This is a genomic window from Kosakonia sp. BYX6, assembly GCF_038449125.1.
Lineage (GTDB): Bacteria > Pseudomonadota > Gammaproteobacteria > Enterobacterales > Enterobacteriaceae > Kosakonia > Kosakonia calanthes.
In genome coordinates, this window is record NZ_CP151800.1 from 115343 (window position 1) to 346028 (window position 230686).

The 230686-nt window shown below is 53.9% G+C and carries 183 protein-coding genes, 2 tRNA genes and 1 other RNA gene (2 of these 186 cut by a window edge); 96 read left to right on the forward strand and 90 right to left on the reverse strand.

The annotated features are described in order from the left end of the window. The 4 genes from AAEY27_RS00495 to AAEY27_RS00510 all read left to right on the forward strand — a co-directional run. On the forward strand, positions 1-105 hold the 3' portion of the coding sequence (locus AAEY27_RS00495; RefSeq protein ID WP_342323022.1) for a Pvc16 family protein. It extends 783 nt beyond the left edge of the window; only the last 105 of its 888 coding nucleotides appear in the window; its start codon lies off the left edge, out of view; its stop codon occupies positions 103-105. Positions 106-135: 30 nt separating this feature from the next. Continuing rightward, positions 136-9288 carry a hypothetical protein gene (locus tag AAEY27_RS00500; protein ID WP_342323023.1) on the forward strand — a complete coding sequence of 3051 codons (9153 nt, stop codon included), beginning with the start codon at positions 136-138 and terminating at the stop codon, positions 9286-9288. A 123-nt stretch (positions 9289-9411) separates the two neighbouring features. Continuing rightward, on the forward strand, positions 9412-10017 hold the full coding sequence (locus AAEY27_RS00505) for a LuxR C-terminal-related transcriptional regulator (RefSeq protein ID WP_342323024.1): 606 nt from the start codon (positions 9412-9414) through the stop codon (positions 10015-10017). 63 nt (positions 10018-10080) lie between these two features. Next, positions 10081-19323, forward strand: coding sequence for a hypothetical protein (locus AAEY27_RS00510; RefSeq protein ID WP_342323025.1), 9243 nt, complete (start codon positions 10081-10083; stop codon positions 19321-19323). A gap of 34 nt (positions 19324-19357) precedes the next feature. Here AAEY27_RS00510 and AAEY27_RS00515 read toward each other — a convergent pair whose 3' ends face one another. The 3 genes from AAEY27_RS00515 to AAEY27_RS00525 all read right to left on the reverse strand — a co-directional run bounded on the left by AAEY27_RS00515 (position 19358) and on the right by AAEY27_RS00525 (position 22152). Next, positions 19358-21079: a pyridoxal phosphate-dependent decarboxylase family protein gene (locus AAEY27_RS00515; RefSeq protein ID WP_342323026.1), complete on the reverse strand. Its 1722-nt coding sequence runs from the start codon at positions 21077-21079 to the stop codon at positions 19358-19360. A gap of 38 nt (positions 21080-21117) precedes the next feature. Next, a complete protein-coding gene (locus AAEY27_RS00520; protein ID WP_342323027.1) occupies positions 21118-21696 on the reverse strand; it encodes a hypothetical protein in 579 nt (192 codons plus the stop codon). Positions 21697-22057: 361 nt separating this feature from the next. Beyond that, positions 22058-22152: transfer RNA gene (locus tag AAEY27_RS00525), tRNA-Sec, on the reverse strand. A gap of 289 nt (positions 22153-22441) precedes the next feature. Here AAEY27_RS00525 and AAEY27_RS00530 point away from each other — a divergent pair. Both AAEY27_RS00530 and yicI read left to right on the forward strand, forming a co-directional pair. Further along, a complete protein-coding gene (locus tag AAEY27_RS00530) occupies positions 22442-23833 on the forward strand; it encodes a glycoside-pentoside-hexuronide family transporter (RefSeq protein ID WP_342323028.1) in 1392 nt (463 codons plus the stop codon). A gap of 10 nt (positions 23834-23843) precedes the next feature. After that, complete coding sequence (yicI, locus tag AAEY27_RS00535) at positions 23844-26162, forward strand: alpha-xylosidase (RefSeq protein ID WP_342323029.1); 2319 nt, start codon at positions 23844-23846, stop codon at positions 26160-26162. A gap of 89 nt (positions 26163-26251) precedes the next feature. Here yicI and AAEY27_RS00540 read toward each other — a convergent pair whose 3' ends face one another. The 7 genes from AAEY27_RS00540 to gmk all read right to left on the reverse strand — a co-directional run bounded on the left by AAEY27_RS00540 (position 26252) and on the right by gmk (position 35474). Next, positions 26252-27976: an AsmA family protein gene (locus AAEY27_RS00540; RefSeq protein WP_342323030.1), complete on the reverse strand. Its 1725-nt coding sequence runs from the start codon at positions 27974-27976 to the stop codon at positions 26252-26254. A 122-nt stretch (positions 27977-28098) separates the two neighbouring features. Next, positions 28099-29484: a nucleobase:cation symporter-2 family protein gene (locus AAEY27_RS00545; RefSeq protein ID WP_342323031.1), complete on the reverse strand. Its 1386-nt coding sequence runs from the start codon at positions 29482-29484 to the stop codon at positions 28099-28101. A gap of 124 nt (positions 29485-29608) precedes the next feature. Then, positions 29609-31690, reverse strand: coding sequence for an ATP-dependent DNA helicase RecG (gene recG / locus AAEY27_RS00550; RefSeq protein ID WP_342323032.1), 2082 nt, complete (start codon positions 31688-31690; stop codon positions 29609-29611). A 3-nt stretch (positions 31691-31693) separates the two neighbouring features. Further along, the gene (gene trmH, locus AAEY27_RS00555; RefSeq protein WP_342323033.1) at positions 31694-32383 is read right to left on the reverse strand and encodes a tRNA (guanosine(18)-2'-O)-methyltransferase TrmH; all 690 of its coding nucleotides are present in this window, start codon (positions 32381-32383) and stop codon (positions 31694-31696) included. A 4-nt stretch (positions 32384-32387) separates the two neighbouring features. Then, positions 32388-34502: a bifunctional GTP diphosphokinase/guanosine-3',5'-bis pyrophosphate 3'-pyrophosphohydrolase gene (spoT, locus tag AAEY27_RS00560; protein WP_342323034.1), complete on the reverse strand. Its 2115-nt coding sequence runs from the start codon at positions 34500-34502 to the stop codon at positions 32388-32390. Positions 34503-34520: 18 nt separating this feature from the next. Beyond that, positions 34521-34796, reverse strand: a complete 276-nt coding sequence (gene rpoZ / locus AAEY27_RS00565; RefSeq protein ID WP_007369481.1) for a DNA-directed RNA polymerase subunit omega — start codon at positions 34794-34796, stop codon at positions 34521-34523. A 54-nt stretch (positions 34797-34850) separates the two neighbouring features. After that, entirely contained in the window at positions 34851-35474 is a 624-nt protein-coding gene (gene gmk / locus AAEY27_RS00570; RefSeq protein ID WP_342323035.1) for a guanylate kinase, read from the reverse strand. Positions 35475-35731: 257 nt separating this feature from the next. On the opposite strand from gmk, the gene ligB reads away from it, so the two are divergent. Next, positions 35732-37411, forward strand: coding sequence for an NAD-dependent DNA ligase LigB (gene ligB, locus AAEY27_RS00575; RefSeq protein ID WP_342325684.1), 1680 nt, complete (start codon positions 35732-35734; stop codon positions 37409-37411). Here ligB and AAEY27_RS00580 read toward each other — a convergent pair. Together AAEY27_RS00580 and AAEY27_RS00585 are read right to left on the reverse strand one after the other, a co-directional pair. Further along, positions 37405-38022, reverse strand: coding sequence for a trimeric intracellular cation channel family protein (locus AAEY27_RS00580; protein WP_342323036.1), 618 nt, complete (start codon positions 38020-38022; stop codon positions 37405-37407). The two genes, ligB and AAEY27_RS00580, sit on opposite strands and share 7 nt — an antisense overlap. A 167-nt stretch (positions 38023-38189) precedes the next feature. Further along, positions 38190-39053 (reverse strand): YicC/YloC family endoribonuclease, encoded by an 864-nt coding sequence (locus tag AAEY27_RS00585; RefSeq protein WP_342323037.1) that lies wholly within the window; start codon positions 39051-39053, stop codon positions 38190-38192. Between the two features lie 123 nt (positions 39054-39176). On the opposite strand from AAEY27_RS00585, the gene rph reads away from it, so the two are divergent. Both rph and pyrE read left to right on the forward strand, forming a co-directional pair. Next, positions 39177-39893, forward strand: coding sequence for a ribonuclease PH (gene rph / locus AAEY27_RS00590; RefSeq protein ID WP_342323038.1), 717 nt, complete (start codon positions 39177-39179; stop codon positions 39891-39893). A gap of 63 nt (positions 39894-39956) precedes the next feature. Beyond that, positions 39957-40598, forward strand: a complete 642-nt coding sequence (pyrE, locus tag AAEY27_RS00595; RefSeq protein ID WP_342323039.1) for an orotate phosphoribosyltransferase — start codon at positions 39957-39959, stop codon at positions 40596-40598. Positions 40599-40632: 34 nt separating this feature from the next. Here the strand turns inward: pyrE and AAEY27_RS00600 are convergent, their stop codons facing one another. From AAEY27_RS00600 to coaBC, 4 genes are all read right to left on the reverse strand, one after another. Next, entirely contained in the window at positions 40633-41649 is a 1017-nt protein-coding gene (locus AAEY27_RS00600) for an SMP-30/gluconolactonase/LRE family protein (protein WP_342325685.1), read from the reverse strand. 179 nt (positions 41650-41828) lie between these two features. Continuing rightward, on the reverse strand, positions 41829-42425 hold the full coding sequence (gene slmA / locus AAEY27_RS00605) for a nucleoid occlusion factor SlmA (RefSeq protein WP_342323040.1): 597 nt from the start codon (positions 42423-42425) through the stop codon (positions 41829-41831). A 125-nt stretch (positions 42426-42550) separates the two neighbouring features. After that, complete coding sequence (dut, locus tag AAEY27_RS00610) at positions 42551-43009, reverse strand: dUTP diphosphatase (protein ID WP_342323041.1); 459 nt, start codon at positions 43007-43009, stop codon at positions 42551-42553. Beyond that, on the reverse strand, positions 42987-44201 hold the full coding sequence (coaBC, locus tag AAEY27_RS00615; RefSeq protein WP_342323042.1) for a bifunctional phosphopantothenoylcysteine decarboxylase/phosphopantothenate--cysteine ligase CoaBC: 1215 nt from the start codon (positions 44199-44201) through the stop codon (positions 42987-42989). Before coaBC ends, dut begins: the two co-directional genes overlap by 23 nt. A 171-nt stretch (positions 44202-44372) precedes the next feature. Here coaBC and radC point away from each other — a divergent pair, with 171 nt between their 5' ends. The 4 genes from radC (at position 44373) to mutM (ending at position 46573) form a co-directional block, all read left to right on the forward strand. Continuing rightward, complete coding sequence (radC, locus tag AAEY27_RS00620; protein ID WP_342323043.1) at positions 44373-45044, forward strand: RadC family protein; 672 nt, start codon at positions 44373-44375, stop codon at positions 45042-45044. A 216-nt stretch (positions 45045-45260) separates the two neighbouring features. Further along, the gene (gene rpmB, locus AAEY27_RS00625) at positions 45261-45497 is read left to right on the forward strand and encodes a 50S ribosomal protein L28 (protein ID WP_002436699.1); all 237 of its coding nucleotides are present in this window, start codon (positions 45261-45263) and stop codon (positions 45495-45497) included. A gap of 20 nt (positions 45498-45517) precedes the next feature. Next, a complete protein-coding gene (rpmG, locus tag AAEY27_RS00630; RefSeq protein ID WP_003024094.1) occupies positions 45518-45685 on the forward strand; it encodes a 50S ribosomal protein L33 in 168 nt (55 codons plus the stop codon). 78 nt (positions 45686-45763) lie between these two features. Then, positions 45764-46573 carry a bifunctional DNA-formamidopyrimidine glycosylase/DNA-(apurinic or apyrimidinic site) lyase gene (gene mutM, locus AAEY27_RS00635; RefSeq protein WP_342323044.1) on the forward strand — a complete coding sequence of 270 codons (810 nt, stop codon included), beginning with the start codon at positions 45764-45766 and terminating at the stop codon, positions 46571-46573. Between the two features lie 40 nt (positions 46574-46613). On the opposite strand, the gene coaD is transcribed toward mutM, so the two are convergent. Continuing rightward, entirely contained in the window at positions 46614-47093 is a 480-nt protein-coding gene (gene coaD, locus AAEY27_RS00640; RefSeq protein ID WP_342323045.1) for a pantetheine-phosphate adenylyltransferase, read from the reverse strand. Positions 47094-47101: 8 nt separating this feature from the next. After that, positions 47102-48379 carry a lipid IV(A) 3-deoxy-D-manno-octulosonic acid transferase gene (gene waaA / locus AAEY27_RS00645; RefSeq protein WP_342323046.1) on the reverse strand — a complete coding sequence of 426 codons (1278 nt, stop codon included), beginning with the start codon at positions 48377-48379 and terminating at the stop codon, positions 47102-47104. A 387-nt stretch (positions 48380-48766) separates the two neighbouring features. On the opposite strand from waaA, the gene rfaQ reads away from it, so the two are divergent. From rfaQ to AAEY27_RS00690, 9 genes are all read left to right on the forward strand, one after another. Then, positions 48767-49837, forward strand: coding sequence for a lipopolysaccharide core heptosyltransferase RfaQ (rfaQ, locus tag AAEY27_RS00650; RefSeq protein WP_342325686.1), 1071 nt, complete (start codon positions 48767-48769; stop codon positions 49835-49837). Further along, on the forward strand, positions 49834-50958 hold the full coding sequence (locus AAEY27_RS00655; RefSeq protein ID WP_342323047.1) for a glycosyltransferase family 4 protein: 1125 nt from the start codon (positions 49834-49836) through the stop codon (positions 50956-50958). The genes rfaQ and AAEY27_RS00655 overlap by 4 nt, the downstream gene beginning before the upstream one ends. Beyond that, a complete protein-coding gene (gene rfaP, locus AAEY27_RS00660; RefSeq protein WP_342325688.1) occupies positions 50951-51748 on the forward strand; it encodes a lipopolysaccharide core heptose(I) kinase RfaP in 798 nt (265 codons plus the stop codon). Before AAEY27_RS00655 ends, rfaP begins: the two co-directional genes overlap by 8 nt. A gap of 20 nt (positions 51749-51768) precedes the next feature. Next, complete coding sequence (waaB, locus tag AAEY27_RS00665; RefSeq protein ID WP_342323048.1) at positions 51769-52857, forward strand: lipopolysaccharide 1,6-galactosyltransferase; 1089 nt, start codon at positions 51769-51771, stop codon at positions 52855-52857. After that, positions 52854-53870, forward strand: a complete 1017-nt coding sequence (gene waaO / locus AAEY27_RS00670; RefSeq protein WP_342323049.1) for a lipopolysaccharide 3-alpha-galactosyltransferase — start codon at positions 52854-52856, stop codon at positions 53868-53870. The genes waaB and waaO overlap by 4 nt, the downstream gene beginning before the upstream one ends. Before the next feature lie 20 nt (positions 53871-53890). Then, on the forward strand, positions 53891-54913 hold the full coding sequence (locus AAEY27_RS00675; RefSeq protein ID WP_342323050.1) for a glycosyltransferase family 8 protein: 1023 nt from the start codon (positions 53891-53893) through the stop codon (positions 54911-54913). Positions 54914-54931: 18 nt separating this feature from the next. Next, a complete protein-coding gene (gene rfaY, locus AAEY27_RS00680) occupies positions 54932-55630 on the forward strand; it encodes a lipopolysaccharide core heptose(II) kinase RfaY (protein ID WP_342323051.1) in 699 nt (232 codons plus the stop codon). A gap of 233 nt (positions 55631-55863) precedes the next feature. Then, positions 55864-56721 carry a 3-deoxy-D-manno-oct-2-ulosonate III transferase WaaZ gene (gene waaZ, locus AAEY27_RS00685; protein WP_342323052.1) on the forward strand — a complete coding sequence of 286 codons (858 nt, stop codon included), beginning with the start codon at positions 55864-55866 and terminating at the stop codon, positions 56719-56721. A gap of 34 nt (positions 56722-56755) precedes the next feature. Then, positions 56756-57832 (forward strand): glycosyltransferase family 9 protein, encoded by a 1077-nt coding sequence (locus AAEY27_RS00690; protein ID WP_342323053.1) that lies wholly within the window; start codon positions 56756-56758, stop codon positions 57830-57832. 40 nt (positions 57833-57872) lie between these two features. Here AAEY27_RS00690 and AAEY27_RS00695 read toward each other — a convergent pair whose 3' ends face one another. Genes AAEY27_RS00695 through rfaD form a run of 4 tightly spaced genes read right to left on the reverse strand, consistent with a single transcriptional unit; the run spans position 57873 to position 62087 of the window. Beyond that, positions 57873-59129 (reverse strand): O-antigen ligase family protein, encoded by a 1257-nt coding sequence (locus tag AAEY27_RS00695; protein ID WP_342323054.1) that lies wholly within the window; start codon positions 59127-59129, stop codon positions 57873-57875. 10 nt (positions 59130-59139) lie between these two features. Beyond that, positions 59140-60102, reverse strand: coding sequence for a lipopolysaccharide heptosyltransferase RfaC (gene rfaC / locus AAEY27_RS00700; protein WP_342323055.1), 963 nt, complete (start codon positions 60100-60102; stop codon positions 59140-59142). 3 nt (positions 60103-60105) lie between these two features. Then, positions 60106-61152, reverse strand: a complete 1047-nt coding sequence (rfaF, locus tag AAEY27_RS00705; protein WP_342323056.1) for an ADP-heptose--LPS heptosyltransferase RfaF — start codon at positions 61150-61152, stop codon at positions 60106-60108. Positions 61153-61154: 2 nt separating this feature from the next. Further along, entirely contained in the window at positions 61155-62087 is a 933-nt protein-coding gene (rfaD, locus tag AAEY27_RS00710) for an ADP-glyceromanno-heptose 6-epimerase (RefSeq protein ID WP_342323057.1), read from the reverse strand. A gap of 214 nt (positions 62088-62301) precedes the next feature. On the opposite strand from rfaD, the gene kbl reads away from it, so the two are divergent. From kbl to AAEY27_RS00725, 3 genes are all read left to right on the forward strand, one after another. Continuing rightward, complete coding sequence (gene kbl, locus AAEY27_RS00715) at positions 62302-63498, forward strand: glycine C-acetyltransferase (protein ID WP_342323058.1); 1197 nt, start codon at positions 62302-62304, stop codon at positions 63496-63498. 9 nt (positions 63499-63507) lie between these two features. After that, entirely contained in the window at positions 63508-64533 is a 1026-nt protein-coding gene (gene tdh / locus AAEY27_RS00720) for an L-threonine 3-dehydrogenase (protein WP_342323059.1), read from the forward strand. A 288-nt stretch (positions 64534-64821) separates the two neighbouring features. Next, positions 64822-65856: a glycosyltransferase gene (locus AAEY27_RS00725; RefSeq protein WP_342323060.1), complete on the forward strand. Its 1035-nt coding sequence runs from the start codon at positions 64822-64824 to the stop codon at positions 65854-65856. A gap of 7 nt (positions 65857-65863) precedes the next feature. On the opposite strand, the gene AAEY27_RS00730 is transcribed toward AAEY27_RS00725, so the two are convergent. Genes AAEY27_RS00730 through gpmM form a run of 3 tightly spaced genes read right to left on the reverse strand, consistent with a single transcriptional unit; the run spans position 65864 to position 69612 of the window. After that, positions 65864-66790 carry a divergent polysaccharide deacetylase family protein gene (locus tag AAEY27_RS00730; protein WP_342323061.1) on the reverse strand — a complete coding sequence of 309 codons (927 nt, stop codon included), beginning with the start codon at positions 66788-66790 and terminating at the stop codon, positions 65864-65866. A gap of 2 nt (positions 66791-66792) precedes the next feature. Further along, positions 66793-68058 carry a murein hydrolase activator EnvC gene (gene envC / locus AAEY27_RS00735; protein ID WP_342323062.1) on the reverse strand — a complete coding sequence of 422 codons (1266 nt, stop codon included), beginning with the start codon at positions 68056-68058 and terminating at the stop codon, positions 66793-66795. A gap of 9 nt (positions 68059-68067) precedes the next feature. Then, on the reverse strand, positions 68068-69612 hold the full coding sequence (gpmM, locus tag AAEY27_RS00740) for a 2,3-bisphosphoglycerate-independent phosphoglycerate mutase (protein ID WP_342323063.1): 1545 nt from the start codon (positions 69610-69612) through the stop codon (positions 68068-68070). A gap of 246 nt (positions 69613-69858) precedes the next feature. Between gpmM and AAEY27_RS00745 the strand changes: the two genes are divergently transcribed. From AAEY27_RS00745 to cysE, 5 genes are all read left to right on the forward strand, one after another. Continuing rightward, positions 69859-70290 carry a rhodanese-like domain-containing protein gene (locus AAEY27_RS00745; RefSeq protein WP_342323064.1) on the forward strand — a complete coding sequence of 144 codons (432 nt, stop codon included), beginning with the start codon at positions 69859-69861 and terminating at the stop codon, positions 70288-70290. A gap of 46 nt (positions 70291-70336) precedes the next feature. Further along, positions 70337-70588 (forward strand): glutaredoxin 3, encoded by a 252-nt coding sequence (gene grxC, locus AAEY27_RS00750; RefSeq protein ID WP_007369517.1) that lies wholly within the window; start codon positions 70337-70339, stop codon positions 70586-70588. Between the two features lie 39 nt (positions 70589-70627). Next, entirely contained in the window at positions 70628-71095 is a 468-nt protein-coding gene (gene secB, locus AAEY27_RS00755) for a protein-export chaperone SecB (protein WP_342323065.1), read from the forward strand. Next, the gene (gpsA, locus tag AAEY27_RS00760) at positions 71095-72105 is read left to right on the forward strand and encodes an NAD(P)H-dependent glycerol-3-phosphate dehydrogenase (RefSeq protein WP_342323066.1); all 1011 of its coding nucleotides are present in this window, start codon (positions 71095-71097) and stop codon (positions 72103-72105) included. Before secB ends, gpsA begins: the two co-directional genes overlap by 1 nt. Before the next feature lie 84 nt (positions 72106-72189). Continuing rightward, entirely contained in the window at positions 72190-73011 is an 822-nt protein-coding gene (gene cysE, locus AAEY27_RS00765; protein ID WP_342323067.1) for a serine O-acetyltransferase, read from the forward strand. A 182-nt stretch (positions 73012-73193) separates the two neighbouring features. On the opposite strand, the gene trmL is transcribed toward cysE, so the two are convergent. The 8 genes from trmL to AAEY27_RS00805 form a co-directional block, all read right to left on the reverse strand. Continuing rightward, positions 73194-73667 carry a tRNA (uridine(34)/cytosine(34)/5-carboxymethylaminomethyluridine(34)-2'-O)-methyltransferase TrmL gene (gene trmL, locus AAEY27_RS00770; RefSeq protein WP_342323068.1) on the reverse strand — a complete coding sequence of 158 codons (474 nt, stop codon included), beginning with the start codon at positions 73665-73667 and terminating at the stop codon, positions 73194-73196. A 62-nt stretch (positions 73668-73729) separates the two neighbouring features. Continuing rightward, positions 73730-74917, reverse strand: coding sequence for an FMN-dependent L-lactate dehydrogenase LldD (gene lldD / locus AAEY27_RS00775; protein WP_342323069.1), 1188 nt, complete (start codon positions 74915-74917; stop codon positions 73730-73732). Then, positions 74914-75690, reverse strand: a complete 777-nt coding sequence (gene lldR, locus AAEY27_RS00780; RefSeq protein ID WP_342323070.1) for a transcriptional regulator LldR — start codon at positions 75688-75690, stop codon at positions 74914-74916. Before lldR ends, lldD begins: the two co-directional genes overlap by 4 nt. Beyond that, entirely contained in the window at positions 75687-77342 is a 1656-nt protein-coding gene (lldP, locus tag AAEY27_RS00785) for an L-lactate permease (RefSeq protein ID WP_342323071.1), read from the reverse strand. Before lldP ends, lldR begins: the two co-directional genes overlap by 4 nt. 263 nt (positions 77343-77605) lie before the next feature. Then, on the reverse strand, positions 77606-77968 hold the full coding sequence (locus tag AAEY27_RS00790) for a YibL family ribosome-associated protein (RefSeq protein WP_342323072.1): 363 nt from the start codon (positions 77966-77968) through the stop codon (positions 77606-77608). 67 nt (positions 77969-78035) lie between these two features. Continuing rightward, a complete protein-coding gene (mtlR, locus tag AAEY27_RS00795) occupies positions 78036-78623 on the reverse strand; it encodes a mannitol operon repressor MtlR (protein ID WP_342325690.1) in 588 nt (195 codons plus the stop codon). Then, on the reverse strand, positions 78623-79786 hold the full coding sequence (gene mtlD / locus AAEY27_RS00800) for a mannitol-1-phosphate 5-dehydrogenase (protein WP_342323073.1): 1164 nt from the start codon (positions 79784-79786) through the stop codon (positions 78623-78625). The genes mtlR and mtlD overlap by 1 nt, the downstream gene beginning before the upstream one ends. A gap of 91 nt (positions 79787-79877) precedes the next feature. Continuing rightward, on the reverse strand, positions 79878-81794 hold the full coding sequence (locus AAEY27_RS00805) for a PTS mannitol transporter subunit IICBA (RefSeq protein WP_342323074.1): 1917 nt from the start codon (positions 81792-81794) through the stop codon (positions 79878-79880). A gap of 751 nt (positions 81795-82545) precedes the next feature. On the opposite strand from AAEY27_RS00805, the gene AAEY27_RS00810 reads away from it, so the two are divergent. Continuing rightward, positions 82546-82863, forward strand: a complete 318-nt coding sequence (locus AAEY27_RS00810; protein WP_342323075.1) for a hypothetical protein — start codon at positions 82546-82548, stop codon at positions 82861-82863. 63 nt (positions 82864-82926) lie between these two features. Here AAEY27_RS00810 and AAEY27_RS00815 read toward each other — a convergent pair whose 3' ends face one another. Further along, the gene (locus AAEY27_RS00815; protein WP_342323076.1) at positions 82927-85026 is read right to left on the reverse strand and encodes a peptidase domain-containing ABC transporter; all 2100 of its coding nucleotides are present in this window, start codon (positions 85024-85026) and stop codon (positions 82927-82929) included. Beyond that, the gene (locus AAEY27_RS00820) at positions 85019-86293 is read right to left on the reverse strand and encodes an HlyD family secretion protein (protein ID WP_342323077.1); all 1275 of its coding nucleotides are present in this window, start codon (positions 86291-86293) and stop codon (positions 85019-85021) included. Before AAEY27_RS00820 ends, AAEY27_RS00815 begins: the two co-directional genes overlap by 8 nt. Before the next feature lie 306 nt (positions 86294-86599). Here AAEY27_RS00820 and AAEY27_RS00825 point away from each other — a divergent pair, with 306 nt between their 5' ends. The 4 genes from AAEY27_RS00825 (at position 86600) to AAEY27_RS00840 (ending at position 91120) form a co-directional block, all read left to right on the forward strand. Next, positions 86600-87208, forward strand: coding sequence for a glutathione S-transferase (locus AAEY27_RS00825; RefSeq protein ID WP_342323078.1), 609 nt, complete (start codon positions 86600-86602; stop codon positions 87206-87208). A 93-nt stretch (positions 87209-87301) separates the two neighbouring features. After that, entirely contained in the window at positions 87302-88678 is a 1377-nt protein-coding gene (gene selA, locus AAEY27_RS00830) for an L-seryl-tRNA(Sec) selenium transferase (RefSeq protein ID WP_342323079.1), read from the forward strand. Further along, positions 88675-90525: a selenocysteine-specific translation elongation factor gene (gene selB / locus AAEY27_RS00835; RefSeq protein WP_342323080.1), complete on the forward strand. Its 1851-nt coding sequence runs from the start codon at positions 88675-88677 to the stop codon at positions 90523-90525. The genes selA and selB overlap by 4 nt, the downstream gene beginning before the upstream one ends. A gap of 121 nt (positions 90526-90646) precedes the next feature. Beyond that, on the forward strand, positions 90647-91120 hold the full coding sequence (locus AAEY27_RS00840) for a 4Fe-4S dicluster domain-containing protein (protein WP_342323081.1): 474 nt from the start codon (positions 90647-90649) through the stop codon (positions 91118-91120). Here AAEY27_RS00840 and AAEY27_RS00845 read toward each other — a convergent pair. The 4 genes from AAEY27_RS00845 to AAEY27_RS00860 all read right to left on the reverse strand — a co-directional run bounded on the left by AAEY27_RS00845 (position 91112) and on the right by AAEY27_RS00860 (position 97897). Further along, positions 91112-92830, reverse strand: a complete 1719-nt coding sequence (locus tag AAEY27_RS00845) for a ShlB/FhaC/HecB family hemolysin secretion/activation protein (protein WP_342323082.1) — start codon at positions 92828-92830, stop codon at positions 91112-91114. The genes AAEY27_RS00840 and AAEY27_RS00845 overlap by 9 nt on opposite strands. A gap of 87 nt (positions 92831-92917) precedes the next feature. Next, on the reverse strand, positions 92918-94054 hold the full coding sequence (locus tag AAEY27_RS00850; RefSeq protein ID WP_342323083.1) for a collagen-like triple helix repeat-containing protein: 1137 nt from the start codon (positions 94052-94054) through the stop codon (positions 92918-92920). A gap of 401 nt (positions 94055-94455) precedes the next feature. Continuing rightward, the gene (gene avtA, locus AAEY27_RS00855) at positions 94456-95712 is read right to left on the reverse strand and encodes a valine--pyruvate transaminase (protein ID WP_342323084.1); all 1257 of its coding nucleotides are present in this window, start codon (positions 95710-95712) and stop codon (positions 94456-94458) included. 148 nt (positions 95713-95860) lie between these two features. Beyond that, complete coding sequence (locus AAEY27_RS00860) at positions 95861-97897, reverse strand: alpha-amylase (RefSeq protein WP_342323085.1); 2037 nt, start codon at positions 97895-97897, stop codon at positions 95861-95863. A gap of 316 nt (positions 97898-98213) precedes the next feature. On the opposite strand from AAEY27_RS00860, the gene AAEY27_RS00865 reads away from it, so the two are divergent. Then, complete coding sequence (locus AAEY27_RS00865) at positions 98214-99041, forward strand: protein bax (protein WP_342323086.1); 828 nt, start codon at positions 98214-98216, stop codon at positions 99039-99041. Positions 99042-99095: 54 nt separating this feature from the next. Here the strand turns inward: AAEY27_RS00865 and xylR are convergent, their stop codons facing one another. The 4 genes from xylR to xylF all read right to left on the reverse strand — a co-directional run bounded on the left by xylR (position 99096) and on the right by xylF (position 104160). Further along, a complete protein-coding gene (xylR, locus tag AAEY27_RS00870) occupies positions 99096-100274 on the reverse strand; it encodes a D-xylose utilization transcriptional activator XylR (RefSeq protein ID WP_342323087.1) in 1179 nt (392 codons plus the stop codon). A gap of 104 nt (positions 100275-100378) precedes the next feature. Continuing rightward, the gene (gene xylH / locus AAEY27_RS00875) at positions 100379-101560 is read right to left on the reverse strand and encodes a xylose ABC transporter permease XylH (protein ID WP_342323088.1); all 1182 of its coding nucleotides are present in this window, start codon (positions 101558-101560) and stop codon (positions 100379-100381) included. Beyond that, positions 101538-103079, reverse strand: coding sequence for a xylose ABC transporter ATP-binding protein (locus AAEY27_RS00880; RefSeq protein WP_342323089.1), 1542 nt, complete (start codon positions 103077-103079; stop codon positions 101538-101540). Before AAEY27_RS00880 ends, xylH begins: the two co-directional genes overlap by 23 nt. An 88-nt stretch (positions 103080-103167) precedes the next feature. Further along, entirely contained in the window at positions 103168-104160 is a 993-nt protein-coding gene (gene xylF, locus AAEY27_RS00885; protein WP_342323090.1) for a D-xylose ABC transporter substrate-binding protein, read from the reverse strand. Positions 104161-104509: 349 nt separating this feature from the next. On the opposite strand from xylF, the gene xylA reads away from it, so the two are divergent. The 4 genes from xylA to AAEY27_RS00905 all read left to right on the forward strand — a co-directional run bounded on the left by xylA (position 104510) and on the right by AAEY27_RS00905 (position 108904). After that, a complete protein-coding gene (gene xylA, locus AAEY27_RS00890; protein WP_342323091.1) occupies positions 104510-105832 on the forward strand; it encodes a xylose isomerase in 1323 nt (440 codons plus the stop codon). 38 nt (positions 105833-105870) lie between these two features. After that, the gene (gene xylB / locus AAEY27_RS00895; RefSeq protein WP_342323092.1) at positions 105871-107325 is read left to right on the forward strand and encodes a xylulokinase; all 1455 of its coding nucleotides are present in this window, start codon (positions 105871-105873) and stop codon (positions 107323-107325) included. Between the two features lie 122 nt (positions 107326-107447). Next, positions 107448-107984, forward strand: coding sequence for an isochorismatase family protein (locus AAEY27_RS00900; protein WP_342323093.1), 537 nt, complete (start codon positions 107448-107450; stop codon positions 107982-107984). Next, entirely contained in the window at positions 107984-108904 is a 921-nt protein-coding gene (locus AAEY27_RS00905; protein ID WP_342323094.1) for a GlxA family transcriptional regulator, read from the forward strand. The genes AAEY27_RS00900 and AAEY27_RS00905 overlap by 1 nt, the downstream gene beginning before the upstream one ends. Here AAEY27_RS00905 and AAEY27_RS00910 read toward each other — a convergent pair. Beyond that, a complete protein-coding gene (locus AAEY27_RS00910; protein ID WP_342323095.1) occupies positions 108897-109892 on the reverse strand; it encodes an acyltransferase in 996 nt (331 codons plus the stop codon). The two genes, AAEY27_RS00905 and AAEY27_RS00910, sit on opposite strands and share 8 nt — an antisense overlap. Positions 109893-110063: 171 nt before the next feature. On the opposite strand from AAEY27_RS00910, the gene AAEY27_RS00915 reads away from it, so the two are divergent. The 3 genes from AAEY27_RS00915 (at position 110064) to glyS (ending at position 113489) form a co-directional block, all read left to right on the forward strand. Next, complete coding sequence (locus AAEY27_RS00915; protein WP_342323096.1) at positions 110064-110363, forward strand: YsaB family lipoprotein; 300 nt, start codon at positions 110064-110066, stop codon at positions 110361-110363. Between the two features lie 135 nt (positions 110364-110498). After that, complete coding sequence (glyQ, locus tag AAEY27_RS00920) at positions 110499-111410, forward strand: glycine--tRNA ligase subunit alpha (protein ID WP_042718627.1); 912 nt, start codon at positions 110499-110501, stop codon at positions 111408-111410. Between the two features lie 9 nt (positions 111411-111419). Next, complete coding sequence (gene glyS / locus AAEY27_RS00925; RefSeq protein WP_342323097.1) at positions 111420-113489, forward strand: glycine--tRNA ligase subunit beta; 2070 nt, start codon at positions 111420-111422, stop codon at positions 113487-113489. Between the two features lie 230 nt (positions 113490-113719). Here glyS and AAEY27_RS00930 read toward each other — a convergent pair whose 3' ends face one another. Genes AAEY27_RS00930 through AAEY27_RS00940 form a run of 3 tightly spaced genes read right to left on the reverse strand, consistent with a single transcriptional unit; the run spans position 113720 to position 115697 of the window. Further along, positions 113720-114688 carry a GGDEF domain-containing protein gene (locus tag AAEY27_RS00930; protein WP_342323098.1) on the reverse strand — a complete coding sequence of 323 codons (969 nt, stop codon included), beginning with the start codon at positions 114686-114688 and terminating at the stop codon, positions 113720-113722. 2 nt (positions 114689-114690) lie between these two features. Further along, entirely contained in the window at positions 114691-115332 is a 642-nt protein-coding gene (locus AAEY27_RS00935; protein WP_342323099.1) for a chemotaxis protein CheC, read from the reverse strand. Continuing rightward, positions 115329-115697, reverse strand: coding sequence for a response regulator (locus tag AAEY27_RS00940; protein WP_342323100.1), 369 nt, complete (start codon positions 115695-115697; stop codon positions 115329-115331). Before AAEY27_RS00940 ends, AAEY27_RS00935 begins: the two co-directional genes overlap by 4 nt. Positions 115698-116118: 421 nt before the next feature. On the opposite strand from AAEY27_RS00940, the gene AAEY27_RS00945 reads away from it, so the two are divergent. After that, positions 116119-117081, forward strand: coding sequence for a hypothetical protein (locus tag AAEY27_RS00945; RefSeq protein ID WP_342323101.1), 963 nt, complete (start codon positions 116119-116121; stop codon positions 117079-117081). Further along, positions 117081-117671: a hypothetical protein gene (locus AAEY27_RS00950; RefSeq protein ID WP_342323102.1), complete on the forward strand. Its 591-nt coding sequence runs from the start codon at positions 117081-117083 to the stop codon at positions 117669-117671. Before AAEY27_RS00945 ends, AAEY27_RS00950 begins: the two co-directional genes overlap by 1 nt. 53 nt (positions 117672-117724) lie before the next feature. Here AAEY27_RS00950 and AAEY27_RS00955 read toward each other — a convergent pair whose 3' ends face one another. Further along, on the reverse strand, positions 117725-118018 hold the full coding sequence (locus AAEY27_RS00955) for an HTH-type transcriptional regulator (RefSeq protein WP_342323103.1): 294 nt from the start codon (positions 118016-118018) through the stop codon (positions 117725-117727). Positions 118019-118407: 389 nt separating this feature from the next. On the opposite strand from AAEY27_RS00955, the gene AAEY27_RS00960 reads away from it, so the two are divergent. Further along, positions 118408-119121 carry a DUF3053 domain-containing protein gene (locus tag AAEY27_RS00960; RefSeq protein WP_342323104.1) on the forward strand — a complete coding sequence of 238 codons (714 nt, stop codon included), beginning with the start codon at positions 118408-118410 and terminating at the stop codon, positions 119119-119121. A gap of 59 nt (positions 119122-119180) precedes the next feature. Here the strand turns inward: AAEY27_RS00960 and ghrB are convergent, their stop codons facing one another. The 5 genes from ghrB to AAEY27_RS00985 all read right to left on the reverse strand — a co-directional run bounded on the left by ghrB (position 119181) and on the right by AAEY27_RS00985 (position 124337). Next, positions 119181-120155 (reverse strand): glyoxylate/hydroxypyruvate reductase GhrB, encoded by a 975-nt coding sequence (ghrB, locus tag AAEY27_RS00965; protein ID WP_342323105.1) that lies wholly within the window; start codon positions 120153-120155, stop codon positions 119181-119183. Next, positions 120152-121444, reverse strand: a complete 1293-nt coding sequence (locus AAEY27_RS00970) for an MFS transporter (protein WP_342323106.1) — start codon at positions 121442-121444, stop codon at positions 120152-120154. The genes ghrB and AAEY27_RS00970 overlap by 4 nt, the downstream gene beginning before the upstream one ends. A 78-nt stretch (positions 121445-121522) precedes the next feature. Then, entirely contained in the window at positions 121523-122464 is a 942-nt protein-coding gene (locus AAEY27_RS00975; RefSeq protein WP_342323107.1) for a sugar kinase, read from the reverse strand. After that, entirely contained in the window at positions 122457-123218 is a 762-nt protein-coding gene (locus tag AAEY27_RS00980; RefSeq protein WP_342323108.1) for a sugar phosphate isomerase/epimerase family protein, read from the reverse strand. The genes AAEY27_RS00975 and AAEY27_RS00980 overlap by 8 nt, the downstream gene beginning before the upstream one ends. A 102-nt stretch (positions 123219-123320) precedes the next feature. After that, positions 123321-124337: a LacI family DNA-binding transcriptional regulator gene (locus AAEY27_RS00985; protein ID WP_342323109.1), complete on the reverse strand. Its 1017-nt coding sequence runs from the start codon at positions 124335-124337 to the stop codon at positions 123321-123323. A 243-nt stretch (positions 124338-124580) separates the two neighbouring features. Between AAEY27_RS00985 and AAEY27_RS00990 the strand changes: the two genes are divergently transcribed. Then, the gene (locus AAEY27_RS00990; protein ID WP_342325691.1) at positions 124581-126860 is read left to right on the forward strand and encodes a molybdopterin guanine dinucleotide-containing S/N-oxide reductase; all 2280 of its coding nucleotides are present in this window, start codon (positions 124581-124583) and stop codon (positions 126858-126860) included. On the opposite strand, the gene AAEY27_RS00995 is transcribed toward AAEY27_RS00990, so the two are convergent. Together AAEY27_RS00995 and tag are read right to left on the reverse strand one after the other, a co-directional pair. After that, positions 126823-127269, reverse strand: coding sequence for an N-acetyltransferase (locus AAEY27_RS00995; RefSeq protein WP_342323110.1), 447 nt, complete (start codon positions 127267-127269; stop codon positions 126823-126825). The two genes, AAEY27_RS00990 and AAEY27_RS00995, sit on opposite strands and share 38 nt — an antisense overlap. Continuing rightward, complete coding sequence (gene tag / locus AAEY27_RS01000; protein WP_342323111.1) at positions 127250-127828, reverse strand: DNA-3-methyladenine glycosylase I; 579 nt, start codon at positions 127826-127828, stop codon at positions 127250-127252. The genes AAEY27_RS00995 and tag overlap by 20 nt, the downstream gene beginning before the upstream one ends. 150 nt (positions 127829-127978) lie before the next feature. On the opposite strand from tag, the gene AAEY27_RS01005 reads away from it, so the two are divergent. The 6 genes from AAEY27_RS01005 to AAEY27_RS01030 all read left to right on the forward strand — a co-directional run bounded on the left by AAEY27_RS01005 (position 127979) and on the right by AAEY27_RS01030 (position 132939). Beyond that, a complete protein-coding gene (locus tag AAEY27_RS01005) occupies positions 127979-128668 on the forward strand; it encodes an autotransporter outer membrane beta-barrel domain-containing protein (protein ID WP_342323112.1) in 690 nt (229 codons plus the stop codon). Positions 128669-128911: 243 nt separating this feature from the next. After that, the gene (locus AAEY27_RS01010; protein WP_342323113.1) at positions 128912-130114 is read left to right on the forward strand and encodes an L-lactate MFS transporter; all 1203 of its coding nucleotides are present in this window, start codon (positions 128912-128914) and stop codon (positions 130112-130114) included. Positions 130115-130272: 158 nt separating this feature from the next. After that, positions 130273-130704, forward strand: coding sequence for an organic hydroperoxide resistance protein (locus AAEY27_RS01015; RefSeq protein ID WP_342323114.1), 432 nt, complete (start codon positions 130273-130275; stop codon positions 130702-130704). A gap of 213 nt (positions 130705-130917) precedes the next feature. Next, positions 130918-132600 carry a kdo(2)-lipid A phosphoethanolamine 7''-transferase gene (gene eptB / locus AAEY27_RS01020; RefSeq protein ID WP_342323115.1) on the forward strand — a complete coding sequence of 561 codons (1683 nt, stop codon included), beginning with the start codon at positions 130918-130920 and terminating at the stop codon, positions 132598-132600. A 91-nt stretch (positions 132601-132691) separates the two neighbouring features. Next, positions 132692-132768: transfer RNA gene (locus AAEY27_RS01025), tRNA-Pro, on the forward strand. Positions 132769-132805: 37 nt separating this feature from the next. Next, positions 132806-132939, forward strand: a non-coding RNA gene (locus AAEY27_RS01030) — RtT sRNA. Positions 132940-133052: 113 nt separating this feature from the next. Here AAEY27_RS01030 and AAEY27_RS01035 read toward each other — a convergent pair. Further along, the gene (locus AAEY27_RS01035; RefSeq protein WP_342323116.1) at positions 133053-133217 is read right to left on the reverse strand and encodes a hypothetical protein; all 165 of its coding nucleotides are present in this window, start codon (positions 133215-133217) and stop codon (positions 133053-133055) included. Between the two features lie 590 nt (positions 133218-133807). Here AAEY27_RS01035 and dppA point away from each other — a divergent pair. The 5 genes from dppA to dppF all read left to right on the forward strand — a co-directional run bounded on the left by dppA (position 133808) and on the right by dppF (position 139492). Further along, positions 133808-135415: a dipeptide ABC transporter periplasmic-binding protein DppA gene (gene dppA / locus AAEY27_RS01040; protein ID WP_342323117.1), complete on the forward strand. Its 1608-nt coding sequence runs from the start codon at positions 133808-133810 to the stop codon at positions 135413-135415. Between the two features lie 141 nt (positions 135416-135556). Continuing rightward, on the forward strand, positions 135557-136576 hold the full coding sequence (dppB, locus tag AAEY27_RS01045) for a dipeptide ABC transporter permease DppB (RefSeq protein WP_342323118.1): 1020 nt from the start codon (positions 135557-135559) through the stop codon (positions 136574-136576). A gap of 9 nt (positions 136577-136585) precedes the next feature. Beyond that, complete coding sequence (dppC, locus tag AAEY27_RS01050) at positions 136586-137488, forward strand: dipeptide ABC transporter permease DppC (RefSeq protein ID WP_342323119.1); 903 nt, start codon at positions 136586-136588, stop codon at positions 137486-137488. A gap of 10 nt (positions 137489-137498) precedes the next feature. Next, positions 137499-138482 carry a dipeptide ABC transporter ATP-binding protein gene (gene dppD / locus AAEY27_RS01055; protein WP_342323120.1) on the forward strand — a complete coding sequence of 328 codons (984 nt, stop codon included), beginning with the start codon at positions 137499-137501 and terminating at the stop codon, positions 138480-138482. Beyond that, complete coding sequence (dppF, locus tag AAEY27_RS01060) at positions 138479-139492, forward strand: dipeptide ABC transporter ATP-binding subunit DppF (protein ID WP_342323121.1); 1014 nt, start codon at positions 138479-138481, stop codon at positions 139490-139492. The genes dppD and dppF overlap by 4 nt, the downstream gene beginning before the upstream one ends. A 426-nt stretch (positions 139493-139918) precedes the next feature. On the opposite strand, the gene bcsG is transcribed toward dppF, so the two are convergent. Genes bcsG through bcsE form a run of 3 tightly spaced genes read right to left on the reverse strand, consistent with a single transcriptional unit; the run spans position 139919 to position 143356 of the window. After that, entirely contained in the window at positions 139919-141598 is a 1680-nt protein-coding gene (gene bcsG / locus AAEY27_RS01065; RefSeq protein ID WP_342323122.1) for a cellulose biosynthesis protein BcsG, read from the reverse strand. Continuing rightward, positions 141588-141788: a cellulose biosynthesis protein BcsF gene (gene bcsF / locus AAEY27_RS01070; RefSeq protein ID WP_342323123.1), complete on the reverse strand. Its 201-nt coding sequence runs from the start codon at positions 141786-141788 to the stop codon at positions 141588-141590. Before bcsF ends, bcsG begins: the two co-directional genes overlap by 11 nt. Further along, complete coding sequence (gene bcsE, locus AAEY27_RS01075; protein WP_342323124.1) at positions 141785-143356, reverse strand: cellulose biosynthesis c-di-GMP-binding protein BcsE; 1572 nt, start codon at positions 143354-143356, stop codon at positions 141785-141787. The genes bcsF and bcsE overlap by 4 nt, the downstream gene beginning before the upstream one ends. Before the next feature lie 171 nt (positions 143357-143527). Between bcsE and bcsR the strand changes: the two genes are divergently transcribed. From bcsR to AAEY27_RS01130, 11 genes are all read left to right on the forward strand, one after another. Beyond that, positions 143528-143716 carry a cellulose biosynthesis protein BcsR gene (bcsR, locus tag AAEY27_RS01080; RefSeq protein WP_342323125.1) on the forward strand — a complete coding sequence of 63 codons (189 nt, stop codon included), beginning with the start codon at positions 143528-143530 and terminating at the stop codon, positions 143714-143716. 11 nt (positions 143717-143727) lie between these two features. Then, positions 143728-144474 (forward strand): cellulose biosynthesis protein BcsQ, encoded by a 747-nt coding sequence (gene bcsQ, locus AAEY27_RS01085; protein WP_342323126.1) that lies wholly within the window; start codon positions 143728-143730, stop codon positions 144472-144474. After that, entirely contained in the window at positions 144471-147074 is a 2604-nt protein-coding gene (gene bcsA / locus AAEY27_RS01090) for a UDP-forming cellulose synthase catalytic subunit (protein ID WP_342323127.1), read from the forward strand. The genes bcsQ and bcsA overlap by 4 nt, the downstream gene beginning before the upstream one ends. Before the next feature lie 25 nt (positions 147075-147099). Then, positions 147100-149493 (forward strand): cellulose biosynthesis cyclic di-GMP-binding regulatory protein BcsB, encoded by a 2394-nt coding sequence (gene bcsB / locus AAEY27_RS01095; RefSeq protein ID WP_342323128.1) that lies wholly within the window; start codon positions 147100-147102, stop codon positions 149491-149493. Positions 149494-149499: 6 nt separating this feature from the next. Further along, complete coding sequence (gene bcsZ / locus AAEY27_RS01100) at positions 149500-150606, forward strand: cellulose synthase complex periplasmic endoglucanase BcsZ (protein WP_342323129.1); 1107 nt, start codon at positions 149500-149502, stop codon at positions 150604-150606. Next, entirely contained in the window at positions 150588-154076 is a 3489-nt protein-coding gene (bcsC, locus tag AAEY27_RS01105) for a cellulose synthase complex outer membrane protein BcsC (RefSeq protein WP_342323130.1), read from the forward strand. The genes bcsZ and bcsC overlap by 19 nt, the downstream gene beginning before the upstream one ends. A 220-nt stretch (positions 154077-154296) precedes the next feature. Next, entirely contained in the window at positions 154297-156294 is a 1998-nt protein-coding gene (locus tag AAEY27_RS01110) for a sensor domain-containing phosphodiesterase (protein WP_342323131.1), read from the forward strand. 157 nt (positions 156295-156451) lie between these two features. Next, entirely contained in the window at positions 156452-157738 is a 1287-nt protein-coding gene (locus AAEY27_RS01115) for a dicarboxylate/amino acid:cation symporter (RefSeq protein ID WP_342323132.1), read from the forward strand. A gap of 218 nt (positions 157739-157956) precedes the next feature. Beyond that, positions 157957-159450 (forward strand): M16 family metallopeptidase, encoded by a 1494-nt coding sequence (locus AAEY27_RS01120; protein WP_342323133.1) that lies wholly within the window; start codon positions 157957-157959, stop codon positions 159448-159450. A gap of 119 nt (positions 159451-159569) precedes the next feature. Further along, positions 159570-160094 (forward strand): type IV secretion protein Rhs, encoded by a 525-nt coding sequence (locus tag AAEY27_RS01125; protein WP_342323134.1) that lies wholly within the window; start codon positions 159570-159572, stop codon positions 160092-160094. Further along, the gene (locus AAEY27_RS01130) at positions 160091-160471 is read left to right on the forward strand and encodes a putative T6SS immunity periplasmic lipoprotein (RefSeq protein ID WP_342323135.1); all 381 of its coding nucleotides are present in this window, start codon (positions 160091-160093) and stop codon (positions 160469-160471) included. Before AAEY27_RS01125 ends, AAEY27_RS01130 begins: the two co-directional genes overlap by 4 nt. Before the next feature lie 43 nt (positions 160472-160514). On the opposite strand, the gene AAEY27_RS01135 is transcribed toward AAEY27_RS01130, so the two are convergent. Beyond that, a complete protein-coding gene (locus tag AAEY27_RS01135; RefSeq protein WP_342323136.1) occupies positions 160515-161444 on the reverse strand; it encodes a sugar kinase in 930 nt (309 codons plus the stop codon). Positions 161445-161676: 232 nt separating this feature from the next. On the opposite strand from AAEY27_RS01135, the gene pdeH reads away from it, so the two are divergent. Next, entirely contained in the window at positions 161677-162447 is a 771-nt protein-coding gene (pdeH, locus tag AAEY27_RS01140; protein WP_342323137.1) for a cyclic-guanylate-specific phosphodiesterase, read from the forward strand. Between the two features lie 67 nt (positions 162448-162514). Continuing rightward, the gene (locus AAEY27_RS01145) at positions 162515-164569 is read left to right on the forward strand and encodes an AsmA family protein (RefSeq protein WP_342323138.1); all 2055 of its coding nucleotides are present in this window, start codon (positions 162515-162517) and stop codon (positions 164567-164569) included. A 43-nt stretch (positions 164570-164612) separates the two neighbouring features. Here the strand turns inward: AAEY27_RS01145 and AAEY27_RS01150 are convergent, their stop codons facing one another. The 3 genes from AAEY27_RS01150 to AAEY27_RS01160 all read right to left on the reverse strand — a co-directional run bounded on the left by AAEY27_RS01150 (position 164613) and on the right by AAEY27_RS01160 (position 168187). After that, the gene (locus AAEY27_RS01150; protein WP_342323139.1) at positions 164613-165932 is read right to left on the reverse strand and encodes an MFS transporter; all 1320 of its coding nucleotides are present in this window, start codon (positions 165930-165932) and stop codon (positions 164613-164615) included. Positions 165933-166203: 271 nt separating this feature from the next. Next, positions 166204-167235, reverse strand: a complete 1032-nt coding sequence (gene yhjD, locus AAEY27_RS01155) for an inner membrane protein YhjD (protein ID WP_342323140.1) — start codon at positions 167233-167235, stop codon at positions 166204-166206. Positions 167236-167284: 49 nt separating this feature from the next. After that, positions 167285-168187, reverse strand: a complete 903-nt coding sequence (locus tag AAEY27_RS01160; protein WP_342323141.1) for a LysR family transcriptional regulator — start codon at positions 168185-168187, stop codon at positions 167285-167287. Between the two features lie 118 nt (positions 168188-168305). Between AAEY27_RS01160 and AAEY27_RS01165 the strand changes: the two genes are divergently transcribed. After that, entirely contained in the window at positions 168306-169064 is a 759-nt protein-coding gene (locus AAEY27_RS01165; RefSeq protein WP_342323142.1) for an SDR family NAD(P)-dependent oxidoreductase, read from the forward strand. 46 nt (positions 169065-169110) lie between these two features. On the opposite strand, the gene AAEY27_RS01170 is transcribed toward AAEY27_RS01165, so the two are convergent. Further along, positions 169111-169509: a YdeI family stress tolerance OB fold protein gene (locus AAEY27_RS01170; protein WP_342323143.1), complete on the reverse strand. Its 399-nt coding sequence runs from the start codon at positions 169507-169509 to the stop codon at positions 169111-169113. A 227-nt stretch (positions 169510-169736) separates the two neighbouring features. Here AAEY27_RS01170 and AAEY27_RS01175 point away from each other — a divergent pair, with 227 nt between their 5' ends. Beyond that, positions 169737-171326 (forward strand): STY4199 family HEPN domain-containing protein, encoded by a 1590-nt coding sequence (locus AAEY27_RS01175; RefSeq protein WP_342323144.1) that lies wholly within the window; start codon positions 169737-169739, stop codon positions 171324-171326. 651 nt (positions 171327-171977) lie between these two features. On the opposite strand, the gene AAEY27_RS01180 is transcribed toward AAEY27_RS01175, so the two are convergent. Next, complete coding sequence (locus AAEY27_RS01180; protein ID WP_342323145.1) at positions 171978-173636, reverse strand: alpha,alpha-trehalase; 1659 nt, start codon at positions 173634-173636, stop codon at positions 171978-171980. 305 nt (positions 173637-173941) lie between these two features. Here AAEY27_RS01180 and AAEY27_RS01185 point away from each other — a divergent pair, with 305 nt between their 5' ends. Next, positions 173942-174349, forward strand: coding sequence for a GNAT family N-acetyltransferase (locus AAEY27_RS01185; protein WP_342323146.1), 408 nt, complete (start codon positions 173942-173944; stop codon positions 174347-174349). A gap of 33 nt (positions 174350-174382) precedes the next feature. On the opposite strand, the gene aguA is transcribed toward AAEY27_RS01185, so the two are convergent. Then, positions 174383-175465, reverse strand: a complete 1083-nt coding sequence (gene aguA, locus AAEY27_RS01190; protein ID WP_342323147.1) for an agmatine deiminase — start codon at positions 175463-175465, stop codon at positions 174383-174385. A 3-nt stretch (positions 175466-175468) separates the two neighbouring features. Then, a complete protein-coding gene (gene aguB, locus AAEY27_RS01195) occupies positions 175469-176353 on the reverse strand; it encodes an N-carbamoylputrescine amidase (protein ID WP_342323148.1) in 885 nt (294 codons plus the stop codon). 131 nt (positions 176354-176484) lie between these two features. Between aguB and AAEY27_RS01200 the strand changes: the two genes are divergently transcribed. The 3 genes from AAEY27_RS01200 to AAEY27_RS01210 all read left to right on the forward strand — a co-directional run bounded on the left by AAEY27_RS01200 (position 176485) and on the right by AAEY27_RS01210 (position 179542). Continuing rightward, a complete protein-coding gene (locus AAEY27_RS01200) occupies positions 176485-177378 on the forward strand; it encodes a LysR family transcriptional regulator (protein ID WP_342323149.1) in 894 nt (297 codons plus the stop codon). A 158-nt stretch (positions 177379-177536) separates the two neighbouring features. Beyond that, positions 177537-178931 (forward strand): AAA family ATPase, encoded by a 1395-nt coding sequence (locus AAEY27_RS01205; RefSeq protein WP_342323150.1) that lies wholly within the window; start codon positions 177537-177539, stop codon positions 178929-178931. A 38-nt stretch (positions 178932-178969) separates the two neighbouring features. Next, positions 178970-179542: an HNH endonuclease gene (locus tag AAEY27_RS01210; protein ID WP_342323151.1), complete on the forward strand. Its 573-nt coding sequence runs from the start codon at positions 178970-178972 to the stop codon at positions 179540-179542. 108 nt (positions 179543-179650) lie between these two features. Here the strand turns inward: AAEY27_RS01210 and potE are convergent, their stop codons facing one another. The 12 genes from potE to AAEY27_RS01270 all read right to left on the reverse strand — a co-directional run bounded on the left by potE (position 179651) and on the right by AAEY27_RS01270 (position 192535). Then, a complete protein-coding gene (gene potE / locus AAEY27_RS01215) occupies positions 179651-180970 on the reverse strand; it encodes a putrescine-ornithine antiporter (protein ID WP_342323152.1) in 1320 nt (439 codons plus the stop codon). Beyond that, on the reverse strand, positions 180967-183153 hold the full coding sequence (gene speF / locus AAEY27_RS01220) for an ornithine decarboxylase SpeF (RefSeq protein WP_342323153.1): 2187 nt from the start codon (positions 183151-183153) through the stop codon (positions 180967-180969). The genes potE and speF overlap by 4 nt, the downstream gene beginning before the upstream one ends. Before the next feature lie 252 nt (positions 183154-183405). Further along, positions 183406-183510, reverse strand: a complete 105-nt coding sequence (speFL, locus tag AAEY27_RS01225; RefSeq protein ID WP_342323154.1) for a leader peptide SpeFL — start codon at positions 183508-183510, stop codon at positions 183406-183408. Between the two features lie 199 nt (positions 183511-183709). Then, the gene (pqqF, locus tag AAEY27_RS01230) at positions 183710-185899 is read right to left on the reverse strand and encodes a pyrroloquinoline quinone biosynthesis protein PqqF (protein ID WP_342323155.1); all 2190 of its coding nucleotides are present in this window, start codon (positions 185897-185899) and stop codon (positions 183710-183712) included. A gap of 2 nt (positions 185900-185901) precedes the next feature. Then, positions 185902-187035, reverse strand: a complete 1134-nt coding sequence (pqqE, locus tag AAEY27_RS01235) for a pyrroloquinoline quinone biosynthesis protein PqqE (RefSeq protein ID WP_342323156.1) — start codon at positions 187033-187035, stop codon at positions 185902-185904. Continuing rightward, entirely contained in the window at positions 187028-187306 is a 279-nt protein-coding gene (gene pqqD / locus AAEY27_RS01240; RefSeq protein WP_425294651.1) for a pyrroloquinoline quinone biosynthesis peptide chaperone PqqD, read from the reverse strand. Before pqqD ends, pqqE begins: the two co-directional genes overlap by 8 nt. Further along, the gene (gene pqqC / locus AAEY27_RS01245) at positions 187306-188061 is read right to left on the reverse strand and encodes a pyrroloquinoline-quinone synthase PqqC (RefSeq protein ID WP_342323157.1); all 756 of its coding nucleotides are present in this window, start codon (positions 188059-188061) and stop codon (positions 187306-187308) included. The genes pqqD and pqqC overlap by 1 nt, the downstream gene beginning before the upstream one ends. 8 nt (positions 188062-188069) lie before the next feature. Further along, positions 188070-188981 (reverse strand): pyrroloquinoline quinone biosynthesis protein PqqB, encoded by a 912-nt coding sequence (gene pqqB / locus AAEY27_RS01250; protein ID WP_342323158.1) that lies wholly within the window; start codon positions 188979-188981, stop codon positions 188070-188072. Positions 188982-189034: 53 nt separating this feature from the next. Continuing rightward, positions 189035-189106, reverse strand: a complete 72-nt coding sequence (pqqA, locus tag AAEY27_RS01255) for a pyrroloquinoline quinone precursor peptide PqqA (protein ID WP_071789594.1) — start codon at positions 189104-189106, stop codon at positions 189035-189037. 39 nt (positions 189107-189145) lie between these two features. Further along, positions 189146-190189 carry a dipeptidase gene (locus AAEY27_RS01260; protein ID WP_342323159.1) on the reverse strand — a complete coding sequence of 348 codons (1044 nt, stop codon included), beginning with the start codon at positions 190187-190189 and terminating at the stop codon, positions 189146-189148. Between the two features lie 68 nt (positions 190190-190257). Next, the gene (gene gorA, locus AAEY27_RS01265; RefSeq protein ID WP_342323160.1) at positions 190258-191610 is read right to left on the reverse strand and encodes a glutathione-disulfide reductase; all 1353 of its coding nucleotides are present in this window, start codon (positions 191608-191610) and stop codon (positions 190258-190260) included. Between the two features lie 82 nt (positions 191611-191692). Further along, entirely contained in the window at positions 191693-192535 is an 843-nt protein-coding gene (locus AAEY27_RS01270) for a 23S rRNA (adenine(2030)-N(6))-methyltransferase RlmJ (RefSeq protein WP_342323161.1), read from the reverse strand. Between the two features lie 205 nt (positions 192536-192740). Between AAEY27_RS01270 and prlC the strand changes: the two genes are divergently transcribed. Next, positions 192741-194783, forward strand: coding sequence for an oligopeptidase A (gene prlC, locus AAEY27_RS01275; protein WP_342323162.1), 2043 nt, complete (start codon positions 192741-192743; stop codon positions 194781-194783). A 3-nt stretch (positions 194784-194786) separates the two neighbouring features. Further along, positions 194787-195539: a 16S rRNA (guanine(1516)-N(2))-methyltransferase RsmJ gene (rsmJ, locus tag AAEY27_RS01280; protein ID WP_342323163.1), complete on the forward strand. Its 753-nt coding sequence runs from the start codon at positions 194787-194789 to the stop codon at positions 195537-195539. Positions 195540-195616: 77 nt separating this feature from the next. On the opposite strand, the gene uspA is transcribed toward rsmJ, so the two are convergent. After that, positions 195617-196054, reverse strand: a complete 438-nt coding sequence (gene uspA, locus AAEY27_RS01285; protein ID WP_007369617.1) for a universal stress protein UspA — start codon at positions 196052-196054, stop codon at positions 195617-195619. 389 nt (positions 196055-196443) lie between these two features. On the opposite strand from uspA, the gene uspB reads away from it, so the two are divergent. Then, the gene (gene uspB / locus AAEY27_RS01290; RefSeq protein ID WP_342325426.1) at positions 196444-196779 is read left to right on the forward strand and encodes a universal stress protein UspB; all 336 of its coding nucleotides are present in this window, start codon (positions 196444-196446) and stop codon (positions 196777-196779) included. A gap of 99 nt (positions 196780-196878) precedes the next feature. Here the strand turns inward: uspB and pitA are convergent, their stop codons facing one another. Then, entirely contained in the window at positions 196879-198375 is a 1497-nt protein-coding gene (gene pitA / locus AAEY27_RS01295) for an inorganic phosphate transporter PitA (RefSeq protein WP_342323164.1), read from the reverse strand. A gap of 231 nt (positions 198376-198606) precedes the next feature. Between pitA and AAEY27_RS01300 the strand changes: the two genes are divergently transcribed. From AAEY27_RS01300 to AAEY27_RS01310, 3 genes are all read left to right on the forward strand, one after another. Next, on the forward strand, positions 198607-199797 hold the full coding sequence (locus AAEY27_RS01300; protein ID WP_342323165.1) for an NAD(P)/FAD-dependent oxidoreductase: 1191 nt from the start codon (positions 198607-198609) through the stop codon (positions 199795-199797). A 306-nt stretch (positions 199798-200103) separates the two neighbouring features. Next, positions 200104-201342, forward strand: a complete 1239-nt coding sequence (locus AAEY27_RS01305; protein WP_342323166.1) for an ATP-grasp domain-containing protein — start codon at positions 200104-200106, stop codon at positions 201340-201342. A gap of 12 nt (positions 201343-201354) precedes the next feature. Next, complete coding sequence (locus tag AAEY27_RS01310) at positions 201355-202467, forward strand: phosphoserine transaminase (protein ID WP_342323167.1); 1113 nt, start codon at positions 201355-201357, stop codon at positions 202465-202467. 52 nt (positions 202468-202519) lie between these two features. Here AAEY27_RS01310 and AAEY27_RS01315 read toward each other — a convergent pair whose 3' ends face one another. Next, the gene (locus AAEY27_RS01315; RefSeq protein ID WP_342323168.1) at positions 202520-203224 is read right to left on the reverse strand and encodes a GNAT family N-acetyltransferase; all 705 of its coding nucleotides are present in this window, start codon (positions 203222-203224) and stop codon (positions 202520-202522) included. A gap of 519 nt (positions 203225-203743) precedes the next feature. Here AAEY27_RS01315 and AAEY27_RS01320 point away from each other — a divergent pair. The 7 genes from AAEY27_RS01320 (at position 203744) to AAEY27_RS01350 (ending at position 215671) form a co-directional block, all read left to right on the forward strand. Further along, positions 203744-205666, forward strand: a complete 1923-nt coding sequence (locus tag AAEY27_RS01320; RefSeq protein WP_342323169.1) for a type VI secretion system Vgr family protein — start codon at positions 203744-203746, stop codon at positions 205664-205666. Further along, positions 205666-206085, forward strand: a complete 420-nt coding sequence (locus tag AAEY27_RS01325) for a DcrB-related protein (RefSeq protein WP_342323170.1) — start codon at positions 205666-205668, stop codon at positions 206083-206085. Before AAEY27_RS01320 ends, AAEY27_RS01325 begins: the two co-directional genes overlap by 1 nt. Before the next feature lie 2 nt (positions 206086-206087). Beyond that, on the forward strand, positions 206088-210584 hold the full coding sequence (locus tag AAEY27_RS01330; protein WP_342323171.1) for an RHS repeat-associated core domain-containing protein: 4497 nt from the start codon (positions 206088-206090) through the stop codon (positions 210582-210584). Between the two features lie 13 nt (positions 210585-210597). Next, the gene (locus tag AAEY27_RS01335) at positions 210598-210993 is read left to right on the forward strand and encodes an Imm50 family immunity protein (RefSeq protein WP_342323172.1); all 396 of its coding nucleotides are present in this window, start codon (positions 210598-210600) and stop codon (positions 210991-210993) included. Positions 210994-212713: 1720 nt separating this feature from the next. Next, positions 212714-213148, forward strand: a complete 435-nt coding sequence (locus AAEY27_RS01340) for a type IV secretion protein Rhs (RefSeq protein ID WP_342323173.1) — start codon at positions 212714-212716, stop codon at positions 213146-213148. Positions 213149-213594: 446 nt separating this feature from the next. Beyond that, entirely contained in the window at positions 213595-214572 is a 978-nt protein-coding gene (locus AAEY27_RS01345) for an AEC family transporter (protein WP_342323174.1), read from the forward strand. A 100-nt stretch (positions 214573-214672) separates the two neighbouring features. After that, positions 214673-215671 carry a bifunctional helix-turn-helix transcriptional regulator/GNAT family N-acetyltransferase gene (locus tag AAEY27_RS01350; protein ID WP_342323175.1) on the forward strand — a complete coding sequence of 333 codons (999 nt, stop codon included), beginning with the start codon at positions 214673-214675 and terminating at the stop codon, positions 215669-215671. A gap of 46 nt (positions 215672-215717) precedes the next feature. Here AAEY27_RS01350 and AAEY27_RS01355 read toward each other — a convergent pair whose 3' ends face one another. Next, positions 215718-216710, reverse strand: coding sequence for an alpha/beta fold hydrolase (locus AAEY27_RS01355; RefSeq protein WP_342323176.1), 993 nt, complete (start codon positions 216708-216710; stop codon positions 215718-215720). 44 nt (positions 216711-216754) lie between these two features. Then, complete coding sequence (locus AAEY27_RS01360; protein WP_342323177.1) at positions 216755-217549, reverse strand: SDR family NAD(P)-dependent oxidoreductase; 795 nt, start codon at positions 217547-217549, stop codon at positions 216755-216757. A gap of 200 nt (positions 217550-217749) precedes the next feature. On the opposite strand from AAEY27_RS01360, the gene AAEY27_RS01365 reads away from it, so the two are divergent. After that, positions 217750-218841: an iron-containing alcohol dehydrogenase family protein gene (locus AAEY27_RS01365; protein WP_342323178.1), complete on the forward strand. Its 1092-nt coding sequence runs from the start codon at positions 217750-217752 to the stop codon at positions 218839-218841. Between the two features lie 2 nt (positions 218842-218843). On the opposite strand, the gene nikR is transcribed toward AAEY27_RS01365, so the two are convergent. Genes nikR through nikA form a run of 6 tightly spaced genes read right to left on the reverse strand, consistent with a single transcriptional unit; the run spans position 218844 to position 224121 of the window. Beyond that, positions 218844-219245 (reverse strand): nickel-responsive transcriptional regulator NikR, encoded by a 402-nt coding sequence (gene nikR, locus AAEY27_RS01370; protein ID WP_342323179.1) that lies wholly within the window; start codon positions 219243-219245, stop codon positions 218844-218846. Next, on the reverse strand, positions 219233-220018 hold the full coding sequence (gene nikE, locus AAEY27_RS01375; RefSeq protein ID WP_342323180.1) for a nickel import ATP-binding protein NikE: 786 nt from the start codon (positions 220016-220018) through the stop codon (positions 219233-219235). The genes nikR and nikE overlap by 13 nt, the downstream gene beginning before the upstream one ends. Then, positions 220015-220779: a nickel import ATP-binding protein NikD gene (nikD, locus tag AAEY27_RS01380; RefSeq protein ID WP_342323181.1), complete on the reverse strand. Its 765-nt coding sequence runs from the start codon at positions 220777-220779 to the stop codon at positions 220015-220017. Before nikD ends, nikE begins: the two co-directional genes overlap by 4 nt. Next, the gene (gene nikC / locus AAEY27_RS01385) at positions 220779-221612 is read right to left on the reverse strand and encodes a nickel ABC transporter permease subunit NikC (RefSeq protein WP_342323182.1); all 834 of its coding nucleotides are present in this window, start codon (positions 221610-221612) and stop codon (positions 220779-220781) included. Before nikC ends, nikD begins: the two co-directional genes overlap by 1 nt. Continuing rightward, positions 221612-222553: a nickel ABC transporter permease subunit NikB gene (gene nikB, locus AAEY27_RS01390; RefSeq protein ID WP_342323183.1), complete on the reverse strand. Its 942-nt coding sequence runs from the start codon at positions 222551-222553 to the stop codon at positions 221612-221614. Before nikB ends, nikC begins: the two co-directional genes overlap by 1 nt. Further along, positions 222550-224121, reverse strand: a complete 1572-nt coding sequence (nikA, locus tag AAEY27_RS01395; RefSeq protein ID WP_342323184.1) for a nickel ABC transporter substrate-binding protein — start codon at positions 224119-224121, stop codon at positions 222550-222552. The genes nikB and nikA overlap by 4 nt, the downstream gene beginning before the upstream one ends. Before the next feature lie 646 nt (positions 224122-224767). Here nikA and arnB point away from each other — a divergent pair. The 5 genes in view from arnB to arnT are tightly spaced (at most 2 nt apart) and all read left to right on the forward strand, a layout consistent with a single transcriptional unit that may run on beyond the window. After that, the gene (gene arnB, locus AAEY27_RS01400; protein WP_342323185.1) at positions 224768-225904 is read left to right on the forward strand and encodes a UDP-4-amino-4-deoxy-L-arabinose aminotransferase; all 1137 of its coding nucleotides are present in this window, start codon (positions 224768-224770) and stop codon (positions 225902-225904) included. Position 225905: 1 nt separating this feature from the next. Beyond that, on the forward strand, positions 225906-226889 hold the full coding sequence (arnC, locus tag AAEY27_RS01405; RefSeq protein WP_342325428.1) for an undecaprenyl-phosphate 4-deoxy-4-formamido-L-arabinose transferase: 984 nt from the start codon (positions 225906-225908) through the stop codon (positions 226887-226889). Next, positions 226886-228865, forward strand: coding sequence for a bifunctional UDP-4-amino-4-deoxy-L-arabinose formyltransferase/UDP-glucuronic acid oxidase ArnA (gene arnA / locus AAEY27_RS01410; protein ID WP_342323186.1), 1980 nt, complete (start codon positions 226886-226888; stop codon positions 228863-228865). The genes arnC and arnA overlap by 4 nt, the downstream gene beginning before the upstream one ends. Positions 228866-228867: 2 nt before the next feature. Continuing rightward, the gene (gene arnD / locus AAEY27_RS01415; RefSeq protein WP_342323187.1) at positions 228868-229770 is read left to right on the forward strand and encodes a 4-deoxy-4-formamido-L-arabinose-phosphoundecaprenol deformylase; all 903 of its coding nucleotides are present in this window, start codon (positions 228868-228870) and stop codon (positions 229768-229770) included. Next, positions 229767-230686, forward strand: partial view of a lipid IV(A) 4-amino-4-deoxy-L-arabinosyltransferase gene (gene arnT, locus AAEY27_RS01420; RefSeq protein WP_342325429.1) — the 5' portion only. The gene runs 727 nt beyond the window's last position; only the first 920 of its 1647 coding nucleotides appear in the window; its start codon is at positions 229767-229769; its stop codon lies beyond the right edge, outside the window. Before arnD ends, arnT begins: the two co-directional genes overlap by 4 nt.

Here is a 230686-nt window from a genome sequence, read left to right on the forward strand (position 1 = left end):
ACTGCCTGGAGCGGCGAGAGCCTGGATCAAGATGGTCAAACGCTGCTCCTTAGCGAAGTGACCAGCACCCTTGCCGCCGCCGCGCTGACACCGCCAACAAATTAATTCTGTTCTGCCCTTCCATCAGGAGGCGCTATGTCACTGTATGAAATGCTGCCCCAGAAACTGCCGCAGCCGGAAAGCTCCCCGGAGTCCGGTGACGTCAGCCACGATGATGCCTGGCTCGATCCCTTTTCAGCCCTCGCCGAAGAGGCGCTGGAGCTGTACGGGGAGGTTTCGACTGCCGGGCAGCAGAGCGCGGCTGATGCCGGTACACCCGGGGACGGTATCCCACTAAACATCCGTGATGAAAGCGCCCTGCAGGCATTTATCCGCCAGGCCTTTGCGAAAAAACTGCCGCAGATAGCCGAGTTCCGCGAAAAGGGCTACAACCTCAGCGGGCCGGACGAGGGGGCGATGAAAACCCTGCAGGCCGCGCTGGCGCAGGTGGACAAGCAGCCGGAAACCGCAGTACTGACCGCGCCGGCGAAAATTTTCCTCGCCGCGCTCGGCACCCTGCCGGTGAATGACCCGGCGATGCCGCCGGTGCTGCAGGACACGGTGTTACAGGCGAACAGGCTGGTGCGCCTGCTCACCACCGCGCTGGAGGCCCTCGCCGCCGGGGCGAAAGTGCGCGGTCTTGACTGGGCGGAAGAGGCGAAAAAAACGGCGCGGCAGCAGCGGGAGAAACTGGCGGAAGCGCTGGCGCAGGAAGGGCTTTCCCCGCAGGCGCAGAAGGCACAGCGCTTACAGGCCGAAGGGCTGATGTTCTCGGAGACGTACCGGCTCAGCGCGGAATACAAAAAGTTCAGCCAGTTACAGGACTCCCTGCTGGCGGAAAGCCGTATCGTCCGCCACCGTCTGACGCAGTACCTGGAAGGCGGAACCGTGAAGGTGGAGGAGGGCGCGCGGGACATCCGTGAGTTCGCCCTCAGCACCCTGCTGGCGCAGTCGGATGCGAAACCTTCCGGCACGCCGGAACAGCTGGCGGTGTGGGGCGCACGCCTTCAGCAGTATGCCCGCCACCTCCCCGGCCGTGACGCGGATGTCGACAGAACCCTTCTCGCGGGCAACCCGCTGGCAGCGGCGCTTTCCTCCGTGCTGAAACAGCCCGGCGCCGCAGAGCCGCCGCATGTCCGGCTGGCGCGCGCCATGCTGCCGGTCACCACGGCGCTGGGCCAGGCGACTGTACTGCTGGCGCAGGTGCAGCAGCAGGTGGCGCTGCCGGAAGAAGAGAGCCGGAAACTCACGGTGAAACCGGACATCCCCCTGCTGAAACAGGTCCGCGAGGCCGGGCGGGGCGTGCTGGCTGGCTCCGCGACGCTGGCGCGCAGGACGGGGCACCGGGTCAGCCGGGGCGCACTGCGCACCGGGCATCTTTTTCTGCACCAGGTTCTGCGCCGGGCCACCGACCCGGACGGGCTGGACCGGGCGGTGCGCAACACCGGCCTGCTGCTGCTCGATGAAATCCAGCAGGCGGAGCGGCAGATAAAACAGCTTGCCACCCGGGCCTGGCTGCTGCAGGAGGCGCTGGAGCAGCAGTGGCGGGTGCAGGCCACGTCCGCCTCACTTGCCCCGACGCTGCCGGAGCTTGCCGCGCTGCTTGACGAACGCCTGGCGCAGGAAGCCAGCCGCTGGCAGCAGACCGGGCAGCAGGCACTGACGCAGCTTGAGGCGCTGCTGGCCCCGTTTGCCCGCCTTACAGAGTCCGGGTTTTATACCCGACTGAGTGAGGAACTGCAGCAGGCGAAAGCCCTCAGCGAACAGCAGCGCTGGGGCGATATCGGGCGTATGGCGGAGATGATGTCCGGGGTGGCGGATGAACTTGCCGGTGTGGCGCGCGGGCTGGACAGCGCGGTTATCCGGCTGTCGGAGCACGGGCATGCGGGCGGGCGGGAGCTGGACATACAGCTGCGTAACCAGACGCGGAAGCTGGAGCAGCTGAAGGCGCAGGTGAAAACCCGGATTATCCGTATCACCGGCACGTCGCTGGACAGCTTCTCGCGTGGCGGCATGCTGGCACGCGGCATCGCGGAATGGGCGGAGGCGCTGAAACAGGATTACCTGGCGGGCATCCCCGCGGAGCAGCGCGCGCAGGCGGCGGAACAGTTTGACCGGGCACTGAAAGGGGTGATGGAGGAAAACCGGGAGCAGTTTGCCAGGGGCGGGGACCCGCAGGCGGAGGGGTTCCTGAAACGCCTGGCGCTGGCGCTGCAGCATGCCGCCACCGGCACGCAGGTGTATCCGCCGACGGCGGAGGAAATTCTGGCGGGCTCGCGCAGCGTGCCGGAAGACATCCGGCGCTGGGCGGAGCGGAAAGTGCTGGGCGGTGCGCTGTGGGCGGCGCTGCGCGGCGGCTTTAACCTGGTGACGGGGCCGGTGTCACTGCCGCTGCGTGTGGCGATACGCGGGGCGCGGACGGGGTACACGCTGGCGGGCGGGCTGCGGAAAATGAACCGGGTGCGGCTGGGCGAGGCACCGGCCAGGGGGATTAAAAGCGCGTTCATCGGCCAGGCGCTGGCCAAAATCGGCATCCGGCTGGCGCTGTCGCTGTCGCCGGGGGTGGGGTGGGGCGTGGCGGTGACCATCACGGCGTGGGAAGCGGGGAAAAACCGCCACGACAACGGCGCGCTGAAGAAAATGGTGAAGCGCTTCGCGCTGAATATCCCGGAAGAGGGGCTGTGGGCGGGGGGCTATGCGGGGGGGCATGCCGCGATTATCTCGGTAATACGGGCGCGCGCCGAGCAGGAATTACAGGATGCCATTGACAAAATAGTTGCAGAGATGAAAGCCACCGCAGCGGATGTGTTTGGAGAGGGAGACCTTGAAAGCTACCTGGTATCCACATTGTCGCCGGAGGATTTAGGCGATGAATCTATCGTGACGACAGATTCTGATGAGACAGTACAGGGAGCAGAAGCGTTTAATGAAGGAACTCAGGAAGGGGCAATATCTTCTGATGAAACCGTTAAAAACGATGAAACGGAGGGCGAATCAGTCGAGGAGGACATTGAGGGAACATTACAGCTTGCAGATGATGCTCTTGAGACAGAGGCAGAAACCGGGCAGGGAGCCGCCGCTGAACAGCCGCCTGCAACTCAACCACGTCCGGTGGCACCATTGAAACGACCAGGGGTTAAATTCTTGAGGGGGAGCGTGACACCGGGGGGCTCTTTAGCGTCGGGTACGCAGACCACGCCTGCTGAAGAAGCAGAAACTTCCCTCACAGAAGCGCTAGAAAATGAGCCTGAGGATACGATACCGCATGGCCGAGGGAAAAGGGCTGCGCCATCGATAGCGTCTCTCGAATTACCGGCACCCAAACGCGAAGCGGCGATAGACGCCGACTTAGAGCAAAGAGTCATGTCGGTCTTTCCTGCATCTAGCGGTGTGCGGAAACCCGTTGACGATATGGTACTGAAATATGCCAAGGAAAAAGTCTATAACAATTCAGAGTATCATGAGGTGGCGTACATATATATTGGTGGCGTTTATAGGTATCTGCGTTTGTCCAATAACAAACTAGGGCAGCTCAAGGGGCACCTTTATGCAAAAAGGGAAGGCGAGTGGAGCGGAAATCTGCCGATAGCCGTTAAGTTTAATTACGTTACGAATACCTGGTGTCTGGAAAATAAGACCGGCTTAGATAGCGGGGATACTATGCCTCCGACAACAAGTAAACTGGCAACCCCGACCCGAGCCTCAACGGAACTTTACGAAGAAGCCAAAAAATGGTGGGAAATATATTCATTCTCTTACGACAATATGGTTCCCGGAGAAGAAGGCGCTATTTATAATGATGGTGTGCAGAAATATATTTTTCTTGCAAATAAATATTGGCCGATAACATTCAGTACGTCATCTCTCGCTACCATAAAGGGTGCAAATCAAGGTGATGATGTCGCTCTCGAATTAATTGATAATCAATGGTACGAATTTGTGTCTGGGATAACACAGAAAGCTATCGAGCCGGCATTAATAAATATCTTCGATAATTTAACAGTCAATAGTGATTTATTAGATGAAACCCGTAAGTGGGACGAGACAAAGTTATCTTCTGGGCCATTTATTGTCCCCGATCCGATGTGCCGACTATATAGAGGAACGGACAATGAAAATTACATGTATATCAATGGCATGAATTTGCAATATAAAGTTGTTGATAAAAACACTGGAGCAGTTTTTATTAACGAAAATGGACAGGAGAGAGCTGTCTTAGTTCAAAGTTACAATGGTTATCTCTACTTTGTCGGTAAAATAGCTAAAAAAGATTTTAATGAATTTGTTTCGTTACTAATCTCAAATAATTTTGAAATTGATATTGCTACACAAATTTTAGATCTACTTGAGCCGAGTGATGTGCCGCAGGGTAATATACTTAATAAGATAAATTCCATGCTGAATGATCAATTTAATAGAACATATACACAACCTACAAGCAGAAGGAACGAAGATGTGCTGAAGTTAAAAGCCATTATTTCGTCTTATCTGGATACAACGTATGAAGCGAGGCAATATCAAAGTAGCGACGAAATGGCATGGGATGCTTCATTGCTCCATTCCTACCAGTATGCGATGCAAAATGACATCGTGGAGCCACTAGAAATTTCACGAGCGCAATTTGCCCGTACATCAGTTGCAGAAATGGAAAAAAAGTCAGGTTTATTGAAAACCAACGACTTGCAACAGCGCATAAACTCACTCGATATAGACATAAGGAATAAAGAAATTAAAAAAGCTTGGGCAAATGAAGATTTGGAAAATGTTCAGCCTGATCTTTTCATGGAAAGAATAGCAGCCGAAACGAAAGTAGAGAGCATTCAGGGTGAAATTGATGAACTGAAAAAACAGCGTAATTCGCTAGAGGCTACAAGAAAAGAAATTGTAGCGAAAAAAGAGGAATATCAACGGAACATACTTTTGCTTACTGATAAATATAGTATGCATTGGTCTGGAAAAGATTGGGGTAAGAAAACTTACGAAGATGAATTAAAAAAACAAGGCGATAAGAGCGATCGTCTTCGTGCTGCGAAAAATGCCTTGATCTTGCTAGTATTGCAGGAGGTAGATATTACTCATCATAAGGTTGACGAATACACTAAAAGTGATCTCGATAGATTAAAAAAAATACGGGCTGCCAGAGTTGAGATCAAGCAGATATTATTTCGGCAAGATGCTTTTAATTTGATTTTCACGACGTTAACAGACAGTGATATTAACAAAACAGTATCTAAAAAAGATTATAACGATATTCTATGGGCGAACCGCCAGGCTGAAAAACTTGGTCAACAGTATTTTAGCGGCGATGATAATATTGAAGCCAGAGTACAACTTCCAGCCATTCTCTATTGGCTATTAAAAAAAGGTAAAAATGTATCTGACTTACGTAATCAGGATATCGATACTCTTACTGAAGAGTACTATGCTGATTTGCACCGTTTAAATCCCCTCACTGAAGTTAAGACTATGCCTGAAGGTTATCGCCCATTATCGAGTATGATGGCGAGCAATGCCTTTTCTTCATATTCGGATTATGTGGCTCAATTTAATGACTATATTAATAAGTATAGTGCTTATGATGCTAGCGAAATATCAAAACAAATCCTTACTCTTTCTGGCCTTCCTATTGAGGATATGATTACGTCTGTCAAAAAAAGGATTCGCTTGCGTGTAACACAGGAAGGGATGACATCAGAACCGTCAAATTGTGAACTGCTCTTTTTGCAACTCAAAGATGGCCGGTGGATATTTTGCTCTATATTTCCAGGATCAACTTTCTGCAAAGTAATATCTGATGATGATATGCTAAGAAACGAAAATCTAAGATATATTACAAAAATATCCAATAGTAATTTCCCCTCACCTGTTACGGATGCAAATATTACTTTTGGCAAAGTTATTTTGTTTGAAAACAAACAATGGGAATATGCAGTTACGTCGTTGACTACCAGTGTCCTGTATAAAGATAAAGAAATACCAAATATATTTAAGGACGAAAAATTGCATCATCTTTATTATAATGTAGATGAGAATAGTTACTTTTCAGGTAATGTAATATCAGCTTTGAATGCCAGTGTGCGTACCGTTTTGCAGCGATCTGCCAAGGCGAGTAAAATCGAGATGTTTACACCGTCTGCATTGCAAGAAGCTGCTTTTGCTTTAATTCCTTATTACAAAGAAATATATATGACTGCAAATGACCCTCAGCATAATCCTGATATTGCTTCAGTTGTTGTCGATACGCTTGGCGTATTATTAGTGGCTGGACAAGCTGGTGTACAAGTGGGCACCATAATTAAAAATATAGCCACTGTGGGAAAAATAACTCAGCAAGGTTTAAGGGCTGGTTTAACGGGGAGGGGTTTACAGCTTTATGTTATAAAAAATATGGCGGAAGAGGTGGCTTTTGCCTCGCTTAAATTATTAAAAACAACAGCGTCATCATTAATAGATTTAGTTGATCCTGTTTCTTTAAGAGACGCGCCAGGCCTTGCTCGCAGTATTGGTAATAAAGCTAGCAATCTTATTAGTATTATTCCAAGGAAAACGACAGAGGCAGTCGCTCGCGGAATTAATAAAAAATATATCAGAGCAAATATGACCCTTGATGGTATGACACAGAAAACTGTCCATGGTGCACCGGTTTATTCGCCGTCAAGTTTTGATAGTGGTGAAAAGAAATATTACATCATGCAAGACGGTAACGTATACGAAGTACGTTGGGATGAAGCTTATCACACATGGCGCACAGTGGATCCCCAAAACCCCAGTCGATTCAGTTATGGCGAACCTATTGTTTATGAGAATGGTCAATGGAAGATAAATAAAGATTATGGTGGTCTTCGTGGTGGCGACCCTAAAAGTAGTGGCGCCTCAACAGACCCAGGCCCAGGCCGTGGCCCTGACCCAGACCCAGACCCAGACTTAGAAGTTTTATTTGGCAGCCAGTCAATCAGGCAAAACATACCCGAAGGCGTGCCATCAGACACTATATGGAACGATGAAATTTTTAAAGGGGATCAAATGCTGGCCGATCTTAAAAAGAGATCAGATATAAGAGAGGCTCTCAAAGAACCGAAGGAAAAATGCGAATCTATCACCGGGACGGTTGCGCAATATATGAAGGAACAAGGATTTGTAAATATACGTTTTCGCGGAATGGCTATCTTTTCTAATGGCGGTGACGAAGGTGCAATAAACCATTTCGTCGTTGTAGGCACTCGCCATCGAAAGGATTATGTCTTTGACCTTACTGCAGGGCAATTCTCAACTGTATATCCAGATCTTAGTGGCCCTCATATTCTTCCGGAAAAAATATGGGCGCAGAAGTATGCTAATGTGTCTCAGAGAGCTTTAATGAAATATGGTGATTATACAAACCAAGCTAGAGCTTCATATTATTTCGGTCCTTTTAGTAAATGGTTATCTTATGGACCTAACACCGTAATCCCCGGTGCGACAGTATTGAAGAAAAGAAGCTGGTATTTCCCTGGTGATTTGTTAGCGAAATCGAAACAGCCAGGTTTTACGATGATTGATCTTCCTGTGCCGGAACATCCGATACGCACCGCTTATCGTAATACCCGTGCAGCAACCGGAGAAAGTGGTGTTTGCTGGGATTACGCTGTGGGTTTGGTCGAAGATGCAAAACTCATCGACACGAAGACTGCAAATGATTTACGTAACGGTCTTAAACAGGCGGCACAGTACAAAAACACCGCCTCTTCGACCGGCGGTGGGCTTGATGGGTTATTTTCCAGTACGAAAGTTCTCAATAATAATGATGAATTATCTCGAATGAAGCCTGGTGAGTTGCTGTTATTTATGGAAGTCGACCCTAATAATGTAAGCAAAGGTCCCCGGCCAATTCATTGCGTGGTAAGCCTCGGTAATGGCCGTTTCGCGGGGACCAAAAATGGCATTCTTGATCCTGCGCTTGGCGATCACAAGCGGCTTTTAAATATCCGCCAACTGGGGGAATTTTATGCTGGTTTATTGAAACGTACTGGAGATAAAAGTCAGCCCACACTATTGTTGGTTTCTGGCAGACCTTACAATATGGTGAAGTTGAATATTCCTATTCATAAGCTGGCCGAGATTTATGAACAGCCGCCGGTCGGGAAAAGTAATATTTCAAAAGGAACAACGAGTTTATTAGCCCAGGCGGAAGAGCTCAGTCCCGAGCAAGCACACGAATTGTACGTTATTTTAAAAGAAATGATCTCTCTTGGTCGAAACACACAGCGACTTGCATTGAATAATATATTCTCTTCGACGGTAACAATACAAAATCAGGCACAACTTGGTTCGTTACCTAGGGGCAAGTTGATTCTGTTTGAACCATATAGTAATAAAGGGCCGCTCAGGCATGCCATGTACAGTTTGGGAGATAAAAAATTCTTAATGATCGATCCGGGACGGTTAGATAAGCGCCTGACCGCTAAGACTGGTGTAATTAACGCCAGCAGCTTCCCGGACGATTTATTTAAAACATACAAAGTCTCTACAGGAGAATTGCATTTTACGAAATTAAGTAATCAGTTTTTACTGCGTTGGGGAATAGTTTCTGTTTGGTCTGGAAGTTTTGTTGGAATAGGTTTGCAGGAGGCAATGGTAAACAGAGATATTGTACGTCCTGCCGACGCTGAGGAATTAGTAAACGATATCATTGAGTCAATCCTTTCCAAAAAGAAAGACTTTTCTTCCATGACTATTAATAAAATGGGAGTGTCAAGTTGTTTTGGTAGCTATGGGTCATATCCACCAGAAAAAGCGCTGGCCTATTATTCTAAAAAAAGTATTCAAACTACCCCGTGGGTATTTGGACATGCACTGCGTGCTGATTGGTATCGTAATGAATTACGTAAATATTATGAACCTAAAGATTTTAAATACCCTGATGATGTGAAAAAAACGACAGCGCAGGAACTCCGTAATAATGCTTTCTGGAAACGACTAAAAAATTACTATCATGTTAACCTTGCTGACGAAAATCCCACTGATGAATTTGGAAAGTTGTTGCTTGATCTGGCGAAATATGCACGTTGGGAGATTCATTATGGAGATGTGTTGGTGAGACATCCTAAATACAAACCAGGATTTTATGTCAAAGAAGATATTATTAAAACAATTTGTGAAGCGCGACCTGTTGATGACGATAGTATGGCAGAACGTCTTTGGGATCTTTTGATGGTGAGTAGTTATACCGCAGATGTTAATAATGGGTTGCTGACGAAGTATTTATCTTAATGAAACTCAATATGAAATCATTAGTATTATTTTGTTAATGGATCTATTTCTGCTATTTAATGATTATCTCTGATTGCGTGAATCTTAAATGTAATAATCAAAAACCTTATCTGGAGGTTAAATATGTATATCATCTCTCAGGATAGTTATTTTGTTTTAGGTATGGATAACCTGCTCAGGAATATTAATCCCCATGTAACGCATGCACTCGTTGCTTTCGATCGAGGCGACGGGAAAGTTATTTTTTGCAGCATGGGTTCGTTGCTCTCTGTTTTAAACGAAGGGATGGATTTTCAATCTTTCATCTGTATGCGTTACTACAAGCTTGATAAATCCACTCCTGTTAATTTACTGCAAAATGAGATTCAACGTTTTTTTAGAATCATGAAGGATAATGAACTGACACACCATTTTCGTAAGATTCGGCTGAGTGACGTTGAATATAAGATTTTAGTTAAATTTTTAGATTTGCAATCGAACGAATATGTTTGTCAATCTTTACATCTCAGCCGCAAGGTCGTCAGTAATTATAAAAATATGGTCCTTCGCAAGTTAGGAATTAATAGCCTGGCTGAGCTTATTCATATCTACAATACGTGGAATGACTGCTTCTGCTTAGTTGATGGCAAAATGATGCCGGACGCGAAATTTCTGCCACATATGGAAAGCAATGAACTGACTGTAGTGGCGCAGAGTTCCTCCCTTCGCTCAACGCAAATGGCCTCCTGAGCCGTTCTCTTCATTTATTACTCCATTTATTTTGCTTGTTCCCCTCTCTCCTCAGGAGGCGCTATGTCCCTGTATGAAATGCTGCCCCAGAAACTGCCGCAGCCGGAAAGCTCCCCGGAGTCCGGTGACGTCAGCCACGATGATGCCTGGCTCGATCCCTTTTCAGCCCTCGCCGAAGAGGCACTGGAGCTGTACGGGGAGGTTTCGCCTGCCGGGCAGCAGAGCGCGGCTGATGCCGGTACACCCGGCGACGGTATCCCACTAAACATCCGTGATGAAAGCGCCCTGCAGGCATTTATCCGCCAGGCCTTTGCGAAAAAGCTGCCGCAGATAGCCGAGTTTCGCGAAAAGGGCTACAACCTCAGCGGGCCGGACGAGGGGGCGATGAAAACCCTGCAGGCCGCGCTGGCGCAGGTGGACAAGCAGCCGGAAACCGCGGTACTGACCGCGCCGGCGAAAATTTTCCTCGCCGCGCTCGGCACCCTGCCGGTGAATGACCCGGCGATGCCGCCGGTGCTGCAGGACACGGTGCTGCAGGCGAACAGGCTGGTGCGCCTGCTCACCACCGCGCTGGAGGCGCTCGCCGCCGGGGCGAAAGTGCGCGGTCTTGACTGGGCGGAAGAGGCGAAAAAAACGGCGCGGCAGCAGCGGGAGAAACTGGCGGAAGCGCTGGCGCAGGAGGGGCTTTCCCCGCAGGCGCAGAAGGCACAGCGCTTACAGGCCGAAGGGCTGATGTTCTCGGAGACGTACCGGCTCAGCGCGGAATACAAAAAGTTCAGCCAGTTACAGGACTCCCTGCTGGCGGAAAGCCGTATCGTCCGCCACCGTCTGACGCAGTACCTGGAAGGCGGAACCGTGAAGGTGGAGGAGGGCGCGCGGGACATCCGTGAGTTCGCCCTCAGCACCCTGCTGGCGCAGTCGGATGCGAAACCTTCCGGCACGCCGGAACAGCTGGCGGTGTGGGGCGCACGCCTTCAGCAGTATGCCCGCCACCTCCCCGGCCGTGACGCGGATGTCGACAGAACCCTTCTCGCGGGCAACCCGCTGGCAGCGGCGCTTTCCTCCGTGCTGAAACAGCCCGGCGCCGCAGAGCCGCCGCATGTCCGGCTGGCGCGCGCCATGCTGCCGGTCACCACGGCGCTGGGCCAGGCGACTGTACTGCTGGCGCAGGTGCAGCAGCAGGTGGCGCTGCCGGAAGAAGAGAGCCGGAAACTCACGGTGAAACCGGACATCCCCCTGCTGAAACAGGTCCGCGAGGCCGGGCGGGGCGTGCTGGCTGGCTCCGCGACGCTGGCGCGCAGGACGGGGCACCGGGTCAGCCGGGGCGCACTGCGCACCGGGCATCTTTTTCTGCACCAGGTTCTGCGCCGGGCCACCGACCCGGACGGGCTGGACCGGGCGGTGCGCAACACCGGCCTGCTGCTGCTCGATGAAATCCAGCAGGCGGAGCGGCAGATAAAACAGCTTGCCACCCGGGCCTGGCTGCTGCAGGAGGCGCTGGAGCAGCAGTGGCGGGTGCAGGCCACGTCCGCCTCGCTTGCCCCGACGCTGCCGGAGCTTGCCGCGCTGCTTGACGAACGCCTGGCGCAGGAAGCCAGCCGCTGGCAGCAGACCGGGCAGCAGGCACTGACACAGCTTGAGGCGCTGCTGGCCCCGTTTGCCCGCCTTACAGAATCCGGGTTTTATACCCGACTGAGTGAGGAACTGCAGCAGGCGAAAGCCCTCAGCGAACAGCAGCGCTGGGGCGATATCGGGCGCATGGCGGAGATGATGTCCGGGGTGGCGGATGAGCTTGCCGGTGTGGCGCGCGGGCTGGACAGCGCGGTTATCCGGCTGTCGGAGCACGGGCATGCGGGCGGGCGGGAGCTGGACATACAGCTGCGTAACCAGACGCGGAAGCTGGAGCAGCTGAAGGCGCAGGTGAAAACCCGGATTATCCGTATCACCGGCACGTCGCTGGACAGCTTCTCGCGTGGCGGCATGCTGGCACGCGGCATCGCGGAATGGGCGGAGGCGCTGAAACAGGATTACCTGGCGGGCATCCCCGCGGAGCAGCGCGCGCAGGCGGCGGAACAGTTTGACCGGGCACTGAAAGGGGTGATGGAGGAAAACCGGGAGCAGTTTGCCAGGGGCGGGGACCCGCAGGCGGAGGGGTTCCTGAAACGCCTGGCGCTGGCGCTGCAGCATGCCGCCACCGGCACGCAGGTGTATCCGCCGACGGCGGAGGAAATTCTGGCGGGCTCGCGCAGCGTGCCGGAAGACATCCGGCGCTGGGCGGAGCGGAAAGTGCTGGGCGGTGCGCTGTGGGCGGCGCTGCGCGGCGGCTTTAACCTGGTGACGGGGCCGGTGTCACTGCCGCTGCGTGTGGCGATACGCGGGGCGCGGACGGGGTACACGCTGGCGGGCGGGCTGCGGAAAATGAACCGGGTGCGGCTGGGCGAGGCACCGGCCAGGGGGATTAAAAGCGCGTTCATCGGCCAGGCGCTGGCCAAAATCGGCATCCGGCTGGCGCTGTCGCTGTCGCCGGGGGTGGGGTGGGGCGTGGCGGTGACCATCACGGCGTGGGAAGCGGGGAAAAACCGCCACGACAACGGCGCGCTGAAGAAGATGGTGAAGCGCTTCGCGCTGAATATCCCGGAAGAGGGGCTGTGGGCGGGGGGCTATGCGGGGGGGCGTGCCGCGATTATCTCGGTAATACGGGCGCGCGCCGAGCAGGAATTACAGGATGCGATTGACAAAATGGTCGCGGAAGCCCAGGCCCGCGCTGCGGCTCTCTCTGACGCAGGGGATTTCGATATGGAAAGCTATCTGTTATCCATGCTGGCGGATAACAACGATGACGGAACAGTGACAACAGGTATGAAAGAGGAGGTTGAAGAGAGTGCCGTTCAAGAGGAAGCCGCACTCCCGGAGGTAATGGTTGAAGAAGCCGTTGAGGGAAATGTACAACCTGCAAATGTCACTTTGCAGACAAAAAGAGATAACGGGCCGGCCATTTCTTCTAAGCCGCGTGCTCATTCGCAGCAGCGAACCGCAGCCCTGAAACGGCCGGGGATTAAATCCTTTGCCGGTGGCACAACAACGGGCATCTCCTTAGCGTCAGGTACGCAGACTGCGCCTGCTGAAGAAGCAGAAACTGATCTCGCTGAAGAGCCAGAAGTTAAACAGGAGAATATGCCGCACAGACGTGGAAAACGGGCGGCGGAAGCAGGTGCTCAAAAAGGTACCGATATTGCTGTTGTACCGGAGGGCAAAGCCGAAGAAGCCGCCAGATCCCATTATCCGGCACCGAACCGGGAAACGGCGATTGATCCCAAACTGGAGCTGCGTGTATTGGAACTCTTCCCGATCGTAAACGGGTATCGCTTGCCGGTTTCAGAAGCAACGTTGTTTTCAGCACGCTACAAATACTATCACTATCATGGAGGCAATTTTCTTTATATTGGCGGTCGCTATCGGGTTCTTAATTACATAAAAATAAACGAGGATGGCAGTTGTGAAGCTAAACTTTATCCGCACTGGAAAAAGGAAAGTGAAGTTAATCAGCCACTGAAGGTATTGTTTGATTTGAAGGATGAGAAATGGCATCTGGCAGAAGACTCACTCAGCGGCAGTAGTTCAAATGCACCTGGACCTGAAACCAAAACGACAGTGACGCAGTGTAGTAAGGAAATTACCGAAGCCGCTAAAAATTGGCCCACAGAGAAGGCGTATAAATATCTCGATATGTTGCCTGGAAAGGAAGGGCAAATTTATGATGATAGCGAGAGAAAATATATTTTCTTAAATGATCATTACTGGCCAGTAATATTTTCGTCGGCAGGAAAATTCATTATTCCCGGAGTGGATAATGGCAAGGATGTAAATATTTATTTGCAAGGCAGAGAATGGCACCTTGCCGCGACAGAAAATGCGCTTGCTATCGCATCGCCAGAACAATTTGAATCTCCAGCTGTATCAGCCGTTACTCAAGTTTCGGCACCTTCTGGTATTGGCGGAAATAAAGGTCTATTACTACCGCTTCCGATGAAAACAAGCATTTCTGCAGCACTTGAGAGAAAAGTATCTGAACTATTTGCAGGGGTAGAGAGTTATCAAGAGAAGGTGACTGATCTCACTTTACTTATTCCGATGATGTATCTCTATCACGCGATAAGTGATAGTTACATCTATGTGGGGGGGAACTACTATTGTGTCACTGCTTTGAGTCTGGGAGCCGATGGAGATATTAACGGAATAATTCATTCATCATCGGATATACAAGCGCCAGGAACGAAGTCAATCTCAATAACTTTTAAAAATAGTGATCAACAATGGCATCTTAGAGAGGGTGAAGATGATGATGGCAGTGCCAGTAGTAATGAAAAACAAATTTTTACCACGCTTTCTCCTTCCGTAAAAACGGCGTTAAGTAGTATCAAATCAGACCGCGGTTTTAGTTATAACAATATGGATATAGGTACTGAAGGCAATATTTATGCAAACGGCGAAAGCCGTTATATATTCCTGATGGGGCAGTACTGGCCTGTAAGAATATATGGTAATCAGGTTGATATAACAATTAAAACAGCGGATAAAAAAGAAGATGTTATTATAAGGCTTTATCGTGAAAACAATGTGTTATATTTTACATCAGGTAGAGCGACCGGTAATACTTTAATTCAGGCATCATTGTCTTCAGCGGTGATCAGTGAACTGAAGAAAGCAGACACAAGCAGTCAGCTTATCCAAACTGATATAAAAGCATACGTGGAAGGGTTTGTTTATAGCCACGGCAGAAATAATTTTATTCTCATTAATAATATGCTGTATGATTTTCAATGGATTAGTAAGGACTTTGCTGCTATTAAATTTACCATTGCAGGGACTGATACGTTGGTTTTTATTAAAAAAGTGCAACAGCAATGGGAGTTTTTAGAAAAAACATCATCTGAAAATTATGCATCCTTTGACGATACGTTGAGACGAATTAAAAGGATAGATCTGGATCCTGATATCCATAAAAAACTACAGAATGTATTATCAGAAAATGAATTTACATCATGGCAAGGTGTTCTGAGAAATTTGCTTGATATTGTTGACGAAGAGATTTTTAAAAGATATTCAAACCCACATGATAGCTATCTAAAAAATCTGTTAGTCATCAAAAACAGCGTGCTTTCGTGGGTTAAATCAGATGAAAGTAAAACATCCCCGTTAACGCCGGAACGAGACTGGAATGAGCCTCTGCTTGCACTATACAAAACGGCATTAACGCAGGGTACGCCCACCCCCTATATATTGACATTGGCGCAGAATGCCAAAGTGCTGATAAAGAATTTAGAGAAAAAAAGAGAATTACTAAAGACAGATGATTTAGAGAATAGAATAAAAACTCAAGAACAAGTTGTCTCAAATTATAATAAAAAAATCTCCAATATATTAACGAATATAAACCATGGAGGAACTACTTTTGCTAATCATAAAAGACTTGAAGGTGAAGTTAAAGATTATGAAAAACTGCTTGAAGGTGCTCAAAAACGACTAGATATTTTGCGAGAACTGAAAAGTACTATTATTAATAAAAAAAATGAATACAGTGATGAAATAAAAACGCTTAACGAAATTTATTCAGTTGCTTTTGCGGGCATTGATCTGGCCGAGGAAACGCTGAAAGCAAACCTTGCAGAACAGGGTGAGAATAAGGATAAGCTGTTAGCGGCACAAGCCACGATTATTGAACTCGCACTGAAACAAGTCGTTATCACCAGCAAAGCAAGGACTGCCTATACCTCCGCCGAATTGGATGAGCTGAAAAAAATAAACATTTCGAAAACGCTGTTGATCTTCAAGCAGATAACTGCGTCCACGTTTACTGAGGTCTTAGAGCAACTTAAAGATAGTGATATTGAGAAACCTGCTATTAAATATAGCTATGCAGATATTGTCTGGGCCAATAATCAGGGGGAAAAAATAGCGCAGAAGTTGTTTGGTAATAATGTTGATGCTGAATTAAAAAATATGCTTTCTGCAATATGTTATTGGCTTTTGAAACACAAAAAGAAAACCTCTGATTTAAAAGGTGAGGATGTTGAAAACGTTATTGAGGAATACAGTACCGATGTACAAAAGTTCAATCCATTAGTCCAGGAAAAAAGTATGCCTGAAGGTTATACCCCTTTGTCCTCAATGATAAGTAGCAATTATTTCGAATTGCAATCTGAATTTAATAAACAGTTCAGTGACTATAAAGAAAAGTTTAGCATTTATGATGCCAGTGAAAGAACAAAAGAATTATTGTTGATTTCGGGACTTTCTGTCGAAGAAGTATTACAACCTGTCAATAAAAGAGTGCGTTTAAAAGTCCAGCTTTTCGATAATTTTGGGAATCCTGAAATTGGCGAAATGCTTTTTATACAGTTGCCTGATTCGCGCTGGGTTTTTTTCTCTATATTCCCCGGAGCTGTTACCTGTAAGATTTTTACTAATGCAGAAATGTTGAAAAATGATTATTTAAGAGTTATTGCCACGCTCGATCCGACAAGTGGAGGAGATGGAACCCATGAAGTTTATGATATGGACTTCTTTTCAAAAAAATATAACTTTAACCCTAAAAAGAAAAATGATTATAAAGGCAGTAATATTCGCTGGGATGATGTTAATGCGGAGTTGATATACGGTGCGCTCTATACAGAGGAGATTATTCGTGGTGAGTCAGTACCAGAGTTTACGAAAACAGGGTCGGTGTATACGTTATCGTTTAACACTCGCGACAACACGGCAACATCCGATACGGTTATTTCGGTATTAAATACCAGTATGCGTTCTGTCTTAAACCAGTCAGCCGATGCATTAAAATCTGAGCTTTATACACCCTCAGTCCTTCAACAAATAGCATTTACGCTAGTTCCTTTTTATAAAGAGATATATCACGCGGCCACAGATAAAGATTATCAGCCTGATGTAGCTTCTATCATGCTTGATATTGTCGGCGTGGTGGGGGTTGCCACCCAGGCTGGTGTGAGAGTAGCCACAATTGTAAAAAATACGCCAACATTAGGCAAAATCATGCAGCAGGGCGTAAGAAGCGGTTTGTCAGGGCAGGCGCTGAAAATTTATGCAATTAAAGAGTTAGCTAAAGAATCGGCATTCAGTGCGTTAAAAATACTCAAAACCGGCGCTCTGGCCACTATCGATTTGGTAGATCCGGTTGCGGCAAGGAGCATATCAAAGTTTGCGGTAAACCGTATTAGCAAGCCGGAAGAATTCCGTAAGCTCTTTTCCGCAAGATCCTTGTCTGGTTCCGGTCAAGCGCTTAACAACAAACACGCACGTAACAATATTTCGATAGAAAATATGCAAACCCAAACTGTGCAGGGGAGCACGGTTCATTCCTCGGTTATCACCGCTGGGCAAGGCCCTTATTACATCAAAGTGGATGGCAATGTCTATGAGGTGCGCTGGGATGAGGCATTCAAGACATGGCGAACAGTCGACCCGGATAAACCGGATGTTTTGAGTTATGGGGTCCCGGTAAAACAGGAAAATAATAACTGGGTTGCACGCAATGTTGGTAACGCCGCACCAAAAGTGGAGGATGCCGAAGCAAGCAAAACGATGATGCCCGCAGGGCTTGCGCCTGAGAATGCGGTCCGCGCGGCGGCGCGTCGCAGCCGTTATACGGAGAGCACGGTCAAAGAAAGCGGGGATTATGCTGCCCAGTTACTGGAAGATGCGAAGTTATTAAGCAGCGAAGCGGCAACGAAGCTGAAAGAGGGCCTTAAACTGGCCCTGGCAAATCCTTCGAAAGAGGCCGGGGAGTTATTCTCGGCGAGCCGGGTTATCGACAGTGAAGAAAAATTACTGCGTGTGAAACAGGGCGAGATACTGATTTTCAGTGAAGTCGACTCCGCTGCGCCGGATAAAATTACCCGCCGTGTTCATGTCATGGTCAGCCTTGGAAACGGCCGTTTCGCCGGGATTAAAAATACGGCTCTGGGTGCCACTCTCAGCGACAGCAAAAGCATCTTAACCGCTGAGCAACTGGGGGAGTTCAAAAATAACGTCTTCAAACGACGGGGTGATGACAGCCTGCCGGCACTCCAGATTGTTGCTGGCGATCCCAAAGACCTTCTGCGTGCGGAATATCCCACGCTGATAAGCCTTGCAGAGCAGTTGTCAGGGCTTGCGGATGATACCGACCTGGCTGCAAAAACGACCGGGCTTCTGAAACAGGCCGGTGAGCTGGCGCCGGAGCAGGTAACGGCATTGCAGGAAACGTTAACCACGTTGCTGAAAGCCTCAAAGGGCGGCACGACAGTCGCGGGCACGGCGGAAAGCTTATTTGTATCTACGGTCAGAGTGACCGAGCGCGCCGCGCTGCAGGTCATTGACAAAGGCAAACTTGTCGTTTTTGGCAACACCTCTTCGCCCTCATTCGCCGTCCATCATCTGATGTACAGCTTGGGCGATGGCAATTTCATGATGATTAACCCACACCTGCTGGATAAAAGGCTGGTCAGTCAGAACGGGATTATTAATGCCAGCCAGTTCCCGGATGATCTTTTCACAAAATATGGCGTTCTGTCGGGCGATATCTCGCTGAGCAGGCTGCGCACCGCCTCTCTTCTTGGTCGCGACGCCACTTTCTTTGTTGATGGTCCGATCCTGACGGTCAGGCTCCATGGCGCACCGGGTATTGCGAATTTTATGGACGCGTATGAACTGGCAGAGGTCATTAAAGGGCTGGGTTTGCGTGAGTCGCCGCCGCTGAAATTAGGCGCAATTCGAGAGATCAAGCTTGAATCCTGCTTTGGCGCGTTCGGATACCTGCCGACAGGAAAAGCGCTGGCCCATATTCTGGACAAGAAGGTGACGGCCTACCCGCTGAAGTTCAGCCAGGCCACGCGGGATACCCGGAATATTGTGACGCGTGCAAAGGTCTATATGCCTTCAGACATTTCTTCCGCAGATTTAGTGAAAGATATGGCACAACAGCAGGCCCGCAACCATGATTTCTGGAACCGGTTGCTGGGAATATATGTGGCCTTCAAAGGGAAACGGGTCCGGCGTGAGGCCAGTCTTTTTAATGATTTACTGAAAAATGTTTCAGAACTTGCGTCAGGGGAAGTGGATGCAGCGGCTTTCCTTGAAAAAATGCCGGAGTACAAAAATGGACTAACTGCTGAAACAAAATATTTGGAAGAAATTTGTAAGGGTGAGGTAAGTAACGCCGAAACGTTCGCTGAGCGATGCATGGATATCATTACGTTGAGCACCTGGTCGGCTAACCTCCTGGATAAATATCTGGGTGGTGAAGGGAACTGAGGCGATTTCGAGGGGGACATTTCCCCCTTTTGCATCAAAACCTGACCGCATCACCGACCACTTCATCACGTGCCGCTATTACACAATCCAGCACGTGCTTCATCAACTCCGGCGTCAAATGGGTGTTCATGATATAGATTTTTAGCGCGTACACCTTTGCCTCGGGGTCGGCCGCGTCGCGGTTATATTCAGTGACGCAAAACCCGGTGGTGAAACTCATATAGGGCGTGAACTTACCGTTAATTTGCTTTCCGGTGCGAAACCATTGATAGAGTTTATTGCCAATATCCTGCGTCAACTGATTGTGGGCCAACAGTTGCGGTTTCCAGGCCGGATCGCAAAGCTCCTGCTGATATTGCTGCTCCGCCTCAACACCCTTCGGGTAGATGCGAAACAGGGTGACCATGCCATGATCGTTGGCGTTGACGCATACTGTGGCGCTCTCAGTGTTCAGCAGGTTACGCAGCGCGTGGTGATTTTCCATAATCGTGCCAAGAATGGCCTGAAATCCCTCATAACCGAAATATTTCATCGTCGCCCAACCCGCCAGCGCGCCGGTTGCCGCGCGCGAGGCTTCGAGCGTGTAATCGTACGGATTGTATTCTGTGCGTGACTGCAAATAAGCCGAACCGGGACGCTGGAGAAGGGTTTCAAACTCGCTAGCATCGCGATAAGCAAACATGCTGCTGATATAGGGCGCGAAGCCCGCTTTGTGAAAATCAAAACCAATCGCGTCGGCGTATTTCATGTTTTGCAGAGCACGGTAGTTGTTTTTCATAAACGGCAACAACGCTTCGGTAAATTGCAGCGGATTGCGCGTAAAGTCATATTTCTGGAACGCCAGCCAGGACCAACTGGTCACCGCATCGCAATAGAGTAACGCCCGGCCATAGGGTGCAGCATTGCGATAGCGATCTAATAAACGGCGAACGCCCGCAACCGGATCGAAAGCATTGGCGTCGGTCGTTCCCATGGTGCAAACCACCGAGGCGACAGGAATATTTTGCATCCGCAGAGCAATAAGCACTGACTCCAGATCCTTGAGATCCATCGCATTGGTCTTCGGATCGGTTTTGATGCGTATGACATTATTCATTCCCAGGCCGGCCCAATCCGTGCTGTTCATCATGGTGTAGTGCGCCTGTTGCGAACAGAGGATTTTGGCGTCGGTACGTATGCCTTCCTCCCTGGAATTGGGCAGCACGCGGGTTAGCGCGTACTTAACGTGATAGGTCCAACAACCGGAGCCTCCGTAGGTGTAAACCCCGCCAGCACGTTGCGCATCCCAACCTACTAAATTTGCCAGCATCCCGGCACTTTCTAATTCTGCGCGTTGCACATTCCATGCATATTCCCCCGATAGCATATTTGGCGAAAATACCTGTGCCATGATCCCGGCAATGATTGAAGCGGTATTTCCCGGCGGAATGGTATTGCACATGGCAAGAGGATGACCCCAATTAGGCATCCCATTAAATAATGCAACCGTTTCGTTAATTACATCTTCACAGCAGCTGAGTTTGTCTGCTATTTCAGCCGTCTTTATGCTTTGATAATCAATAGCAAGATCGCCGTTATTTCCTAACCAGGCCGGTCCCTTATTTTCAGGGCGCAATCTATTTATATGATCGATAGCATTAACAATATTTTCAGATAAAGCATCTCGTTTATCTCTGAATGCCGAGGGGAAAAGTGAATTCGCAATTTCCTGAAACTTTCTAAATTTATTTGGCGAGCTTTCATTAATGTTATTCATGACAATCCTTTGTGTGAAATTTCTTTATTTAAGCGGATTTATTGTGGGTCTCTTAATATCGGATAAAGTTCCGGAAAACCCTCAACACGCAATGGGAATCCCGCATGTCGATAGCCAAGCCGACTGGCAAGTTTTTGTACGCGCGCGGCTGTGCATTCGGCATAACAGGGGATACCCGCTTTGTCCTGCAGGGCATGAAGCCTGCGGAGTAATGCGGCTATCACGTCGACGCCACATTCATGCCCTGGGATGGCAAGGACAAAAATATAGTAATGCGGTGTTTTAGGATGATAAGCGCTGAGTTTATGCATTAAGAATGCCATGGCGGCATAATCGGGACTGTATTTGTCCTGAAATTGCTTATAGATTATCTCATCACTGATATCATCTGAGTCGTAATGCAAATACATTAATACGCCGCTATTATTCTCATCGATAATAATGCCGCCTTTTCGAAGCGCGACTTCACCATAAATTCGAAAGAAACTGCGCAGTGCATCTTTTCGCCTTTCCGGAACCGGAAAAGCCGATTTAATAAGGACATCGTCATAAAATGCCTCTGCGAGCAGATCACATACCATATCGATATCTGAATAAGCAGCATCCCTTACATTCATTATTCTTCCTCAGTTGAATAGTTTTATATAAATGCTTTATTAATTATGCCTGATGATTCTCGTGGCATTTATATGCGATGGGGAAGATAACATGGATAATAAAGAAGTGGATTGCTGAAACTTCTGAAATTAAATAGAGGTGTTAGCGATGCGATTAACGCCGGAAGCGGAAAGAAAATTAAACATCGTTGCAATAAAAAATGGGACTTGCGTCCAAGATTTTCAATTATTCGGCATAATTGAACAACGGCTTTATCGAAATATTAGCGACTTAACTTTTTTATTTAATGGTTTCTCAGAGAGGGTTACTTAAAAAAAGTGGCGCATGCTTAGATATATTGAATTAAGAGGCAATTGACTTTGGCGGAAGATCACAGGAGTCGAACCTGCCCGGGACCGCTGGCGGCCCCAACTGGATTTGAAGTCCAGCCACCTCACCGGAGATGACGATCTTCCGCGCCTGCATTGCTACATGGAGGCGGGGCGCATTATAGCTACTTTCAGACATTTACCACATCCCCCCACCATAAATTTTCTCATTGTGCTTCCGCTTTCTATGGCCGTTTCAGATAAATCTCTATCTTTTCCATTGCTTAGCTTTTTTGCATCCTTTAATGGAACCGCGTTCACAGAAAAGAAGAAACGTAATCTGATAACAAGAAATCGCAATATCCGCCTCAAAAGCGATCGTTTACAACGTTTGGAACCGCTATCAGCATGTTTTTCAGGCGTTAAGGAAACAAAAATGGACAGTCAGCTTATTTCTGTAAAAGAAAAGATTGGCTACGGAATGGGTGATGCCGCCAGCCATATCGTCTTTGATAACGTAATGCTGTACATGATGTTTTTCTACACCGATATCTTCGGCATCCCCGCCGGGTTTGTCGGCACCATGTTCCTGCTGGCGCGCGCCTTAGACGCCATTTCTGACCCTTGCATGGGCCTGCTCGCCGACCGCACGCGTAGCCGCTGGGGTAAGTTTCGCCCGTGGATTATCTTTGGTGCGCTTCCTTTTGGCGTTGTCTGCGTACTCGCCTACAGCACGCCGGATCTCAGCCTCAACGGCAAAATGCTCTATGCTGCTGTAACTTATACGTTACTCACCCTGCTTTACACCGTGGTCAATATTCCGTACTGCGCCCTCGGCGGCGTTATCACGAACGATCCGCAACAGCGAATCTCGCTGCAATCCTGGCGCTTCGTGCTGGCAACCGCAGGCGGCATGCTCTCGACGGTACTGATGATGCCGCTGGTTAAGTTGATCGGCGGCGAAGACAAAATCGCTGGCTTCCAGGGCGGGATTGCGGTGCTTTCCGTCGTCGCCTTTATGATGCTGGCGTTTTGCTTCTTCACCACCAAAGAGCGTATTCAGGCGCCGCCGAGCACCACGGCCATGCGCGAAGATTTGCGTGATATCTGGCAAAACGACCAGTGGCGCATCGTGGGGATGCTGACCATCCTCAACATTCTCGCGGTCTGCGTACGCGGTGGCGCAATGATGTATTACGTCACTTGGATCATGGGTGATGCCGCTATTTTTACCGCCTTCCTCACCACTTACTGCGTCGGCAACTTGATCGGCAGTGCACTGGCGAAACCACTCACCGACTGGAAATGCAAAGTCACTATCTTCTGGTGGACCAACGCCGCGCTCACCGTCTTGAGCATCGCCATGTTCTTTATCCCGATTCAGGCCAGTGTCACCATGTTCGCCTTTATCTTTGTCATTGGCGTGCTGCACCAGCTTGTTACCCCGATCCAGTGGGTGATGATGTCCGATACCGTCGATTACGGCGAATGGTGCAACGGCAAACGCCTGACGGGCATCAGCTTTGCCGGCACGTTGTTCGTGTTGAAACTTGGTCTGGCACTTGGCGGCGCGCTGATTGGCTGGGCGCTGGCAGGCGGCGGCTACAATGCCACAGCGCAAAGCCAGAACAGCGCCACCATCAGCATTATCATCGCATTGTTCACCCTCGTTCCAGCAGTCTGTTACTTGCTGAGCGCCGTCATCGCCAAACGCTATTACACCCTGAAAACCCCAGTCCTGAAATCGATCATGGCGCAACTGGCGCGTGGGGAGCACCGCAGTCAGCAAGGGTTTAGCCGCGTCTCTACCCGGGAAGAATTACTGTAAGGAGCAACGCATGAAAATTAGTGATGGCAACTGGCTTATCCAGCCGGGTCTGACATTAATTCAGCCTGTTCAGGTGTTCGACGTTGAACAGCAGGGTAATGAGATGGTGGTGTATGCCGCGCCGCGCGATGTGCGTGAGCGAACCTGGCAATTGGACACGCCGCTGTTCACGCTGCGCTTTTCCTCGCCGCAGGAAGGCATCATCGGCGTGCGCATTGAGCACTTTCAAGGCGTGGTGGATAACGGGCCACACTTTCCGCTCAACATTGTGCAAAACGTCCCGGTGGAAATGCGCAACACGGATGAGTTCGCCGAATTGCAAAGCGGCACGCTCACTGTGCGGGTGGGCAAAGGCGAAAATTGGGCGCTCGATTTTCTGCGCGGTGACGTGCGTATTACCGGTAGCCAGCTAAAAAACAACGGTTATGTGCAAGACGGCAACAATGGGCGTAACTATCTGTTTGAGCGGCTCGACTTAGGTGTGGGTGAAACCGTGTATGGACTCGGCGAGCGCTTTACTGCGTTGGTGCGCAATGGCCAGTCGGTGGAAACCTGGAACCGCGACGGCGGCACAAGCACTGAGCAATCCTACAAAAATATCCCGTTTTACCTCACCAATCGCGGCTATGGTGTGCTGGTGAATCACCCGGAAGCGGTGGAATTTGAAATCGGTTCGGAGAAAGTCAGCAAAGTGCAGTTCAGCGTCGAAGGGGAGTATCTGGAATATTTCGTTATCGACGGCCCCACTCCGCAAGATGTCCTGAACCGTTATACCCGCTTTACTGGCCGTCCGGCGTTGCCGCCCGCGTGGTCGTTCGGCTTGTGGCTTACCACCTCGTTTACCACCAACTACGACGAAGTGACGGTGAACAGCTTTATTGATGGCATGGCTGAGCGCCAGTTGCCGCTGCATGTTTTCCACTTCGACTGTTTCTGGATGAAAGCTTTCCAGTGGTGCGATTTCGAATGGGATCCGCTGACTTTCCCGGACCCGGAAGGGATGATCAAGCGCCTGAAAGCGCGCGGGCTGAAAATCTGTGTCTGGATTAACCCCTACATCGGCCAGAAATCCCCGATTTTCCGCGAATTAAAAGAGAAGGGTTACCTGCTAAAACGTGCGGACGGGTCGCTGTGGCAGTGGGATAAATGGCAGCCAGGGCTGGCGATTTATGACTTCACCAACCCGGAAGCCTGCCGGTGGTATGCCGACAAGCTTAAAGGCCTGGTGGCAATGGGCGTAGACTGCTTCAAAACAGATTTCGGCGAGCGCATCCCAACGGATGTGGTATGGCATAACGGCGCTTGCCCGCAAAAAATGCATAACCACTATGCCTACATTTATAACGAGCTGGTGTGGAACGTGCTGAAAGAAACCGTTGGTGAGCAGGAAGCGGTGCTGTTTGCTCGCTCGGCTTCCGTCGGTGCGCAACAATTTCCAGTGCACTGGGGTGGCGACTGCTACGCCAATTATGAATCGATGGCGGAAAGCCTGCGCGGCGGGCTGTCCATTGGTCTTTCCGGTTTTGGCTTCTGGAGCCATGATATCGGCGGCTTCGAAAACACCGCGCCTGCCCATGTCTATAAACGCTGGTGCGCATTCGGCTTACTCTCCAGTCATAGTCGCTTGCATGGCAGCAAATCCTACCGTGTGCCGTGGGCCTACGATGAAGAGTCCTGCGATGTGGTGCGCCATTTCACCCAACTGAAATGCCGCCTGATGCCCTATCTTTACCGCCAGGCTGCGCTCGCCAGCGAGTTTGGTTTACCGATGATGCGCGCCATGATGCTGGCTTTTCCGGACGATCCGGCCTGCGATTACCTCGACCGCCAGTATATGCTCGGTGATGCGCTGCTGGTTGCACCGGTGTTTAGCGAAGCGGGAGATGTGCAGTTTTATCTGCCGGAAGGGCGTTGGACGCACTTGTGGTACAACGACACGATCAACGGCAGCCGCTGGCATAAACAGCGTCACGACTTTATGAGCCTGCCGGTTTACGTTCGTGAGAATACGTTGTTGGCGCTGGGTAATAACGATCAACGCCCGGATTATGCCTGGCATCACGACACCGCGTTCCAGCTATTTGCATTGGAGGATGGGCGAGAAACGCTATGCGAAATCCCCGATGACAAAGGTGCGGTTATCTTCTGCCTGCACGCGAAACGTGAAGCAGGCGTAATTAATGTACGCGCCGAAGGCGAGGGGCAGGGTTGGACACTGTGCCTGCGTAATATCACGAAGATAGCAAGCGTGGAAGGCGCGACGCAGGCGAGCAGTGAACTTGGCGTCGTGATCACACCGCAGGGCGGTGAAATCCGCATCGCGCTTTAAGGAAGTTGCCCGGTGGCGCTGCGCTTACCGGGCCTATGAACTTCAAATCGTAGATCGGATAAACGTTAGCGCCATCCGACAATTGTGGGTCAGGGTGTCGCCTGAGTTGGTGTTTCAACTGGTGGCGCAACAACGGCGCCGGATACGACGCCACCGTGCATGCTCTGTTTAACCTGCTGTTTTTGCGCATTCAAAACCTGCAACTCACCGTTGACGGATGGTTTTAACGGCGCGTCGGCGCGTACACTGCCGCTGGCGGTCAGTTGCAGATTGCCGTTGCCACTTATCGGCAGCGCTGGCCAGCCCCATTCCTGCAACACATTCACCGGCACGCCGCGTCCGTTCAGGCTGAGGTTCACGCGGCGATCCGGCGTTTGCGCAACCACCGCTCTGGTTTCCAGCAAGCCCTGGCCGGTAAACGCGCTCAACTCGGTGACATTGACCGTGCTGTTGTTGGCGTTAAGCGCCAATGATGGGCGGCGAACATCCACGCGGTTAAATGTCGCGGCAGCGGCATTCAGTTTTGCTGAGCCGCCCCACACGCCCCATTGGCGTTCACGCACCAGTTGCAAGTTGTCGCCGTAACCATCCAGCGCCGTAAGCTGCCACGGGAAGGTCGAGTCGATATCAATCACCAGGTTACGGCTCGCGCTGAATTTTTTCAGGACCAGGCTGTTCAGCCATGGCGGTAGCTCATCCATCCACAACTGTTTCCAGTTATCCGGCAGCGTGTATTCCAGCCCGGCAAAAGCGGCGTCGTCCAGCACCAGTGCATTTCCGTTGCGATACCAGTTACCGGAAGTGCGCACCATGCCGTTTTCCCAGCGCGACGTGAACTGTTGCAGCTCAATGCCCTGCGGCGAGAAGTTGGCATTCAGAATGGGATCAAACAGATGCAGCGATCCGTAGATAAACTCGTTGGCATTCATCGACAGCCGACCGTCTTCGCTTTTCCAGTCGCCTTTCACCAGCGTCAGGTTGCGCAAACTCAAATCAAGATCGGTCACCGCCCACTCCGGCCCTTGCAAGCGGGCATCCGTTACTTCTACCCGGCCAATTTGCAGAGAAGGCAGAGTGGTGAGCGGCGCGAAGAAATCGAGCAGGGATTTATCACTTTGCAGGCGGATATCATTGAGGCGCAAATTATTCACCACCCAACTGCCATCTGCGCCGCGTTGCGCATCGCCGGTGAGCGAACCTCGCGCCATATCCGCGCCAATGGTGGTGAGCGTTACCACATCTTTATCGATACTGCCCTGAATTAATACATTACTGGCAGGAACGCCGTTTAACGTCAGCGATCCGGCGCTCATCTGAATCTGCGCTTTACTGCCAATCACATTCCCCGCGACGGGCTCCCAGGGCGCAACGCCACCGGTAACGCGCTGCGCACTCAGATCCCAGCCGGTGGTCGGGCTGTTAAACGCCATATTGCTTAATTGCAGGCGGTCAGATTTGAAAGGAAGTGGCGCGGCGGCCGGGGAGAGATTCAGCGTTCCATCCTGTAACAGAATGGTGTCGGCGTGCAGTGGATCGGTCAACTGTCGGCTACTCAGGCCAATATCAACCATTTTCGCATCCAGCGTGGCGGGTTTGCCTTTGCGGCCGAAATTCACATTTTTCAACAACACATGCGACGGGGAAGAGAAGCGGTGATCCATCGCTTCAAAGGTGAGGTGGTAGTCGCTGTTATCGCTTACCCATTTGCTGACCTGTGTCGCGCCCCAGCGCGTTTGCAGCAGAAAATAGCACGTCAACATCGCCACAAGCAGGACGATAACGACAACAAGTAGCAGCTTTCCAATAAATTTCATGATCTTCCATCCCCGAAGTGTCAATCAGGCAGTTATGCACGATTTATGCGCAATGCTCAAGGGCGGAATGATGAAAGGAGATGACAGCGGCAACGGGGGGCGCCCCATTGCCGCGGGGTTAATCAGTTTTTCTCTGGCGGAAAAATCAGATTCAATACGATAGCGGTGATACCACCTGCGGCAATGCCGGAAGAGAGCAGGTTTTTCAGCCAGTCCGGCGCGAATTGCAGGATTTGCGGCTGTTGAGAAACACCCAGACCCACGGCCAGCGATAGCGCGATAATCAGGATCGCGCGGCGGTTCAGCGGCTCGCGGGAGACGATACGCACACCGGATGCGGCGATGGTGCCGAACATAACCAGTGTTGCGCCGCCTAGCACCGGCTCCGGCAATTGCTGTACAAACGCACTCACTGCTGGGAACAGGCCGAGCACGATCAGCATCAGCGCGATGAAGAAACCGATGTAGCGGCTGGCAACGCCGGTCAACTGGATAACGCCGTTGTTCTGGCCAAAGCAGGAGTTCGGGAAGGTATTGAACACCGCAGAAACGAAGGAGTTGAGGCCATTCGCCAGTACGCCGCCTTTCAGGCGTTTCATATACAGCGGGCCAGCGACCGGTTGCTCGGAAACGTCAGACGTCGCGGTGATATCTCCGATGGTTTCCAGCGAGGTGATCATGAACACCAGCATCAGCGGCGGCAGCAGGCTCCAGTCAATGCTCAGGCCGTAATAGAGCGGTGTGGGCACCATAAAGTTGTCGGTCGGCGCGCTATATTCCGGCAGCATGCCCATAAACATCGCCAGCACATACCCGGCCGCCATGGCGATCACCAGCGAGGCAATACGCAGGTACGGGTTGCGTTGGCGGTTAAGCAGAATAATCAGCCCCAGCACGACCCCTGCCAGCAGCAGATTTTTCGGTGCGCCGAAGGTATGGTTGCCCATTGCCGCGAAGCCACCGCCGACGGAAGTCAGGCCTACCTGAATCAGCGACAGGCCGATAATCATCACCACCACGCCGGAAACCAGCGGGGTAATAATGCGGCGTGCCAGCGGCAGAATGCGCGAGATAACCATTTCAGTGCAACTTGCCAGCATCAGGGTGCCGAACAGTGCCGCCATCATCGTGGGGACATCCGCCCCGCCGGTTTTCAGCGCGGTTCCGCCCATAATCAATGGCGCAACAAAGTTGAAACTGGTGCCCTGAATCGACAGCAGACCGGACCCCACCGGACCCCAGGCTTTGATTTGAATGATAGAAGCAACGCCGGATGCGAACAGCGACATGCTGATGATGTGCTGAGTGTCCTGAGCCGGCAAACCCAGCGCCTGGCAAATCAACAACGCGGGCGTGATAACGCCAACAAACATCGCCAGCAGGTGTTGCAGCGCGGCAAACAGGGTTTGCGGCAGCGGCGGGCGGTCTTCAAGGCGATAGATCAGTTCGCTGGGTTGCGTCTGCGCAACCGGTTGCGCATTTTCGGACTCGATGGTGTTTACGGACATCTCAAGCAATCCCCTGATGGAAAAGCGCTGATTTTATCGGACTGTTTGGTAAAAGCAAACGGTTGCTATGTTAAAAGCATACTTTTCTAAGGGATGTTGTTTTCGCGGGGTTAGGTTCTAAAAATCAGGCGTTAGAGTAGCGTTCTGTTTCCGGCATCCAGCGATCAATTAAGGCTTCAGCCAGCTGCGGATAACGTTCATGAATATGGCGCGCAACGCGCTGGACTTCCGGGATCATTGCCTGATCGCGCAGCAAATCCGCCACTTTGAATTCGGCATTGCCGGTCTGGCGCGTGCCGAGTAACTCGCCAGGGCCGCGGATTTCTAAGTCTTTTTGCGCAATCACAAAGCCGTCATTGCTGTCGCGCAGCACTTGCAGACGTTTTTGCGCGGTTTTGGAAAGCGGAGATTTGTACAGCAGCACGCAATGTGAGGCCACCGCGCCACGGCCAACGCGGCCACGTAACTGGTGGAGTTGCGCAAGGCCGAGTCGTTCCGGGTTTTCGATAATCATCAGGCTGGAATTGGGGACATCCACGCCGACTTCGATCACCGTGGTGGCAACCAGCAGGTGCAATTCGCCCTGCTTGAATGCCTGCATAACGGCCTGTTTTTCAGCGGGTTTCATGCGGCCATGCACCAGTCCGACATTCAGTTCCGGCAGCGCCAGTTTGAGCTCTTCCCAGGTCGCTTCTGCCGCCTGCGCTTCCAGCAGGTCGGACTCTTCAATCAAGGTACAGACCCAATATGCCTGGCGGCCTTCCCCCGTGCAGGCGCTGCGCACGCGGTCGATAATCTCGCTGCGGCGCGTATCTGGAATGGCGACGGTAGTGACCGGTGTGCGCCCCGGCGGCAGCTCGTCGATGACCGAAGTATCCAGATCGGCATAAGCGGTCATCGCCAATGTTCGCGGGATCGGCGTTGCCGTCATAATCAACTGGTGCGGGTGAAAGCCCTGCAGCTGGCCTTTTTCCCACAGCGCCAGCCGCTGGTGGACACCGAAGCGGTGTTGTTCATCAATGATCACCAGCGCCAGGCCGTTGAACTGCACCTGTTCCTGGAAAATGGCGTGCGTGCCGACCACCATCTGAACCTGACCGCTGGCGATCGCTTCCTGCTGTGCCAGACGTGCTTTACCTTTCTGCTTGCCCGCCAGCCAGCCCACTTCGATACCGAGCGGGGTGAACCAGTTGCGGAAATTGTTGGCATGCTGCTCGGCCAGTAATTCCGTCGGGGCCATCATTGCCACCTGTTTGCCATTAGCAATCGCGCGCAGCGCTGCGAGGGCGGCAACCAATGTTTTACCGGAACCCACATCACCCTGAACCAGGCGCATCATTGGAATATCGAGTGCCATATCGCGCTCGATTTCGGCGACTACACGCGCTTGCGCGCCCGTCGGTTTAAAAGGTAGGGATGCCAGCAGGCTGTGCTTCAGCGTATCGTTCGCGGAGAGTGATTGTGCATGGTAACGCTGCGCACCGGCGCGCAGCGCCAGCATACTCAGGTTATGCGCCAGCAACTCTTCCAGAATCAGTCGACGTTGCGCAGGATGCTGGCCACTCTCCAGATCGCTTAATTGCAAAGATGGCGGCGGGCGGTGCAAGGTGTGTAACGCGTCCGGCAGACTCATCATGCCCTGCGCCAACTCGGGCGGCAGCAGTTCGCTGATGGCGCAGGTTGCCAGCAGTTCCAGTGCCTGGTCAGTTAATTTGCGCAGCGTTGCCTGTTTGACGCCTTCAGTGGTGGGGTAAATCGGCGTCAGCGTTTCTTGCAATTCGGGCGTGCTGAGATCGCCCTGCACACGGTATTCCGGATGGATCATCTCCGCGCCGTATTTCCCGCGTTTTGCTTCGCCGTAGGCCAGCACACGGCGGCCAGTGGCAAGACTGTTTTTCATCGCCGCGTTGAAGTTGAAAAAGCGCATGGTGAGGATGCCGCTACCGTCGCTGATCTGACAGGTCATCATCCGGCGACCACCAAAGGTGATGTTGCAGTTCAGCACTTCGCCTTCCACCGTGGCGTAAACGCCTGGCAACAGATCAGCAATGGGGTAAAGCTGAGTGCGGTCTTCGTAGCGCAGCGGAAGATGTAAAAGCAAATCCTGAACGGTATACAAGCCGATTTTTGCCAGTTTGCTGCTCTGCGCCGCGCCGACGCCGGTCAGCGAACTCAGGGGCACCGCATCGAGCAGCTTACCTTTCATTGGTTACTCCGAGGCCTGCATAGTGGCCCACCACGCTGGGTCGGCTTCGATTTGCCCCTCATTATTCACATGAGGGTAGGGCAGGCCTTTGCGTTTTGCGACTCTTGCCAGCACCGGGTAACCCCCTTCAAACAACAGACGTTGTTGCTCGGCGTCCGGCAGCATGCTGTTTTCGCGCTGATACATCCCGGCGTTTTGCCGCTGGCGTTGCGCTTCATAAAGGATAAGTGCCGAGGCAACAGAAACGTTCAACGACTGCACCATGCCGATCATCGGGATGATGATGTCCTGATCCGCGAGCTCCAGCGCTTCCTGGGTGATCCCGGTTTTCTCCTGACCCATCAGAATACAGGTCGGGCGGGTATAGTCGATTTCTCGAAAGTCGACGGCTTTGGCAGACAGGTGAGTGGCGAGGATTTGCATGCCACGCTGTTTCAGGACGCCAACCGCGTCAGCGATGGTGCGGTGGGTTTTGACTTCCACCCAGCTATTGCTGCCCGCCGCAGAAGACGCCATGGTGCGCATGCGGTTGCCCGGCCAAACGGCGTGGACTTCATGCACGCCGACGGCGTCTGCCGTGCGAATAATGGCAGAGACGTTATGAGGTTTGTGAACCTGCTCCATGCAGACAGTCAGGTCAGGCTGACGCCTGGCGAGCATCTCGCGGATACGCGCATAACGCTGTGCATTCATAAAATCAGTTTCGGTTGCGGGTGACTTTAATCACATCCGGCATCACACGAATTTTACGCATGATATTCGCCAGATGGACGCGATCGCGCGCCGTAAGACGGATGAAAGCGCTGTAAACGCGACCATCTTTCTCTTCGGTATTCAGACTCTGAATGTTGGAAGTGGCCGTGTTAATGGCTGCCGTCAGGTTAGCCAGCGCGCCTTGATGGTTGAACATATCCACCTTGATCTCGGTGATAAATTCCTGCGCGGTCTCTGTGTCCCACTCTACGGCCATAAATTTCTCAGGCTCTTTCTGGTAGCCACGGATATTACGGCAGGACTCATGGTGGATAACCAGCCCTTTACCGGGGCTGACGTGGGCGACAATCGGGTCGCCAGGGATTGGGCGACAGCATTTGGCGAAGGTGATAAGCACCCCGTCAGCGCCTTTAATTGGCAGATGGCCATTGGCGTTGGACGGTGCTTGCGTTGCTTGTACGGCTTCCCCTTGCTGCAAGTTTTTCGCCACCACGACGCTCATGGCGTTGCCGAGACCGATTTCTGCCAGCAAGTCGTCAAGTGAGGCCAGTTTCATGCGGTCCAGTTCGCTCTGAATATGTTCCGGCGGGATTTCCGCCAGCTTGCGGCTACCGCCCAGCGCGTGATTCAACAAACGGCGACCCAGGCTTACCGAGTCATCGCGCTTGAGGTTTTTCAGCATCTGGCGGATTTTGGCGCGCGCTTTCGAGCTGACGACAAAATTCAGCCAGGCGGCATTTGGGCGAGCGCCCGGCGCGGTAATAATCTCTACTGTCTGGCCGCTGGAGAGCGACTGCGACAGCGGATACGGCTGGCGATCGACGCGTGCGCCAACGCAGGCATGGCCAATATCCGTGTGAACCGCATAAGCGAAATCCACCGGCGTCGCGCCAGCGGGAAGTTCGACAATGCGGCCTTCCGGGGTGAAAACATAAATCTCATCGGGGAAAAGATCAGATTTAACGCTTTCGATAAATTCAAATGAGCTACCGGCGCTTTGTTGCAGTTCCAACAGGCTTTGCATCCAACGCTGCGCGCGGATTTGTGCGGTGGTGCTGCTCTCACCGTGCTCTTTATAAGCCCAGTGCGCGGCAACCCCCATCTCTGCCATTTGATCCATATCTTCGGTACGGATCTGCACCTCAACCGGCACGCCGTGCGGGCCAATCATTGAAGTGTGCAGCGATTGATAGCCGTTCGCCTTGGGAATGGCGATGTAGTCTTTCACGCGACCGGGACGCGGCTTATACAAACTGTGCATCTGACCGAGTACGCGATAGCAGGTATCCAGGTCATGCACAATGACGCGGAAGGCGTAAATGTCCATGATCGAGTGAAAACGCTGCTCTTTGAGCACCATTTTGCAGTAGATAGAGTAAAGATGCTTTTCGCGACCGCTGACACGGCAGGGAATGCCCGCTTCTTGTAAACGCCCCTCGATTTCGGAGAGGATTTTTTGAATCATCTCTTTGCGGTTGCCGCGCGCAGCTTTGACCACTTCTTTGATCACGCGGTAACGGTTTGGGTACAACGCTTCAAAGCCCAGCTCTTCCAGCTCGGTTTTAATGTGATGAATACCTAAACGGTGCGCCAGCGGACTGTAGATTTCGAGAGTTTCACGGGCGATGCGACGACGTTTATCCGGGCGAAGAGAGCCCAGCGTGCGCATGTTATGGGTGCGGTCGGCGAGTTTGATAAGAATGACACGGATGTCTTGCACCATCGCCATAATCATCTTGCGAAAGTTTTCGGCTTGCGCCTCTTTCTTGTCCTGAAACTTGAGCTTATCAAGTTTGGACACCCCTTCCACCAGCTCGGCAACGCTTTTCCCAAACAGCTGTTCCATATCCTGGTAGGTGGCAGGGGTATCTTCAATCACGTCGTGCAGCAGCGCGGCCATCAGCGTTTCGTAGTCGAGTTTCATCTCGGCCAGAATACAAGCCACCGCTACCGGGTGCGTGATATAAGGTTCACCGCTTGAACGTGTTTGACCCTCGTGAGCGTCACGTGCAACGAGATAAGCCTGCCTGAGACGTTTGATTTGGTCTTCAGGCAGATAGTTTTGAATCAGCTGATTCAGGCTTTCAAACAGATACAAGGGTGACCTGCAGGTTAATTAACGACGACCTTCAGCAATGGCGGTAACAGCCTGCAGTTCTGCGGCTTCCTGCTCTTGCTGCTCCTGGCGCTCACGTACATCGAGGATCTGGTTGTTGATCAGACCTTCTTCGATTTCACGCAGCGCGATAACGGTGGTTTTATCGTTTTCTTCCGGTACTAACGGATCTTTACCGCCAACCTGCATCTGACGAGCGCGACGCGCGGCGACCAGCACCAGGTCAAAACGGTTACCAACTTTCTCTACAGCGTCCTGAACAGTTACGCGTGCCATACTTAAAATGCTCCACAGGTGAAGAAATGACTGGGCATGATACTGAAACCAGGCTCAGTCTGCCAATAGTTTGCTGATTAAAGCGTCATGTCGCTGCTTTTGGCGGCTCATGCGCAGGCGTTCGGCGCGAATAATGGTCTTCAGATCGCCCAAGGCGGTATCGAAATCATCATTCACAATCAGGTAATCATATTCCGCGTAATGGCTCATTTCCGCAACCGCCTGAGCCATACGTTTCGCGATCACCTCTTCGCTATCCTGACCGCGCCCACGAAGGCGACGATCCAGCTCTAGCTTTGACGGCGGCAGAATAAAGATGCTGCGCGCCTGCGGCATGCGGGTGCGAATTTGCTGCGCACCCTGCCAGTCGATATCCAGGAAAACATCTACGCCGGTTGCCAGCACTTGCTCAATAGCGGCGCGAGAAGTGCCGTAATAGTTTCCAAAAACCTCAGCATGCTCAAGAAACGCATCATCATTAATCATGGCTTTGAATTCATCATGATTAACAAAGAAATAGTGTTCACCGTGCACTTCACCGGGACGCGGAGCGCGTGTGGTGTGCGAAACAGAAACTTGTGTGTCGTATAACGGTTGGGTTTTCAGCAAAGCCTGGATGAGGCTTGATTTACCCGCGCCACTGGGGGCGGAAACAATATAAAGCGTGCCTTGAGCCATGAGAGTCTTTTGTATGTGGATTGCGAAAGGAAACTTACATACGTGCCTATTATACACATCAGCGCTATGTGACGTAGTCTTTGTCACACTTTTTCCCACTGAGTATGGCATTTTGCGAGCTGTTTTCCTGATTTGTTTGCAATTTTTCATAGCGGCATCGAATTGTCGGAACCATGCTCGCAACTCGCTTTTTCCCTGCTCGAAAATGCCCATCCGAGGGCGGTATAACCACATCGCAATCACAAGGGAGAAGCATGATGTGGAAAAGAGTCGGAGCTGCCATTTTTCTGCTGCTATGGAGTGCATTCAGTATGGCGACATGCCCAGTCTGGTCACCCGCGCGGGCACAAGACGAGGTTGAGCGTCTGCAACAACAGCTCAATAAGTGGAATGAAGCCTACTGGAAGCAAGGCGCAAGTGAGGTCAGCGATGATGTTTACGACCGGCTGAGCGCGCGGCTGGCAAACTGGCAGCGCTGTTTCGCTATTGAACCAGCCAACGATTCGCCTGCATTGCCTGGCGGCAACGTGAAACATCCGGTTGCGCACACCGGGGTGCGCAAGCTGGTAGATAAGTTTGCGCTGCAGCAGTGGATGGCGGGCAAGCAGGATCTCTGGGTGCAGCCAAAGGTTGATGGTGTCGCGGTGACATTGGTTTATCGCAACGGAGAACTGGCGCAGGCCATCAGCCGGGGAAATGGCCTGGCGGGAGAAGACTGGACGGCAAAGGTGCGCGCCATTCCGTCTATCCCCAAGACAGTGACCGGTGTGTTGGCGAATAGCGTGTTGCAGGGCGAGTTATTTTTACGCCGTGAACACCACATTCAGAAACAGGACGGCGGACTTAGCGCTCGGGCAAAAGTGGCTGGTGTAATGCTGCGGCGCGGTGACCCCGCCATGCTCAACGATCTGGCGTTTTTTGTCTGGGCCTGGCCGGATGGCCCATCAACGTTAGCGCAGCGGCTGGTTGCACTGAGCAAAGCCGGTTTTGACGAGGTGCAGCATTACAGTGTGCCGGTCAATACCGCGCAGGATGTCGAACGCTTACGCAGCCGATGGTTTACCTCATCATTACCCTTCGTTACTGATGGTGTGGTGGTGCGCACCGGTTCTGAGCCAGCGGGTAAAAACTGGTTACCTGGGCAGGGCGATTGGGTCGTCGCGTGGAAATACGCGCCCGTCGAGGAAGTTACCGCAGTAAAGGATATCCAGTTTGCTGTAGGGCGCACGGGCAAAATTTCCGTCGTCGCTCTGCTTGAACCTGTACAGCTTGATGATAAACGAGTTCAGCGGGTGAATGTCGGTTCAATAAGACGTTGGCAGGCGCTGGATATTGCGCCGGGGGATCACATTGCTGTCAGTCTTGCCGGGCAGGGGATCCCGCGCATCGAACGTGTCGTCTGGCGCAGCCTCGTGCGGGAGAAAACCGTTCCACCTGCTCTAGGTTTTACGCCGCTCAGTTGTTTTTATGCCACCCCGGAATGTTACGAGCAGTTTATTGCTCGTCTGGTGTGGTTAAGTTCAGCCAGAGCGCTGGGGATTGAAGGACTAGGGGAAAGTGGCTGGCGGCTACTGCATCAGACACACCATTTTGAACATCTGTTTTCCTGGCTGACGCTAACGAAAGAGCAGCTACAGGCAACGCCCGGTATTTCGCCAGCGCGCGGGTTACAACTTTGGCACCGCTTCTCTCTCACGCGGGATACGCCTTTTACTCGCTGGCTTCATGCGCTCAGTACACCGGTGCCGCAGGCTGCGATAAAGGCTGCGGGCGACACTTCTTGGCGGCAAATGCAAAGACGTGATGAATTAGCCTGGCAGCAGCTACCCGCTGTGGGTGCGGAAAAAGCTCGACAGATTGTCGCCTTTATCCACGCGCCAGCGATTGAACAACTGGCGACATGGCTAGGCAAGCAGGGAGTGAAGGCATTTCAGTGAGCACTAGGTTTGTAGTGGAACACCGGCAGACCGAGCTTCCAGCGGATAGCCAGTAAGCGGGTCGTAAAGCCAAACAGTAGCGTCGTAATCACGACGGTATCGTGGTTTGTGACAACATGGCCCAGCGCGATGTAGAGCACCGCGGCAGCAAAAGCGATCCCGGCGTACAGCTCTTTTTGAAATACCAGCGGAATGCGTTTGCAAAACATATCGCGCAGCACACCGCCAAACACGCCGGTGACCACAGCAGCAATCACGGCGATCACCGGGCCTTCGCCCATATCGAGGGCGGTTTGCGCACCGATAATAGAAAACACCACCAGGCCGAGGGCATCAAGGATAAGGAACAGGCGGCGAAGATGCGGCATCACTGGTGCGAAGATGGTCGTCAGCACTGCCGCGACAGCGACAATAATGACGTATTCCGGGTGTTTCACCCAACCGAGCGGATAATGGCCCAGCAGAATATCGCGTACCGAACCGCCGCCAAGTGCCGTTGCGGTGGCAATAATAATGACGCCAAAGGTGTCCATGCGTCGACGGCCTGCCGCCAGCGCGCCTGTCATCGCTTCGGCAGTGATACCGATAAGATAAAGAATATGTAGCAGCATGCCCACTCCCGTGATTCAGAGGCGGCAGGTTAACGATTAAGCCGAAGACAAACGATTGAGTTTTTCTAAGGGAAGGAGATTTGGATTAGTTTATCTAATGCTTGTGGTGCCAGCATCATGAAGGAAAGACCCGGTCGGGCCTTTTCTTCTTAAACTGTGCGAAGGGCTTACTCGATGTTCTGAATCTGTTCGCGCATTTGCTCGATCAGAACTTTCAGTTCGATAGCCGAGTTGGTCACTTCTGCATTGATTGACTTGGATGCCAGCGTGTTTGACTCGCGGTTGAACTCTTGCATCATAAAGTCGAGGCGGCGACCGACAGCTTCTTTTTTCTTCAGAATGTTATAGGTCTCTTTCACGTGCGCTTCGAGACGGTCCAGCTCTTCGGCAACGTCGATTCGCTGCGCCATCAGCACCAGTTCCTGCTCAAGACGGTTGTTTTCCAGTTGCACTTGCGCGTCTTCGAGCTTGGCGACCAGGCGTTCGCGCTGCCATTGCAGGATTTCTGGCATATGCGCGCGGACTTTGCTGACTTCGCCGCTGACGCCTTCCAGCCGTTGTTCGATCAGGACTTTCAGCGCCTGGCCTTCGGTTTCGCGAGCGACAATAAAGTCATCCAGTGCGCCGTCCAGTGCGGAAAGAATTTGTGTGGTAATCGCATCAAGATCCTGCTCCTGGGCAGCCATTACGCCAGGCCAGCGCAGAATATCGACCGGGTTAATCTCCCCTTCGTCGCTCTGCATTTTGACCCAGTTCGCAGCGGTAACCAGCTGTTTAGCCAGTTTTTCGTTAAGGATCAGTTCGCTTTGCGCGCTGGAGTCTGGTTCGAAACGCAGATTACATTCAACTTTGCCGCGTGTCAGACGGGTACGAAGACGTTCACGGACAACCGGTTCGAGGCTGCGGAATTGCTCCGGCAGGCGGAAGTAAGTTTCCAGATAACGCTGGTTAACCGAGCGCAGTTCCCAGGAGGCAGAGCCCCATTCACCCTTGATTTCACGCCGGGCGTAGGCGGTCATACTGCGGATCATAGACGTTCCCGTTTTTATAGAGAGATGCGGGGATTATAGCTTTCGTGGCCTTATCAGGATAGGAATAACCTCGGTAAGCCAGTATAATGCGCAGCCACATTCGTAACAGCCGGAGAAATCATCATGCGTCCAGCAGGCCGTAGCGCCAATCAAGTGCGCCCCGTCATCTTGACCCGTAACTACACAAAACACGCAGAAGGCTCCGTGCTGGTTGAATTTGGTGATACCAAAGTGCTATGCACCGCCTCCATTGAAGAAGGTGTTCCGCGTTTCCTTAAAGGTCAGGGCCAGGGCTGGATCACCGCCGAATATGGCATGCTGCCGCGTTCCACTCATACCCGTAACGCGCGTGAAGCGGCGAAAGGTAAGCAAGGCGGCCGCACCATGGAAATTCAGCGTCTGATCGCCCGTGCGCTGCGCGCCGCAGTAGATTTGAATGCGCTCGGCGAGTTCACAATCACCCTCGACTGTGACGTTATCCAGGCCGATGGCGGCACGCGTACCGCGTCGATTACCGGTGCTTGTGTGGCATTGGCCGATGCGCTGAACAAATTGGTCGCTGCCGGGAAACTGAAAACCAACCCGATGAAAGGCATGGTCGCGGCGGTGTCTGTCGGTATTGTTAACGGCGAAGCTGTTTGTGATCTTGAGTATGTAGAAGATTCTGCCGCAGAAACCGACATGAACGTCGTGATGACCGAAGATGGCCGCATGATTGAAGTTCAGGGTACGGCGGAAGGCGAGCCCTTCTCACACGAAGAGCTACTCACCCTGCTGGCGCTGGCCAGAGGGGGGATTGAATCGATCATCACGACGCAGAAAGCGGCGTTAGAAAATTAATTTTGAAGCGACTGAAAAGTCGCTTTTTTTTGTCTGCAGAAAAGTGAGATGAGGAGCGGATCCATGAAAGCGTATCAGCGTCAGTTTATTGAATTTGCGCTTAATAAGCAGGTACTGAAGTTTGGCGAATTCACGCTGAAATCCGGGCGGAAAAGCCCCTATTTCTTCAACGCCGGGCTGTTTAATACCGGTCGCGATCTGGCTCTGTTAGGCCGTTTTTACGCCGAAGCGCTGGTGGATTCCGGTATCGATTTTGACCTGCTGTTTGGTCCGGCCTACAAAGGCATTCCTATCGCTACCACCACGGCGGTCGCGCTGGCGGAACATCACGAGCGCGATGTGCCTTACTGCTTTAACCGCAAGGAAGCCAAAGATCACGGCGAAGGCGGTAATTTGGTCGGCAGCGCATTGCAGGGGCGCGTGATGCTGGTGGATGACGTGATCACCGCCGGTACCGCGATTCGTGAGTCGATGGAGATTATCCAGGCCAATGGTGCGACGCTCGCTGGTGTGCTGATCTCACTGGATCGCCAGGAGCGAGGCCGTGCCGATATCTCCGCCATTCAGGAAGTGGAGCGCGACTACGGATGTAAGGTGATTTCAATTATCACCCTGAAAGAGTTGATTGCTTATCTGGAAGAGAAACCGGAAATGGCCGATCACCTGGCCTCAGTGCGCGCCTATCGCGAGCAATACGGCGTCTAAAATTTGGCCCGGCAGGTCGTCTGCCGGGTTCGCTTTACAGTAGTTTCACGCCCTGCGTGTTCACATACAGTGAATAGATAGAAGTGCTAGAGGCCATAAACAGGCGGTTTCGCTGTTCGCCACCAAAGCATAAATTGGCGCAGCGCTCCGGTAAGTGGATCATGCCAATCGCTTTACCTTGGTTATTAAATACGCGTACGCCGTCTAACTCTGCCGTGCCCATTCCCCAGCCGCACCATAAATTGCCATCGACATCGCAGGCGATACCGTCCGCCGTCCCGGTACCACAATCAATGTGTACTCGCTTATTTTTCAGCTGATTATCAATGATATCCCACGCCAGAATTAAGCGGTTAGGTGTGGCGCGGCTCTCCACCACATACAACGTTTTTTCGTCCGCCGAGAAGCAGATGCCGTTCGGCCCGCGCACATCGCCCAGCACAACCTCCAACTTACGGGTTTGCGGATCCAGTCGATAAACATTCTGCGGCAGTTCAGGTGCGGCTTTGTGCCCTTCATAGAACCCGGCGATACCAAACGGCGGATCGGTAAACCAGATAGAGCCGTCCGATTTCACTGCAATATCGTTCGGTGAGTTAAGCGGCTTGCCTTCGAAGCTATCTGCCAGCACGGTGATTGTGCCGTCATATTCCGTGCGCGTAATGCGACGCGTGTCGTGCTCGCAACTGATCAAGCGCCCTTGCCTGTCGCGGGCATGGCCGTTGGCGTTATTAGACGGTTGGCGAAAAACACGGGTTTCGCCAGTGGCCTCATCCCAGCGCATCACCGCGTTGTTGGGGATGTCGCTCCACAGCAGCATGCGCATATCGCCAAACCAGACTGGCCCTTCCGCCCAGCGGCAGCCCGTTGCGAGTTGCTCCACTTTGGCACTGGCCACCATATAACCGCGAAAACTGTCATCCAGCGCGACAATACTAGGGTCCGGGTACCGGGCCGAAGGCGCCCAGCCCGCGATACTCTTTTGACTCAGAAATAACGACGCGGTGGCGATACCGCTCAGTTTCAGCAGTTCCCGACGTGATGTCGCCATCATGTCTCTCCTTATTTGTAGGGTATTTATGATGTGATTTGAATTAGGTGGAAAGATACTGCCAGAGGGAGGGTAGAAAATATGGGAGGCCACGACATCTGGCATCTTAACGAATAATGTTGGGCTTTTTCACAGAAGGCGGGGAAATGAGAATGCAGCCACAAGGACTGCATGCGGTATTACTGCAATTGCGTGGCGAGTAGTGGCCAGCGGGCATCAAACTCTTCAGTTGGGATATATTTGAACTCGCTGCGCACATAACGCGACAGCATCCCTTCGCAAAATGCCAGTAGCTGGCTTGCCAGCAGCGTTTCGTCAGTCGCGTAGGCTTCGCCTTCGCGCATTTTGCGCTCACGCAACACCTGGCGAAGCTGGGCTTCAATGCGCTCGAATAGCTGATTAATACGCCCTTGCAGGCGATCCTGTTCGAACATCAATGCGTGGCCGGTCATGATGCGCGTTAAACCTGGGTTGCGCTCTCCGAAACCAAGAATCAGCTGCACGATAAGACGCAAGCGCGTGGTGGTGTCTTTTTCGTCTTTTAAAATCAGATTGATACGAGTAATCAGGCTATCTTCGATAAACTCAATCAGACTATCGAACATGCGCGTTTTGCTAGGGAAATGGCGGTACAGCGCAGCTTCAGAAACGCCAACGGACGCCGCCAGTTTCGCCGTCGTAATACGTTGGCTTCCATCGCTGGATTCCAGCATTAGCGCCAGAGATTGAAGTATTTCCTCGCGACGATTCCGTTTCGCAGCTTGTTTTTCTGCCATGTTCTAAAATACCCCTGAAAATAAGCACTTGTCAGGCGAGCAACCACACAACGACCGCAAACAGTGTGCGTTTGCGGTGATGTTATTGCGATTATTTCGTTGTGTAGTGCGTTAAAGAGAGCGGTTTATTGACGCCCGGAATGGCCGAAGCCGCCTTCACCACGCTCGGTGGCGTCAAAATCTTCCACCAGGTTAAATTCAGCCTGTACAACCGGTACAAAGACCATCTGCGCGATGCGCTCGCCAGGCACGATGGTAAAACTGTCCTGCCCACGGTTCCAGACAGAGACCATCAGCTGCCCCTGATAATCCGAATCAATCAGCCCCACCAGGTTCCCTAACACTACGCCATGTTTATGGCCCAGCCCGGAACGCGGTAAAATCACCGCCGCAAGCGATGGGTCGGCAATATGGATTGCCAGGCCGGTCGGCAGCAACGTTGTTGCGCCAGGCGCCAGCTCTACGGCGTCATCGAGACAGGCGCGCAGGTCAAGTCCGGCGGAGCCGGAGGTGGCATAGGTCGGCAGCGGGAACTGCTTACCAACGCGCGGGTCCAGAATCTTAACGTCGATTTTTTTCATCATAACGGGTAACGATCTCGTCCAGTAATAGGTGTCCCAGAAGGTCTTTGCGCGCCAGCGGCAAGCGTTTATCGCCATCCTGCCAGAAAAGATGCAGTGCGTTGCTGTCGCTATTGAAGCCTTGATTGGATTGCGAGACATCATTGGCGCAAATCAAATCGAGGTTTTTGCGGGCGCGTTTCTGCCGGGCATATTCTTCCACATTATTTGTTTCGGCGGCAAACCCAACAACATAAGGGCGATTTTCTGAAAGTGCGGCTACGCCCGCCACGATATCTGGGTTTTTCACCATTTTTATCGTAATTTCATCGCCTTGCTTTTTAATTTTTTCATCAGCGATGTGGCTGGCGCGGTAATCCGCTACCGCTGCACAGCCAATAAAAATGTGCTGTTGCCGAGCACCATTTTTTACGGCGGCTTCCATTTCCAGCGCGGTGGTCACATTCACACGCTGAACAAATGCGGGTGTTGGCAGCGACACCGGGCCAGAAACCAATGTGACATTCGCCCCGCGTTTAGCGGCGGCGGCGGCAATGGCGAAGCCCATCTTACCGGAACTGAGATTGGTGATGTAACGCACCGGATCCAACGGCTCGCGGGTTGGACCGGCGGTAATCATGATGTTCAGATGTTGCAGATCTTTGACAGGCGAGAAATGCGCGGCAGCCATATCGACAATGGTCAGCGGATCCAACATACGCCCTGGACCAATATCGCCACAGGCCTGGCTGCCGCTGTCCGGCCCCCATAACAACAGGCCACGCGAAGCCAGCACCTGCAAATTATGCTGTGTGGCGACGGCACGATACATTTGTTGGTTCATCGCTGGAACCACCGCGACAGGCGCTGGGGTGGCGAGGCAAATCGTGGAAACCAAATCGTTGGCCATCCCGGCGGCGACACGGGCAATTAAATCGGCAGTGGCAGGTGCCAGAATCACCAAATCGGCCCATTTACCGAGTTCGATATGGCCCATTGCCGCTTCGGCTGCGGGGTCCAGCAGGCTGTCGGAAACCGGATAGCCCGAAACGGCTTGCAGGCTCATCGGCGTGATAAAGGCTTTGGCGGCCTCGGTCATTACCACGCGGACTTCCGCTCCGCGATCGCGCAGGCGACGTACCAGCTCAGGTGCTTTATAAGCTGCAATGCCGCCGCTTACGCCGAGGACAATTTTTTTACCCGCCAGACTGATCATGATTCTTTCCTGTTGGATTTCACCAGAAGTTGGGCATTTTATCACAATCCTGATGTTGTCGTGCTTTTGCCCGTGAAGCACTTTGCGAGGCATTACGCAGAGATAAGAATTCGCTGTCGAAGGGGAGAAGTGGAGTGTGGCAGCATTTAGGCGAGACAGGGAGGAATGGACATGGACATTGTTTTTATACCCCAGAAACCGCGCGAAAAGATGCTGAAATTAGGCATTGAGTCCCTTACCGACGTGGAACTATTGGCGCTGTTTTTGCGCACCGGGACACAGGGGAAAAGTGTGCTCACCGTGGCGCGTGAAATGCTGAAACACTTCGGTTCGCTGTATACATTACTCTCTGCCGATTTTGAGGACTTTAAAGATATTCCCGGTATCGGCATCGCCAAATATGCGCAGCTAAGGGGCATCGGCGAACTGGCTCGACGTTCTTACAACGCGCGTATCGTCGTGGAAGAAAGCCCGCTGCTCAGTCCTGAACTCGCCAGGGAGTTTTTGCAAAGCCAGCTGTCGAGTGAAGAGCGCGAGATCTTTATGATAATCCTGATGGATAACCAGAACCGGATCATCAAGCACTGCCGGCTCTTTAGCGGCACTATCAATCATGTGGAAGTGCATCCGCGAGAAATTTTGCGTGAAGCGTTAAAAGTGAATGCAGCCGCCGTGATCCTCGCGCATAATCACCCTTCGGGTAACGCTGAGCCGAGTAAAGCGGATAAATTAATCACCGAACGGGTGGTGAAATGCTGCCAGTTCATGGACATTCGGGTCCTTGATCATCTGGTTATTGGCCACGGAGAGTACGTTTCTTTTGCAGAACGTGGTTGGATTTAGACCACTTTGCGCGATCCATCGGGATCTTTGTCTGTTCGGGACTTGAGCACACCGCCGACTCAGCGTATACTACGCCACCTTTGAGAATCTCGGGTTTGGCATTTGGGCCTGGCAATCGAGTGTTCACATAGAACTGCGATGACCGGGCTGTAAAGCCTGACGAGGCGCCGATACCCCATACGAAGCTCGAGCTAATTTGATTTTTGGAGAATAGACATGTCCCGAGTCTGCCAAGTTACTGGCAAGCGTCCGGTGACCGGTAACAACCGTTCCCACGCACTGAACGCGACTAAACGCCGTTTCCTGCCGAACCTGCACTCTCACCGTTTCTGGGTTGAGAGCGAAAAGCGTTTTGTCACCCTGCGTGTATCTGCTAAAGGTATGCGTGTAATTGATAAGAAAGGCATCGATACAGTTCTGTCTGAACTGCGTGCCCGTGGCGAAAAGTACTAAGTACTTAAAGGATATAAATCATGGCTAAAGGTATTCGTGAGAAAATCAAGCTGGTTTCTTCCGCTGGTACTGGTCACTTCTACACCACCACGAAGAACAAACGTACTAAGCCGGAAAAACTGGAACTGAAAAAGTTCGATCCAGTTGTCCGTCAGCACGTGCTGTACAAAGAAGCTAAAATCAAATAATTTTAGTTTTCTTGAACAAAAACCCCGCATTGTCGGGGTTTTTGCATTTCTGATAACCCGCAAAAAGCCGGAGACGAGATGCCTGAGTTACCTGAAGTCGAAACCAGCCGCAGAGGCATTGAACCGCATCTGGTCGGCGAAACCATTCTTCACGCGGTAGTACGCAACGGACGATTACGCTGGCCTGTTTCCGAAGAAATCCACAGCCTGAGTGATAAACCCGTGCTCAGTGTTCAGCGCCGAGCTAAATACCTGCTGTTGGAACTGCCTGATGGTTGGATCATCATTCATCTGGGAATGTCTGGTAGCCTGCGTATTCTTCCCCATGAGCTGCCGCCTGAAAAACATGATCACGTTGACCTGGTGATGAGCAACGGCAAAGTGTTGCGCTACACCGATCCCCGCCGTTTTGGCGCGTGGCTATGGACTAAAGAGCTGGAAGGTCACAATGTGCTGGCACATCTTGGCCCGGAACCGCTAAGCGACGCCTTTGACGCAGACTATCTTCAGCAAAAATGTGCGAAGAAAAAAACCGCCATTAAACCCTGGCTGATGGATAACAAGCTGGTGGTCGGTGTGGGAAATATTTACGCCAGCGAATCGCTGTTCGCTGCCGGGATCCATCCCGATCGGCTGGCTTCATCGCTTTCACAACAGGAGTGTGAAATTCTGGTGCGTGTTATTAAAGCGGTGTTGTTGCGGTCTATTGAGCAGGGCGGAACAACGTTAAAAGATTTTCTGCAAAGCGACGGGAAGCCGGGATATTTCGCGCAGGAGCTACAGGTGTATGGGCGGGAAGGGGAACCTTGTCGCGTATGCGGTACGCCGATTATTGCAGCGAAACACGCGCAGCGTTCAACGTTTTACTGCCGGCATTGCCAAAAGTAAGTGTGGCCGGAAAAGGCGAAGCCGCCATCCGGCACTAAAATCACTTGAGCTTATCCAGCAGTGCCTGATGCACATTTTGCGGCAAGAAATGCGTGACATCGCCCTGATGACGCGCCACTTCTTTGACCAACGACGAAGAGATAAACGACCACTCTTTCGAAGGCATTAAATAGACGCTTTCAAGTTCTGGCATCAAATGACGATTCATATGCGCCAGTTGCATCTCATATTCGAAATCCGCCACCGCCCGCAAACCACGGATCAGGATATTCGCCTGCTGTGCTCGCGCGAAGTTAGCCATTAAATCGCTAAATCCCACCACCGTGACGTTCGACAAATGGCCCGTTGCCGCCTGTGCCAGCGCCACGCGCTCTTCAAGATCAAACATCGGCTTTTTACTGGGACTCGCGGCAATCGCCAGCACCAGCTCATCAAACATTGAGGCGGCGCGGGTGACAATATCAATGTGCCCGTTGGTAATAGGATCAAAGGTGCCAGGATAAATCGCCCGCTTTTGCATAATCGACCTTATTGCGCTTTAGGTGGCAGATAGGGTTCCAGCAGTTGCAACAAAAGCTGCAGAGCGCCCTGGTTCTGGTAGAGCACTTCCACTGCATGGCGACCGTAGAAGTTCCGGTAATCTTCATCAGTCAGCAAAGAGGTAATCTCTTTGGTCAGTGCGGCTACGTCCGCCACCGTTATCAATCCGTCGGCCTGTGTCAATCGCGCACAGATATCCTTGAAGTTAAACGTGTGCGGCCCCATCAATACAGGAATCGCGTGGGCGGCTGCTTCAAGCGGGTTATGTCCGCCTCTCTCAACCAAAGAACCGCCGACGAACGCCAGATCCGCAATGCCGTAAAGCAACATCAGCTCGCCCATGGTGTCGCCAATCACGACCTGGGTACTGGCAGATGGCACTTCGCCGGAAGAGCGGGTGATGTAGTTTAAACCCGCCTCGCGCACCATATTCACGGCATCAGGGAAACGCTCAGGATGACGCGGAACCAGAATCAAGAGTAAATCAGGAAACTGTTTTAGCAAGGCCTGGTGCGCAATCAGCATGATGCTCTCTTCGCCTTCATGCGTACTGGTTGCAATCCAGACCGGACGATGCGGCGCCCACTGGCGACGCAGGGCAACGGCTCTGGAGGCGAGCTGTGGTGTGACCGAGATATCAAACTTAAGGCTGCCGGTTACGGTAAGCTGGTTACGTTTCGCCCCCAGGGCGATAAAGCGCTCGCCATCTTCGCTATTTTGCGCCGCAATGAGCGTAATTCGGCGTAACAAGGTCTGGATAAATTTGCCCAATTTCGCATAACCCGCGGCGGAACGTGCGGACAGACGAGCATTGGCAATTACTAGCGGGATTTTTCGCTTGTGCAGCGTGCTAATCAGGTTAGGCCACAGTTCGGTTTCCATGATTAACACCAGCTTGGGGTCGACCTTATCAAGGAAACGATTTAACGCGCCGGGCAGATCGTATGGCAGATAGACATGTTGTACATCGCCGCCGAAAGCGGACATGACGCGTTCCGATCCTGTTGGTGTCATCGTGGTGACGGTGATTGGCAAATCAGGGTAGCGATGGCGTAAAGCGCGTACCAGCGGAATGGCGGCGAGAGTTTCACCGACAGAGACGGAATGCAGCATAATACCGCCGGCTTTCATCGGCTTACGATAGAAGCCGTAGCGTTCACCCCAGCGTTTGCGGTAAGCCGGAGCTTTAGCACCACGCACCCACAATCGCACCCAGATCAGCGGTTGGATAAGATACAGCAATGTGGTGTAGAGCAATTGAAGCATAGTACTTTGCTGGCTTAGGAATGTGCTGGGGATTTTAAGTATTTAGCACAGCCATTGCTATTACTTTTGCCGAAATCAGCTAAATTCGCCCCTTATCGCGCCAATAATATCGGGCAACTATGTTTTTTTGCATTCTTAGCCATTTTATTGATGATTCAAGATTGGCCGGATTCTGATTTTTGCAAAAGGGCATGTTTATATGATTTTGATATTTAATGGTTTTATGATCAATTTACCGAAAAGTGCTTGATGTCGGATTGGCGAGCAAGAAGTGGTACAATGAAGGATCTATAAGTGCGCAGTATCAGTGTTCAGGTAGCTGTCGAGCCTGGGGCGGTAGCGTGCCTGTCGTTTTTTTCCGGATATCACCACCAAAAAGAGCCGATTGTGGAAAAGCCATTTAACCGAATTTTGGTCATTAAAATGCGTTTTCACGGAGACATGCTGTTGACCACGCCGGTCATTAGCACGTTGAAACGTAATTATCCTGACGCGAGCATCGATATGCTGCTGTACAAAGACACGATGCCGATCTTATCTGAGAATCCCGAAATTCATGCTCTTTATGGAGTGAGTAATAAAGGGGCATCGTTGAAGGAAAAAATACAAAATTTCCTCAGTTTGGTTAAGCAGTTACGCAAGAATAATTACGATCTGATTGTCAATCTGACGGATCAACACATCGTGGCGCTATTGGTAAGATGCCTGGCGGCGAAAGTGAAAATCTCACAGGATTACGCCCATCGCCAATCATCATTCTGGAAAAAAAGTTTCACGCATTTGGCTCCCTTTGCGGGCGAACACGCCGTGGAGCGAAATTTATCGACGCTTCTTCCGCTGGGTATTACGGATTTTTGCCGCGATACCACAATGAGTTACGCCCCTGAACATTGGCATCATATGCGAAGCGCATTGGATAAATTAGGTGTCGGAGAGCATTACGTCGTGATCCAACCGACAGCCCGACAACTTTTTAAATGCTGGGATAATGACAAATTTTCCCAAGTTATCGATGCGTTGCAATCCCGTGGCTATCAAGTTGTTTTGACATCCGGCCCGGGCGCTGACGACCTGGCTTGTGTCGAAGAGATTGCGAACGGGTGTAAACAAAAACCGATTACTGGTCTGGCTGGCAAAACGCGTTTTCCGGAACTTGGTGCTCTGATTGACCATGCCGCACTGTTTATTGGCGTCGATTCGGCTCCCGGACATATTGCTGCCGCGGTGAAAACACCGATCATTTGCCTGTTTGGCGCGACCGACCATGTGTTCTGGCGACCCTGGAGCGACAACTTTATCCAGTTCTGGGCAGGAAATTATCAGCCGATGCCTACACGACGTGAACTGGACAGGAACGAGAAATACCTGTCCGTGATCCCAGCCGAAGACGTCATCGCGGCAACGGAAAAAATGCTGCCGCAAACTTGGTCCGCGCCGGCTGTGGGTGTCTCATCATGATCGTTGCATTCTGCTTGTACAAATATTTCCCGTTCGGCGGCCTGCAACGCGATTTTATGCGCATCGCGCAAACTGTGGCGGGGCGAGGCCATCATGTCCGCGTTTACACGCAATCCTGGGAAGGTGAAGAACCTGATAATTTCGAACTTATTCGTGTGCCGGTGAAATCGCATACTAACCACGGTCGTAATGCTGAATATTACACTTGGGTGCAAGCGCACTTGGCGCAACATCCGGCCGATCGGGTTGTTGGCTTCAATAAAATGCCGGGTCTGGATGTCTATTACGCGGCGGATGTGTGCTACGCCGAAAAAGTGGCTCAGGAAAAAGGTTTCTTCTATCGCCTGACGTCTCGTTACCGGCATTACGCTGCGTTTGAGCGCGCAACCTTTGAACAAGGGAAAACGACGCAGCTACTGATGTTGACGGATAAGCAAATCGGCGACTTTCAAAAGCATTATCAAACCGAAGACGAACGATTCCATATATTGCCTCCTGGCATTTATCCCGACCGAAAATACAGCCAGAAAATACCTAACAGTCGGCAAATCTACCGCGAGAAAAACGGTGTCGCCGAACATCAGTATTGGCTGCTTCAGGTGGGTTCCGATTTCAGCCGCAAAGGTGTCGACAGGAGTATCGCTGCCGTTGCCGCGTTACCCGAAGCGATCAAGAAAAATACATTGCTGTTTGTCGTGGGTCAGGATAAACGGGGGCGTTTTGCTGCGCAGGCGGAAAAGCTGGGTATCAAGGATAACGTGCAATTCTTTTCCGGGCGCAATGATGTCTCGGAACTGATGGCCGGTGCAGATTTGCTGGTGCATCCTGCCTATCAGGAAGCGGCTGGCATTGTGTTACTCGAAGCGATAACGGCAGGTTTGCCGGTGCTTACCACTGCGGTTTGTGGTTATGCTCATTACATCGCGAAGGCGCAATGTGGTGTTGTCATTGATGAGCCTTATTCACAAAAAGCTTTTGATGATGCGCTCCGTGTTGCTTTGCAAAATAGTGCAGTACGAAACGGTTGGGCGGAACAAGCGCGACACTTCGCGGATACTCAGGATCTTTATAGTCTGCCGGAAAGAGCGGCGGATATTATTACGGGTGAAGTGCATGGTTGAATTGAAAGAGCCGCTGGCGACACTCTGGCGGGGAAAAGATGCGTTTGCTGAAGTCAAAAATTTGCAGGGAGAAGTTTTTCGCGAACTCGAAACGCGTCGCACCCTGCGTTTTGAACTCGCCGGGAAAAGCTATTTTCTGAAATGGCATCAGGGAACGGCATTAAAAGAGGTGGTCAAAAACCTGCTTTCGCTGCGTATGCCGGTGCTTGGCGCGGACCGGGAATGGAATGCCATTCACCGCTTGCATGATGTGGGCGTGGATACGATGCACGGCGTGGGGTTTGGTGAAAAGGGTGCGAATCCCATCAATAAAACCTCCTTTATTATCACTGAAGATCTGACACCAACCATCAGTTTGGAAGATTACTGTGCCGACTGGCAGACAAACCCGCCAGAACCGCGAACCAAACGCATGATTATCCGGCGCGTTGCCACCATGGTTCGAAAAATGCACCAGGCGGGCGTAAACCATCGCGACTGCTATATTTGTCATTTTCTGCTTCATCTGCCGTTTAATGGCGATGAAAATGCGCTGAAAATATCAGTCATCGATCTTCACCGTGCCCAAATGCGCTCACATGTTCCGCAACGCTGGCGCGATAAGGACTTGATCGGATTGTATTTTTCTTCTCTTAATATCGGCCTGACTCAGCGCGATATCTGGCGTTTTCTCACCGTCTACTTTGCCAAATCGCCACGAGAAATCATGGCGCAAGAGGCCGGATTATTAGCTAAAACAAAAACAAAAGCGGAAAAGATTCGCGAGAGAACAGAACGTAAGTCTCTGTGAACAGATAAAGTGACGACTCAATGAAAATTGCATTTGTTGGCGAGGCCGTGTCTGGCTTCGGCGGTATGGAAACCGTGATCAAGGCTGTGATCGATTCGTTTCAAAAGAGTGACCATTTCGCAGAGTGCGAAATGTTCTTTTTCTGTCGTAATGACAAAATGGATAAAACTTGGCTGAAAGGAATCACTGCTTCTTACTCTTTTTCGAACTTCAAAATCTCTTCAATACGGCGAGCGATGCATATTCGAAACCTCTCGCATTGGTTGAAAGAAATAAAGCCGGATGCTGTTATCTGCATTGATGCGCTTTCTTGTCTGCTGGCGAATAAAGCTCGCGTGAAGAGTAAACAGCCGTTTTCTTTATTTTCATGGCCACATTTTTCTTTGGATCACAAAAAACACGCTGATTGTGTTATTTATGCCGATCATCATCTCGCTATTAGCTCCGGCATCAAAAAACAGATGCTGGATCGCGGTGTATCAGCGAACAATATCAGCGTTATTTATAATCCAGTTTCCCCTCAATCCGGCACGATACCTGCTCCAGATAATAACGAAACTGCGACGTTTTTATATGTAGGACGAATGAAGTTTGAAGGACAGAAAAGAGTAAAAGATCTACTTGATGGCCTTTCACAAGTTAACGGAACCTGGCATTTACATGCTATTGGAGATGGTTCTGATTTTGAAAAATGTCGGGCATATGCACGTCAGCTGAAAATAGACCAACAAATCACCTGGCATGGCTGGCAAGCAAAGCCTTGGGATATTGTCCGGAATGAGATAAAAAAAGTTTCTGCTTTGCTGCTTACTTCGGCATTTGAAGGGTTTGGCATGGTGTTACTCGAAGCGATGGCTTGGGGAATACCTTGTATTAGTGCCCGATGTGTTGCGGGTCCGGAAGATATTATTCGTGATGGGGTAAATGGTTACCTCTATCCTCCGGGAGATATGAGCAAATTTGTTGTGTTACTGCAGCGGGCAATTGATCAACGCGGTGTATTTGACCCAATCGGCGTGAAGCACTCAATAAATCAATTTTACAGTGACACGTATAATAGAAATATGCGAGAGGCTATCCTCTCCGCCATGAAACAGAGTGATAAATGAGCCAAACTTATTTTGATGAGAAAGACGTCATCCTTTCGATTAAAGATTATAACTATCTTCCGGATACGAACGTCAAAGCCTTCAATATCGCTTATGGGATTGACAAGAATTTTCTCTATGGCTGTGGTATTTCAATCGCATCTATTCTGTTAACTAATGATGATAAGACATTAACATTCCATGTGTTTACAGATTTTATAACTGAAGCTGATAATAAAAAGTTTTCTGCGCTAGCAGAACAATACCAATCCAGAATTATTATCTATTTAGTTAACTGCGACAAATTGAAATCACTGCCCAGTACAAAAAACTGGACGTATGCAACTTATTTTCGCTTTATCATTGCTGATTATTTCGCAGATAAAACAGACCGCGTGCTTTATCTGGATGCCGATATTGCATGTAAAGGAAATATTCAAGAGTTGATTGACCTTGAGTTTTCCGATCAGCAAATTGCCGCGGTTGTGACAGAGGGCAATACTGAGTGGTGGAAAAAACGTTCGGTAAGCCTCGCTACGCCGGGGTTAATCGATGGTTATTTTAATGCAGGATTTCTACTTATTAATATTCCTTGCTGGACGGTAAATAATATCTCACGAAAAGCAATCGAAATGTTACGAGATCCTGCTGTGGTAAGCAAAATAACGCATCTCGATCAGGATGTTCTAAATATGTTGTTGGTTGGGAACGCGTTATATATTGATAAGAAATTTAATACTCAATATAGCATCAATTATGAATTAAAAGTGAGCTCAACAAATCCGGTGAATGATAGTACAATTTTCATTCATTATATTGGGCCGACGAAGCCATGGCATCAATGGGCTAATTATTCTGTTTCTCAGAGTTTTCTCAAGGCAAAAAGTCATTCACCATGGAACAATGATAAATTGTTAGAACCAACGAATGCAAATCAATATAGATACTGTGCGAAGCACATGCTGCATCAGAAGAAGTTTATTAAAGGAATAATTAGTTATCTTTTCTATTTTCAAAAGAAAATCATAAACTAAAAAAACAGATAGGTGATGCAGTGGACTCATTTCCCGAAATCAAAATTACAGAATTCAAAAGTTATGATCACAGCGATAAAGAAATTACCGATGCGCTAAACATCGCCTATGGAATTGACCGCAACTATCTTGATTGGGTTGGTGTCTCAATCACTTCGATTGTGATCAATAACGATATTAATATTGAGTATCGCATCATTTCTGATGAATACAATGAGTGCTTTCTTGAGCGAATAGCCATTCTGGCAAAAAGATATAGTATTAAAATCACACTCTACTTGATTAATGCCGAATGTCTTAGTGATCTTCCCAGCACAAAAATATGGTCGCGGGCAATGTATTTTAGATTATTTGCCTTTGAACACTTTAGTAATAAACTCGATAAATTACTGTACCTCGATGCAGATGTGTTCTGTAAGGGGAGGCTGGATGAGTTAGCCAATTGCGAACTGAATAATGTTGCTGCTGCCGTTGTGAGAGATGTTGACTCTATGCAAAATAAAGCAGCGGAAAGGCTCAAGGATACGGGACTAAAAGATAAATACTTCAATTCCGGCGTTGTCTTTGCAAACCTTCAGGAGTGGGTGAAAAACGATTTAACAAAACGTACATTCTCTATTCTCTTAAGCGAAGATAGTTACGGAGTAAGATATAAATATCCGGATCAAGATGTATTAAATATCTTGTTGAAAGACAATGTTATTTTTATGCCTCGTAAATTCAACACCATTTATACTATCAAAAGTGAACTGAAAGATCGTACTCATCAGCAATATAAAAAAATTATTCTCGATGAAACCGTATTAATACATTATACCGGCGCCACCAAACCTTGGCACAAATGGGCTACTTACCCGTCAACTATTTATTATCAAAAGGCTTTGGCTGCATCACCCTGGAAGGATCAACCTCCCCGTGATGCAAGAACGTTTATTGAATTCAAAAAAAGGTATAAACATCTGCTAATTCAACATAATTACTGCGCAGGACTTGTAGCAGGTTTTCAATACCTTTTGAGAAAATATTCTATCTATCAAAAATAAAAAACACTGGTTTATTTTATGAGTGACAAATATAAAATTGGAGATTATAACGTTTTCACTAAATCTAATGGTGAAAAATATCTGCAAATATTTAATGATTTCCTGACGTATAACATAAATGTCCTGAAAGTATTTCGCAGTATTGATGATACTAAAGTATTGTTGATTGATACACAGTATGGGAAATTTATATTAAAAGTGTTTTCGCCGAAAGAGAAAAAGATTGAGCGTTTTCTCAAATCTATTTTCAAAGGTGATTATTATGAGGCATTATTTCACCAAACTGAACGAATGAGAAAAAATGGTGTAGATACCATCAATGATTTCTACTTGCTTGCGGCAAAGAAAACTTTTCGCTTTGCACATTCATATATCATGTTGATTGAATACATTAAGGGCGTTGAGCTTGCTGATTACGAAGTGATAGATGACGATTTGAAGAACAAGATTAAAGCATCAATATCTGAGCTACATCAGAATGGAATGGTCTCAGGCGATCCACATAAAGGAAACTTTATTATACAGAACGGCGAAGTTCGTATTATTGATTTATCAGGAAAATCGCCCTCCTTACTTAGAAAAGCAAAGGATCGCATTGATTTGGAACGTCACTACGGCATTGCTAATAATATTAAAGATATTGGCTATTATCAGTTTATCTATAAGAAAAAATTTAGAAATTTTGTTCGAAAAGTTAAAGGAAAAGAAATCCGCTAGCAATTACCACATTCTTGTATACATAGCTCCCTCCCTGGTTATATTATCTTTTTAGCCATGACAAATTGCATCTTTCTGCAATTATGTCAGAGCATTAGCAGACGAAATCTTCTTTCATAACAAAACGTTAGTTGTCGCGAAGACTACATCTATTTCAAGAGGTTGCTCAGTATGTTAAACAATCATATTGTTAATCTGAATTAGTAATATGCATTAATCTCAATAGGTTTCTTATGAATAATATAAAATATATTACACACGCCTGCGTTGAGCGCCTGATAAAGCATAGAAACTCAGAGGATGTAGTCATCTTTTTATCGGGTCCAACATCAAAGAAAACGCCACTGTCTATTCTGCGCAATAAGGATGTCATCGCGGTTAATGGTTCGGCTGCATACCTTATAGATAACAACATTACGCCATTTATCTATACATTGACGGATGCGCGGTTTCTGCTGCAACGACGTGATGATTTTTATAAGTTTAGTCGTAACAGCCGATTTACTGTCGTAAATACAGATGTTTATGAAGAGGCTTCAGAAGAAGATAAAAAGTATTTGCGCGAAAACTGCCTAATTTTGCAAGCATTCTATAAACGTGAAAAAGGTGGGATTTATAAGAAGCTTAAACTCTCATTAAAATCCCGATTGCATAAAAGCTTGCTGATCGATGTCCCATGGTCAAAAAAATCCCGACTGGTGGGTTTCAGCACGGATATTGCTATTGGGTATTGTTCCTGTCACACCGTTGCCTATACAGCGATTCAAATTGCTTATTCTTTGCAATATTCGTTGATTGTATGTTCCGGTTTAGATCTTACTAATACTTGCCGGCGCTTTTACGATGAAAGTGCCAGCCCTATGCCGTCGGAACTCAGTAACGATTTACATAAAATAATTCCTTTTTTCAAATATATGCGAGAAAAAGTTTCAGATATCAATATTTATAATTTATCTGACGATACCGCTATAAGTTACGATATTATTCCTTTTATCAAACCGGATGAAATAGACAAGTTATGTTATCGCAGTAGCCAGAAATATAACGAAGATATAAATTTTGACCGCAAACTAGATACACTCGCTAATTAGTTACTTCACTTCAAAAAATCTGTCGGTAGGGAAAATGCGCCTTGGAAAATTTCATAAGAAAAAAAGGTATTTAATCAATCTAATTAAAATCAATATCCTTTCTTTCTTGTTCAAAAATAAACTCGGTTCGAGTATCGATGGTGCTTCTATAAAAAGCTGCTTGCTGATACATGACAATAATAAAATCGGTGATTTAATAATCCTCAGCGCGTTATACCGCATATTAGCCGCTAAAAATATTGAGTTATCTATTTTGTCTTGCAGCACTGGACACGATTTTCTGAAATCGCATCCGCATATCGCTCATTTCTTTATTAAAACATCAAATAGCGTTTCTGATACGCTAAAACTCCGTAACGAGTTGAAGAAATATCATTTCGATGTGGTGTTAGACCCTTTCGAAACTTTCCCTTGTTTTAGTCATTCACTGCTACTTTCAGGCTTGAATACTTCATACGTGCTTGGTTTTGATAAATGGTACAAACGATATTATTCTCGTTACCATTCTCACGATGAGCACCTGAGTGAGCATATGTCGACACGGACAAAGGTAATTGTTCAGCAGCTTTTTGGGCATGATGAAAATTATAATTATAGTTACGATCTCTTTATCCCTGCTGATATAGAAAAGTCGGTCAAGGAATTTATTGGCGCTTCACAGGTCGTTGTTATTAATCCTTTAGGTGCTAAGAAAATTTGCAGGTTAACGGCCGAACAAATCAAGCTTGTGCATAGCTGGATAAGTGAGCATTACCCTGAGCTAAGAATTATTTATACGGGGCATCCTAATGATTTGCCTTCTATTCCCGTCGATAATATAGAAACCCTGCCGCAAAAGGATTTCATTTACACTGTCGCCCTGACAAGATTTTGCAAATACGTTGTCTCGGTAGATACAGCCCTTGTACATATTGCTTCCGCTTGGGATCGCCCTATGTTGGCACTTTATCCACGAGCTCGTACCGCGGAATATCCATCGCCGTTAATTTGGTCGCCGAATAACGCAAACGCACTACAAATTATCTCACCGACATGTTTTGTCAGCGATATTGAGAACCATATTTTACTGGAAAGTCTTGAAAAACTTTTCGGAAGAGAAGTGAAACTGTGAAAGAAGAATGGCCACGTTGAGTGGCCTTTTTTTTATTGTTTTACTGCTCGCTACGTTTTTTATTGAATAGCAAAAGAATAGCAATGCCACAGATAATAATGATAGGTATGCTTCTCGCCCAAATGATCACGTCGCTTAAACCTGTACCAATGATAGCCAGTGAATAAGCAAACAAGCCTAGCGATTTGAAATAATAAACAGAAAACATCAGTGCGACGTAAAACGCCACGATGGAAAACGCGCCGATAATGCCTTTGAGTGAGGCACTTTCAATGATTTCATTGTGTAAATGAATATTCGTAAATAAGCGTACAGGGCTTAATGTCTTGTCCTGAACAATCATCGCCTGAACTTCCCTTGATCGATCCTCGGCCGATCTCCATTTTAATGGCGAATCCTCAAATAAATTAATGCCAGACTCATACATAGCAAAGCGGGCGCCAAGCGATGTATTGCCGGAACCTTGTTGATACAAGTTGATGTCATTCATCGCCGCATTATAGCGCTTTGCTATCGGTTGGCTGAAAATCAACCCGAGAACAATAAGCAGCGTCAGGAATCCGCATATTGCCAGAAAAAGTCTCTTAGGATTTTTGAGGTAATAGGTAACGATTGTAATACAGCAAATCACTGGAAAAATGAGAATTGAAGAGCGAGTTCCTGTCATGATCAGTGCGGAAAAAACCATCACTGCATTTATTACGAATAAGAATGGATGACTTTTTGGCGTATTAAGAATGGATATGGCACTGATCAGACCAATAAGCATAATGGAGTAAGCCGCGCCCGTAGAAGTCCCTATGCCAAAGTCAATCCTGCCCATTCCAATAACAAATTTCTGTACCGCTGCATAGCCTAAAATAATAAAAGAAACGGTGTAAAGTAGATAAAGAATGGCCGTATTTTTATACTGTATTTTTGATGTGGCCGCCAACGTTACGATGAACACCCCGAAAATGAATACTCGCGCCGTATTAATATAGTTATGATAGGTTGCTTTGAAAGGGGAATTATCGACTTTAAATAATTCGTACCAAATGAGATTAATGATACCAATAAAAAGAATGGATGCGGGTAACGCAGCAATTTTCCAGTTAATAGCCGTTGATTTCCCTTTTAAAAGCAATGTTAGTATTGCCAGAATGCCGCTAATATTAAACAGCTTCATACTCAGATTATTATCAACCATCGCAACGAGCAGTGTGGCTGCGCTCAACAGAAATGTTGCCTTTTCCAAAATGGAAGATGCCTTTGACGGGTAACTCTTCCAGTTTTGCCGCGTAATAGAGACTGACATCAAATTTCCTTTAATTTAGATTTTTAATCGCGCTCAATACTGTATCCGCATGCAAATGAGCTAAATCCCGGTCAGTCGAGCAGCAAATATTTTGATTCTTCCCATACCCGCCAATCAACCCCGGATCGGTCGGTCCGTATAGCGTGATATTAGGTCTATCCAGTGCTGCTGTCAGATGGCTCAAACCGGTATCAACCGACACCACAAATTTCGCCCCGGCAATTACCTGGGCTACTTTCTCCAGGCTCAAGCGCGGCAACACTTCCACGTAATCAAACCCTTCTGCCAGCCGCTTCGCACGGGCTTCTTCGTGCGGCGCGCCCCACGGCAATTTAATCTTCAGCCCTGAATCTTTTAACAAACCAATCAACGTGCGCCAGTGGCTTTCAGGCCAGTGCTTATCGTCACGGGTTGTGGCGTGTAAAAATACAGCATATTGCGTATCCAGCGTGCCAGGAGCAGTGAGAAAGTGCTGCGAAATGGCGTAATTGCCCTGCGTCTGTGGTTTGGTATAACCCAAGCTTTTGGCGAACAGTTCGCGGGTGCGTTCGACGGCATGTTGCTGTTTTGCAATGTGGTGCCGACGATTGTAGAACAGGCTCGCCAGCGGCTCGCGCACTGTGCCCCAGTCCATACCGTGCTTCACACCATGCGCCAGCCGGGTGACCAGCGCGGCGCTTTTCACCAGCCCTTGCGCGTCAATAATCGCATCATACTCCTCGGTCCGCACCGCTTCGCGAAACGCTTTGCGCTCTGCGGCAATGGGCGCGGAGAACCAGGCTTTACGCCAGCGACGAATCGCGACCGGGATCACGCGGTCGACAGCGGCATGCCAGGAAGGTATCTGTGCGAAACCCTCTTCAACGACCCAATCGAAGCGGAGCCCCGGAATGGCCTGCGCGGCATCAGTCAATGCTGGCAGCGTATGCAAAACATCACCCATGGAGGAGGTTTTAACAATCAGTACCCGCATCAATTATCCTTCCGCATCCAGCAACAGGCAGTTCAACTCTTCCAGCACTCGCTGCGGCGTAATGTCAATCAAGCTTTGGTGATACCCTTCAGCTGCTTCCCCTTTACGCACTTTGTGGTAACCGGAGATAAGGCGGATAACGCGTGCTTTGTGCGACAACGGCGGAGTGAAATCCGGGCTGCTCGGGCCGTACAGCGCCACCAATGGGCGGTCAAGTGCGGCGGCGACATGCATCAGGCCGGAGTCGTTGCTGACCACGGCTTTGCATGCGGCGATTAACACAACCGCTTGTTCCAGCTGTGTTTCCCCGGCTAGATTGCGGCACCATGCCTGCTGTTCGGTGCTCAGCGAGGCCATAATCTGATTACCGGCTTCATGATCTTTTGCCGACCCGAACAACAGCACTTGATAACCTTCGTCAATCAGTTGCTTTGCCAGTTCGGCATAGTGATAGTGCGGCCAGCGCTTGGCCGGGCCAAACTCCGCGCCAGGACAAAAGCCAATCATCGGGCGTTCGGCGGCAAGATCAAACGTGGCGCAAGCCTGTGATTTTTCACCGTCATTCACTTGCAATTGCGGCCACAACAGCGGCTGCGGCAGATCTCTCGCCGAGCGCATTACGCCTTTGTCATATGCCAGCGCCACATAGCGTTCCACCATCAACGGCCAGGCTTGTTTGTCCAGCACTCGTGCGTCGTTAAGCAGGCCATAGCGCATTTCACCGCGCCAGCCAGTACGGTGAGGAATACCGGCAAAAAATGGCACAAGTGCGGATTTAAACGAGTTTGGCAGAACATATGCGCGATCATAACGCCGTTCACGCAGACTGTGGCCCAGCTTACGACGCGCGCTAATCTCCAGTGCACCGTGACCAAGCGGCATGGGAATAGCTTCGTTGACTTCCGGCATACGGGATAAAAGCGGACGGCACCACGCGGGTGCCATCACATCGATAATTGCCTGGGGAAAACGCGCTTTCAGCGTGCGATAGAGACTCTGCGACATCATCATGTCGCCCACCCAGGACGGGCCAATGACCAGAATTTTCATACTTACGCGTCGCGGTTCAACCAGGCCATGTATTCGGTGACGCCTTCGGCGACGGTTTTGAATGGCTTGTCGTAGCCTGCGGCGCGCAGGTTAGTCAGATCCGCCTGGGTGAACGCCTGGTAGCGGCCTTTCAGTTTGTCCGGGAATGGAATGTATTCGATGCTGCCTTTTTTGTGGAAGGCGAGGGTGGCATCGGCAACTGCCTGGAAAGACTCCGCGCGACCGGTGCCCAGGTTAAAGATGCCAGAGACGCCGTTTTCCCAGAACCACAGGTTGACTGCCGCCACATCGCCAACGTAAACGAAATCGCGTTTAAAGTTGTCGCTGCCTTCAAAGAGCTTCGGGCTTTCACCGTTGTTCAACTGAGTGTTGAGGTGGAAAGCCACGCTCGCCATGCTGCCTTTGTGGCCTTCGCGCGGGCCGTAGACGTTAAAATAACGGAAGCCGACAATCGGCGAATCCGCTTCCGGCAGAATGCCGCGCACGTACTCATCAAACAGCATTTTTGAGTAGCCGTAGACGTTCAGCGGTTTTTCGTATTCACGGGATTCAATAAAGTCCGACGTGCGACCGCCATAGGTGGCGGCGGAAGAGGCGTACAGGAAAGGAATTTCGCGCTCCAGACAGTAATGCAGCAGCTCTTTGGAGTACTGATAGTTATTATCCATCATGTACTTACCGTCCCATTCGGTGGTGGAAGAACACGCACCTTCGTGGAACACCGCTTCAATATCGCCGAACTCTTCCCCGGAAATAATCTGGATCAGGAAATCTTCTTTATCCATATAGTCAGCGATATGCAGGTCGACCAGATTGACAAATTTGGTGCCGTCTTTCAGGTTGTCCACCACCAGAATGTCGGTGATGCCTTTATCATTCAGGGCCTTAACGATGTTGCTACCGATAAAACCCGCGCCGCCGGTGACGATGATCATAACTGTACCTTTGAAAAATGGAGCGCTGAGACAATCTCAGACACGAATAACTTTATCATACCATCACATTGACAGCCCTTCAGCCATTCCCCGGTCAACGGCGTAGCTATGCGTGATTTATGCTACAAAATGGATAAGGAATGATGTGTCATCTCGTATCAACGTATAGCTTTGGGTAATATGTGCCGAAATTTGCCCAGTCTGGAGAATTGCGATGCGTGGGGACTTTTATCAACAGTTAACGAACGATCTGCAAACCGCCCGTGCGGAGGGGTTGTTCAAAGAAGAACGCATTATCACATCGGCGCAGCAGGCCGATATCACCGTGGCGAATGGTAGCCACGTCATTAATTTCTGTGCCAATAACTATTTGGGTCTGGCTAATCACCCGGATCTGATCGCGGCGGCAAAAGCCGGCATGGACAGCCACGGCTTCGGCATGGCGTCAGTGCGTTTTATCTGCGGAACTCAAGACAGCCACAAAGTGCTGGAGCAGAAGCTCGCCGAGTTCCTTGGCATGGAAGATTCCATTCTTTACTCCTCATGTTTCGACGCCAACGGCGGGTTGTTTGAAACCCTGCTGGGCGCGGAAGACGCCATTATTTCCGACGCACTGAATCACGCTTCTATCATTGATGGCGTGCGGCTGTGTAAAGCGAAACGCTACCGTTATGCCAATAACGACATGCAAGAGCTGGAAGCGCGCCTGAAAGAAGCGCGTGAAGCGGGTGCGCGTCATGTGCTGATTGCCACCGACGGCGTGTTCTCAATGGATGGCGTGATCGCCAACCTGAAAGGCGTTTGCGATCTGGCGGACAAATACGATGCGCTGGTAATGGTGGATGATTCGCACGCGGTCGGTTTTGTTGGTGAAAATGGTCGTGGCACCCATGAATACTGCGAAGTGATGGGGCGCGTCGACATTATCACTGGCACGTTGGGCAAAGCACTGGGCGGCGCGTCGGGCGGCTACACCGCGGCGCGTAAAGAGGTCGTGGAGTGGCTGCGTCAGCGCTCGCGCCCGTACCTGTTCTCTAACTCTCTGGCACCGGCAATTGTCGCCGCGTCTATCAAAGTGCTGGAGATGCTGGCTTCTGGTGATGAGCTGCGTGAGCGTCTGTGGACGAACGCGCGTTTGTTCCGTGAACAAATGACTGCCGCAGGTTTCACGCTGGCGGGCGCCGATCACGCCATCATTCCGGTGATGCTGGGCGATGCGGTGGTGGCGCAAAACTTTGCGCGTGAGCTGCAAAAAGAGGGGATTTACGTCACCGGATTCTTCTTCCCGGTGGTGCCGAAAGGTCAGGCGCGTATCCGCACGCAGATGTCCGCTGCGCATAGCCCTGAACAAATTGAACGTGCGGTAGCAGCCTTTACCCGCATTGGTAAACAACTGGGTGTGATCGCCTGAGGACGTGAAATGAAAGCGTTATCCAAACTGAAAGCGGAAGAAGGCATCTGGATGACCGACGTGCCGAAACCGGACGTCGGACATAATGACCTGCTGATTAAGATCCGCAAAACCGCCATTTGCGGTACCGATGTCCACATCTACAACTGGGATGAATGGTCGAAAAAAACCATTCCAGTGCCGATGGTTGTCGGGCATGAGTATGTGGGTGAAGTGGTTGGCATCGGTCAGGAAGTGAGAGGCTTTAAGATTGGCGATCGCGTTTCTGGCGAAGGCCATATCACTTGCGGCCACTGCCGCAATTGTCGCGCGGGACGCACGCATCTGTGCCGCAACACCGTTGGCGTGGGTGTTAATCGCCCTGGCTGCTTCGCTGAGTATCTGGTGATCCCGGCGTTCAACGCCTTCAAAATCCCGGACAATATCTCTGACGATCTGGCATCGATTTTCGACCCGTTTGGCAACGCGGTACACACCGCGCTCTCCTTCGATTTGGTGGGTGAAGATGTGCTGGTCTCCGGCGCAGGCCCGATCGGCATTATGGCGGCGGCGGTGGCAAAACACGTTGGCGCACGTCATGTCGTCATCACCGATGTGAATGAGTATCGCCTTGAGCTGGCGCGCAAAATGGGCGTGACCCGTGCGGTTAACGTGGCTAACGAGAGCCTCACCGATGTGATGGCAGAATTGGGCATGACCGAAGGGTTTGATGTTGGCCTGGAGATGTCTGGCGCGCCGCCTGCGTTTCGTACCATGCTCGATACCATGAACCATGGCGGTCGCATTGCCATGTTGGGTATTCCACCGTCTGATATGTCTATCGACTGGAACAAAGTCATCTTCAAGGGGCTGTTTATTAAAGGGATTTATGGCCGCGAGATGTTCGAAACCTGGTATAAGATGGCAGCGCTGATTCAGTCGGGTCTGGATCTCTCGCCGATTATCACTCATCGCTTCGGTATCGACGATTTCCAAAAAGGCTTCGATGCGATGCGCTCGGGCCAGTCTGGAAAAGTTATTCTCAGCTGGAATTAACAATAAATAAGGGTCGTAAACCGGCCCTTATTTTTTCTACGATAAATCTTAAAGCCTTCCATTAATTGTAAAGTTTTGTCGGCGACATAAAACCTACATATTTGCGCAATAATCTTATTACCTGAATCTGTCTCTGCAGCTAACCTTCAATTAATATTCCGATGCCATGAAACTTAGCTGAAGAAGACGTGTCTGACTCTTTACATAATAAATAAGCACTATCTTAATTCTTTCTTAAGTAAAGCAGCTTCAAAATAGTCACGACCATTACAATTAATCAGGTAATTAATGATGAATAGCCCTGGGAAACTTAGCGTTATCATTCCGCTCTACAACGCGGGTGATGAATTTATACCTTGCATGGAATCGTTGTTATCGCAAACCTGGACTGCACTTGAAATCATCATCGTCAATGACGGTTCAACCGATCATTCTGCTGAATTAGCAGAGGGTTACGCAAAGAAGTATCCGCACATTCAGCTTATTCATCAGTGTAACGCTGGCGCTTCTGTCGCACGTAACCGTGGGCTGGAATATGCAACGGGTGAATATGTTGCCTTTGTGGATGCCGATGACATCGTCTACCCGCAAATGTATGAAAAGCTGATGAAAATGGTGCTGGAAGATAATTTGGATGTCGCGCAATGTAATTCGGATTGGTGCGATCGCCAGACAGGAAGCACCTGGCAGTCGATTCCGACCGATCGCGTGCGTTCCACCGGGGTGCTCAGCGGGCCAGATTGGCTGCGTAAGGCGCTGGCGTGCCGTCGCTGGACGCATGTCGTGTGGATGGGTGTTTATCGTCACGACGTCATTAAACAAAATAACATTTCTTTTATTCCGGGTTTACATCACCAGGATATTATTTGGTCGACCGAATTTATGTATAACGCCAAACGTGTGCGATATACCGAACAATCGTTATATAAATATTTCCTTCACGATTGTTCTGTTAGCCGTTTAAAACGTAGTGGGCAGAAAAATCTGGCTTATCAACGCCATTACATGAAAATTACCCGCCTACTTGAAAAATTAAATCGCGATTATTCCGATCGCATAACGATATATCCCGAGTTTCATCAGCAGATTACTTATGAAGCATTGCGCGTATGTCATTCGGTACGCAAAGAACCCGATGAGGAAATTCGCAGACGTATGATTGCGGAGATTTATACCTCAGGCATGTTCAAAAGAATGATCACGAATGTGCGCAGCGTAAAACTCGCTTACCAGACCTTACTGTGGTCCGCGCGTCTCTACAAATGGCGGGACAAAACCGTGTCGCATCATCGTCTTGCCCGCAAGGCGCTGAAAATCTACTAAGTTCAGCCTACTTCCGGCCCCAGCCTTGCCACTGGTGCTGGAAGTATTGCACCAACATGCTCTCGCTGACACTTTCACCTACCACGCTAAAGAAGCGGCTGGCATAAACCGGCTCAGGCCTCTGCTTCGCTTTACACACTTTCACTCCATGGAACGGGTTACGCGGCGGTTGTGGCGGCTGCGGCTGATTTGGTGTCGACATATCGACTTGCGGTTCATTGAGCAGGTCGCTCGGGCGAACCAGGGTAATGTCTTCAGGCAAGCTCGCCAGCTCTTGCTGCAATACGCGAACAGTTGACGGGTGCGGATGGCCAATGGCGATCGCGGAGCCGTTGCGGCGCGCCAGCGCGACAGCGCGATTGAACTGGCGGCGGATATCGCCTTCGTTTTGCGTATCGTCGAGGAACACTTTGCGTTTAATCACTTTCACACCGGTTCCTGATGACGCGCGCATCGCCTGGCTGTTGCCGATGGTCATACTGTCGAGAAAATAGAGATTGTAACGCTCCAGCGCTTGCATCACTTTCTGCATGCCGAACAGGCTGGAGGTCATGGCGCTACCCATATGGTTATTCAGCCCCACAGCGTACGGCACCTTACTGACGGCATCGCTAATAATGCGTTCGATTTCCGCGCTGCTCATCTCCGGGCGCAGGGTGTCTTTTTCCAACGGTTGTTTACTGAGGGGGGCCATCGGTAAATGGATCAGTACTTCGTGGCCGCTATTATGGGCTTTGGTCGCCATTTCATGGGCATGCGTTGCGTTGGGCAAAACCGCGACGGAGACCGCTTTCGGCATTGCCAGCACCTGGTTTTCCGCTTGTGGGCGGTAGCCAAAATCGTCGATAACGATGGCCAGTTTTCCGGCGAAAACCGGCGAGGAGAACGCCAGCGCGCTGGCAAGAGTAAGAACGATACGGCGAAATTGAAGCAAACCTATCTTCCCAACCACGGTTGTGGATTGACCGCCTGACCCTGACGGCGAATTTCGAAATAGAGTGAAGGTCGGCCCTGACCGCCACTGCTCCCAACGAGAGCTATCGGCTGACCCGCGCGCACCTGCGTGCCGACGCTCACCAGGGCACTTTGGTTATAGCCATAGAGGCTCATATCGCCTTTGCCGTGTTCAACCACCACCACCAGGCCATAGCCTTGCAGCCAGTCGGCCAGGATCACGCGCCCATCGGAAATGGCTTTAACTTCGCTGCCTTCAGACGCACCGATAACAATCCCTTTCCAACGTAGCTCACCCTGCAACTGTTCGCCATAGCGATGCAGTAATGGGCCGCGAACCGGCCAAATCGCCTGGCCGGATGGCGAACCTAATCCGCCGGTACGGGACATCAGCGAACGTTCGCTTTCGGTGGGTTTGTACGTGGTGCCTTTGCGGCTGGCTTCTTTCTGACGATCGCGCACCGCCTGTGCTTCACGCGCTTCGCGCTCGGCACGGGCTTTGGCGGCGGCCTCCGCACGGGCAAGGCGGTCGCGCAAACGCGATTCGTTGGCGCGCATTTCGCTCAGTTGCTGCTGCCCTTCCTGAATGGAGGACTCCAGCCCTGCGAGGGTTTTTTGCCGCTCGCTGCGAGCTTGCTCCAGCTTCGCCTGCTGCGCTTTTTGCTCATACAGCAGCGTTTGTTGCTGGCTCTGTTTCTCTTCCAGCTCGCTTTTCTGCGTGGCAACTTCTTCGCGCGTTTGTTTCAACTGGGCGATAGTTTCCTGCCGCGCCTGGTTGAGATAACCGAAATAGGCTTGTAAACGTTGGCCGCGCTGGCTCTCTTCACCGCTCAAAATCAGTTGAATACCCGTGTGTTCGCCCTGGCGAAATGCGGCATCAAGCTGCGCCGCAAGATTGTGCTCCTGCGTCGCGCGCTGGCGTTCCAGTTTGGCGATCGAGGCATTCATCTCGTTGATTTGTTTATCGAGCTGAGCAAGGGTGTTTTGCGTTTCGTGAAGTTGGCGAGCAGCGGCAGAAATAGCCTGTTCCTGTGCTTTCAATTGCGCGAGAAGGCTGGAGCGTTGCTGTTGTTGCTGACGTACCGCGCGCTCCTTGGCGGCGATATCGGCCTGAATAGATTTAAGCTGGTCGCGGTCATCCGCGTGGGCGGGAACAGCGCACAGCAATGCGCCAGCGCTGAGTGCGCTGGCGCAAAGCAGAGGTCGAATCCCGACCCATGTAATTGAAAAAATCGCCTTTCCCCTCATGGGGAGCGATTATTCCACGATGAACAGCGGCTTACCAGTCATCTCTTGCGGGATTTCCATGCCCATCAGCGTCAGCATGGTTGGCGCGATGTCGGAAAGTTTACCGCCTGCGACGGCTTTCACGGCTTTATCACCGACGTAGATCAGCGGTACCGGCAGGTTGGTGTGCGCGGTATGCGCCTGGCCGGTTGACGGGTCGCGCATTTGTTCGGCGTTACCGTGGTCGGCGGTGATCAGCAACTGACCGCCAACGGATTCCACGGCTTTCGTCACTTCTGCAACGCAGCTGTCCAGCGCTTCAACGGCCGCTACGGCTGCGTCAAACACACCGGTGTGACCCACCATATCGCCATTCGGGTAGTTACAGATGATGGTGTCGTATTTGCCGCTGGTGATTGCGCCGACCAGTTTTTCGGTCAGCTCGGCGGAGCTCATTTCCGGCTGCAAATCGTAGGTGGCAACCTTCGGCGAGTTGATCAGAATACGATCTTCGCCCGGGAACGGCTCTTCAACACCGCCGTTAAAGAAGAAGGTGACGTGGGCATATTTTTCCGTTTCGGAAATACGCAACTGCGTTTTGTTCTTCTTCGCCATCCACTCGCCCAGCGTGTTCGCCAGTGAAGCTGGTGGGTAGGCAACCGGGGTTTTGATATCGGCGGCATATTCGGTAAGCATGACGAAATCAAGCTTAACCACTTTCTTACGTGCGAAGCCGTCGAAATCCGCGTTAACGAACGCGCGAGTGATTTCGCGGGCGCGGTCGGCGCGGAAGTTCATGAAAATCAGCGCATCGCCATCTTCCATTGCTGCATCGGCCTGGCCCGCAGCGCGAATCACGGTCGCTTTAACAAACTCATCGTTTTCATCACGCGCGTAAGCCGCTTGCAGACCGGCAACCGCGCTATCGAAAGTGAACTCGCCTTTGGCCTGGGTCATCAGGTCATAAGCTTGTTCAACGCGATCCCAGCGGTTATCGCGGTCCATTGCGAAGTAACGACCAATAATGGTCGCAACGCGGCCTTTACCCAACGCGGCAAATTTCTCTTCGAATTTTTTCAGTGAAGATTCTGCACTACGCGGCGGCGTATCGCGGCCATCAAGGAAAGCATGCAGATAGATTTTGTCCGCGCCACGTTCGGCGGCCAGTTCAACCATCGCCATAATATGGTCTTCATGGCTGTGCACGCCGCCTGCGGAGAGCAGACCCATAATGTGCACGGCTTTGCCGCCAGCCACGGCTTTATCAACCGCGCCACCGAGGACTGGGTTGGTAAAGAAGGTGCGTTCTTTGATTTCGACATCCAGGCGAGTCAGATCCTGGTAAACGATACGGCCAGCGCCAAGGTTGACGTGCCCAACTTCGGAGTTGCCCATTTGGCGATCCGGCAGACCCACTTCGAGGCCGGAGGCATCAATCAGGGTATGCGGACGGTTTGCCCACAGCTGGTCCATTACCGGGGTCTTTGCGTTGAAAATAGCGTTATCCTGCTGGTCTTCACGGTAGCCGTAGCCATCCAGAATCACCAGTACCATAGGTTTTTTAGAAACCGACATTGCGACAACCTCTGCTCTGAAGACAAAAAAATTTTGCGTAATTTTACTACAGCTGAATCGATAAAATAGCCGCAGAAGATCAAAGAAAGCGGTCGGGCAGGGGGCTGATTTCCCCGCGTTTGTTTATTTTTTTCGTAACACTCCGCAGAAAATGCATTCCATCGCGCTCGCTGGCTGTATTTGCCACCCTGCGCAGGTATACTCCTTGCTGGTTTTTAATCACTCAGTCGGGAGTTATTACCCCAGATGCAAGAAATTATGCAATTTATTGGACGCAACCCGATCCTCTGTATCGGCTGGATTGCGTTGTTCGGCGCAGTATTATTCACCACTTTCAAAGGCATTGCGTCGAAAGTGAAAGTGATTTCCCGGGGCGAAGCCACACGCCTCATCAATAAAGAAGATGCGGTGGTTGTGGACTTACGTCAGCGTGATGATTTCCGTAAAGGTCACATCGCAGGCGCGTTGAATTTGCTGCCTAACGAAATCAAAGCCAATAATGTAGGTGAGCTTGAGAAACACAAAAGCGCACCCATTATCGTTGTTGATGGTACTGGCATGCAGGCGCAGACCCCGGCAAATGAGCTGGTAAAAGCCGGTTACGAGAAAGTCTTTGTGTTGAAAGATGGCATCTCTGGCTGGATCGGCGAGAATCTGCCATTAGTTCGCGGCAAATAATTTACCCGGTGGGCTGCGGCCCACGGGGGAAATCGGGAGAAAAGTAATGGCCAATATTGAGATCTACACTAAAGCAACCTGCCCTTTTTGCCACCGCGCGAAAGCGCTGCTGAGCAGCAAAGGTGTCGCTTTTGCTGAGTTGCCGATTGATGGCGACATGGTAAAACGTGAAGAGATGATTCAACGTAGTGGCCGTACGACGGTTCCGCAGATTTTTATTGATGCACAGCACATTGGCGGCTGTGACGATTTATATGCGCTGGATGCGCGTGGCGGATTGGATCCGCTGTTACGTTAATGCTTTTAGAGCACTACAACACTTAAGGGTTATTCACTCATGTCTGAACAAAACAACACCGAAATGACTTTCCAGATTCAGCGTATCTATACGAAAGATATCTCTTTCGAAGCGCCGAATGCGCCACACATCTTCCAGAAAGAGTGGCAGCCGGAAGTGAAGCTGGACCTCGACACTGCCTCCACCCAGCTGGCAGATGGCGTTTATGAAGTGGTTCTGCGCGTTACAGTAACCGCATCTCTGGGTGAAGAAACCGGCTTCCTGTGTGAAGTTCAGCAGGGTGGTATCTTCTCAATCGACGGTATCGAAGGAACGCAGATGGCGCACTGCCTGGGTGCATACTGCCCGAACATTCTGTTCCCGTATGCCCGTGAGTGCATCACCAGCCTCGTTTCCCGCGGTACATTCCCGCAACTGAACCTTGCGCCGGTCAATTTTGATGCGCTGTTCATGAACTACCTGCAACAGCAGACTGGCGAAGGTGCCGAAGAACATCAGGATGCCTGATGAACGCACTTAATGCTGCAATGACTGTGATCGGTGCCGGCTCTTACGGCACCGCTCTTGCCATCACACTGGCAAGAAATGGCCACCCGGTTGTGCTGTGGGGCCATGACCCAAAACATATCGCGACCCTGCAACACGATCGTTGCAACGTGGCGTTTCTTCCCGATGTGCCTTTCCCCGACACGCTCCAGTTGGAAAGCGATCTCGCACGTGCGCTGGCCGCCAGCCGTAACATTCTGGTCGTTGTGCCAAGCCATGTTTTTGGCACTGTGCTGTCGCAAATCAAACCGCTGATGCGCGACGATGCGCGTATCGTCTGGGCGACGAAAGGGCTGGAAGCGGAAACCGGGCGTCTGTTACAAGACGTCGCGCGTGACATCTTAGGTTCGGCGATCCCGCTGGCGGTGATTTCCGGACCCACCTTTGCCAAAGAGCTGGCGGCAGGTATGCCGACGGCGATCTCTCTGGCTTCTACCGATCCGCAATTTGCGGAAGATCTTCAGCAGCTGCTTCACTGTGGCAAAAGTTTCCGCGTTTACAGCAACCCTGATTTCATTGGCGTGCAGCTTGGCGGCGCGGTGAAAAACGTGATTGCCATTGGTGCGGGCATCTCCGATGGCATCGGTTTTGGCGCGAATGCCCGCACGGCATTAATCACCCGCGGCCTGACCGAAATGTCGCGCCTTGGCGCGGCGCTGGGCGCCGATCCGGCCACCTTTATGGGCATGGCTGGCCTGGGCGATCTGGTGCTGACCTGTACCGACAATCAGTCGCGTAACCGTCGTTTCGGCATGATGCTTGGCCAGGGCATGGACGTGCAAGGCGCACAGGACCAGATTGGTCAGGTGGTCGAAGGTTACCGCAATACCAAGGAAGTGCGCGCTTTGGCGCACCGGTTTGGCGTCGAAATGCCAATAACCGAGGAAATTTATCAGGTATTGTATTGCGGAAAAAATGCGCGCGAGGCAGCATTGACCCTGTTGGGCCGTGCTCGCAAGGAAGAGAAGTAATCGGTTAATCGCAGGGACTCTGCAAAACATCACGTTAAGGCAGGCAAAGACCGGCCTGTCATATTATCTCGTCTGGAGTAAGCAATGCCGTGTGAAGAACTGGATCTGGTCTGGAACAATATCAAAGCCGAAGCCCGCGCGCTGGCGGACTGTGAACCCATGCTGGCCAGTTTTTACCACGCAACCTTACTCAAGCATGAAAACCTGGGCAGCGCGCTGAGCTATATGCTGGCGAACAAACTGGCTTCGCCGATTATGCCTGCCATCGCGATTCGCGAAGTGGTGGAAGAAGCCTACGCTGCCGACCCGGAAATGATCGCGTCTGCCGCCTGTGATATCCAGGCCGTGCGCACGCGCGATCCGGCAGTGGATAAATACTCCACGCCGCTGCTCTATTTAAAAGGTTTCCATGCCTTGCAGGCTTACCGCATCGGCCACTGGCTGTGGAATCAGGGCCGCCAGGCGCTGGCGATTTTCCTGCAAAACCAGGTGTCGGTCAGCTTCCAGGTGGATATTCACCCGGCGGCGAAAATTGGCCGTGGCATTATGCTCGACCATGCGACCGGTATTGTGGTGGGGGAAACCGCCGTTATCGAAGATGACGTGTCAATTTTGCAGTCGGTCACCCTCGGCGGGACCGGCAAAACCAGCGGCGATCGCCACCCGAAAATCCGCGAAGGCGTGATGATTGGCGCCGGTGCGAAGATCCTCGGTAATATCGAAGTAGGTCGCGGCGCGAAAATTGGTGCGGGTTCCGTGGTGTTACAACCGGTACCGCCGCACACCACCGCCGCAGGCGTTCCGGCGCGTATTGTTGGAAAACCGGAGAGCGATAAGCCGTCGATGGATATGGATCAGCATTTCAACGGGATCAACCACGGTTTCGAATACGGAGATGGCATTTAATTTTCTGGCAGGACAGTGCTCAAAATCCTCACGTACTGCGTGTACGCTCCGGTTTTTCCGCACTGTCCGTGTTCAATCTGCCTTCGCCAATAACGCCAGAAAAATTGATGCGTGAGTATTAGGACTCACGAAAATCCAAATCCAAGGCGTCGCCGCCATCCGACAATCCAACCTACACGCTGTCAACTACGCAGTACTGCCCCCGGATAACCTAACTGACGCCAGGCCTCATAGACCACCACGGACACCGCGTTCGACAGGTTCATGCTGCGGCTGTCTGGCATCATGGGAATGCGGATTTTCTGCTCGGGCGGCAGCGCGTCAAGAATCGTCGCTGGCAGGCCGCGGGTTTCCGGGCCAAACATCAAATAATCCCCATCCTGAAAACTCACCGCGCTGTGCGCAGGCGTGCCTTTGGTGGTGAGTGCGAAAAGGCGCTGCGGCTGCTCGGCGGCTGCAAACGCGGCGTAATCAGGGTGGCGCTGCACGGCGGTGAATTCATGGTAATCCAGCCCTGCACGGCGCAGGCGTTTATCGTCCCAGGTAAAGCCCATCGGTTCGATGATATGCAGACGAAAGCCAGTGTTGGCGCACAGACGGATGATATTCCCGGTATTGGGTGGGATTTCAGGTTCGAATAAAACAATGTTTAGCATGCAGCCCCCTTAATTGCGGGGGCAGAATAGCACTCTCCCCAGGGCGGGGAGAGGATTTTTTGTTACGCCGCGTCGCCGTGCGTCAACGGTGCCAGCGCGGCAGGCAATTCGCTTAACGCCTGCACCAGCGAGTCTTTACTGATTTCGCTAATGGATTTCGCACCGGTCAGCGTCATGGCCACCTTCATCTCTTTCTCAATCAGATCCAGCAAGTTCGCCACGCCCTGGCGACCGTGGGTTGCCAGCGCATACAGATAGGCACGACCCAGCAGAACAGAATCCGCGCCAAGCGCAATCATGCGCACCACATCAAGGCCATTGCGGATCCCGCTGTCCGCCAGAATCGTAATATCGCCTTTCACCGCGTCGGCAATCGCGGGCAGCGCACGCGCTGAAGAGAGTACGCCGTCAAGCTGGCGCCCGCCGTGGTTGGAAACCACAATGCCGTCCGCGCCGAAGCGCACCGCGTCGCGGGCATCTTCCGGATCGAGGATCCCTTTGATCACCATCGGCCCATCCCAAAACTCGCGGATCCACTCCAGGTCTTTCCAGGAGATCGACGGATCGAAGTTGTTTGCCAGCCAGCCAATGTAATCTTCCAGCCCGGTCGGCTTGCCGAGATAGGTCGAGATATTGCCCAAATCATGTGGGCGCCCGTTGACGCCGACATCCCACGCCCACTGCGGATGCGTCACCGACTGCCAGTAACGGCGCAGCGCCGCATTCGGGCCGCTCATGCCGGAATGCGCATCGCGATAACGCGCGCCGGGCGTCGGCATATCCACGGTAAACACTAGCGTTGAGCACCCCGCCGCTTTCGCGCGCTCCAGCGCGTTACGCATAAAACCGCGATCGCGCAGTACATACAGCTGGAACCACATTGGGCGCTTGATCGTCGGGGCGACTTCTTCAATCGGGCAAACGGACACCGTCGACAGCGTAAACGGAATGCCTTTCGCATCCGCTGCACCGGCGGCCTGAACTTCGCCGCGTCGGGCATACATGCCGCACAACCCTACCGGCGCGAGCGCAACGGGCATCGACAATTTTTCATTGAACAGCGTGGTGTCGAGGCTCAGGTCGGACATATTTTTCAGCACCCGCTGGCGCAGTGCCACCAGCGACAAATCCTCGACGTTGCGGCGTAAGGTGTATTCGGCATACGCGCCGCCGTCCATATAGTGAAACAAAAACGGTGGCAGAATGCGTTTTGCCGCTGCGCGGTAGTCGCTGGCTGCGGAAATAATCATGCTTTCTTCTCCCTGCTATAAGTGTGCTGCTCGTCGGGCAGGCGGGTAATGCGCGCCTGGCGAGCCCTTTCTTCGTCGAACTGGCGAATCGTGGTGTGAACGAAAGCGAGGTGCGCCATCATGGCCTGACGGGCTCCCTCGGCATCGCCCTCAAGAATGGCATTCATCACCGCGCGATGTTGCTCGGTAAGCTGGGCAAAAACGGGCGGCACAAGGTACATGCGCTGACGGCTCTGTTTGACGGACGATTGCAGCAGGTCGAAAAAACCGCGCATCGTTTGCAGCAGCACCACGTTATGTGAGGCTTCGGCAATCGCCAGGTGAAAACGCACATCCGCTTGCGACGCCAGATCCGGGTCGTCAGACTGCGAAGCGTCAAAACACAGCGCAATCTTCTCTTTATCGGCTTGCGTCGCGCGCATCGCCGCATGCCAGGCGGTGCTGGCTTCAATGGCGTGACGCGCCTCCAGAATGTCGAAGCTGTAATCCGGGTCGTCATTCAGCAGCGTTTTCAGCGGCTGGACGATGTTTTGCTCTGACCAGTCTTCATGCTGCCAGCGCACAAAGGTGCCGCCGCCGCGCCGGCTCAGCAGCACGCCTTCACTGACCAGTTTCGCCAGCGCCTCGCGTAATGAATTGCGCGATATGCCGAGCTGTACGGCAAGCTGACGCTCGGCGGGCAACTTCATGCCCGCTTCCAGTTGTTGCTCTGCAATCAGCGCCCGCACACGATCGGCGACATCGTCTGTCAGGCGTCTGGGTAACACTTTCATGGAATCATCCAGGTAAGAACATATGCCTGAAGTGTAGTAATTACCCCCACCATGCAGGTGAAAATCAGGCTGTGTTTAACGGTAAAACGGAACAGGTCTGACTCTTTACCGACCAGCCCCACCGCCGCACAGGCAATGGCGATCGACTGCGGCGAAATCATCTTGCCGGTCACGCCGCCGGTGGTATTGGCTGCCACCATCAACACGTCCGAAACGCCAATCTGTTGCGCGGCCGTGGCTTGCAATGCGGCGAACAGCGCATTTGACGAGGTATCCGAACCGGTAAGAAACACGCCCAGCCAGCCGAGGAAGGGCGAAAAGAAAGTAAAGGCGCTGCCGGTATGCGCCAGCGCTAATGCCAGCGTCGACGACAACCCTGAATAGTTCGAGATAAAGGCAAACGCCAGCACCATACCGATGGAGTAAATCGGCAGCGCCAGCTCTTTCAGCGTGCTGGCAAAGGTACTGATGGCCTCTCTCGGTTTCATGCGTAGCCAAATAATCGACAAAATGGCCGCGAACAGAATGGCGGTGCCAGTCGCTGAGAACCAGTCGAATTTGTACACCGCCGCGTAAGGCGTGGCGGCGCTGACCACCGGCGGCATGCGCGCTACCAGTTTGTCGAGGTGCGGCACAGAAATGTTAAACACCCAGTCGTACAGCGCGCCGTCCGGCGCGAACAGCGCTTTAAACGGCGGCACGCTCCACAGCGTGACGGTGGCGGTGAGGAACAGAAACGGCGACCAGGCGCGCAGGATCTGCCCGGCGTTGTATTTGGTGCGCTGTAAATCCAAATCAACCTGCGAAGCGCCCATATCGCCAAAGCGGAAAATACGCACCGGCTTCCAGCGTTTGAGGAACAGCGTCAGGCACACCAGCGAAACCAGCGACGAGATGATGTCCGGCAACTCCGGGCCGATAAAGTTAGAACTCAGATATTGTGCAATCGCGAACGAACCGCCCGCAACGAGCACCGCAGGCCACGTCTCTTTCACCCCGCGCCAGCCGTCCATAATCGCCATGATCCAGAACAGCACGATGATGGTCAGGAAGGGCAACTGGCGTCCCACCATTTGGCCGATTTCAAAGCTGTCCAGCCCGGTGACTTGCCCGGCGACCAGAATTGGAATCCCCATCGCGCCAAAGGCCACCGGCGCGGTGTTAACGATCAAACACAGGCCAGCGGCATACAGCGGGTTAAAACCCAGCCCAACCAGCAGCGCGGCGGTGATGGCAACCGGTGCGCCAAACCCAGCTGCCCCTTCCAGAAATGCGCCGAAAGAGAAGCCGACAATCAGCATTTGCAGGCGCTGGTCTGGCGTGATGGAGAGGATTGAAGAACGAATGACGTCGAACTGGCCGGTTTTGACCGAAATCTTATACACGAAGACGGCGGCGATGATTATCCAGGCGATCGGCCACAAGCCATAGAAAAAGCCATACACCACCGATGCCAGCGCGTTGTCCAGCGGCATATCGTAAAACAGCAGCGCAACGCCCAGGGCGATTGCGACCGTCCAACTGGCGGCGACATAGCCTTTCAGTTTGAGTTTGATGAGCGCGAAAAAGAAAAACAGGATCGGCAGCGAGGCAATCAAGCTGGAAAGCCAGAGGTTGCCAGCCGGGTCGTAATTCTGTTGCCAGAGGTTCATGCAGGTCTCCTGAGAACCACCGCAAAACCCGTGAGCGGTAAGTCTGTGCTTCGCTCTGCATCACAAGTTTTGTAAAAGTGGTCCTGCCAGTGCGGATGTGTAGGGGTTGTGATAACGAATGGTTATCTAAATGTTGCGCTCTGGCAATAAACGTGTGACTGGATTTAGTGAATCTGTGAACCACGGAGAAAATTCAGGGGTAATTGGTAGGGCCAATTAAAGCAGCCCTGCACCTGGGAAAGGCAAGGGCTGCGGGAGAGGGATCAGAACTCGCTTTTGGCAAAGCCGGTCATGGCATCAAGTTCCATTTCGCGGCCCAGCGCGGTCATCGGGTGCACCACCACCAGGCCACGCACGCTTTTTTTCAGCTTGCCGAGGTCAGCCTGCTCTTTCTTGGTGATCGCACGGCGATACGGCATTTGCATCAGTTTCTGCGCTTCTTTACTCAGCTTCTGACCATATTGTTCACGCAGACGGGTGATTTCCGCTTCCAGCGTGGTTTTCTCTTTTTCCAGCTCGGCGTATTTATCCGCAGCCTCAACTAAAGAGAGGTCCGCCTGCTGGTGGCGGATGGCGTCGAGACGGTCGCTCAGACGTTTGATTTCGTTTTTTTCGACTTCTTTCATGGTGCTCAGTTTCATTGGGGAATTAAGCAGCAAGGATACAACATTTATGACGACGTTATGGCGAAGGTTACTTCTGGAATGCTTTTTTTAAGCTGATTCGGGAAATCAGCTCGGTCAATGACAGCACCATCGTGGAGCGAACCACCTGCTGGTAACGCTGTTTTTGCATGGCGAAAAGGTCGGCGTCGCTGGTATCGAAGGTTGGCATTGGCGGCAGGGCGGCGACACAGTGCAGCTCGCCAAAAGGCCCGAGGATCTCATCATCGGTAAAGGCGTATTCCGTGCCGTCGTGATTCAACTCTTCACGCAGCGCCATCAATAGCTCCGCGTCTTCGTACTCCGGGCGGGAAATTACCCCAAGCCCGTAAATCAGCTTTAAACGCACGGACAAGTTGCCCAGCGGCCCATCTCCGTCAAGCAGTGGCTCTACAGCATATTTCACCGCGTAATCGTCTTTGCGAAACACCTGTAGCACCAGAATGTTGATAGCTTCATTGAGCAAATCAACGGCGGCTATCAAAAAACTTCGCACGGTTTTGCCCGCATTCAGACGCTCGAGTACACGGTTTTCGAAAGCCTGCGTTTGTTCCATTATTGCCTGCATATCTGACAATTTCGTTAGCTGGCGCGGGGGTTCCCGCGCCAACGTCGGCATCATGCCTGGGTGTTATAAGCGGTAACGGCTTCGTTTACGACCGGGCTGTTTGCCTCCAGGCCGGAAACCTGAGCCAGCGCCGCTTGCGGGCCTTTCTCTTCGATAAGCTGCGCCAGTTCCTGGGCCTGCGGGTCCTGCTCGCTGCGATAATGCATCGCGGCGGCAATGCCTTTTACCAGGTTGGCGTGCGGCAGGTTGTATTCCAGCGTGCCAAGCAACGGTTTGATCAGACGATCGCCCGCGCTCAATTTACGCAACGGTTGGCGGCCGACGCGCTCAACATCGTCTTTCAGGTACGGGTTTTCAAAACGGCCGAGGATTTTTTGAATGTACGCCGCATGCTTGTCAGCATCAAAACCATAACGCTTGATCAGCACAGCGCCGCTCTCTTCCATCGCGCCTTTCACCACCGCACGGATATTGGCGTCGAGGATGGCGTCGCGAATGGTTTGATGGCCGGTCTGCTTGCCCAAGTAGGCGGTGATTGCGTGACCGGTATTCAGCGTGAACAGCTTACGTTCAACGAATGCCATCAGGTTGTCGGTCAGTTCCATACCAGGAATGTTCGGCAGCGCGCCTTTGAACTGGGTCTTATCAACAATCCACTCGCTAAAGGTTTCCACCGTCACTTCCAGCGGATCGTGGGTGGCAGATTCAGACGGTGGAACAATACGGTCAACGGCAGAGTCGACGAAGCCAACATGCTCTTCAACCCAGGCTTTGTCAGCATCCGCCAGCGCGGCGATCACATGGCCTTTCAGTTGGGTGGTGCCGCGCACCATATTTTCACAGGCGATAATGTTCAGCGGCGTGTTAACGCCCTGCGCTTTACGTTTTGCCAGACCTTTCGCGATAGCCGGGGCGATGCGCTCCAGCACGACCGGGCCGACTGCCGTCGTCACCAAATCAACCTGCGCAATCAGGTCGACCACCTCGTCGCCGATGCTGCTGACAGCATTGACACCGGAGACGGTATCGACCTGCTCTTTTTCACCAACAACATGAACCTGATAGCTATGACGGGCATTCAGGGCGTCGAGAACCACCTGATTCACATCGGCGAAAGTCAGCTTAATCCCCGCGTCGGCCAACAGCTTGCCGATAAAGCCACGTCCGATATTACCTGCGCCAAAATGTAATGCTTTCATAGTATTAACCTTCATCAATGTTTTTACCCGAGAGGGCTGGGGTGAGGAACCGCCTACAGTTTCCCTCACCCGAGCCCTCTCCCCCGAAGAGGAGAGAGCTTAAGTCTTACTTGTTCAGCAGTTCCAGCACTTCTTCAACGCTGGTGGTCTGCGTCAGACGCTGAATTACTGTCTCATCATCCAGGGCGTTGGTCAGGCTGGTAATCACCTGAATGTGCTCATTGTTGCGCGCGGCGATGCCGATCACCAGACGGGCGATGTCATCTTCCCCTTCGCCGAAGCGTACACCTTGTGGGTACTGGCAGAACACGACGCCGGTTTTCAGCACGCGATCTTTCGCTTCAACGGTGCCGTGCGGTACCGCGATAGACTCACCCAGATAGGTCGGGGTCAGTTTTTCACGTTCCAGCATGGCGTCAACATATTCCGGCTGAACGTAGCCGCCTTTCACCAGTTGCTCACCGGCAAAACGGATAGCTTCTTCTTTGTGGCTCGCGCTGCAACCCAGGAAGATGTTCTCTGCGCCCAGTTTGAACAGGTGGCTGTTAGACGTATCGATGCTGTCTTGCAGGCTGCTGTTAACTTTCGCGGTGGTGTTGTCCGTGTGGCGCTGTGCGGCAACCAGACGCTCAGTCAGGCCAGTATACAGGCCGCTGTCCAGGAAGTTGGTCAGCGAAATATGCTGGGCTTGTGGCGCCTGGCGCATCGCGCGCTCGGTCAGATCGCGGTGCGTAATCACCAGGTCAACGTCAGACGGAAGGCTGTTGATGGCGCTGTTGGTCACAGAGATGTTGGTCAAACCCGCATCCTGCACTTTTTTGCGCAGTACGCCTGCACCCATGGCGCTGGAACCCATACCGGCATCACATGCCACGATGATTTTACGCACATGGCTCAGATCGCCCGTCACGTCGCCCGTTGCCTGCGCCGCCGCGCCTTTAGATTGGGCTTTCATGTCTTTCATACGACGGGTCGCTGCTTCGATATCTTCTTCTTCTTCGTCTTTCACTTTGCTGGTTTTCAGCAGGATAGCGGCGATCACGAAGGAGACAATCAGCGCTGCGAAGATCGCCGCGAGGTTAGCGAAGTAGGTACCTTTTGGCGTCATTGCCAGCACCGCCAGGATAGAACCCGGAGAAGCCGGAGACACCAGGCCGCCGTTCAGCACGCTCAGGGTGAACACGCCGGTCATACCACCGAGGATAACGGCGAGCAGCAGACGCGGGTTCATCAGCACGTACGGGAAGTAAATTTCGTGGATCCCCCCCAGGAAGTGGATGATTGCCGCGCCGCCAGCAGACTGTTTAGCACTGCCGCGACCAAAGAACATGTACGCCAGCAGAACGCCCATACCCGGACCCGGGTTCGCTTCAATCAGGAAGAAGATGGACTTGCCGAGGTCATGAGACTGCTGAATACCCAGCGGCGAGAAGATACCGTGGTTGATGGCGTTGTTGAGGAACAGGATTTTCGCCGGTTCAACAAAGATAGACGCCAGCGGCAGCATGTCATGGACAACCATGAAGTTAACGCCAGCAGCCAGTACTTTAGACAGCACTTCAACCGCCGGGCCAATGCCGAGGAAAGCCAGAATGGCGAGGATCATACCGATGATGCCAGCGGAGAAGTTGTTCACCAGCATTTCGAAACCGGATTTGATCTTACCGTCTACGGACGCGTCAAATTTCTTGATGCAGTAGCCGCCCAGCGGGCCTGCGATCATTGCGCCGAGGAACATCGGCATATCCGCACCGACGATAACACCCATTGTGGTGATCGCGCCGACGACACCGCCGCGATCGCCGCCAACCAGACGACCACCGGTAAAACCGATGAGCAGCGGCAGTAGATAAGTAATCATTGGACCAACGAGTTTCGCCAGCGTCTCGTTTGGTAACCACCCTGTAGGAATAAACAATGCGGTGATGATCCCCCACGCGATAAACGCGCCGATGTTGGGCATCACCATATTGCTGAGAAAACGACCAAAGCTTTGCACTCTGATCTTGATATCGGATGACATAAAACACCCCTTCTTATGTTTGCTATCGCACAGGCCGGAAGCCCGAGGTTTGTTGTTAACGAGGCGGCAGAGGTAGCCGGACCTGGGTTATCTGTGACGCGAAATCTCGCACCGAATCACTCACCTGTCCAGATGGCGCTCATTAATGTGATGTTTATCACACTAAGGCAGGGGGTAACCTGTCACTTAGCGTGATATTGATCACAAAAGTTCGGTGTAAAAAAAGTACAAAGAACAAAATCTAAGCGTTACAGGCCTGTAAGTGTGATGTTATTCACATTTAAGGCCTGGTACTTTGTTATTTATTTGTGATCTAAGTCACAAGAAATTTTTTCGAGAAAAATCCGAATGTGATCAACAGCAAATTGTGCATTTAAGCACCAGCCAACCTGTAACCCTCTTTCACCCTTTGCAAAGGTAATAATCCTGGGTCGCGGAGTTTGCATTCTGATGAATCGACCTGGAAAAAATGCGCAGCCCTTATCGCTTCAGCGTTTATACGCGTTCGCCTCTTTTTCTCGCTTTTTCAATTTATTAAGCAGGCATAATAATTGGTTGTTAGCATATATATAATTAAGATAAGTGAATCATCTTTACAGTAAATATATTAACGCTGAGTACTTATCTGCCGTGAATAATTAAAAGGTTATTTAAAATTAAGGTCGGAAAAATAATAATTGAATCCGGTTAATACAATTGGTAATAATTAAAAACGTTCAGTAGTAATCATCTTTAAAAAGGAGCTTTAAAAATGCGTGAATTAAATAATGTTGAACTGGAAGAAGTAAACGGCGGTATCGGTCTGGGTTTTGGCCAGGAAGCGGGTGGTCTGCTGGGTGGGGGTATCGGTGCCGTTGTTGACTGGAGCAATGGTTCTAACACCGGCGCAGCTAACGTAGGTGCTCTGCTGGGTGGCGGCATCGGCGCGGTTGTTGATGCGAGCGTTGCAGGTCTGACTTCTGTTGCTGAATGGGGTGTCGGCCTGGGCGGTTATATCGCCAGCACTGTGGGTAAAGGCATCTCCGATATTGGCAACGCCATTATCGGCATGTTCAACCCGTTTAAATAATCGTATTGCAATACCCTCTGAATAATTTAAAAGCACCGCTTGTTTAAGCGGTGCTTTTATTTTTCACATCGTAATGATTCTATCGGCGAGCAGAATTGTGGATTCGCGATGAGCAATAATAACGCGGGTAATGTTCAATTGTTTTATTGCCTGATTCACAAATCCTTCGCTGATACTGTCCAGCGCGCTGGTCGCTTCATCCATAAAAAGAATTTTCGGTTTGCGGTATAGCGCGCGCGCAATAAATAAACGCTGCTTTTGCCCGCCGGAAAGCCCTTCACCCAGTTCACCGATCAGCGTTTCATAGCCCATTGGCATTTTCATAATAACATCATGGATATAGCTCGCTTTCGCGCACTCTACCATCCAGTTGTCATCCATCTGTTCCGTAAAACCGCAAATATTCTCGCGAAGGGAACCCGAAAAGAGCCGGTCGTCCTGCATCACGCTGGCAATCATCTTGTGATAATTGTTCACCCCGAGTTGCTGGATATCGGTACCGTTTGCCAGCACTACGCCCGCATCCGGCATTGATAACCCGCAGAGCACTTTCATCAATGTCGTTTTTCCCGCACCTGACACGCCCGTTATCGCCACGCTCTCGCCGGGTTGAATGCTAATGCTGAGATTGCTAAACACGGGTGCCGACTGGCTATCATAGCGGTAGCTAAGATTTCGCGTTTCCAGTGCGAGCGCCCCGGTTTCCGCTTCTATTGCCATGTCCGGCTTTTTGGCTTCCTGCTCATGCAGCGCAATATCGGCGATACGTTCGTTGTGCAGCGTCATCATCCGTAGCTGGAGCAAAAAGTTGGTCAGGGAAGAGACGCGATCGGAGAATTGCCCGCGAAATACGCCGAACGCCACAAACATCCCGATGGTCATCTCGTTACCGATCACCAGGCTGGAACCTAGCCACAAAATCACTATCTGATCGCAGGCGGTAATAAAGGTATTGATACCCCCGAAAAGCATATCCATTTTGCTAACCCGGATGCCGGTATTGATGGCGTCAATTTTCAGGTTCAACCAATGTGCGCCCCGGCGTTCGCCCATGCCCTGCATCTTGACCGTCGCGATGCCGTACAACGTTTCCATAAAGTAGGAGGTTGCGCGGGCGTTTCTGATCAGCCGCTCTTCCGAAAGTTGCCGATAATAGCGGTAGGTCAAAATGCGTATCAGCACATAAATAGAGGTAAAGCCGAGCACCACCCAGGTTAGCCAACTGCCATAAAGCACCAGCATAATCAGCACGCCAATGACCATCACGCCATCGATAATCGCGCCGACTACGCTTGTGGTGAATGTGGTGCGTAGGGAATCCAGAGAACCAAAACGGGAATGGACATCGCCCATTTTGCGCCGTTCAAAATAGCCCAACGGCAACTGCAACAAATGCCGAAACAGCCCTGATTGCCACTGCACATCGATAAGCGTTCCCATCACCAACGATGTCCAGGCGCGCAGCATGCTGATGGCCGAACGCAGCAAGATAAAGAACATCAACCCGGCGCAAATAAGTGTTAACAGGCCACGATCGCCAGCGGGAAGGGCGTGGTCCATCACCAATTGCGTGCCGATCGGCATCACCAGGTTGATGCTTTCTATCACCACAGACAGGCAGAATACCTTCATCAGCGTGCTCTTCAGACCATGCACGCTGCCAATCAGTGTTCTCAGGCTCAGCATGTTTTTTACCGTTTCCGCTTTGAATTCGCTGCCTGGCCAGGCCTCAAGTGCGACGCCGGTAAAGTTTTGCGACATTTCCGCCAGCCCGACGGTTCGGCGCCCGCGCGCCGGGTCGTGAATCACAAAGCGGTTGCCGCGCACGCTCACCAGCACCACAAAATGGTTAAAGTCCCAATGCAAAATGCACGGCGTTTTGAGCGCGCTGATCTCATGCAAATCAAGGGTTAACGCCCGCGTCGCCATGCCCAGTTGTGCGGTGATGCCCGTCAAACCGCCCAGCGTAGATCCCCGCGCGGAGAGATTGAATTGTTGGCGAAGTGAAATCAGGTCGATGTTTTTGCCATAAAAGCCGCAAACCATGGCGACACAGGCCAACCCGCACTCTGAGGATTCTGTTTGATGCACGACAGGCACGCGCTGGCGTAAGCCTAAATCCAGTTTGTTGATGATTGCGCGAAAGGTCATTTTGTTAAGCATTGATCGGCCCCGCTACGCTGTGCTTCATGTCGTAAAACGGTGAAAGCATCCATTGGTATATTTTCCTTTTTTCCAGAAACAGGGTGATCTGCGCTTTCATGCCGTTTTGCAGTGCCATGTTTTTGCCGGCATAGCCGATCGCTTGCTTATCGAGTTTTACCTGCACTTTGTAATAGGGAACGGATGTGCCCGCAGTGCTTTGCGGCGCACCGTGGTAGCTCGCCATTTCTTGATGGGAGGCTGGTGTCTTTGCTAATGCGGTAATGGTGGCGGAAAATTGTCCGAACTTCTCAGCGGGAAACGCGTCGTAGCGGACATTGACCCTATCGCCCTGGGAAATATAAGGCCGCGCGTCATTGGGTACCCAAACGACCAGATAATGCTCGACAATTTTTTCAGGAATTATCTGTGCCAGGCTGTCGCCAGGGTTGACCATCTGTCCGACCGTTACGCTTAATGAATCAATTTTTCCGGCGGATAACGCACGAACAATTACCTCGCCATTGGCATCGGTATTCACTAATTCTTTGCGCAATTCATAACGCTGTAATTCGAGTTGATTAATCCGATTATCAAACTCTGTCGCCTGTGTGCGCATTTGGCTGGTGAGCGTATCGACCTGCAAGGCATTCTGTTCATTCTGCCCGCTTAGGTTAAGAAAATTATTGTGTTGTTGATAATAAAGGGCAATTTGGTTGGTCAGTTGATCTTTATTAATTAACCCGCGCTCATGATATTGGCGATAATTATCCATATTCTCTTTCATGATTTTGATGCCATTTTCCGCGCGTTTAATAATCGCCGAGGAGCGCGCTAATGCATCGGCATAATGACTTTTCTGCTGTTCCAGCGAGGCAAGCGTGTTTTTTTTATTCTCTTGCAAAAGCGCAATCATTTCGTCCAGCCGCGTTAACTGGCTGGAAATCTCATTTCGTTGATTTTCATTAACAATCCCGTTGCGAGTACTTTTGCTGACGTCAACCAAATAAACCGGATCGCCTTTTTTGATGGCTTGCCCGCCGGAGACAAATTGCTTAACGATAAACCCCTGAACCCCGGATGAAATATTGATAGCTCTCGGCAAGGTGGTAATTTCGCCAGTGACATTCACGCGCCGAGTATATGTGCCTGTGATAACAAATAATAAGAACGCCACAATAAAAAGCGTACAGCCGGATATTGTCAGCCAGACTGGAATGCCGGGCAGTAAAATAGCGCGTCCGCGCCATCGCATTTTTCTATTTTCTAACGCTTCTCGTCGAAACATCTCAACCTTTCCTTAGTTAAAAAACGGCTCGCGATCCTGAGATAACAGGATGGCGTTTCCCTAATTTATGACTGCTCTGAAATAGATCTGTTATTTGCGAAATGAATATTTAATGGCAATGCTTAGTCATTAATAAAATACGCTTTTTACGGCGGCGTAATAATACTGAATCACTTTGTGTTTCTGAAAGGGTTTTTAATTCTTCTATAACTATTCCGAGATATATGCAGCGGCGGTGGCTGTACAAAGATGGCGCTTAACGTACACTCTTTTTAATCCCTGCGATAAAACCTAAAGGACAAGGCTATGAAACTGATTGGCAGCTACACCAGCCCTTTTGTACGCAAAATCTCCGTGATACTGCTGGAAAAAGGTATCACCTTCGAATTTATTAATGAGCAGCCCTACAACGCCGTCAATGGCGTGGGGCAATACAACCCGCTTGGCAAAGTGCCCGCGCTGGTAACCGACGAAGGCGAAGTCTGGTACGACTCGCCAATTATCGCGGAATACATTGATTTGCTGGGTATTGCGCCCGCCATGTTGCCCACCGAGCCGAAAGCGGCGCTTAAAATCCGCCAACTGGAAGCATTGGCTGACGGCATCATGGACGCCTCGTTGGTCTCCGTGCGCGAGCTGGCGCGCCCGGTTGAGCAACAATCGGAAACCGAACTGCTGCGCCAGCGCGAAAAAGTGGCGCGCGGGCTGGATGCGCTGGAAAGCTACCTGCAAGACGGCACGCTGCGCGTTGATGAACTGAACCTGGCGACCATCGCCATTGCCTGCGCCATTAGTTATCTCAACTTCCGCCGTGTCTCGCCGGGCTGGTGCGTTGATCGCCCATTGTTGGTGAAGCTGGTGGAAAATCTGTTCCAGCGCGAGAGCTTCGCGCGCACTGAACCGCCAAAGGCTTGATGACCCATATGTCCGCCTGATGAAAGTCGCTGTACAATCCCCTCACGTCAATCCCCCTGACGGGAGGGGGCAAACCCACAGACGGGCCATTTCATGACAACTCTTTATAGCCAGATCCCTTCTACCGACCGCTTGTTACGTGACGAGGCGTTCGCCACGTTATTAACCACTTTCGGTCACAGCCGCGTGACTCAAACGCTCCGCCAGTTGCAGGACGAGGCGCGCGAACAGATTCGTCACGCCCAGGCGCTGCCCGACTGGTGTCAGGACTGGGCGCAGGCCACGCTTTCGCGTCTGGAATTGAGCAACAGCAGTGCGCTGCGCCCGGTGTTCAACCTTAGCGGCACGGTGTTGCACACCAATTTAGGCCGCGCGGTGCAGTCGCAGGCGGCCATTGAGGCAGTCACGCAAGTGATGGGTTCGCCCGTCACGCTGGAATACGATCTCGACGGCGCCGGGCGCGGGCATCGCGATCGCGCGCTGGCGGCGTTGCTCTGCCAACTGACCGGCGCGGAAGACGCCTGCATCGTCAATAACAACGCGGCGGCGGTGCTGCTGATGCTGGCGGCAACGGCGGCAGGGCGTGAAGTGGTGGTTTCGCGCGGCGAGTTGGTCGAAATTGGCGGCGCGTTTCGCATCCCGGATGTGATGCGCCAGGCGGGCTGCGTGCTGCATGAAGTGGGCACCACCAATCGCACACATGCCAAAGATTACCGCCAGGCGATCAATGACAATACTGCGCTGCTGATGAAAGTTCACACCAGCAATTATCATATTGAAGGCTTCACCAAAGCGGTGGATGAAGCGGCGCTGGTGGCGCTGGCGCAAGATGCGGGCTTGCCGGTGGTGGTCGATCTTGGCAGCGGTTCGCTGGTGGATCTGAGCCAATATGGTTTGCCGCACGAGCCGATGCCACAAGCACTGATTGCCGCAGGCGTCAGCCTGGTGAGTTTCTCCGGTGATAAACTGCTCGGCGGCCCGCAGGCCGGGATTATCGTCGGGAAAAAAGCGCTGATTGCCCAGTTGCAGCAGCACCCGCTCAAACGTGCATTGCGGGCAGACAAAATGACGCTGGCGGCGCTGGAAGCCACGTTGCGTCTTTATCTGCACCCGGAAAAACTGCCGCAAAACTTGCCGACGCTGCGTTATCTGACGCGTCCGGAGCCGGAAATCCGCGAGCAGGCGCAACGTCTATGCCGCGCACTGGCAGCGCATTACCCTGAATTCGCTGTGCGCGTGGAGCCGTGCTTGTCGCAAATCGGCAGTGGTTCGCTGCCTGTGGATCGGTTGCCGGGCGCGGCGTTAACTTTTACCCCGCATGACGGCAGTGGTCGTCGGCTGGAAACGCTGGCAACGCAGTGGCGGGCGCTGCCGCAGCCGGTGATTGGCCGTATTTACGATGGCCGCCTGTGGCTGGACTGTCGCTGTCTTGATGATGAATCCCGCTTGTTGGAGATGTTGCTGAAATGATTATCGCCACTGCCGGGCATGTCGACCACGGCAAAACGACCCTGATTGAGGCCATTACTGGCGTGAATGCCGACCGTTTGCCGGAAGAGAAACGGCGCGGCATGACTATCGATCTTGGCTATGCCTACTGGCCGCAGCCGGACGGTCGCGTGCCGGGCTTTATCGATGTGCCAGGGCACGAGAAGTTCCTTTCCAATATGCTGGCGGGCGTCGGCGGTATCGATCATGCGCTGCTGGTGGTGGCCTGCGACGATGGCGTGATGGCGCAAACTCGTGAGCATCTGGCTATTTTGCAATTGACCGGCAACCCGGCGCTGACCGTGGCGTTGACCAAAGCCGATCGCGTGGATGAGGCGCGCATCGCGCAAGTGCGCGACGAGGTGGAAAACACCTTGCAGGCCTTTGGTTATCCGCAGGCGACGCTGTTTGTCACCGCCGCCACCGAGCAGCGCGGCATTGCTGAATTGCGCGAGCATCTGTTGCAGTTGCCGGAGCGCACGCACCCGGAGCATCAGCGTTTCCGGTTGGCGCTTGATCGCGCATTTACCGTTAAAGGCGCAGGGCTGGTGGTGACCGGAACGGCGCTTTCCGGCGACGTGCGCGTGGGCGACACCTTGTGGCTGACTGGCGTGAATAAGCCGATGCGTGTGCGCGGTTTGCATGCGCAGAACCAGCCCGTTGACCATGCGCACGCCGGGCAGCGAATTGCGCTGAACATTGCCGGTGACGCCGAAAAAGAGGCGCTAAATCGGGGCGACTGGCTGTTGTCACAGGAGCCGCCGGTGCCGACCGAGCGCGTGATTGTCGCCGTGCAAAGCCATACGCCGCTGACCCAGTGGCAGCCTTTACATATTCACCACGCAGCCAGCCATGTCACCGGGCGCGTGTCGCTGCTGGAAAATGATCTGGCGGAGCTGGTGCTGGATACGCCGCTGTGGCTGGCGGATAACGATCGTCTGGTGCTGCGCGATATCTCCGCGCGCACCACGCTTGCGGGCGGGCGCGTCGTCACGCTGAACTCGCCACGGCGCGGCAAACGCAAAGCCGATTATTTGCAATGGATAGCGGAGTTGGCGCAGGCCGCTGACGATGCGCAGGCGCTGTCGGTGCATTTATCGCGCGGTGCGGTCGATCTCAGTGAATTTGGCTGGGCGCGGCAGTTAAGCACCAGCGGGCTGAACGCGTTGTTGGATAACCCGCGTTTTATTCGTGCCGGGAATAACCTGCTGGATGCGCCCGTAGCGGCATGCTGGCAGCGCAAATTGCTGGAAACCCTGGCGATTTACCATCAGCAGCACCGTGATGAGCCCGGTCCAGGGCGCGAGCGTTTGCGGCGCATGGCCTTGCCGATGGAAGACGAAGCGCTGGTGTTAACGCTGATTGAACGCATGCGCGAAAGCGGCGATATCCACAGCCATCACGGCTGGCTGCATCTGCCGGATCACAAAGCGGGCTTTAGCGATGAACAGGCGCAGCTGTGGGAAAAAGTGGCTGGGTTGTTTGGCGATGAACCCTGGTGGGTGCGCGACCTGGCGCGGGAAACCGGCGTTGACGAACAGATGATGCGCAGCGTATTGCGTCAGGCGGCGCAGCAGGGGTTGATCACCGCGATCGTCAAAGACCGGTACTACCGCAACGATCGCATTGTCACCTTCGCCAGCATGATCCGCGATCTGGACGAGGCGCGCGGATCGACCAGCGCGGCGGATTTCCGCGATACGTTAAATGTCGGGCGCAAACTGGCGATTCAGATCCTCGAATACTTTGACCGCATTGGCTTTACCCGTCGGCGTGGCAACGACCATATCTTGCGCGACAAAGCGTTATTTGTTCACGAAAAGGGTTAAGGCATCTCGCCAGAAATGTTTATGCGAATGACAAATCTGGCGACTTTCCCTGCCGCGATCAAAGCGCGGCCACGGTTTTTTCTGGCACTCTCGCGTTTTTGGCATTCAGGCGGAGTAGACAATGAACCGATTTATCATCGCCGACCCGGCAAAATGCATCGGCTGCCGTACCTGTGAAGTGGCCTGTGTGGTCTCGCATGAAGACAATCAGGACTGTTCCGTCGTCACCCCCGCGACCTTCTCCGCCCGCATTCGCGTCGTGAAAACCGGCGCATTTTCTACGGCGGTCACCTGTCATCATTGTGAAGATGCGCCCTGCGCCCGGGTTTGCCCGGTCGGTGCCATCAGCCCGCAAAATGGCGCGGTCATCGTTGAACAATCCCGCTGTATTGGCTGTAAAAGTTGCATGATCGCCTGCCCATTTGGCGCCATGCAGGTCACGGTGATGAATGAGCGGGCGCAGGCGCTGAAGTGCGATTTGTGCCAGCACCGCGAAAACGGCCCGGCCTGCGTCGACGCCTGCCCGACCAAGGCGATTCAGTGTGTAAGCCCTGCGCGGCTGCGCGAAACTCGCCTGCAAAGCCTGCTAATTTAAATCGTTAAAATTCCATGTCACCGTCAGGCTGTAGCGCCAACTGCGTTTATCGCTGTCGTAGGGTTTATCGCCGGTGGGGCGCGCCGCCTCCAGCGACAACGAGTAGTGGCGGTTATCCCCGAACATGACCCCGGCGGCAACGGAGCTCAAACGCTGCTGCCGGTAACCCGGTTGGTTGAACCTGGTGCGCGCGCTGTCCGCCAGAATGTACGGCTGCACGGTCGCCAGCCACTTGCTCTCTTTGCGCATATGCAAGTAACGCAGTTCAAGCTGGCCGCCATAACCATAATCGCCGCTCGCTTCGCCGTCCTGATAACCGCGCCCGAAACGTTGTGCGCCAAAGTTGGTGCGTTCCGCTTCGGGCAAATTATTATCCGACCAGTCGCCTTCCAGCGAGGTGGATAAACGCCATGTTTCGGCGGGCAACCAGGCGGCGTCGACTGTGGCTTTCCAGCGCGTAAAATCCAAATCAATGCCGCTGCCGGGTGAGGTGTCCGCACCCGCGCCGTCGATCCCCTGGCGCAAGGTCAGGTTCCCCGCGAGGCTCGTTTTCTCGAAACCACGAAAACCGCTCACCCCGAATTCCAGCGCCGGGTAGCGGGTGTTCTGTCTCTGCTCGCCGAGATCGCGCGTTTGCCCAAAACCGCGCGCCCGCAGGCGGTAGTCATTGCGCCTGTCCGTATAATCCACGCCACCTAAAACGCTGACCTGTTTTTGCCGGGTCAGCAACAGCGGGTAACCAAAACTGATGCCGCCGTTGTATTGCGTGCTTTTTTGCCGCGCATCGACCGCAATACCGCCAGGCAAGTAGAGCAGGGGATCGTAGTCGTTTGGGTCATCGCGATAAAGGCTACCTTTCACCTGCATGCTCAGCCCTTCGTCGTTGAGAAACTGCTGATAGTTCATGCCGAGATAGCGCTGTTCGCTGCGCTTACCGAGCGGCAAAAACGCGGCGATGCCAAGTTGATCGCCATAACTTGTGAGGTTGCTTAGCGAGCCGTTAACCAGCGCCAGGTTCTGCCCTTTGCGGGTGTCCAGCGTTGAAGAGATATCCCAAATATGCGGCTGGGTGGCGATGGCTTGCATCACGGCGGCGCCGTAAATGTTTTTCGGCAATTGCGCGTTAACGTCGACTTTCGTGCCGGGCGTGCGCGTCATTAGTTGGCTGTAGCGATCAAACGTGTCCTGCGACAGCGGCTTTTCATCCATCACCTTTTTCGCCAGGCGTTTTAAGCGTTCCGCACTGTTCGCGTTGTCGCTTTTGATGTTGCTGCGTGCGATATAGCCCTCCACCAGAATGATTTTTATCGTGCCACCGTGAAAATTATTATCCGGCAGCCAGGCGTAAGAGAGCGGGTAGCCATCCTCGCGATAACGTGCGGTGATCGCATTGGCGAGGTCGATGATGGTTTTGAGCGGCACCGTTTTGTTGGCGTAGGGCGCAAAGGGAATAAGCAGCGATTTCAATGGGTAGACCGTGCCACCGATAAACTGGATATGTTTCACCAGCACTGGGGTTTCTGGCGTCAGTGTGCTGTCGGGTTTCGCAACCGTCACTTTGGGCGCAGGGGCAGGTTCGGCATTCGGTTCAGGGATATTTTTCGACGGCTTCGACGGATTGGCCGAATCGACAATCGAAGGCAGCGTATCCGCGCGGGCAATGGCCAGCAAAGCAGTGCACAGCACTACGGCGCAAAATGGGCGTTTCATCACGTCGTCCCTTTGATGTTCCCTCCACGGGAGGGCGAAAGTGTTGCTGTGAAGAGGTGCCCCCAGGCGGGGGCACAAAAGTACTGATTACTGAGCGGGTCTTAGAATGCCGCCAACCAGACCGGACAAACCGCCGGTCGGGCTGGTGGTGGTTCCACTGGTGTTGGTATTGCTTGTCACGCCCGCCGTTAACCCGGCGGTCAGGCTATTGACGGTGGTATTCACATTCGCCAGCACGCCGGTTTTGTTGGCATCAACTGACGCATCCGCTGAAATGCCGCCGTTGCTGGCTGTGCTGCCCGATGTGGTTGTCGGTTTCACTAACCCGCCAACGTCCGTGACGGTCTGGCCGACATTTTGCACCACCTGGCCGACGCCATTCAGGCCGGAATTGCTGCCGCTGATGTTAGTGCCCACACCGCTCACGCCGTTGCCCACAGTGGTCAGCAGATTATTGACCGGTGTGCCGAGTCCGGTTTTGGTGCCGACGCCTTGCGTCACGCGTTCCACGCCGCCGACGGTGTTGTTCACAAGCGTTGTTGCGCCCGTAGTGACACGCGCCACATCGGGGCTGGCGACCACATTGGTCAGCGAGTTGCCGGTGGTGGTCACCACCTGGCCGGTACTGTCAACGATCGCGCCCGCGGCGGCGGTCACCGGGCTAAGACGAGAGTTCGCAGTCGTGCTGGCGAGGTTGGTACCGACACTGGAAACGGTGTTACCGACTACCGCGAGGGTGTTGGTCGCGCCTTGTACGGTCGTGCCGACGCCGTTCGGGTTGTCAGGATCGCCGATACCGCTCGCGACCCCGTTACCGGCCGTTTCAACGGCGGCGCCAAGACCACTGACGGTGGTGGAAACGGTCGAGGTCACCGGGTTGTCGTTCGGTAACTGGCTGCCGAGGCTGGACAATGTGCCGCCGACGCTGTTGACGGTCGAACCGGTGTCGCTGATCAGCGTGCTGACGGCAGAAGTGGAGGCGGTTGAACCACCGTCTGTCCCCCCTGTGCCGTCCGTGCCATTGTTGCCACCGCTGCTGCCATTCCCGGCAGTACTTCCATCAGAACCGCTTCCGGTGGAGCCTGAAGAGTCAGTACCGGTGGTTGGGTCGTTATTGGCTGACGAATGGGATCCGCCGCCACTCCCGCTACAGGCTGATAATGAGAAAGCGAGAAGTACCGCCACCGCAATGACATTGAGGTGGCTAATTTTATTAGTAGCCATAATGAGACTCCACTGAATAAAAACGCCGGACGGCGTATTAAAAAGTGTAAGTCGCATTTTCGGACCGGCAATGTCGACCTGTTAATATTTTGCAAAAAATTGCAAAATTATGATTATTCCTAAAAATTTAACAGGTGTTCGTATAATATATTTTTATTTTCAATAAGATATGCATTACTGCCAAGCGTGCGTTGTAGCTAACTTCTTTTAATTAAAGCTATTTTCTTTACGATTTGAATAACGCGACGCGTCACGCCATTAATATTTGTTAAACGCATTAATTTTATTCTGCAGAATATATCCATGAAAAAACATCACGCTATTTTAAATAGCCGCAATGTTCGTGTAGTTAATCATTTGACGATAAAAAAGCCATCATGACGATGGCTTGATTTTTAATTTCAGGCGCTGTGTTCTTGCCAGGCCTTCTCAATTTCTTCGGCAAGGATTTTCACTCCCGCTTCGATCAGGTCCGGTTCTGGCACGTAGTTCATCCGCATGCACTGATGCGTGTGCGGCCAGGGTTTATCAAGGCCAGGGAAGAAGTAGTTGCCCGGCACCATCAGCACGCCGCGTTTTTTCAGGCGCTGATACAGCAGCTCGGTGCTGATCGGCAGATCTTTAAACCACAGCCAGAGGAAAATGGCGCCCTCAGGTTTGTGAATCAGGCAGCGCTCCTCCGGGAGATAACGGCGCAGCGTGGCGATAGTTTCCTGCACCCGCTGGTAGTAAAACGGCTTGATCACCTCTTCGGACAGGCGCAGCAGATCATTACGGTTGATCATCTCGCACATCATGGCAGGCCCGATGCCGCCAGGTGCCAGGCTAATAATGCCGTTCATATTACGGATCGCGGAGATAACTTTGTCATTGGCGATGATAATGCCGCAGCGGCTGCCCGGCAGGCCCAGCTTCGATAAGCTCATGCAGAGAATGATATTCGGGTTCCACAACGGGCGCGCTTCGCTAAAGATAATGCCAGGGAAGGGCACGCCGTAGGCGTTATCAATAACCAACGGAATGTTGTGTTGATTGGCCAGCACATCCAGCTTCATCAACTCTTCGTCGGTGATGACGTTGCCCGTTGGGTTGGTGGGGCGCGAGACGCAAATCATGCCGGTCTCTTCGCCAATGTGCAGATGTTCGAAATCGACGTGATATTTGAACTGGCCTTCCGGTAGCAGTTCGATATTCGGGCGCGCCGAGACGAACAAATCCTCTTCTAGCCCGGAATCGGCGTAGCCAATGTACTCCGGCGCCAGCGGGAACAGCACTTTTCTGGAGCTTCCATCGGCGCGGCGGCCAGCAAACAGATTGAACAAGTAGAAAAACGCGCTCTGGCTGCCGTTTGTCAGTGCAATATTCTGCGGTTCAATATCCCAACCTAATTCTTCACGAAGCATAGCGGCCAGGGCCGTTAATAGCTCGGTTTTGCCTTGCGGGCCGTCATAATTGCACAGCGCATCAGTCGCTTTGCCGTTTTCCACCATCTCCTGGAGCAGGTTGTGGAAGTAATCGGTCATGGCCGGGATTTGTGCCGGGTTTCCGCCGCCAAGCATGATGGCGCCAGGGGTGCGTAAACCGTCGTTGAGATCCTCCATCAGGCGCGTAATGCCTGAGTGGCGGGTAAATTTGTCGCCGAAAAGTGAAAATGTCATTGCTACTGCCTGTCGGGCTGCGGGTCAAAGTGGCTAACCATAGCGCTCTCAACGGCGGGGTGCAAATCACGCTTCGGCGGAGTTTATCCCCGTTAGTTCCTGGAAATTCTGATTTTACAGAATAATGTCCTGAAATTTGCTTTATCACTCAGCGCGGCGCCAGCCCGGCCCAGACGACCATCACTTTGTCCTCGCCGTGTTCGCGAACAAAACCGTAACCCTGCGGTAAATCAAGCGTGGTTTGCTTACCTGCGCCGAGCGCGGGGTGGCGCGCGCGGAACTGGCCCAACGTTTGCCAGTGGCGCAGGCTGGCGGCGGCTTTGCCGTTCAGATCGTCCCAGTTCATGTCCGATCGCGTGCCTTGCAAAGGATCCGATCCGGTTGCGCCAAAGGGACGTGCGGATTCGTCGCCGTAAAAGATCTGCACCGCGCCGGGCGCCAGCAACAACAGTTCCGCCGCTTGCTGGCCGCCTTCGCGGAACAGGCGCGTATCGTGCGACGAAAGATAACTGAGGATGTTAAAGCGTTGCAGCTTGTCGGCCATTTGCTGCCAGACACTGTCCATATTGGCGAGGCAAGATACCGCGCTGGCAGCCTGTTCCTGATAATCGAAATTGATCATCGCGTCGAAACCATGGCCGTAGTAAGCGCTTTGCATAACGCCGTGGCCCCAGGATTCACCGGTCATCCAGAACGGCGCATCATCGATTTTTTTCTGCGGGTTGGCCTTTTTCCACGCGGCCAGCGCTTGAGTCGCCTGCGTTTTTAGCTGCTGCCAGGCGTCCAGTTCGACATGTTTGGCGGTATCCACGCGAAAACCGTCAATGCCGTAATCGCGCACCCATTGGCTCAGCCAGTGGGTCAGGTAATCGCGCGGTGTGTACCCGGCGATTTCCCGCGCGGCAGTATCGGGTTTATGGCGATAAAAAACAGGTAGCCCGGAAGGCGTGGTGGATTCGGTTTTCAGATCCGGTAAAAAGGACAGCGACAGGGTCAGATCGTCAAAACCGGGGTTGTCGTAATCGCCAATATCGGTGCGGATCCAGTTTTTGCCCCACCAGTTTTGCCACGCCGTTTTATCGCTGAAGTTGATGTAATCATTAAAGCTGTGCCAGCTCTGCCCGGCACCGGGTTTCCAGTCCGTCCAGTGCTCGCCGAGGATTTTCTGGCGTTCCTCCTCTTTCAGATACAGCGCGCCAAACTGATACGTTTGCATATCGGCAAGCGTGGCGTAGCCGGTGTGATTCATTACGACATCAAACAGCACGCGAATGCCGCGCCGGTGCGCTTCATCGACTAATGTGCGCAGGTCATTTTCGTCGCCCATATTGGCGTCAAGACGTGTCCAGTCCAGCGTGTAATAACCGTGGTACGCGTAATGCGGGAAGTCGCCTTTGGTGCCGCCGCCCACCCAACCGTGGATCTGCTCCAGCGGCGAGCTTATCCACAGCGCGTTAACGCCAAGCTGCTGCAAATAATCGAGTTTGCTGGTCAGGCCTTTCAGATCACCGCCGTGAAACGTGCCGATCTCCTGCATACCGTCTTTGTGCCGCCCGTAGTTGTTGTCATTCGACGGATCGCCGTTTACAAAACGGTCGGTAAGCACGAAATAGACCGTGGCGTTATGCCATTGAAACGGTGCCGCACTTTGCGTTTGCGCGTTTTCCAGCAGTAAAAGCCCGTCACTTTCTGGCGCGGGTTGCAGGGTGATTTTCCCGTCGCGCACGGTTGCGGTTTGCTGGCTGTAAAAATCGCGCACCACGCTGCCTTCCGGGAAGGTGTCACCCACCGACACGGTCAGCGGTTTATCACTGCGAACCGGGCACTGGCGCGCAACAGCGGCGGGAGTCTCCGTTGTTGACGTTTTGACACTCAGCAGCAACGTCGGTGTACCGGAGCGGGTATCGACCTGCACCTGGTATTCGCCATCGCGGAAAATCCGCCATTGTGGCGCGCTGTCATTGCAAGGCATCAGCGAGAGCATCTGGTTCAGTTTGATGCCGTTGGCAGGCTGCCAACACTGCTGGCCTTGTTGCAGGGTGATGGGCTGCGATCCTCTTTTCAGTGCCGCCTGGCTGCGCCAAACGCCGGTGCCGTCATCGCTCAACGGGGGAAAACCGGTAGCGGACCAGTCGGCGCAAGCAAGGCCTGGCAGCAGCAACAGCAGAAAAGCGGCGTGTTTCATCGGATGTCCCCGTGACGGCGATTTTCCCCAGTTTGCCAGCCTGTTGCGGTGGTTAACTCATCCTCTTTGCGTTCTCGCCAGGGAGGAGAACTCAGGGTGAGCGATAACGCACTTACTGTTGCTGTGGATTTGCGATAACAGCCACATTTATCGAAAGCTGTGCAATTTATATGCAGTTTACCCGTGACATGGTTTCGGAATTGGATTATTTCTGTACGTGCTCTTACAGGGTAGTTTTGGTACACTTTGCGATTCAGCTCGCAAAATCACGCATAAGAGAAGGTGTTGGAATGTTCATATCCGACCAGGAGACCTAATGATATCGATACCCATGCGACGACCTGGGGCGACGATACTCATGTTTTTCACCCTGATATTTTCGGGTGGAGTGCTGGCAAAGACCCACACAGAAACAACGAGTTACGAAGCCCACGTCACTAAGGCAAGCGTAAATAAACAGGCAAGCAGTAAACAAGAGTATTCTCGCAATAGTGTAAAAAGCAGTTCACTTCCTGATTTGCGAAAATACCCTTCCGGAACACCAAGAAAAAAAGCGTTTCTCCGGACAGTAATGCCTTATATCACCAGCAAAAACTCAGCGATTACCGCCGAGCGTAACTGGTTGCTTACCAAGCAATACGACAGCCAATGGTCGCCTGCCGAGCGCACGCGTCTGAAGGATATTGCCAAACGCTACAAAATCAGCTGGTCTGGCAATACACGCCGTATTCCGTGGAACACTCTGCTTGAACGGGTAGACATTATCCCGGACAGCATGGTCGCTACCATGGCGGCGGCGGAAAGCGGTTGGGGTACCTCCAAACTGGCGCGTAACAATAACAACCTGTTCGGCATGAAATGCGCAAAAGGGGCTTGTAAAAACGGGCCAGGTAAAGTGAAAGGGTACTCTCACTTTGAGACCGTGCAGGAGTCGGTAGACGCTTACGTGACCAACCTGAACACACATGCCGCATACAACTCTTTCCGTAAGTCTCGCGCCCAGTTGCGCAAGGCAGACCAGGAAGTGACGGCGACCAATATGATTCATAAGCTGAAGGGTTACTCAACCCGTGGCGCGAGTTACAACAACTACCTGTTTGCTATGTACCAGGACAACCAGCAGTTAATCGCCGCCCATATGTAATCATCTGATGCTGAAAATAAAACGCCTTCCAACCGGAAGGCGTTTTTGTTTGCGCTAAATAAGGATTTCGCTATAGCGGTCGCGATAGTCTTTTGGCGTGCTGTCGTACTCTTTGCGAAACACGGAATAGAAATATTGCAGCGACGGGTAGCCGCACATCTGCGAGATTTCGTTGATGGAGAGCGACGTGGAGATCAGCAGGCTGCGCGCTTTTTCCAGTTTCTCCGCGTGAATCACCGCGTGAATCGTCTCCCCCACCTCTTCTTTAAAGCGCTTTTCCAGGTTCGAACGTGAGATGCCCACCGCGTCCAGAACCTGATCTACTTTGATACCTTTGCAGGCGTGGTTGCGAATGTAGTGCATGGCCTGGATCACCGCCGGGTCGTTGAGCGAGCGGTAATCCGTTGAGCGCCGCGCAACCACCCGCACCGGCGGCACCAGCAAACGTTGCAGCGGCATGGCTTCGTTATCAAGCAGTCGATGAAGCAGTTTTGCCGCCTGGTAGCCCATTTGCCGCGTTCCCTGAGCAACGGAAGAGAGCGCGACGCGCGAGAGATAGCGGGTGAGTTCTTCGTTATCAATGCCAATCACGCACAGCTTTTCCGGCACCGGAATATGCAAATGGTCGCAGACTTGCAAAACGTGGCGCGCGCGCGCGTCGGTCACGGCGATAATCCCGGTTTGCGGCGGTAGGGTTTGCAGCCAGTCCGCCAGCCGGTTTTGCGCGTGCTGCCAGTTTTCTGGCGCGGTAGTCAGCCCCTGATACACCACGCCACGGTATTTTTCCTGCGCCACGAGCTGGCAAAACGCGTATTCGCGCTCGGCAGCCCAGCGTTTGCCACTGGAGGCCGGCAGGCCGTAAAAGGCAAAACGGTGCACGCCTTTCTCTTTTAAATGCAGAAATGCGCTTTCCACCAGCGCGTAGTTATCGGTGGCGATGTAGTGCACCGCCGGGTAGTGGTCGGGGGTGTGATAAGAACCGCCGACGCCGACAATCGGCACATCGACATCCGCCAGCAGATGTTCAATTTCACTGTCGTCGTAATCGGCGATCACGCCGTCGCCAAGCCACTCTTTGATGTTTTCGATGCGCGCGCGAAAGTCTTCCTCAATGAAAATATCCCACTCAGATTGCGACGCCTGCAAATACTCACCCACCCCTTCGACGACCTGGCGGTCATAGGCTTTATTTGCGTTAAATAACAATGTGATGCGATGGCGCTTTTCAAACATGTTGGTTCGCTTCCTGACTTTGCATCAGTTCTGATTACCATATTCATGACACCGCCGGATAAAAATAATCCGGCAGTGTGACAGCGCCCGTATTCGCCTCCCCCTCAGGCCCGGCGTTTGGTGGCGGAATCCATCCACACGGCCAGCAGTAAAATGGCGCCTTTAACGATGTATTGCCAGAACGTCGGCACGTCCATCATGCTCATGCCATTATCCAGCGAGGCCATAATGAATGCGCCCATCACGGCCCCGGCAACGCTGCCGATACCGCCCGCCAGGCTGGTACCGCCAATGACGCAGGCGGCAATGGCGTCCAGTTCCGCGATATTCCCCGCCGAGGGGGAACCGGCGCCGAGACGCGAGCTAAGGATCAAACCGGCAATTGCCACCATCAACCCGTTGATGGCAAACACCGCCAGCTTGTTGCGCTCGACGTTAATACCGGAAAGCCGCGCCGCTTCGAGGTTGCCGCCAATCGCGTAGATGCGGCGGCCAAAAGCGGTACGCGTCGCCATAAACATCCCGGCCAGCAGCAGAAAAGCGAGCAATAACACCGGTGTCGGCACACCACGGTAATCATTCAGCAGCCAGATTGCGCCGAGCACGATCACCGCGATAATCGCCTGGCGACCCACCACGTTACTGGAGGACGAGGTTGCTAACCCCAGCGTCTGGCGGCGCATACGTCCGCGCCATTGCCAGAGCACAAAGGCGACCAGCCCCAACGCACCGACGCCAAAACCGATGCCGTCCGGCAAATAGCTCTGCCCGATTTGCGACATCGCCGCGCTGGTGGGCGAAACGGTGGTGCCGTTGGTGATACCGATCAGCACGCCGCGAAAGGCCAGCATCCCGGCGAGAGTGACAATAAACGACGGCACTTTACGGTACGCCACCCACCAGCCATTCCACGCGCCGAGCAGCAGGCCGAGCACCAGCGTCACCACCACGGTAAGCGGCAGCGGCCAGCCCAGCCAGACGTCGAAAATCGCCGCCGCGCCGCCCAGCAAGCCCATCATCGAACCGACGGAAAGGTCGATTTCGGCGGAGATGATCACAAACACCATGCCCACCGCCAGGATGCCGGTAATGGCGGTCTGGCGCAGCAGGTTAGAGATATTGCGTGCGCTCAGGTAGGCGCCATCGGTCATGCCGGTAAAAAACAGCATGATCACCACAATGGCGGCAAGCATGACAAACACTTGCAGGTTGAGGGATTTCAGCCCGGAGAACGCCCCCGGCGATGCGGTGGTTAACTTAATTTCAGACGGGTTGCTTTTCGACATGATGTTCGCTCCTCAGCGCCGCTTCCATGACCTGCTCCTGGGTCAAATTACGATTGATGAGATCGGCTTTTAGCTTGCCTTCATGCATTACCAGTACCCGATCGCTTAAGCCCAGCACTTCGGGCAGCTCGGATGAAATAACAATGACGGCGATCCCCTGCTGCACCAGTTGGTTAATCAGTTTGTAGATTTCATATTTCGCGCCAATATCGATGCCGCGCGTCGGCTCATCCAAAATCAAAATGCGCGGGTTGAGTAACAGGCAGCGGGCGAGGATCGCTTTTTGCTGATTGCCGCCGCTCAGCCGACCAATCGCCAGTTCCGGCGACGACGTTTTCACCTTCAGGCGTTGAAGCGATTGCAGAATGCAGGCTTGCTCGGCGGCGTCATCCAGGCTGCTGAGCGCGCCGGTAAACTGGTTGAGCGCCGCGAGCGTAATGTTCTTGCCCACCGCCATCACCGGCACAATGCCGTCTTTTTTGCGATCTTCCGGCACCATCGCGATGCCATGTTCGATAGCCTGCTGGCAGTGATTGATGTGTACGGGTTTGCCATCCAGAAAGATTTTTCCCTCCCAACGTCCCGGCCAGACGCCAAACAGGCACTGCACGGCTTCGGTGCGCCCGGCACCCACCAGCCCTGCAATGCCGAGGATCTCGCCGCGTTTCAGGCTAAAGGAGATATCGTTGACGCGTTTGATATGGCGGTTAACCGGGTGCCAGGCGGTCAAATGCTCGACGCGCAGGATCTCTTCGCCTGTGGTATGCGGTTCGCTGGGGTACAGCGCGGTCAGCTCGCGACCCACCATCATGGTGATGATGTCGTCTTCACTCATCCCGGCTGCGTCGCGCGTCCCGATATGCTGGCCGTCGCGAATCACGCAAATCACATCAGAAATCGCTTTCACTTCGTTAAGCTTGTGGGAAATGTAGATGCAGGCGATATCGTGGTTGCGCAGGTCGCGAATGATATCCAGCAGAACGGCGGTTTCTTGCTCGGTGAGCGATGCGGTGGGTTCATCAAGAATCAACAGCCGCACTTGCTTGTTCAGCGCTTTGGCGATTTCCACCAGTTGCTGCTGCCCAAGCCCTAAATCGCCGACGCGAGTATCCGGCGAAATCGCCAGGCTCACCTGTTTGAGCAGTTTCTCGCAGCGCAACGTCATCATGTCGTAGTCCATCACGCCGTGGCGGGTAATTTCCGTGCCGAGAAAGATGTTTTCCAGCACGGTCAGGTGCTTCACCAGCGCCAGTTCCTGGTGAATGATGGCAATCCCTTTGCGCTCGGTGTCGCGAATATGGCTGGCCTGCAAGGTTTCGCCTGCGAAGAGAATTTCCCCTTCATAGCTGCCCGCCGGGTAGATGCCACACAGCACTTTCATCAGCGTGGATTTACCAGAACCGTTCTCGCCGCACAGCGATAACACCTCACCGGCGTTAAGGTGCAGGCTGACATTATCAATCGCCTTTACCACGCCAAAGGCTTTGGTAATGTTCTTCATTTCGAGTAAATAAGGCATGGCTGCTCCACGTTGTTCGCTGGTCCGACAGCGCCTGAAAGGCAGGACGATCGGCGCGCCTGGTACAACTGCAGGCGCGTCGCGGGTTTCAGAGCTGGTTCTTCTGGTGGAAGCCGTCTTTGATGACCGTTGCGTCAATGTTGTCTTTGGTGACTTCAATCGGCGTCAGCAAACGGGCAGGGACATCTTTCAGGCCGTTGTTCAGCGAAGAGTCCGCTTTTGGCTGCTGGCCGTTACCCAGTTCAACGGCAATTTCCGCTGCGGTATTCGCCAATTGCGTAATCGGTTTGTAGACCGTCATCGTCTGGCTACCGTTAATCAGCCGTTTCACGCCTGCCAGGTCGGCATCCTGACCGGAAATCGCCACTTTTCCTGCCAGCCCCTGCGCGCTCAGTGCCTGAATCGCACCGCCTGCCGTGGCATCGTTTGAGGCGACAACCGCGTCGATTTTGTTGTTATTGGCCGTCAGCGCGTTTTCCATTATTTTCAGCGCATTTTCCGGTAGCCAACCATCGACCCACTGGTCACCGACAATTTTTATTTTTCCGCTATCAACATAGGGTTTTAATACTTTCATTTGCCCGGCGCGGAACAGCTTGGCGTTATTATCCACCGGTGAGCCGCCCATTAAGAAATAATTACCCTGAGGAACTTTATTAACGAGGCTTTGCGCCTGTAATTCCCCAACTTTTTCATTGTCGAAGGAAATATAGAAATCGATGTCAGCATTATTAATCATGCGGTCATAAGCCAGGACTTTAATTCCTTCTTGCTTGGCTTCTTTAACGACATTACTTAATACCTGGCCGTTATAGGGAATAATAACCAGCACATCGACGCCGCGGTTAATCATATTTTCTATCTGCGACATCTGCGTTTCTTCATTCCCGTTGGCGGACTGGACAAACACACTGGCGCCGAGCGATTCGGCTTTTTTAACAAAAATGTCGCGGTCTTTTTGCCAGCGCTCAAGGCGCAGATCGTCAATCGCCATGCCGATTTTGACCTCTTTGGCGTGGCCGACTACGCTGGCAAGCAGCAGGGAAGCGCAGAGTGTAAGGCAAAGATTCTTTATCTTCATAATAGTAATACCTTTTGTAGGGTGGTGAGCGAGATAAAAGAAACATGCACTGCTTTGGACGAGCAAATTCTTAACGCAGAATGGTGAGCTGGCAATTACAGATTTTAATCCGGGCGTTACGTTTTTTGGTTTATTTGCTGATTTATGACCTCGATCTTATTTTAAAAAAAACAAAAATGGTTTTGCATAAAAAGCAGGAAAGCGCGCCGCAGCAACTGTTTCTGTTATTTTGCGAGCTAGCGCACGTTTGCGCATTCTCTCAATGGCAGTGTGAAATAACGTAATTGAGCAAGGCTCAGAGAGAATCCAGTATTAGCTCAGATATGTACACTCGCCAATGGAGCTCATTATGCAAGCTTATTTCGACCAGCTGGAACGGGTTCGTTATGAAGGCCCAAAAACCACGAATCCTTTAGCGTTTCGTCATTACAACCCGGATGAGTTAGTGCTCGGTAAGCGCATGGAAGATCACCTGCGTTTCGCCGCCTGCTACTGGCACACCTTTTGCTGGAATGGCGCGGATATGTTCGGTGTTGGCTCTTTTGACCGCCCGTGGCAGCAGCCAGGCGAGGCGATGGCGCTGGCGAAACGAAAAGCCGATGTCGCGTTCGAGTTTTTCCATAAGCTGAATGTGCCGTTTTACTGCTTCCATGACGTGGATATTTCCCCGGAAGGCGCCTCACTGAAAGAGTACCTGAACAACTTCGCGCAAATGGTCGATGTGTTTGGTGAAAAACAGCAACAGAGCGGCGTGAAGCTGCTGTGGGGCACGGCGAACTGCTTTACTAATCCGCGTTACGGCGCCGGTGCAGCGACGAACCCGGATCCTGAAGTGTTCAGTTGGGCGGCGACCCAGGTGGTGAGCGCCATGAACGCCACCCATAAACTCGGCGGTGAAAACTATGTGCTGTGGGGCGGTCGCGAAGGGTATGAAACCCTGCTGAACACCGATCTGCGCCAGGAGCGCGAGCAGATCGGCCGCTTTATGCACATGGTCGTTGAGCACAAACATAAAATTGGTTTTCACGGCACGTTGTTAATCGAGCCAAAACCGCAGGAGCCAACCAAGCACCAGTACGATTATGACGCCGCCAACGTGTATGGCTTCCTGAAACAGTTCGGTCTGGAAAAAGAGATCAAACTGAACATCGAAGCGAACCACGCGACGCTGGCGGGCCACTCTTTCCACCATGAAATCGCCACGGCTATCGCGCTCGGGCTGTTCGGTTCGGTGGATGCGAACCGCGGCGATCCGCAGCTCGGCTGGGATACCGACCAGTTCCCGAACAGCGTCGAAGAGAACGCGCTGGTGATGTATGAAATCCTCAAAGCGGGCGGTTTCACTACCGGTGGCCTGAACTTTGACGCCAAAGTGCGCCGCCAGAGTACCGATAAATACGATCTTTTCCACGGCCATATCGGCGCGATGGACACCATGGCGCTGGCGTTAAAAGTCGCGGCTCGCATGGTGGAAGATGGCGAATTAGATAAACGCGTCGCCAAGCGTTACGCCGGCTGGAATGGTGAACTGGGCCAGCAAATTTTGCAGGGGCAGCTTAGCCTGGCGGAGCTGGCGAAGTACGCTGAACAGCAGAACCTGGCACCGCGTCATCAAAGTGGTCACCAGGAACAACTGGAAAATCTGGTCAATTATTATCTTTTCGATAAGTAACCGGCGCTGCGCGGCAAAGTCAAAAAGGAGTGGTCACTATGTATATCGGGATCGATCTCGGTACCTCAGGCGTGAAGGCGATCCTGCTCGGTGAGCAGGGCGATGTGTTGGCCTCCCATACGGAAAAACTCAGCGTATCTCGCCCACACCCGCTGTGGTCGGAGCAAGATCCTGAAAGCTGGTGGCAGGCGACAGACCGCGCCATTCAGGCGCTCGGCGCGGCGCATTCGCTTCAACAGGTGAAGGCGATGGGTCTGGCCGGGCAGATGCACGGCGCGACGCTGTTGGATAACGAAAATCGCGTGTTGCGTCCGGCCATTTTGTGGAATGACGGTCGCTGCGGCGAAGAGTGCCAGCTTCTGGAAGCACAGGTGAAAAATTCCCGCGCCATTACCGGCAACCTGATGATGCCCGGTTTTACCGCGCCGAAGCTGCTGTGGGTTCAGCGGCATGAACCGGACATCTTCGCGAAAGTGGCGAAGGTCCTGCTGCCAAAAGATTTCCTGCGTCTGAAAATGACCGGCGTATTCGCCAGCGATATGTCAGACGCAGCGGGCACCATGTGGCTGGATGTGGCGAAACGCGACTGGAGCGACGACATGCTGGCGGCTTGTTCGCTCTCGCGCAGCCATATGCCCGCGCTGTTTGAGGGGAGTGAGATCACCGGCGAACTGCTGCCAGACGTGGCCCGACGCTGGTCGATGCCGGTTGTGCCGGTGGTGGCTGGCGGTGGCGATAACGCGGCTGGCGCGGTGGGTGTTGGCATGGCGGATGCGGGTCAGGCGATGCTGTCGCTGGGAACCTCCGGCGTTTACTTCGCCGTCAGCGAAGGGTTTCTCAGTAAACCTGAAAGCGCGGTGCACAGCTTTTGCCATGCGCTGCCGGGGCGCTGGCATCTCATGTCGGTGATGCTCAGCGCGGCATCGTGCCTTGACTGGGCGGCAAAACTGACCGGTTTAGAGTCGGTGCAGGCGTTGATTAACGCGGCGGAACAGGCGGATGAAAACGCCGGGGATCTGTGGTTCTTACCTTATCTTTCCGGCGAGCGTACGCCGCATAACAACCCGCAGGCGAAAGGTGTGTTCTTTGGCCTGACCCATCAGCACGGGCAGGGGGAACTGGCCCGCGCGGTGCTGGAAGGCGTGGGTTATGCGCTGGCGGACGGCATGGATGTAGTGCATTCGTGTGGTGTCGCGCCGCAAAGTATTACGCTTATCGGCGGCGGTGCGCGCAGTGCCTGGTGGCGGCAAATGCTGGCGAATATCAGTGGATTGCAGCTGGATTACCGCACCGGTGGCGATGTCGGCCCGGCACTCGGCGCGGCGCGTCTGGCGCAAATCGCCGTTAACCCGCAAACGCCGCTGACAACATTACTGCCGCAACTGCCCATTGAGCAGCAGCACGTCCCGGATGCAGAACGCCATGCTCATTACGCGTCGCGGCGCGAGACATTCCGGCGCATCTACCAGCAACTTTTGCCCTTAATGTCCTGACCTTTTCGGCCCCCGCGTAAACGGTGGGCCGGAATCAACCTGAGGTTGTCCTTTTTTGGTCTTAGCAGGTAACGAACTCCTTGCCAGAATAGCGTTATGCCCACTGAGTAAGGAGTCCTGAAATGTCACGTACCGCCCTTATCAACATCGACACCCAGCAATCATTTTTCCACCGTGAATATTGGCAGGAAAGCGATTTTCCCGCCTTCCAAAAGGCGATTTCCGCGCTGATCGACGGCTGCGAAGCGCGCGGCGTGCCGGTGGTGGATATCTTTCATGTCTCCGACAGCGGCCCGTTTTCCCTTGAAAGTGGGTTCGTTGCGCCGATGCCATTCCTCAAACACCAACCCGCAGTAACCTTCTACAAGCATGTACATAATGCTTTCACCGACACCGGTCTGGATCACTGGCTGCGCGAACGCGATATCAATCACCTGATCATTTGTGGTATCCGTACCGAACAGTGCTGCGAAACCACCGCCCGTGTGGCATCAGACCTGGGCTATCGCGTGACCTTTGTCAGCGAAGCGACGCTCACTTTTCCGATGACCCATAAAGGGGTTACGCTGGACTGCAACGCGCTGCGCCACCGCACAGAAACCGTGCTGGATGGGCGCTTCGCGGCGATTAACACTGTTCACGAAATTCTGGAAATGTAATGACGACTGATGTCTGGTTTGTGATGTTACCCGGCATGCTGGCGCTGGATATGACCGGCCCGGCGGAAACCTTCGCGCTGGCGGGGGATGCCTTTCGCCTGCATTACATCGGCCCAGAGACCGAGGTTTCCACGTCGATTGGCCTGACAATGGGCAACATTGCCCCGCTACCGGAAACCCTGCCGGAAGGCAGCCTGCTGGTATTGCCCGGCGTGGTTGATTCGTCTCGTTTATTCGACACGCTGCAAGCAGAGCAAATACGCCACTGGCTGATGCGCCTGCAACCGATGCTCCACAACCAGGCCATTTCTCTAATGTGTGTCTGTTCCGGTGCGGTGTTGGCGGCGAAAGCGGGTTTGCTGAATGGCATTCACTGCACGACGCACCATGATGTGATCGCGCGGTTAAGCGCGGCGGCACCAGCGGCGCTGGTGAAAGAGAACCGGATTTTTATTGAGGATCGCAGCATCTGGACCAGCGCGGGTATCACCTCGGGTATTGATCTCTCGCTGCATCTGATTAACCGTTTTTGCGGGCCAGAAACCGCGCTGGCGGTGGCGCGGGAAATGGTGGTCTGGTTCCGCCGTTCTGGTGATGACCCGCAGATTTCGCCGTGGCTGCGCTATCGCAACCATTTGCATCCGGCGGTTCACCGGGCGCAGGATGCGTTAACCGCCGAACCGCAAAAGGCGTGGCAACTGGGCGATATCGCCGAGCGGGCGCACGTTAGCCCGCGCCATTTGACGCGGCTGTTTCAGCAGCATTTGGGCATCAGCGTGCGTGACTATCTTGAGCAGCTTCGTCTGGTGATTGCGGAGCAGTGCTTGTTGCAGGGGCGCGGCGTGGAACAGGCGGCGCTGGCCGCCGGGTTCTCATCACCGCGCCAGTTACATCGGGCGCGGGCGCGAACAGTTAACTGACAAAACGCCGGCTGTCGATGCGTTGAACCAGCATCGACAACGCCAGGCTTGCCAGCAGGGTGGCGCTGAAAATCCATAAGACATCAAGCAATGGCCAGTTTTTTAGCTCAATGCCGCGCGTGCGCAGAGCGTGGATAATCAGCGCGTGAAAACCGTAAATGCCCAGCGAATGGCGCGAAATCAGTGCTAAACCGGGTAATGTGCGGCTATTAAGCGTGTTTTTCACCAGCGTAAACAGGGCGATGGCGCAGAGGAATACCAGCGGGCCGCAGTAAAGATACCAGGTATCGGCGAAGTTGCCGCGCCATTTCAGTTCATGGAGCGTGCCGTGCGAAATCGCCAGCACCGCCAGCACAAACACCGCCATACTCAGCCAGGTCAGCGCGCGTTTTTGTGTCTCCATCATGCCGATGGCGCGCCCCAGCATGGCGTACAAAATGTAGTAAACCGTGTCGCCGCTGATATAGAGATTGATTGGCAACCATTCAAAACCCCCCACCTTTTGCGTCACGGTGTTCGGGTTGGCGACCACGCCAATCACCACCACCAACGCCAGCAGCATTTTGCCGCTTAGCGCTTTTACCTGAATCAACGGCGAAACCAGGTAGATAACGATAATCGCGAAGAAAAACCACAAGTGATAGAACACCGGTTTTTGCAGCAGATTTTTCAGGGATAACTCACTGTTAATCGAGGTAAAGAGCACGATATAGAGCAGGGCGAGCGCGCTGTAAAAAGCAAGGCACAAGGCGATGCGCAAGAAGTGGCGCGGCTGGGCGCTGCGTTCGCCGAAAAAGAGATAGCCTGAAATCATGAAAAACAGCGGGACGCTGACGCGTGAGGCGGAATTGAGCAGGTTGGCGACATCCCAGTCGAAAGTGGTGATGCTCGCCGGGTTGGTAATGTACCAGGTGGTGGTGTGGATCATCACCACCATTAAACACGCTATCCCTCGCAGATTATCTATCCAGTGAATTTTCAACTGCATGAGCTCCTCTGTTTGACGTTAACGACAAAAAACCTCTGACTGGTAATTTATCTGGCTATCTCTTTGGATAATTCTGAGTTTTCCCGTTCTGGCTTGTGAGTTCTTCACAGTTTTGCACAATTGCCTTTCCTCCCTTTTAAAAATAACAGACAGCGAACGGGGCAGTAAAAAATGATGAAATATGTTGTCCCGGCGTTGATGTTGCTACTTGTTGGCTGCAGCGCATCCGAGGATCTCCCTGTACAGAAGGCGCAACAAGCGCGTATTGGCCCGGCGCACTCCCTGGATATGGAGCAGTTGTGCAGGCAAAATGCGGCGCATCGCTACAACACGGGCGTGCAGCAAATTGATGTCATCGGCTTTGAACACTATCAGGGAAGCTACGAAATGCGCGGCGTCACTCCGCGTCGCGAGGCGTTTGTTTGCGCTTTTGATACAGAAGGCCAATTTTTACATCTTTCGATGCGTTAACCGCGTGAATACGGCGCGTTGCCGCCTGCTTTTCCCAATTTTCCTGAAACAAACCCGTTTCATACTGTATATCTTGCAGTCAGCGGGTATACTGGGCGCTTCCTTTAAATCCACACGTATCCAGCACGAAATAATATGCAAAAGTTTGATACCCGGACCTTTCAGGGTCTGATCCTGACCTTACAGGATTATTGGGCTCGTCAGGGCTGCACCATTGTTCAACCTCTGGACATGGAAGTGGGTGCCGGCACCTCGCACCCAATGACCAGCCTGCGCGCGCTGGGGCCAGAACCGATGGCAACCGCGTATGTGCAACCTTCCCGCCGCCCGACCGACGGTCGTTACGGCGAAAACCCGAACCGCTTACAGCACTATTACCAGTTCCAGGTGGTCATTAAACCCTCTCCGGACAACATTCAGGAGCTGTACCTCGGGTCACTGAAAGAGCTGGGTATGGACCCGACCATTCACGATATTCGTTTCGTGGAAGATAACTGGGAAAACCCGACGCTGGGTGCCTGGGGGCTGGGCTGGGAAGTGTGGCTGAACGGCATGGAAGTGACGCAGTTCACTTACTTCCAGCAAGTCGGCGGCCTTGAGTGCAAACCGATTACCGGTGAAATCACCTACGGTCTGGAACGTCTGGCCATGTACATTCAGGGCGTAGACAGCGTTTACGACCTGGTCTGGAGCGACGGCCCGCTGGGTAAAACCACGTACGGCGACGTGTTCCATCAAAACGAAGTGGAGCAGTCCACTTACAACTTCGAATACGCGGATGTTGATTTCCTGTTCACCTGCTTCGAGCAGTATGAAAAAGAAGCGCAACAGCTGCTGGCGCTGGAAAACCCGCTGCCGCTGCCTGCGTACGAGCGCATTCTGAAGGCCGCCCATAGCTTCAACCTGTTGGATGCGCGTAAAGCCATCTCCGTCACCGAACGCCAGCGCTACATTCTGCGCATTCGTACGCTGACCAAAGCAGTCGCTGAAGCCTATTACGCTTCCCGTGAAGCCCTTGGCTTCCCGATGTGCAACAGAAATAAATAAGAGGCGGCCATGTCTGAGAAAACGTTCCTGGTGGAAATCGGCACCGAAGAGCTGCCACCAAAAGCACTGCGCAGCCTGGCCGAGTCCTTCGCTGCTAACTTTACCGCTGAACTGGATGCCGCCGGGGTTACCCACGGCGATGTACAGTGGTTCGCCGCGCCGCGTCGCCTGGCGCTGAAAGTGGCAAAACTTGCCGCATCGCAACCGGATCGCGAAGTTGAAAAACGCGGCCCGGCCATTGCCCAGGCGTTCGACGCCGAGGGTAAACCGAGCAAAGCGGCCGAAGGTTGGGCGCGCGGCTGCGGTATCACTGTCGATCAGGCCGAGCGTCTGACCACCGACAAAGGCGAATGGCTGCTGTACCGCGCCCATGTGAAAGGCGAAAGTGTGGAAGCGCTGTTGCCGAACATGGTTGCCACCTCTCTTGGTAAACTGCCTATTCCGAAATTGATGCGCTGGGGCGCGTCAGACGTGCAATTTGTGCGTCCGGTGCACACTGTTACGCTGCTGCTGGGCGACAAAGTCGTTCCGGCGACCATTCTCGGCATCGATTCCGATCGCGTGATCCGTGGTCATCGCTTTATGGGCGAGCCGGAATTCACCATCGACAACGCCGATCAGTACCCGCAAATCCTGCTGGAACGCGGCAAAGTCGTTGCTGACTATGCCGCGCGTAAAGCCAAAATCAAAGCGGATGCGGAAGACGCGGCACGCAAGATTGGCGGCAACGCCGATCTGAGCGACAGCCTGCTGGAAGAAGTCACGTCGCTGGTGGAATGGCCGGTGGTGCTGACCGCGAAGTTCGAAGAGAAATTCCTCGCCGTTCCGGCTGAAGCGCTGGTTTACACCATGAAAGGTGACCAGAAGTACTTCCCGGTGTATGGCAACGACGGCAAACTGCTGCCGAACTTTATCTTCGTCGCCAATATCGAATCGAAAGATCCGCAACAGATTATCTCCGGTAACGAAAAAGTGGTGCGCCCGCGTCTGGCAGATGCCGAGTTCTTCTTCAATACCGACCGCAAAAAACGCCTCGAAGATCACCTGCCGCGTCTGCAAACCGTGCTGTTCCAGCAACAACTGGGTACGCTGCGCGACAAGACCGACCGTATTCAGGCGCTGGCGGGCTGGATTGCCGGGCAGATCGGCGCGGATGTGAACCACGCGACGCGCGCGGGTTTGCTCTCCAAGTGCGATCTGATGACCAACATGGTGTTCGAATTTACCGACACCCAGGGCGTGATGGGCATGCACTATGCGCGTCACGACGGCGAAGCCGAAGACGTGGCCATTGCGCTGAACGAGCAGTATCAGCCGCGTTTTGCCGGTGATGAACTGCCGTCTAACCCGATCGCTTGCGCACTGGCGATTGCCGATAAGATGGACACCCTGGCGGGTATCTTCGGTATCGGTCAGCATCCGAAAGGCGATAAAGACCCGTTCGCACTGCGCCGTGCCGCGCTGGGCGTGCTGCGTATTATCGTTGAGAAGAATCTGGCGCTGGATCTGCAAACCCTGACCGAAGAAGCGGTGCGTTTGTACGGCGACAAGCTGACCAACGCGAAAGTGGTCGACGATGTGATCGACTTTATGCTGGGCCGTTTCCGCGCCTGGTATCAGGATGAAGGTTTCAGCGTTGATACTATTCAGGCGGTGCTGGCGCGTCGTCCGACCAAACCGGCAGACTTTGACGCGCGTATGAAGGCGGTTTCGCACTTCCGCACGCTGGACGAAGCGGCGGCGCTGGCGGCAGCCAACAAGCGCGTTTCCAACATTCTGGCGAAGTCCGATGAAACCTTGAACGATGCTGTTCAGGCCACGGTGCTGAAAGAAGCGGCAGAGATCAAACTGGCGGGCAATGTGGTCGTGCTGCGCGACAAATTGCAGCCGTTCTTCGCTGAAGGCCGTTATCAGGAAGCGTTGATCGAGCTGGCGCAACTGCGCGAGCCGGTGGATGAGTTCTTTGAGAACGTGATGGTTAACGCCGACGATAAAGAAGTGCGCATCAACCGCCTGACATTGCTGGCGAAACTGCGCGAACTGTTCCTGCAAGTCGCGGACATTTCCCTGCTGCAGTAAGGGTGAAAGCCCTAAAAAAACCCGCTCCGGCGGGTTTTTTTGTCTCTCGCAAATGCCTTCGTTGCTTATCTTTTGTAGGCCGGATAAGGCCAGCCGCCATCCGGCAAAATATGCGCAGGTGACGCGATCGCCGGATGGCGCTGACGCTTATCCGGCCTACGGACGGTTCCTGCAAGCTGGGTGATATTTTGCAGGCGCCTTTGTTATTTGATCCGGCCTACGGACGGGAATTAAACCCCTGGCGCACTCTGAAAGGGCATAAATTTGCGGAAGGTCGCGCTGACACGCACGCTGTTGCGCCCGGCGCGTTTCGCTTCATACAACGCGTTATCCGCACTCTGAATCAGCTGCCCGTATTCGGTATGGTTTTTCTGGCAATGGCTGGCGACACCGATACTGACGCTGATAATCCCATCGGGCGAGCTGATGTGTGGCAAATCGAGCATCTGCACGCGGGTGCGCAGTTTTTCGGCTAACTCTACGGCGTCCGCTGAGCGCGTTTCCGGCAACAACGCGCAAAACTCTTCGCCGCCATAGCGGAAAAGAATGTCGTTCGGGTTTTCCAGCGCGCTGCGCATGGCGGCGGCAATCTGTTGCAGACACTCGTCACCGCGCTGGTGACCGTAGCAGTCGTTATAAAGCTTGAAGTAATCGACATCGATAATCAGCAGCGACAGCGACTTGTTATTGCGCTTGCTGGCGCGCCATTCCCGCTCGATACAGATATCGAAATAACGGCGATTGCCGACGCCCGTCAAACCATCGGACAGCGATTGTGCCAGCAATTCGTGCGCCTGATCGCGCAGTAGCGACTCACGGCGAACCGCCGCCGTCACATCGACAATTTGAATCAGGCAATAACGCTCCGCATCACCGAGGGGAACAATCGTCACGGCCTGGCTTAAACGCGCAGTGGGCCGCGCCGGTTCGGCGTACAGCGGAAAGGGCGAACGGTGCAGGGATTGTGAAAGCAGGGCAGATAAATTGTGACCAATGGCCTGACGGATCGCATCACCGACGCGGTGATACGCTAAGTCCGGAAATACAGTAAAAAAATCCTCGCCAACGGTATCGCTGGCCGCCCGCCCGGTATGCGCTTCTAACCACGCGTTCCACAGGGCGATGCGATAGTGTGCATCCACAAGAATCACACCCAGGCTTAAGGCTGAAAACGCATCCAATAACAACTTATCTTTCATGATCATTGCATTCCGCTTGGAACACTACCGGATTCTAAACGGCTGATATAAAGCCGGACTTGCTCGCGTAAATCACGCAGGGCGGACATATCAAGAATGAACGCGAGGTAACCCTGGATTTGCTGGCGCTCAAGGGCAAAATCAATACGCAGCATCATCACGAGCGGATCATTTTCGTCTTTGTTCGGGTTCAGAATCTGGTTACTGCTACCGACGCGCACCACCGGCAATGAACCTTGCAGCTCTTTTTGGAACATATTGGCCAGCGTACCGACGCAGGCGTTGAGCACGATATTGCCAATCTCGCTCATCGCTTCGCGCTCCATTTCGCCCAGTTCATGCGCGGGGATCAGGTCGCCCACCATCATGCGGACGATTTCAAAACTGGCGGCTTCTGGAAACATCAAAATCGCTTCCGTCGCGTACGCGCCTTCGTAATGCTGGCTGATACCAAACAGCGACACGCCCGCGCCAAACTCATCGGCCGCTTCCGAGCGCGGGGTAAAGCGAATGGTGGGCACCGACATGCGGACTTCTTCATTGACGATGTTGCTCATCGCCGCCGCCGCGTGACCGACGCCGATGTTGAAGATTTCCATCAGGCTATCGGCTTCAATCTCGCTGATATCCGGCAACTCAATCATGGGTTTTTCTCCAGATTATTCAGCAATTCGTGAAGCTGCGGCTCTTTCAACGGTTTCGGCAGAAAACCGAGGCCCAGCTCTTCGGCAGCACTTTGCACCGAGTTCTGCACGTTGGCGGTCAGCAACACAATATGGGTATTCGGGTGGTTTTTGCGGATGCGTGCCGCGGCTTCAATCCCGCCGATGCCCGGCATATTGACGTCCAGTAGGATCAGGTACGGCGTGTTCGCGGCTGCCAGCTCAATCGCTTCTTCACCGGTTCCGGCTTCGTCAATTTTCCAGTCGCTATGCAGGTTCAGTACGTACTGGCGTGAAATCATGCGCGACAGGCGGCTGTCATCAACAATCAGAATATATCTGGACATCGTTCATTCTCTTTTTATGGTTCAAAGCCTAAAAATAGAACAATGCATCTCTTCCGGGACCTCTTCCCTGATACTTTTCTGCACGATGGAGCAATGTTATGCATTTGGCATAGCTCACGGTTTCATCGTTTCCTTTCTGAAATAACGCTCCTGAAATGCACACACGGTCGGCTACTTTTAGTTAAGTCACCTTATTCATCGGCAGATGTGCGCAAACAATTAGCCTTTAATTTTGTGTGTGACGACAAATACCCAGCAGCAACCAATTCTTGTAGTGATTGTGCTCTATGCTTGAGGAATAAAAATAAACGCGCTACGTTTTTCGCGCGCGTTAACGCCAGTGAAAGTGAATGATTTGCTCCAGTAACTCAGTATGTCGCTGAGTTAATTCTGCCAACTCCACCGCCACAAGGAATAAAAAATGACTTTGCCTGGAATGAATCCCGAAAGCAGCTTACCGGGGTATGACATTGCCCGAATGACCGGTTACGGTGCGTCGGACTTTGATTTTAAAGCCCTCGGCGGCGCAATGGATTGTACCCGTGAGTTCGCCCAGGCAGGAATCATTTATGCCGACGGCCCGCAGCGTTACCTCGTGCGACCCAGTAAGCGCCATCCCAACGGGCAAAGCGGCATTGTGACGCATGTGATTGTCACCAAAGCCGATGCGCGGCCTTCCAATTCCAGCAACGGCAAAGCCCTGACAGAAGCGGTTTCTTCTACGTCGATGGGTACCGAAATTGCCTCTACCGTACTTTCCTGCGGCGCGATGATTATCACCGCAGGCGTCATGGTGGCGGGCACCGCCGCAATACCGTTGACCGCAGGCGGCAGCACCGCGCTGGTGGCTATCGGTTATGCCGGTACTATCGCGACGGGCCTGCAATGCATCAACGGTATTTATCGCGTGTATGACCTGGTGGAAAACGGCGGTGAAAATGTCGCCTGGCTGGATTCTCAAGAGTGGTATGTTGCGACGTCAACATCGCTGGACTTGGTTTCGCTCGCCAGCGCCGGTGGCGCGCTGAAAGAAGCGCTGGCGACCTGGAAAGCGATGAAGTCCGTCTCATCGTTAAAAGCGACGCAGTGGCTGAAAGAGTATCCGCGCCAGGATCGCGCCCGTTTGACCGAGCTGATTATCCGCGCGCAAAACCCCGGCATCAGTAACAAAGGGATCAAAGCGGCGATTCGTGCAGGTCTTTATCCGAAGCGCTTCCCTGTTGAGCCGGTTCAACTTGAACTGACCCGCCAGCTTGGGCAAGTGGTGACCAGCGCGGCGGCCCTGGCCGGTAGCGCCGTCAGCGGCGTGATTGCCGCACCGGGCAACGTGCCGCGCACCGGGCGCTACATCGTGGGCACGATCCAGTCGCTGGCGGTGATCTAATGTCCTTTTCCTCCTGGCTTGCCGGGCACGTTTTCTGCGACCTGCTGCAACATGGCCGGGAAATCGAACCCGCGATCGCGCGTAAAGATGCGAGTTTACTCACCCATTCCACGCCGGAGCTGGAGCGCTATTTCGATAAGCCACCGGCGGAGCTGCCCCGGCAGAACGCGTTTCCGGTGGCGATTGTGCTGCTGCTGTTTCTGGTGGCGTTTGTGCTGAATCTGCTGACCGTGCTGCGCCTGTTTTCAGCATTAACACCGCCGATGCACGCGCTGCTGTTTTTCGCGCCGTCGCTGGTCATGCTGCTGTCGATCATCACGGCCAGCTTCTTCCTGGCGCGCGGTTATAGCCTGGGAATCGCGGGCTTCTACTACCTGTTTACTGCTCTGATGGTGTTAACGGTTGCGCAGTTGGTTTTCAACCTGCTTATTCACGGCGGCGCGGCGGCGCCGTTATTGCTGGCCTTCGCGGCGTTATTGGGCTGTCGACGTGTGCTGAATGGGCGGGGATTTGTGCTGTTTTCGCTGTATTGCCGTACGCAGCGGATTGCAAAAGTGGCGAGAGAGGTGAGGTTACGTTCGCGTGGCTGAACCTGAAAATGTAAACCCCCGGTATCGGGGGTTATTCTTCTTATCCAACAAATTCATTCAATCAACTGTCTACTGAGCGTCGGGTTCGCGTGAATCAAGCGCATCAGTTTCATTTCGGTGGCGGTGGGTTTTATACGTTGTGATTCCCACTCATGCACCATTGATACCGAGACGCCCATCGCACGCGCGAAGTCATCAATTTTCAGCCCGGTTCCACGTCGCAATAATTCAAAGTCATTAAGGGCATTCGTCTTTTTGCTTAGAGTTACCGTCTGCGTAACATCTTCCTTGAAAACAATCTGTTCCAAACTGCTCAGCAGCTCAAACATAGGATCTTTATATTCCATTGAGAACTCCTCGTAAAATCACACAGCGGGATCGTGATACAGCTCGTTAAGAATAGTCGGGAAAAAACCTGGCGTGGGATGGCGGTCGTGAGAAATTCTGCCACTACGGCCATTTGTTGAGCATTCAATGCAGCTTTATGCGCTTTTTTGCCGCGTAATTGATTGATTATTCACACTCTCTTTTTTCTCAGATAATTTTTGTAAATCATCTGCAAAAATTTGGATTAGGAATAATCCGTACCGCTTCGCGGAAAATATCATGCCAGGTCGGAATTGCCCGCTTATGAATGCAATGAAGGGGTATCTTGCGACGCGGACCTGGACTATCCTTGTGAGCGTCAGGCACACGTGTGCCGAGAAGCGCTTTTATGGGTGAAAGGAGTAATAAAATGGCGACAGGAAAGTCCTGCTCTCGCTGGTTTGCGTCTGTTGCGGCGTTATTAATGGTAGTTAGCCTGAGTGGGTGTTTTGACAAAGAAGGCGATCAGCGCAAAGCGTTTATCGATTTCCTGCAGAATACGGCGATGCGCAGTAGCGAACGTTTGCCGGCTTTGACGGCGGATCAGAAGAAACAGTTTGGCCCGTTTGTCTCTGATTACGCAGTGATTTATGGCTATTCCCAGCAGGTTAACCAGGCGATGGACTCCGGTCTGCGTCCGGTGGTGGACAGCGTTAACGCTATCCGCGTACCCCAGGATTATATGACGCAGCGTGAACCGCTTCGCCAGGCCAATGGTTCCCTTGGTGTGCTGAGCCAGCAACTGCAAAACGCGAAAATGCAGGCCGACGCCTCGCATGCCGCGCTGAAACAGGCCGACGATCTGAAGCCGGTTTACGACCAGGTGTTTACCAAAGTGGTGACCAACCCGGCTAGCGCCCTGCAACCGCTGATTCCGGCGGCGCAGATTTTCACTCAGCAACTGGTGCAGGTCGGCGACTTTATCGCCCAGCAGGATACGCAGGTGAGCTTTGTCGCCAACGGTATTCAGTTCCCGACTTCCCAGCAGGCCAGCCAATACAACGCGTTGATTGGGCCGCTGGCGGCGCAGCATCAGGCGTTCAATCAGGCCTGGACCGCAACCGTCTCCGCCACACAGCAGTAATTCGGCGCGAGCAAAAAAAAAGAGGCGATAGATTCGCCTCTTTTTTATTTGCGCGTTGGTTAGCGCGCGGCTTGCGGATTCACGCAGTTCTTCTCCACCTTCCCGTTCAACGCATCAATCAGGTTATCGACCGCGCAGGCCGACATGTTGTAGCGCGTTTCATGGGTGGCGGAACCGATATGCGGCAGGGCGACCACATTGGGCAGCGACAGCAGCGGCGAATCGATGGGCAGCGGTTCTTTTTCAAACACATCCAGCCCGGCGGCGTGGATCTCGCCATTTTGCAGGGCTGCTATCAGCGCGGCTTCATCAACCACCTGACCGCGCCCGGCGTTAATGAAGATGGCGGATTTTTTCATTAGCTCAAACTGTTTTTGACCGATCAGATGATGCGTCTCTTCGGTGAGCGGCAGCACCAGGCACACGAAATCGGACTCTTTGAGCAGCGTCTCCAACTCGCAGTAGCGCGCCTGGAAGCGCTCTTCCGCTTCGGCGTGATGGCGGCGCGCGTTGTAGAGAATCGGCATGCCAAAACCGAAATGCGCGCGTTGCGCCAGCGCCAGACCAATGCGCCCCATCCCGACGATCCCCAGCGTTTTATGGTGCACGTCGATGCCGAACCAGTCCGCGCCAATGCTGGACGTCCACTCGCCCACTTTCACGCGCTCGGCCACTTCCACCACGCGGCGCGCGCTGCTCAGCACCAGTGCCATAATGGTATCGGCGACGGTTTCCGTCAGCACCGTTGGCGTATGCATCAGGAGAATGTTGCGGGCATTCAGTGCATCCACATCAAAATTGTCATAGCCCACTGAAATGGTCGACGCGGCGCGCAGTTGCGGCATTTTCTCCAGCAATGGCGCATGGACGTTCTGGCTGGAACCCAGCAGGCCCTGTGCGTTGGCAAAGGCGTCAGCGTGTTGTTGCACCGTTTCGGGTTTCAGGTCCGGTACGCGAGTAACGGTAAAGTGCGATTCCAGACGTTGCATCAGATCATCAGGCAAGGCTTTGTACAAGATTATGGACGGCTTCATGCGGTTCTCCCTCGTGATGGTGCGCCTGCCGGACGTTGCTTATTGTTAGCAGGCTTAACAATTAAAGTAAGCCATACGGAGGCGAATAGCGCCACCCCCATAAAAATGTACGACGCGGATGGGCTGCCGGTCGCACCGTTCAAATAACCGACAAACCACGAGCCGCAGAAGGAACCGAGCGCGCCCATACTGTTGATTAACGCCATCGCGCCACCGGCGACATTACGCGGCAGCATCTCCGGGATAATGGCGAAGAACGGGCCATACGGTGCGTACATCGCCGCACCCGCGATCACCAAAAGTGTGTAGGAAGCCCAGAAATGGTTGGCACCCACCGCCCACGAGCCGATAAAGGCGAAGGCGCCAATCAGCAGCAGCGGCCAGACAAACAGTTTGCGGTTTTGCAGCTTATCCGAGGCCCAGGACGCAAGGATCATCGCCAGTGTCGCCGCCAGGTAAGGTACCGAAGAGAGCCAGCCCACTTCGACCATGCCGAGGTTTTCACCGCCGCTGCGAATAATCGACGGCAGCCACAGCACGAAGCCATACACACCGATGCTCCAGGCGAAATATTGCAGACAGAGCAGCACCACATTGCGCGAGCGGAACGCTTCGCTGTAATTGCGCACCGCTTTAATGCCTTGCTGCTCTTTATCGAGCTGCGCTTGCAGCGCGGTTTTTTCACTCTCAGACAGCCATTTCACCTGCGTCGGTTTATCTTTTACCAGCACCCACCAGCAAAATGCCCAGATAACCGCCGGAATCCCTTCAAAAATAAACATTTCGCGCCAGCCGAAAGACTGGATCAAATAGCCTGACACCACCGACATCCACAGCACCGTGACCGGGTTACCGAGGATGAGAAACGTGTTGGCGCGCGAGCGTTCCGATTTAGTAAACCAGTTGCTGATGTAAATCAGCATCGCGGGCATCACCGCCGCTTCTACCACGCCGAGGATAAAACGGATGGCGGCAAGCATTGGGATATTACTGACCATACCGGTTAGCGAGGCGCAAGCACCCCACAAAATCAGGCAGATAAAGATCAGTTTGCGCACGCTGCGCCGCTCGGCGTACACCGCGCCGGGGATCTGGAAGAAGAAGTAGCCGAGGAAAAACAGCGCGCCCAACAGCGAAGAGACACCTTTGGTGATGCCTAAATCGTCGTTAATTCCGGCGGCGGAGGCGAAGCTAAAGTTCGCCCGGTCGAGGTAGGCCAGACTGTAGGTAATAAACACAATCGGCATGATATAGAGCCAGCGTTTGGCTGAGTTTGTGGCGTTGCTCATAAGGTTGCCTCTATGGTTGAGGTTATCTGCCGCCTGTCTGTAGGGTACAGCGCGGTTTCTGTTTTCGTGAACGCGGGGTTACAGCGACCCCAGCTGTGCACGGGTTGGCAATCCTTCGCTGTCGCCTGGCACCTGAATTGCCAGTGCACCGATAGCGTTTCCGCGTCGCACGGCGTCGGATAACGTTTTTCCTTCCAACAGGGCACTGAGTACCCCCACGGCGAAGCCATCTCCGGCGCCCACCGTATCCACCACGTTCTGGACGATGACGGGCGCAACCGCACCCTGTTCGCCGCTGGCGGTTTTAAACCACGCGCCATCGGCACCTGTTTTGATCACCACTGCTTTCACACCGCGTTGCAGATAAAAATCAGCAATGCCTTCCGGCGTTTGCTCACCGGTGAGGATCACGCCCTCTTTCAACCCTGGCAGAACCCAGTCGGCCTGGAAGGCGAGGCGGTTGAGTTTTTCCACCATCTCCTCTTCGCTTTTCCACAGCACCGGGCGCAGGTTCGGGTCAAAAGAGAGGGTTTTGCCCTGCGCTTTCATCGCTTTCGCGGCATGTTCCAGCAAGGCGTAAGAGGTGGGCGATAACGCCGCCGCCACACCGCTCATGTGCAGATGGCGCGCGTCGTTAAACATCGCAGCATTAAAATCTTCCGGCGAAAGATGGCTGGCGGCCGAGTTTTTACGGAAGTATTCCACGATGGGATCGGTTCCATCATCAGCTTTTGATTTGAGCTGAAAGCCGGTTGCATAACGTTTATCGATCGTGACACCGGCGGTATCGATACCCTCTTTGCGCAGCGTATCGAGGATAAACCGGCCAAAGCTGTCATCACCGACGCGGCTTACCCAACTCACGTTGAAACCCAAACGCGCCAGCCCGGTCGCGACATTCAGTTCGGCGCCAGCAGCGCGTTTAATAAAGTGCCCGGCATCGGCCAGGTCACCGGTTTCCGTGGCGACAAACATCGCCATCGCTTCGCCAATGGTGATGACATCCAGCGGGTTATGCATGGCGTGGCTCCTTGCGTAACAACGTAATGTAATGACGGGTGACGGCGGTTAAGTCGTCGCCTTCCAGCGGGAATTCAATGCCGCGCGGCACGTCGGCGGGCAGGCTTTCAAGCAGCGCCAGCCAGCGGGCATCGCTGTGATCCGGCGGTACGGCGCGGTGGTTTTCACCTTCGCAAGCCACCGCCTTGACATGAATATAGCTAACGGCTGGCGCTAACTGGCGCGCGGCCTCTTCCGGCGTGTCGCCCACCCACAACCAGTTGCCGGTATCAAACGTCAGGGTGATTGGCAGGGAAAGCGTGTGGCAGGCGGCGTTGAAACGCAGCATCGGCGCGAGTTTGCCGCACTCGGTTTGATCGTTTTCCACCACCAGCGGCACGTCGCTTGCCGCCAGCCAGCCGCGCAGGGTTTCCAGCACGGCGTTATCACGGAAATGGCCGAGGGACACTTTCAGCCACAGAGCGTTGAGTGCGCGGGCTTCTTCCAGCAGGGCGGGCAAGCGCGGGTTCAGCGTGCCATCGGGCAGGCACAGCGGTTCGGGTGCGGAATAACAGGCTTGCAGATTGTGCATATCAATAGCGAAAGCCAGCGACGGTAAACGCGCTAACGCTTCGTCACTCAGCAGCTCGCGGCGGATTTCAACGCCGTCGGCACCGGCTTCGGCAATGATCGGCAGCGTGGCGACTTGGCCGCCCAGCGCCTGAATTTGGTCGCGGCCATACGCGGCGGTAACAACAATGATTTTTCTTGGCATAGTCCGGTTCTCACGCGATAACTCTGCCCTTAACGCTAGATGGAACCGGTTCCAAAGAAAAGTTTAGCGTATGGAATTTATGATCGTCATCACGAAGGTTGTTTAACGGGCAGTAGAACCCCGCACGATCAGTTCGCCGGAAAAAACCTGCTCGCGCACCGTGTCGCTGTGGCCTTCAATGCGCCGCACCACTTGCTCGACGGCGGCAAAACCAATCTGCCAGGTCGGTTGTTTGAGGGTGGTGATGCCCACGCCCGCAAGCTCCGCCCACTCCAGTTCGTCGAAACCCAGCAAACCGATATCGCTGCCCCAGTTCAGGCCGATGCGTTTTAACGACCGCGCGACTTGCAGCGTCAGCGCGCCGTTGGCGGAAATCACCGCTTTGCGCATTCCCCGGTGGCGGGCGTGAAACTGGCGCAAAATGTTGTCCAACTGCGCCGCTTCGTGCAGCACCGCTTCGGCGTTTTCCGCCACCACGCCGGGGTGGCGGGCAAGGGTGGCGCGAAATGCGTGCAGACGTTCGCGGCGCGTGTTGACGGTACCCAGCGGTTCGCTAAGAAACAGTAACGCTTCGAAGCCTTGTTCAATCAGGTGTTCGGTGGCGGTGGTCGCGGCCTGGGTGTTATCCAACCCGACTACATCGCAGTCGAAATCGGGGATTTTGCGGTCAATCAACACCATTGGCAGCGAAGATTGTTGCAGGCGGTTCAGCCCCTCTTCGCGCATGCCGACGGCATTCACCACAATGCCTTCCACCTGGTAGCTGCGCAGCAGGTCGAGGTAATGCAGCTCCTGATCGACTTCGTTGTTGGTGTTACACACCAGCGGGGTGAACCCTTTTTCGCGGCAGGCGGCTTCAATACCGCTCAACACATGCACGGAATAGGGGTTGGTGATGTCGGCGATAATCAGCCCGATAAGCCGTGTGCGACCGCGCTTCAAGCCACGCGCCATCAGGCTTGGGCGGTAATCCAGTTCCGCAATGGCTTGTTCAATGCGCGCCAAAAGCGACTCGGAAAGCAGGTTTTTTTCGCCATTGAGATAGCGTGAAATACTGGTTTTACCTGTTTTCGCTGCTTTCGCGACATCGCTGATGGTTGGGCGCGCCGTTTTCGCCATTGTTGCTTCCCTCGCCGTGACATGTTGCCCACACCTTAGCGCGAAATGGCGGGCAATCAAGCGTTAAGCGCCGCTTATCTCCCGCTGTGTGCGCGTAATGACGTTTAATTCTTTGCCAAAGCGCCGCCGCCGTGGATGATAGAGCGCAAACAAAACATCCGATAACACCTGCAAGCTACTCAGGAGCGCGCTTTGGCAAACTCTGCTATCAAAACAATCCTTACGGCCGCCCACTGGGGGCCAATGCTGGTCGATACCGACGGTGAAAATGTGCTCGCCTCGCGCGGCGCATTGCCAACCCGCCACCCCAATTCACTGCAAAGTGTGGTGCAGGATCAAGTCCACAGCCCAACGCGCGTGCGCTACCCGATGGTGCGCAAAGGCTTTCTCGCTTCGCCATCTCGCCCGCAGGGTGTGCGCGGGCAGGACGAATTCGTGCGCGTTAGCTGGGATCAGGCGCTGATGCTGATTCATGAGCAACATAAACGCATTCGCGACAGCTTCGGCCCGGCGTCAATTTTTGCCGGTTCTTATGGCTGGCGCTCCAACGGTGTGTTGCACAAAGCGGCAACGCTGTTGCAGCGTTATATGAGCCTCGCGGGCGGGTATACCGGCCATCTGGGGGATTACTCCACCGGCGCGGCGCAGGCGATCATGCCGCACGTGGTCGGCGGTAGCGAAGTGTATCAGCAGCAAACCAGTTGGCCGTTGATCCTCGAACACAGCGACGTGGTAGTGCTGTGGAGCGCTAACCCGCTGAACACCTTGAAAATTGCGTGGAACGCCAGTGATGAGCAGGGCATCTCTTATTTCGATGCGCTGCGTAAAAGCGGTAAACGGGTGATCTGCATTGATCCGATGCGATCGGAAACCGTCGAATTCTTCGGTGACAGCATGGAGTGGCTCGCGCCGCACATGGGCACTGATGTGGCCTTGATGCTCGGCATCGCCCATACGCTGGTGGAAAACGGCTGGCAAAATGAGGACTTCCTCGCTCGCTGCACCGTAGGATATGAGATTTTTGCGGCGTATCTGACCGGCGAAAGCGACGGCGTGGCGAAAACCGCCGAATGGGCGGCGGCGATTTGTGGCATTGATGCAGCGAAAATTCGTGAACTGGCGACACTCTTCCACCAAAACACCACGATGTTGATGGCCGGCTGGGGCATGCAGCGCCAGCAGTTTGGCGAACAAAAACACTGGATGCTGGTCACGCTGGCGGCCATGTTGGGGCAAATCGGGACGCCGGGCGGCGGTTTTGGCCTTTCGTATCATTTTGCCAACGGTGGCAACCCGACGCGACGCGCGGCGGTGCTGACTTCCATGCAAGGTTCGGTGAAAGAGGGCATCGACGCGGTGGATAAAATCCCCGTGGCGCGCATTGTCGAAGCGCTGGAAAACCCCGGCGCGCCGTATCAGCACAACGGTATGGACAGGCACTTCCCGGATATCCGTTTTGTCTGGTGGGCGGGCGGTGCCAACTTTACTCACCATCAAGATACCAACCGCCTGATTCGCGCTTGGCAAAAGCCGGAACTGGTGGTGATTTCCGAATGCTTCTGGACGGCGGCGGCGAAACACGCCGATATCGTGCTGCCTGCCACCACGTCGTTTGAGCGTAACGATCTAACGATGACCGGCGATTACAGTAACCAACATTTGGTGCCGATGAAGCGCGTGGTCGCGCCGCAATATGAAGCGCGCGATGACTGGGAGGTGTTTGCCGAACTGAGCGAGCGCTGGGAAGCGGGCGGTCGCGAGCGTTTCACCGAAGGCAAAAGCGACCTGCAATGGCTCGAAACGTTTTATGCCATTGCCGGGGAACGTGGGGCCAGCCAGCAGGTGACGCTGCCGCCGTTCGACGAATTTTGGCAGGCGAACCAGCTGATTGAGATGCCCGAAAGCGAGCAAAATGCGCGCTTCGTGCGTTTTGCCGATTTCCGCCGCGATCCCCAGTCCAATCCGTTGAAAACGCCGAGTGGGAAAATCGAAATCTTTTCGGAGCGTATCAACAGCTTTGGCTATGCCGATTGCCCGCCGCACCCGAAATGGCTGGAGCCGGACGAATGGCACGGCAACGCCGAACCGCAGCAGCTTCAGGTGCTTTCTGCGCACCCGGCGCACCGCCTGCACAGCCAGCTTAACTTTACCCGCCTGCGCGAAGAGTACGCCGTTGCCGGGCGCGAGCCGATCACCTTGCATCCAGAGGATGCGAAGGCGCGCGGTATCACGGCGGGCGATGTGGTGCGCGTGTGGAATAAACGCGGGCAGGTGCTGGCGGGCGCGGTCGTGACCGACGGCATTAAGCCTGGCGTGATTTGCATCCATGAAGGCGCATGGCCGGATCTGGAACCCGCGGCGGATGGCATCTGCAAAAACGGCGCCGTTAACGTGCTGACCAAAGATCTGCCCAGCTCGCGTTTGGGTAACGGCTGCGCCGGGAACACCGCGCTGGCGTGGGTGGAGAAATATACCGGCCCGTCGCTTACGCTGACGGCGTTCGATCCGCCTGCCAGTTCATGATCCACGTCGGGTGTTGGGTTTCCTCTTGCCATGCGCTTTCTTCAATACGAAAGCCCTGCGCATGGTAGAAATTCACCGCCCGCTCGTTCTTCTGGTACACCTCAAGGCTGAGCCAGGAAAAGCGCTGTTTAACGTGGTTTATCAGCGCTTTGCCAATTCCACGACCAATCGCTGAGGGACGCACAAATAGCGCGCCGATAAATTGCGCGTCCATCACGCTGATAAACCCTTCCAGCACACCGTTTTCTTCCCAAACCCAGGTTTTCGCCACCGGCAGATAGGCGTCGCGCACCAGCGCTTCGCTCTCTTGCCAGTAGCGATCATTGATAAAGGGATGCGCGAAGCAGGTGCTTTCCATCCACAAGCTGAGCAGCGGAGTCAGGTCCGGGCTACGCCACGCGCGGATCATGCTGCCCTCCGGGGTGGCAGAAACAGCCCGTCACATGGTCGTTGACCAGCCCACAGGCTTGCATAAAGGAGTAACAAATGGTGGTGCCGACGAATTTAAAGCCGCGTTTTTTCAGCGCCTTGGAGAGCGCGTCCGAGGCGGGTGTCGAAGTGGGAATTTCGCCGAGCGTGGCGGCTTGAGTGATTTGCGGGTGGTTATCAACGAACCCCCAGACAAATTCTGAAAAGGGCTCACCATTTTCCGCCATCGCCAGGTAAGCGCGGGCGTTACCGATGATGGCTTCTATCTTGCCGCGATGGCGAATAATTCCGGCGTTTTGCAGCAGGACTTCCACCTCTTCCGGGGTCATTGCGGCGACGCGTTCCGGCTCAAACTGGTGAAAGGCCTGGCGGTAATTTTCGCGCTTTTTCAATACGGTAATCCATGAAAGCCCGGCTTGTTGCCCTTCGAGGCAGATCATTTCAAACAGCTTTTTACCGTCTGTTTGCGCCACGCCCCACTCTTCATCATGGTAAGCGAGATAAAGGGGATCCTGAGTTACCCAACCACAACGCTGCATATCCTTACTCCGTCTGTGAAGGAAAAATAAACGTCAACCTGCCTTGACGTGTACATCAGAAAGACAATATTTATTAAAGGGCTTTTTCTGCCCGCACCAACAACGATAACTAATACGCCGAGTTCGGCTCTTTTCTGGAGTCGTAAATTGATGAAAACAACCCACAGTGGCCTTTCGCTGTCGCTGCTGCCTGCTTGTCTGCTTTTTTGCCAGACAGCGGCGGCCTGGCAGCAAGAATATAGCGGTACCGATCTACAGAGTGAGACAACTGAACGCTACACCTGGGATAGCGAACAGCAGCCCCGCTATAACGATATTCTCGAAGAACGTATTCGCTCCGCACAGAATTTGCCTGGCCTGGCACTAAGTAAGCCCGATGAGACACCGCTGGATGCCGTCAGCACCATGAGTCTCGGTTGGAATATTCCGCTTATCAGTAATGTCACCACCGGCCCGGTCGCGGTGTGGCATTACGATGGCTCAACGACCTCAATGTATAACGAATTTGGCGATAGCGCGACCACCGTGCAGTATAGCGATCCGCTGTGGCACGCCAGCGTCAGTTCGCTGGGATGGCGCGTTGATAGCCGCTTCGGCGACCTTCGCCCGTGGGCGCAAATCAGCTTTAACCAGCAATTTGGCGAAAATGTCTGGAAGAGCCAGTCCGGGCAATATCGTCTGACGCCAGCCAACCAGTACGGTAATTGGATGGACGTGACGCTGGGCGCCGATATGCTGCTCAACGCGCACCTGGCCGCGTATGCCACAATGTCGCAGTCGGAAAACACCACCTTCGGACAAAATTATCTTTACAGCATGGGCGTCAGCGCGCGCTTCTAACCGCTATTTAAAACAAACTTTTTACACTTAAGAAACAATAGCGACGCGTTTTGTATCGATAGTATGTACTAACTCACATTTGTTATTCGTGGCAGTGATACTCCGCGCTGTCATTCATTCCCGCTCAGATGCATTTCATTCCGTCTCCGCTGCATTTCATGCCTTTTTTAACCTGGCATGAAATGCGCTTCGTTATGGTTGTTGGCAGTGAATTCCCTTAATTCTTCTTGCAGGACAACTGCCATGACTACTTCCAATGCTAATCGCACTCGCTGGCTGACCCTGGCCGGCACCATTATTACGCAGTTCGCGTTAGGCTCCGTGTACACCTGGAGTCTGTTTAATAGCTCGCTGGCGGAAAAACTGGGCGAGCCGGTAAGCCAGGTGGCGTTCTCTTTTGGCCTGCTGAGTCTTAGTCTGGCGCTCTCTTCGTCCATCGCCGGGAAATTACAGGAGCGTTTTGGCGTAAAACGCGTCACCATCGCCTCTGGCCTTCTGCTCGGCCTGGGCTTCTTCCTCACCGCACACTCCAATAACCTGCTGATGCTGTGGCTGAGCGCGGGCGTGCTGGTCGGCCTGGCCGATGGCGCAGGTTACCTGTTAACGCTCTCCAACTGTGTGAAATGGTTCCCGGAACGCAAAGGGCTGATCTCCGCCTTTTCCATTGGTTCTTACGGCCTTGGCAGCCTTGGTTTTAAATTTATCGACAGCCATTTGCTGGCGACGGTCGGGCTGGAAAACACCTTTATGATCTGGGGCGCGATCACCCTGGTGATGATCGTCTTTGGCGCGACGCTGATGACCGATGCGCCGTTGCAAAAAGTGGCGACCGTTAATGGCGTGGTGGAAAACGACTTCACGCTGGCGCAGTCCATGCGTAAACCGCAGTACTGGATGCTGGCGGTGATGTTCCTGACCGCCTGCATGAGTGGTCTGTATGTGATTGGTGTGGCGAAAGATATTGCGCAGGGCATGGTGCATCTGGATGTCGCGACCGCCGCGAATGCGGTCACTGTGATTGCTATCGCCAACCTGAGCGGGCGCCTGGTGCTGGGCATTCTCTCTGACAAAATCGCCCGTATCCGCGTGATCACTATCGGCCAGGTGATTTCGCTGGTTGGCATGGCGGCACTGTTGTTCGCACCGCTGAACGCTGTAAGCTTCTTCGCCGCTATCGCCTGTGTGGCCTTTAACTTCGGCGGCTCTATCACCGTGTTCCCGTCGCTGGTCAGTGAGTTCTTCGGCCTTAACAACCTGGCGAAAAACTACGGTGTGATTTATCTGGGCTTCGGTATCGGCAGCATCTGCGGTTCAATCATCGCCTCGCTGTTCGGCGGCTTCTATATCACCTTCTGCGTGATCTTCGCGCTGCTTGTCCTCTCGCTGGCGCTCTCCACCACCATTCGCCAGCCGCAACGCCGCTTCTATACAGAAGCGCATGCCTGACAGAAAACAGTCGCTATCACTACGCCAATCTCTGATTTCAAGCCCCGCTTTGCGGGGTTTTTCATTTCTTTCTCCAGGGAAAAATCTGTCTCTACCGCAAACTCCTGCCAAAGCGACTATCCTTATTTGTCAGTTTCTTCCAACAGAAGGAGTCATATATGTCCTTAGAAAAAGTGGTTTATCGTGCAAAAGCGAAGGCAACTGGGGGTCGCGATGGCCGTGCAACCTCCTCTGATGGCGTGCTGGACGTAAAACTGGGTGTGCCGAAAGAGATGGGCGGCGCAGGCGGTGAAGTCACCAACCCGGAACAACTTTTCGCTGCGGGCTACTCCGCGTGTTTCCTCGGCGCGCTGAAACATGTCGCGTCAACGGAGAAAAAGAAAGTGCCGCAGGAGGCCTATATTGAAGGGCAGGTGGGCATTGGTCCGTTACCGACCGGTTTTGGTATTGAAGCCCAACTGGATATTCACTTGCCGGGTATGGATCATCAGGAAGCCGAAGAACTGGTACAAAAAGCGCATATCGTTTGCCCGTACTCCAATGCGACGCGCGGCAATATTGACGTAAAACTGAATGTCATCACCTCCTGATAGCTGATTTCGGTTACCGTTTTCTGACATCGGCCCTCTTTTTTTGTAAAAAGAGGGCCGATTAGCACTTCTGACTGACACTTTTCTTCGCCGCTATGGTCTACTTAGCGCGCTTCAGAAGTTTCCCGTATTAACTTCCTTCGCAACCTTTTAGCCTGAACCGCTAGCCATTAGCGTTATCAGGAGCTTTTTCCTCTTTTTAGAGTTGCTTGCATGAACTATATAAAAGCGATAACACAACAGAAATTAAGTTTCCTGTTGGCGTTGTACATCGGCCTGTTTATGAATAGCGCAGTTTTTTACCGTCGGTTTGATGGTTATGCGCATGCGTTCACCGTCCTGAAAGGGCTTTCTGCGGTCGTCGAACTTGTGGGTACCGTCCTCGTCACCTTCTTTTTGCTGCGCATTTTGTCGCTGCTGGGTCGACGCGTCTGGCGTATTCTCGCCTCACTGGTCGTGGTGTTTTCTGCCGCCGCCAGCTATTACATGACATTCCTCAATGTGGTGATTGGCTACGGCATTATTGCCTCGGTGATGACCACAGATATCGACTTATCCAAAGAAGTGGTGGGCTGGCAGCTTATCGTCTGGATCGTGGCGGTGAGCGTTTTGCCGCTGCTGCTTATCTGGAGTAACCGCTACCGCGACACGTTGCTGAGCCAGATCAGCACGCCAGGCATTCGTATTCGCAGCCTGGGGTTGGTGTTACTGACCGGATTGTTGGTCTGGGCGCCGATTCGCCTGCTCGATATGCAGCAAAAGCAAACCGAGCGCGCGACGGGCGTGGATATGCCGAGCTACGGCGGCGTCGTTGCCAACTCTTATTTGCCCTCGAACTGGCTTTCCGCGCTGGGGCTGTATGCCTGGGCGCAGGTGGATGAATCTTCCGACAACAAATCACTGATGAACCCGGCGACGAAATTTACCTACGTCGCACCGAAAGATATCGATGATACCTGGGTGGTCTTTATTATCGGTGAGACCACGCGCTGGGATCACATGGGCATGTTTGGCTACTCGCGTGATACCACGCCGAAGCTGTCGCAGGAGAAAAACCTCGTCGCGTTCCGCGGTTATTCGTGCGATACCGCCACCAAACTCTCTTTACGTTGCATGTTCGTGCGTGAAGGCGGGGCGGAAGACAACCCGCAGCGTACTCTGAAAGAGCAGAATATTTTCGCCGTGCTCAAGCAGCTTGGTTTCGCCAGCGATTTGTACGCTATGCAGAGCGAGATGTGGTTCTACAGCAATACCATGGCGGACAACATTGCTTACCGCGAGCAGATTGGCGCTGAGCCGCGCAACCGTGGCAAGAATGTCGATGACATGCTGCTTATCGATGAGATGCAGCGTTCGCTGGACGATAACACCAACGGTAAGCATATGATTATTATGCATACCAAGGGTTCACACTTTAACTACACCCAGCGCTATCCGCGCAGCTTCGCCCAGTGGAAGCCAGAGTGTATTGGCGTGGACAGCAAGTGCAGCAAAGAAGAGATGATTAATTCTTTCGATAACTCAGTGACTTATGTGGACCACTTTATCGATAGCGTGATCGATAAGATGCGCGACCGCAAAGCGATCATCTTCTATGCGGCGGATCACGGTGAGTCGATCAACGAGCGCGAGCATTTGCACGGTACGCCGCGCAAAATGGCACCGCCGGAGCAGTTCCGCGTCCCGATGATGGTGTGGATGTCTGATAAGTATTTGCAGGACCCGCAGAAGGCGCAGATGTTCGCGCAGCTCAAGCAACAAGCGGCATTTAAGACACCGCGTCGCCATGTGGAACTGTACGACACCATTATGGGTTGCCTCGGTTATACCTCGCCAAATGGCGGGATTAACGAGAACAATAACTGGTGCCATTTGCCGTCGCAGGCAGCGAAGTAACTGCCTTGCTGGCTTTATCACCAGTCAGTTAGGTTTTTTACATTAAGGGATTGACGGGGCATGTCGAGGGCAGTAAGATGCGCCCCGCATTCGGTGATTGGCGCAGCCTGGTAGCGCACTTCGTTCGGGACGAAGGGGTCGGAGGTTCGAATCCTCTATCACCGACCAAATTCAAAAAAGCCCAACCGCAAGGTTGGGTTTTTTGCTTTCTGCATCCAAAAAGAGGATGAGAAGCTCCGGGGGGGGGAGGTTCGACTCGAGCAAAGCGAGAGAACGTTGCTTCAGCAACGGCCCGCAGGGCGAGCCACGAAGTGGCGAGTCATCCTCTATCACCGACCAAATTTGAAAACCCCGCTTCGGCGGGGTTTTTTGCCTTCTGCGCCGGAAACATTTTGCCTGATGGCGGCTTCGCCTTATCAGGCCTACGCGATCCCACAGGCCAGGCAAACACATCACCCGGCAAATTCACGCTGCCGTAGGCCGGGTAAGCGCAGCGCCACCCGGCGCAACCGCGATCCCACAGGCCAGGCAAACACATACCCGGCAAATTCACGCTGCCGTAGGCCGGGTAAGCGCAGCGCCACCCGGCGTAACCCGCGAACTGACAGGCCAACCAAACACCTTACCACCTAACGAAACTCACCCGAAATCGCGCTTATCCCCACATCCCGCTGCCAGTTCGCTGTTTTCAACGATATTCCATCGTATTTTTTTATATATCTTTGAATCTTTTTTCGCGTTGCTTATGGATAAAAGCAGCATTTTTCGCTGTGCGTTTTAACGTTCGCGGTATTTATCGCTCAGATATTCAGCATTCCGCAAGAAATTTTTCATAATCTGCGTGAATGTTAATCACTAGGTACGGAGAATTTATAAGGGCATTATTCTGCTATGTTGGCTATAGCACAAATTTCCCTGCTGAAAATAGCAGCTTGAAGTTTTTTTTAACTTTGTTTGTCGATTCTCACCCCGGTTGTAAATCCCGGTTACCTGTATTGACGTTTTGACATTCTGTTGACAGATTGTAGGGCATGAGGGGCATTTCATGGAGAATCTGCACTGCAACTCAGTCAACCTTGTGAAAGGAATCCTCATCTCTCATAACGCCTTCGGGCATTACCGACCAGACCGGGTAAAAAACTAAAAAAGGCCTGTCGGACATACCCAATGCATGGGTAACAACACATATCACATTGGAGCAGAATCAATGAGTATTTCCTTGAAGAAGTCAGGGATGCTGAAGCTCGGTCTTAGCCTGGTGGCCATGACCGTAGCGGCAAGCGTGCAGGCTAAAACCCTGGTCTATTGTTCTGAAGGTTCGCCTGAAGGCTTTAACCCACAGCTTTTCACTTCTGGTACCACTTACGATGCCAGCTCTGTGCCAATTTATAACCGTCTGGTTGAATTCAAAACCGGCACCACGGAAGTCATTCCGGGTCTGGCGGAGAAGTGGGAAATCAGCGACGACGGCAAAACCTATACTTTCCACCTGCGTAAAGGCGTGAAGTGGCAGGACAACAAAGAATTCAAACCGACGCGCGAATTCAACGCTGATGACGTAGTGTTCTCCTTCGATCGTCAGAAAAACGATCAGAACCCGTACCACAAAATCTCTGGCGGCAGCTACGAATACTTCGAAGGCATGGGCCTGCCTGACTTGATCAGCGAAGTGAAGAAAGTCGACGACAATACCGTTCAGTTCGTGCTGACTCGCCCGGAATCTCCGTTCCTGGCTGACCTGGCCATGGACTTCGCGTCGATTCTCTCCAAAGAGTACGCCGACAACATGCTGAAAGCCGGCACGCCGGACAAAGTGGACCTCGATCCGATCGGTACCGGTCCGTTCCAGCTGCTGCAATACCAGAAAGACTCACGCATTCTGTACAAAGCGTTTGACGGTTTCTGGGGCACCAAGCCGAAAATCGATCGTCTGGTCTTCTCCATCACGCCGGACGCGTCTGTCCGTTACGCCAAACTGCAGAAAAACGAATGTCAGGTTATGCCGTACCCGAACCCGGCTGACATCGCGCGTATGAAGCAGGACAAAAACATCACGCTGATGGAACAGGCTGGCCTGAACGTCGGTTACATGTCCTTCAATACCGAGAAAAAACCGTTTGATGACGTCAAAGTTCGTCAGGCGCTGACTTACGCGGTGAACAAAGAAGCGATCATCAAAGCGGTGTATCAAGGCGCTGGCGTTGCGGCGAAAAACCTGATTCCGCCGACCATGTGGGGCTATAACGACGACGTTAAAGATTACACCTACGATCCAGAGAAGGCGAAGCAGCTGCTGAAAGAAGCCGGTCAGGATAAAGGCTTTACCGTTGAGCTGTGGGCGATGCCGGTACAGCGTCCGTACAACCCGAACGCTCGCCGTATGGCTGAGATGATTCAGGCTGACTGGGCGAAAGTGGGCGTTCAAGCCAAAATCGTGACCTACGAGTGGGGTGAATACCTGAAGCGCGCGAAAGCGGGCGAACACCAGGCGGTGATGATGGGCTGGACCGGCGACAATGGGGATCCGGATAACTTCTTCGCGACCCTGTTCAGCTGCGCTGCGGCGAAAGACGGTTCCAACTACTCTCGCTGGTGCTACAAGCCGTTTGAAGATCTGATTCAACCGGCGCGCGCGACCGACGACCACAACAAACGTGTTGAGCTGTACAAACAGGCTCAGGTAGTGATGCATGACCAGGCTCCGGCGCTGATCGTGGCTCACTCCACCGTGTACGAGCCAGTACGTAAAGAAGTTAAAGGCTATGTGGTTGACCCATTAGGCAAACACCACTTCGAAAACGTGTCTGTTGAATAATAAGTACAATACCTGAAGCCCCTCTCCCCAACCGGGGAGGGGGAAAAGGTTCATTCCCTCTCGTCAGAGAGGGAATATACATTTGTGAGTAATACAGACGTGCCGTCGCCAGGCGCTGCGTCACTACTGAGAATACGGGTTATGTTGCAGTTCATTCTCCGACGTCTGGGGCTAGTTATCCCAACGTTTATCGGTATCACCCTTCTCACCTTTGCCTTTGTCCATATGATCCCCGGCGACCCGGTAATGATCATGGCGGGTGAGCGTGGTATCTCTCCTGAGCGTCACGCCCAGTTGCTGGCCGAGTTAGGTCTTAATAAGCCGCTGTGGCAACAATATGTCCAGTATGTGTGGGGCGTATTGCATGGTGATTTAGGCATCTCTTTGAAGAGCCGTCTTCCGGTGTGGGACGAGTTCGTGCCGCGTTTTAAAGCGACACTGGAACTTGGCATCTGCGCCATGATATTTGCGGTGGCCGTGGGCATTCCAGTTGGTGTAATGGCCGCTGTGAAGCGCGGTTCCATCTTCGATCACACCGCCGTGAGCCTCGCGCTGACCGGTTACTCCATGCCTATCTTCTGGTGGGGCATGATGCTGATTATGCTGGTGTCGGTACAGCTTAACCTGACCCCGGTTTCCGGGCGCGTCAGCGACATGGTGTTCCTGGACGACAGCAACCCGCTAACCGGCTTTATGCTGATTGATACCGCCATCTGGGGCGAAGAGGGCAACTTTATCGACGCCCTCGCGCACATGATTCTGCCCGCAGTCGTGCTCGGCACCATTCCGCTGGCGGTGATTGTGCGTATGACGCGCTCCTCGATGCTGGAAGTGCTGGGTGAAGATTACATCCGTACCGCGCGCGCCAAAGGGTTAACCCGTATGCGCGTCATTATCGTTCACGCCCTGCGCAACGCGATGCTGCCAGTGGTGACGGTTATCGGTCTGCAAGTCGGCACGCTGCTGGCGGGCGCGATCCTGACGGAAACCATCTTTTCCTGGCCGGGCCTGGGCCGCTGGTTGATTGATGCGCTGCAACGCCGTGACTATCCGGTGGTGCAGGGCGGGGTATTGCTGGTCGCGACGATGATTATCCTCGTCAACCTGTTGGTCGACCTGCTGTACGGCGTGGTGAACCCGCGTATTCGGCATAAGAAGTAAGGGGCCATCATGTCACAAGTTACTGAAAGTAAAGTTATTTCTGCACCGGTGCCGATGACCCCGCTGCAAGAGTTCTGGCACTATTTCAAACGCAACAAAGGCGCGGTTGTCGGGCTGGCTTACGTGGTGATCATGTTGATTATCGCGGTGTTCGCCAACTTCCTCGCCCCGCACAACCCGGCGGATCAGTTCCGTGATGCGCTGCTCGCGCCGCCGGTCTGGCAAGATGGCGGCACCTGGACGCACATTCTCGGTACCGATGACGTTGGCCGCGATACCTTGTCGCGCCTGATGTTCGGCGCGCGTTTGTCGCTGCTGGTGGGCTGTTTGGTGGTGGTGCTGTCGCTGGTGGCGGGCATTGTGCTCGGCCTCGTCGCGGGTTACTTCGGCGGCGTGATTGATAACATCATCATGCGCGTCGTCGATATCATGCTGGCGCTGCCGAGCCTGTTGCTGGCGCTGGTGCTGGTGGCGATATTCGGCCCGTCGATCGTGAACGCCTCGCTGGCGCTCACCTTTGTCGCCTTGCCGCACTATGTGCGCCTCACACGCGCCGCCGTGCTGGTGGAAGTGAACCGCGATTACGTGACCGCTTCCCGCGTGGCGGGTGCCGGTGCGATGCGCCAAATGTTCGTCAATATTTTCCCAAACTGCCTCGCGCCGCTGATCGTTCAGGCGTCGCTGGGTTTTTCCAACGCCATTCTCGATATGGCCGCCCTTGGCTTCCTTGGCATGGGTGCGCAGCCGCCAACACCGGAGTGGGGCACCATGCTCTCCGACGTGTTGCAGTTCGCACAAAGTGCCTGGTGGGTCGTGACCTTCCCCGGTGTCGCGATTCTGCTGACGGTGCTGGCATTTAACCTGATGGGTGACGGCCTGCGTGATGCGCTCGACCCCAAACTGAAGCAGTAAGAGGTTCGAGATGGCGTTATTAAATGTAGATAAATTATCGGTGCACTTCGGCGATGTCGGTGCCGAATTCCGCGCCGTAGACCGCGTGAGCTATAGCGTGAACCAGGGCGAAGTGATCGGTATCGTGGGCGAATCCGGCTCCGGTAAATCGGTCAGCTCGCTGGCAATCATGGGCCTGATTGATTTCCCCGGCCGCGTGATGGCGGAAAAACTGGAGTTCAACGGTCAGGATCTGAAACGTATTTCGGAAAAAGAGCGCCGCAGCCTGGTGGGTTCCGAAGTGGCGATGATTTTCCAGGATCCGATGACCAGCCTGAACCCGTGCTACACGGTCGGTTTCCAGATTATGGAAGCCATTAAAGTCCATCAGGGCGGTAATAAGAAAACCCGCCGTCAGCGGGCGATCGACCTGCTGAACCTGGTGGGAATTCCCGATCCGGCATCGCGCCTGGACGTCTACCCGCACCAGCTTTCCGGCGGGATGAGCCAGCGCGTGATGATCGCGATGGCCATCGCCTGTCGGCCGAAGCTGCTGATTGCCGATGAGCCAACAACCGCGCTGGATGTCACCATCCAGGCGCAAATCATTGAGCTTTTGCTGGAGTTGCAGCAAAAAGAAAACATGGCGCTGATCCTGATCACGCACGATCTGGCGCTGGTGGCGGAAGCGGCGCACAAAATCATTGTGATGTACGCAGGCCAGGTGGTGGAAACCGGCGAAGCGAAAGATATCTTCCGCGCGCCGCGCCATCCATACACCCAGGCGCTGCTGCGCGCGCTGCCGGAATTCGCGCAGGATAAAGCGCGTCTGGCGTCGTTGCCGGGCGTGGTGCCGGGTAAATACGACCGCCCGAATGGCTGCCTGCTGAACCCGCGCTGCCCGTACGCAACGGACAAATGCCGCGAGCAAGAGCCAGAACTGAACACCGTCGATGGCGGCCGTCAGTCCAAATGTCACTACCCACTCGATGACGCCGGGAGGCCGACACTATGAGTACGCACGAGGCCACCTCGCAACAGCCGCTGTTGCAGGCTATCGACCTGAAAAAACACTACCCGGTGAAGAAAGGGCTGTTCGCCCCGGAACGCCTGGTGAAAGCGCTGGACGGTGTGTCGTTCACCCTTGAGCGCGGCAAAACGCTGGCGGTGGTGGGCGAATCCGGCTGTGGTAAATCCACGCTCGGCCGTCTGTTGACGATGATTGAAACCCCGACCGGTGGCGAGCTTTACTACCAGGGGCAGGATCTGCTTAAGCACGATCCGCAGGCGCAAAAACTGCGTCGCCAGAAGATTCAGATTGTCTTCCAGAACCCGTATGGCTCGCTGAACCCACGTAAAAAAGTCGGGCAAATTCTTGAAGAGCCGTTGCAGATCAACAGCGAATTGAGCAAAGCGGAGCGTCGGGAAAAAGCGTTGGCGATGATGGCAAAAGTCGGCCTGAAAACCGAGCATTACGACCGTTATCCGCATATGTTCTCCGGCGGCCAGCGTCAGCGTATTGCTATCGCCCGTGGCTTGATGCTCGACCCGGACGTGGTGATCGCCGACGAACCCGTTTCGGCGCTGGACGTGTCCGTGCGTGCGCAGGTATTGAACCTGATGATGGATTTGCAGCAGGATTTGGGGCTGTCTTATGTGTTTATCTCCCACGATTTGTCCGTGGTTGAGCATATCGCCGATGAAGTGATGGTGATGTACCTCGGCCGCTGTGTGGAGAAGGGCACCAAAGATCAGATCTTCTCAAACCCGCGCCATCCATATACTCAGGCGTTGCTTTCCGCAACACCGCGCCTGAACCCGGATGACCGCCGCGAGCGGATTAAGCTGACCGGCGAGCTGCCAAGCCCGCTGAATCCGCCGCCGGGTTGTGCCTTTAACGCCCGCTGCCGTCGTCGTTTCGGCCCCTGCACGCAGTTGCAGCCACAGCTGAAAGATTACGGTGGTCAACTGGTTGCCTGCTTCGCTGTCGACCAGGATGAGAACCGCGAGATCCCGCACACGTAATCCATCTTTGAGCCCGGTGTCTGATTGCCTGATGGCGCTACGCTTATCAGGCCTACGCGCCGGGTTTGTTTTTTGTAGGCCGGATAAGGCGTTAGCCGCCATCCGGCGCAATGCCAGCTGTTGCCATCGAACGCCTGATAGCGCTTCGCTTATCAGGCCTACGCGCCGGGTTTGTTTTTTGTAGGCCGGATAAGGCGTTAGCCGCCATCCGGCGCAATGCCCGCTGTTACCACCGAACGCCTGATGGCGCTTCGCTTATCAGGCCTACGCGCCGGGTTTGTTTTTTGTAGGCCGGATAAGGCGTTAGCCGCCATCCGGCGCAATGCCCGCTGTTGCCACCGAACGCCTGATAGCGCTTCGCTTATCAGGCCTACGCGATCAGCAATATTGCGAAATTGCGTAGCCGCCACCCGGCATAAATTCCGCTTACTGCGGGTACGGCACCCAATCGCCGCCGTTCAATCTCACATACGGTTTGTTCTGGTACTGAATCACCACCGCGTTGGCGTTTTCCGATACCGGCGCCGTTTGCGGCAGGTTACTGATCAGTTGCTCCCAGTTCACGCTGTCCTGGCTGAAGATTTTGCCATCCAGCACGCGCGTCACAATCTCCGACACCGCCAGGAAACTGCTCGGCTGCGTCACCACCAACGGTGCGCCCTGGTGCGGGGCTTTCATGCCGAAGAACTTGATCGCCGCCGGGACGCTGGTGATCGATGGGCTGGGAATATCGCGCAGACCGGAAACCTGCATTTTGTCCCCTTGCAGCGCCGCGCCGTGTTCCGGCACCAGCACAACCATCACTTTACGCCCGGATTTCTCCAGTTGCGTGAAGAAAGCATCCAGCTCATCAAACAGTTTCTGCGCGCGCAGTTTGTAATCTGCGGTTTTGCGATCGCCCGGATAGTGGTTGCCATCATGCAGCGGCAGCAGGTTGTAATAGGTTGCAGTTCGCTGACCCTGTTTGAAGCCGTCAGACTCCATCCAGCGGTTCAGCACGGCGGTATCGTCATAAATCGGCGAACCGTCGAAAGAGAGCAGCACTGGCGGCAGGCCCGCCTGGTTCATCAGCGGCACCTGCATGCCCCCGTTATCACGCACTTCTTTCAGGAAGCCGCCAAACTCGCCGTTATGGTCCATCATCAACTGTTGCGAAAAGCCCAGTTTCGACAAGTTATCAAACAGGTAGCATTGGTTGTTGGCCTGCTGGTAGAGGTTTTTATGCGATGGCTGACCGCAGCTTGCGCGCAGCAGGCGAATCGCCGCCGGGCCGCTGTAGGCGGTCGCGGAGTTAAAGTTTTTGAACTCAATATCAAAGTGCGACCACAGCGGATGCGACGCTAAACCGGCGGCTTCCACATCGGCCCAGGAGAGCGAACAGATATTGATAAACAGCAGGTCGAACGGCTGCGCATCGGCTGGCAGTTGCGCCGGGAAAGTACTCTGACGCTTCTCTTCGGCGGCATAGAAACTGGCGAGCCACGCGTTGAGGTTTTCCGACGTCGGCGGCGCCGTTTGCGCCGGAATATCACCGACAACGGGGGTATCGCCCGCCGCTGCGACGGTTGCCGCCGCCGTACCGCCGGTGGTGGTCACGGTGGTGGTTGGCTGGCCGCCGGGCCACAAATTAAAGGCAGGACCGCTCAGCGTCAGCACGTTCAGCCAGATCATAATGGCGACCACAAACACCGTGACGCGCACCCACTGCGCCAAAAAAAGCCACGCCACCAGCAGAACAAATATCGCGCCAATCATCTGCCAGTTAATAAAGCGAGTGACCAGATCCAGCAGATAATCGGCGCTAAAGCCCGCCACCTGCGAACCCTGGCTCATCATGCTTTCCAGGCCTGGCAACCAGGTGTCGTGCCAGAACAGGCCAAAACCAATGGGAATCGCAATCCAGTGACGCAAACGGTGCAGGCTCAACCGTGGCAATGGCATCAGCAGGAACGCCATAAACACCAGGTTCATCATCGGATGGAAGTTAAGATAGCCTGCCCACAACAGCCCGAATTTCACCAGAAAATAGAAATTCCAGCCGGAAAGACCGCGCCAGTATTGCCACAGCGGTGAAGGCGATGAAGTGGTCAACGTATTATTTGTCATGTTTACGGTCTGCCTTGACGAGCGAGTCCCGGCGTAAAACCCCGGTGGGTTTTACATAACGGGGTTTGGTAAAGGTTAAGCGAAATGCGGTGCGAAGCGGGCGCGCCCAGTGGCGCGCAAGGTAACCCAGCGGGAAGAAGATCAGCGCGCAAAGCACGATGAGCTGAATAATATCGCTGATTGACATCATGAGGACTGCTCCGTCGCGTCGCTTAATAACCGGTACGGCTCTGGGATCCGACGCCAGCTCGTGCCGTCGTGTTCCGCATTAATGATTTTCTTCGCCTGCGCGTTGTTCTGGGCTGTGGCGGGAAGCGGTTTCGACACTTTTTCCGGCGAGAGGGTGCGCATCTGCACCAGCTCCACGGCAATCTGGTTGTCTTCGAACCACACCATACGGTTAGAGAAAATATCCCCCGTGGGTAACGGGAAAATATGGTTTAACGCCGTATCAAGATCGTTGACCCGGCAAAAAGACAAAAACAGCATCAGGCGGTTGTCGCTCATGCTGACGATATCGCCCACGCGGTTCGGGCGGCACAGGGTCAGCGCCTGCTCAACACGAATACCGGGCACCGGGCGCAGTGCCACCATCACACCTTTACCATCCGGCGGTAACAACGGGTTATTAACCATATTGGCGACCGCATCGCAGAACACCTCCCACGGCTGATATCCGCGCAGCTTCAGCGGCTGGGTCATCGACAGCAGCGTGGTGATATCTTCCGGCACCAGGCGGTTAAATTGCTGACCCTGCACGCTTTCGATCAGCGTTAAGCAGCGCGACAGCGGGGCGTTCCACGGGATCACCATATTCGCGCCGCAGCCGAGCAACAGGCGTTCATCGGTGGCGCGCAGGCTGGCGATGTTTTCCCGTACGATGATTTTCAACCCGCTGCCGCGCTGGCGGCGCAGGGTGTGAATCTGCCGCGCGATGGTGTCGATTTGGTTATTTTGCGCAAGGCTGAAAATCAGCGTCGCGGCCTGACAGGTGCGCGCTTCTTCAAATAACGCTTCGTTGGTTTCAAATAATGACCAGTGTTCGGACAGCGGCGGCGCGCCTTCCAGCACCGCGACATTGCTTAAAATGCGTTTTTCATCGCTGCGCGGTTGTACAGAGGCTTCTTCTTGCTGGGCTAACTGCCACTGACCATCATGATGATTAAGCTGCAATTGTTGGCGGGCGCTAATACCTTTTTCATTACACCACCAGGCGACATCATAAAGATGGATATCGCTTTGAAAACGTAAACTCGCCAGGCCAAATAATGAGCGATATTCACTCATTAGAATCGACGACTGTTTATCATTGTTATTGCCGGGGTTAATAACCAATAAAGAACAGTTGTGATATTTTGTCCACGCTTGAGTTCTTTCTAACCACTTGCGTAATTTTGGAGCAGGAATATTCTGCCAGGCATTATTTTCACAAAGCAGAATCAGTAAATATTTTTGCGGTTCGATGGAGCAGAGTAAATCGCGGGTGAAAAAGTATAGACTATTATCCTGATTTGGCATGGCGAAGAGCTGGATTTTTTCCGGACCGTGATCTTTATCCAATTTGATAATATTTTTCAGGTCGTGACCCATGCCGACCACCGCCACTTTCGCGTCGTTGTCTTGTGCGGCGAGCGTTTGGTTTATCAGGCTCAATGCGTCCTGTTCACGGTCGGTATTTAACCAAAAAACACCGCCCACAGGCATGTGACGCAATTCGTCCCATAATGATTGAATGCCGATAGAAAATATGGGGTCCACGATGTCCCTCTTGAAGCGAAATTGTCTGTATCTCAGTTTACTAGCGAAAGCCGAGAAATAAACCTAACATTGAAATTAAAGAACATCAGATTTAGCATGTAAACGAATTTTCTCGGGCATGATGCCGTTCGACATCTGACGTGATTTTATTATTCAATGGGATCGGGGCAAATGCATAACAATGAACCCAAAACGCAGTCAGACCCGACCCTGGGTTATACATTTCAAAACGACTTTTTGGCGCTAAGCAAGGCATTTTCATTGCCCGAAATAGACTACGCCGATATTTCCCAGCGTGAACAGTTAGCGGCGGCGATTAAGCGCTGGCCGCTGCTGGCTGAATTAGCCCGTCAACAATAAAGGACCCTTGGATGACCGTCTTGGGATTACAGGGGATCCGTGGTGGCGTTGGTACGACATCGATCACTGCGGCTCTCGCCTGGTCGCTACAGCTCTTAGGAGAGTCAGTGCTGGTTATTGATGCCTGCCCTGATAACCTTCTGCGCCTGTCATTTAATGTCGATTTCGACCACTCGCAAGGCTGGGCGCGCGCGATGCTTGACCGCGAAGACTGGCGCGACGCGGGCATGCGTTACACCTCGCAACTCGACGTGCTGCCTTTTGGCCGCCTGGCGGCAAACGAATGGGAAAACACGCATTTATTGGATGAGGTGCTCAGCCAACTCACGCCCGTTCTGCAAACCCTGAAAGAACAGCAGCATTATCAATGGGTGTTGATTGACCTGCCGCACGGCGTTTCGCCGCTGGCGCGCCAATTTATTGAGCAGTGCGATCACGTTTTTAGCGTCATCAAACCCGACATGAATTGCCATGTTCGCCTGCACCAGCAGCCACTGCCGGCGGGCGGGCATATCCTGATTAACGACCTGCGAATTGGCAGCCAGTTGCAGGACGATCTCTGGCAAGTCTGGCTGCAAAGCCAGCAGCGTATTCTGCCAATGGTGATTCATCGTGATGAAGCGATGGCGGAATGCCTGGCTGCCAAACAACCGCTCGGCGAATACCGCAGCGACGCGCTGGCGGCGGAAGAGATTCTGACGCTGGCGAACTGGTGTTTGCTCAAACGTATTCCGGCCAGTGAAAGGAGCGAGGCATGAGCCGCCTTTCCGCCTGGTTGCTGATCCCCCCGGTAAGCGCGCGCTTAGGCGCGCGCTACCAGCATTATCGCCAGCATGGCGCATCGGGGTTTAGCGCAGCGTCTGGCTGTTTCTGGGCGATCCTCGCATGGCTGTTTATTCCGCTGGAGCATCCGCGCTGGCAGCAATTACGCGCACAACAGCTGTTGTGGTATCCGCATATTGACCCTGACAAACCGCGCCCGCTCGACCCGGCGCGCTATGCGCTGCAAACCTTGTGGCTGCTGATTACCTTACCCTGGGGACCGCCAAAATCGGCGCGCCGCCAGCGCTTCGCCCGCATGCGCGCATTGCGTGGCCGTTGGTACAACTGGCTGGATACGCTGCCGGAACGTTTCACGCAACGCACTGGCCATCTCGAGGCTAAAAAAGAGCTGGCGCACATCAACCCGACGCTGCGACGCGTGATTTTAGGCGTGATCGTGGCGTTCTCGTTTATTCTCGCCATTCTCTGTATCACTCAGCCGTTTAACCCGTTGTCGCAATTCGTCTTTTTGATGTTGCTGTGGGGCGTAGCGCTGTTGGTGCGACGCATTCCGGGGCGCTTCTCCGCGCTGATGCTGATCGTGCTCTCGCTGACGGTTTCCTGCCGCTACATCTGGTGGCGTTACACGTCGACGCTGAACTGGGACGATCCGGTCAGCCTGGTGTGCGGCCTGGTGCTGCTGTTCGCCGAAACTTACGCCTGGATAGTGCTGGTGCTCGGTTATTTCCAGGTGGTCTGGCCGCTGAATCGCCAGCCGGTGCCGTTGCCGAAAGATATGTCGCAATGGCCATCGGTGGATATCTTCGTGCCGACGTACAACGAAGATCTCAACGTGGTGAAAAACACCATTTACGCGTCGCTCGGCATCGACTGGCCGAAAGACAAGCTGAAGATCTGGATTCTGGATGATGGCGGTCGCGAAGAGTTTCGCCAGTTCGCCAAAACGGTCGGTGTGGAATACATCGCCCGTACCACGCACGAACACGCGAAAGCGGGCAACATTAATAACGCGCTCAAACACGCGAAGGGCGAGTTCGTGTCGATTTTCGACTGCGACCACGTGCCGACACGCTCCTTCCTGCAAATGACCATGGGCTGGTTCCTGAAAGAGAAAAAGCTGGCGATGATGCAGACGCCGCACCACTTTTTCTCGCCGGATCCGTTTGAACGCAACCTCGGGCGTTTTCGCAAAACGCCGAACGAAGGCACGCTGTTCTACGGCCTGGTGCAGGATGGCAACGACATGTGGGATGCCACCTTCTTCTGCGGTTCCTGTGCGGTGATCCGTCGCGTGCCGCTGGATCAAATCGGCGGTATCGCGGTCGAAACTGTCACCGAAGATGCCCACACTTCACTGCGTTTGCACCGCCTCGGCCACACGTCGGCCTATATGCGCATTCCGCAGGCGGCAGGGCTGGCGACAGAGAGTTTGTCCGCGCACATTGGTCAGCGTATTCGCTGGGCGCGCGGCATGGTGCAGATTTTCCGCCTCGATAACCCGCTCATGGGCAAAGGGCTGAAACTGGCGCAGCGCTTGTGTTACGTCAACGCCATGTTCCACTTCTTATCCGGCGTTCCGCGGCTGATCTTCCTTACCGCACCGCTGGCGTTCCTGTTGCTGCATGCCTATATCATTTATGCCCCGGCGATCATGATCGCGCTGTTCGTGCTGCCACATATGATTCACGCCAGCCTGACCAACTCGAAAATCCAGGGTAAATATCGCCACTCGTTCTGGAGCGAAATCTACGAAACCGTTCTGGCGTGGTATATCGCCCCGCCAACGATAGTGGCACTGTTTAACCCGCACAAAGGCAAGTTCAACGTCACCGCCAAAGGTGGCCTGGTGGAAGAAGAGTATGTGGATTGGGTCATTTCCAAGCCCTATATCTACCTGGTGTTATTGAACCTGCTCGGCGTGCTGGTCGGGATTTGGCGCTATTTCTACGGCCCGGAAAACGAAATTCTCACTGTCTTTGTCAGTATCGCGTGGGTGTTCTACAACATGGTGATCCTCGGCGGCGCGGTCGCGGTGTCGGTGGAGAGCAAACAGGTGCGTCGTTCGCACCGTGTAGAAATGACTATGCCAGCGGCGATTGCCCGCGAAGACGGCCATCTTTTCTCCTGTACCGTGCAAGACTTCTCCGACGGCGGCCTCGGCATCAAGATCAACGGCCAGGCGCAGGTGCTGGAAGGGCAGAAAGTGAATTTGCTGCTTAAGCGCGGCCAACAGGAGTATGTGTTCCCGACCACCGTGGCGCGCGTCAACGGCAATGAAGTGGGTTTGCAACTGATGCCGCTCACCACCAAACAGCATATCGATTTTGTGCAGTGTACTTTTGCCCGCGCCGATACATGGGCGCTGTGGCAGGACAGTTTCCCGGAAGATAAACCCCTGGAAAGCCTGCTGGATATTTTGAAACTGGGTTTCCGCGGCTATCGCCATCTCGCGGAATTTGCTCCCTCGTCCGTCAAAATGATTTTCCGCTCACTCACCACGCTGGTGTCCTGGGTGGTGTCGTTTATTCCGCGCCGTCCGGCACGGAATGTGGCCGTGCAGCAACCGATGACGTGATTGGCTCAACAATGATGAAAACGCGATGAAAAGAAAACTTTCCTGGATTTGTGCAGTGGCAGTGGGGATGAGCACGCTGACCCCAATGATGACCTTCGCAGCGCCTGCGCGTCCGGCACCGACTGTGCCGGCGGTCGCGCCCGCGACTGAGCCGGTCGTGACCCCTGCGCCGGGACAAACGGAAACCGTAACGCCGAACACGCCAACCGAAGGGCAAACGGTGGTGGGCCAAGTGATGCCTGGCGTACAAGGTGCCAACGCGCCGGTGGCGGCCGATGCGCCGTCGCGCGATGTGAAACTCACCTTTGCGCAAATCGCGCCGCCGCCGGGCAGTATGGTGCTGCGCGGCATCAACCCGAACAACAGCGTCGAGTTTGGCATGCGCAGCGATGAAGTGGTGTCGAACGCGGTGCTCAACCTTGAGTACACGCCGTCGCCGTCGCTGCTGCCGGTGCAGTCTCAGTTAAAGGTCTATCTGAACGATGAGTTGATGGGCGTGCTGCCGGTCACCAAAGAGCAGCTTGGCAAGAAAACGCAGGCGCAGTTGCCCATCAACCCGCTGTTTATCACCGACTTTAACCGCGTGCGGCTGGAGTTTGTCGGGCACTATCGCGATGTGTGCGAAAACCCGGCCAGCAGCACGCTGTGGATGGATATCGGCCGCGATAGCTCGCTGGATCTGACTTACCAGAAGCTGTCGGTGAAAAATGATCTTTCGCACTTCCCGATCCCCTTCTTCGACCCGCGTGACAACCGTCCGTTAACGCTGCCGATGGTCTTCGCCAGCGCGCCTGGCGTTGAGCAACAGCAGGCGGCGGCGGTGATCGCCTCCTGGTTTGGTTCGCGTACCGGCTGGCGCGGGCAGACGTTCCCGGTGTCGTACAACGCACTGCCGGACAGCAATGCCATCATCTTTGCGACCAACGACAAGCGCCCGGATTTCCTCAAAGATCACCCGCCGGTGAAAGGGCCGACCATCAGCATGGTCAACCACCCGACTGACCCGTATCTGAAGTTGCTGGTGGTGTTTGGCCGCGACGATAAAGACTTGTTGCAGGCAGCGAAAGGCATCGCCCAGGGCAATGTGCTGTTCCGTGGCGATAGCGTGACGGTCAACGAGGTGAAACCGCTGCTGGCGCGTCAGCCTTATGATGCGCCGAACTGGGTGCGCACCGATCGCCCGGTCACTTTTGGCGAGCTGAAATCCTATGAAGAGCAGTTGCAGTCCACCGGGCTGGAACCGGCATCCATCAACTTGTCGATGAACCTGCCGCCGGATCTCTACCTGCTGCGCAGCACCGGTATCGATATGAACCTGAATTATCGTTACACCGCGCCGCCGACCAAAGACAGTTCGCGCATGGATATCAGCCTGAACAATCAGTTCCTGCAATATTTCAACCTGACGGGGAACCAGGAGAGTAACCGTCTGCTGCTGCATCTCCCGGTGCTGCAAGGGCTGCTGGACAGCAAAACGGACGTGTCGATTCCGGCGCTGAAACTGGGGGCGATTAACCAACTGCGCTTTGATTTCCAGTACATGAATCCGATGCCGGGCGGCACGATCGAGAACTGCGTGACCTTCCAGCAAGTGCCGAACCGCGTGGTGATTGGCGACGATTCGACCATTGATTTTTCAAAGTATTACCACTTTATCGCGATGCCGGATCTGCGCGCGTTCGCCAACGCGGGCTTCCCGTTTAGCCGCATGGCTGATTTGTCGCAAACCATCGTGGTGACGCCGCCGCAACCGACGCCTGCGCAGGTCGGTACGCTGCTGGATACGCTCGGTACGGTCGGCGCGCAAACCGGTTTCCCGGCGATCAATGTTCAACTGACCAACGACGGCAACCAGATCAAGGATAAAGACGCCGACATCATGATCATCGGCGCGATCCCGGCGCAGCTGAAAGATGACAAACGCATCGACCTGCTGGTGGATGCGGCGCAAAGCTGGGTGAAAACCCCACTGCGCCAGACGCCGTTCCCGTCGATTGTGCCGGATGCCGCCGACCGCCAGGCCGATACGCAAACCGGTGTCACGTCCGATGGCCCAATGGCGGCGATTGTCGGCTTCCAGTCACCGTATAACGATCAGCGCAGCGTGGTCGCGCTGCTGGCCGATAGCCCGCGTGGCTACGAACTGCTGAACGGGGCGGTGAACGACAGCGGCAAACGCGCGGCGATTTTTGGCTCGGTGACGGTGATCCGCGAATCGGGCGTGAACGGCCTGCGCGTGGGAGATGTTTACTACGTCGGTCATCTGCCGTGGTTTGAACGCATTTGGTACGCGCTCTCCAACCATCCGGTGCTGCTGGCGGTACTGGCGGCGGTGGTTGTGGTGTTGATGGCGTGGGTGCTGTGGCGTCTGCTGCGGATCATCAGCCGCCGTCGTCTTGACCCGTCGGATCACGAGTAACTGACCATGCATGCGTTACGGGGTGTTTTGATGGCAGCACTGGTGCTGGCGGCGGTGAATGTGCGCGCCGCCTGCACATGGCCGGCCTGGGATCATTTTAAGCAGGCGTATATCAGCGAAGGCGGCCGGGTTATCGACCCCAGCGATCAACGCAAAATCACCACCTCGGAAGGGCAGAGCTACGCGCTGTTCTTCGCACTTGCCGCCAATGACCGCGCGATGTTCGACAAGCTATTGGCATGGACGCAAGACAACCTCGCGCAGGGCTCGCTCAGCACGCATCTTCCCGCCTGGTTATGGGGGAAAAAAGAGGATGACCGTTGGGCGGTGCTCGACAGCAACTCCGCGTCCGATGGCGATATCTGGATCGCCTGGTCACTTTTAGAGGCGGGGCGTCTGTGGAAAGAGCCGCGTTATACTCAGTTAGGTAAGGCGCTGCTGGCGCTTATCGCGAAAGAGGAAGTGGTAACCGTGCCGGAGCTGGGTTCCATGTTGCTGCCGGGGAAAGTCGGTTTTGCCGAACCCACAACCTGGCGCTTTAACCCGAGCTACCTGCCGCCGCAATTGGCCCGTTATTTCGCCCAATTTGGCGCGCCCTGGTCAACGCTGCGTGAAACCAATCTTCGCCTGCTGCTGGAGACCGCGCCGAAAGGCTTCTCACCGGACTGGGTACGTTATCAAAAGAGCAACGGCTGGCAGCTTAAAGGCGAGAAAACTCTGGTCAGCAGTTACGATGCGATCCGCGTTTATTTGTGGGTCGGCATGCTAAATGATCGCGACGAGCAAAAAGCGCGCCTGCTGAACAAACTGAAACCGATGGCGAACGTCACCGCGAAGAATGGCGTGGTGCCGGAAAAAGTGGATGTCGCCACCGGGCAGATTCACGGTGATGGCCCGGTCGGTTTCGCTGCTGCGCTGTTGCCGTTTTTACAGGATCGTGATGCGCAGGCCGTGCAACGGCAAAAAGTGGCTGACCATTTCCCCGGCGATGATGCCTATTACAGCTACGTTCTGACCCTGTTTGGACAAGGATGGGATCAGTATCGTTTCCGCTTCACCCCTCGCGGGGAGTTACAACCTGACTGGAACCAGGAATGCGCAAGTTCATCGTAAGTTTACTTTGTCTCTCACTCGGCCTCGCGCTGGCACCCGGCGTGAGCGCGGCAGAGCCCACCGCGCAGCAGCGGTTACTGGATCAGGTTCGTCTGGGCGAGAGCACCCGGCGCGAGGATCTGGTCAGCCAGTCGTTATACCGTCTTGAACTTATTGACCCGGATAACCCGGACGTCGTTGCCGCGCGTTTGCGCTATTTACTGCGCCAGGGCGACACGGCGGGCGCGCAAAAGCAGCTCGACCGTCTGAAAACGTTGGCACCGAACTCCAGCGCGTATCAATCCTCGGTCACTACTATGTCGCTTTCTAGCGCAGAAGGGCGCCAGGCGCTGCAACAGGCGCGCTTACAGGCGACGACAGGCCACACGCAAGAAGCGATTGCCGCTTACGATGCGCTGTTTAAAGGCCACCCGCCGGAAGGCGATATCGCGGTCGAGTACTGGTTGGTCGTCGCGAAAGTCCCGGCGCGTCGTAATGAAGCCATCAAGCAACTGCAAACACTTAACGCCCGCAACCCCGGCAACGGACTGTTGCAAGGCGGGCTGGCGCCGTTGCTGTTTGCCGATGGCCGCAGCGCGGAAGGCTTCGCGATACTCGAAGAGATGGCGAAATCCAGCGGCGGGCGCGAAACGGCGGCGAGCATTTGGTATCAACAAATTCAGGACATGCCGGTGAGCGATGCCAGCGTAAAAGCGTTACAGCATTTCCTGACACTTTTCACCTCGGGCGATACGGCGGACAGCGCCCGTACTCAGCTTGCGGCGCAGCAAAAACAACTGGCCGATCCGGCTTTTCGCGCGCGCGCGACAGGGCTGGCGGCGGTGGATGCCGGGCAGGGAGCAAAAGCGGTGGGCGAGCTGCAACAAGCGGTGAATGCGAACAGTGCTGACAGCGAAGCCGTGGGCGCGCTGGGGCAAGCCTATTCGCAAAGCGGCGACCGCGCCCGCGCAGTGGCGCAATTTGAAAAAGCCATCGCCATGGACCCGACCAGCGGCAACCGCAGCAAGTGGGACAGCCTGCTGCAAACCAACCGCTATTGGTTGTTGATTGAGCAGGGCGATAACGCGCTGAAAGCCAATAACCCGGCGCAGGCGGAGCGTTACTACCAGCAGGCGCGCAACACCGACAACACCGACAGTTACGCGGTGCTCGGCCTCGGTGATGCGGCGGTGGCGCGCAAAGATAACGCGGCGGCGGAGCGTTTTTACCGCCAGGCGCTGAGCATGGACAGCGGAAACACCAACGCCGTGCGCGGCCTTGCCAACATTTACCGCGCCGAATCGCCGGAAAAAGCGGAAAGCTTTATTCAATCCCTCACCGCCAGCCAGCGGCGCAGCATTGACGATATTGAACGCGGGCTGACGAACGACCGGTTGTCGCAACAGGCCGAAGCGCTGGAAAGCAAAGGCCAGTGGGCGCAGGCGGCAGAACTGCAACGCAAACGGCTGGCGCTCGACCCCGGCAGCGTGTGGATAACCTACCGTCTGGCGAGCGATTTACGCCAGGCCGGGCAGCAGGGCGAAGCGGATTCACAAATGCACCGGCTGGCCGCGCAGAAGCCGGGCGATCCTGAACAGGTTTATGCTTACAGCCTGTACCTTTCGGGGAACAATCAGGAGATGGCGGCGTTAAACCACCTCAACGCCCTGCCAAAAGAAAAATGGAACAGCAACATTCAGGAACTGGCGGACAGGCTGCAAGCCAACCAGTTGCTGGAGAAAGCCAATCGCCTGCGCGACAGCGGCCATGAAGATCAGGCCGTGGCGTTACTGGCGCAGCAACCGGCTTCCACGCGTCTTGATTTAACACTCGCCGATTGGGCGCAACAGCGGGGCGATTCGGCGTCCGCGCAGGACGCTTATCAGCGCGTGTTGAAGCGCGAACCGGCAAATGAAGATGCGCTGCTCGGGCTTGCCGAACTCTACGCCGCTGACGGTAATTTTGTGGCGGCGCGCGCGCAACTGGCGAAAATGCCCGCCGCAACGCCCGCACAGCCTCCGTCGATCAACACCCAGCGGCGTCTGGCGCTGGTACAAACCCAACTGGGCGATATCGACAGCGCGGCGCGCATCTTTGGCACCATTGTTCCGCAGGCGAAATCCCAACCGCCGTCGATGGAGAGCGCGCTGGTGCTGCGCGATGCCGCCCGTTTCGACGTGCAAACCGGCGCGCCGCAGCAGGCGCTGGAGATGTACAAAGACGCGATGGTGGCGTCCGGTGTCACTACGCAGCGCCCGGCGAATAACGACAGCTTTACCCGCTTAACGCGCAATGATGAAAAAGATGACTGGCTCAAGCGCGGCGTGCGCAGCGATGCGGCGGATCTTTACCGCCAGCAGGATCTCAATGTCACGTTGCAGCATGAGTATTCCAGTTCCAGCGGTACGGGCGGTTATTCCGATTTGAAAGCCCACACCACCATGTTGCAGGTGGATACGCCGCTGGCGGACGGGCGTATGTTCTTCCGTACCGATGTGATCAATATGGATGTCGGTACGTTCAGCCAAAATGCCGATGGTTCTTATGACCCGAGCTTTGGTACCTGTGGCGATGTGGCGTGTTTCGGCGGAAACCGTCATCAGTCAGATAACGGCGCCAGCATTGCGGCGGGCTGGAAAAACAACACCTGGTCGATGGACATTGGCACCACGCCGATGGGTTTTAACGTCGTCGATGTGGTCGGCGGGCTGAGCTACAGCAGCGATGTCGGCCCGCTCGGTTATACCGTCGATTTACACCGCCGCCCGATCTCCAGCTCATTGCTGGCCTTTGGTGGACAAAAAGATCCGGCCAGCAATACCGGCAAAACCTGGGGCGGCGTGCGCGCCAACGGCGGCACGCTCAGCCTGAGTTATGACAAAGGCGAAGCGAATGGCGTCTGGGCGAGCCTCGGCGCGGATACGCTGGAAGGCAAAAACGTTGCCGATAACTGGCGTGTGCGCTGGATGACCGGTTACTACTACAAGCTGATTAATGAGAACAATCGGCGCGTTACCGTCGGGCTGAACAACATGATTTGGCACTACGACAAAGACTTGAGTAACTACACGCTGGGCCAGGGCGGTTATTACAGCCCGCAGGAGTACCTCTCTTTCGCGGTGCCGGTGTTGTGGCGTCAGCGCACGGAAAACTGGTCGTGGGAACTGGGCGGTTCGGTGTCGTGGTCGCACTCGCGCACCAAAACTATGCCGCGTTATCCGCTGTTGAGCCTGATTCCATCTGAGTTCCGTTCGCAGGCGAGCGAGCTTACCGAATCTGGCGGCAGCAGCACCGGCGTGGGTTACACCGCGCGTGCGCTGATTGAACGCCGCGTCACTTCCCACTGGTTTGTCGGTGCCGGGATCGATATTCAACAAGCGAAGGACTACACGCCGAGCCACGGGTTGATTTACGTGCGTTATTCCGGCGCGGGCTGGCAGGGTGACATGGATATGCCGCTTCAGCCGCTGGTTCCCCAGGCAGACTGGTAAAAAAAGACAATTCCTGGCGGTTAACCACGGCGCGAAACACCCTCAGATTCGTGGTTAACTGCATTTACATCAACGCGTTACCTCATTCATTCACTGCTGTAATAAGTGGACTGAGAATATGCTTAGCGGTTAGTCTCAAGAGCGTCGCGATAGAGTATACTCTGGCGGCAGAGTCATCCTTATCTCTGCTCTGCGCCAATTGTTTCTCTGGAGAGTGATTTTGCGTGTTAGCCGTTCTTTAACGATTAAACAGATGGCCATGGTTTCTGTTGTCTCTATGGTGTTTGTTTTTATTTTTTGCGTCATTCTGCTGTTTCACTTCTTACAGCAGAATCGCTACAACACGGCTGCACAACTGGAAAGTATCGCCCGTTCTGTTCGTGAACCGCTTTCAGCGGCGATTTTGAAGGCCGATATTCCCGAGGCCGAAGCCATTATTCAGCAGATCAAGCCCGCCGGGGTGGTGAGCCGCGCCGATGTGGTGCTGCCCAACCAGTTCCAGGCGCTGCGCATGCGCTTTATTCCCGAAAGTCCGGTGCCGGTGATGATCACGCGGATATTCGAGCTGCCAATCCAGATCTCCTTACCGATTTATTCGTTGGAACGCCCGGCGAACCCGCAGCCGCTGGCGTACCTGGTGCTGCAAGCGGACTCGTATCGCGTCTATAAGTTCGTCATCAGCACGCTATCAACGTTAGTAACTGCTTACTTACTGCTCACCCTGATGATCACCGTGGCGCTCACCTGGTGCATTAACCGGCTGGTGGTGCACCCGCTGCGTAAAATCGCCCGCGAACTGAATGAACTGCCCGCGCAAGATCTGCCCGGACACCAACTGGTGCTGCCGAGGCTGCATCATGATGATGAGATTGGCATCATGGTGCGAAGCTACAACCGCAACCAGCAGATGCTGCTGCGCCAGCAAGAAGAACTGAACATTCAGGCGATTCAGTTCCCGGTTTCCGAACTGCCCAACAAAGCGTTTCTGATGGCGCTGCTGGAACAAGCCGTGGCCGGGCAATCGCGCACCGCGCTGCTGGTGGTTTCCAGCGATACCCTGCGCGACACCGCCGGTGTGTTGCAGGAAGCGCAGCGCGAAGTGCTGTTGCTGACGCTGGTTGAAAAACTGAAATCGGCGCTGGCGCCGGGGATGGTGCTGGCACAACTGAGCATTTGCGACTTCGCGATCCTCGCGCACGGCGTGCAAGCGCCGTGGCAGGCGATGACGCTAGGTAAGCGAGTGCTCACTGTTATCAATGAGTGCGTTCCGCTTAAAGGCATCCAGCTGCGCCCGCACGCCAACATTGGCGTGGCGATGTTCAACGGCGACCTCTCTTCCGCACAGCTTTATCAACAAGCGGTTTCGGCGGTGGCCAGCGCGCAGCGCAAAGGCAAAAACCAGATTCACTTCTACGACCCCGCGCAGTTAGAGCAAGCACAGCAATGGCTGGCGCAAGAGCGCGAGATCGCTAGTGCTCTTGAGCAGCGGCGTTTTGCGCTCTGGCTGCAACCGCAGGTGGAATTAATGGGCGGTGCGGTGGTGGGCGCCCAGGCGGTGCTGCGCTTGCAGCAGGCGGACGGCAACTGGTCTGGCGAAGAAGAACTGTTTAAACGCATTGTTTCTTGCGGGCAAACGGCCAGCGTTACGCAGTGGATGCTGGACGAGGCTTGCCGTTTGCTGGTGGCCTGGCAGGCGCGCGGCATCACGCTGCCGCTGTCGGTCACGCTTCCGGCGCAGGCGCTGTTGCAACATAACCTGGCCGCTGAACTGCCTGAATTGTTGCGCCGCTATTCTATTGCGCCGCACACGCTGACCCTCGATATTACGGAAAGCCGCCTGTTCACCGATGCGCAATTCGCCGTCGCCACGCTGTTGCCACTGCGTGAAGCCGGGGTGCAAATTGTGCTGGATGATATTGGCATGGGGTTTAGCGGCTTGCAGCAGATGCAGCCGTTGCCGCTGGATGCCCTGAAAATCAGCAAAATGTTTGTGGATGGCTTGCCGGACGACAGCCATATGGCGGCGGCGATGATTCCGCTGGCGCGCAGTCTGATGGTGCGCGTTATTGCCGATGGCGTGGCGCATGAAGGGCAACGCGCATGGCTTGTTGAGGTGAGCGTCGATGTGGCGCAAGGCGCGTTGTTTGCCCGCCCAATGCCGACAGAGGCCTTTGAGCGCCGCTATTTTGCCGTCTCGGATAATGCCGAAAACAGCTAAATTGTTATGGGATTGTGCGAGTTAGTTCAAAGTTTTTAACATTGTTGTTTCGGAATTGATCTAAGTTCATTTCTGTCATGTTTGACGGGTGTTATTTTTAAATCGCAGGCTAACCGAAAACCCTATAAAGCCTGAGGTTTAATCTCAAGGACACCTTATGAAAACCTCCCTGTTTAAAAGTCTCTACTTTCAGGTCCTGACTGCGATCGCGGTCGGTATTTTGCTTGGCCATTTCTACCCTGAACTCGGGGCGCAGATGAAACCGCTGGGTGACGGCTTCGTCAAACTCATCAAAATGATCATCGCGCCCGTCATTTTTTGTACGGTTGTCACCGGCATTGCAGGCATGGAAAGCATGAAGGCGGTGGGTCGTACCGGTGCGGTTGCACTGCTCTATTTTGAAATTGTCAGTACGCTGGCGCTGATCATCGGCCTGATTATTGTCAATGTGGTGCAACCCGGTGCGGGTATGAACGTTGACCCCGCGACGCTGGATGCCAAAGCGGTGGCGGTGTACGCCGAACAGGCGCAGTCGCAGGGGGTAACCGACTTCCTTCTCGATGTGATCCCGGCGAGCGTCATTGGCGCCTTCGCCAGCGGTAACATTCTGCAAGTGTTGCTGTTTGCGGTGCTGTTTGGCTTCGCGCTGCATCGTCTCGGCCATAAAGGCCAGCTGATTTTCAACGTCATTGAAAGCTTCTCGCAGGTGATCTTCGGCATCATCAATATGATTATGCGCCTGGCGCCCATCGGCGCGTTCGGGGCGATGGCCTTTACCATCGGCAAATACGGCGTGGGGACGCTGGTGCAACTCGGCCAGTTGATTATCTGCTTCTACATCACCTGTATTCTGTTTGTGGTGGTGGTGCTGGGCACTATCGCGCGTGTCACCGGGTTCAATATCTTCAAATTTATCCGTTATATCCGTGAAGAGTTGCTGATTGTGCTGGGCACCTCGTCTTCCGAATCCGCGCTGCCGCGCATGCTGGAGAAGATGGAGCGCCTCGGCTGTCGTAAATCGGTGGTCGGGCTGGTCATTCCCACGGGCTACTCGTTCAACCTGGATGGCACCTCGATTTACCTGACGATGGCGGCGGTATTTATCGCCCAGGCGACGAATACCCATATGGATATCATTCACCAAATCACCTTGCTGGTGGTGCTGCTGCTCTCTTCGAAAGGGGCCGCTGGGGTGACGGGCAGCGGGTTTATCGTGCTGGCGGCAACGCTTTCTGCCGTAGGACACCTGCCGGTGGCGGGGCTGGCGTTGATTCTGGGTATTGACCGCTTTATGTCCGAAGCGCGCGCCCTGACCAACCTGGTCGGCAACGGCGTAGCAACCATTGTGGTGGCGAAATACGTTAAAGAGCTTGATAAGAAACAGTTGGTTAACACGCTGAATAATCGTTCGGATACGGCGCAAAGCCCCGGAATCTCCTCTTAATTTCGATACTTATGCCCGTAGTCTCTTGTCTGACTACGGGCAGCTAAGCATAATTACCCCTCGCTAACGTCACAATTCATGATGAATTTTCGGCATAATTCACGTCACAATGTGACGTTTTGCTTTTCCTGCGGTCTAAAAGCGAAGTGTTTTATGTCTCACCAAGCCTCCTTTTGGCGGGCATACTTTTTAACCAGGAATGTTGATTAGGGGTTCTCATGCAGGGCACAAAAATTCGATTGATAACGGGCGGTTTGCTGATGTTGGCGGCGGCCGGTTATGTGCAGGCAGAGGCGCTCCAGCCCGATCCGGCCTGGCAACAAGGAACGCTGTCGAATGGTTTTCATTGGCAGGTTCTCGCTACGCCGCAGCGCCCCAGCGATCGCATCGAAATTCGCTTGTCTATTGATACCGGCTCGCTCACCGAAAGCACGCAGCAGAGCGGTTTCAGCCATTTTATTCCCCGTGTTGCCTTGACCCACAGCGGCCGCCTCGAACCGGCGCAGGTTCGTTCTTTATGGCAACAAGGGATTGACCCGAAACGCCCGCTGCCGCCGGCGCTGGTCTCCTACGAATACACCCTTTACAACCTGAGTCTGCCGAACAATCGCAGCGACTTGCTGAAAGAGGCGATGATCTACCTGTCGGATGCTGCCGGGAAACTCACCATTACGCCTGAGACGGTGAATCACGCCCTCGCCAGCAACGATATGGTCGCGACCTGGCCTGGTGACACCCAGGACAGCTGGTGGCGCTATCGCCTGAAAGGTTCGCCGCTGCTGGGCCACGATCCGGCGGGTGAACTGAAAGAACCGGTCGATGCCGAGCAGTTGAAGGCGTTTTACGAGAAGTGGTATACGCCAGACGCCATGACGCTGATTGTGGTAGGCAACGTCGATAGCCGCGCCGTCGCAGAGCAAATCAATAAAACCTTCGGCGAGCTGAAAGGCAAACGCCAGTCGCCGACGCCGGTCGCGACGCTGTCGCCGCTGCCGCACCAGCCAGTGAGTCTGATGAGCGAAGCCGTGACGCAGGATCGTCTGTCGATTATGTGGGATTCCGCCTGGCAGCCGATTCGCGAGTCCGCCGAGCTTGAACGCTACTGGCGCGCGGATTTAGCCCGTGAAGCGCTGTTCTGGCATATCCAGCAAAACCTGAATAAAAACAACAGCAAAGATATCGGCCTCGGCTTTGACTGCCGGGTACTGTTCCAGCGTGCGCAATGCGCCATTAACGTCGATTCGCCGAATGACAAACTGGATGCCAATACCGGTGTGATTGGTCGCGAGCTGGCAAAAGTGCGTGATAAGGGCCTGCCGGAAGAGGAATTCAAGGCGCTGATTGCGCAGAAAAACCTCGAATTGCAGAAGCTGTTCGCCACCTACGCCCACGCCGATACCGACATCCTCATCAGCCAGCGTATGCGTTCGTTGCAAAACCAGGTGGTGGATATCGCGCCGGAGCAGTATCAAAAATTGCGCCAGCGTTTCTTAGCCAACCTGACGCCGGAGTTGCTGAATCAGGATCTGCATCAGCAGCTTTCGCAAGATATGACGCTGGTGTTGTTGCAACCGAAAGGCGAACCGGAACATAACATGAAGGAGTTGCAGGCAACGTGGGACGCGGTGATGAAACCGGCTGAAACGCCCGCCGCGCCTGCCAGCACTGATGATGTTCGCCCGGATGTGTCGGATATCCCGCCGCAGCAGTGATCTCATCCCCTTCAGCCGAAGAAGGGGGCAAAATGCTTAGTTCCATCTGGACAAGGAAGTCTGCTGGTGGAGTGTTCTTCCAGTAGCTTGTCCCATTAACTCAACGGAAAGGATTGTTAATGGAAAATCAATCAGAAGGTATCAAAAGGAAGTTAACGCTCGGCGAAACTTTACTGGCTCGTTCCGTGTTCGGTGACGAAATTTTTTATGATTCTGTTCGGATCCATTGTGACAGCTACCTGCCGCTTGGGCTGCAAAATGAACAATATGTCATGACTCCAAACGGAGAGTTGTATTACCGTCGTTCGCTATATCGCCGAGATTTTTCCATCGAGCCGCCTCCGACGCAGCATCTTTTCATTCATGAAATGACCCATGTCTGGCAACACCAAAAAGGAATGTGGGTGTGCACCAGAGGGCTGGTCAGCTGGGCTACTGTTTATAAATACAAAATCGATAAATTTCGGTTGTCTGATTACCCAATGGAACAGCAAGCATCGATCATTGCAGATCACTTCTATCTCAAAACATTTGGCGAAAAGGCTTTTTTCAGACTTGCGGACCGAGAATTAATCGGTGTCATTGATAAAAATACATTATCGAAATTTGAACCACTCATAAGAAGCGCGGGATTGCCATTATGAAAAAATACTTTTCCCTCTTCCTTCCTCTCTTTCTGGCGGGCTGCCCGGTTGGTGACCGCATCAATATGAGACCCGCGCAATCAACGGTTGTGAACAATCAGATTTGCATTGTTGTAAACCAACCTGATGCCGGGGAAAAGATCATTGGGATTGGCATCTGGGATTACAGCACGGTGAAATATGCTTATGAGAAATCATATGCATCCGCTCCCATACTGTTGGAGTCTGGTGAGTGTATTCCCGGCATCGATCATTTTGCTTTCAAAGACGGTAATGCTTACAACATTACGGTGAGGACAGGTTTACGTTCGTACGAAGCGCGTTTCACCGTGGCGATGCAGGGTAAAAATATCGCGTTGCAGGATATGAATAATTAATCGGGCATTGAGTCGCCCCTGTTATAGAGGCGACTTTCACAACTTATTCCGGCATGGCGTCGCGCGGGATAATTGCGCCGCGATACTGGATAACGGTGCTGGCCGTTAAATGGCCGCGTTTTGCGGCAGCAGTGGCGTCACCACCGGTCAGGCGTACCGCCAGGTAACCGGCGCTGAAAGAATCGCCTGCTGCGGTGGTGTCGATAACCTTCTCTTTCGGCAGTTTCACCGCCGGGACTTCCACCACGGCTTCACCGGCGATTGCCACCAGGCAAGAATCTGCGCCGCGTTTAATCACCACTTCTTTCACACCCGCGCGCTGCGTGCGCTCGATAACCTCTTCCACCGGCTTCTCGCCCCACAGCAGATCTTCATCATCCAGCGTCAGGAAAGCGATGTCGGTGCAGGCCAGCATCTGCTGATACACCAGACGCGTCTCTTCTTTGCTCGCCCACAGGCGCGGACGGTAGTTGTTATCGAAAATCACTTTGCCGCCGTTGGCGCGGCACGCTTGCAACAGCGACAACAGCTTGTTGCGGCTGGTCGGGCTTAAGATCGCCAGGCTGATACCGCTGAGATAGAGGTAATCAAAAGTCGCCAGTTGTTCGCAAATGGCATCTGACTGCTCGCTCTCGAGCCAGAATTTGGCGGCGGCTTCGTTGCGCCAGTAGTAGAAGGTACGTTCGCCGGTACTATCGGTTTCGATGTAATACAGCCCCGGCAGGCGGTTTTCCATACGCTGCGTCAGGCGGGTATCGACATCTTCGCTCTGCCACGCATCCAGCATCTGCTGGCTGAAATTGTCGGTGCCGAGCGCGGTAACGTAATGAACAGAGAGCGCGGAAGGATTGACCTGGCGGGCGATATAAACGGAAGTATTCAGCGTGTCGCCACCAAAACCACGGTTAACTTCAGCGCCTTTTTGTGACAGTTCGATCATGCATTCGCCGATGACGGCAATTTTCCTGGACATAGTCGTAAACCTAGATCAGATAAATTAACGGTAGTGTGCTGTGTGGGTGATTCGTGGTCAACCATATTAAAACATCGTTCCAGTATTTTTTTGAGCTAAAGCGTATTACCTGCAAATTCCTCCATGCGGCTTTTTGATTTTTGCCCACCGCCAGGACGTAAAGTTATCTGAACAAGCGCCGATAACCCTTTGACGAGTTCTTCCAGGTCATCCCCATCGACAGGACATAGAAATGATGTTGAAGCAGGTCATCCAGCGGCTAAACATTCCGGAAGCGAGCATTGAAAGCTTGCAGGAGCGTCGTTATTGGCTGCAATGCGAGCGTGCTTACACTTATCAGCCCATCTATAAAACCGATGGCCGTCTGATGGCGATTGAAGTACTGACCATTGTCACCCATCCCTCGCAGCCGGAACAACGCATTGCCCCGGACCGTTACTTTTCAGAAGTGGCGGTGCGCCAGCGCGTTGATGTCGTCCATGAACAAATCGCGCTGCTGGCAGAACAAAAAGATTTCTTCGCCAAAAACGATGTGCTGGCGTCGGTAAACGTCGATGGCCCAACGCTGCTGGCGATGCGCCAGAATAAAACGCTGATGGCGCTGGTCGAATCGCTGCCGTGGATCCGCTTCGAACTGGTTGAACACATCCGTTTACCGCAGGATTCCACGTTCGCTTCTATCAGCGAAATTGGGCCGCTGTGGCTGGATGATTTTGGTACCGGCATGGCGAACTTCTCGGCGCTGAGCGAAGTGCGTTATGACTACATCAAAGTGGCTCGCGACTTGTTCATCATGCTGCGCAAAACGCCGGAAGGGCAAAATCTATTCACATTGCTGCTACAACTGATGAACCGCTACTGTCAGGGCGTGATTGTCGAAGGCATTGAAACGCTCGAAGAGTGGCGCGATGTGCAAAACTCTCCGGCGCATGCAGCGCAGGGCTATTTTCTCTCTCGCCCGATGCCGTTGACCAAACTTGAACACGTGATACTCGAGCTCTAAACGCTGCCGTTTCCCTCAGCCTCTACTATCTTTATGACAGGTAAGGCTTTAGAGGAAAGGCATAACAATGACAAAAACGAGTAAAGCGATCATTACCGTCTTTGCGACGCTGCTGCTATTGATTGTGGTTGCCATCATTATCATTGCGACATTTGACTGGAACCGCCTCAAACCCACCATTAATGAAAAAGTCTCCACTGAACTGAATCGGCCCTTCGCCATTCGCGGCGATTTGGGTGTGGTTTGGGAGCGGCAAAAAGAGGAAACCGGCTGGCGCAGTTGGGTGCCGTGGCCCCATGTTCACGCCGACGATATTATTCTCGGCAACCCGCCGGGCATTGATGAAATCACTATGGTTCACCTGCCGCGCGTCGAAGCGACGCTCGCGCCGCTTTCACTGCTGAGCAAAACCGTTTATCTGCCGTGGATCAAACTACAGCAGCCGGATGCACGGCTGATCCGCCGCTCAGAAAAGCTCAATAACTGGACCTTTACCCTCGCGGGCGATGAGAGCAACGATCCCAACGCCAAACCCTCTGCGTGGTCATTCCAACTCGACAATATTCTTTTCGATCGCGGACGCATTGCCATTGATGATGCGGTGAGCCGTGCCGATGTGGAGATCCTCGTCGATCCGCTGGGTAAACCGCTGCCCTTTAGCGAAGTGACCGGCAAAAGCGATGACAAAGCGAAAGCCGGGGATTATGTCTTTGGCTTGACGGCGAAAGGGCGCTACAACGACCAGACGATTACCGGGACCGGCAAAATCGGCGGCATGCTGGCGCTGCGTAGCGAAGGCACGCCGTTCCCGGTGCAGGCGGATTTCCGCTCCGGCAACACTCGCGTGGCGTTTGTCGGCACGATCAACGACCCAATGAATATGGGCGGCGTTGATCTGCAACTGAAGTTTGGCGGCGATTCGCTTGGCCAGTTGTACGACTTAACCGGCGTACTGCTGCCGGATACGCCGCCGTTTGAAACCGACGGCCACCTGGTCGCCAAAATCAACAGCGAAAAAGGTTCGGTGTTTGATTACCGCAATTTCAACGGTCATATCGGCGACAGCGATATTCACGGCACGCTGACCTATTCCACCGGCGAACCGCGCCCGAAACTGGAAGGCGATGTCGAATCTCGCCAGTTACGCTTAGCGGATTTAGGGCCGCTGATTGGTGTCGATTCCGGCAAAGGCGCGGAAAAATCGAAACAAGCCGAGCAGCAAAAAGGCGAAAAATCGGTACAACCGGCGGACAAAGTGCTGCCTTATGACCGCTTTGAAACCGACAAATGGGACGTGATGGATGCGGACGTTCGCTTTAAAGGCCGCCGTATTGAGCACGGTTCGTCGTTGCCGATTAGCGACCTGTCGACCCATATCATCCTGAAAAATGCCGACCTGCGCCTGCAGCCGCTGAAATTCGGCCTGGCGGGCGGCACCATCTCGTCGAACATTCACCTCGAAGGCGATAAAAAGCCGATGCAGGGGCGGGCGGATATTCAGGCGCGTCGCTTGAAGCTCAAAGAACTGATGCCTGATGTGGAACTGATGCAGAAAACGCTGGGTGAAATGAACGGTGACGCGGATATTCGCGGCGTGGGCAATTCGGTCGCTGCGCTGCTCGGTACCAGCAACGGCAACCTGAAACTGCTGATGAACGACGGGCTGGTGAGCCGCAACCTGATGGAGATCCTTGGGCTTAACGTCGGCAACTTTATTGTCGGCCAACTGTTTGGCGATGACGAAGTGCGCGTCAACTGCGCCGCCGCGAATCTCGATCTGGTCAACGGGGTGGCAAGGCCGCAAATCTTCGCCTTCGATACGGAAAACGCGCTCATTAACGTCACCGGTACGGCCAGCATGGCGTCGGAACAGCTTGATTTGACGATTGACCCGGAGAGTAAAGGCATTCGCATTGTGACCCTGCGTTCGCCGCTGTATGTGCGCGGTAGCTTCAAAAACCCGCAGGCCGGGGTGAAAGCCGGTCCGCTTATCGCGCGCGGTGCGGTGGCTGCCGCGCTGGCGACGCTGGTTACGCCTGCGGCCGCGTTGCTGGCGCTGATTTCACCGTCTGAAGGCGAGCAGAACCAGTGCCAGACAATTTTGTCGCAGATGAAACGCTAAACGAGGAATGCCCCCTCTCTGCGGTGCAGAGAGGGGATAACGATTACAGCGAGTGGTGTTTGGTTTCGTGGGTCAGCAGCAGCGCGATAAGCGTTAAGGTCGCCATCGCCGCCAGGTAAAACCCGACGTACATCAGGCCGTAGTTGGCTTGCAGCCAGGTGGCGATATACGGTGCGACGGACGCGCCGAGAATGGACGACACATTGTACGAGAAGGATGCGCCGGTATAACGCACTTCCGTCGGGAACAGCTCTGGCAGCAGTGCGCCCATCGGGCCGAAGGTCAGCCCCATCAGGCTCAGGCCGATCAGCAGATACGCCATCACCAGCGCCGGGTTACCGGAACCGAGCAGCGGCGGGAAGACGAACAGCGCGAACAGAATAATCAGCGAGGTGATAATCACCATGCTCTTACGGCGACCAAAGGCGTCCGCCAGCAGGCCCGCCACCGGCACCATCACGCCAAAACCAATCACCGCCATCATTAACATCCACAGCACTTCGTTACGCGGCAGCCCCAGGCCCTGCGGCGACGTACTGTATGTCATTGAATAAACAGTCATGATGTAAAACAGCGTGTAGGTCGCCAGCATGATGAAGGTGCCGAGCACCGTCACGCGCACGTGTTTGGTCAGCAGCGTGCCCAGCGGGATTTTCACCTGTTTCTTCGCGGCGGCGACTTTGGCAAACACCGGCGTTTCATGCAGAGACACGCGAACATACAGGCCAATCAACACCAGCACAGCGGAGAAGATAAACGGCACGCGCCAACCCCACTGCATAAACTGCTCATCGGTCAGCAGCCAGGAGAGCAGCAGGAAAGTGCCGTTGGCAAAGAAGAAGCCGATAGGCGCACCCAACTGTGGGAAAGAACCGTACAGCGCGCGTTTACGCGGCGGCGCGTTTTCCGTCGCCAGCAGCGCGGCGCCACCCCATTCGCCGCCTAAACCCAGCCCTTGACCAAAACGGGCCAGCGCCAGCAGTAGCGGCGCCATTACGCCAATGGTTTCATAACTCGGCAGCAGGCCAATGACGACAGTGGAAATCCCCATGGTCAACAGCGACGCGACAAGTGTCACTTTGCGGCCCACGCGATCGCCGAAGTGGCCAAACACCGCGGAACCAATAGGACGCGCGATAAAGGCAATGGCAAATGTGGCCAGCGATTGTAGCGTGGCGGCGGTAGCGTCGCCCTGCGGGAAGAAGATATGCGGGAACACAATAACCGCGGCAGTGGCATAGATATAGAAGTCGAAAAACTCGATGGCGGTGCCAATCAGAGACGCGACGACCACTTTATTGCGCGAGTTTACTGGTGTGTGTTCCGGTTCGTTGTCGAATGTTGTAGTAGCTGCAGCTTGCATAAAGTTTTCTTATTTTGGCGAACGAACGAGCATATTAGCCACAGCAAAAGCGACATTTCAATCTGTAACAAAACGGCGGGGAGCACAAAAAATCGGCAAAAAGCGAATAATTTGCAGACTCACGATTTCGCATCTATGAAATGCTTCACATATTTTAGAAATTAGAGGATAAAACTGGTTTCAGGTTAAATAAAAGTTACCGTCTGGTTTTTCCTGCTGAAATGATTGATCGGGCTGATATTTCCATTCACTTATCAGCCCGATGATGAATTTATCGGTGGGTTTTATCCGGCATGCGCGGGTCATCTTTGTATTGCGCGGTGGCGATCCACGCGGCGCAAAACAGCGTCAGGCGGGCGAAGAAGTAGAAGAAAGCCATCAGGCCAAGTACCGAGCCGAACGCCGCGCCCGACGGCGATTTCACCAGCGATGGCAGCGTCCAGGTCATGACGATTTTGATCACCTCAAAGCCAATCGCGGCGATAAAGGTGCCGCGAATCAGCGCCTTTTTACGCGGGCGATGGCGCGGCAATCGCCAGAAAATCCAGAAGAACAGCAGGTAGTTGGCGAAAATAGAAATCACCAGACCAATCAGCCCCCACACCGGTTTCAGCCACTCAATGTAATCAAGATGCAGCGCGCCGATGATCAACTGCTGCGCTGAACCGGCAACAGAAGTAATGGAAAGGGTGATGATCAGCGCCACCAACAGGCCAATCAGCGAGACAAAATCGCGGAAATACTTCACCCAAATCTTCTCTTCATCTTGCGCGTTACGCTCCCAAACATCGCGCGATTGGGCGCGAATCGCCTCACGCAGGTTGCCCGTCCAGTTAATGCCGGAATAGAGCGCGACAGCCAGCCCGACAATCCCGACGGTGGTGCGCTGCTGCACGGCGATGTTAAGGGTATTTTTAAGTGTTGAGGCCATTGTCGGATCGCTGACGCTGGTCAGGATCTTATTGAAGATGTCCTGCAACAGCGTCGGGTGCGAGGCGAGGATAAAACCGGCGGCGGCAAACGACACCATCATGATGGGGATCATCGAGAGAAACGAGAAGTAGGTGATCGCCGCGCCAAACTGGTTGCCCATGCGATCGTTAAAGCGTTCAGTTGCGCGGATTAAGTGCGCGACAAGCGGGCGGCGTTGGATTTTTTGCGCCGTGTCGGTGACCGTCGCCAGCGTGCTGCTGACTTTTCCTGGCGCGTCATCTTTCTTGTTTTCAGACGGCTCAGCCATCTTTTTGACCGGTTCGTAATCGAGGTCTTGCGTCGGGCGTTTTTCGTGATTTTCCGGCGTCATCAGGTCTCTTTTCCTTCTCCTGAATGTGTTATATCCCAAATTATAGCCGCTACTGGTCGACATAATCCTTCAGGGCGGTCGCCAGCCACTCCATAAACAGGTGCACGCGGCGGGAAAGATTACGGCGATGCGGGTAAATCAGCGACACCGGCATCGGCTCCGCGCGGTATTGCGGCAGAATTTCCACCAGTTTTCCGCTGCGCAGCGCCTCACGCGCGCCAATGCGCGGCACCTGAATAATGCCGAGCCCCGCCAGGCAAGCGGCATGATACGTTTCGGTGCTGTTCACCGTCAGAATGCCGCCGGTTTTCACCCATTTAGTCTGTTTATCCTGCCAGACTTCAAAACCTTGCGGGCGCGTGCCGAGATTCACGGCGTAATGCACCAGCGCATGGGACGATAAATCGTCGAGGGTTTCCGGGTAGCCAAAGCGTGCCAGATAATCCGGGCTGGCGCAGTTGATGACCGAAAGCTTGCCAAGCTGGCGGGCGATCAGCCCCGAGTCTTTCAGCGTGCCGACGCGCACCACGCAGTCAAAGCCTTCGCGGATGATATCCACCAGCCGATCGCTGCTGCTCAGTTCCAGTTCGATGCCGGGATACTGCTGCAAAAACGCGGGCAGGCGGGGAATCACCAAATTTTTGGCGACGCCCACCGGCATATCGACGCGCAAACGGCCGCTGATACTCGACGGGTCGTGCAAAAACATGCCGTCGAGTTCATCCATATTGGTCAGCAGATCTTTCGCTCGCTCGTAATAGACCGCACCGTCTTGCGTGAGCTGTACGCGGCGCGTGGTGCGATGGAGCAGTTGCGTGCCCAGTTGGGTTTCCAGCGCCTGAACCTGGCGCGATACGCTACCCTTAGGAAGCCCCAACGAGTCTGCCGCCCTGGAAAAACTCGCTAATTCTGCCACGCGAATAAACAGTTGCATTGCGTAAATTTTATCCATCACTGCGCCCCATTGTTGTCATAAATGAAACAGTGAAGCGTAAATTAGCACCTTTATTGCTGCGGCGTCAGCTAATAAGCTTTTCCTGTACACCCCATTAACGAAAACGAGGTTTCTTATGACACAACCAATTGCAATAGTGACGGGCGGTGGCCGCGGGCTGGGTAAAAACGCGGCGCTGAAACTGGCGGCGAAGGGAACCGGCATTATCCTGACCTATAACCAAAACGCCGAGGCTGCGCATGAAGTTGTGCGCGACATCGAAGCGAAAGGCGTGAAAGCCGTGGCGTTGCAGCTCGACGTGGGGGATATTTCCCAATTCGCCAACTTCGCGCTGGACGTGCAAAAACTGCTCAAAGAGGTGTGGGATCGTGAGTCGTTTGATTATTTGTTGAACAACGCCGGAATCGGCAGCAATTACGCGTTTGCCGAGACCAGCGAAGCGGTGTTCGACGAGATGGTGAACATTCAATTCAAAGGCCCCTTCTTCCTGACGCAGGTGCTGCTGCCACTGCTGAAAAATGGCGGGCGCATTCTGAATGTCTCCACCGGATTAACGCGTTTTTGCCAGCCGGGCCGCGCGCTGTATGCCTCCGTAAAAGGGGCGATGGAAGTGTTGACGCGTTACCAGGCGAAAGAGTTGGGCGCGCGCGGGATTTCGGTCAATATCATTGCGCCGGGTGCCATTGAGACGGATTTCAGCGGCGGTGTGGTGCGTGACAATCCGCAAGTGAACAAGCTCATTGCGTCAAACACGGCGCTGGGCCGCGCGGGTCAGGCTGACGATATTGGCGATGCGATTGCCGCGTTGCTGAGCGATGAGTTGGCGTGGATGAATGCGCAACGCGTTGAAGTGTCTGGCGGTATGTTCCTGTAAGTGCTGGCGACGCCCGGTTGGCGTTCTGCCTCCGGGCGCGTACGGATTACTGCTTCTGAAAATGGGTAACCCGGATGCGGGCAGGCTGCTGTTTTTTATCCAGCGAACCGCTGATGCCAATAAGTTCATCCGGTGACAGCGATTTGCCATCAAACAACGCCATCGGAATATAGGCCTGAATTTGATCCGTTTTATCGCGGAACACATACAGATCCTCACCTTGCTTTTCCACCAGGTTACCGCGCAGTGAAATCGACGCACCGTCATGCAGGCCTTTCGCCTGTTGAATCGTCATGGTGCGCGCATCTTCCATCCCTCGATAGCCGTCATCCATTTTATGCGGCGGTGGCGGCGCTTTATCTGCTTTTAAACCTGGCGCGTCTTCCGCGAATGCCGTCATGGAGAACAGCGCCGCCACGCAGGCGGTAAGCACAATCTTCTTCATAACTTCTCCTGAAATTTTTCTGAACACCTTTTAAGCCTGGCAGAGGAGGGGAAGGTGTAAAGCATGAATTTACTGAATGTCTCCACCTGTTTTTATTCATGTTGAAACAAGTATCACTGATAATAATCGCGAGCTGGGCTATCTTTTAACGACTCATAAATAAAGAAAAAATTACGTGCTGACATCGGTCAGTTGGTTATTTCTTAAGTTGTGCTTAAGGGAAAATAATGACATCTCCTGCCCCGGTTAATACGGGTGAACAGTTTGAAAAATGCATTGCCATTATTCGCGAAGCGTCGGTCGAAATCTTATTGCTACTGAATGTGCATTTCGATGAAGGAAAAGATCCGCGCTGGTTTTTGGAACAATTGGATATTGCGCGCCTGAGTATGGGTGGTTGGGGCGCGGTGGCTAAACGACTGAAACTCAACGATGCAGAATTAACCCAGTTCACCTTGCAGCTTCGCCACCTGCAACAGCTCGTTCCTCGCTATGAGAGCGGGCAAAATGTGACAGAAAATCAGTTGATTGCCGCGCTGAGATTTATCAGCGCATTAGAGAACCTGCGTAAAAAACAAAAATTGCTGAGTTACAGCACGTCGCTGAAATCCGATGGCGCGCAGCCGCAACAGCAGGGGCTGCAACAGTTACGCGCGCTGGAATTGATGATCAAATCGCTGGTGATGCAGGCATGGTCGGATCCTGAACGCCTGCGTAACCACCTGAAAACGCAGTTTGGCGCCGATCGCGTGCGCCGCTGGCTGCGCCTGGGTGATCATAACGATGTACTAAGCGGGATGCGCTTTAGTGAGCTGGCGCTGCTGCTGGTGGATAAGAAAGAGTTCGGTCAGCACTACGCCCGGCTGTTCAATGATGCGTCGGTGTTGAACCTGTTTCTGGAACCGCGCAAAACCCTGCAAACGTTTCTCGATGATGTGCGTGAAATGCGTGCTTGTGTGGTGTCCGGCCAGCCGCTGACCTCGAACCAACTGTTGATGCTGGAAAATTACTATCCGCAAATCACCGGGCCGGTGCAGCGCGCTCTGGATGAGGGGCGGAGTAAAACAGATCCCGCCGCGTTGTTGCAGGAGGCGGGCGGCGATATGGACGAATTCTGGGAACAGGCGCGGAAAAAAGATCGCGCCGCCGGAGGAGACACCATGCCAATGCGTGACAGTATTGATAAACCGGCGAAGCGCACGGTGCGCAGCCGTGAAGAGCGGGAACAGATGCTCTCCAGTGTGTTGTGGGGCGCGGTTGTTGTTGCGGTGCTGACGATCGTGATCGGCGCGTTTTGGCTGTTTACCGGCGAGATCTCTGCACCGGTCGCGCGGCAAGCGAACATGTCGGTGCCGATCTCTAATGATCGTGAAAGGCCGTCGCCAAAAGAGGAACTTACCCGAATGGGGCTGGCGCGCGATGAAAACAACTTTCGCTCGGCCATCGATCGTAACGATACGCGCGTGGTGTCGCTGTTTCTGCGTACCGGCATGAACTGGAAACTGTCGTGGACGGAGCAAGCGGTAATTTCCGAATACAACGATGTGCTGGATCTGCTGCTGCGCTACCGGCTACAAATGGATGAGAATCGGCCATGCCGACGGTTTATCGCCACCTTAACCCATGAAATGGCGGCGAATAAGAAGCTGACGTCGATTGTGAAAAACTATTTGCGGGCGTTTTGTACTTTACCGCCGGTGGTGGAGCGCGAACGGTATGAGATGGAGCAGGCGCAGTTGCGTTACGAGGCGGAACCGTCGGATGAGAACCGCAAATGGGCGGATATTCATTCCGCCATTTATAACGCGATTGATTGAGGTTTTATAAAACCGTAGGCCGGATAAGCGAAGCGCCATCAGGCGATCAGACATCCCGCCGGATGGCGGCTACCGCCTTATCCGGCCTACAGGTATGGACAACGTTTTTGAATGGGTAGCCTGGCGCGTAGGCCTGATAAGCGAAGCGCCATCAGGCGATCAGACATCCCGCCGGATGGCGGCTACCGCCTTATCCGGCCTACAGGTATGGACAACGTTTTTGAATGGGTAGCCTGGCGCGTAGGCCTGATAAGCGAAGCGCCAGCAGGCGATCAGACATCACGCCGGATGGCGGCTACCGCCTTATCCGGCCTACAGGTATGGACAACGTTTTTGAATGGGTAGCCTGGCGCGTAGGCCTGATAAGCGAAGCGCCATCAGGCAATCAGGCATCACGCCGGATGGCGGCTACCGCCTTATCTGGCCTACAGGTATGGACAACGTTTTTGAATGGGTAGCCTGGCGCGTAGGCCTGATAAGCGAAGCGCCATCAGGCGATCAGACATCCCGCCGGATGGCGGCTACCGCCTTATCCGGCCTACAGGTATGGACAACGTTTTTGAATGGGTAGCCTGGCGCGTAGGCCTGATAAGCGAAGCGCCATCAGGCAATCAGGCATCACGCCGGATGGCGGCTATCGCCTTATCCGGCCTACGTTTCCGATTTCGGTTCGCCATACAAACCGATCAACCGGCGTACCACGCCGTTGGTCCAGCCAAAACCATCCTGCAACGGGTACTCACCACCGCCCCCTTCGCGCGGCGTACCGCCCGCGATATGGTACTTCTCGATAAGCTTGTGGTGCTGCTGGTAAAAGAGATTCACCGTCTGCAGCCAGTTGCGGGCAATCTCATCGCCCAGCGCGTCGTTGCCGTACAGTTTAAAGCCCTGGATCGCCATCCATTGCAGCGGCGCCCAGCCGTTCGGCTTATCCCACTGCTCGCTGGTTTCGTACTCGGTCGCCAGAATACCGCCCGGCGTCAACAAACGCGCTGTCACCGCTTCCGCCAGCCGATCGGCCTGCTCGTGGGTCGCCATGCCGACGTACAGCGGCACAATGCTGGCCGCCGAGAACAGCGCCATCTCTTCGCGACGCCAGTCGTAATCGCGGTAGCAGCCGTTTTCGTCATCCCACAAATAGCGATTTACCGCCGCCCGACGATCGCTCGCTTTCTGGCGGAACAACGCTTCACGCTCCCGGTCGCCTTTCAGCCCGGAAATATTGGCAATCGCGCTTTCCAGCTTAAATAGAAACGCGTTCAGATCGATCGGGATGAACTGCGTCGTGCGGATACTGGCCAGCCGTTGCGTGTCGCGCAGCCAGCGGGAAGAGTAGTCCCAGCCGGACGCCGCGCCCGCGCGCAGGTCGCGATAAACTTCATTGGGCGGACGACCTGAATGACGGGCGGTTTCCACGTCCTCGATCCAGGACTCGTCACGCGGCGTGTCGCGATCATCCCAGTAACGGTTGAGCAATGAACCGTCCGGCATACGCACTACATGGCGGTACGCCTGGTTAAGCACCAGCGATTCCGCGCCATCCATCCAGAAGGCGTACTCCATCAGCAAGTGCTCAAGGTAGCGCCGCGCGCCGCGCACGCCATCTTCTTCGAACAGTTCGACCATCAGGGCGAACACCGGCGGCTGCGAACGGCTCAAATAGTAGGTGCGATTGCCGTTCGGAATATGTCCGTAACGTTCAATCATCCACGCGAAGTTATCGGCCATACAGCGCAGCAGGTCGTCGCGCCCGCTTTCTGCCAGCCCCAACATAGTGAAATAAGAATCCCAGTAGTAGGTCTCACGGAAACGGCCGCCCGGCACAATATAGGATTGCGGCAGCGCCAGCAGCGAAGACCACGGAATATGATCCTGCGGCTCGCGGGTCAGTATCGGCCATAGCTGGTCGATATGCTCTTTCAGCGAGTTTTCCGGGTTGGAAACATACTCTTTGGCGTGGTTTTCCGGCGTCCAGAAATGCGCCTTCACGAACTGGCGTAAATTGAACTCCGGTTTGCGTTTGATTTTGCGATAGCGAATCAGGATATCGAGCGGATCCATTTTCGGCGCGCAGTCAGGGAAGGTTTTGCTATCGGCGAAAATACGCGATGACTGCACGTGTTCAAACAGTTCGAGGTAACGATCGGCAGGGGTCAGCGCATCGGATGCGGGCATCCCCTCGATCATTTCCGGTTCCGGTTCCGCCTCGATCATTTCATCCAGTTTTAACTCGCACGGATCGGTTTCGTAGGTTTCGTCCTCGAATACCAATTCCATCAATTCAGCGCTTTGTTGTTTCTGGTTGAACATAGTGACTCTGGCCTCCGGATGTCGTCGTAAAAATTTACGGGTGTTGCCCGGCTATCAATTAAGCATAGACATTCGCTTCGATGTCGGGGAGCAAACTGTGCGGTTGATCACGTTTCATGCCCCGCATCCCGGTCACGCGATGTCCACAACTTATTGATTATTTATATATAAGTTAAATAACGCATAAGCTAACGCAGGGTCGATTTTCGGAGCATTCGTTTTGCAACGATTTGTGAATAATCCCTCCGCTGCGTATTTGTGCAAGGTAGAGTAGGGTAAACAATTTTATCGCTGAGGAAAAATCATTGGAACTCGCCACTATTACGTTAGAGCAATGCCTTGATATCCGCCAGGCGGTACTGTGGCCGCATCTTGAGCGCGCGGCTTCGCGTGTCGAGGGGGATGACGAAGCCTGGCACGTTGGCGTGCGTGCAAACGAGCAGGTTGTCTGCTGTCTGTCGGTGTTTATGTTGGGTGAACAGCGCTGCCAGATTCGCAAATTTGCCACTTTACACGCCCAACAACGGCAAGGGTTTGGCGCATTTTTATTACAAGCGGTGCTCGAAAAATTAGTGCAGACGGGGGTGAATTTTGTGCAACTCGACGCCAGAACGTCGGCGACCGCGTTTTACAGCCGATTCGGTTTTGAGGCAGAAGGGGAACCGTTTTACAAAAAAGAGGTGCAGTACATTCGCATGTCGCGCGCCTTGTAAAACACCCGGCGACACAGGCCGCCGGGCGATTTATCAACGTGGGATTTGCTGGGTAATGCAGTGGATGTTGCCACCGCCGAGCAAAATTTCACGCGCCGGAACGCCCGTGATGACGAAATCCGGGAACATCTCTTCAAACAGCGCCTGCGCTGCGCCATCGGTCGCTGGATCCAGCAGCGGGAAAATAATCTGCTGGTTGCTGACCAGATAGTTCACGTAGGAACCCGCCAGGCGGTTGCCTTCGTGACGCTCAATCGCCGTGCCTTTCTCCACATCGCAGATTTCATCTGCGCTGGCATACAGCGGCTGCGGCGACGGCACTTTCCACACTTTTAAGCGACGGCCCTGCGCGTCTTTGGTGCTTTCCAGCACATTCAGCGCGGCAACCGAGCGAGCGTATTGCGGGTCGTTTTCATCATCGGTCCAGTGCAGCGCCACTTCGCCTGGACGCACGAAGCAGCACATGTTGTCGATGTGACCGTCGGTTTCGTCATTGAACACGCCGTCCGGCAGCCAAATGATGTGCGACACGCCAAGGTACTCGCGCAGTTGCTGTTCAATCTGCTCTTTGTTCAGATGCGGGTTGCGGTTCGGGTTCAGCAGGCATTCCGCGGTGGTCAGCAATGTGCCTTCGCCATCGACATGAATAGAACCACCTTCCAGTACCAGATCCGTGTGGTAGCACGGCATTTGATGGTAGTTCGCCACTTGTTCGGCGACCAACTGGTCGCGATCCCAGCTTGCGTAAAGGCCGCCATTCAGGCCGCCCCAGGCGTTGAATGTCCAACTGATGCCGCGCTTTTCACCCGCCGGGTTGACCACCACGGTTGGGCCGGTGTCGCGCATCCAGGCGTCGTCACTTTCCATCTCTACCAGCGTGATTTCGGCTGGCATGGTCGCGCGCGCTTTGGCCATTTCCGCCGCCGGTACGCCCATAATGACGGGCGTTTTCTGCGCGATGGCTTTGGCGACAGCGGCAAATGCCTGCTGCGCAGGCTCCGCATTGGCACGCCAGTTATCGGTACGATAGGGCCAAATCATCCAAACAGCCTGATGAGGCGCCCATTCCGCCGGCATGCTAAATCCGTCCTGCACGGGCGTGGTCAGTTGTGACATGGCTTAGCTCCTTACGCTGCCATCGGAGGTGGCAATCGCGTCGTACATGTTCGGGCGACGATCGCGGAACAGCCCCCAGGACGCGCGCTGCGCGGCAACGGCATCCAGGTCGAAAGTGTGTACCAGCACGGTTTCGCTGGTTTTGTTAGCCTGCTCAACCAGCGCGCCGGTTTGGTCGGCAATGAATGATGAGCCGTAGAAGGTCATTTCCAGGCCATCAATGTATTTACTGGCTTCGGTGCCGATACGGTTAGAGGCGATTACCGGGATAACGTTTGCGGCGGCGTGACCCTGCTGTACGCGGGTCCAGTGTGGCTGGCTGTCAATATCCGGGTAAGCCGGTTCAGAACCGATGGCGGTCGGGTAGAAAATCAGTTCCGCGCCCTGCAATGCCAGGCAACGTGCGGTTTCCGGGAACCATTGATCCCAGCAAATGCCGACGCCGATTTTCGCGTAGCGGGTGTTCCACACTTTGAAACCGGTGTCGCCAGGAATGAAGAACTGTTTTTCCTGGTAGGCCGGGCCGTTTGGAATATGGGTTTTGCGGTAGGTTTCCAGCACGCTGCCGTCGGCGTCGATCATCACCAGCGAGTTGTAATAAGCGTTGTTGCACTTTTCGAACCAGCTCAGCGGCAGTACCACTTCCAGCTCTTTTGCCAGCGCGGAGAAATGTTTGATAATCGGGCTGTTGTCCACTTCCTGCGCCAGCGCGTAGTGCTCCGGGCTCTGATCGATGCAGAAGTAAGGGGCGGCAAACAGTTCCTGAATCAGGATAATCTGCGCACCCTGGCGGTGAGCTTCGCGCACCAGACGCTCAGCATTCTGGATGTTTTTTTCCAGTTCCCAGGTACAAGCCATTTGGGTTGCGGCGACAGTTACATTTCTCATAAATATCTCCCGTGGGTCTCGGTTCGGTCAGTGCAAATTATCAGCACTTAGTGTGGTGCAAACTATAGCAACGATCTGCGTTATGCATAAAATGTATTGTTATCATGAAAACATGAACAGGATGCATAATCATGGTCGATCTGAATTTACTGCGGCTGGTGCCGATTCTGGCGAAAGAGAAGAACGTCACGCGCGCGGCGCAGAAAGCGAATTTATCCCAATCGGCGTTTAGCCATGCGCTAAACCGCCTGCGCGAGCAGTTGAAAGACGAGATGTTTATCCGCACCCGCAACGGCATGGAACCCACGCCCTATGCTGCGATGATGATCCCGGTAATTGAAGGCGCGCTCAGCAAGCTGGACACCGCCACGCGCGGGCCGAGCCATTTTGATCCCGCGCGCGATGCGCACACCTTTTACCTTGGCGCGGTGGATTATTTCGAATTTATGTTTATGCCGGTGCTGACCGCGAAGTTCAAAACCGCCGCACCGAATGTGCGGCTATCGGTGGATATTCTCTCCGAAACCATCAAGGTTGAGCGGGTGGAAAAGGGGCAACTGGATGCGTTTATCGGTGTTGAAAACGTGCAGCATATTCCGCACTACTTCAACAAACACCGACTGATCTCCGACCATTTTGTCGCTATCGCCTCGCAAGATCGCACCGATTTGCCCGATCAATTGACGCTTAAGCATTTGGTCAGCGAAGCGCAGATCCATTTACCGGCGGTCAGTTCTGGCGCGGATCACATTGATGGCTGGCTGTTGTCGCAGCATCTCTATCGCCCGCTGGCAACGGTGGTGCAAAGCTATGCGGTTGGCGGGCGTGTGGCGGTGGCGACGGGCTATTTAATGTGCGTGCCGTTTCGCATCGCCCAGGAGCTGGCAAACATGTTGCCGCTGCGCATTATGGCTTTGCCGGAAGGGGCGCCATCCTACGATTTGCTGCTGCTCACGCACCGGCTTTATGACTACCAGCCTGCTGTGCAATGGCTGATAAATGAGTTAAAAACCGCGCGCATTTAGCGCAGATTTTCATCATTTTGATCGGTCAAATTATGCTGATTTACAAGCATAAACAGGTTAAAGCCTGCGGTTTTAAGCATACTCGACAGTTGCAATTGCATTCGGGCGAATTTTCTACAACTATACCGCATCGACTTTGAGAGCCGGAGTTCACGATCGTGAAGATAGCTAAGATTACCCTTACCAACTTTCGTTGTTTTGAAAATACGGAAGTTAAATTACATCCTCGCCTGACGATTCTCATTGCCCGTAACGGGGCGGGTAAGTCAACATTACTGGATGCAATTGCATTAGGGTTGGGCTCTTTTCTTACTCGATTACCCGGTGTGAGTGGTTTGAGCTTTAAGAAAACGGATTTCCGCATCAAGCCAGATGGAAAGCAGCCTGCCTATATGCGTATCCAATGTGAAAGCGTTGATGGGGTGGTGTGGGACCGAACGGAACGCCGTGATAAAGCCAAAAAAACGCTCAAAGAGATTCCGCCAGGGATGGGTTTGAAAGCGCTTAATGAGCGCGTTGATACTTTTATCAATGCCCATAATGATGGCGAGCCGTATACCTTACCGGTCTTCATTTATTACGGTACCGGGCGCGGAGTATTTGATGTGCCGATGCGCAAGCGTGACTTTAAAAGCAAATTTACCCGCTTTGAAGCGCTGGATGGCGCGCTTGAAAGCAAAACGAACTTTCGCCGTTTTGTTCAATATTTCTATGGCCTCGAAGAGAGAGAAAGTCGCCTACAAAAGGAGCATCGCTCTTTTGATGTAGAGTTACCGGAGCTATCTGCAATACGGTTGGCAGTGAAACGTCTGATGCCGCAATTCAGTAATATTCGCTCCGTCGAGCCCGCCGGGATCATGGTTGATTGGCAAAAAAATTACGTGGCGCTTGAAGGTGACGAGAATAATCCCGACGCGACAAACCAAATAAAGCTAACGCCGTTACCTGAAAGCGGCAATGTAAAGAAAACTGAGATACATCAATTAAAAATCGAACAACTCAGTGATGGATATCGCACCACGCTTGCGATGGTGATGGATATTGCCGCAAGGCTCGCTGAGGCGAACCCGTTTTCAACTAACCCGCTGGAATCAGAAGGGATTATCCTTATTGATGAGGTCGATTTGCACCTTCATCCTGAATGGCAGCGTGAGTTCTTACCGCGTCTGGTTGACGTTTTTCCAAACCTTCAATTTATTGTGTCAACGCATTCGCCTTTTATTCTTCAGTCCGTTAAGGAGGGAGAGTTAATCGATCTCGATCAAATCAACGCGAATGAAGCGCCAGATCTCGGAAAAGAGATGAGTGTTGAGGACATCGCAGAAAAATGGATGGGTATGGATAATGTGCAACGTAGCGCAATATTTAATAAGCAGGTTGAAACAGCCAGCCGCTATTACGCGCTATTAAACAGTGGCAAACCAGAGAGCGATCCTGAGGTTGCAGCGCTATCAGAAGAGCTGGACAGCATTGAGAAATACTTTGGTGATAACCCCGTTTATGTCGCGCTATTACGCGCTGAGCGCAGGAAGAAAGCCAGGGAGGCAAAATAATGAGGCCGGTTCTTCGCCCAGCTTATACCGGGAAACCTGTGACAAATTATCAATCCTATTTGCAGCCTTTGATCACTGCATTTGGTACTTATTGCTCCTACTGCGAGTGCCTGGGGAAATTTGACGTTGAGCATGTTGCGCCGAAATCACTCAATCCTACTTTAGCCACTGACTGGAATAACATGCTTTTGGGGTGTATGCGATGTAATCGCGATTTTAAAAAAAGTAATAACAACAATCGGCAGAGTTATGTCTGGCCGGATACGCACAACACTTATACGCTTCTGAAATACTGGCCTGATGGTCGGGTGCAACCTGCCGCAGGGCTTGCAAACCCGTTGCTTCAGGAAGTCCAAAACACGATTGATTTGGTTTGCCTTGATGATTCTCAGCAGCCGCAGAGCCATTTAAATCTCGCCCGACGGGTGGCATTCAACGTTGCCCGGATCTTTCTGGGGCACTATCAAAACGAAACGATGACAATCGATGATGTTTTGGCCGGTGCGACCCAAGGTTACTGGTCTGTCTGGTACACCGTCTTTCAACCTCATCCGGAAGTTTGCACCGCGTTAGAAACGTTGCACCCGAACACTGACATTACTCGACCGTAAGATGGACTGTTTTGCGCTGGATACCGGGGAAATAAAAAAACCGACGAGGAAGTCGGTTTCTTATTTACCTGAACACGCGGGAGCCTTTTACAGCTCCCGGAAGTGTACTCAGTTTTGCTTATTGGTGAGTTCGAAACGTGGCGATACCAGGCCGTACAGCGTCCAGCCGAGGAAGGTCACGATGGAACCATACAGCATCGCTTCTTCACCTGAAGAGTAAAGCGCGTAGAAGCTATACAGCGCACCAATGAACGCGATGATATTCGCGGCTTTGGCTTTCGTCGGGTTTACGTTGGCCATTTTCTGAATGATCACCAGTGCGGCCATCGACAGAATGTACGGGATGATGTTGGTCACCACCGCCAGATTGACCAGCACGTTAAACTGGCTGTTCAGCGACGGGCTGATGGTCATCAGCGATAACACGCTCTGGATAACCACGATGGCTAACATCCCTTGCACCGGCGCATCCACTTTGGTTACACGGGAGAAAATCTTCGGGAAATACCCTTCATCCGCCGAGGATTTAAAGACCTGTGCAATGGTGAACTGCCAGCCCAGCAATGAACCGCAGCAGGACATGATCATCAACGCCATGATGATGTTACCCACGGTAGGGGTAAACATGTGCGCGAAGGCCAGACCAAACGGCGCGGTAGAGTTCGCCAGATCCATGTTCGGTACAATCCCGGCAATCACGTTCGTGGAGATGATATAAATCACCGCCGCGCCCAGCGTGCCGCCCAGAACGGCGATTGGCACGTTACGCTCCGGGTTTTCAACCACTTCCGCGTTCGCACAGGCTGATTCCAGACCGAGGAACGCCCACAGCGTCATGGCGATTGATGAGCTAACCGCGCTGAAGAACGGCACATGATGCGGGTTCCATGCTTCAACATACATAGTCGGGCTAAACCAGAACCAGCCGATCACACACAGACCTACCACTGGGATGATAACGCCCCAAACGGTGATGCTACTGATCTGCCCGGTGATGCGCGCGCCGCCAAAGTTCGCGACGGTACACAGCCACAGCACGCCGATGGTCGCAAGGCCGATCTGCACCGGCGACAGCGTGGCGCCGAACAACTCGGTGCCGTAACCCACGGCGGAAATAGCGATAGCGACGTTGGCAATCAACAGCGATACACCATAGGTGTAGTTCGCCATAAAGTTGCCGGATTTGCCAAACGCATACTCCGCGTAGCCGCCCATGCCGCCGGATTTACGGCTGAACATGCCGCACTTAGCGAAAGCCCATGCCAGCGCCATTGAACCCACGGCGGTCACCAGCCAGGAGATGATCGAGATGGTGCCGACTTCAGACAATTTCGTGGGCAGCATGATAATCCCGGAGCCCATCATATTGACCATGGTCAAAATGGTAAGCTGGACGACGCCCATTTTATTGGATTTGGCTGTACTCACAGCGTTTCCCCTTTCTGTGCTTCGCGAGGCTTAATGACGTAGCACCAAACCTGTTTACGGCCGTCATGCTCTTCGAGGTACACGCCCTGAAGTTCTGGCGCAAAGCCCGGCAGCAGGTTGATACCCTCTTCCAGTGCGGTGAAGTAACGCAGTACTGCGCCGCCCCATACTTCGCCCGGAACCACACACAGCACGCCCGGCGGGTAAGGAAGCGCACCTTCCGCCGCGATACGGCCTTCGGCTTCCGGCAGACGAACCAGCTCAACCTCACCACGCAGATAGGCGTAGTTGGCTTCTTGCGGGTTCATGGTGACGCGCGGGAAGTGGGATTTGCGGAACATCTCTTTTTGCAGCTGTTTCACATCATGACGTGCGTACAGGTCATGCATTTCCTGGCACAGCTGGCGCAGGCTGTAACCGGCGTAACGATCTTCGTACTGCTTGTACAGAGAAGGCAGAACCTCAGACAGCGGCGCATCGGACTCCAGCAGTTTTTCGAAACGTACCAGCAGCGCGACAAGCTGTTGCAACTTCGCCATGTCTTCCGCCGGGGTCAGCAGGAACAGGATCGAGTTGAGGTCGCATTTTTCCGGTACCACGCCGTTTTCACGCAGGAAGTTGGCGAGGATGGTGGCCGGAACGCCAAAGGCGTCATATTCACCGGTGCGCGCGTTGATGCCCGGCGTGGTGAGCAGCAGTTTGCAAGGGTCAATGAAATACTGATGTTCGGCGTAGCCTTCGAATGCGTGCCAGCGTTCACCCGGAATGAAGTGGAAGAAACGCAGATCGTTGGCGATTTCTGAGGTGGCATAGGACTGCCACGGTTTGCCATCAACGGTTTCCGGCACAAACGGACGGATGTGCTGGCAGTTGTCGAGGATCAGTTTGCGTGCGTCGATGCCGTTCGCAACGCAGTCCATCCACATGTTGCGACCGCTCACGCCTTCATGCATTTTGGCGTTGATATCCAGCGCGGCAAACAGCGGGTAGAACGGGCTGGTGGAGGCATGCATCATGAACGCGTTGTTCATACGCTTATGCGGTACATAGCGAGACTGGCCTTTAATGTGGCTGTCTTTTTTGTGGATCTGCGACGTCTGGGAGAAACCGGCCTGCTGTTTGTGCACAGACTGGGTCACCAGAATGCCCGGATCGTTTTCATTCAGTTCCAGCAGCAGCGGCGAGCAATCAGCCATCATCGGGATGAACTGCTCGTAACCGACCCACGCGGAGTCAAACAGAATGTAGTCACACAGGTGACCAATCTTATCCACTACCTGACGGGCGTTATAAATTGTGCCGTCGTAAGTACCCAGCTGAATGATCGCCAGACGGAACGGGCGCGCATCTTTCGCACGCTTTGGCGCGGCTTCGCTAATCAGCTCGCGCAGATAATCTTCTTCGAAACAGTGCGCATCAATACCACCGATGAAGCCATACGGGTTACGCGCGGTTTCCAGATAGATCGGTGTCGCACCGGCTTGCAGTAACGCGCCGTGGTGGTTGGATTTGTGGTTATTACGGTCGAAAAGTACCAGATCGCCCGGCGTCAGCAGCGCGTTAAGCACCACTTTGTTGGAGGACGACGTACCGTTCAGCACGAAGTAGGTTTTATCCGCGTTATACACCTTTGCCGCGTGTTGCTGGGCAATGCATGGCGCGCCTTCGTGGATCAGCAGATCGCCCATCGCGACGTCTGCGTTACACAGATCGGAGCGGAAAAGCGTTTCGCCAAAGTATTCAACAAACTGATTGCCTGCCGGATGGCGACGGAAAAACTCGCCGCCCTGGTGCCCTGGGCAGTCAAACGCGCTGTTGCCCTGCGCCACGTAATCAACCAGTGCGCGAAAGAACGGCGGACGCAGCTGCGTTTCATAATGGCTGGCGGCTGTTTCCAACTGGCGACCATAAAACTCGGTGCGAGACTCGTTAAGTTCAAACACGCCTGAAATGCGCGGAAGGTGCTCCGCCGGGACGCACTCATCACCCTCGGTCACGACAAAAACAGGAATGCCGTAGCCGGTGGCGAGAATTTCGTCGAGTTTACCGCGTTCAATATCATTGACAGATAACACGACGGCAGCAACATCAATAAACTTGGTTTCATCAATATTTACGATGCTGCGCTGTGTTGAAAAACAACCAATACAGGAAGTACTTACAGCGATTTTTAAATCAGACATAGTCAACTTCTTTAAATTAAGGTAATAAAAAGCCTTCAACTTCTCTAATGAGAAATCGATATTTCCGGGAAAATAAAAATCACGCGCAAAGAATTAACGCAGCGGTCTATTTATTTCAGATGCAGAAAATCCTAACCTGTCCGGTAACAGGAAATGCAGGATTTAATGGGGTGAGCACTGCGTGTTACAGGCGCTTAGCCTGCGCAACAAGCGTTCCAGATGAGCGGTACGCTGGCGTGCCCGAATTAAAGACTAGTGGGCATTAAAGAAATGAAAGTCGAAGCTATTACGGTTGGTAAACATCATAATATGCGTCGTACGCCTGATATGAGGCATTGTACGGCTATTATTTTCCATTTCTTTTATACCTGTCCTCGGGAGTTGCAAGGTGCAGTATCTTAGCATGATTGTATTTTTTATATACGCTTTCAAATTTCCGATGTGCGGGGGGAATTGATTCCTTTTCGCCTCTTTGAAATAAATAATGATTGTGATGAGTTGGAATAGTCTCAATCAAAAAAGCCTACGAAATATCTGTAATAACGAACAGGCCAGGTTAATTCTGCGGCTTTATTGACGTTGTACCCCGCCACGCAGCGGGTAGTTGTTGCGCCAGCCAATGTGCCTCAGGACGTTGCTCGGCCTGCGCTTGCTGGGCAAAGAAACGCTGCACTTCGGCAAACAGCTTGTCCGGTGAATGGTTCGGTGACTGCAACGCCACCAGCACCCCTTGCAGGTCGGCGCAACGGTGCCATTGGCACTGCGCGACATACCCGAGGCTTCGCTCAACCCGCATCTGGTGAAAAAAGCGCGGCTGATAACGCAGAATCAGCGCTTGCATCGGCACACATTCACGCGCTTCCAGCGGCAGAAACAGCAGCAGGGCGTTCTCCTCTTCATGCGCCGCCAGCGAATAGTGCTGACCGGAAGGAATAAGCCCATGCGCTACGGATTCGGCTTTTATCGGATAGATAAACTCACTCAGCAGCCGCGATAGCGCCTGGTGCAGCCCCGCGTTGCCGCCGGTGAGCTGCGCTTGCCAGTGTTGCTGCGTCGGTTTTGCGATGGCCGCGTGCAGTTCGCGCGGCAATTGCGCCAGCAGGCGACGAATGGCGCTGCCTTGCCTCTCCAGCGCCCGATCCTGCGCCAGCGCAAGGCGGCCTTGCGCTGCGGCGTTGCTATCCAGAGCCTGCAAACGCTGAGTGAGACTTGCCAACATCGCCTGCATTAACAGCGGGTTACCACAAAGATTGAGCTGCCAGATGCCCTGCTCGCGCTGCACGGTCAGTTTTCCGCCCAGCCGGGCGGTGTCGGCACTGAGCATTCGCAGGCGAGAGAGCATTCTCCAGCCCTCTTCATCACTGAACGGCGTTGCCGGAGCCGGGCGCAGTTGCAGCGATGCGGCTTGTTGCCGGGGTTGCCAGGCCAGCGGAACCACGCGCGGCGGCAGTGTTGGCAGCACCGGCGGCGCGGGCGTGAGAAAGGGGGTGAATTCACTCTCGGTGACGTCCGCCGCCCCAGGTTGCGCAAAAGGCGCCAGTATCAGGCGGAAACCTTGGCTTTCGCAGCGCTGCCCGGCAACGTCGGGCGATGCCCACAGGCGGGTGAGATTGTGCGGAGTTAATGCCGCCAATAATATTTCCCAGGCATGCTTGTCGGGCGGCGGCAGACCAAACGCGCGTTCGCGCAGCGCTTCCAGCGGCGGCAGTTGCGCGAACGTTTGCCGTGCGAAAGCGCGCACTGCCGCGCATTGCGCGTGACTGAGTGCGCCCACCGCGTGCAGCCAGCGGGAAAACAGCCCTTCAACCTGCGCGGTGCTGACGGAGTTATCTCTGAGCGTCAGGGTGAGCCGCAGCCAGTGCGTGGTCGCATCCAGCCGATCGACCTGCACGGCGATGGCCGTGACTAAATTGCGCTGGCGAAATGCCGCCATCAGCCCACCGACGCTTTCATCATGCAATAGCGTTTGTAGCTGGCGCAGTGCGCCACAGGCGGCAGTGGGGATCAGAAAACTGAACGTCAGCGTGGTTTCGCGCGCCTGCTGCAACGCCTGATCAAGATTCATTGATGGCTGGAGCGTGAAGGGCAATGTCTGCATCATCGACGGTAGCCCTTGCGCGCTTTGACGTGCCAGCGTGTCGAGGGTTTCCAGCGGTTGCGGCCCTTGTAAAAAGAGATGCCGACGACCGGCGTGATAATGCAGTTGGTGGAAATCGTTCAGCGCCTGGTGGAGCATATCGGTGCGCGCGCCAAAGCTTTCGCGGCTGCCGATGCGAAAGCGCGCAAGGCGACCGTCGTGGCTCATGCTGTGAAGCAGCGCGGCTTCGCGGCGCTTTTCCGCATCACGTTGTAATAGATGATACTCGGCGTCGATCACCTCCACTTCCGCGGCTAGCTCACCGGCGTTAAGCAGCGGCGCGACCAGCATATCCGTCAGGCGTAACAGCCCCGGTTGTAACTGGTCAGCAGGCACTTCAAGAAAATAAGCGGTTTGCGCCAGGCGGGTCGAGGCGTTCAGTCGCCCACCTTGCGCTGGCACCCAGCTCATCAGCCGCTCGGCATCCGGGTAACTGCGGCTGCCGCGAAACAGCATATGTTCCAGCAAATGCGCAAGACCGGGCCAGGCGTCAGGCTCATGCAGGCTTCCGGCATCGACGCGCCACAGCGCCGCCGCCTGGCGTGCGTCCGGTTGATGCACCAGCGTGACATCAACACCGTTATCCAGGCGAAAGCGCGAGGTCTGCACGGTTAGCCTTTCATGATCAGTTGGGCGTTCACCCGGTTACGAAAACGCAACTCGTCGACGCGGGTTCGGCTATGATTCGCCGCCTCGCGCGCCGCAAGGATGGTGCCATGATGCGGTGACTTGCTGCACACCGGGTCGGCATTGTCGGCATCGCCGGTCAGCATAAACGCCTGGCAACGACAGCCGCCGAAGTCCTGCTCTTTTTCCGGGCAGGAACGACACGGTTCCGGCATCCAGTCATTGCCTCGGTAGCGGTTAAAACCGAAGGAGTCGTACCAGATGTGCGACAGCGAATGTTCCAGCACCGAGGGGAATTTTACCGGCAACTGACGCGCACTGTGGCACGGCAGTGCGGTGCCTTCCGGCGTGACGCTCAAGAAGATCGCTCCCCAGCCACCCATGCAGCCTTTCGGGCGCTCTTCGTAGTAATCCGGCGTGACAAACAGCAAATTCGTCAGGTTACCGTTTTCCGCCATCTTTTCCCGGTAGGCTTTCACCACGGCTTCCGCGCGGGCGATCTGCTCGTGGCTTGGCAATAACCCTTCGCGATTAAGCTGCGCCCAGCCGTAAAACTGGCAGGTCGCCAGTTCGACATCATCGGCTTCCAGCTGCAATGAAAGGGCGATGATCTGGTCTATTTGGTCGATATTGTGGCGATGCAAGACAAAGTTCAGCACCATCGGGTAGCCCAACGCTTTTACCGCTTTCGCCATCGCCAGCTTCTGGTGAAAGGCTTTCTCGTTGCCTGCCAGCGCGGCGTTCAGCGCGGGATCGCTTGCCTGAAAACTGATCTGGATATGATCCAACCCGGCATCGGCGAAGGTGTGCAGTTTTTTCTCGCTTAGCCCGATGCCCGACGTGATCAGGTTGGTGTAAAAACCGAGTTCGCGCGCGGCGCTGATTAACTCCGGCAGGTCTTTACGCAACAGCGGTTCGCCGCCGGAAAACCCCAACTGCACGCTGCCCATTTCCCGTGCCTGGCGAAAAACCTCAATCCACTGCGCGGTGGTCAGCTCGTTTTCCCGGGACGAAAAATCAAGCGGGTTGGAGCAGTACGGGCATTGCAAAGGGCAGCGATAGGTTAACTCCGCCAGCAACCACAGCGGCGGATTGACCGTTTTACCGGAGTCAGCCACGGAAAATCACCCACTTTTGTTCATACGCCTGCGCCAGGAATTCCAGCACGTCCGCCGCCAACCCTTCGGCATCGGGGAAGCGGGCTTCCAGCGTGGCGATGATTTCGCCCGCGCTTTTGATGCCGTCCACTTCAGACAAGATCGCGGTCGCGCTGTCGTTCAGTTTTGCCATACCTTCCGGGTAAAGAATGACGTGGCAATCTTGCGCCGCTTCCCATTGCAGGCGGTAACCGCGGCGAAATTGGGGAATCTGGTTCGGTTGGATATCCATTACACCAGCCTCTTTGTGTGCCACACCGCATCATCCGTCACGGTGTGATAAGGGGCGCGATTCAGGCTGTACGCCAGCGTCATCGCGTCGAGCATGCTCCACAGGATGTCGAGCTTGAATTGCAGGATCTCCAGCATTCGCTGCTGTTTTTTGGCGGTATCGCACCAGGCCAGCGCCAAGGAGAGACCGTGTTCGACATCGCGTCGCGCCTGGCCGAGGCGGCTGCGGAAATAGTCATAACCGCTGGGTTCAATCCAGCCATAGTGCTGGGGCCAACTGTCGAGACGCGACTGATGAATTTGCGGGGCGAACAGTTCGGTCAGCGAACTGCACGCGGCTTCCTGCCAGCAGGCACGGCGCGCGAAGTTGACGTAAGCATCCACGGCGAAACGCACGCCAGGCAACACGCGCTCCTCAGAGAGTAAACTTTCACGCGTCAAACCGACCGCTTCGCCAAGGCGCAGCCAGGCTTCGATACCACCTTCGTTTTGCGCATCGCCATCATGATCGAGGATGCGCTGTACCCACTGGCGGCGCACTTCTGGGTGCGGGCAGTTCGCCATAATGGCCGCGTCTTTAATCGGAATGCTGGTCTGGTAGTAAAACCGGTTCGCGACCCAGCCCTGAATCTGCTCCCGTGTCGCTTCGCCGTTGTGCATCGCGATGTGATAAGGGTGATGAATGTGATAGTACTTGCCCTTCGCGCGCAGCGCGGCTTCAAACTCCTCGGGCGTTAACCGTGTCGCCTCAGTCATGGAACCTCTTATAACGCGATGACCATCCCGTCCCAGCTCACTTCAATGCCTTGCTGTTCAAGGCTGTGACGCTCCGGGGAATCTTCGTTAAGGATCGGGTTGGTATTGTTAATGTGAATAAGAATTTTGCGCCCGGCGGGCAGCGAGGCCAGCAACGCCATCAGACCTTGCTCTTCCGCTAACGCCAGGTGCCCCATCTCTTTGCCGGTATGGCTGCCGACCCCGCAAGCGCTCAGCTCGTTATCGCGCCACAGCGTGCCGTCGATTAACAAACAATCGGCGCGTTCCAGCCACGGCATGATTGCCGCGTCCGGCTCGCCAAGACCGGGGGCATACAGCAGGCTTTTGCCGCTGTTATTCTCTTCAACAAACAGCGCCACGTTGTGGCCGGGCAGCGGCCGATGGCGATAGTGCGAGTACGGCGGTGCGTTGCTCAGTAGCGGAATAGCGGTGAAGTGCAACGCAGGGCACACCGCCACCTGGAAGCGTTCCAGCGGTTCGATGGCGTGGTGAATAAGCCCGCCGTTCCAGTGGCTCAGCATGGGAAAGACCGGAAAACCGCTGCTGAGATCGTCGAGGACTTCTTTTGTGCACCAGACTTGGTGCGGGCACCCTTCGCGTAAGCTGAGCAACCCCGCGCTGTGGTCGATTTGGCTGTCGGTGAGGATAATCGAACCGATGCCGGTGCCGCGCAGCAACTCGGGTTTATGCAGTGCCGGCGTGGCCAAAAGCTGGTGGCGGATATCGGGCGAGGCGTTGCACAGCATCCAATTTTTGCCGTCATCGCTTATCGCAATCGAGGATTGTGTACGTGCCGAGGTTTTCATCGTGCCGTTACGCACACCCGCACAGTTGGGGCAGTTGCAGTTCCACTGTGGGAAACCGCCGCCCGCTGCCGAACCCAGAACAGTAATCAGCATGTGTCAGACCGGAAAATGAAGAAAAGAGCCCGCAACAAGGCGGGCAGGTGCGGTTAGCGGTTGGAAATGTACAGCGTCACTTCCAGACCCAGGCGCAGATCAACAAACGTTGGTTTTGTCCACATAGCGTATCTCCTTGAGATGAGAGGGGTAACGCTCGGTCGCTAGTCACCCCAGGTCATTTTTAACACCCGCAACCAGTTTCGCCAGGCCAGCTTTTCGGCAAGCACCCGATCGACGCCAGATTCCATCAGCACGGCCATCAGTCGCGGTAAACCTGTGACATCGCCCAGTTCATCCGGCAGTTCAATGCCGTCAAAATCTGAGCCGAACGCCACGCGATCCTCTCCAAGTTTAGTAACCAGATACTCGATGTGTTGAAAAATTTTCGTTAAGGAAGTGTTACCGTTGCGCTGCCCATCGGCGCGCAGAAACGCCGTGCCGAAGTTGACACCGACCAGCCCGTCACTGGCAGCGATGGCTTGCAACTGGTCGTCGGTGAGGTTTCGCGGCTGCGCGCAGAGCGCATGGGCGTTGGAATGGGTGGCCACCAGCGGCGCCGTGCTGAGTTCTGCGGTGTCCCAGAACGCCTGCGCATTCATATGCGACAGATCAACCATGATGCGCTGCTGATTGCAGGCGCGGATCAGGGCTTTTCCCGCCTCGCTCAGGCCTGGCCCGGTGTCTGGCGATCCGGGAAATGGACCGTTAACGCCTTCGCCAAACGCATTGGGAAGGTTCCAGAACGGGCCAATACTGCGCACGCCGCGCCCGACAAACGTGTCAAATTGGGTGAGCGCCGCATCGAGCGCGTCTGCGCCTTCCATGTGCAGCACCAGCGCCAGCGTACCGCTTTGCAGGCATTGCGCGATGTCGCGCGCGCTACGGCACACTGCCATTTTGCCCTGCGAGGCTTCGGCCATACGGTAAAAAAGATCGATTTGCTGGTGGCAGATGACGAGCGGATCGTGTGCGGCTTCCGCTTCTGCCAGTGAGATGCCGCGCTGTTGGGCGAGATAACGGGCGGGCGGCACAAACACGGCGAACAATCCACCGGCGAAACCGGCACGCTGCATACGGGGGAAATCAAGGTGGCCGCCGGTAAGGCCACTGAAGACGCGCTCAACCGGGTTTTGCTCGATCCACAGGCGCAGCAGTAAGTCGTTATGACCATCAAAAACGGGGAAATGAGGAAGTGCTGTTGCCATTGTCCGTGCCTTTTGTGAGTTCGGGGCAAAAGCAAAACTGGCCTTAACGGCCAGTTTTTTAACGCGATTTAACGCATGGTGACAAACTCTTCGGCGGCCGTCGGGTGGATGGCCACGGTGTTGTCGAAGTCTTTTTTGGTCGCGCCCATTTTCAGCGCTACCGCGAAACCTTGCAGCATCTCATCCATACCGGAACCGATGCCGTGAATACCGACGATTTTCTCGTCCGCGCCGACGCACACCAGTTTCATCCGGCACGGCTGGCGGTGCGAAGTGACGGCGGTGTACATCGCGGTGAACGAGGATTTATACACTTTCACCTGGTCGTCGCCGTACTGCTCGCGCGCCTGCGGTTCGGTTAAACCGACGGTGCCGATAGGCGGGTGGCTAAACACCACGGTCGGGATATTGCTGTAATCCAGATGTTCATCCGGCTTGTTGTTAAACAAGCGTTCGGAAAGACGACGGCCTGCGGCAACGGCAACTGGCGTCAGTTCAACGGCGCCGGTGTTATCGCCCACGGCGTAAATCCCCGGCACGTTAGTGTTCTGGAATTTATCGACGTCGATGTAGCCTTTGTCATTGGTTTTCACACCGGTGACGGCGAGGTTGAAATTGTCGTTTGCCGGTTCGCGACCAATCGCCCAAATCAGGCAATCTACGGTTTGCGCGCGGCCATCTTCCAGCGTTAGCGTCAGGCTGCCATCGGCGTTTTTCACCACCGATTTCGGCACAGCGTGGGTGTGCAGCGTCGGACCTTCGGCCGCCATCACTTCGACCAGCGTTTCCGTGATCAGCGGATCGAAGGCGCGCAACGGCGCATGTTTACGCACGAACAGGTGCGTTTCAGAACCCAGGCCGTTAATCACGCCCGCCAGTTCGACGGCGATATACCCTGCGCCAACCACCGCCACGCGTTTTGGCAGCGCGGGCAATTCGAAGAAACCGTCGGAATCAATGCCGTATTCCACGCCTGGAATATCCGGGTGGCTTGGGCGCCCGCCGGTGGCGATCAGAATATGATCGGCGGTGATCGTCTCACCGTTCACTTCGAGGGTTTTTGCATCGACAAACCGGGCGAAACCGCGAATGACATCGACGTTATTTTTACCCAGCACGTTCTCATAAGAAGTGTGGATACGGTCGATATACGCCGTACGGCTGGCAACCAATTTGCTCCAGTCGAAATGGTTAACCGTGGTGTCAAAACCGTAGTCCGGGCCGTAAAGGTGGATAGCTTCGGCTATTTGCGCCGCGTGCCACATCACTTTTTTCGGTACGCAACCGACGTTCACACAGGTGCCGCCAAGCGCTTTTGCTTCGATCAGTGCGCATTTTTGACCATACATAGCGGCGCGGTTAATAGAGGCGATGCCACCACTGCCGCCGCCGATGGCGATGTAGTCGTAATGTTTGCTCATGGTCGTTTCCTTAATCCTGAACGAAGTCGAAAAGAGTCGCGATTGTAGCGCGCGGCCTGAAAGGTTCCACCAATGGCTGCGATTATTCCGGGACGACCTGGGTAATCAACGTATGCCCGATACCGGCTGGTACCAGTTTGCTGTGCAGCCAGGGCAGCACAGCGTTCATTTGCGCTTCCAGCTTCCATGGCGGGTTGATAACAATCATACCGGAGGCGGTCATACCGCGCTGATCGCTGTCCGGGCGCACGCCCAGCTCAATTTGCAGAATATTGCGAATGCCGGTCGCTTCCAGGTCACGCAGCATGCGTTTGATTTGCTGGCGCAAAACGACCGGATACCACAGCGCGTAAACGCCGGTGGCAAAACGTTTGTAGCCTTCGTGAATCCCGCTGACCACGGCCTGGTAGTCGGTTTTAATTTCATACGGCGGGTCAATCAAGATTAGCCCACGGCGGGAAACCGGCGGCAGTTTGGCTTTTAATTGCTGATAACCGTCGGCGCGCGCAACGCGAGTACGCTCATCTTTCTGGAACTCCTGGCGCAGCAGCGGGAAATCGCTCGGGTGCAGTTCGGTCAGTTGCAGGCTGTCCTGCTCACGCAGCAGTTCGCGGGCAATCAGCGGGGAACCGGGGTAATAACGCAATTGTTCGCCACGGTTAAAGTGACGCACGACGTTCATGTAAGGTTCCAGTTCGGACGGTAAATCGTCTTGCTGCCAGATACGCGCGATGCCTTCCAGGTATTCGCCAGTGCGTTCCGCATGCTCGCCGGAAAGCTGATAGCGCCCCGCGCCCGCATGGGTGTCGAGGTAGAGAAACGGTTTCTCTTTTTCTTTCAACGCTTCGATGATCAGGCTTTGAACGGTGTGTTTGAGAACGTCGGCGTGGTTGCCTGCGTGGAAGCTGTGGCGATAACTGAGCATGGGTACGGAGATTCCAGAAATAAACGAGATGGCGCACAGTCTATCGCAGATTGCGGCAGATTGCCGCCGAACGCTCCGCTTATTGCAGCGATACCCGGTTAAGCGCAACGCCCACCATTGAAATCTCCTACACTTAACCCCATCCTAGACAACATTGCAAAGCGCCGTCGTGCGCTTTAATTCACCCATTTCAAGGACTGCGCATATGACCAATCCCTTATTGACGCCTTTCGAACTCCCGCCGTTTTCTCAGATCCTTCCAGAACATGTTGTCCCCGCGGTAACGAAGGCGCTGGGCGATTGCCGGAGCGCGGTAGAAAGTGTTGTCGGGCAGGGCGGCCCGTATACCTGGGCGAATCTTTGCCAGCCGCTGGCGGAAGTCGATGATCGTCTTGGTCGCCTCTTTTCGCCGGTCAGCCATTTGAACTCCGTTAAAAACAGCCCGGAACTGCGTGAAGCCTACGAGCAAACCCTGCCGCTGCTGTCGGAGTACAGCACCTGGGTTGGGCAGAACGAAGGGCTGTATAACGCGTATCGCGATTTGCGTGAAGGCTCCCATTACGACGAACTGAGCGTGGCGGAGAAAAAATCCGTTGATAACGCGCTGCGCGACTTCAAATTGTCCGGCATTGGCTTGCCGAAAGAGAAACAGCAACGTTATGGCGAAATTGCCGCGCGTCTTTCTGAACTCGGCAACATCTACAGTAATAACGTGCTCGATGCCACCATGGGCTGGACCAAACTGGTGACGGATGAAGCGGAACTGTCCGGCATGCCGGAAAGCGCCTTAGCCGCCGCCAAAGCGCAGGCCGAAGCCAAAGAACAGCAGGGCTGGCTGTTAACGCTGGATATTCCAAGCTATCTGCCGGTCATGACGTATTGCGACAACCAGGCGCTGCGTGAAGAGATGTATCGCGCTTACAGCACGCGCGCGTCCGACCAGGGGCCGAACGCCGGTAAATGGGATAACAGCCCGGTGATGGCCGAAATCCTCGCGTTGCGTCATGAACTGGCGCAACTGCTCGGCTTTGAAAGCTACGCCTTTAAATCGCTGGCCACCAAAATGGCGGAAAACCCGGCGCAGGTGCTGGAGTTCTTAACGGATCTCGCTAAACGTGCGCGCCCGCAGGGTGAAAAAGAGCTGGCGCAACTGCGCGCGTTCGCCAAAGCCGAATTTGGTGTCGATGAGCTGCAACCGTGGGACATCGGTTACTACAGCGAAAAACAGAAACAGCATCTTTACAGCATCAGCGATGAGCAACTGCGCCCGTACTTCCCGGAAAACCGCGCGGTTAACGGTCTGTTCGAAGTGGTGAAACGCATTTACGGCATCACCGCCAAAGAGCGCAAAGATGTTGATGTTTGGCACCCGGATGTGCGCTTCTTCGAGCTGTATGACGAAAACAACGAATTGCGCGGTAGCTTCTATCTCGATCTCTATGCCCGCGAAAACAAACGCGGCGGCGCGTGGATGGACGATTGCGTCGGCCAGATGCGCAGAGCCGACGGTTCGTTGCAAAAACCGGTGGCGTATCTCACCTGTAACTTCAACCGCCCGGTCAGCGGCAAACCGGCGCTGTTCACCCACGATGAAGTGATCACCCTGTTCCACGAATTTGGTCACGGCTTGCACCATATGCTGACGCGGATTGAAACCGCCGGCGTGGCGGGCATTAGCGGAGTGCCGTGGGATGCGGTCGAACTGCCGAGCCAGTTTATGGAAAACTGGTGCTGGGAGCCGCAAGCGCTGGCGTTCATTTCCGGTCATTACGAGACTGGCGAACCGCTGCCGCAAGAACTGCTGGATAAAATGCTGGCGGCGAAAAACTACCAGGCGGCGATGTTTATCCTGCGCCAGCTGGAGTTCGGCCTGTTCGATTTCCGCCTGCACGCAGAGTTCAACCCGGAGCAAGGGGCGAAAATCCTCGAAACGCTGGCAGAAATCAAACGCCAGGTCGCCGTGGTGCCTGGCCCGTCGTGGGGCCGTTTCCCGCATGCTTTCAGCCATATCTTTGCCGGTGGCTACGCGGCGGGTTATTACAGCTACCTGTGGGCCGATGTGCTGGCCGCCGACGCCTATTCCCGCTTCGAAGAAGAGGGGATTTTCAACCGCGAAACCGGGCAGTCGTTCCTCGATAACATCCTGACCCGTGGCGGTTCGGAAGAGCCGATGGATCTCTTCAAACGCTTCCGTGGCCGTGAGCCGCAGATTGACGCGATGCTTGAGCATTACGGTATCGAAGGCTAAATCTTGAAGATTTGTTTGCTCAATGAAACAGGCACCGGAGACGGTGCCTTATCTGTTCTTGCGGCCCGTTTTGGGCTGGAGCAGGATGACGACAACCTGATGGCGCTGGTGCTCACCCCTTCGCACCTTGAACTGCGCAAGCGCGATGAACCGAAACTCGGCGGCATTTTTGTCGACTTTGTGGCGGGCGGAATGGCGCACCGGCGCAAGTTCGGCGGCGGACGCGGTGAAGCGGTTGCCAAAGCGGTTGGCATCAAAGGCAGTTACTTGCCGGAAGTGGTGGATGCCACGGCGGGGCTGGGCCGCGATGCGTTTGTGCTGGCGTCGGTGGGTTGCCGGGTACGAATGCTGGAGCGCAACCCGGTAGTGGCGGCGCTGTTGGAAGATGGCCTTCATCGCGGTTATGCGGATGCGGAAATTGGCCCGTGGCTGCGCGACCGCTTACAGCTGATTCACGCTTCCAGCCTGACGGGGCTTGCGGACATCACGCCGCGCCCGCAGGTGGTCTATCTCGATCCGATGTTCCCGCATAAGCAAAAAAGCGCACTGGTGAAAAAGGAGATGCGGGTTTTTCAGTCGCTGGTTGGCCCGGATCTGGATGCCGATGGTTTGCTGGAACCTGCGCGGCAGTTAGCCATTAAGCGCGTGGTGGTGAAACGCCCGGATTACGCGCCGCCGCTGGCGGGTATTGCCACGCAATCGGCGGTGGTCACCAAAAGCCATCGTTTTGATATCTACCCCGGTTCCGGGGAATAAAAAACCCGGCCGCGTTGCGCGTACCGGGTTGTGATGTTGCGAAGCGGGCGGTTTTTACGCCGCTCGCTCACGAGGCATCAATCCTCTTCTTCGTCCCGCAGCGGGACAATCAGCATATCGACATGAACGGTGTTAATCAGCTGGCGCGCGGACGACATCAGCTTACTCCAGAAATCCTGATGATGACCGCAAACCACCAGGTCCATATCGTATTTTTTAATCGCATCGACCAGCACTTGCCCTAAATCACCGCTGCCGCTCAGGGTTTCGGTAATCGGGTAGCCTGCGTTGGTGGAAAGCTCAGTCAGCGCCTGGTGCGTTTCATCGGAGATGCGTTTTTGCATGTCGCCGAGATTCACATCAATCAGGCCTGTATAAAGATCGGAGTAATTTACATCGACATGTATAAGGGAAATTTTCGCGTTGTAAGGACGCGCCATGGATACTGCTTTCTCAACCAGCAATTTACTTTCGGGGGAAAGGTCGACGGCGATAAGGATGTGTTTGTAAGCCATAGTGTTACTCCTTCCATAAGTTGTCGATGACCATCGGGGTTGAAACCCTGATGCTGTTGCACTGCGCTCGCATCCTGCGTTTCACGTGAGCGTAGCGCCCGGCCTTAAGGATCTCATTGTAGAAGATATTTCTACCTTATAACGCTCTTTTGGCACCGTCAATCCGCCTGGATCACGATTCACTTAAGCAATATTTACAACCAGATGCATAGATGATGCTTTCGTTGCTGGCAAAAAAATAAAGTGATCTCCTACACTATAAATAAACCGTACGGAACACCGCCTGCGCAGCTGCCCCGTCCGGCGATTGGTAACACTCTTCGTTGTCTGACTCGGTTGGGTATCCAGGAGCGTGAGTCCTTGTGGGCTCTCGCCGGGGAGGGGATATGGTGATCAGCACTGTTGCACTGTTCTGGGCTTTATGTGTGGTGTGTGTGGTTAACATGGCGCGTTATTACTCATCGCTTCGCGCATTGTTAGTGGTACTTCGTGGTTGTGACCCCTTACTTTATCAGTACGTGGATGGCGGCGGATTTTTCACCTCTCACGGGCAACCCAGCAAACAAATGCGGCTGGTCTGGTACATCTACGGGCAACGCTATCGCGATCATCATGATGACGAGTTTATCCGCCGTTGTGAGCGAGTGCGCCGTCAGTTCATTTTGACCAGCTCATTATGCGGGCTGGTGGTGGTGAGTTTGATTGCGTTGTTGATTTGGCATTGAGTTGTAGGCCTGATAAGCGAAGCGCCATCAGGCAATTCTTTCGGAGATAAAAAAACGGGTCAGTTTCCTGACCCGTTTTTTATTGTGCGACACACCCCATCAAATCAGATGCAGTGAAATCCAGTACAGCGCGCCAGACAGAATAATCGATGCCGGCAGGGTAAAGACCCAGGCCATCAGAATATTGGTCACGGTTTTGCGTTGCAGACCGCCGCCGTCGACAATCATTGTCCCGGCAACAGAAGACGACAGCACGTGCGTGGTGGAAACCGGCATGCCGGTATAACTCGCCAGACCGATGGACACCGCGGCGGTCATCTGCGCGGACATCCCTTGCGCATACGTCATGCCTTTCTTACCGATTTTTTCACCGATAGTGGTCGCGACGCGACGCCAGCCGATCATCGTCCCCAGGCCCAGCGCCAGCGCAACGGCCATGATGATCCAGATTGGCGCGTACTCAATGGTGCTGAGCATATCGCCTTTCAGTTTCTTCAGCAGGCGCTGATCGTCCGCGCTGACATCCGGCTGCTTCGCCACTTTATCCGTAATATCGGACAGGCAAAGCATGATGCGGCGCAACTGACCACGCTGTTCCAGCGGAACCTGTTCGTAATTCTCAATGCCCGTCAGCATCGCTTTCGCGCGGTCCAGCGCACTGATTGCGCGACCCGGATGGCAATGGAACTCGCCCGGCTGTGTAGTCACTTCTTCCGGTGTTGGCAGCATTGGCGCCGCACCGGTCACTTTTTGCAGCAGCGCCGGATGTTGCTGGAAGTAGGTTTCCACATTGTTGACGGCATCACGCGTACGGGTGATGTCGTAACCGGAAGCGTTCATATTCACCACAAAGCCCGCAGGCGCAACGCCAATCAGCACCAGCATAATCAAGCCGATACCTTTCTGACCGTCGTTCGCACCGTGGGAGAAACTCACGCCAATGGCGGAGATAATCAACGCGATACGCGTCCAGAACGGCGGCTTTTTCTTACCGTCGATCTTCTCGCGTTCAGCAGGCGTCATGTGGATACGCGCGCGCTTTTTGGTGTTGCTCCAGTAACGACGCAGAATAAATATCAAGCCGCCCGCAATCACCAGACCGACGATCGGTGAAAGGATCAGCGAACCGAAGATTTCCAGCACTTTTGGGATATTTAAAGCGTCCACCACGGAATTACCGGACATCAGCGCATTGGTTAAACCAATACCGATAATCGCGCCAATCAGGGTGTGGGAACTGGAAGCCGGCAGACCCAAATACCAGGTGCCAAGGTTCCAGATAATGGCGGCAAGCAACATGGAGAAGACCATTGCCAGGCCATGGGCGGAGCTAACGTTAAGCAGCAGATCGGTTGGCAACATATGCACAATGGCATACGCAACGCTTAACCCGCCCAGCAAAACGCCGAAGAAGTTAAACACTGCTGCCATCACAACCGCCAGCTGAGAACGCATAGCGCGTGTATAAATCACAGTTGCAACGGCATTCGCAGTGTCGTGGAAGCCGTTAATGGCCTCGTAAAACAGAACAAAAACCAAAGCAAGCAAGAGTAATAGCCCGGTATGCAGATCCAGGCCGGCAAACAAATGTACCATAGGTCGTTAAGCCATTTATTGGGGACACGAACGCCGCGCATTATCAGGGACATTGGCAGCGTGGGCAAAGTGAAATATGTATTTTTTTTGACATTATTTCTTACAATCCACTTAAGTTTTAAAATTATCTTATATTTTTCAATGTTATGTTGCTTTTCGCACATCTGCGCTCTGGTGCGACCAGCATGAACTCTTTACAATCCGCGACGATTTTCAATTGAGGGTGCAGGTGTGGAAAGGTTTGATGCCATTGTAGTCGGTGCCGGTGCGGCGGGGATGTTCTGTGCGGCAATGGCAGGGCAGGCGGGCAGCCGCGTGTTGCTGCTGGATAACGGTAAAAAACCGGGCCGTAAAATCCTGATGTCCGGCGGCGGGCGCTGCAACTTCACCAATCTGTATGTCGAACCTGCGGCCTACCTCAGCCAAAACCCGCATTTTTGTAAATCCGCGCTGGCGCGTTATACCCAGTGGGATTTTATCGATCTGGTCAATAAACACGGCATTGCCTGGCACGAAAAGACGCTGGGGCAGCTTTTTTGCGATGACTCCGCGCAGCAGATTGTCGATATGTTGGTGGCGGAGTGCGAAAAAGGCAACGTGACGCAGCGCCTGCGCAGTGAAGTCCTCAATATTGAACGTTCTGAAGAGGGTTACACGTTGCAGTTGAACGGCGACAGCGTGCAGGCGGCGAAACTGGTGATTGCCTCCGGCGGTCTGTCGATGCCGGGGCTGGGCGCATCGCCTTTCGGTTATAAAGTTGCCGAGCAGTTTGGCCTGAAAGTGCTGCCGACCCGCGCCGGGCTAGTGCCGTTTACGCTGCATAAGCCGCTGCTAGAGCAGGTGCAAACGCTGTCAGGCGTTTCTGTGCCGTCGGTCATTACCGCTGAAAACGGCACGGTTTTTCGCGAAAATCTGCTCTTTACCCACCGTGGCCTGTCGGGACCAGCGGTTCTGCAAATTTCCAGTTACTGGCAGCCGGGCGAATTCGTCAGCATCAATTTGCTGCCGGAGTGTGACCTGGAAAGTTTCCTCAACCAGCAGCGCGACGCGCATCCGAACCAAAGCCTGAAAAACACGCTTGGCATGCAACTGCCGAAAAGGTTGGTTGAGTGCCTGCAACAGCTTGGGCAGATCCCGGACGTCACGCTTAAGCAGCTTAATAGCCGCGAGCAGGAAACGCTGGTCGATACGCTGACCAAATGGCGTGTTCAGCCGAATGGCACCGAAGGCTACCGTACCGCGGAAGTGACCCTCGGCGGCGTGGATACCCATGAACTGTCGTCACGCACCATGGAAGCGCGCAATGTGCCGGGGCTCTATTTCATTGGTGAAGTGATGGATGTGACCGGTTGGCTGGGCGGGTATAACTTCCAGTGGGCGTGGTCGAGCGCCTGGGCGTGTGCGCAGGCATTAGCGGAATAAAACGCGTAGCAGAATCTTTTCAGTAAGCGCGGCGAACCGTAAATTCAGCGCTAAAAATCTGCCTTAGTTACCGCGTTTCTTCTTTTTTCTGCCGCGCGTTTTTCCTCTCCATAATTTCTCTATATTTTGCCTTCATACTCCGGAGGCAATTCCTCTATTCACCCGTCATTTATACTTAATAACTCTATTAATTTCCGTAGGTTACGCTTAATTATCACGATAACTAATGCCGTTAATCGTCGGATTGCCTGCCAGTGATTTGTCGCATCATAAGGGGTATGCACAGCACAAGCAGGAATAATAAAAATGACCCTAACGACCGCACCGGACTTCTCGTCGGCGCAATTTCTTGGCATGGCCCCTTTTTTGCGCATGAGCATCGCAGGTGTCGATTTTTCGTCGATAACCCAGGAGCTGATCGCGCAAGCACAAAATAACCCTGATGCTCCCGTTCTGTGGATGAATCTCGCCACCGCGATGATGAGCCTGAAACACGAAGCGTTGGGGTTACAAATCCAGGAACAAGCGCTGGCAATGCAGCGCGTCTACCACTGGCCCGCGCGTCAGACGCCAAAGCTACGGCTACTGATGTTGATGGTGCCTGGCAACCTTTCGGCGAATATTCCCCTCGACTGCTTGTTAGAAAACAGCGATATCGACCTGCTTTATTACTATGTCGATGCAAATAGCGACAACCCGTTGACTGCGCCGATCCCAGAACATGATGTGGTGATGGTGGCGATTGGCGCCAGTGATGAGCAGGAAAACGTGCTTTTGCGCCTCGCGTTTGCCCTGTGCGGCTGGCCAAAACCGGTGCTAAACCCACCCAAAAGCGTGTCCACTTCCGAGCGCCATAACGCCAGCCTGCTACTGCAAAATGTGCCTGGTTTGCTGATTTGCCCGGCATTGCATACTTCCCGCCAGCAGTTACAGGCGGTGGCTGGCGGGCAGAAAATATTGGCTGAGATTGTAGAGGAGCACGACTTTCCCATTATCGTGCGCCCGGTCGGTAGCCACGGTGGTCACGGCCTGCAAAAAATCGACTCGGCTGCCGAGGTGGCGCTTTATCTGGCGCAAACCGAAGGCGAGGCTTTTTTTGTCTCGCGTTTCGTTGATTACAGCGGCAGCGACGGCCTGTTTCGCAAAATGCGCGTGGTGCTGATCGACGGCAAACCCTATGCCTGCCATATGGGCGTCTCTGCGCACTGGATGATTCATTACGTCAACGCCGGGATGTATGAAGATGCCGATAAGCGCGCGCAGGAAGCCCGCTTTTTCAATGAGTTCGCCGACTTCGCCGAGCGCCATCGAGCAGCGCTGGACGCCATTAGCCAGCGCACCGGTTTGCACTATATCGGTATCGACTGCGCAGAAACGCAGGATGGCAAGTTGCTGATTTTTGAGATTGACCCGGCGATGGTGGTCCATGCGATGGACGATGACGTCATGTTCCCGAATAAGCAGGTTCACATGCTGAAAGTGAAAAATGCGATGCGGGAAATGTTATTCCAGCGCGCCGGTAAAGCGCTTGACGATAAAGAATGAGAGTAAGAAGAAATGTCATTAAATCCAAATAACGCCCTTAATTTTTCCGGTGGGCCGGGCGCACTTCCGGACGTTGTTTTAAACCAGGTGCAGCAGGCGATTATTAATGTCCCGGAAGTGGGATTGTCGATCCTCGGTATTAGCCACCGTTCGGCATGGTTTGAGAATGTGGTTCGGGAAACCGAAAACAATATCCGCACGCTGTTGGGTTTGCCCAATGATTTCCACATCCTGTTTTTACAGGGTGGCGCAACGCAGCAGTTTTCAATGGTGCCGATGACCCTGCTGCGCGGGAAAAAGCACCCCGCCGAATATTTTGATACCGGCTACTGGAGCCGCAAAGTCATCACCGAAGCGATGCGCGAGGGCCCAGTGCGCGTTATCTGGAGCGGTGAAAAGGACGGCTACCGTCGCTTACCAACGGATGAAGAGTTAGATTTCTCCCCCGATGCGCCTTACATTCACTATGTGTCGAATGAAACGGTCGAAGGCCTGCAATTCGATCGTATTCTGGGTCGCGATGATGTTCCGCGCGTCTGCGATATGTCTTCAGACTTTCTCTCCAAACCGTGTGACGCCGGGAAGTTCTCGCTGATTTATGCTCATGCGCAGAAAAACATCGGCCCGGCCGGAGTGACGATTGTGCTGGTGCGCGACAGCGTGGTGCAAAGCTCGCCGGATAACCTGCCATCATTCCTGAATTACCGCCGACAGGTAGAGTCGCATTCAAACCTGAATACGCCGCCGGTATTCGCCATTTATGTGGTGTACCTGGTGACCCGCTGGCTGCTGAATGACATTGGCGGGCTGGAAAACATGGCGCGTATCAACCAGCAAAAAGCGGCGTTGCTCTACAGCATGATCGACGGTAGCGACGGTTTTTATCGCAACTGGGGCGATGCCGCATTCCGCTCAGATATGAACGCCGCCTTCACGCTGCCGACGGCTAAGCTGGAAGAGAAGTTCCTTCACGAAGCGGCGATCGCCGGTTTTGCTGGCCTCAGCGGTCACCGCGCCATCGGCGGCGTCCGGGCATCCATCTACAACGCTTTGACACCCGGAGCCGTAGAGAAACTGTGCGACTTTATGGAAGATTTCCGCTTTAAGCAGCACGCGAAAGTGTAATGCATTCAACTTTGCTGCCATGCGTTGATGAGAAGATCAGCGCATGGCGTTATCAGTAGCGACGAAATGACGCCAGTTTTTGCACCTGGCGACCCCGGTGATCAAAGTTATCTTCGTGCAACCAGCCATTCATCATTGATGCGACGCCAGCCCATTCCCGCAGGGTGATTGAGAAGACTGTAATATCGCTCAGGTGCCCTTTGCGGATCTTTTTATCGCGCAGGACGCCTTCCTTCACAAAGCCAATTCGTTCCGCGGATTGAATAGCGTCCGTGTTATAACTGCTTGTTCTCCATTCACATCTTCGATATTTCAGCTGATCAAAGAAATACGCCAGCACAATATAAAGACTCTCGGTGCTCATGCGCGTTCTTTTCATTAATGGCGTCCAGTTCACGTCGCCAATATCAAAAGAGCCGTTTTCGGGATCGAATTTGCCGACGTAGAAAAGCCCTTTTATTTTCCCGTCAGCTTTATCCTTCACCGAAAAATAAATCCGTTCAGGATGTGCCGCCAGGTTTCGTAAATAGGCGTAGCACGCGGTCATATTTGCGGGTCGGTGATCGCCAAGGTAGGTCCAGTCGCGTTCATCATCGATACTTTGCCATTCCGGAAAGAGATCTTCGGCATGATCGACAACCAGCGGGACGACATCACAATAACGCCCTTTAAGGTAAATTTTTTCCGGCAACGGCCTTTTGGTCCACTCGGGAAACTCTTGCCCGATACGCTGACCATACTGATTAAAAAACTCCATTATCCCCTCCTGATGTTTACTAATTTAATCCGGCTTAAGTTCTATTAAATGGTAATTAAATATCTGTAGGGTGAATGCCGTAGGCATATAATGGTTAGTTTTATTTAAGTCATGAATAATAAATGATGCCGGGCAAAAAACTTATACCGTTTTTCTTCTCGGGTGTCGCAGGATTAACGTGAAAATGCGAGAACACTCGCGAAACGATTAATACGTCAATTGACTCGGCTCAACGGGAATAACACAATCGCAACTCACCATAAGTCAAATTACACAGCGTGTGAAATTTGACTTAAGTTTTCGCCTTTTGCTGTCGCGGGCATTTAACCTACTAAAATATGACGTTTTTTTCGGTCAAATTACGGCGGATTAGGATAATTCCTGGCATTTCTTTCGCCGAATAATCAGACAATAAAGGTCTTTTCATTAACAAAATTCGTGCGGTAGCTTTTTGCTTTATCCGCAACGTTAAACTTAGGGACGTGCCCGGAGTGGCCCGTTTATGTCAGGATCCGATTTATGAGCAATCGTATTACTGTTCAGTTACCCGCCGAAGGACTGCTTTTTTGGAAAATCTCTGGTCGAGAAGCGTTGTCCGAGGCATTTGCGTTTAACCTGCAATTGCTCGGGACTGACGCACGAATGGACCGCAGCAAATTGCTCGGCAAACCGGTCACGGTCACCCTTCCGACGCAAACCCTGTCAGGCAGCCGTTATCTCAATGGCAAAATCACCCGTGTTGCGGTGAGCGCCGTCGAACTCACAGGTACGCGCTACGCCGTTTACCAACTCACCGTCGAGCCCGATCTGTGGCCGATGAAACGTGACCGCAACCTGCGTATTTTCCAGGGGCAGACGGTGCCGCAAATCGTCAAAACTTTGCTCGGTGAATACCAGGTGAACCTGGAAGATAAGCTGACTGGCAGTTACCGCACCTGGGATTACTGCGTGCAGTACCAGGAGAGCAGCTTTGATTTCATCAGCCGCTTGATGGAACTGGAAGGGATCACCTATCACTTTCGCCACGATGCGGACAAACACACACTGGTGCTGACCGATGCGGTGACCCAGCATCAACCCTTTAGCGGTTATGAACTTATCCCTTATCACCAGACGCCATCGGGCGGCAGCACCGACGAAGAAGGCATCAGCCAATGGGCGCTGGAGGACAGCGTGACACCGGGGCTGTACAGCCTGGATGATTACGATTTCCGCAAACCCAATGCCTGGCTTTTCCAGGCGCGGCAAAACCCGAATTCCCCGTCGCCGGGCACCATTGATGTTTACGACTGGCCGGGGCGCTTTGTTGAACACGGTCACGGTGAGTTTTACGCCCGCATCCGCCAGGAGCGCTGGCAGGTTGAACATCAACAAATCGAAGGCACGGCGACGGCGGTCGGCATTGTGCCTGGCTGCACATTTCAACTCACCAATGCCGCTTTCTTTAACGACAACGGTGAATATCTGGTCACCGCCGCGCACTACAATTTCGAAGAAAACCGTTATGCCAGCGGCGCGGACAGCGAAACCGTTCACCGCATCGATTTCAGCGTGATTCCTTCTTCGGTGGTTTATCGACCCGCACAACAAACCCCCTGGCCACGCACATATGGCCCGCAAACCGCGCGCGTCGTCGGTCCGCAGGGTGAAAGCATCTGGACGGATCGCTACGGCCGGGTAAAAGTGAAATTCCATTGGGACAGACTGGCGAAGGGCGATGACACCAGCTCTTGCTGGGTCCGCGTTTCAAGTGCGTGGGCCGGCCAGGGCTTCGGCGGGGTGCAGGTTCCGCGCGTTGGCGATGAGGTGGTCATCGACTTTATCAATGGCGATCCGGACCGGCCAATTATCACCGGGCGCGTGTATAACGAAGCCAGCATGCCGCCGTGGGCGCTGCCTGCTGCCGCCACGCAAATGGGTTTTCTCAGCCGTTCGAAAGACGGTTCAGTGGATAACGCCAACGCCCTACGCTTTGAAGATAAAGCGGGCGAAGAGCAGGTGTGGGTTCAGGCCGAACGCAATCTTGATACCAACGTTAAAAATGACGAAACACGCAGCGTAGGCGGTTCGCAGACCGTTAACGTGACCCGCGATCATACGGGTACTGTGGCGGGCAAACACTTCCAGGCTACGCAACTGTCTCACGAGCAGGTGGTCGGCGGCGGGTTTACCCAGAAGGTGCAGGGCGCCATTGTGCAGGCGTCCGACAGCGGCATTATGCTGGTGGCGGGTAAATCGGCGCTTACGCTGGGTGCCAACGGGACTGTCACGCTCCAGTGCGTGAACTTCTCCATTGACGCGTCGGGGCATGGAGAAATCAATACGGGCGGTCTGCTGGATTTAAATATCACAAAACCAAAAGAAGCTGGGGAAGTTGAACCAACCATTGCGCAAATCCAGGACGCGGTAAAAAAAGTATTCAATCAAGGGACGGATAAATAATGACGACGGCGCAGTTTGTACTTTCTGAAGGCGTCCTTAACCTGCCGGACGCGTACCAAGATCGCAGCATCAATGTGCTGAAATTCAAAAACGTTGCTGCGACGCTGGTCGTCACGCGCGCGTGGGATATCAAACCCGACGAAGATGAAAACTTCATCAACCAGCAGTTGGCGAAGGTCAAACGCAGCATGAAAAAGGTGGTGATGGGCGATGTTGACGACAGCGACATTGCTGGTCTGCCCGCTCGCGAAGTGTCGCTGCGCTTCGAAAACCAGCATGTCATGGTGTATGAAAAACTCGCCGTTACGCGCGTTGAGAATCATCTGCTGGTGCTGACCTTCAGCCGTACAGAACCGTTTAATGCCGACGCTGATGCGTTCTGGGTGTCGATTAAATCGGGATTGCAGTTGAGGGCGTAAGGATGACGGATTACATCGCAGCCCGTATTGACGACCCGCTGATTCACAGCTCGGCGCTGGCTGACTTTGTTGGCGGGCTGGTGGAAGGGGCGATCGTGCTTGGCGTGACGGCCGCTGTGAGCTTCTTCGCAGGCCCGATTGTCGCCGCAGTGGTTGTCACCGGGCTGATTTTCAGCGGTGGGCTGGAAGCCGTTGGTAACGCGGCCGGAAATCTGGTCGATAGCCTGATAGACCCTGGGCCGCCGGATGCGCAAATCGTCTCCGGATCGGACGATGTTCATATCATGGGCAAAAAAGCGGCGCGCGCCGCCGCAACCGTGGATCGCGATTATTTGAACAGCCTCGCCGCCGCGCCGGATGACGAAAGTATCGACTGGGCGGCGATGGGCGCGTTAGCCCTTGCGAGCGCGGCTGCGGTTATGAAAACCGCAATGAACCCTACGGCGGCTTTACTCTCTGTTGCCGAGCGCGCCAGCCATCTCACCCTGGACGATATGAAAAAGTGGGGCTCGAACCTGTGGGATGACTTAACGCAACCGACAGTAGAAAGCGCCAGCCCGTATGCCTCACCGATGCCAAAAGATAACGTTGACTGTAAAAAAGGCCATGCGGTCACCAGCAGCAACTTTGTCGCTCAAGGTTCGAGAACCGTCTTAATCAATAACCAACCTGCGGCGCGCAATGGTGAGAAAAGTACCTGCGAAGCCGAAATCAAAGTCAGCGAGAACCCGCGCGTGCGCATTGGCGGCGAGACCATTACGGTGCGCGATATTCGCAGCGGTAAAAACCAGCTGGCATATCTGCTGGGGAACATACTGGGCAGCGCCGGTTTGGGATTGCTGTCGCGCCTGGCCCGGTTGGCCTGTGAACGCATGCTTGTGCGCGGGCTTTTAAAAGAGATCATCTGTCCGCTCGGCGGCATCGCTGCTTCGGAGATCATCTCCGCGACGGTGCTCAGCGCGGCGAATACCGCCTACCCGGTGAACATTGCCAGCGGCGCAAAAATCCTCGCCAAAGAAGACGATCTCGACTTTATTCTGCCGGACCGCATGCCGCTCTACTGGCAGCGCATCTACAACAGCCGTAACCGCGTCACTGGCATGTTAGGCACCGGCTGGATGCTGCCGTTCGAAACACGGCTTTATCGCCTGCCTGATAACCAGTTGATCTTCCGGGATATGAGCGGGCGTGAGCTGGGGCTGGGTGAAGTGTTGAGTGGCGATATGATTGTCTTCCCGGAAGATGGCCTGAAGCTATTTTCCAGCCCAAACGGCGCGATGGTGATTCAGACTGGCGAAGGCGAGCATCAAGTTTATGAACCGGACCCTACTCGTCCCGGCGAATGGCGCATGCACCGCATATATGACCGCCACGAAAATGCCCACTATTTTAGCTGGAACGAACAGGGGCAACTGGTGCGCATCTCCAGCGATAACGAAGCGTTGGATGTCGAGCTGGAATACGAAGCGCAGTTCAAGCGCTTAAACGCGGTTTATCAGATTTACGAAGGCGCGCGCCATTTGTTGGTTTCCTATCGCTATAACGAACAGGGGCAACTGATCGCTGTTACCGACGCCGACGATATCGTGATCCGCCAGTTTGGCTGGGATCGCGCCAGCGATATGCTGGCCTGGCACCGTTTTTCAACGGGCTTAACGGTGCATTATCAATGGCGACCCACTGTAGATTCTCGCCACTGGCGCGTGAGCGCTTACCAGGTCCATGACGAACAAGACGCGGTGCTGGAAAAGTGGCGCATCGACGCCGATGAAACAAAGCGTTACGCCAGAGTCAGTAACGATGAAGGTGTGGTCAGCGAGCATCACTGGGATGAGATCTATCGCATCACGCGCTATACCGATGTGCATGGCGGCAAGTGGCAGTTTAACTGGGCGGGAAAATCCGAACAGTTGCTGGCCGTTGTGCAGCCGGACGGCGGACGTTGGGAGTATGCCTGGGACGAACGCGGCAACATGATGCTGGAGCGCGACCCGCTGGATCGCGCGACAATGAAAACCTGGCATCCGCTCTATGATTTCCCGCTAAAAGAGGTGCTGCCGGACGGCGCTGTCTGGCAGTACGAATACAACCTGACGGGCGATGTGGTCGCGCTGACCGATCCAGAAGGCGGCGTCACCCGTTTCGAGTGGAACGGCCAGGGTGACTTAACCCTGCGCATTGATGCGCTGGAGAACAGCCACCGCTTTTGGTGGGATGAGCTTGGGCAACTGATCCGCGAACAGGATTGCTCCGGCTACCAGAGCCGCCGCCAGTACGATGCTGCCGGGCGATTGATACTCACCACCGATCCGCTGGGTAACACCGAACACTACCGTTGGAGCGCGGCATCACGTCTACAAACGTTTGTCCGCGCCGACGGCCGGGAAACGCTGTTCCGCTACAACAACACCGGGTTGCTGTGCGGTCAGAGCATTGACGGCATAAGCGAGCGGAAAGTGACGCTCAATGCGCGCGGCCAGGTGACGGAAGCCATCGATCCTGCCGGGCATGTGACGCGTTTTCGCTTCAACCGCGCGGGTCGCCTGGTGACGCTGACCAATGCCAACAATCAGGATTGGCGTTTCGACTACACGCCAGCCGGGCTATTGTCGCGCCAGTACGATTACGCCGGGCGACGGACGGAATATCACTACAACGCCGCGCAGCAGGTCGCCACGCTGGTGCGCCATCCCGCCAGTGGCAGCAGTTTGCCGCCGCAGGTAATGAATTATGAATACGACACCATCGGACGCTTAACGGCGCGGGAAACCGGGCAGCACCGCACCGAGTACCGTTACAGCGCGCTGGCGACGGAAATCCGCCGGTATGCCTACAGCGAGTGGCGGCAGTCGGTCATTGAGATGCGTGAGCCGGAGAATGGCGAACTCATTGTCCTTGAGCGCAACAAACTCGGCGATCTGGTGAGCGAGGAGAATCATTCCGGTAAGTATCAACACCAGTACGACGTGCTAAGTAACCTGAGTGCCACCACTTTTCCGGACGGACGTCAGTTGCAGTTCCTGCGCTACGGTACCGGGCATCTGCTGGAGATGCAGCTGTTGTTTGGCGGCCAGACACTGCCCGTTACCAGCTATCAGCGCGATAAGCTGCACCGGGAAACGCACCGCACGATGGGCGCGCTGGATCTGGAAACGCAGTACGACATCGCCGGGCGCATTACGCAGCGCCACTGCACAGACAATGCGCGCCAGCGTCTGGTCTTTGAGCGCCGCTATCAGTGGGATCGCGCCGACCAGATAATCCGCCGGATGATCACCGATGGCGCACCGGCGACCCCGGCAGAGAAGTACCGTCAGTCGCTGTGGGGCTACGATGCCGCAGGCCGCATGACAAAAAGCATGCAGCCTGGCGGGGAAGAGCGTTTCTGGTACGACGCGGCGGATAACCGCACAACGCCGGATTTACAGCCGGTGTGGAATAACCTGCTGAGGCGCCTCGACGGCGTGCGCCGGGAGTATGACGGATTCGGCCGCATGACAGAGCGCCATGACGCTCATCGCGGCGTCACACAGCGTTACAGCTATGACGACGAGCACCGTATCAGCCAGGTCATCATTGATGGCGATACGGAGTTCACGAAAGCCGAATACCGTTACGACGCGCTCGGTCGCCGCACGGAAAAACAGGTCTGGCGTCGCCACGCCCGCAAACCTGAACGCACACAGTACGCCTGGTCCGGTCTGCATATGGTGGGTGAAAGCAGCGACAGCAATCCGGATGCGTCAGTGCAGTATGTCTATACTGAAAACAGTTATGAACCGCTGGCGCGTATCGACAACCACGGGCAGCATGCGGAAGTTTACTGGTATCACACGGAGCTGAACGGCCTGCCGGAAAGCGTCACCGACAGCAGCGGCGACACCGTATGGCGCGGGGCATCAACGGCCTGGGGCCGCAGCCTGCGGGAAAGCGCCTCTGCCGCGTGGGATACGCCGCAGAACCTGCGCTTCCAGGGCCAGTACCTGGACCGTGAAACGGGCCTGCATTACAACACCTTCCGCTACTACGACCCGAGCGGCGGATGTTACACCCAGATGGACCCGATAGGGCTGCTGGGTGGGTTGAACACGTATACGTATGTCGTGGATCCGCTGGTGTGGGTGGATCCGTTGGGGTTGGCTGGCTGCAATGCACGATATCCTTCAAGAAAAGCTGCGCTGAGAGCCGCCAAAAGGGATGCTGGTATACCAATGAAACAACAGCCAGTTGCTGTGAAGAAAGTTCAGCTAACAGATAGAGATGGACACGCTATAAAAGATGATAATTTTAATGTTTTGGAGTCAAGGGAGTATCATTTTGCACAGCATGATGGTTCAAAAATAGTTATTCAAGAACATTCTGCTGGTCATATATACGGCCCTCCGGGAACGCCAGGAAATCAAGGGGCACACTTTAATCCGCGGCCATTTAATCCTATAACTGGAGATGGCATGAGGAACGGTTCTGTTCACGGAACATATGACCATTATGAGTACTAGCGAGGAATATTGTATGTGGTTTGATACTGCGCATGGCAAAGAAAAAATTAAATTCATGTTCAACAATGAATTAGCTCTAGATAATATTGAATTTGAAAGTTTTCAATTTTATGACCAGTCAAAAGTAAGATTGTGCTTTAACTCAAGAAATATACCTTCAAGAGTTCCAGAAAAATGGAAAATAAATAATTTCAATGGATTGTCAATAACTTTATCTTTTATAGGCTTAATTCAATTCGATATGGTGGGATCGCGCATTGGATTTGAATGTTCTCCTATAATTGAGAACACGGGGGATGTAATTTTTGCGAAAATAGAAGATGAAAGAAAAAATTTTCGGTTGAGTTTATCAGCAGAAGTCATGGTTATAGATTCGATAGAGCCATATTTAGATCAAAGATGGAAATGATCCGATAAGGATCTCATTGGTTTTATTCGCTCAAGCAATATCTTCCGCTACTGGTATTTAGTATCGGAAGATTTGATGGTTGTTTTTATAGGCCTTGCATATGATGCAGGCAGAAAAACCAATGTTTCCAATATGATATGGCTGTTTATATTTTACATAAACCCAATGAATTTTGGTGGTCATAATAAATAAAAACTCACTAATTTGGTTCAAATAAAAATAGTTAATATAATGATCTTTTTAATTAATTTTTTTACTTTTTATTTGTTGTGGAATAAATATCGTCAATTAGATGAGTATAAATAGATAAGCGAAGATTCAAGATTTTAAGGTTTCAACATATTGGACGACTGGTTCAATGGTTTATATGACATCCAACCAACTGAAGTGTATATTGAATGTTTCTATGCTTTGATGAGGCTCAGTTTTGACTCAGGATATGAACCTGAAGGACAGCCTGACGGAGAGTTTATCTTGATTCCCCAAAGAAATGGCTGTAATAAAAATCAAAATAACAGGCGGTGTTGAAGTCAGTATTAATATTATGAGGTACTTCATGTCGTTGGGTTTACATATAAAATGTGAAGATAAACTGTTTCAGTTAGAAATCAGTGAGTCGTTGCATTCTTCTATCTTTTCTAACTCTACAAGATGGAGTTGTTTTAAACAGTTACGAAAAATAAAAGACTAGTATTGTGCAGATTGTTTATTCAAAAAAATGAAGCAGCTTTATTTATTAGCGAGTTCATTAATATTTGTGAAGAAAATTCAATTAGTGAGGATAAGGTTAATGAAATTAGTGAGTTAATTAAAGGAAGAAAAATAGATTATATAAGGGTCAGCGGCGATTAATAAAACAAAGCCGAAAGCAGACTTGAGATTACTTTTTGCTTTATTATTTGATTGATGAAATGGCAGTTAGGATTAGGATGAATATGTATGATTAATGTAATTCAACTTTGAAGTTGCTTGGATGTGTAAGCAGTATTCTATTTTTAATGTTGATTATATCCTGCCAGGTGGGTCAATGATGTTGGAATGGATAATTCTAAAATGTTTAGTATAGGGTAATTTCAAGTTACAATGGTGTAATAAAAAACTTTATTATGAGAATAAGTGATAAGGATCTTAAGCGAAAAAAAACACATACTTATGTTATTGAAAAATATCACTCGTCATTACCATGATAAAATAGAGAATATTAATATTTTTAGAAATGTAAAGTTAGGAAATAAAATAAATTTAGGGGGAGATGTGTTCTGATGAGAAGGGTTTTATTTAATGTCACCTAGCAGTTTTTAGAAAAACTTAATATCATTAATGTTGAGCTCAAAGTTTTTGTGACTAGGTATTTATAATGCGAATAAAATTTATATATTCAAATATAGCTTTGCATGTTTCATTGATAAATTTCAGTAAAAGCGATTTGTGATTTTTTATGATAATCATTATACTGTTTCTGAAAATCAAAATAATAAAATTCAGCGTTCCTTAGAAGGTGTTAGATTATAATAATTAAAAATTTTGGAAGTATAAAAGATGTTGTTGTAAATGATGAAAGCATAATATTTCTTGATAAAGTTATTGTGAATGACATCATTGTGTGAAAATTAATTGATAAAATCATCAGTAAAACTCATGATAGATTTTCGATTGATATCATCGCGTCTAACCTTCAGGACTCTTTTTATTTTCCATTTAAACCCTGGAGAGAAATACTATGACCTTGAATGAAGAAATTAAAGAACAAGTGATTCAATTGTGTGGTTGCAAGGCAATAGTTGATGACTGGGGGGAGGTTGCTGATGAATTATCACGTTCTTTTGAGTGGGTTGGGTCAAAAATACGTTGGTCTACAGTGAAAGCGCACAAAAGCTCAGAATTAAAAGGCGGGTACAATAATTGGCTTGACCAAATAAAAGAATTCATTTCTATTAGCGATATAGATAGTGAAATTAATAATAGCGATGAAATTTATTACATTAATGACTCGTCGCTGGATTTTTCGGTGCATATTGAACCCTCTCTATTCTATTCTTTTCTTGATTTAGTTATCAAAAATATTCCTCAGCATCATTATTTCTTCGATAAAGAAAAAAAATGGTGTTTGGTAGTGAGTTCCGAGGCTTATGTCGATTTCGGATTTCCAAATTAGCCAGCTAGTTTTTTCGAAGAGGTAAATTTAAAATGCTAAGTCGGATTTTTTCGGCTTTTGCCTTTTAAAAACATATTTTTGGCATTCGAATAATATGCAACGAAGGGCGCTAAATAGAGGCACGATAAGATGTCTTCTGATATAAGCAAGCTACAAAAACCAGAAAGTAACATTAAACTATCCCTCTCAGCCAACTGATAATCACTAATTATGGCACTCAGAAAACAGCCATAAGCCGCTGGCGCGTATCGACAGCCACGGGCAGCATGCGGAAGTTAACTGGTATCACACGGAGCTGAACGGCCCCGGCGGGAAAGTGTCTCTGCCGCGTGGAATACGCCGCAGAACCTGCGCTCCAGGGTCTGCATCTGGACTGAGAAATGGGATACTTACAGTTCGACCCGGCGATCAATGCGCCATCCGGCAAAATAACAACAAGGAAAACAATGGACACGGCTGAATTTTTCGCGCAACTCGCGCAGCAATTGCTGCTCTCTGCGCCGCTCTTTTTATTGATTGCGCTAGGTTACTGTCTGGGACGCTTCGCGGGTTGGCCGGAATCGGTTAACGAAGGGCTAAACCGCTTCTGTTTCAACGTGGCGATCCCCTGCATGTTGTTCAACGTCATGAGCAAGTTCTATGAAAGCCCGCCGGTGGATGTCCGTCTGCTGATCGCCTATTTCGGCACCTGCTTTGTTATCTACATTATTGGGCGCATCGTGGCGAAAAGCGTCTTTCGCCTGGACTCCATCTCCGCCTCAGTGTTTGGCCTGGCGGGCATCTTCTCCAACAATGTCATGCTCGGCATCCCCGTCGCCATTATCCTGCTTGGTCCCACAAGCCTCGCGTCGGTGGCGCTGGTGTTGGTGTTTAATAGCCTGATTTTATGGACGCTGGTCACCGTGTCGGTGGAGTGGGCGCAAAACGGCAGCTTCTCTCTGCGCGGCATCGGAAAAACACTGGTCAGTGTGCTGCGAAACCCCATTATCATCGGCATCTTCACCGGTTTTATCTGGAGCTTCGCGCTGCACCGCCCGGTGCCGCAATTTCTCGCTAGCCCCATCGGCATGGTCGCGCAGGTCGCCGCACCCTTAACCTTAATCACGCTGGGCATGAGCCTGTCGCGCTATCAAATCCGCAAAGGTCTGCGCGAAAGCAGCGCCATCGGCCTGTTGAAACTGGTCTTGATGCCGGGGCTTATCTGGTTGCTGGCGTATCTGCTGCATCTGCCGCGCGAAGAGAGCCAGGTGGTGGTGTTATTAGGGTCGATGGCGGTCGGAGTGAATGTCTATCTGATGGCGCAAAAATTCCACGTATTACAAGGCGCAACCGCCACCAGCATGTTGCTTTCCACCATTCTTTCAACAGTCACCACGCCGCTGTTTATGATCCTGATGGGCCATTTTTATCCCGATTGGCCCTAAGGATAATCTGGCTTTTTTCGCTGACCTCTTGCATTCATTCACCCGGTTTTTGTATAAATAACCAACTATATAACCCGTTATATATTTCAAAAGGTGACTAATGGATATTCTTTCTGATATGCCCTACGCCTTTCTCGGCAGCCGCTTAAAACGGCTTGCCGAGCAGATGCAGGCGGAGGCCAGCGCGCTGGTACAAAATACCGGGATTCATGTTCCTCCCGGGCTGTACCCGGTGCTCATGGTGCTGGATAAGCAGCCCGGCCTGACCATCAGCGAACTGGCGCGTTACGCGCGAGTTAGCCAGCCTGCCATGACCAGCAGCATCAATCGGTTAATCCGCGCTGGGCTGGTTCGCCGCCAAAGCGAAGATAACGACCGGCGAAAAACCTTCATCCGCTTAACGGCGGCGGGCAAAACGGCCATTGTGCAGGGTGAACAGGTGGCATGGCCGCTGCTGGGCAATGTGGTTCAGGAACTGACCGCCGGGCTTTCCGGCAATTTTATTGAGCAGATCACGCAGATTGAAAAGCGGCTCGCCGAGCGCTCTTTACCGGAACGGGGCGAGCGTTATATCAACCTCGATCTGCGCCCGATGGCGGAAAATGAAATACCCGCTGTCGTCTCGTTGTTGAACCGCGCTTACCGCAGCGGTGGCGAGGAAGCGGGCTGGACAACCGAAGCCGGTCTGCTTGATGGCGAACGGATGAGTGAACAAACGCTGCGCGAGGAGCTGGCCGATAAACCCCATGCGACAGTGCTGGTGTGGAAAACCGCCAACGGCATTAACGGCTGTGTGTGGGTCGAACCGGTGGAAAATGACGTGTGGTATCTCGGTTCGCTGGCGATCACGCCGTCGCTGCAAAATGCGCAATACGGTCGGCGTTTACTCGCGGCGGCCGAGCAGTGGTGCCGGTTGCGCGGCGGTAAAACCGCCCAGATGACCGTGCTGCAAGTGCGCGATTCGCTGATCGCCTGGTATCTGCGCCGTGGCTATCGCCGCACCGGCGAAACCGAGCCGTTTCCCACTGACGATACGCGGTTCGGCATCCCGACCCAGCCGGGGCTACTGTTTGACGTGCTGACCAAATCCCTCGTCTAATGCAGCAAATTTGCCGGAAGCCCAATAAAGACTTCCGGCAAACCGTTTACTTCGCGAGATCGTCGAGCAACGCCTGGTGGAATTTCACCGGGTCCTGCATCTGCGGCGCATGGCCCAACCCGTCGAACTCAACCAGCCGGGCGTTAGGGATCAGTTTGGCCGCTTCTTTGCCAAGAACCTGATAGTTGCCGACCGCTTTTTTCACTTCCGGCGGCGCGCTGTCGCTGCCGGGCGCGGTGGTATCGCCAGTGCCGATAAACAGCGTGGTCGGCACGCGCAAGTCCTTGAATTCATAAACCACCGGCTGGGTATAGATCATTTCGTAGATCAGCGCCGAGTTCCAGGCCACACGCTGTTTGCCCGGCCCGCTGTTTAACCCCGCCAGCATCTCCACCCATTTATCGTATTCCGGTTTCCATTGGCCCATGTAATAGGTCTTTTGCTCATAGGCCTTGATGCTTTTCGCTGTGGTTTTCAGCTCGCGTTGATACCACTCATCCACATTACGATACGGCACGCCTTTCGCTTTCCAGTCTTCCAGCCCGATCGGGTTGACCAGCACCAGCTTTTGCGTCTCCTGCGGGTACATCAGCGCATAGCGCGTCGCCAACATGCCGCCGGTGGAGTGGCCGATAATCACCGCTTTTTTCACGCCAAGCTGCGACAGCAGTTGATGCGTATTTTGGGCGAGTTGCTGGAAGCTGTATTGGTAATGCGTGGGCTTTGTCGAGGTACAAAAGCCGATTTGATCGGGAGCAATCACCCGGTAACCGGCGTTGTGCAGCGCGGTGATGGTGCTCTCCCAGGTCGCGGCGCAAAAGTTTTTGCCATGCAGCAGCACGGCGGTTTTACCATTGGGTTTATCGGCCTGAATATCCATATACCCCATGCTTAGGGGCTGCTGTTGTGACTGAAAATCGATGTGTTTAACCGGCCATGGGTAATGGAAACCTTCCAGTTGTTCGCCATAACCCGCCGCATGCGCCGCGCCGGTCAATAGCAGGGAAAGCAGCAAAAAACGGCCAACGGAACGTCGCATAATCTCTCCTTAACAGGCTGCCCGGCGAGCGGGCAGCAACCGGGTCAGACGATATCGTCCACCACACCGCCATCCACGCGCAGCGCAGCGCCAGACGTCGCCGATGCCTGTTTCGAGCAGACATACACCACCATATTCGCCACTTCCTCAACCGTGGCGGCACGCTGGATAACCGAACTTGGTCGGTTCGCCATCACAAACGCTTTCGCCACCGTTTCCAGCGACTTGCCGGTTTTGTCGATTTCTTCTTGCATCATCGCGGCAAAACCGTCCGACATCGTTGGCCCAGGCAATACACTGTTCACCGTTACGCCGCTACCGGCGACATACTTCGCCAACCCGCGCGCCAGCGAAAGCTGCGCCGTTTTGGTCACGCCATAATGAATCATATCCGCCGGAATATTGCGCGCGGATTCCGAAGAGATAAACACCACGCGTCCCCAGCCTTTTTTCACCAAGTTAGGCAGCAACGCACGCGCCAGGCGAACCCCGGACATGACGTTGGTTTGCCAGTAATTTTCCCAGGTTGCATCGTCGGTCTCGTAAAAGTCTTTCGCGCCATAAATCCCGGCGTTATTGACCAGGATATCCGCGTCCGACGCGGCTTTCAGCAGCGCATCCACGCCCTGCGCGGAGCCGAGATCGGCAATGGCGGTGCGCACTTTCGCGCCCGGCACCTGCTTCGCCAGCGCCTCTTTCGCCTTCGTTACCGACGCTTCGCTGCGCCCGTTGAGAATCACTTCTGCGCCGCTTTCCGCCAGCCCTGTTGCAATCGCCAAACCAATGCCGCCCGTCGATGCGGTCACCAGCGCCACTTTGCCGCTCAGATCAATCTTCATCGCCTGCTCCTTGAGTTGATGGATTTAACAAATCATTAAGCCTGGCACATGCGCGACGCGAAAGTTGCCAATTATTGCGCAATAACGCGGCGACACTGGCTTATGCCATTCCCGGCATTCCTTTGCTGATTTTATTACTTCCCTGCGCCAGGCGGGGCCAGGAAGATAAACACTCTCCTTCCGGCAACAGGGATTCGCCAATGCTCGCCATTCACACCCCGCAGACCTGGTTTCATCACGCTGGTATTCGTCATGACGCCGGGAAATACATTTCGTCGCTCACGCAACATATTTTGATTATTACCAGCGCACAGGCCTGGGCACGGGTGAATCCGGCGCTGGAGAGCAGCTTGCGCGCCAGCGGGATCAAATGGCAGACGGAAATCATGACCGGCTACTGTACCGACGCGCGCGTGGCGCATTACGCGAAACGCGCGCGCAAACTGGGGGCGACGTTTATTGTCGGTGTTGGCGGAGGAAGGGTGCTGGACACCGCCAAAGCGGTGGCGGATGTGATTGACGGCGGGGAGTCGATAACCCTTCCGACGGTGGCGTCGACCTGCGCGGCCTGGTCGCCGCTGGCGGTGTTTTACACCGAAGAGGGCGGGCAAATCCGCAGCCAGCCGCTGAACACGCTGCCAAAACGGGTGCTGGTGGACAGCGAAATTATCGCGCAAAGCGATGTGCGTTATTTGAAAGCGGGCATTGTCGATGCGCTGGCGAAATGGTACGAGTTCCGCCCCTATTTACAACACACGCCGCATAACCTGGCGCTGCAATTGAAAGTACACACCGCGCGCCTTGCGGTCGATGTGTATGAAAAGCACGGCGCGCAAGCGGTGTTGGATAATCAGGCGCACACCGTGACCGACGCGCTGGTGAATGTGATTGATGCCAATATTGCCCTCGCCGGAATGGCGAACAGCATTCGCGGCGAAATCCCCACACCCGGCGTGGCGCATGCCATACACAATCGCCTGACCTATGAGCCCGCATTGCGCGACTGGCTGCACGGCGAGCGGGTCGGCTACAGCTTGTTAGTTCAGTCGTTTCTGGAAAATGACAGCGATACGCCGGACGAAACGCTGCTGGCGTTGCTGCGCCAATACGATGCGCCGCTCACGCTGGCACCGCTGAAAGAGATTCGTCTCGCCGTGATTCAGGCGGTGGCGCGCAGTATCACCTTTCCGCGCGCGGCAGCCGAGCATTTGCCGTTCCCGCTGGAACCGGCACGCATTGAGCGGGCGCTGCGCCAGACAGAACAATTTTTCACTACCCGCTTTGCGGTGTAGCGCTACTCCTCTGTCGTCAGGCACTGCAAGTGGCCGTGGCGCACGCCGCGCTGGGCGATAACGTCATCGGCAAAATGCTGCACGTCGCCCATGTTGCCTTTCAACACGGCGATCTCCAGGCAGTCATTGTGGCTGATGTGCACATGCAAGGTGGCAACGGATACGTCGTGATGGTGGTGCTGCGTCGCGACAATCCGGCTCGCCAGGTCGCGCTTCTCATGCTCATACACATACGACAGCACGGCGTAGCCTTGCTTCTCACTGTCCTGGGTTGATTCCTGCGCCAGTGCGCCGCGCAAAATATCGCGCAGCGCTTCCGAACGGTTGTGGTAGCCGCGCCGTTGGCTGAGGTCATCCAGCGTAGCGAGTAGCTCATCGTCGAGCGTAATGGTTACGCGTTGCATCGCGGTGTCCTTATGCGTTGTGAAGGGAAGGCGGGCAGAACCGCCTGTTGCAGCGTTTGCCCCGCCGCCGAGGTAAAACGCAGCGGGGAAGTGACATCCCGCGTTTCGACGAGCGTGCCGTTTTCCATCACCATCACCCGCTGGCAAAAGCGCTCAACCAGACGTAAATCGTGAGTGATAAACAGGCACGCCACGCCGGAGCGCTGTTGCAGGCGCTTGAGCAGGTTGATTACCCCGGCCTGCAACAGCAGATCGAGGCTGGAAACCGCTTCGTCGAGAATAAGCAGCGTCGGTTCCACCGCCAGCGCCCGCGCAAGGCAAACGCGCTGCAATTGGCCGCCGCTCAACTGCGGCGGGCGCTTATCCAGCAAGGCGCTTTCCAGTTCCACCTCATCAAGTAACTGCGCAATGCGGTTGTCTTGCTCCGCCCGGGGCAGCGTGAGCAAGTGGCGCAGCGGTTCGCGCAGGATCTCGCGCACCGTCATGCGCGGGTTCACCGCGCTCACCGGATCCTGAAACACCAGTTGAATATCGCGGCGAAAGGCTTTGCGGGCATCGGATTTCAGGTGCGAAAGCAGCGTACCCTGCCAGCTAATCGTGCCTTCGTTGGGGGATTCCAGCCCAACCAGCAGACGCGCCAGTGTGCTTTTCCCGCAGCCGCTACGCCCAAGCAGCGCCACGCTTTCACCGCTTTTCAGCGCCAAAGAAATGTTATCCAGCACCGGTTGCTGGTGGTAAGCGTGAGAAACGCCGTCAACCGTCAGAATGTTCATTGCGCAAGCTCCATGCCGTATAGCGCCAAATGCGCTGCCACAAGTTGGCGAGTCAGCGGGTGTTGCGGCGCGTTGAACAGTGCCTCGACCGCGCCGCGCTCGATAATGCGCCCGTTATCCATCACCGCTACGTCATCCGCCAGACGCGCCACTACGCCCATATCGTGGGTCACCAGCAGCATGCCGGGCTGGCGCTCATGCACGATGGTTTCCAGCAAATCGAGGATTTTTGCCTGCGCGACGGCGTCCAGATCGGTAGTCGGTTCGTCGGCGACAATAAACGGCGCATCGCTGAGTAATGCCAGTGCAATCATCATCCGTTGCAGCATGCCGCCGCTCATCTCGAACGGATACAGGCCGAGTATGCGTTTCGCGTCATCCAGCCCGACGCTGTGCAGCGCGGCGATAAGCGTTTTGTCATCGGCCGGTTTGCCCAGCGCCTGGCAGGTTTCGCGCGCGTGCGCCGCCATCGTGCGCAGCGGGTTAAAGGCGCTGCGCGGGTTTTGCATCACCGTTGCCACCGTCACGCCGCGAAGCACCTGCGGGGAAACCGGTTGATGGTCGATGAGAATGCGCCCCGCCGTTTGCCGCACGCCTGGCGGCAGCACGCCGAGCGCCGCCGCGCAGGTCAGCGATTTCCCGCTGCCGCTACCGCCGACCAGCGCCAGTACGCGCCCGCGTTGCAAGGTTAGTGAGACATCCTGCACCAGCGGCCTTTCGGCATGCAGGGAGAGACTTTCAAGGCTCAGTTGTGCGGGCATCAGTGGGCGTGCTCCGTTGCCAGATGAGGGTCAAGATGGTCGCGCAGGGCATCGCCCACCTGGTTAAACGCCATCACGCTGATGAACAGCGCCAGCCCCGGCCAGAGCATTTGCAGCGGCTGCGTCCAGATGTATTGCCGCGCGTCGTTGATCATCACGCCCCACTCCGGCGTTGGCGCAGCCACACCCAGCCCGAGAAACGACATCCCCGCGACGTGCAGCATCATATGGCCGATGTCGAGTGTCGCCAGCACCAGCAGCGAAGGCACCACCGCACCCGCCAGATGGTCGCGAAACACCTGCACATAACTCGCACCGCTTAAGCGCGCCGCCAGCACGTACTCGCGGCTACGCAGGGAAATTACGAGGCTTCGCACCATGCGCGCGTACCAGGCCCAGTGGGAAAGGGCGATCGCGATAATCACATTGGTCAGCCCGGTGCCGAGCACACCGACCATAAAAAACGACAGGATCGAGGTGGGAAAGGTCATAAACACATCGGCGACGCGCATGATCGCCTGGTCAACGCGACCGCCGAGCAACCCGGCGCAGCCGCCGGCGGTGAGCCCCAGCGCCAGCACCAGCAACAGGCAAATCATCACTGAACCGAGCGACACGCGGGTCGCCGCCAAAAGCCGGGAAAAGATATCGCGCCCGAGGTGATCGGTGCCGAGCCAGTGTTCGCTGCCGGGCGGTAACAGGCGCGCGGGCAAATCAATGGCCTGCGGATCAAACGGCGTCCACCACTGGCAGGTGAGTGCAATCACCAGCAGTAATAGCAAAATCAGCAGCGCGAAACGCACCGGCCAGCGCGCGGATTTAAAAAAGTGCATCAGTGCGCTCCTTCATGGTGGCGAATGCGCGGATCGAGCGCGGCGCTGAGCAGATCGACAATCAAATTGCAGAGCACAAACACCATCACCATTACCAGCGTGAAACACTGGATAACCGGGTAGTCGCGGTTGAAGATGGCCGACACGGCATAGCGGCCGATGCCCGGCCACGCGAAGATGCTTTCGATGATCATCGTGCCGCCAATCAGCTCGCCAATGTGCATCCCCAGCGCGGTGATCACCGGCAGTGAGGCGTTGCGCAAAATGTGGTGCCGTTCGGTCTGTTTCTCGCTTAAACCGCGCAGCCGCGCCCAGGTGACATGGCGTTGCCCGGCGGCTTCCAGCATGCTGGCGCGCAGCAGGCGGGCGTTGATGGCCAGCGACATAAATGCAATCGACACGGCGGGTAAAATCAGATGTTGCCAGCCGCCGTAACCCAGCGCGGGCAGCCAGTGCAGGTGCACCGAGAAAAACATCACCAGCAGAAAAGCCAGCCAGAAATTAGGCATCGACACGCCGAGAAACGCCACCGCGCGCACCAGGAAATCCGGCAGCCCGTCGCGGTGACGCGCCGCCCAAATCCCCAGCGGCACCGACGTCAGCAGGATCAGCACTAACGCCGCGCCCGCCAGTTGCAGGGTGGCGGGCAAGAAATGCAGCACATCGTCGAGTACCGGGCGTTGTGTGGCATACGAGATGCCGAAATCCAGATGCAGCGCGCGCCACAACCAGTGGGCGTATTGGTCGATCAGCGGTTGATCGAGACCAAGTTGCACACGCGTTGCGGCAATCATGTCTGGCGTTGGCGGCAGGTTGGAAAGCCGTAGATAGTCCATCGCCGGATCCCCCGCGCCGAGGCGCAGCAGCAGGAAAATCACCACCGAAGCGGCGAAGATCATCGGGATCAGCAACAGCAAGCGCTTGAAGAAATAGCGGCTCATGGCGCTGCGTCCGGGGTTATCTGATCAAACGGGATCTCCGAGGCAATCGGCGCAAACGGGATCGTCCCCAGTTGCGGTTTTGCGACCACCATTGTTGAGACATAACTGATTGGCAGATAAACCGCGTCATTGTGCAGCCGGGTGAGAATGTCGCGGTACAGCGCCTGGCGCGCGGTTTCATCGCGGGTGGTCAGCACCTCGCCAATCTCTTTGTCGATAAGCGCCTTGTCCGGCAAACCCAGTTGCGCCTGATAATCGGCGTGAGACGGTACGCGCATTGAACTCATAAACGCATGCGGATCGTACGGCGCGCCCCAGGTGCGGTTGAAGATCATGCCGAAACGCCCATCGCGCTGGCGGGCGTAAATGCTGCTCTCCTCTTCGCCGACCAGCGCAATATCTACACCGATCTGGCGCAGGTCGGCCTGAATAATTTCCGCCATCGATTTGCTGAGCGCGTCGGTGCCGGTAAACGCCAGTTCGATATGCAGCGGTTTACCGGCTTTTTCGCGGATGGTTTTTCCGGCCGGCAACGTCCAGCCCGCGCTATCTAACAACGCTTTTGCCTGCGCGGGATTGTACTGGCGGGCTTTCAGGCCAATGTTGGCGTAAGGCACGCTCGGGGCGAACAGCGTGTCGGCGACGTGTTGCGTGCCATACAGCGCACCGTCAATCAGCGTTTTTTTATCCACCGCGTAATTCAGCGCTTCGCGTACCGCCTGCTCATTGGTGGGCGCGCGGGCAGAGTTGAGCGCCAGCATCACTGTTTCCACCGGTGCGGAAAGCTGCGTGTGCCAGGCCGGGTTCTGGCTGTAGCGGGCAAATGTATCCAGCGTCAGTAGCCCTTCGTTGCCGTACAGCAGATCGATATCGCCGGTTTCAAACGCCACCGCGCGGCTGGTGGGATCGGGGATCACGTTGATCACCACTTTGCCGATCGCCGGTTTTTCGCCCCAGTAGTGTTCATTGCGTACCATCACGTCATATTGGTTGAGGCGCGATTCCTGCAACACCCACGGCCCGGTGCCAATCGGTGCAACAATGCCGTTTTTGGTTTCGTGGTTTTTAAACTGCGACGGGGCGATAAAGCGAAACGGGCGGGGCAGGGCGAGTTCTTGCAGGAAAGGGTAGTAGGCGCTTTTGAGGGTGATTTGTAATGCGTTGGGGCTTAAGGCTTTGACGTCGGTTATCTGGTTTGCCAGTTCCAGCCAGGCGTGGCGCGGGCGATTATCCAGTACGGCGCGGAAGTTTTCTGCGGCGGCCTGGGCGTTAAACGGCTCGCCGTTGGAAAACTGCACCCCGTCGCGCAGGGTAAACACCCAGGTTTTGCCGTCCTCTGAGTGTTTCCAGCGGGTTGCCAGCCAGGGTTTTACGCTGCCGTCGGCCTGGTATTTCACCAGCGGTTCGTAAACCATGCTTTGCGCGAACATTTGATTCGGCGTGTAGAGATGCGGATTGAGCGGGCCAACATTGACTGGCCAGGCGGTGGTGAGGGTTTGCGGGGCCGCAGAAACGGCCAACGATGCGCAGAGCAGCAGCAGAGCGCCAGCTTTACGGTAACAAGACACGTTAGGCTTCCTGACGAAACGTCGGTAGCGAGAAAAGTATGACGATTTTAATTATTCATCATACGAATGGTATGTTCTGGATCAAAAGGCATGTGATTAGTAGGGAATTGGCATTTTGTTGCAAAACGGATAAACGCCGGAGGGTGATAAGAATATAAACAGAGTGATTGCCTGCGTTACCAGGGTATTAACGTTAAGCGTTCTACTGAATTTGTCATAAATACGTCACGTGCTTAAATATATTCTCACTGCCAAAATGAAATAATAATTGCACAAACTCATTACTTTTTTTGGTGTTCGTTGTCGCGCCGTTTAATTAACACGGTTAATGCCGTTACCAACACTCAAACAGCGCGGTTTATTGCATTTTTTTGACATCGCTCACATCATAAGAATCATCGTAATAAAGTTAATTGATTGTTTAATATGACTTTTATTTAATCCTGAAATTCCCGGTTTTTCCCTTTTCTTAATCTTGTCCTAATATTTAATTGCTAATATTCACACGCCCGCTTTCATTGAAGATAAATTCGGGAAAAGCGCATTCATTATATTTTTGTTTAACTTCCATCCGCCATTTTACTCACAGGCCACTGCGTAACCGCGTGGCGATCCGTTAATGCGTCAATGACGCCAAGGAAAAATGATGAGTGATTTTTTACCGTTCTCACGCCCGTCGATGGGGGATGAAGAATTCGCCGCCATTCAGCAGGTGCTGGCTTCTGGGTGGATCACCACCGGCCCGAAAAATCAGGCACTGGAAGCCGCATTTTGTTCATTGACCGGCAACCGCCACGCCATTGCCGTGAGCTCGGCGACTGGCGGCATGCACGTGACATTAATGGCGCTCGGCATTGGCGCCGGTGATGAAGTGATCACACCGTCAATGACCTGGGTTTCCACGCTCAACATGATCGTGCTGCTGGGCGCGACGCCGGTGATGATCGATGTCGACAACGACACCTTGATGGTTACGCCCGAAGCGATTGAAGCGGCGATCACGCCGCGCACCAAAGCGATCGTGCCGGTGCATTACGCGGGCGCTCCGGCGGATCTCGATGCCATTCGTGCTATCGGTGAAAAGCACGGCATTGCGGTGATTGAAGATGCTGCACATGCGGCGGGGACGTACTACAAAGGCCAGCACGTTGGTGCACGCGGCACCGCCATTTTCTCCTTCCACGCGATCAAAAACATGACCTGCGCCGAAGGCGGGCTGGTAGTGACGGACGACGAGCAGCTGGCGAACCGCATTCGCAGCCTGAAATTTCACGGTCTTGGCGTCGATGCTTTTGACAGACAGAGCCACGGCCGCGCGCCACAGGCCGAAGTGATCTCGCCGGGTTTCAAATACAACCTCGCCGATATCAATGCCGCCATCGCGTTGGTTCAGCTCGAAAAACTGCCTGCGGCCAACGCCCGGCGTCACGACATCGCCCAACGTTATTTACAGGAACTGGCGGATACGCCGTTTCAGCCGCTGGCGCTGCCCGCCTGGGCGCATCAGCACGCCTGGCATCTGTTTATTATTCGCGTCGATGAACAGCGCTGCGGCCTGTCTCGCGACGCATTGATGGAAAACCTGAAAGCGCAGGGCATCGGTACTGGCCTGCATTTTCGCGCGGTACATACGCAAAAATACTACCGCGAACGCTTCCCCGTCTCTTTACCCCATACGGAGTGGAACAGTGCGCGTATCTGTTCGCTGCCGCTTTTCCCGGATATGACCCATGACGACACAACCCGCGTCATTACTGCACTTAAGCAAATTGCAGGGCACTGACATGTTTACTTTACCGCCTGTAGAAAAAGTCTCTGTGGTGATCCCGGTTTATAACGAACAGGAGAGTCTGCCTGAGTTGATTCGTCGCACCACGGCAAGCTGCGAGCAGCTTGCCGTGGAATACGAAATCCTGCTGGTAGATGACGGCAGCAGCGACGACTCCGCGCAACTGTTAACGGAAGCGGCGGAGCAGCCCGGCAGCCATATCGTCGCGGTGATGTTGAACCGCAACTATGGGCAACATTCGGCAATTATGGCCGGGTTTAATCACGTCACGGGCGATCTGATCATTACGCTGGATGCGGATTTGCAAAACCCGCCGGAAGAGATCCCCCGGCTGGTGGCCAAAGCCAACGAAGGCTATGACGTGGTGGGCACCGTGCGGCAAAACCGCCGGGACAGCCTGTTTCGCAAAATGGCTTCGCGCACCGTCAATCGCCTGATTCAACGTACCACTGGCAAAGCGATGGGCGATTACGGCTGCATGCTGCGCGCCTATCGCCGCCATATTGTCGATGCCATGCTGCACTGCCACGAACGCAGCACCTTTATTCCGATCCTCGCCAATACCTTCGCCCGCAAAGCGGTTGAGATCCCGGTGCAACACGCCGAGCGCGAGTTCGGCGATTCCAAATACAGCTTTATGCGCCTGATTAACCTGATGTACGACCTGGTGACCTGCCTGACCACCACGCCGCTGCGTTTACTGAGTGTGTTCGGCAGCGTTATCGCGCTGCTGGGCTTTTCGCTGTCGGTGCTGTTGGTGGTGCTGCGCCTGGCGTTTGGCGCGCAGTGGGCAGGGGAAGGGGTGTTTATGCTCTTCGCCATTCTGTTCACCTTTATCGGCGCGCAGTTTATCGGCATGGGGCTGCTTGGCGAGTATATCGGGCGTATCTATAACGATGTCCGCGCGCGCCCTCGCTATTTTATTCAACGTGTTGTTCGCCAGGAACAGACTGTTTCGCAAGAGGAAAAGAACCCATGAAAGCCGTTGTCTTTGCTTATCACGATATGGGCTGTGTCGGCACACAGGCATTACTGGATGCTGGTTTTGAGATTGCGGCGATTTTTACCCATCCCGACAGCGTCAATGAGAACCACTTTTTCGGCTCGGTGGCGCGCATTGCCGCTGAGCGCGGCATTCCGGTGTATGCACCGGAAGACGTTAACCATCCGTTATGGGTCGATAGAATTCGCGAGCTGAAAGCGGATGTGATTTTCTCCTTCTATTACCGCAACGTGCTGTGCGACAACATCCTCAACACCGCCCGCGTGGGCGCCTTTAACCTGCACGGCTCGCTGCTGCCCGCTTACCGTGGGCGCGCGCCGCTAAACTGGGTGCTGGTCAATGGCGAAACGGAAACCGGCGTCACGCTGCACCGCATGATTGCCCGCGCCGACGCCGGCGCGATTGTCGCACAACAGCGTGTCGCCATTACGGAAAACGATGATGCGCTGTCGCTGCACCGCAAACTCGGCGAAAGCGCGAAAACCCTGCTGGAAAGCGCCTTACCGGCCATTCACGCGCAGACGTTCAGTGAAACCGCGCAGGATGAGCGCCACGCCAGCTACGTCGGTCGCCGGACGCCGGAAGATGGCCGCTTGGATTGGGAAAAACCGGCGCAGACGCTGCAAAACCTGGTGCGCGCGGTTTCCGATCCGTGGCCGGGGGCGTTCGGCTTTGCCGGTGCGCATAAATTCATTGTCTGGAAATCTCGCGTATGCAGCGATGTGGTGCCCGCGCGTGCCGGAACGGTGCTTTCCGTTGCCCCGCTGCGGGTGGCCTGCGGCGAAGGGGCGCTGGAAATTCTAACCGGGCAGGCGGAAAACGGCGTCTATATGCAGGGCGCGCAACTGGCGCAATCGCTGGGGTTGGTGGCTGGCGCGTTGCTGACCAGCAAACCGATTGTCGCGGTGAAACGCCGCACGCGCGTGTTGATCCTCGGCGTGAACGGGTTTATCGGCAACCATTTAACCGAACGCCTGCTGCGCGATGATAACTACGAAATTTACGGCTTGGATATTGGCGCTGACGCGATCAGCCGTTTCCTCGATTGCCCGCGTTTTCACTTTGTCGAAGGCGATATCAGTATCCATTCCGAATGGATTGAGTATCACATCAAGAAATGCGACGTGGTGCTGCCGCTGGTGGCGATCGCCACGCCAATCGAATACACCCGCAACCCGCTGCGCGTGTTCGAACTGGATTTCGAAGAGAACCTGAAAATCATCCGTGACTGCGTGAAATACCACAAACGCATCATTTTCCCGTCGACCTCGGAAGTGTATGGCATGTGCACCGACAAGGTGTTCGACGAGGATCACTCCAATCTGGTTGTCGGGCCGATTAACAAACAGCGCTGGATCTATTCGGTGTCAAAACAGCTCCTCGACCGCGTGATTTGGGCCTATGGCGAGAAAGAGGGGCTACGCTTTACGCTGTTTCGCCCATTTAACTGGATGGGGCCGCGGCTCGATAACCTGAATGCCGCGCGCATCGGTAGCTCACGCGCCATCACCCAGTTGATCCTCAATCTGGTGGAAGGTTCGCCGATCAAGCTGATTGAAGGCGGCAAACAAAAACGCTGCTTTACCGACATTAGCGACGGAATTGAAGCGCTGTATCGCATCATCGAAAACAAAGAAGGGCGCTGCGACGGGCAGATTATCAATATTGGTAACCCGGACAACGAAGCCAGCATTAAAGAGCTGGCGGAAATGCTGCTGGCGAGTTTTGAACGCCACCCGCTGCGCGACCGTTTCCCGCCGTTTGCCGGCTTTCGCGAAGTGGAAAGCAGCAGTTACTACGGCAAAGGGTACCAGGATGTGGAGCACCGCAAACCGAGCATTCGCAACGCCAAACGCTGCCTGCACTGGGAACCGACGGTCAATATGTGCCAGACCATTGATGAGACGCTGGATTTCTTCCTGCGCACGGTTGAACTAACGGACGAGAAATAAGCATGAAACAGGTCGGCTTACGCATTGATATCGATACCTTTCGCGGCACGCGCGACGGGGTGCCGCGCCTGCTGCAACTGCTGGAAAAGCATCACATTCAGGCGAGCTTTTTCTTTAGCGTCGGCCCGGACAACATGGGCCGGCACATTTGGCGTCTGCTGAAGCCGAAATTCTTATGGAAGATGCTGCGTTCGCGTGCGGCCTCGCTTTACGGTTGGGACATTTTGCTGGCCGGAACCGCCTGGCCGGGGCGGCTTATCGGCGAAGGGAACGCCGACGTGATCCGCGCAACGGCGCTGGCGCACGAAGTCGGGCTGCACGCCTGGGATCACCACGGCTGGCAGCGCTGGAGTGGTGTGTGGGATCAGGCGCATCTGGAGGCGGAGATCGAACGCGGTTTGCTGACGCTGGAGTCCATTATTGGCCGCGCTGTCACCTGCTCCGCAGCGGCGGGCTGGCGCGCCGATCAGCGCGTGGTGAAAGCCAAATCCGCCTTCAATTTTCACTACAACAGCGATTGTCGCGGCAGCCAGCCGTTTCGCCCGCAACTGACCGAAAACACGTTTGCGGCTCCGCAGATCCCGGTCACGCTTCCCACCTGGGATGAAGCCGTTGGCACGTCGGTCAGCGCCGGGCAGTACAACCGGTTTATTCTCGATCGTATGCACCGGGATCGCGGTACGTCGGTCTACACCATCCACGCGGAAGTGGAGGGGATTATTGGCGCGGAAGGGTTTGACGAATTGTTGAGCCTGGCCGCGCGCGAAAACATCTCTTTTTGCCCGCTGAGCCAGTTGTTGCCAGATGATGTCAGTACGCTGCCGCCAGGCAAAGTGGTGCGCGGCGAAGTGGTTGGCCGCGAAGGCTGGCTGGGTTGCCAACAACTGTTGAGTCCGGGTTTATGAAGTCTCTGCACTATGTTTTGTCGCTGGTGGCGCTTTTCGCCCTTTATTACCTGGTTCCGCTGGAATACCGCTTGCTCTGGCAGCCGGATGAAACGCGTTATGCGGAAATCAGCCGTGAGATGCTGCAAAGCGGTGATTGGGTGGTGCCGCATTTGCTGGGGCTGCGTTATTTTGAAAAACCGATTGCCGGGTACTGGATCAATACCCTTGCCCAGTGGCTGTTTGGTCACAGCAACTTCGCGGTGCGGTTTGGCTCGGTCTTCTCCATTGCCGTTTCTGCCCTGTTAGTCGGCGGGCTGGCGTGGAAAATGTGGCGCGATAAACGCACGGCGGTGCTGTCGGGCGTTATCTTCCTTACCGCGTTTTTGGTTTACGGCATCGGCACTTATGCGGTGCTGGACCCGATGATCACCTTGTGGATGACGCTGGCAATGTTCAGCTTCTGGCAGGCTGTGCAGGCCACTACGCTGCGGGGCAAATTCGCCGGTTGGTTAGTTTTGGGGATTGCCTGCGGGATGGGGGTGATGACCAAAGGATTTCTGGCGCTGGCGGTGCCGGTGCTTGGCGTACTGCCGTGGACGATCGCGCAAAAACGCTGGAAAACGGTGCTGCTGTGGGGCTGGCTGGCAGTTGCCGCCTGTGTGCTGACAGTGTTGCCGTGGGGGCTGGCGATTGCTGCGCGCGAGCCGGATTTCTGGCGCTACTTCTTCTGGGTCGAGCATATTCAGCGTTTCGCCGAGCAGAATGCGCAGCACAAAGCGCCGTTCTGGTACTACTTGCCATTCCTGATTGCCGGTTCGCTGCCGTGGCTGGCGCTGCTGCCAGGCGCTTTCAAAACCGGTTGGCGGGCGCGCAATGACGCGTTTTATCTGCTGGGCTGGGTGGTGATGCCGCTGCTGTTTTTCAGCATCTCAAA

What these genes read in the sequence shown, in the direction of transcription:
- AAEY27_RS00880 (WP_342323089.1), bottom strand. Translation starts at nt 103,079, where the DNA reads ATGCCTTATTTACTCGAAATGAAGAACATTACCAAAGCCTTTGGCGTG.
- nikE (WP_342323180.1), bottom strand. Translation starts at nt 220,018, where the DNA reads ATGAACATTCTGACGGTTGACGGCGTTTCTCACGCTTACCACCAGCAA.
- rph (WP_342323038.1), top strand. Translation starts at nt 39,177, where the DNA reads ATGCGTCCAGCAGGCCGTAGCGCCAATCAAGTGCGCCCCGTCATCTTG.
- nikC (WP_342323182.1), bottom strand. Translation starts at nt 221,612, where the DNA reads ATGCACTTTTTTAAATCCGCGCGCTGGCCGGTGCGTTTCGCGCTGCTG.
- AAEY27_RS00990 (WP_342325691.1), top strand. Translation starts at nt 124,581, where the DNA reads ATGCTGGTCGATACCGACGGTGAAAATGTGCTCGCCTCGCGCGGCGCA.
- AAEY27_RS01135 (WP_342323136.1), bottom strand. Translation starts at nt 161,444, where the DNA reads ATGTCCAGGAAAATTGCCGTCATCGGCGAATGCATGATCGAACTGTCA.
- lldP (WP_342323071.1), bottom strand. Translation starts at nt 77,342, where the DNA reads ATGAACCTCTGGCAACAGAATTACGACCCGGCTGGCAACCTCTGGCTT.
- tag (WP_342323111.1), bottom strand. Translation starts at nt 127,828, where the DNA reads ATGCAGCGTTGTGGTTGGGTAACTCAGGATCCCCTTTATCTCGCTTAC.
- AAEY27_RS01325 (WP_342323170.1), top strand. Translation starts at nt 205,666, where the DNA reads ATGACGACGGCGCAGTTTGTACTTTCTGAAGGCGTCCTTAACCTGCCG.
- AAEY27_RS01120 (WP_342323133.1), top strand. Translation starts at nt 157,957, where the DNA reads ATGCAGGGCACAAAAATTCGATTGATAACGGGCGGTTTGCTGATGTTG.
- gmk (WP_342323035.1), bottom strand. Translation starts at nt 35,474, where the DNA reads ATGGCTCAAGGCACGCTTTATATTGTTTCCGCCCCCAGTGGCGCGGGT.
- AAEY27_RS00915 (WP_342323096.1), top strand. Translation starts at nt 110,064, where the DNA reads ATGATGAAATATGTTGTCCCGGCGTTGATGTTGCTACTTGTTGGCTGC.
- AAEY27_RS01330 (WP_342323171.1), top strand. Translation starts at nt 206,088, where the DNA reads ATGACGGATTACATCGCAGCCCGTATTGACGACCCGCTGATTCACAGC.
- AAEY27_RS00850 (WP_342323083.1), bottom strand. Translation starts at nt 94,054, where the DNA reads ATGGCTACTAATAAAATTAGCCACCTCAATGTCATTGCGGTGGCGGTA.
- AAEY27_RS01305 (WP_342323166.1), top strand. Translation starts at nt 200,104, where the DNA reads ATGACCCTAACGACCGCACCGGACTTCTCGTCGGCGCAATTTCTTGGC.
- AAEY27_RS00970 (WP_342323106.1), bottom strand. Translation starts at nt 121,444, where the DNA reads ATGAGCAACGCCACAAACTCAGCCAAACGCTGGCTCTATATCATGCCG.
- AAEY27_RS01130 (WP_342323135.1), top strand. Translation starts at nt 160,091, where the DNA reads ATGAAAAAATACTTTTCCCTCTTCCTTCCTCTCTTTCTGGCGGGCTGC.
- AAEY27_RS00725 (WP_342323060.1), top strand. Translation starts at nt 64,822, where the DNA reads ATGATGAATAGCCCTGGGAAACTTAGCGTTATCATTCCGCTCTACAAC.
- AAEY27_RS00505 (WP_342323024.1), top strand. Translation starts at nt 9,412, where the DNA reads ATGTATATCATCTCTCAGGATAGTTATTTTGTTTTAGGTATGGATAAC.
- secB (WP_342323065.1), top strand. Translation starts at nt 70,628, where the DNA reads ATGTCTGAACAAAACAACACCGAAATGACTTTCCAGATTCAGCGTATC.
- dut (WP_342323041.1), bottom strand. Translation starts at nt 43,009, where the DNA reads ATGATGAAAAAAATCGACGTTAAGATTCTGGACCCGCGCGTTGGTAAG.
- AAEY27_RS00500 (WP_342323023.1), top strand. Translation starts at nt 136, where the DNA reads ATGTCACTGTATGAAATGCTGCCCCAGAAACTGCCGCAGCCGGAAAGC.
- AAEY27_RS00820 (WP_342323077.1), bottom strand. Translation starts at nt 86,293, where the DNA reads ATGTTTCGACGAGAAGCGTTAGAAAATAGAAAAATGCGATGGCGCGGA.
- AAEY27_RS00790 (WP_342323072.1), bottom strand. Translation starts at nt 77,968, where the DNA reads ATGAAAGAAGTCGAAAAAAACGAAATCAAACGTCTGAGCGACCGTCTC.
- AAEY27_RS01310 (WP_342323167.1), top strand. Translation starts at nt 201,355, where the DNA reads ATGTCATTAAATCCAAATAACGCCCTTAATTTTTCCGGTGGGCCGGGC.
- AAEY27_RS00980 (WP_342323108.1), bottom strand. Translation starts at nt 123,218, where the DNA reads ATGCCAAGAAAAATCATTGTTGTTACCGCCGCGTATGGCCGCGACCAA.
- selB (WP_342323080.1), top strand. Translation starts at nt 88,675, where the DNA reads ATGATTATCGCCACTGCCGGGCATGTCGACCACGGCAAAACGACCCTG.
- AAEY27_RS01010 (WP_342323113.1), top strand. Translation starts at nt 128,912, where the DNA reads ATGACTACTTCCAATGCTAATCGCACTCGCTGGCTGACCCTGGCCGGC.
- dppA (WP_342323117.1), top strand. Translation starts at nt 133,808, where the DNA reads ATGAGTATTTCCTTGAAGAAGTCAGGGATGCTGAAGCTCGGTCTTAGC.
- xylF (WP_342323090.1), bottom strand. Translation starts at nt 104,160, where the DNA reads ATGAAGATAAAGAATCTTTGCCTTACACTCTGCGCTTCCCTGCTGCTT.
- AAEY27_RS00825 (WP_342323078.1), top strand. Translation starts at nt 86,600, where the DNA reads ATGAAACTGATTGGCAGCTACACCAGCCCTTTTGTACGCAAAATCTCC.
- AAEY27_RS00900 (WP_342323093.1), top strand. Translation starts at nt 107,448, where the DNA reads ATGTCACGTACCGCCCTTATCAACATCGACACCCAGCAATCATTTTTC.
- nikB (WP_342323183.1), bottom strand. Translation starts at nt 222,553, where the DNA reads ATGAGCCGCTATTTCTTCAAGCGCTTGCTGTTGCTGATCCCGATGATC.
- AAEY27_RS00810 (WP_342323075.1), top strand. Translation starts at nt 82,546, where the DNA reads ATGCGTGAATTAAATAATGTTGAACTGGAAGAAGTAAACGGCGGTATC.
- xylA (WP_342323091.1), top strand. Translation starts at nt 104,510, where the DNA reads ATGCAAGCTTATTTCGACCAGCTGGAACGGGTTCGTTATGAAGGCCCA.
- AAEY27_RS00860 (WP_342323085.1), bottom strand. Translation starts at nt 97,897, where the DNA reads ATGAAACACGCCGCTTTTCTGCTGTTGCTGCTGCCAGGCCTTGCTTGC.
- bcsR (WP_342323125.1), top strand. Translation starts at nt 143,528, where the DNA reads ATGCATAACAATGAACCCAAAACGCAGTCAGACCCGACCCTGGGTTAT.
- coaD (WP_342323045.1), bottom strand. Translation starts at nt 47,093, where the DNA reads ATGCAAAAGCGGGCGATTTATCCTGGCACCTTTGATCCTATTACCAAC.
- lldD (WP_342323069.1), bottom strand. Translation starts at nt 74,917, where the DNA reads ATGATTATTTCCGCAGCCAGCGACTACCGCGCAGCGGCAAAACGCATT.
- AAEY27_RS00945 (WP_342323101.1), top strand. Translation starts at nt 116,119, where the DNA reads ATGACTTTGCCTGGAATGAATCCCGAAAGCAGCTTACCGGGGTATGAC.
- AAEY27_RS00690 (WP_342323053.1), top strand. Translation starts at nt 56,756, where the DNA reads ATGCGCCTTGGAAAATTTCATAAGAAAAAAAGGTATTTAATCAATCTA.
- AAEY27_RS01320 (WP_342323169.1), top strand. Translation starts at nt 203,744, where the DNA reads ATGAGCAATCGTATTACTGTTCAGTTACCCGCCGAAGGACTGCTTTTT.
- arnD (WP_342323187.1), top strand. Translation starts at nt 228,868, where the DNA reads ATGAAACAGGTCGGCTTACGCATTGATATCGATACCTTTCGCGGCACG.
- pyrE (WP_342323039.1), top strand. Translation starts at nt 39,957, where the DNA reads ATGAAAGCGTATCAGCGTCAGTTTATTGAATTTGCGCTTAATAAGCAG.
- glyQ (WP_042718627.1), top strand. Translation starts at nt 110,499, where the DNA reads ATGCAAAAGTTTGATACCCGGACCTTTCAGGGTCTGATCCTGACCTTA.
- mtlR (WP_342325690.1), bottom strand. Translation starts at nt 78,623, where the DNA reads ATGCCGACGTTGGCGCGGGAACCCCCGCGCCAGCTAACGAAATTGTCA.
- rfaF (WP_342323056.1), bottom strand. Translation starts at nt 61,152, where the DNA reads ATGAAAATTCTGGTCATTGGCCCGTCCTGGGTGGGCGACATGATGATG.
- pqqD (WP_425294651.1), bottom strand. Translation starts at nt 187,306, where the DNA reads ATGGATATCCAACCGAACCAGATTCCCCAATTTCGCCGCGGTTACCGC.
- rpmB (WP_002436699.1), top strand. Translation starts at nt 45,261, where the DNA reads ATGTCCCGAGTCTGCCAAGTTACTGGCAAGCGTCCGGTGACCGGTAAC.
- dppC (WP_342323119.1), top strand. Translation starts at nt 136,586, where the DNA reads ATGTCACAAGTTACTGAAAGTAAAGTTATTTCTGCACCGGTGCCGATG.
- rpoZ (WP_007369481.1), bottom strand. Translation starts at nt 34,796, where the DNA reads ATGGCACGCGTAACTGTTCAGGACGCTGTAGAGAAAGTTGGTAACCGT.
- AAEY27_RS00935 (WP_342323099.1), bottom strand. Translation starts at nt 115,332, where the DNA reads ATGATTGAGTTGCCGGATATCAGCGAGATTGAAGCCGATAGCCTGATG.
- aguB (WP_342323148.1), bottom strand. Translation starts at nt 176,353, where the DNA reads ATGAGAAATGTAACTGTCGCCGCAACCCAAATGGCTTGTACCTGGGAA.
- avtA (WP_342323084.1), bottom strand. Translation starts at nt 95,712, where the DNA reads ATGACATTTTCACTTTTCGGCGACAAATTTACCCGCCACTCAGGCATT.
- coaBC (WP_342323042.1), bottom strand. Translation starts at nt 44,201, where the DNA reads ATGATCAGTCTGGCGGGTAAAAAAATTGTCCTCGGCGTAAGCGGCGGC.
- AAEY27_RS00905 (WP_342323094.1), top strand. Translation starts at nt 107,984, where the DNA reads ATGACGACTGATGTCTGGTTTGTGATGTTACCCGGCATGCTGGCGCTG.
- AAEY27_RS01180 (WP_342323145.1), bottom strand. Translation starts at nt 173,636, where the DNA reads ATGTTCAACCAGAAACAACAAAGCGCTGAATTGATGGAATTGGTATTC.
- bcsF (WP_342323123.1), bottom strand. Translation starts at nt 141,788, where the DNA reads ATGATGTCAATCAGCGATATTATTCAGCTCATCGTGCTTTGCGCGCTG.
- ligB (WP_342325684.1), top strand. Translation starts at nt 35,732, where the DNA reads ATGTGGAAAAGAGTCGGAGCTGCCATTTTTCTGCTGCTATGGAGTGCA.
- pdeH (WP_342323137.1), top strand. Translation starts at nt 161,677, where the DNA reads ATGATGTTGAAGCAGGTCATCCAGCGGCTAAACATTCCGGAAGCGAGC.
- kbl (WP_342323058.1), top strand. Translation starts at nt 62,302, where the DNA reads ATGCGTGGGGACTTTTATCAACAGTTAACGAACGATCTGCAAACCGCC.
- AAEY27_RS00950 (WP_342323102.1), top strand. Translation starts at nt 117,081, where the DNA reads ATGTCCTTTTCCTCCTGGCTTGCCGGGCACGTTTTCTGCGACCTGCTG.
- gpmM (WP_342323063.1), bottom strand. Translation starts at nt 69,612, where the DNA reads ATGTCGGTTTCTAAAAAACCTATGGTACTGGTGATTCTGGATGGCTAC.
- AAEY27_RS01150 (WP_342323139.1), bottom strand. Translation starts at nt 165,932, where the DNA reads ATGCAAGCTGCAGCTACTACAACATTCGACAACGAACCGGAACACACA.
- rfaC (WP_342323055.1), bottom strand. Translation starts at nt 60,102, where the DNA reads ATGCGGGTACTGATTGTTAAAACCTCCTCCATGGGTGATGTTTTGCAT.
- speF (WP_342323153.1), bottom strand. Translation starts at nt 183,153, where the DNA reads ATGTCTGATTTAAAAATCGCTGTAAGTACTTCCTGTATTGGTTGTTTT.
- AAEY27_RS01015 (WP_342323114.1), top strand. Translation starts at nt 130,273, where the DNA reads ATGTCCTTAGAAAAAGTGGTTTATCGTGCAAAAGCGAAGGCAACTGGG.
- AAEY27_RS01360 (WP_342323177.1), bottom strand. Translation starts at nt 217,549, where the DNA reads ATGAAGATTGATCTGAGCGGCAAAGTGGCGCTGGTGACCGCATCGACG.
- waaO (WP_342323049.1), top strand. Translation starts at nt 52,854, where the DNA reads ATGAGCCAAACTTATTTTGATGAGAAAGACGTCATCCTTTCGATTAAA.
- AAEY27_RS01145 (WP_342323138.1), top strand. Translation starts at nt 162,515, where the DNA reads ATGACAAAAACGAGTAAAGCGATCATTACCGTCTTTGCGACGCTGCTG.
- envC (WP_342323062.1), bottom strand. Translation starts at nt 68,058, where the DNA reads ATGAGGGGAAAGGCGATTTTTTCAATTACATGGGTCGGGATTCGACCT.
- AAEY27_RS01315 (WP_342323168.1), bottom strand. Translation starts at nt 203,224, where the DNA reads ATGGAGTTTTTTAATCAGTATGGTCAGCGTATCGGGCAAGAGTTTCCC.
- AAEY27_RS00515 (WP_342323026.1), bottom strand. Translation starts at nt 21,079, where the DNA reads ATGAATAACATTAATGAAAGCTCGCCAAATAAATTTAGAAAGTTTCAG.
- uspA (WP_007369617.1), bottom strand. Translation starts at nt 196,054, where the DNA reads ATGGCTTACAAACACATCCTTATCGCCGTCGACCTTTCCCCCGAAAGT.
- AAEY27_RS00930 (WP_342323098.1), bottom strand. Translation starts at nt 114,688, where the DNA reads ATGAAAGATAAGTTGTTATTGGATGCGTTTTCAGCCTTAAGCCTGGGT.
- lldR (WP_342323070.1), bottom strand. Translation starts at nt 75,690, where the DNA reads ATGAAAGTGTTACCCAGACGCCTGACAGACGATGTCGCCGATCGTGTG.
- AAEY27_RS01345 (WP_342323174.1), top strand. Translation starts at nt 213,595, where the DNA reads ATGGACACGGCTGAATTTTTCGCGCAACTCGCGCAGCAATTGCTGCTC.
- mutM (WP_342323044.1), top strand. Translation starts at nt 45,764, where the DNA reads ATGCCTGAGTTACCTGAAGTCGAAACCAGCCGCAGAGGCATTGAACCG.
- nikD (WP_342323181.1), bottom strand. Translation starts at nt 220,779, where the DNA reads ATGCCCGCACAACTGAGCCTTGAAAGTCTCTCCCTGCATGCCGAAAGG.
- cysE (WP_342323067.1), top strand. Translation starts at nt 72,190, where the DNA reads ATGCCGTGTGAAGAACTGGATCTGGTCTGGAACAATATCAAAGCCGAA.
- yicI (WP_342323029.1), top strand. Translation starts at nt 23,844, where the DNA reads ATGAAAATTAGTGATGGCAACTGGCTTATCCAGCCGGGTCTGACATTA.
- AAEY27_RS01175 (WP_342323144.1), top strand. Translation starts at nt 169,737, where the DNA reads ATGACATCTCCTGCCCCGGTTAATACGGGTGAACAGTTTGAAAAATGC.
- trmL (WP_342323068.1), bottom strand. Translation starts at nt 73,667, where the DNA reads ATGCTAAACATTGTTTTATTCGAACCTGAAATCCCACCCAATACCGGG.
- recG (WP_342323032.1), bottom strand. Translation starts at nt 31,690, where the DNA reads ATGAAAGGTAAGCTGCTCGATGCGGTGCCCCTGAGTTCGCTGACCGGC.
- AAEY27_RS01260 (WP_342323159.1), bottom strand. Translation starts at nt 190,189, where the DNA reads ATGGCAACAGCACTTCCTCATTTCCCCGTTTTTGATGGTCATAACGAC.
- ghrB (WP_342323105.1), bottom strand. Translation starts at nt 120,155, where the DNA reads ATGAAGCCGTCCATAATCTTGTACAAAGCCTTGCCTGATGATCTGATG.
- dppB (WP_342323118.1), top strand. Translation starts at nt 135,557, where the DNA reads ATGTTGCAGTTCATTCTCCGACGTCTGGGGCTAGTTATCCCAACGTTT.
- AAEY27_RS00840 (WP_342323081.1), top strand. Translation starts at nt 90,647, where the DNA reads ATGAACCGATTTATCATCGCCGACCCGGCAAAATGCATCGGCTGCCGT.
- AAEY27_RS01340 (WP_342323173.1), top strand. Translation starts at nt 212,714, where the DNA reads ATGACCTTGAATGAAGAAATTAAAGAACAAGTGATTCAATTGTGTGGT.
- AAEY27_RS00540 (WP_342323030.1), bottom strand. Translation starts at nt 27,976, where the DNA reads ATGAAATTTATTGGAAAGCTGCTACTTGTTGTCGTTATCGTCCTGCTT.
- AAEY27_RS00545 (WP_342323031.1), bottom strand. Translation starts at nt 29,484, where the DNA reads ATGTCCGTAAACACCATCGAGTCCGAAAATGCGCAACCGGTTGCGCAG.
- AAEY27_RS00805 (WP_342323074.1), bottom strand. Translation starts at nt 81,794, where the DNA reads ATGTCATCCGATATCAAGATCAGAGTGCAAAGCTTTGGTCGTTTTCTC.
- AAEY27_RS01350 (WP_342323175.1), top strand. Translation starts at nt 214,673, where the DNA reads ATGGATATTCTTTCTGATATGCCCTACGCCTTTCTCGGCAGCCGCTTA.
- AAEY27_RS00600 (WP_342325685.1), bottom strand. Translation starts at nt 41,649, where the DNA reads ATGGCGACATCACGTCGGGAACTGCTGAAACTGAGCGGTATCGCCACC.
- slmA (WP_342323040.1), bottom strand. Translation starts at nt 42,425, where the DNA reads ATGGCAGAAAAACAAGCTGCGAAACGGAATCGTCGCGAGGAAATACTT.
- AAEY27_RS01270 (WP_342323161.1), bottom strand. Translation starts at nt 192,535, where the DNA reads ATGCTCAGTTATCGCCACAGCTTCCACGCAGGCAACCACGCCGACGTT.
- arnA (WP_342323186.1), top strand. Translation starts at nt 226,886, where the DNA reads ATGAAAGCCGTTGTCTTTGCTTATCACGATATGGGCTGTGTCGGCACA.
- AAEY27_RS00845 (WP_342323082.1), bottom strand. Translation starts at nt 92,830, where the DNA reads ATGAAACGCCCATTTTGCGCCGTAGTGCTGTGCACTGCTTTGCTGGCC.
- xylB (WP_342323092.1), top strand. Translation starts at nt 105,871, where the DNA reads ATGTATATCGGGATCGATCTCGGTACCTCAGGCGTGAAGGCGATCCTG.
- dppD (WP_342323120.1), top strand. Translation starts at nt 137,499, where the DNA reads ATGGCGTTATTAAATGTAGATAAATTATCGGTGCACTTCGGCGATGTC.
- AAEY27_RS00580 (WP_342323036.1), bottom strand. Translation starts at nt 38,022, where the DNA reads ATGCTGCTACATATTCTTTATCTTATCGGTATCACTGCCGAAGCGATG.
- waaB (WP_342323048.1), top strand. Translation starts at nt 51,769, where the DNA reads ATGAAAATTGCATTTGTTGGCGAGGCCGTGTCTGGCTTCGGCGGTATG.
- gpsA (WP_342323066.1), top strand. Translation starts at nt 71,095, where the DNA reads ATGAACGCACTTAATGCTGCAATGACTGTGATCGGTGCCGGCTCTTAC.
- AAEY27_RS00585 (WP_342323037.1), bottom strand. Translation starts at nt 39,053, where the DNA reads ATGATCCGCAGTATGACCGCCTACGCCCGGCGTGAAATCAAGGGTGAA.
- AAEY27_RS01355 (WP_342323176.1), bottom strand. Translation starts at nt 216,710, where the DNA reads ATGCGACGTTCCGTTGGCCGTTTTTTGCTGCTTTCCCTGCTATTGACC.
- tdh (WP_342323059.1), top strand. Translation starts at nt 63,508, where the DNA reads ATGAAAGCGTTATCCAAACTGAAAGCGGAAGAAGGCATCTGGATGACC.
- AAEY27_RS01005 (WP_342323112.1), top strand. Translation starts at nt 127,979, where the DNA reads ATGAAAACAACCCACAGTGGCCTTTCGCTGTCGCTGCTGCCTGCTTGT.
- rfaY (WP_342323051.1), top strand. Translation starts at nt 54,932, where the DNA reads ATGAGTGACAAATATAAAATTGGAGATTATAACGTTTTCACTAAATCT.
- AAEY27_RS01200 (WP_342323149.1), top strand. Translation starts at nt 176,485, where the DNA reads ATGGTCGATCTGAATTTACTGCGGCTGGTGCCGATTCTGGCGAAAGAG.
- AAEY27_RS00910 (WP_342323095.1), bottom strand. Translation starts at nt 109,892, where the DNA reads ATGCAGTTGAAAATTCACTGGATAGATAATCTGCGAGGGATAGCGTGT.
- AAEY27_RS00975 (WP_342323107.1), bottom strand. Translation starts at nt 122,464, where the DNA reads ATGCATAACCCGCTGGATGTCATCACCATTGGCGAAGCGATGGCGATG.
- waaZ (WP_342323052.1), top strand. Translation starts at nt 55,864, where the DNA reads ATGAATAATATAAAATATATTACACACGCCTGCGTTGAGCGCCTGATA.
- gorA (WP_342323160.1), bottom strand. Translation starts at nt 191,610, where the DNA reads ATGAGCAAACATTACGACTACATCGCCATCGGCGGCGGCAGTGGTGGC.
- bcsZ (WP_342323129.1), top strand. Translation starts at nt 149,500, where the DNA reads ATGCATGCGTTACGGGGTGTTTTGATGGCAGCACTGGTGCTGGCGGCG.
- rfaP (WP_342325688.1), top strand. Translation starts at nt 50,951, where the DNA reads ATGGTTGAATTGAAAGAGCCGCTGGCGACACTCTGGCGGGGAAAAGAT.
- arnB (WP_342323185.1), top strand. Translation starts at nt 224,768, where the DNA reads ATGAGTGATTTTTTACCGTTCTCACGCCCGTCGATGGGGGATGAAGAA.
- pqqB (WP_342323158.1), bottom strand. Translation starts at nt 188,981, where the DNA reads ATGCTGATTACTGTTCTGGGTTCGGCAGCGGGCGGCGGTTTCCCACAG.
- AAEY27_RS00940 (WP_342323100.1), bottom strand. Translation starts at nt 115,697, where the DNA reads ATGTCCAGATATATTCTGATTGTTGATGACAGCCGCCTGTCGCGCATG.
- grxC (WP_007369517.1), top strand. Translation starts at nt 70,337, where the DNA reads ATGGCCAATATTGAGATCTACACTAAAGCAACCTGCCCTTTTTGCCAC.
- selA (WP_342323079.1), top strand. Translation starts at nt 87,302, where the DNA reads ATGACAACTCTTTATAGCCAGATCCCTTCTACCGACCGCTTGTTACGT.
- pitA (WP_342323164.1), bottom strand. Translation starts at nt 198,375, where the DNA reads ATGGTACATTTGTTTGCCGGCCTGGATCTGCATACCGGGCTATTACTC.
- AAEY27_RS00510 (WP_342323025.1), top strand. Translation starts at nt 10,081, where the DNA reads ATGTCCCTGTATGAAATGCTGCCCCAGAAACTGCCGCAGCCGGAAAGC.
- yhjD (WP_342323140.1), bottom strand. Translation starts at nt 167,235, where the DNA reads ATGACGCCGGAAAATCACGAAAAACGCCCGACGCAAGACCTCGATTAC.
- bcsA (WP_342323127.1), top strand. Translation starts at nt 144,471, where the DNA reads ATGAGCCGCCTTTCCGCCTGGTTGCTGATCCCCCCGGTAAGCGCGCGC.
- AAEY27_RS00985 (WP_342323109.1), bottom strand. Translation starts at nt 124,337, where the DNA reads ATGGCGAAAACGGCGCGCCCAACCATCAGCGATGTCGCGAAAGCAGCG.
- arnC (WP_342325428.1), top strand. Translation starts at nt 225,906, where the DNA reads ATGTTTACTTTACCGCCTGTAGAAAAAGTCTCTGTGGTGATCCCGGTT.
- bcsB (WP_342323128.1), top strand. Translation starts at nt 147,100, where the DNA reads ATGAAAAGAAAACTTTCCTGGATTTGTGCAGTGGCAGTGGGGATGAGC.
- aguA (WP_342323147.1), bottom strand. Translation starts at nt 175,465, where the DNA reads ATGTCACAACTGACCACGCCCGTGCAGGACGGATTTAGCATGCCGGCG.
- pqqC (WP_342323157.1), bottom strand. Translation starts at nt 188,061, where the DNA reads ATGACTGAGGCGACACGGTTAACGCCCGAGGAGTTTGAAGCCGCGCTG.
- AAEY27_RS00815 (WP_342323076.1), bottom strand. Translation starts at nt 85,026, where the DNA reads ATGCTTAACAAAATGACCTTTCGCGCAATCATCAACAAACTGGATTTA.
- waaA (WP_342323046.1), bottom strand. Translation starts at nt 48,379, where the DNA reads ATGCTTCAATTGCTCTACACCACATTGCTGTATCTTATCCAACCGCTG.
- xylH (WP_342323088.1), bottom strand. Translation starts at nt 101,560, where the DNA reads ATGTCGAAAAGCAACCCGTCTGAAATTAAGTTAACCACCGCATCGCCG.
- AAEY27_RS00655 (WP_342323047.1), top strand. Translation starts at nt 49,834, where the DNA reads ATGATCGTTGCATTCTGCTTGTACAAATATTTCCCGTTCGGCGGCCTG.
- eptB (WP_342323115.1), top strand. Translation starts at nt 130,918, where the DNA reads ATGAACTATATAAAAGCGATAACACAACAGAAATTAAGTTTCCTGTTG.
- trmH (WP_342323033.1), bottom strand. Translation starts at nt 32,383, where the DNA reads ATGAATGCACAGCGTTATGCGCGTATCCGCGAGATGCTCGCCAGGCGT.
- bcsC (WP_342323130.1), top strand. Translation starts at nt 150,588, where the DNA reads ATGCGCAAGTTCATCGTAAGTTTACTTTGTCTCTCACTCGGCCTCGCG.
- AAEY27_RS00960 (WP_342323104.1), top strand. Translation starts at nt 118,408, where the DNA reads ATGGCGACAGGAAAGTCCTGCTCTCGCTGGTTTGCGTCTGTTGCGGCG.
- AAEY27_RS00695 (WP_342323054.1), bottom strand. Translation starts at nt 59,129, where the DNA reads ATGTCAGTCTCTATTACGCGGCAAAACTGGAAGAGTTACCCGTCAAAG.
- AAEY27_RS01335 (WP_342323172.1), top strand. Translation starts at nt 210,598, where the DNA reads ATGTGGTTTGATACTGCGCATGGCAAAGAAAAAATTAAATTCATGTTC.
- AAEY27_RS01170 (WP_342323143.1), bottom strand. Translation starts at nt 169,509, where the DNA reads ATGAAGAAGATTGTGCTTACCGCCTGCGTGGCGGCGCTGTTCTCCATG.
- AAEY27_RS01115 (WP_342323132.1), top strand. Translation starts at nt 156,452, where the DNA reads ATGAAAACCTCCCTGTTTAAAAGTCTCTACTTTCAGGTCCTGACTGCG.
- AAEY27_RS00530 (WP_342323028.1), top strand. Translation starts at nt 22,442, where the DNA reads ATGGACAGTCAGCTTATTTCTGTAAAAGAAAAGATTGGCTACGGAATG.
- AAEY27_RS01125 (WP_342323134.1), top strand. Translation starts at nt 159,570, where the DNA reads ATGGAAAATCAATCAGAAGGTATCAAAAGGAAGTTAACGCTCGGCGAA.
- AAEY27_RS00995 (WP_342323110.1), bottom strand. Translation starts at nt 127,269, where the DNA reads ATGATCCGCGCGTGGCGTAGCCCGGACCTGACTCCGCTGCTCAGCTTG.
- AAEY27_RS01365 (WP_342323178.1), top strand. Translation starts at nt 217,750, where the DNA reads ATGCTCGCCATTCACACCCCGCAGACCTGGTTTCATCACGCTGGTATT.
- prlC (WP_342323162.1), top strand. Translation starts at nt 192,741, where the DNA reads ATGACCAATCCCTTATTGACGCCTTTCGAACTCCCGCCGTTTTCTCAG.
- radC (WP_342323043.1), top strand. Translation starts at nt 44,373, where the DNA reads ATGGACATTGTTTTTATACCCCAGAAACCGCGCGAAAAGATGCTGAAA.
- AAEY27_RS00745 (WP_342323064.1), top strand. Translation starts at nt 69,859, where the DNA reads ATGCAAGAAATTATGCAATTTATTGGACGCAACCCGATCCTCTGTATC.
- AAEY27_RS01165 (WP_342323142.1), top strand. Translation starts at nt 168,306, where the DNA reads ATGACACAACCAATTGCAATAGTGACGGGCGGTGGCCGCGGGCTGGGT.
- AAEY27_RS00955 (WP_342323103.1), bottom strand. Translation starts at nt 118,018, where the DNA reads ATGGAATATAAAGATCCTATGTTTGAGCTGCTGAGCAGTTTGGAACAG.
- dppF (WP_342323121.1), top strand. Translation starts at nt 138,479, where the DNA reads ATGAGTACGCACGAGGCCACCTCGCAACAGCCGCTGTTGCAGGCTATC.
- nikR (WP_342323179.1), bottom strand. Translation starts at nt 219,245, where the DNA reads ATGCAACGCGTAACCATTACGCTCGACGATGAGCTACTCGCTACGCTG.
- bcsG (WP_342323122.1), bottom strand. Translation starts at nt 141,598, where the DNA reads ATGACAAATAATACGTTGACCACTTCATCGCCTTCACCGCTGTGGCAA.
- rpmG (WP_003024094.1), top strand. Translation starts at nt 45,518, where the DNA reads ATGGCTAAAGGTATTCGTGAGAAAATCAAGCTGGTTTCTTCCGCTGGT.
- AAEY27_RS01160 (WP_342323141.1), bottom strand. Translation starts at nt 168,187, where the DNA reads ATGGATAAAATTTACGCAATGCAACTGTTTATTCGCGTGGCAGAATTA.
- glyS (WP_342323097.1), top strand. Translation starts at nt 111,420, where the DNA reads ATGTCTGAGAAAACGTTCCTGGTGGAAATCGGCACCGAAGAGCTGCCA.
- AAEY27_RS00865 (WP_342323086.1), top strand. Translation starts at nt 98,214, where the DNA reads ATGATATCGATACCCATGCGACGACCTGGGGCGACGATACTCATGTTT.
- speFL (WP_342323154.1), bottom strand. Translation starts at nt 183,510, where the DNA reads ATGGAAAATAATAGCCGTACAATGCCTCATATCAGGCGTACGACGCAT.
- xylR (WP_342323087.1), bottom strand. Translation starts at nt 100,274, where the DNA reads ATGTTTGAAAAGCGCCATCGCATCACATTGTTATTTAACGCAAATAAA.
- bcsQ (WP_342323126.1), top strand. Translation starts at nt 143,728, where the DNA reads ATGACCGTCTTGGGATTACAGGGGATCCGTGGTGGCGTTGGTACGACA.
- mtlD (WP_342323073.1), bottom strand. Translation starts at nt 79,786, where the DNA reads ATGAAGGTTAATACTATGAAAGCATTACATTTTGGCGCAGGTAATATC.
- rfaD (WP_342323057.1), bottom strand. Translation starts at nt 62,087, where the DNA reads ATGATCATCGTCACCGGCGGCGCGGGTTTTATCGGTAGCAACATCGTT.
- AAEY27_RS00520 (WP_342323027.1), bottom strand. Translation starts at nt 21,696, where the DNA reads ATGAATGTAAGGGATGCTGCTTATTCAGATATCGATATGGTATGTGAT.